Source organism: Paenibacillus sp. MT124 (assembly GCF_058792755.1).
On the sequence record NZ_CM179500.1, the window covers coordinates 5,466,268 to 5,696,953 of the forward strand.

The 230,686-nt window shown below is 46.7% G+C and carries 201 protein-coding genes, 15 tRNA genes, 2 rRNA genes, 3 pseudogenes and 1 riboswitch (2 of these 222 running past the window's edge); of the genes and pseudogenes, 48 read left to right on the top strand and 173 right to left on the bottom strand.

Features of this window, described 5'->3' with window-relative positions; translation table 11 throughout:
* The 4 genes from AC3RCI_RS24670 to AC3RCI_RS24685 form a co-directional block, all read right to left on the bottom strand.
* Window positions 1-381 carry the start of an SAF domain-containing protein gene (locus AC3RCI_RS24670; protein ID WP_492526798.1) on the bottom strand. The gene continues 651 nt to the left of window position 1, outside the view, so 381 of the gene's 1,032 nt are visible here — the first part of the coding sequence; its start codon is at window positions 379-381; its stop codon lies beyond the left edge, outside the window.
* 33 nt (window positions 382-414) lie between these two features.
* On the bottom strand, window positions 415-1,674 hold the full coding sequence (locus AC3RCI_RS24675) for a hypothetical protein (protein ID WP_390587413.1): 1,260 nt from the start codon (window positions 1,672-1,674) through the stop codon (window positions 415-417).
* A gap of 15 nt (window positions 1,675-1,689) precedes the next feature.
* On the bottom strand, window positions 1,690-2,754 hold the full coding sequence (locus AC3RCI_RS24680) for a nucleotidyl cyclase domain-containing protein (RefSeq protein ID WP_492526799.1): 1,065 nt from the start codon (window positions 2,752-2,754) through the stop codon (window positions 1,690-1,692).
* 415 nt (window positions 2,755-3,169) lie between these two features.
* The gene (locus AC3RCI_RS24685; protein WP_492526801.1) at window positions 3,170-4,327 is read right to left on the bottom strand and encodes a Gfo/Idh/MocA family protein; all 1,158 of its coding nucleotides are present in this window, start codon (window positions 4,325-4,327) and stop codon (window positions 3,170-3,172) included.
* Between the two features lie 119 nt (window positions 4,328-4,446).
* Here AC3RCI_RS24685 and AC3RCI_RS24690 point away from each other — a divergent pair, with 119 nt between their 5' ends.
* On the top strand, window positions 4,447-5,316 hold the full coding sequence (locus AC3RCI_RS24690; RefSeq protein WP_492530001.1) for an AraC family transcriptional regulator: 870 nt from the start codon (window positions 4,447-4,449) through the stop codon (window positions 5,314-5,316).
* 133 nt (window positions 5,317-5,449) lie between these two features.
* Here the strand turns inward: AC3RCI_RS24690 and AC3RCI_RS24695 are convergent, their stop codons facing one another.
* From AC3RCI_RS24695 to AC3RCI_RS24710, 4 genes are all read right to left on the bottom strand, one after another.
* Window positions 5,450-6,214: a DUF3600 domain-containing protein gene (locus AC3RCI_RS24695; protein WP_492526803.1), complete on the bottom strand. Its 765-nt coding sequence runs from the start codon at window positions 6,212-6,214 to the stop codon at window positions 5,450-5,452.
* Window positions 6,204-6,788 (bottom strand): sigma-70 family RNA polymerase sigma factor, encoded by a 585-nt coding sequence (locus AC3RCI_RS24700; protein ID WP_492526804.1) that lies wholly within the window; start codon window positions 6,786-6,788, stop codon window positions 6,204-6,206. Before AC3RCI_RS24700 ends, AC3RCI_RS24695 begins: the two co-directional genes overlap by 11 nt.
* A gap of 183 nt (window positions 6,789-6,971) precedes the next feature.
* Window positions 6,972-7,760, bottom strand: a complete 789-nt coding sequence (locus AC3RCI_RS24705) for a TrmH family RNA methyltransferase (RefSeq protein ID WP_492526805.1) — start codon at window positions 7,758-7,760, stop codon at window positions 6,972-6,974.
* 52 nt (window positions 7,761-7,812) lie between these two features.
* Window positions 7,813-8,475, bottom strand: coding sequence for a potassium channel family protein (locus tag AC3RCI_RS24710; protein WP_127538885.1), 663 nt, complete (start codon window positions 8,473-8,475; stop codon window positions 7,813-7,815).
* Window positions 8,476-8,642: 167 nt separating this feature from the next.
* Here AC3RCI_RS24710 and sspI point away from each other — a divergent pair, with 167 nt between their 5' ends.
* Window positions 8,643-8,876, top strand: a complete 234-nt coding sequence (gene sspI, locus AC3RCI_RS24715) for a small acid-soluble spore protein SspI (protein ID WP_095292206.1) — start codon at window positions 8,643-8,645, stop codon at window positions 8,874-8,876.
* Between the two features lie 196 nt (window positions 8,877-9,072).
* On the opposite strand, the gene AC3RCI_RS24720 is transcribed toward sspI, so the two are convergent.
* The 12 genes from AC3RCI_RS24720 to AC3RCI_RS24775 all read right to left on the bottom strand — a co-directional run bounded on the left by AC3RCI_RS24720 (window position 9,073) and on the right by AC3RCI_RS24775 (window position 19,538).
* Window positions 9,073-10,653, bottom strand: coding sequence for a peptide chain release factor 3 (locus tag AC3RCI_RS24720; RefSeq protein ID WP_095292207.1), 1,581 nt, complete (start codon window positions 10,651-10,653; stop codon window positions 9,073-9,075).
* Window positions 10,654-10,997: 344 nt separating this feature from the next.
* A complete protein-coding gene (locus AC3RCI_RS24725; protein ID WP_492472052.1) occupies window positions 10,998-11,396 on the bottom strand; it encodes a DoxX family protein in 399 nt (132 codons plus the stop codon).
* 351 nt (window positions 11,397-11,747) lie between these two features.
* Complete coding sequence (gene zwf, locus AC3RCI_RS24730; protein ID WP_127538883.1) at window positions 11,748-13,298, bottom strand: glucose-6-phosphate dehydrogenase; 1,551 nt, start codon at window positions 13,296-13,298, stop codon at window positions 11,748-11,750.
* Between the two features lie 247 nt (window positions 13,299-13,545).
* The gene (locus AC3RCI_RS24735; RefSeq protein WP_492474358.1) at window positions 13,546-14,283 is read right to left on the bottom strand and encodes a YwmB family TATA-box binding protein; all 738 of its coding nucleotides are present in this window, start codon (window positions 14,281-14,283) and stop codon (window positions 13,546-13,548) included.
* Window positions 14,284-14,502: 219 nt separating this feature from the next.
* The gene (locus tag AC3RCI_RS24740; RefSeq protein ID WP_095292211.1) at window positions 14,503-15,171 is read right to left on the bottom strand and encodes a response regulator transcription factor; all 669 of its coding nucleotides are present in this window, start codon (window positions 15,169-15,171) and stop codon (window positions 14,503-14,505) included.
* Window positions 15,113-16,228, bottom strand: a complete 1,116-nt coding sequence (locus tag AC3RCI_RS24745) for a sensor histidine kinase (RefSeq protein WP_153979925.1) — start codon at window positions 16,226-16,228, stop codon at window positions 15,113-15,115. The genes AC3RCI_RS24740 and AC3RCI_RS24745 overlap by 59 nt, the downstream gene beginning before the upstream one ends.
* Before the next feature lie 33 nt (window positions 16,229-16,261).
* A complete protein-coding gene (liaF, locus tag AC3RCI_RS24750; protein WP_127538880.1) occupies window positions 16,262-16,909 on the bottom strand; it encodes a cell wall-active antibiotics response protein LiaF in 648 nt (215 codons plus the stop codon).
* Window positions 16,910-17,058: 149 nt separating this feature from the next.
* Window positions 17,059-17,766 carry a PspA/IM30 family protein gene (locus AC3RCI_RS24755; protein ID WP_095292215.1) on the bottom strand — a complete coding sequence of 236 codons (708 nt, stop codon included), beginning with the start codon at window positions 17,764-17,766 and terminating at the stop codon, window positions 17,059-17,061.
* 1 nt (window position 17,767) lies between these two features.
* The gene (locus AC3RCI_RS24760) at window positions 17,768-18,271 is read right to left on the bottom strand and encodes a PspC domain-containing protein (protein ID WP_127538878.1); all 504 of its coding nucleotides are present in this window, start codon (window positions 18,269-18,271) and stop codon (window positions 17,768-17,770) included.
* A 17-nt stretch (window positions 18,272-18,288) separates the two neighbouring features.
* Entirely contained in the window at window positions 18,289-18,519 is a 231-nt protein-coding gene (locus tag AC3RCI_RS24765) for a PspC domain-containing protein (RefSeq protein ID WP_095292218.1), read from the bottom strand.
* 4 nt (window positions 18,520-18,523) lie between these two features.
* Window positions 18,524-19,195 (bottom strand): PspA/IM30 family protein, encoded by a 672-nt coding sequence (locus tag AC3RCI_RS24770; RefSeq protein ID WP_110756943.1) that lies wholly within the window; start codon window positions 19,193-19,195, stop codon window positions 18,524-18,526.
* A 34-nt stretch (window positions 19,196-19,229) separates the two neighbouring features.
* Window positions 19,230-19,538, bottom strand: coding sequence for a LiaF transmembrane domain-containing protein (locus tag AC3RCI_RS24775; protein ID WP_336783114.1), 309 nt, complete (start codon window positions 19,536-19,538; stop codon window positions 19,230-19,232).
* Window positions 19,539-20,030: 492 nt separating this feature from the next.
* Here AC3RCI_RS24775 and AC3RCI_RS24780 point away from each other — a divergent pair, with 492 nt between their 5' ends.
* Complete coding sequence (locus tag AC3RCI_RS24780) at window positions 20,031-22,418, top strand: helix-turn-helix domain-containing protein (RefSeq protein WP_492526806.1); 2,388 nt, start codon at window positions 20,031-20,033, stop codon at window positions 22,416-22,418.
* Window positions 22,419-22,494: 76 nt separating this feature from the next.
* Here AC3RCI_RS24780 and AC3RCI_RS24785 read toward each other — a convergent pair whose 3' ends face one another.
* The 19 genes from AC3RCI_RS24785 to AC3RCI_RS24875 all read right to left on the bottom strand — a co-directional run bounded on the left by AC3RCI_RS24785 (window position 22,495) and on the right by AC3RCI_RS24875 (window position 31,418).
* Entirely contained in the window at window positions 22,495-23,442 is a 948-nt protein-coding gene (locus tag AC3RCI_RS24785) for a class I SAM-dependent methyltransferase (RefSeq protein ID WP_492526808.1), read from the bottom strand.
* Between the two features lie 254 nt (window positions 23,443-23,696).
* Window positions 23,697-23,775, bottom strand: a tRNA-Leu gene (locus AC3RCI_RS24790).
* A gap of 34 nt (window positions 23,776-23,809) precedes the next feature.
* A tRNA-Cys gene (locus tag AC3RCI_RS24795) sits at window positions 23,810-23,883 on the bottom strand.
* A 7-nt stretch (window positions 23,884-23,890) separates the two neighbouring features.
* Window positions 23,891-23,965, bottom strand: a tRNA-Gly gene (locus AC3RCI_RS24800).
* A 4-nt stretch (window positions 23,966-23,969) separates the two neighbouring features.
* A tRNA-Gln gene (locus AC3RCI_RS24805) sits at window positions 23,970-24,044 on the bottom strand.
* Between the two features lie 13 nt (window positions 24,045-24,057).
* Window positions 24,058-24,130: transfer RNA gene (locus tag AC3RCI_RS24810), tRNA-His, on the bottom strand.
* A gap of 29 nt (window positions 24,131-24,159) precedes the next feature.
* A tRNA-Trp gene (locus AC3RCI_RS24815) sits at window positions 24,160-24,233 on the bottom strand.
* Between the two features lie 6 nt (window positions 24,234-24,239).
* Window positions 24,240-24,325, bottom strand: a tRNA-Tyr gene (locus AC3RCI_RS24820).
* 4 nt (window positions 24,326-24,329) lie between these two features.
* Window positions 24,330-24,405 (bottom strand) — tRNA-Thr (locus AC3RCI_RS24825).
* A 20-nt stretch (window positions 24,406-24,425) separates the two neighbouring features.
* A tRNA-Phe gene (locus AC3RCI_RS24830) sits at window positions 24,426-24,501 on the bottom strand.
* Window positions 24,502-24,594: 93 nt separating this feature from the next.
* A tRNA-Asp gene (locus AC3RCI_RS24835) sits at window positions 24,595-24,672 on the bottom strand.
* A gap of 27 nt (window positions 24,673-24,699) precedes the next feature.
* A tRNA-Met gene (locus AC3RCI_RS24840) sits at window positions 24,700-24,773 on the bottom strand.
* Between the two features lie 17 nt (window positions 24,774-24,790).
* Window positions 24,791-24,866 (bottom strand) — tRNA-Val (locus AC3RCI_RS24845).
* Between the two features lie 186 nt (window positions 24,867-25,052).
* A tRNA-Glu gene (locus AC3RCI_RS24850) sits at window positions 25,053-25,124 on the bottom strand.
* A 6-nt stretch (window positions 25,125-25,130) separates the two neighbouring features.
* Window positions 25,131-25,222 (bottom strand) — tRNA-Ser (locus tag AC3RCI_RS24855).
* Between the two features lie 3 nt (window positions 25,223-25,225).
* Window positions 25,226-25,301 (bottom strand) — tRNA-Asn (locus tag AC3RCI_RS24860).
* A 67-nt stretch (window positions 25,302-25,368) separates the two neighbouring features.
* A 23S ribosomal RNA gene (locus AC3RCI_RS24865) occupies window positions 25,369-28,295 on the bottom strand.
* 246 nt (window positions 28,296-28,541) lie between these two features.
* A 16S ribosomal RNA gene (locus AC3RCI_RS24870) occupies window positions 28,542-30,093 on the bottom strand.
* The 16S and 23S rRNA genes sit together here with 15 tRNA genes alongside, the layout of an rRNA operon.
* 452 nt (window positions 30,094-30,545) lie before the next feature.
* Complete coding sequence (locus tag AC3RCI_RS24875; RefSeq protein WP_492530003.1) at window positions 30,546-31,418, bottom strand: nucleotidyltransferase-like protein; 873 nt, start codon at window positions 31,416-31,418, stop codon at window positions 30,546-30,548.
* A gap of 131 nt (window positions 31,419-31,549) precedes the next feature.
* Here AC3RCI_RS24875 and AC3RCI_RS24880 point away from each other — a divergent pair, with 131 nt between their 5' ends.
* Window positions 31,550-31,948 (top strand): DUF2614 family zinc ribbon-containing protein, encoded by a 399-nt coding sequence (locus AC3RCI_RS24880; RefSeq protein ID WP_095292538.1) that lies wholly within the window; start codon window positions 31,550-31,552, stop codon window positions 31,946-31,948.
* Window positions 31,949-32,091: 143 nt separating this feature from the next.
* Here AC3RCI_RS24880 and AC3RCI_RS24885 read toward each other — a convergent pair whose 3' ends face one another.
* The 17 genes from AC3RCI_RS24885 to uptA all read right to left on the bottom strand — a co-directional run bounded on the left by AC3RCI_RS24885 (window position 32,092) and on the right by uptA (window position 45,666).
* Window positions 32,092-33,840 (bottom strand): glycosyl hydrolase family 18 protein, encoded by a 1,749-nt coding sequence (locus AC3RCI_RS24885; protein WP_492526810.1) that lies wholly within the window; start codon window positions 33,838-33,840, stop codon window positions 32,092-32,094.
* A gap of 120 nt (window positions 33,841-33,960) precedes the next feature.
* A complete protein-coding gene (perR, locus tag AC3RCI_RS24890; protein ID WP_024631328.1) occupies window positions 33,961-34,383 on the bottom strand; it encodes a peroxide-responsive transcriptional repressor PerR in 423 nt (140 codons plus the stop codon).
* A 171-nt stretch (window positions 34,384-34,554) separates the two neighbouring features.
* On the bottom strand, window positions 34,555-35,958 hold the full coding sequence (locus AC3RCI_RS24895) for a DUF4097 family beta strand repeat-containing protein (RefSeq protein WP_492526812.1): 1,404 nt from the start codon (window positions 35,956-35,958) through the stop codon (window positions 34,555-34,557).
* A 26-nt stretch (window positions 35,959-35,984) separates the two neighbouring features.
* Window positions 35,985-36,578, bottom strand: coding sequence for a hypothetical protein (locus AC3RCI_RS24900; protein ID WP_492526814.1), 594 nt, complete (start codon window positions 36,576-36,578; stop codon window positions 35,985-35,987).
* Between the two features lie 146 nt (window positions 36,579-36,724).
* A complete protein-coding gene (locus AC3RCI_RS24905; protein ID WP_127539905.1) occupies window positions 36,725-37,435 on the bottom strand; it encodes an MgtC/SapB family protein in 711 nt (236 codons plus the stop codon).
* A gap of 33 nt (window positions 37,436-37,468) precedes the next feature.
* On the bottom strand, window positions 37,469-37,933 hold the full coding sequence (locus AC3RCI_RS24910) for a GNAT family N-acetyltransferase (RefSeq protein WP_154896730.1): 465 nt from the start codon (window positions 37,931-37,933) through the stop codon (window positions 37,469-37,471).
* A gap of 143 nt (window positions 37,934-38,076) precedes the next feature.
* Window positions 38,077-39,516, bottom strand: a complete 1,440-nt coding sequence (gene gatB, locus AC3RCI_RS24915; RefSeq protein ID WP_095292521.1) for an Asp-tRNA(Asn)/Glu-tRNA(Gln) amidotransferase subunit GatB — start codon at window positions 39,514-39,516, stop codon at window positions 38,077-38,079.
* A gap of 26 nt (window positions 39,517-39,542) precedes the next feature.
* Window positions 39,543-41,000 (bottom strand): Asp-tRNA(Asn)/Glu-tRNA(Gln) amidotransferase subunit GatA, encoded by a 1,458-nt coding sequence (gatA, locus tag AC3RCI_RS24920; protein ID WP_492526816.1) that lies wholly within the window; start codon window positions 40,998-41,000, stop codon window positions 39,543-39,545.
* Window positions 41,001-41,028: 28 nt separating this feature from the next.
* Window positions 41,029-41,316, bottom strand: a complete 288-nt coding sequence (gatC, locus tag AC3RCI_RS24925) for an Asp-tRNA(Asn)/Glu-tRNA(Gln) amidotransferase subunit GatC (RefSeq protein ID WP_095292515.1) — start codon at window positions 41,314-41,316, stop codon at window positions 41,029-41,031.
* 220 nt (window positions 41,317-41,536) lie between these two features.
* Complete coding sequence (locus tag AC3RCI_RS24930; RefSeq protein ID WP_095292512.1) at window positions 41,537-41,920, bottom strand: ATPase; 384 nt, start codon at window positions 41,918-41,920, stop codon at window positions 41,537-41,539.
* A gap of 146 nt (window positions 41,921-42,066) precedes the next feature.
* On the bottom strand, window positions 42,067-42,282 hold the full coding sequence (locus AC3RCI_RS24935; RefSeq protein ID WP_492526818.1) for a hypothetical protein: 216 nt from the start codon (window positions 42,280-42,282) through the stop codon (window positions 42,067-42,069).
* Window positions 42,275-42,613 carry a DUF5345 family protein gene (locus tag AC3RCI_RS24940; protein WP_492526820.1) on the bottom strand — a complete coding sequence of 113 codons (339 nt, stop codon included), beginning with the start codon at window positions 42,611-42,613 and terminating at the stop codon, window positions 42,275-42,277. Before AC3RCI_RS24940 ends, AC3RCI_RS24935 begins: the two co-directional genes overlap by 8 nt.
* A 2-nt stretch (window positions 42,614-42,615) precedes the next feature.
* Window positions 42,616-43,155 carry an RNA polymerase sigma factor SigY gene (sigY, locus tag AC3RCI_RS24945; protein ID WP_354481562.1) on the bottom strand — a complete coding sequence of 180 codons (540 nt, stop codon included), beginning with the start codon at window positions 43,153-43,155 and terminating at the stop codon, window positions 42,616-42,618.
* A gap of 97 nt (window positions 43,156-43,252) precedes the next feature.
* A complete protein-coding gene (locus tag AC3RCI_RS24950) occupies window positions 43,253-43,507 on the bottom strand; it encodes a hypothetical protein (RefSeq protein ID WP_492526822.1) in 255 nt (84 codons plus the stop codon).
* 333 nt (window positions 43,508-43,840) lie between these two features.
* Entirely contained in the window at window positions 43,841-44,473 is a 633-nt protein-coding gene (locus tag AC3RCI_RS24955; protein WP_336783982.1) for an MBL fold metallo-hydrolase, read from the bottom strand.
* 6 nt (window positions 44,474-44,479) lie between these two features.
* Complete coding sequence (locus AC3RCI_RS24960) at window positions 44,480-45,049, bottom strand: thioredoxin family protein (protein ID WP_095292497.1); 570 nt, start codon at window positions 45,047-45,049, stop codon at window positions 44,480-44,482.
* Window positions 45,050-45,051: 2 nt separating this feature from the next.
* Entirely contained in the window at window positions 45,052-45,666 is a 615-nt protein-coding gene (uptA, locus tag AC3RCI_RS24965) for an undecaprenyl phosphate transporter UptA (RefSeq protein WP_153979936.1), read from the bottom strand.
* A 161-nt stretch (window positions 45,667-45,827) separates the two neighbouring features.
* On the opposite strand from uptA, the gene AC3RCI_RS24970 reads away from it, so the two are divergent.
* Complete coding sequence (locus tag AC3RCI_RS24970) at window positions 45,828-46,175, top strand: dehydrogenase (RefSeq protein ID WP_095292492.1); 348 nt, start codon at window positions 45,828-45,830, stop codon at window positions 46,173-46,175.
* A 112-nt stretch (window positions 46,176-46,287) separates the two neighbouring features.
* Here the strand turns inward: AC3RCI_RS24970 and AC3RCI_RS24975 are convergent, their stop codons facing one another.
* From AC3RCI_RS24975 to yyaC, 5 genes are all read right to left on the bottom strand, one after another.
* Complete coding sequence (locus AC3RCI_RS24975; protein WP_492526824.1) at window positions 46,288-48,690, bottom strand: O-antigen ligase family protein; 2,403 nt, start codon at window positions 48,688-48,690, stop codon at window positions 46,288-46,290.
* Window positions 48,691-48,951: 261 nt separating this feature from the next.
* Complete coding sequence (locus AC3RCI_RS24980) at window positions 48,952-50,226, bottom strand: class I SAM-dependent methyltransferase (protein WP_336783979.1); 1,275 nt, start codon at window positions 50,224-50,226, stop codon at window positions 48,952-48,954.
* A 110-nt stretch (window positions 50,227-50,336) separates the two neighbouring features.
* On the bottom strand, window positions 50,337-51,026 hold the full coding sequence (locus AC3RCI_RS24985; RefSeq protein WP_336783978.1) for a DUF6483 family protein: 690 nt from the start codon (window positions 51,024-51,026) through the stop codon (window positions 50,337-50,339).
* A gap of 209 nt (window positions 51,027-51,235) precedes the next feature.
* Entirely contained in the window at window positions 51,236-52,030 is a 795-nt protein-coding gene (locus AC3RCI_RS24990; protein ID WP_127539886.1) for an alpha/beta fold hydrolase, read from the bottom strand.
* Between the two features lie 109 nt (window positions 52,031-52,139).
* Entirely contained in the window at window positions 52,140-52,682 is a 543-nt protein-coding gene (gene yyaC, locus AC3RCI_RS24995; protein ID WP_227779948.1) for a spore protease YyaC, read from the bottom strand.
* Between the two features lie 158 nt (window positions 52,683-52,840).
* On the opposite strand from yyaC, the gene AC3RCI_RS25000 reads away from it, so the two are divergent.
* Entirely contained in the window at window positions 52,841-53,065 is a 225-nt protein-coding gene (locus AC3RCI_RS25000; protein WP_095292560.1) for a DUF1128 domain-containing protein, read from the top strand.
* A 123-nt stretch (window positions 53,066-53,188) separates the two neighbouring features.
* Here the strand turns inward: AC3RCI_RS25000 and AC3RCI_RS25005 are convergent, their stop codons facing one another.
* Window positions 53,189-53,914: a pirin family protein gene (locus tag AC3RCI_RS25005; protein WP_336783977.1), complete on the bottom strand. Its 726-nt coding sequence runs from the start codon at window positions 53,912-53,914 to the stop codon at window positions 53,189-53,191.
* Window positions 53,915-54,056: 142 nt separating this feature from the next.
* Window positions 54,057-55,076, bottom strand: a complete 1,020-nt coding sequence (locus AC3RCI_RS25010) for an asparaginase (protein WP_336783976.1) — start codon at window positions 55,074-55,076, stop codon at window positions 54,057-54,059.
* Window positions 55,077-55,255: 179 nt separating this feature from the next.
* On the opposite strand from AC3RCI_RS25010, the gene AC3RCI_RS25015 reads away from it, so the two are divergent.
* The 4 genes from AC3RCI_RS25015 to AC3RCI_RS25030 all read left to right on the top strand — a co-directional run bounded on the left by AC3RCI_RS25015 (window position 55,256) and on the right by AC3RCI_RS25030 (window position 57,251).
* Window positions 55,256-55,951, top strand: a complete 696-nt coding sequence (locus AC3RCI_RS25015) for a phosphatase PAP2 family protein (RefSeq protein WP_336783975.1) — start codon at window positions 55,256-55,258, stop codon at window positions 55,949-55,951.
* A gap of 128 nt (window positions 55,952-56,079) precedes the next feature.
* Window positions 56,080-56,337: a GlsB/YeaQ/YmgE family stress response membrane protein gene (locus AC3RCI_RS25020; protein ID WP_127539878.1), complete on the top strand. Its 258-nt coding sequence runs from the start codon at window positions 56,080-56,082 to the stop codon at window positions 56,335-56,337.
* Window positions 56,338-56,400: 63 nt separating this feature from the next.
* Window positions 56,401-56,808 carry a YtxH domain-containing protein gene (locus AC3RCI_RS25025; protein WP_154896718.1) on the top strand — a complete coding sequence of 136 codons (408 nt, stop codon included), beginning with the start codon at window positions 56,401-56,403 and terminating at the stop codon, window positions 56,806-56,808.
* Window positions 56,809-56,885: 77 nt separating this feature from the next.
* Window positions 56,886-57,251, top strand: a complete 366-nt coding sequence (locus AC3RCI_RS25030) for a DUF5665 domain-containing protein (protein WP_095292464.1) — start codon at window positions 56,886-56,888, stop codon at window positions 57,249-57,251.
* A 12-nt stretch (window positions 57,252-57,263) separates the two neighbouring features.
* On the opposite strand, the gene AC3RCI_RS25035 is transcribed toward AC3RCI_RS25030, so the two are convergent.
* From AC3RCI_RS25035 to AC3RCI_RS25085, 11 genes are all read right to left on the bottom strand, one after another.
* Complete coding sequence (locus AC3RCI_RS25035) at window positions 57,264-58,313, bottom strand: magnesium transporter CorA family protein (protein ID WP_336783974.1); 1,050 nt, start codon at window positions 58,311-58,313, stop codon at window positions 57,264-57,266.
* A gap of 106 nt (window positions 58,314-58,419) precedes the next feature.
* The gene (locus tag AC3RCI_RS25040) at window positions 58,420-59,193 is read right to left on the bottom strand and encodes a sigma-70 family RNA polymerase sigma factor (RefSeq protein WP_095292462.1); all 774 of its coding nucleotides are present in this window, start codon (window positions 59,191-59,193) and stop codon (window positions 58,420-58,422) included.
* Complete coding sequence (gene rsbW, locus AC3RCI_RS25045) at window positions 59,190-59,642, bottom strand: anti-sigma B factor RsbW (RefSeq protein ID WP_095361786.1); 453 nt, start codon at window positions 59,640-59,642, stop codon at window positions 59,190-59,192. The genes AC3RCI_RS25040 and rsbW overlap by 4 nt, the downstream gene beginning before the upstream one ends.
* A gap of 18 nt (window positions 59,643-59,660) precedes the next feature.
* The gene (locus AC3RCI_RS25050; RefSeq protein ID WP_095361785.1) at window positions 59,661-59,999 is read right to left on the bottom strand and encodes an STAS domain-containing protein; all 339 of its coding nucleotides are present in this window, start codon (window positions 59,997-59,999) and stop codon (window positions 59,661-59,663) included.
* Between the two features lie 86 nt (window positions 60,000-60,085).
* Window positions 60,086-61,759: a response regulator gene (locus AC3RCI_RS25055; RefSeq protein ID WP_336783972.1), complete on the bottom strand. Its 1,674-nt coding sequence runs from the start codon at window positions 61,757-61,759 to the stop codon at window positions 60,086-60,088.
* 16 nt (window positions 61,760-61,775) lie between these two features.
* On the bottom strand, window positions 61,776-62,648 hold the full coding sequence (locus tag AC3RCI_RS25060; RefSeq protein ID WP_127539871.1) for a CheR family methyltransferase: 873 nt from the start codon (window positions 62,646-62,648) through the stop codon (window positions 61,776-61,778).
* 71 nt (window positions 62,649-62,719) lie between these two features.
* Window positions 62,720-66,439: a response regulator gene (locus AC3RCI_RS25065; RefSeq protein ID WP_492526826.1), complete on the bottom strand. Its 3,720-nt coding sequence runs from the start codon at window positions 66,437-66,439 to the stop codon at window positions 62,720-62,722.
* Window positions 66,436-67,605 (bottom strand): PP2C family protein-serine/threonine phosphatase, encoded by a 1,170-nt coding sequence (locus AC3RCI_RS25070; RefSeq protein WP_336783970.1) that lies wholly within the window; start codon window positions 67,603-67,605, stop codon window positions 66,436-66,438. The genes AC3RCI_RS25065 and AC3RCI_RS25070 overlap by 4 nt, the downstream gene beginning before the upstream one ends.
* A 334-nt stretch (window positions 67,606-67,939) precedes the next feature.
* Window positions 67,940-68,284 carry a YflT domain-containing protein gene (locus tag AC3RCI_RS25075; protein ID WP_095292442.1) on the bottom strand — a complete coding sequence of 115 codons (345 nt, stop codon included), beginning with the start codon at window positions 68,282-68,284 and terminating at the stop codon, window positions 67,940-67,942.
* Window positions 68,285-68,386: 102 nt separating this feature from the next.
* Entirely contained in the window at window positions 68,387-68,920 is a 534-nt protein-coding gene (locus AC3RCI_RS25080; RefSeq protein ID WP_336783969.1) for a hypothetical protein, read from the bottom strand.
* Between the two features lie 71 nt (window positions 68,921-68,991).
* Window positions 68,992-69,504 carry a DUF948 domain-containing protein gene (locus AC3RCI_RS25085; protein ID WP_110821722.1) on the bottom strand — a complete coding sequence of 171 codons (513 nt, stop codon included), beginning with the start codon at window positions 69,502-69,504 and terminating at the stop codon, window positions 68,992-68,994.
* 217 nt (window positions 69,505-69,721) lie between these two features.
* On the opposite strand from AC3RCI_RS25085, the gene AC3RCI_RS25090 reads away from it, so the two are divergent.
* Entirely contained in the window at window positions 69,722-69,886 is a 165-nt protein-coding gene (locus tag AC3RCI_RS25090; protein ID WP_082704249.1) for a DUF1328 domain-containing protein, read from the top strand.
* Between the two features lie 407 nt (window positions 69,887-70,293).
* On the top strand, window positions 70,294-70,800 hold the full coding sequence (locus tag AC3RCI_RS25095; protein ID WP_492526828.1) for a hypothetical protein: 507 nt from the start codon (window positions 70,294-70,296) through the stop codon (window positions 70,798-70,800).
* Window positions 70,801-70,889: 89 nt separating this feature from the next.
* On the opposite strand, the gene AC3RCI_RS25100 is transcribed toward AC3RCI_RS25095, so the two are convergent.
* The gene (locus tag AC3RCI_RS25100) at window positions 70,890-71,777 is read right to left on the bottom strand and encodes a cation diffusion facilitator family transporter (protein WP_127539862.1); all 888 of its coding nucleotides are present in this window, start codon (window positions 71,775-71,777) and stop codon (window positions 70,890-70,892) included.
* Window positions 71,778-72,068: 291 nt separating this feature from the next.
* Between AC3RCI_RS25100 and AC3RCI_RS25105 the strand changes: the two genes are divergently transcribed.
* Window positions 72,069-72,257 carry a hypothetical protein gene (locus AC3RCI_RS25105; RefSeq protein WP_492530005.1) on the top strand — a complete coding sequence of 63 codons (189 nt, stop codon included), beginning with the start codon at window positions 72,069-72,071 and terminating at the stop codon, window positions 72,255-72,257.
* 110 nt (window positions 72,258-72,367) lie between these two features.
* On the opposite strand, the gene AC3RCI_RS25110 is transcribed toward AC3RCI_RS25105, so the two are convergent.
* From AC3RCI_RS25110 to AC3RCI_RS25135, 6 genes are all read right to left on the bottom strand, one after another.
* Complete coding sequence (locus tag AC3RCI_RS25110; RefSeq protein ID WP_336783967.1) at window positions 72,368-73,993, bottom strand: ABC-F family ATP-binding cassette domain-containing protein; 1,626 nt, start codon at window positions 73,991-73,993, stop codon at window positions 72,368-72,370.
* Between the two features lie 205 nt (window positions 73,994-74,198).
* A complete protein-coding gene (locus tag AC3RCI_RS25115; RefSeq protein ID WP_492526830.1) occupies window positions 74,199-75,239 on the bottom strand; it encodes an MBL fold metallo-hydrolase in 1,041 nt (346 codons plus the stop codon).
* A 67-nt stretch (window positions 75,240-75,306) separates the two neighbouring features.
* On the bottom strand, window positions 75,307-75,459 hold the full coding sequence (gene cydS / locus AC3RCI_RS25120) for a cytochrome bd oxidase small subunit CydS family protein (RefSeq protein ID WP_170948273.1): 153 nt from the start codon (window positions 75,457-75,459) through the stop codon (window positions 75,307-75,309).
* A gap of 5 nt (window positions 75,460-75,464) precedes the next feature.
* Window positions 75,465-76,499, bottom strand: coding sequence for a cytochrome d ubiquinol oxidase subunit II (locus AC3RCI_RS25125; protein WP_492526832.1), 1,035 nt, complete (start codon window positions 76,497-76,499; stop codon window positions 75,465-75,467).
* On the bottom strand, window positions 76,496-77,842 hold the full coding sequence (locus tag AC3RCI_RS25130) for a cytochrome ubiquinol oxidase subunit I (RefSeq protein WP_492472815.1): 1,347 nt from the start codon (window positions 77,840-77,842) through the stop codon (window positions 76,496-76,498). Before AC3RCI_RS25130 ends, AC3RCI_RS25125 begins: the two co-directional genes overlap by 4 nt.
* A 361-nt stretch (window positions 77,843-78,203) precedes the next feature.
* Window positions 78,204-81,050 carry an ATP-binding protein gene (locus AC3RCI_RS25135; protein WP_492526834.1) on the bottom strand — a complete coding sequence of 949 codons (2,847 nt, stop codon included), beginning with the start codon at window positions 81,048-81,050 and terminating at the stop codon, window positions 78,204-78,206.
* A gap of 341 nt (window positions 81,051-81,391) precedes the next feature.
* Between AC3RCI_RS25135 and AC3RCI_RS25140 the strand changes: the two genes are divergently transcribed.
* Complete coding sequence (locus tag AC3RCI_RS25140; protein ID WP_127539850.1) at window positions 81,392-82,090, top strand: response regulator transcription factor; 699 nt, start codon at window positions 81,392-81,394, stop codon at window positions 82,088-82,090.
* 15 nt (window positions 82,091-82,105) lie between these two features.
* Here the strand turns inward: AC3RCI_RS25140 and AC3RCI_RS25145 are convergent, their stop codons facing one another.
* On the bottom strand, window positions 82,106-82,570 hold the full coding sequence (locus AC3RCI_RS25145; protein ID WP_492526836.1) for a hypothetical protein: 465 nt from the start codon (window positions 82,568-82,570) through the stop codon (window positions 82,106-82,108).
* 225 nt (window positions 82,571-82,795) lie between these two features.
* Here AC3RCI_RS25145 and AC3RCI_RS25150 point away from each other — a divergent pair, with 225 nt between their 5' ends.
* On the top strand, window positions 82,796-83,938 hold the full coding sequence (locus AC3RCI_RS25150) for a virulence factor (protein WP_492526837.1): 1,143 nt from the start codon (window positions 82,796-82,798) through the stop codon (window positions 83,936-83,938).
* Window positions 83,939-84,083: 145 nt separating this feature from the next.
* A riboswitch (Lysine riboswitch) is annotated at window positions 84,084-84,305 on the top strand.
* 117 nt (window positions 84,306-84,422) lie between these two features.
* Window positions 84,423-85,901, top strand: coding sequence for an amino acid permease (locus AC3RCI_RS25155; RefSeq protein ID WP_095292413.1), 1,479 nt, complete (start codon window positions 84,423-84,425; stop codon window positions 85,899-85,901).
* Between the two features lie 99 nt (window positions 85,902-86,000).
* On the opposite strand, the gene AC3RCI_RS25160 is transcribed toward AC3RCI_RS25155, so the two are convergent.
* From AC3RCI_RS25160 to xylA, 9 genes and pseudogenes are all read right to left on the bottom strand, one after another.
* Entirely contained in the window at window positions 86,001-87,128 is a 1,128-nt protein-coding gene (locus tag AC3RCI_RS25160) for a transglutaminase domain-containing protein (protein WP_492526839.1), read from the bottom strand.
* A gap of 196 nt (window positions 87,129-87,324) precedes the next feature.
* Complete coding sequence (locus tag AC3RCI_RS25165; protein ID WP_492526841.1) at window positions 87,325-89,706, bottom strand: YcdB/YcdC domain-containing protein; 2,382 nt, start codon at window positions 89,704-89,706, stop codon at window positions 87,325-87,327.
* A gap of 222 nt (window positions 89,707-89,928) precedes the next feature.
* The gene (locus AC3RCI_RS25170; protein ID WP_492526842.1) at window positions 89,929-90,861 is read right to left on the bottom strand and encodes an alpha/beta hydrolase; all 933 of its coding nucleotides are present in this window, start codon (window positions 90,859-90,861) and stop codon (window positions 89,929-89,931) included.
* Between the two features lie 120 nt (window positions 90,862-90,981).
* A complete protein-coding gene (locus AC3RCI_RS25175; RefSeq protein WP_336783956.1) occupies window positions 90,982-91,614 on the bottom strand; it encodes a bifunctional 4-hydroxy-2-oxoglutarate aldolase/2-dehydro-3-deoxy-phosphogluconate aldolase in 633 nt (210 codons plus the stop codon).
* A 196-nt stretch (window positions 91,615-91,810) separates the two neighbouring features.
* A complete protein-coding gene (locus AC3RCI_RS25180; protein WP_492530007.1) occupies window positions 91,811-92,881 on the bottom strand; it encodes a glycosyltransferase family 2 protein in 1,071 nt (356 codons plus the stop codon).
* A gap of 441 nt (window positions 92,882-93,322) precedes the next feature.
* A pseudogene (locus AC3RCI_RS25185) lies at window positions 93,323-93,727 on the bottom strand (glycosyltransferase family 2 protein); the annotation flags it as partial.
* A gap of 44 nt (window positions 93,728-93,771) precedes the next feature.
* The gene (locus AC3RCI_RS25190; RefSeq protein WP_492526843.1) at window positions 93,772-94,488 is read right to left on the bottom strand and encodes a glycosyltransferase; all 717 of its coding nucleotides are present in this window, start codon (window positions 94,486-94,488) and stop codon (window positions 93,772-93,774) included.
* Between the two features lie 371 nt (window positions 94,489-94,859).
* Window positions 94,860-96,353: a xylulokinase gene (gene xylB, locus AC3RCI_RS25195; protein ID WP_492526845.1), complete on the bottom strand. Its 1,494-nt coding sequence runs from the start codon at window positions 96,351-96,353 to the stop codon at window positions 94,860-94,862.
* A 502-nt stretch (window positions 96,354-96,855) separates the two neighbouring features.
* Entirely contained in the window at window positions 96,856-98,172 is a 1,317-nt protein-coding gene (gene xylA, locus AC3RCI_RS25200; RefSeq protein WP_095292400.1) for a xylose isomerase, read from the bottom strand.
* 199 nt (window positions 98,173-98,371) lie between these two features.
* Here xylA and AC3RCI_RS25205 point away from each other — a divergent pair, with 199 nt between their 5' ends.
* The gene (locus tag AC3RCI_RS25205) at window positions 98,372-99,538 is read left to right on the top strand and encodes an ROK family transcriptional regulator (protein ID WP_336783952.1); all 1,167 of its coding nucleotides are present in this window, start codon (window positions 98,372-98,374) and stop codon (window positions 99,536-99,538) included.
* A 145-nt stretch (window positions 99,539-99,683) separates the two neighbouring features.
* On the top strand, window positions 99,684-99,881 hold the full coding sequence (locus AC3RCI_RS25210; RefSeq protein ID WP_053779005.1) for a hypothetical protein: 198 nt from the start codon (window positions 99,684-99,686) through the stop codon (window positions 99,879-99,881).
* Between the two features lie 238 nt (window positions 99,882-100,119).
* Here AC3RCI_RS25210 and AC3RCI_RS25215 read toward each other — a convergent pair whose 3' ends face one another.
* Entirely contained in the window at window positions 100,120-100,350 is a 231-nt protein-coding gene (locus AC3RCI_RS25215; protein WP_095292396.1) for a glutaredoxin family protein, read from the bottom strand.
* A gap of 67 nt (window positions 100,351-100,417) precedes the next feature.
* Window positions 100,418-101,359: a thioredoxin-disulfide reductase gene (gene trxB / locus AC3RCI_RS25220; RefSeq protein WP_095361760.1), complete on the bottom strand. Its 942-nt coding sequence runs from the start codon at window positions 101,357-101,359 to the stop codon at window positions 100,418-100,420.
* Window positions 101,360-101,615: 256 nt separating this feature from the next.
* On the opposite strand from trxB, the gene AC3RCI_RS25225 reads away from it, so the two are divergent.
* Entirely contained in the window at window positions 101,616-102,347 is a 732-nt protein-coding gene (locus tag AC3RCI_RS25225) for a ZIP family metal transporter (RefSeq protein WP_127539829.1), read from the top strand.
* A gap of 185 nt (window positions 102,348-102,532) precedes the next feature.
* On the opposite strand, the gene AC3RCI_RS25230 is transcribed toward AC3RCI_RS25225, so the two are convergent.
* The 26 genes from AC3RCI_RS25230 to AC3RCI_RS25355 all read right to left on the bottom strand — a co-directional run bounded on the left by AC3RCI_RS25230 (window position 102,533) and on the right by AC3RCI_RS25355 (window position 137,303).
* Window positions 102,533-104,482 carry a heavy metal translocating P-type ATPase gene (locus AC3RCI_RS25230; RefSeq protein ID WP_492526847.1) on the bottom strand — a complete coding sequence of 650 codons (1,950 nt, stop codon included), beginning with the start codon at window positions 104,480-104,482 and terminating at the stop codon, window positions 102,533-102,535.
* 300 nt (window positions 104,483-104,782) lie between these two features.
* Complete coding sequence (locus AC3RCI_RS25235) at window positions 104,783-106,090, bottom strand: homocysteine synthase (protein ID WP_492526849.1); 1,308 nt, start codon at window positions 106,088-106,090, stop codon at window positions 104,783-104,785.
* A 236-nt stretch (window positions 106,091-106,326) separates the two neighbouring features.
* Window positions 106,327-107,172, bottom strand: coding sequence for a sugar phosphate isomerase/epimerase family protein (locus AC3RCI_RS25240; RefSeq protein ID WP_336783949.1), 846 nt, complete (start codon window positions 107,170-107,172; stop codon window positions 106,327-106,329).
* A 36-nt stretch (window positions 107,173-107,208) separates the two neighbouring features.
* Complete coding sequence (kduD, locus tag AC3RCI_RS25245) at window positions 107,209-107,961, bottom strand: 2-dehydro-3-deoxy-D-gluconate 5-dehydrogenase KduD (RefSeq protein ID WP_492526850.1); 753 nt, start codon at window positions 107,959-107,961, stop codon at window positions 107,209-107,211.
* A 99-nt stretch (window positions 107,962-108,060) separates the two neighbouring features.
* Window positions 108,061-108,819 (bottom strand): DeoR/GlpR family DNA-binding transcription regulator, encoded by a 759-nt coding sequence (locus AC3RCI_RS25250; RefSeq protein WP_492526852.1) that lies wholly within the window; start codon window positions 108,817-108,819, stop codon window positions 108,061-108,063.
* 35 nt (window positions 108,820-108,854) lie between these two features.
* Window positions 108,855-109,694, bottom strand: coding sequence for a 5-dehydro-4-deoxy-D-glucuronate isomerase (kduI, locus tag AC3RCI_RS25255; protein ID WP_095361811.1), 840 nt, complete (start codon window positions 109,692-109,694; stop codon window positions 108,855-108,857).
* 220 nt (window positions 109,695-109,914) lie between these two features.
* Window positions 109,915-110,244: a cytochrome o ubiquinol oxidase subunit IV gene (gene cyoD, locus AC3RCI_RS25260; RefSeq protein ID WP_095292387.1), complete on the bottom strand. Its 330-nt coding sequence runs from the start codon at window positions 110,242-110,244 to the stop codon at window positions 109,915-109,917.
* Window positions 110,245-110,859 carry a cytochrome o ubiquinol oxidase subunit III gene (cyoC, locus tag AC3RCI_RS25265; RefSeq protein WP_095292385.1) on the bottom strand — a complete coding sequence of 205 codons (615 nt, stop codon included), beginning with the start codon at window positions 110,857-110,859 and terminating at the stop codon, window positions 110,245-110,247.
* Window positions 110,859-112,829 (bottom strand): cbb3-type cytochrome c oxidase subunit I, encoded by a 1,971-nt coding sequence (locus AC3RCI_RS25270; RefSeq protein WP_095292384.1) that lies wholly within the window; start codon window positions 112,827-112,829, stop codon window positions 110,859-110,861. Before AC3RCI_RS25270 ends, cyoC begins: the two co-directional genes overlap by 1 nt.
* 21 nt (window positions 112,830-112,850) lie before the next feature.
* Window positions 112,851-113,810: a ubiquinol oxidase subunit II gene (gene cyoA / locus AC3RCI_RS25275; RefSeq protein WP_492526854.1), complete on the bottom strand. Its 960-nt coding sequence runs from the start codon at window positions 113,808-113,810 to the stop codon at window positions 112,851-112,853.
* 318 nt (window positions 113,811-114,128) lie between these two features.
* Window positions 114,129-114,392 (bottom strand): hypothetical protein, encoded by a 264-nt coding sequence (locus AC3RCI_RS25280; protein WP_095292381.1) that lies wholly within the window; start codon window positions 114,390-114,392, stop codon window positions 114,129-114,131.
* 323 nt (window positions 114,393-114,715) lie between these two features.
* Window positions 114,716-116,062, bottom strand: a complete 1,347-nt coding sequence (locus AC3RCI_RS25285) for a GH1 family beta-glucosidase (RefSeq protein WP_127539814.1) — start codon at window positions 116,060-116,062, stop codon at window positions 114,716-114,718.
* Between the two features lie 19 nt (window positions 116,063-116,081).
* Window positions 116,082-118,460: a glycoside hydrolase family 95 protein gene (locus tag AC3RCI_RS25290; protein WP_492526855.1), complete on the bottom strand. Its 2,379-nt coding sequence runs from the start codon at window positions 118,458-118,460 to the stop codon at window positions 116,082-116,084.
* 272 nt (window positions 118,461-118,732) lie between these two features.
* A complete protein-coding gene (locus AC3RCI_RS25295) occupies window positions 118,733-120,433 on the bottom strand; it encodes an ABC transporter substrate-binding protein (protein WP_375335127.1) in 1,701 nt (566 codons plus the stop codon).
* Window positions 120,434-120,769: 336 nt separating this feature from the next.
* Window positions 120,770-122,464: an ABC transporter substrate-binding protein gene (locus AC3RCI_RS25300; protein WP_492526857.1), complete on the bottom strand. Its 1,695-nt coding sequence runs from the start codon at window positions 122,462-122,464 to the stop codon at window positions 120,770-120,772.
* A 381-nt stretch (window positions 122,465-122,845) separates the two neighbouring features.
* The gene (locus tag AC3RCI_RS25305) at window positions 122,846-124,534 is read right to left on the bottom strand and encodes an ABC transporter substrate-binding protein (protein ID WP_154896694.1); all 1,689 of its coding nucleotides are present in this window, start codon (window positions 124,532-124,534) and stop codon (window positions 122,846-122,848) included.
* Window positions 124,535-124,719: 185 nt separating this feature from the next.
* Window positions 124,720-125,622 (bottom strand): carbohydrate ABC transporter permease, encoded by a 903-nt coding sequence (locus AC3RCI_RS25310; protein ID WP_095292355.1) that lies wholly within the window; start codon window positions 125,620-125,622, stop codon window positions 124,720-124,722.
* Between the two features lie 15 nt (window positions 125,623-125,637).
* Window positions 125,638-126,621, bottom strand: a complete 984-nt coding sequence (locus AC3RCI_RS25315; protein ID WP_127539808.1) for an ABC transporter permease — start codon at window positions 126,619-126,621, stop codon at window positions 125,638-125,640.
* Between the two features lie 279 nt (window positions 126,622-126,900).
* Window positions 126,901-129,783 (bottom strand): glycoside hydrolase family 2 protein, encoded by a 2,883-nt coding sequence (locus AC3RCI_RS25320; protein WP_492526859.1) that lies wholly within the window; start codon window positions 129,781-129,783, stop codon window positions 126,901-126,903.
* 188 nt (window positions 129,784-129,971) lie between these two features.
* The gene (locus AC3RCI_RS25325) at window positions 129,972-131,561 is read right to left on the bottom strand and encodes a response regulator (RefSeq protein WP_492472831.1); all 1,590 of its coding nucleotides are present in this window, start codon (window positions 131,559-131,561) and stop codon (window positions 129,972-129,974) included.
* On the bottom strand, window positions 131,554-133,344 hold the full coding sequence (locus tag AC3RCI_RS25330; RefSeq protein ID WP_336783939.1) for a sensor histidine kinase: 1,791 nt from the start codon (window positions 133,342-133,344) through the stop codon (window positions 131,554-131,556). Before AC3RCI_RS25330 ends, AC3RCI_RS25325 begins: the two co-directional genes overlap by 8 nt.
* Window positions 133,345-133,649: 305 nt before the next feature.
* On the bottom strand, window positions 133,650-134,072 hold the full coding sequence (locus tag AC3RCI_RS25335) for an OsmC family protein (RefSeq protein ID WP_076311998.1): 423 nt from the start codon (window positions 134,070-134,072) through the stop codon (window positions 133,650-133,652).
* 200 nt (window positions 134,073-134,272) lie between these two features.
* The gene (locus AC3RCI_RS25340) at window positions 134,273-135,019 is read right to left on the bottom strand and encodes an amino acid ABC transporter ATP-binding protein (protein WP_095292344.1); all 747 of its coding nucleotides are present in this window, start codon (window positions 135,017-135,019) and stop codon (window positions 134,273-134,275) included.
* 16 nt (window positions 135,020-135,035) lie between these two features.
* The gene (locus AC3RCI_RS25345) at window positions 135,036-135,680 is read right to left on the bottom strand and encodes an amino acid ABC transporter permease (RefSeq protein ID WP_095361733.1); all 645 of its coding nucleotides are present in this window, start codon (window positions 135,678-135,680) and stop codon (window positions 135,036-135,038) included.
* 30 nt (window positions 135,681-135,710) lie between these two features.
* Window positions 135,711-136,571 carry a substrate-binding periplasmic protein gene (locus tag AC3RCI_RS25350; protein ID WP_492472879.1) on the bottom strand — a complete coding sequence of 287 codons (861 nt, stop codon included), beginning with the start codon at window positions 136,569-136,571 and terminating at the stop codon, window positions 135,711-135,713.
* Window positions 136,572-136,670: 99 nt separating this feature from the next.
* Window positions 136,671-137,303 carry a TetR/AcrR family transcriptional regulator gene (locus tag AC3RCI_RS25355; RefSeq protein ID WP_492526861.1) on the bottom strand — a complete coding sequence of 211 codons (633 nt, stop codon included), beginning with the start codon at window positions 137,301-137,303 and terminating at the stop codon, window positions 136,671-136,673.
* Window positions 137,304-137,544: 241 nt separating this feature from the next.
* On the opposite strand from AC3RCI_RS25355, the gene AC3RCI_RS25360 reads away from it, so the two are divergent.
* Entirely contained in the window at window positions 137,545-138,333 is a 789-nt protein-coding gene (locus AC3RCI_RS25360) for an undecaprenyl-diphosphate phosphatase (protein ID WP_236146845.1), read from the top strand.
* Between the two features lie 71 nt (window positions 138,334-138,404).
* On the opposite strand, the gene AC3RCI_RS25365 is transcribed toward AC3RCI_RS25360, so the two are convergent.
* The 5 genes from AC3RCI_RS25365 to AC3RCI_RS25385 all read right to left on the bottom strand — a co-directional run bounded on the left by AC3RCI_RS25365 (window position 138,405) and on the right by AC3RCI_RS25385 (window position 141,647).
* A complete protein-coding gene (locus AC3RCI_RS25365; RefSeq protein ID WP_095292336.1) occupies window positions 138,405-138,731 on the bottom strand; it encodes a thioredoxin family protein in 327 nt (108 codons plus the stop codon).
* 84 nt (window positions 138,732-138,815) lie between these two features.
* Window positions 138,816-139,724: an aldo/keto reductase gene (locus AC3RCI_RS25370; protein WP_336783938.1), complete on the bottom strand. Its 909-nt coding sequence runs from the start codon at window positions 139,722-139,724 to the stop codon at window positions 138,816-138,818.
* A 149-nt stretch (window positions 139,725-139,873) separates the two neighbouring features.
* Window positions 139,874-140,041: a hypothetical protein gene (locus AC3RCI_RS25375; RefSeq protein WP_153980001.1), complete on the bottom strand. Its 168-nt coding sequence runs from the start codon at window positions 140,039-140,041 to the stop codon at window positions 139,874-139,876.
* A 208-nt stretch (window positions 140,042-140,249) separates the two neighbouring features.
* Complete coding sequence (gene gpmA, locus AC3RCI_RS25380) at window positions 140,250-140,993, bottom strand: 2,3-diphosphoglycerate-dependent phosphoglycerate mutase (RefSeq protein WP_154896686.1); 744 nt, start codon at window positions 140,991-140,993, stop codon at window positions 140,250-140,252.
* A 69-nt stretch (window positions 140,994-141,062) separates the two neighbouring features.
* Entirely contained in the window at window positions 141,063-141,647 is a 585-nt protein-coding gene (locus tag AC3RCI_RS25385; protein WP_492526863.1) for a DUF420 domain-containing protein, read from the bottom strand.
* Between the two features lie 376 nt (window positions 141,648-142,023).
* On the opposite strand from AC3RCI_RS25385, the gene AC3RCI_RS25390 reads away from it, so the two are divergent.
* Window positions 142,024-143,214, top strand: a complete 1,191-nt coding sequence (locus AC3RCI_RS25390; RefSeq protein ID WP_336783936.1) for a cation:proton antiporter — start codon at window positions 142,024-142,026, stop codon at window positions 143,212-143,214.
* Window positions 143,215-143,517: 303 nt separating this feature from the next.
* Window positions 143,518-144,170, top strand: a pseudogene (locus tag AC3RCI_RS25395) (transcriptional regulator).
* Window positions 144,171-144,471: 301 nt separating this feature from the next.
* On the opposite strand, the gene AC3RCI_RS25400 reads toward AC3RCI_RS25395, so the two are convergent.
* The 10 genes from AC3RCI_RS25400 to AC3RCI_RS25445 all read right to left on the bottom strand — a co-directional run bounded on the left by AC3RCI_RS25400 (window position 144,472) and on the right by AC3RCI_RS25445 (window position 153,524).
* Window positions 144,472-144,957, bottom strand: a complete 486-nt coding sequence (locus tag AC3RCI_RS25400; protein ID WP_239304878.1) for a DedA family protein — start codon at window positions 144,955-144,957, stop codon at window positions 144,472-144,474.
* Window positions 144,958-144,971: 14 nt separating this feature from the next.
* On the bottom strand, window positions 144,972-145,517 hold the full coding sequence (pssA, locus tag AC3RCI_RS25405) for a CDP-diacylglycerol--serine O-phosphatidyltransferase (protein ID WP_183526144.1): 546 nt from the start codon (window positions 145,515-145,517) through the stop codon (window positions 144,972-144,974).
* A 21-nt stretch (window positions 145,518-145,538) separates the two neighbouring features.
* A complete protein-coding gene (locus AC3RCI_RS25410; RefSeq protein ID WP_154896683.1) occupies window positions 145,539-147,296 on the bottom strand; it encodes an ATP-binding protein in 1,758 nt (585 codons plus the stop codon).
* On the bottom strand, window positions 147,293-147,973 hold the full coding sequence (locus AC3RCI_RS25415; RefSeq protein ID WP_095361726.1) for a response regulator transcription factor: 681 nt from the start codon (window positions 147,971-147,973) through the stop codon (window positions 147,293-147,295). Before AC3RCI_RS25415 ends, AC3RCI_RS25410 begins: the two co-directional genes overlap by 4 nt.
* A 238-nt stretch (window positions 147,974-148,211) precedes the next feature.
* Window positions 148,212-149,024 carry a bifunctional hydroxymethylpyrimidine kinase/phosphomethylpyrimidine kinase gene (gene thiD / locus AC3RCI_RS25420; protein ID WP_095292321.1) on the bottom strand — a complete coding sequence of 271 codons (813 nt, stop codon included), beginning with the start codon at window positions 149,022-149,024 and terminating at the stop codon, window positions 148,212-148,214.
* 105 nt (window positions 149,025-149,129) lie between these two features.
* A complete protein-coding gene (locus AC3RCI_RS25425) occupies window positions 149,130-149,828 on the bottom strand; it encodes an ABC transporter permease (RefSeq protein ID WP_492526865.1) in 699 nt (232 codons plus the stop codon).
* On the bottom strand, window positions 149,821-150,744 hold the full coding sequence (locus AC3RCI_RS25430; RefSeq protein WP_492526867.1) for an ABC transporter ATP-binding protein: 924 nt from the start codon (window positions 150,742-150,744) through the stop codon (window positions 149,821-149,823). The genes AC3RCI_RS25425 and AC3RCI_RS25430 overlap by 8 nt, the downstream gene beginning before the upstream one ends.
* Window positions 150,745-150,868: 124 nt before the next feature.
* Entirely contained in the window at window positions 150,869-151,798 is a 930-nt protein-coding gene (locus tag AC3RCI_RS25435) for a sensor histidine kinase (RefSeq protein ID WP_492530009.1), read from the bottom strand.
* On the bottom strand, window positions 151,798-152,511 hold the full coding sequence (locus AC3RCI_RS25440; protein ID WP_154896742.1) for a response regulator transcription factor: 714 nt from the start codon (window positions 152,509-152,511) through the stop codon (window positions 151,798-151,800). Before AC3RCI_RS25440 ends, AC3RCI_RS25435 begins: the two co-directional genes overlap by 1 nt.
* Before the next feature lie 170 nt (window positions 152,512-152,681).
* Window positions 152,682-153,524 (bottom strand): DegV family protein, encoded by an 843-nt coding sequence (locus tag AC3RCI_RS25445; RefSeq protein WP_154896680.1) that lies wholly within the window; start codon window positions 153,522-153,524, stop codon window positions 152,682-152,684.
* 305 nt (window positions 153,525-153,829) lie between these two features.
* On the opposite strand from AC3RCI_RS25445, the gene AC3RCI_RS25450 reads away from it, so the two are divergent.
* From AC3RCI_RS25450 to AC3RCI_RS25465, 4 genes are all read left to right on the top strand, one after another.
* Entirely contained in the window at window positions 153,830-154,606 is a 777-nt protein-coding gene (locus tag AC3RCI_RS25450; protein ID WP_492472838.1) for an ABC transporter permease, read from the top strand.
* Window positions 154,603-155,403, top strand: coding sequence for an ABC transporter permease (locus AC3RCI_RS25455; RefSeq protein WP_095361720.1), 801 nt, complete (start codon window positions 154,603-154,605; stop codon window positions 155,401-155,403). The genes AC3RCI_RS25450 and AC3RCI_RS25455 overlap by 4 nt, the downstream gene beginning before the upstream one ends.
* A 20-nt stretch (window positions 155,404-155,423) precedes the next feature.
* A complete protein-coding gene (locus AC3RCI_RS25460; protein ID WP_492530011.1) occupies window positions 155,424-156,392 on the top strand; it encodes an ABC transporter ATP-binding protein in 969 nt (322 codons plus the stop codon).
* 94 nt (window positions 156,393-156,486) lie between these two features.
* Complete coding sequence (locus AC3RCI_RS25465) at window positions 156,487-157,164, top strand: succinylglutamate desuccinylase/aspartoacylase family protein (RefSeq protein ID WP_492526869.1); 678 nt, start codon at window positions 156,487-156,489, stop codon at window positions 157,162-157,164.
* 49 nt (window positions 157,165-157,213) lie between these two features.
* On the opposite strand, the gene AC3RCI_RS25470 is transcribed toward AC3RCI_RS25465, so the two are convergent.
* From AC3RCI_RS25470 to AC3RCI_RS25490, 5 genes are all read right to left on the bottom strand, one after another.
* Entirely contained in the window at window positions 157,214-157,612 is a 399-nt protein-coding gene (locus tag AC3RCI_RS25470) for a MerR family transcriptional regulator (RefSeq protein ID WP_492526871.1), read from the bottom strand.
* An 18-nt stretch (window positions 157,613-157,630) separates the two neighbouring features.
* On the bottom strand, window positions 157,631-159,076 hold the full coding sequence (locus AC3RCI_RS25475; RefSeq protein ID WP_492526873.1) for an alpha/beta hydrolase family protein: 1,446 nt from the start codon (window positions 159,074-159,076) through the stop codon (window positions 157,631-157,633).
* Window positions 159,077-159,306: 230 nt separating this feature from the next.
* On the bottom strand, window positions 159,307-159,768 hold the full coding sequence (locus AC3RCI_RS25480; protein ID WP_492472841.1) for a FixH family protein: 462 nt from the start codon (window positions 159,766-159,768) through the stop codon (window positions 159,307-159,309).
* A gap of 17 nt (window positions 159,769-159,785) precedes the next feature.
* Window positions 159,786-160,238: a disulfide oxidoreductase gene (locus tag AC3RCI_RS25485; protein ID WP_336783927.1), complete on the bottom strand. Its 453-nt coding sequence runs from the start codon at window positions 160,236-160,238 to the stop codon at window positions 159,786-159,788.
* Window positions 160,239-160,433: 195 nt separating this feature from the next.
* On the bottom strand, window positions 160,434-162,068 hold the full coding sequence (locus AC3RCI_RS25490) for a copper amine oxidase N-terminal domain-containing protein (protein ID WP_492530013.1): 1,635 nt from the start codon (window positions 162,066-162,068) through the stop codon (window positions 160,434-160,436).
* Between the two features lie 339 nt (window positions 162,069-162,407).
* Here AC3RCI_RS25490 and AC3RCI_RS25495 point away from each other — a divergent pair, with 339 nt between their 5' ends.
* The 3 genes from AC3RCI_RS25495 (at window position 162,408) to AC3RCI_RS25505 (ending at window position 164,678) form a co-directional block, all read left to right on the top strand.
* Window positions 162,408-162,614 carry a hypothetical protein gene (locus AC3RCI_RS25495; RefSeq protein WP_492472843.1) on the top strand — a complete coding sequence of 69 codons (207 nt, stop codon included), beginning with the start codon at window positions 162,408-162,410 and terminating at the stop codon, window positions 162,612-162,614.
* 487 nt (window positions 162,615-163,101) lie between these two features.
* The gene (locus tag AC3RCI_RS25500) at window positions 163,102-164,208 is read left to right on the top strand and encodes a stalk domain-containing protein (RefSeq protein ID WP_492472844.1); all 1,107 of its coding nucleotides are present in this window, start codon (window positions 163,102-163,104) and stop codon (window positions 164,206-164,208) included.
* A 194-nt stretch (window positions 164,209-164,402) separates the two neighbouring features.
* Window positions 164,403-164,678, top strand: a complete 276-nt coding sequence (locus AC3RCI_RS25505; RefSeq protein ID WP_095292300.1) for a WXG100 family type VII secretion target — start codon at window positions 164,403-164,405, stop codon at window positions 164,676-164,678.
* Between the two features lie 88 nt (window positions 164,679-164,766).
* On the opposite strand, the gene AC3RCI_RS25510 is transcribed toward AC3RCI_RS25505, so the two are convergent.
* The 9 genes from AC3RCI_RS25510 to AC3RCI_RS25550 all read right to left on the bottom strand — a co-directional run bounded on the left by AC3RCI_RS25510 (window position 164,767) and on the right by AC3RCI_RS25550 (window position 176,311).
* Window positions 164,767-165,033 (bottom strand): DUF4176 domain-containing protein, encoded by a 267-nt coding sequence (locus AC3RCI_RS25510; RefSeq protein WP_127539752.1) that lies wholly within the window; start codon window positions 165,031-165,033, stop codon window positions 164,767-164,769.
* 17 nt (window positions 165,034-165,050) lie between these two features.
* Window positions 165,051-165,788 (bottom strand): hypothetical protein, encoded by a 738-nt coding sequence (locus AC3RCI_RS25515; protein ID WP_492526875.1) that lies wholly within the window; start codon window positions 165,786-165,788, stop codon window positions 165,051-165,053.
* Window positions 165,789-166,751: a hypothetical protein gene (locus AC3RCI_RS25520; protein WP_246058541.1), complete on the bottom strand. Its 963-nt coding sequence runs from the start codon at window positions 166,749-166,751 to the stop codon at window positions 165,789-165,791.
* Between the two features lie 38 nt (window positions 166,752-166,789).
* Complete coding sequence (locus AC3RCI_RS25525; RefSeq protein WP_492526876.1) at window positions 166,790-167,617, bottom strand: hypothetical protein; 828 nt, start codon at window positions 167,615-167,617, stop codon at window positions 166,790-166,792.
* Between the two features lie 251 nt (window positions 167,618-167,868).
* Entirely contained in the window at window positions 167,869-168,912 is a 1,044-nt protein-coding gene (locus tag AC3RCI_RS25530; RefSeq protein ID WP_492526878.1) for a hypothetical protein, read from the bottom strand.
* 48 nt (window positions 168,913-168,960) lie between these two features.
* Window positions 168,961-170,658 (bottom strand): DUF6138 family protein, encoded by a 1,698-nt coding sequence (locus AC3RCI_RS25535; RefSeq protein ID WP_492526880.1) that lies wholly within the window; start codon window positions 170,656-170,658, stop codon window positions 168,961-168,963.
* 528 nt (window positions 170,659-171,186) lie between these two features.
* The gene (locus AC3RCI_RS25540; RefSeq protein WP_492472850.1) at window positions 171,187-172,839 is read right to left on the bottom strand and encodes an extracellular solute-binding protein; all 1,653 of its coding nucleotides are present in this window, start codon (window positions 172,837-172,839) and stop codon (window positions 171,187-171,189) included.
* A gap of 141 nt (window positions 172,840-172,980) precedes the next feature.
* On the bottom strand, window positions 172,981-174,573 hold the full coding sequence (locus AC3RCI_RS25545) for a response regulator transcription factor (RefSeq protein ID WP_492526882.1): 1,593 nt from the start codon (window positions 174,571-174,573) through the stop codon (window positions 172,981-172,983).
* On the bottom strand, window positions 174,548-176,311 hold the full coding sequence (locus AC3RCI_RS25550) for a sensor histidine kinase (RefSeq protein ID WP_492526884.1): 1,764 nt from the start codon (window positions 176,309-176,311) through the stop codon (window positions 174,548-174,550). Before AC3RCI_RS25550 ends, AC3RCI_RS25545 begins: the two co-directional genes overlap by 26 nt.
* 249 nt (window positions 176,312-176,560) lie before the next feature.
* Here AC3RCI_RS25550 and AC3RCI_RS25555 point away from each other — a divergent pair, with 249 nt between their 5' ends.
* Together AC3RCI_RS25555 and AC3RCI_RS25560 are read left to right on the top strand one after the other, a co-directional pair.
* Window positions 176,561-177,526 (top strand): ABC transporter permease, encoded by a 966-nt coding sequence (locus tag AC3RCI_RS25555; protein ID WP_492526886.1) that lies wholly within the window; start codon window positions 176,561-176,563, stop codon window positions 177,524-177,526.
* Window positions 177,527-177,560: 34 nt separating this feature from the next.
* Window positions 177,561-178,439: a carbohydrate ABC transporter permease gene (locus AC3RCI_RS25560; RefSeq protein ID WP_095292286.1), complete on the top strand. Its 879-nt coding sequence runs from the start codon at window positions 177,561-177,563 to the stop codon at window positions 178,437-178,439.
* 26 nt (window positions 178,440-178,465) lie between these two features.
* On the opposite strand, the gene AC3RCI_RS25565 is transcribed toward AC3RCI_RS25560, so the two are convergent.
* Together AC3RCI_RS25565 and AC3RCI_RS25570 are read right to left on the bottom strand one after the other, a co-directional pair.
* The gene (locus tag AC3RCI_RS25565; RefSeq protein ID WP_127539734.1) at window positions 178,466-178,666 is read right to left on the bottom strand and encodes an aspartyl-phosphate phosphatase Spo0E family protein; all 201 of its coding nucleotides are present in this window, start codon (window positions 178,664-178,666) and stop codon (window positions 178,466-178,468) included.
* A 209-nt stretch (window positions 178,667-178,875) separates the two neighbouring features.
* Window positions 178,876-179,199, bottom strand: a complete 324-nt coding sequence (locus tag AC3RCI_RS25570) for an ArsR/SmtB family transcription factor (RefSeq protein WP_127539732.1) — start codon at window positions 179,197-179,199, stop codon at window positions 178,876-178,878.
* Between the two features lie 212 nt (window positions 179,200-179,411).
* On the opposite strand from AC3RCI_RS25570, the gene AC3RCI_RS25575 reads away from it, so the two are divergent.
* Window positions 179,412-180,791, top strand: coding sequence for an MFS transporter (locus AC3RCI_RS25575; RefSeq protein WP_127539730.1), 1,380 nt, complete (start codon window positions 179,412-179,414; stop codon window positions 180,789-180,791).
* Between the two features lie 127 nt (window positions 180,792-180,918).
* On the opposite strand, the gene AC3RCI_RS25580 is transcribed toward AC3RCI_RS25575, so the two are convergent.
* The 3 genes from AC3RCI_RS25580 to AC3RCI_RS25590 all read right to left on the bottom strand — a co-directional run bounded on the left by AC3RCI_RS25580 (window position 180,919) and on the right by AC3RCI_RS25590 (window position 182,977).
* Window positions 180,919-181,368, bottom strand: a complete 450-nt coding sequence (locus AC3RCI_RS25580) for a nuclear transport factor 2 family protein (RefSeq protein ID WP_095292280.1) — start codon at window positions 181,366-181,368, stop codon at window positions 180,919-180,921.
* A gap of 248 nt (window positions 181,369-181,616) precedes the next feature.
* Window positions 181,617-182,021: an Rrf2 family transcriptional regulator gene (locus tag AC3RCI_RS25585; protein WP_127539726.1), complete on the bottom strand. Its 405-nt coding sequence runs from the start codon at window positions 182,019-182,021 to the stop codon at window positions 181,617-181,619.
* A gap of 119 nt (window positions 182,022-182,140) precedes the next feature.
* A complete protein-coding gene (locus AC3RCI_RS25590) occupies window positions 182,141-182,977 on the bottom strand; it encodes an AraC family transcriptional regulator (protein ID WP_127539723.1) in 837 nt (278 codons plus the stop codon).
* Between the two features lie 118 nt (window positions 182,978-183,095).
* Here AC3RCI_RS25590 and AC3RCI_RS25595 point away from each other — a divergent pair, with 118 nt between their 5' ends.
* Window positions 183,096-184,100, top strand: a complete 1,005-nt coding sequence (locus AC3RCI_RS25595; RefSeq protein WP_492526888.1) for a Gfo/Idh/MocA family protein — start codon at window positions 183,096-183,098, stop codon at window positions 184,098-184,100.
* 18 nt (window positions 184,101-184,118) lie between these two features.
* Window positions 184,119-185,066, top strand: a complete 948-nt coding sequence (locus AC3RCI_RS25600) for an aldo/keto reductase (RefSeq protein ID WP_336783914.1) — start codon at window positions 184,119-184,121, stop codon at window positions 185,064-185,066.
* A 188-nt stretch (window positions 185,067-185,254) separates the two neighbouring features.
* Here AC3RCI_RS25600 and AC3RCI_RS25605 read toward each other — a convergent pair whose 3' ends face one another.
* Window positions 185,255-186,274: a Gfo/Idh/MocA family protein gene (locus AC3RCI_RS25605; protein WP_127539721.1), complete on the bottom strand. Its 1,020-nt coding sequence runs from the start codon at window positions 186,272-186,274 to the stop codon at window positions 185,255-185,257.
* Window positions 186,275-186,339: 65 nt separating this feature from the next.
* Entirely contained in the window at window positions 186,340-187,116 is a 777-nt protein-coding gene (locus AC3RCI_RS25610) for a sugar phosphate isomerase/epimerase family protein (RefSeq protein ID WP_095292272.1), read from the bottom strand.
* 207 nt (window positions 187,117-187,323) lie between these two features.
* Here AC3RCI_RS25610 and AC3RCI_RS25615 point away from each other — a divergent pair, with 207 nt between their 5' ends.
* The 5 genes from AC3RCI_RS25615 (at window position 187,324) to AC3RCI_RS25635 (ending at window position 193,771) form a co-directional block, all read left to right on the top strand.
* Window positions 187,324-188,142 carry an AraC family transcriptional regulator gene (locus AC3RCI_RS25615; RefSeq protein ID WP_095361747.1) on the top strand — a complete coding sequence of 273 codons (819 nt, stop codon included), beginning with the start codon at window positions 187,324-187,326 and terminating at the stop codon, window positions 188,140-188,142.
* Window positions 188,143-188,329: 187 nt separating this feature from the next.
* On the top strand, window positions 188,330-189,025 hold the full coding sequence (locus AC3RCI_RS25620; protein WP_492526890.1) for a response regulator transcription factor: 696 nt from the start codon (window positions 188,330-188,332) through the stop codon (window positions 189,023-189,025).
* Between the two features lie 24 nt (window positions 189,026-189,049).
* Window positions 189,050-190,489 (top strand): sensor histidine kinase, encoded by a 1,440-nt coding sequence (locus AC3RCI_RS25625; RefSeq protein ID WP_492526892.1) that lies wholly within the window; start codon window positions 189,050-189,052, stop codon window positions 190,487-190,489.
* Between the two features lie 118 nt (window positions 190,490-190,607).
* Window positions 190,608-191,366 (top strand): ABC transporter ATP-binding protein, encoded by a 759-nt coding sequence (locus AC3RCI_RS25630; protein WP_492526894.1) that lies wholly within the window; start codon window positions 190,608-190,610, stop codon window positions 191,364-191,366.
* A gap of 2 nt (window positions 191,367-191,368) precedes the next feature.
* On the top strand, window positions 191,369-193,771 hold the full coding sequence (locus tag AC3RCI_RS25635; protein WP_492526896.1) for an ABC transporter permease: 2,403 nt from the start codon (window positions 191,369-191,371) through the stop codon (window positions 193,769-193,771).
* A gap of 89 nt (window positions 193,772-193,860) precedes the next feature.
* Here AC3RCI_RS25635 and AC3RCI_RS25640 read toward each other — a convergent pair whose 3' ends face one another.
* The 6 genes from AC3RCI_RS25640 to AC3RCI_RS25665 form a co-directional block, all read right to left on the bottom strand.
* On the bottom strand, window positions 193,861-195,063 hold the full coding sequence (locus tag AC3RCI_RS25640; protein WP_492472862.1) for a Ger(x)C family spore germination protein: 1,203 nt from the start codon (window positions 195,061-195,063) through the stop codon (window positions 193,861-193,863).
* Window positions 195,060-196,160, bottom strand: a complete 1,101-nt coding sequence (locus tag AC3RCI_RS25645; protein WP_492526898.1) for a GerAB/ArcD/ProY family transporter — start codon at window positions 196,158-196,160, stop codon at window positions 195,060-195,062. The genes AC3RCI_RS25640 and AC3RCI_RS25645 overlap by 4 nt, the downstream gene beginning before the upstream one ends.
* A gap of 36 nt (window positions 196,161-196,196) precedes the next feature.
* The gene (locus tag AC3RCI_RS25650) at window positions 196,197-197,912 is read right to left on the bottom strand and encodes a spore germination protein (protein WP_492526900.1); all 1,716 of its coding nucleotides are present in this window, start codon (window positions 197,910-197,912) and stop codon (window positions 196,197-196,199) included.
* A 184-nt stretch (window positions 197,913-198,096) separates the two neighbouring features.
* Window positions 198,097-198,957, bottom strand: a complete 861-nt coding sequence (locus AC3RCI_RS25655; protein ID WP_419720068.1) for a methyl-accepting chemotaxis protein — start codon at window positions 198,955-198,957, stop codon at window positions 198,097-198,099.
* 416 nt (window positions 198,958-199,373) lie between these two features.
* The gene (locus tag AC3RCI_RS25660) at window positions 199,374-199,907 is read right to left on the bottom strand and encodes a VOC family protein (RefSeq protein WP_186812143.1); all 534 of its coding nucleotides are present in this window, start codon (window positions 199,905-199,907) and stop codon (window positions 199,374-199,376) included.
* A gap of 122 nt (window positions 199,908-200,029) precedes the next feature.
* Window positions 200,030-200,863, bottom strand: a complete 834-nt coding sequence (locus tag AC3RCI_RS25665) for a MurR/RpiR family transcriptional regulator (protein ID WP_492526902.1) — start codon at window positions 200,861-200,863, stop codon at window positions 200,030-200,032.
* A gap of 201 nt (window positions 200,864-201,064) precedes the next feature.
* Between AC3RCI_RS25665 and AC3RCI_RS25670 the strand changes: the two genes are divergently transcribed.
* From AC3RCI_RS25670 to AC3RCI_RS25695, 6 genes are all read left to right on the top strand, one after another.
* Window positions 201,065-201,952, top strand: a complete 888-nt coding sequence (locus tag AC3RCI_RS25670; RefSeq protein ID WP_492526904.1) for a DUF8171 family membrane protein — start codon at window positions 201,065-201,067, stop codon at window positions 201,950-201,952.
* Window positions 201,945-203,816 (top strand): ABC transporter ATP-binding protein, encoded by a 1,872-nt coding sequence (locus tag AC3RCI_RS25675; RefSeq protein ID WP_492526906.1) that lies wholly within the window; start codon window positions 201,945-201,947, stop codon window positions 203,814-203,816. The genes AC3RCI_RS25670 and AC3RCI_RS25675 overlap by 8 nt, the downstream gene beginning before the upstream one ends.
* On the top strand, window positions 203,791-204,618 hold the full coding sequence (locus tag AC3RCI_RS25680; RefSeq protein ID WP_154896652.1) for an energy-coupling factor transporter transmembrane component T: 828 nt from the start codon (window positions 203,791-203,793) through the stop codon (window positions 204,616-204,618). Before AC3RCI_RS25675 ends, AC3RCI_RS25680 begins: the two co-directional genes overlap by 26 nt.
* A gap of 43 nt (window positions 204,619-204,661) precedes the next feature.
* On the top strand, window positions 204,662-205,441 hold the full coding sequence (locus AC3RCI_RS25685) for a PHP domain-containing protein (RefSeq protein WP_336783900.1): 780 nt from the start codon (window positions 204,662-204,664) through the stop codon (window positions 205,439-205,441).
* A 4-nt stretch (window positions 205,442-205,445) separates the two neighbouring features.
* Entirely contained in the window at window positions 205,446-205,574 is a 129-nt protein-coding gene (locus AC3RCI_RS25690) for a hypothetical protein (protein WP_492472868.1), read from the top strand.
* Window positions 205,575-205,746: 172 nt separating this feature from the next.
* Window positions 205,747-207,690 carry an NAD(P)/FAD-dependent oxidoreductase gene (locus AC3RCI_RS25695; protein WP_492526908.1) on the top strand — a complete coding sequence of 648 codons (1,944 nt, stop codon included), beginning with the start codon at window positions 205,747-205,749 and terminating at the stop codon, window positions 207,688-207,690.
* Between the two features lie 136 nt (window positions 207,691-207,826).
* Here the strand turns inward: AC3RCI_RS25695 and AC3RCI_RS25700 are convergent, their stop codons facing one another.
* Both AC3RCI_RS25700 and AC3RCI_RS25705 read right to left on the bottom strand, forming a co-directional pair.
* The gene (locus tag AC3RCI_RS25700; protein ID WP_492526910.1) at window positions 207,827-208,420 is read right to left on the bottom strand and encodes a TetR/AcrR family transcriptional regulator; all 594 of its coding nucleotides are present in this window, start codon (window positions 208,418-208,420) and stop codon (window positions 207,827-207,829) included.
* A 532-nt stretch (window positions 208,421-208,952) separates the two neighbouring features.
* Window positions 208,953-209,396 (bottom strand): VOC family protein, encoded by a 444-nt coding sequence (locus AC3RCI_RS25705; protein WP_354481340.1) that lies wholly within the window; start codon window positions 209,394-209,396, stop codon window positions 208,953-208,955.
* Between the two features lie 92 nt (window positions 209,397-209,488).
* On the opposite strand from AC3RCI_RS25705, the gene AC3RCI_RS25710 reads away from it, so the two are divergent.
* Window positions 209,489-210,466, top strand: coding sequence for a helix-turn-helix transcriptional regulator (locus AC3RCI_RS25710; RefSeq protein ID WP_492530015.1), 978 nt, complete (start codon window positions 209,489-209,491; stop codon window positions 210,464-210,466).
* 11 nt (window positions 210,467-210,477) lie between these two features.
* Here the strand turns inward: AC3RCI_RS25710 and AC3RCI_RS25715 are convergent, their stop codons facing one another.
* Window positions 210,478-210,843: a MerR family transcriptional regulator gene (locus tag AC3RCI_RS25715; RefSeq protein ID WP_183526259.1), complete on the bottom strand. Its 366-nt coding sequence runs from the start codon at window positions 210,841-210,843 to the stop codon at window positions 210,478-210,480.
* Between the two features lie 120 nt (window positions 210,844-210,963).
* Here AC3RCI_RS25715 and AC3RCI_RS25720 point away from each other — a divergent pair, with 120 nt between their 5' ends.
* Complete coding sequence (locus AC3RCI_RS25720; RefSeq protein WP_492526912.1) at window positions 210,964-211,614, top strand: nitroreductase family protein; 651 nt, start codon at window positions 210,964-210,966, stop codon at window positions 211,612-211,614.
* A 323-nt stretch (window positions 211,615-211,937) separates the two neighbouring features.
* On the opposite strand, the gene AC3RCI_RS25725 is transcribed toward AC3RCI_RS25720, so the two are convergent.
* The 6 genes and pseudogenes from AC3RCI_RS25725 to AC3RCI_RS25750 all read right to left on the bottom strand — a co-directional run.
* Window positions 211,938-212,453, bottom strand: a complete 516-nt coding sequence (locus tag AC3RCI_RS25725; protein ID WP_492530017.1) for a cysteine hydrolase family protein — start codon at window positions 212,451-212,453, stop codon at window positions 211,938-211,940.
* 415 nt (window positions 212,454-212,868) lie between these two features.
* Window positions 212,869-214,992 (bottom strand): protein kinase domain-containing protein, encoded by a 2,124-nt coding sequence (locus AC3RCI_RS25730; RefSeq protein WP_492526915.1) that lies wholly within the window; start codon window positions 214,990-214,992, stop codon window positions 212,869-212,871.
* Window positions 214,993-215,074: 82 nt separating this feature from the next.
* Window positions 215,075-219,100, bottom strand: a complete 4,026-nt coding sequence (locus AC3RCI_RS25735) for a TIGR02680 family protein (protein ID WP_492526917.1) — start codon at window positions 219,098-219,100, stop codon at window positions 215,075-215,077.
* Window positions 219,066-220,274, bottom strand: a complete 1,209-nt coding sequence (locus AC3RCI_RS25740) for a DUF2398 family protein (RefSeq protein WP_492526919.1) — start codon at window positions 220,272-220,274, stop codon at window positions 219,066-219,068. The genes AC3RCI_RS25735 and AC3RCI_RS25740 overlap by 35 nt, the downstream gene beginning before the upstream one ends.
* Entirely contained in the window at window positions 220,267-221,769 is a 1,503-nt protein-coding gene (locus tag AC3RCI_RS25745) for a TIGR02677 family protein (protein ID WP_492526921.1), read from the bottom strand. The genes AC3RCI_RS25740 and AC3RCI_RS25745 overlap by 8 nt, the downstream gene beginning before the upstream one ends.
* A gap of 1,250 nt (window positions 221,770-223,019) precedes the next feature.
* Window positions 223,020-223,553, bottom strand: a pseudogene (locus tag AC3RCI_RS25750) (transposase); the annotation flags it as partial.
* Between the two features lie 656 nt (window positions 223,554-224,209).
* Between AC3RCI_RS25750 and AC3RCI_RS25755 the strand changes: the two are divergent.
* Window positions 224,210-226,375 (top strand): hypothetical protein, encoded by a 2,166-nt coding sequence (locus tag AC3RCI_RS25755; RefSeq protein ID WP_492526923.1) that lies wholly within the window; start codon window positions 224,210-224,212, stop codon window positions 226,373-226,375.
* Between the two features lie 203 nt (window positions 226,376-226,578).
* Here the strand turns inward: AC3RCI_RS25755 and AC3RCI_RS25760 are convergent, their stop codons facing one another.
* The 3 genes from AC3RCI_RS25760 to glmM form a co-directional block, all read right to left on the bottom strand.
* Window positions 226,579-226,914 carry a helix-turn-helix domain-containing protein gene (locus tag AC3RCI_RS25760; RefSeq protein WP_492526925.1) on the bottom strand — a complete coding sequence of 112 codons (336 nt, stop codon included), beginning with the start codon at window positions 226,912-226,914 and terminating at the stop codon, window positions 226,579-226,581.
* A 172-nt stretch (window positions 226,915-227,086) separates the two neighbouring features.
* Window positions 227,087-228,919 carry a glutamine--fructose-6-phosphate transaminase (isomerizing) gene (gene glmS / locus AC3RCI_RS25765; RefSeq protein ID WP_492526926.1) on the bottom strand — a complete coding sequence of 611 codons (1,833 nt, stop codon included), beginning with the start codon at window positions 228,917-228,919 and terminating at the stop codon, window positions 227,087-227,089.
* 740 nt (window positions 228,920-229,659) lie between these two features.
* Window positions 229,660-230,686 carry the 3' portion of a phosphoglucosamine mutase gene (gene glmM / locus AC3RCI_RS25770; RefSeq protein WP_492472875.1) on the bottom strand. 314 nt of this gene lie beyond the right edge of the window, so only the last 1,027 of its 1,341 coding nucleotides appear in the window; its start codon lies beyond the right edge, outside the window — the gene reads right to left on this strand; it ends in the stop codon at window positions 229,660-229,662.

Consider the following 230,686-nt stretch of genomic DNA (forward strand, 5'->3'; position numbering starts at 1 on the left):
ATCTTCAAACAACATTGGTTGAGTAATAATAGAATTCTTTTGGAGATCAATCTTTATCCTTTTGCCCACAATGTCGGCTTGCTCTGCAGTATTTTGTGGTACCGTACTGACCGGGACAACAAGTGAACTTACATCATCTTCTGTTATTAGATCCCCAGCAATATGGTTATCATTCAGTACCATGACTCTCATTTTATCTTCATTCAACTTCTTCTGCGCATCCTGAAGCTGCTGCTCAATCTGAATTGTTCGTTCGACATATCTACCTTGAATATAGTTAATTATGAAATATCCAGCGATAACACAAATAAATAGAATAATAGCGCCACCAATGGAAGCGGACAGAAGCAATTGCTTCTGCCTAAAACGAATCTTAGACATTAACGAATCCCTCACAATCGAACAAGTTTAAACTTAAATGTTTACAACCAATAACACGGCCAGAACAATAATGATAACAATGCACAGTCCGAGAACACCGTACAATAATGCTTTTGATGATATTTTCTTAGTATCTCCCATGTAGCTCTTCATCAACTTATTTAATACTGAGTCTGTATCCCCTTGATGTTTATATGGATCTGCATGTGGGGGAATCCGATACACAAGATTACCAGGAAGATCTTTCCGTATATCTTGAATGCTGATATTTTCAACAAATGGTACACAGTACACCCAGTTCGACTGATCCATCTTCTTATGTAGGTCTCTAAACCTTCTAATTTTCCCTTGTCGCCACTCACTACCAGCACCTAGGACAATATTAACGCTTGCTCTGTAGAACTCTTTGCTCCAGTCACTTTCTTCAAAGCTACCAATATCTAAAATTAAATAGTCATGACCTGCCGTGATTAGATGATTAATATCTAGCTTGTTGTTATTCTTGTAATACTCTACACCTTCAATAGAGAAGTGAATATTGTTGCTTTTGAAATCCTGAGTTCCTTCATATGCGTTCTCAATACTTGTAAAATCATTGGAACTATTAGCCTCTACAAGTCCTACCGAGTATCCTTTTCGTTTAAGATAGTTGGCAATCAGTATACTTTGATGAGTTGAACCTACCTTGGACTCGACACCCATTACCGCTACTAAAATTGTTCCAATGATTCTATCTTTCAGAACGATCCTCTCTTGAATTGGCACATCAGGAAGCTCCAGATCCATTACATCTGATGAGTCAAAACTACCTCCAGAGGTTAACTTAGCGGTATAGCGATAAATACGGTCCTTTATTTTTTCAAGCTCAGAATCTGTTGATTCCCAATCCGTTGATGGACTTCCTGTCCCCTCGCTTTGATTCGGCAATAGATTACGCAGGGCTGGAATAATAGATTTTGACTTCGTACCTGGGGAGGTGGTCACAACATTAATTCCCATATCTGCTAGTTCATGAACTATTCCATCATCCTCATAACGGTCAAGAGCAATGACTATAATTCTGGTATTTGGACGCACTGTTCGGTATTGACTAATTCCACGTAGAAAAGTCTGCGAGTCTGTACTATCCAAATCAGTAATAAAGGCACTTATATTGATCCTGGCTACAGCTTCACAAAACTCAATAAACTGTCCACTCTCAAAGCGGCCTACTTTCTCAAAACTAACATCTGTATTTCCTATGGCGTCATGTACTAAGGTAGAAGCTTTACTGGAAATGATAACCGCATTCAATGTGATTGCCTCCAATTAATCCGCTAATATTTTACTTTTATCTAGATCAAAGATTCTATTAAGTCCGCTTTGCTTCGTTCGAATAGCGCCTTCTTTCGCTTCAAGGATGTGATCATCCAAAGTAAACTCCGGTTTTATGTCGATGTAACCAATAAGAACAGCACTTGAGGCTTCTACATCGATCTTCATCTTTATTGAATTAGCCAAGTCAGCTAAGGAAACAGAAACATTAGTGATAAGGGCAACAATTGTATCGCCTTGATATCGTCCCGCAAACCCACTGCCCTCCAAAGCACGACCCACTGCTCTTCCCGCTCGCCTAAACGATTCCTCTGAGAAATCATGAGATGAATTTTGTATTTCTATGTAAATAACTCCTGCGTTTTTACCCCTTGATAAGGCTTGATTGGCCTGATGAATAAAATGTTTTTGTGTAAATAAGCCAGTTGCTTCATCCCGTGTTGAGTTGTATGTAGCAGCCTGCATAACTCCAATAATCTTTTCGAAGATCATTATGAATACAACAAAGCTAGCAAAAACACTAAAAACCAGACTCAATTCTGCCAACATCTCATATCCAGTGAAAGCACCCGACAAATGTAATAACAGCTGTATCGCAAAAAGAATTGTAACCATGAAGTATTTGGGGTTTATCCCGACATCCGGAAAAATTTTGATGAGTGTGTATAGTGTCACTCCAACAACGGAGAGAAATAATAAAAAAGAGCTCATTTGTACAGGGAGGAACAAAGACATTGCAGCAGTGATTAAAGTGAGAGCTGTTGCACCCATATGTACGAAAAGCTTGTCTGTGCGTTTAATATAGTACAGCCTAAATATTCCAATTTGAGTAACGACCATTCCGGCTGCATATAGAGATAAAAAAAACATATACGTGAACATGAGCTTTTGAGGTACTAATGCCATTCCCACGTTTGCAGGAACCATTAAAGAAAAAGCTCCTAAAAGTTTTAGATATGTCGGATTTCGCCATTTCCTATACATCAGTAAACCGATGAAAAATAAAACAATATTTATCATCAGCATGAACCCAAAAACTAACTTTTCCAGATCACCCATACAGCTAAACAACCCACTTTCTAGATATCATGTAAAATTCATGAATTTACTTTTCCAAATTTTCTTTTCTTTTTTTCCAACTATATTTAGAGTGGAATACAAACAAAATGATTCTTAATGCCTATATTATGGATAAATAAGTAACAGCAGATTAAATAATAGCCTTATTTCGGCAATTTTACAACATTTTTTTGTTTTTTTCACCCAAAAATACCCACGAATATAGTCCCTATTTTTCGCGGAAGTCCTAGTCATGCATAATACCCTTAAAATTAATTTCCTTTTTTATTTCCATTTGAATTTATTACTAGGTTTATAGGCTACTAGAAATTCAAAGTTTAAAAAGAAAGCTACCTGATCTAATGATCTGGTAGCTTAGGGTGTATATCTGTAATTATTTATAAACAACTTTGAGTTATGACTTCAACTGGGTCCCCAGCGTAATGCTCAGATCCTCGAAGTTCTCCACTGCCGTCTTCTTTTCATAAAAGTGCACCGCATGCTGCATTATACCTTCGCGTGTGTAGAACGCATCGCCTGATTCCAGAGGAAAGGTAACTTTCTCCCCCGTACTCGCGGATTTATAAATGCCTACAATCAGTTCAAGTGTATTCCGCCCACTCCGTCCATCCACCAGAAGCGGTGATCCGATCTCGATGGCGTTTAGCACATTCTCGACCTGACCAGCGTGACCGAAGTGAAGGACATCCGGTAACGCGTCAGCCTTCTGCTGTATCTGCTGTTCCAGCTCCGGATTTGGCTCTGGAAATCCATTACTACGTGCCGTTGAGGCAACCACTTTCCACGGTGCAGATACCCGGGCTTCTTTACCTTGAAAAATTAACTGCTGCTCTTCTCCGTGATGTACGACGGAACTCGTGATCATGCCAAGTGCCCCTTCACGGAACCGAAGCATGGCCATCGACACATCTTCCACTTCAGCATTATCATGCGATGTATTGGCCATCATGGCCTGCAGTTCCACGGGTGGACCCATCATCCAGAGCATGGCATCAATATGATGTACAGCATGATTAAGCGTACAGCCTCCGCCTTCTTTTTCCCACGTCCCACGCCACCATAGATCATAATAGTTATGACCCCGCCACCAGAATGAATCCACCTGAACATGTACTATCGGGCCCATCAGCTTACTGTCCAGCACGCCCTTAAGCTTCATCATCGGTGTAGTGAACCGATTCTGTGCCACGACCGACAGAAGTTTGCCGCTCTGTTCGGCTGCTTTCAGCATCTGGTCTGCTTCTTCCAGTGAGGAAGCCATCGGTTTTTCCACCAGCACGTTAGCACCGGCAAGTAAAAAGTCACATGCAATGGGAGCATGTGTATACGGCGGAGTACAGACAGAGACCACATCAATATTCTGGCTCAGCAATTCTTTATAATCCGCTACTGCCTGTGCATTCTCCAGTCCATGTTCATTAATTCGTTTCTGTGCTTTTTCAGGGTACATGTCAACCACAGCAACAATCTGACATCGATCGGGAAAGGCCAAATAGGCTGAGATATGTGCTCCACTAATTGCACCGGCTCCAATAATCGCTACCTTTAACATCTGAACATACCTCCCTTGTTCCTTTCACAATACACAATTATTAAGCGCTTTTATGCGTGTATCTTGTGTTAAAATAAAAGGATCTTGTGCTCATGTTGAGGGAGGAATAGGCATTGTCCATGTTAGACAAGGAGCAATTCGATCTGGCTTGCCGACGTACATCCACCACGACTTTTCGTGAAATATTTCATGCCCATGCCCAAATGGAAGTGACCTACATTCATGATGGGTATGGCCAGTTAATTACGGAAGGACAAGCTTTTCCGCTTAAACCGGGTACACTGATGATTTTCCGTCCTTTTCAGCTGCATCAGGTACAGATTCAGGTTACGGATGAGCATCCTTTTGTCCGTAGTGTACTTATGTATGATCTGGATGTGCTGAAGGAAACCTGGCGGTATTTTACGGCTACTCATCATTTTGTACAGGAGTTTCTGGGACAACCTTCACCTATTGCCCCTTTCACTCTTCCTTCTTCTTCCATGCTGGTGCAATCTATGGAACAGTTCGCGCAGATTCATCTCAACGGACTCCATGGAGAAGGAGAAGAGGAGGCTGCCCGGCTCTTTTTACTGAACCTGCTCGTACAGATTCAATACATATGGGAAGAAGACAAGCATGCCCTCTCCCAACCCGTGCGTCCAACCTTCAACAGTCTCCTTCATCCTCACGCTGAAGCCATCATGAAGTGGATTGAGGAGCATTACCATGAACCCTTTCAACTCAAAGATCTCGCTGCAGAACTGCACATTTCTCTTTATCATCTGTCTCATGTATTTAAAAAGGCCACGGGAACGACCATTGTCGCCTATACTCAAGCTACCCGTATTCGTCACGCTTGCGTATTACTTGCCCGTAATTCATACAGCGTCCCGGAAATCGGTCATCGTGTAGGCATGTCCACGCCCTCCTACTTCTGCAAAGTATTCCGTTCCGTTACAGGTACAACTCCGCATCAATATCGGCTGAACGTACAAGGGAGAGCATGAATTCATAATCCGTACACCCAAAAAAGCGAAGGAACATGCCCTCCGCCTTCACTCATTCATTTTTGGAACGATTGTATCCAAATCATATTTGAATGTCAGATTAAGGTTACAAGCCGTGTTCAGATTCTTCCCACTATTCCTTATTAGATTCCCTGATTTCAAGTCCTAGCTTCTCCAGATAGTTGTAGAGTTTCTCTCTGATCCGATCCAGCTCATCCTTCTGTTTTGCGGACAGTCGCTGCTCGTGAATCACACCATATTTGTCCGTCACTTGGTCTTCATACTGCTTCATCTGTTCATACAATAATTTAAACTCAACCCATTGCTCTTTATTAAATGTCTTTTCAGCCTGTGCCAGCTGCTCGTTCCAGAATTGATCTGGATCCAACAAGGTCTTCGATGAATCTTCTGATACGGTTTCCAGCTTTTCAAAAAGTGGTTCCAGTTCACTCTCGAGAAAGGCATATTGCTTTTGGTCTGCATCACTCCACTGTTCAGGATGCATTCTCCCTTGCTCGTCCGCGTGTTCTAGGGTCAATTGCCCCAGTTGTTTTAACAAATCCATATACTGAACAAATTCTTCTTGATTAAAATGGGCCTTGGCTGTCTGCAGCTTGGCTTCGAGCCTCGCGTATTCTTCTGGTGTTCCTCCCATGTTCGCGATATTCTCCTGTGAACCATAGATATCATCCGCTAAGTAGGTATATCCTGCATATGCTCCAGTAGGAACAACTAACACAGCGGTAAGCAGTGCGGCAACTATCCATTTATTTCGATTGCTTCGGCGATAGGGATAACTGCGTATCTTATCCAAAATCGCACCTTTGGTCCTTTCTGGAATTCCCCACTCTTCAGTCTCGTTCCTGTAGGCATGTCTTAACTGCTCATCAAGTTTCATGTAGTTCCTCCACCTTTCCTCCAAGTTCGGATCTCATCTTCTGTTTTTGGCGCAGCTTGGTCAGAGCAGCGTGAATCCGGGACTTAACTGTACCTAAAGGTATATCCAGAATTATTGCAATCTCCTCTTGCGTATGCTCGCTCAAATAGTGGAGAGTAATTACCTGCTGCAGCTTATACGGCAAACGGCGAACATGCTCTAGTAGAGGTCGATTGGCAAGCTTGTTAATCAGATCCCCGGCAAAATCAATTTCCATCCCCATGTCCATTCTCTCAACCCGTTGGTTGAACCGAAATTGCATTAATCTCCTGCGCCGATAATTCTGCACCTGTCGCATCGTAACTCCCATTAACCAAGGCCGAAAATCCCGATTTGAATCATACCGTTCCAACGACCGATATGCTTGAATGTATATCTCCTGCACCAGATCTTCAGCATCAGATGCATCTTTAATGAGAAAGCGAACCGTCCGATACACATCCGTTACCGTTTGCTCATACAATTCTCCATACGCCTCATCGTCACCAGCGCGAGTTAGCTCCACAAGTTCTATGTACTTTTCTTGCTCACTCATCCGCATCCCCTCTCCTCTTCACACTATATATTGGTATACGGGAAGGATTTCGTTCGATTTTTTTATTAACTTTCTATTTTATAACAAAAAAGCTCATCCCTATCTCTCACAGTAGGAATAAGCTTAATTTGTTTTTCTTGAATCCTTGTTCTATATCGTACTTACTATTTACCGATATATAAGCTAAACCATCCGCTGTCTCATCGCTTCGAACATCAAAATCGTAGCTGCCATTGCGGCATTCAACGATTCAGCTTGTCCCTGCATCGGTATCGTAATCGCGTCATCCACAAGCCTTGCCGTAGACTCGGATATCCCCTTGCCTTCATTGCCGATCACAAGCCAAACGGATTGAGTAAAATCATAGCTATAACACGAATACTCTGCCTGCAAAGAAGTACTTACGAGCTTCACGCCCGCTGCTTTCGCTTCCGGAAGCAAAGATTCGAGCTGCCCTTCCACAATGGGCAAATGAAACAAGGATCCCATCGTTGAACGAATCGTCTTCGGATTATACACGTCGGCAGAGCCTGCACCAAGCACCACACCGGCGGCTCCAGCTGCGTCAGCACTGCGAATGATTGTCCCCACATTACCTGGGTCCTGCACCCCATCCAGCACCACAACAAGCCCACGCTCTTCAGAGAGCAGGCTTTCCAGCCGCTCACGACCTTTACGAACAACGGCAAAAACAGGCTGCGGTGTCATCGTATCCGTACATTTGGCAATCACAGCCGGCGATACGCTGATCCATTCTATTCGCTGAAGCGGTCCTTCGAGTCCCGCCAGTTCAGTAGGCACACCTTGTTCCCCATCGTAGACAATGCATTCCAGATCAGCTTGCGCACGCAGCGCCTCCTGTACCAGGTGAATGCCTTCAATGATATATTTATGCTGACGGGTACGGTGCTTCTTCTCCAGCAGTTGTGCCCATTCCTTCACACGTGTATTTTGCGGTGATACGATATCCATCTTTCCATCCTTCCCGTCTGCCGTTCAATTTACTCCGGGTGACTCCGAGAGATCACTTCGGATAGGCGAGCTCCATTTTCGTCAAATGGTCTTTGTGGCCCACTATGATCAATACATCCCCAGCTTCAATCCGATCCTCGGCATACGGAGAGATATTCATGGAATTCCCGCTGCGAATTGCCATCACGTTACAACCGAAACGTGCACGAATGTTAAGCTCCAACAGGTTTTTACCAATCATTTGTTCGGAAGCTCTCATCTCCAAAATGCTGTAATCCTCAGACAACTCAATGTAATCCAGTATGTTAGGGGAGGTCAAATGATGGGCTACCCGGAGCCCCATATCCCGCTCAGGGTAAATGACCTTGTCCGCTCCAATCTTTTGCAGCACTTTACCATGCAGCTCATTCTGTGCCTTAACGATCAGAACCGGTACACCCATATCTTTCAAAATCAGGGTCGTCAAAATGCTCGCCTGAATATCTTCACCGATTGCCACAACGACAACGTCAAAATTTCGTATACCCAGCGCACGCAGCGCTTCTTCATCTGTTGAATCTGCCGATACAGCATGAGTCACCACATTGGACATTTCCTGGGTCCGCTGCTCGTCCGCATCAATTGCCAGTACGTCGAATCCCATACCACTCAGCGCATTGGCCACACTTGATCCGAACCGCCCCATGCCAATTACGGCATACTGTTTCTTAGCCATTAGGGTCTTAACCTCCCGCTGCACTTCAGCTCTTGCGCATCCTTTCAGATGTCAATGCTTACTTAAATATCCTTCGTAGTATACCACAAAGCCGGATAAACTTGAATGCGCTCACGCTTCCCAGGGAACAGTATAGGAGCAGCCGAATATACGAGGAGGGAATTGCGATGCCAATTACATTAAGCCTGCGTGAAGCGATTGTTCATAAAGTTCATGACAAAAGTGATGATCAGCTTCGGGAGATGATTGAAGGCTCTGTCGATGGACCGGAAGCCGCATTGCCTGGACTTGGCGCCATTTTCGAAATGATCTGGAAGAACACTGATTCTGCGAAGCAGGATGAGTTGATTCAAGTCGCGCAGGAGCATCTGCACACCATCCCCGTTCAACCGCTTCGCTAATCGAGGTATTGAAAGGGATCGGTAACCGTCATCACGTTTGTTCTGCCTGCAAAAGAAAGCTTTCCCTTATCCGGCTGGATCATACCTGCCATCGAAGTAAGGTGCAAAGCAACAGATCCCCCCGCCAAAAGGCGGAGGGATCTTTATCATTGCTGTATTACTGCCATTATTATAATGGCTTCATTTTAAGCTAAACTTATGGAGCTGTCTCAAGGAATTGAGCAGTCGGGTTTTTGTCCATTGCTGTTCTCATTGCGTACTCATTCTCGAACAGGACAACGTAATTCCCCTTTTTATCCTTCACCAGGGTAGAGTTAATCCGGAATTTGCTTGGATCCAGATTCTCGTCCACGATCCAGCGAGCAAACTGATAAGGCATACGCTGCAGCTGTACATCTACCCCATACTCGCCTTTCATCCGGTATTCAAATACCTCGAACTGGAGCTGACCTACAACACCAAGCAGTGTTTCATCGAAACTCACCGTGTTGAACACCTGGATTGTTCCTTCTTCCGTCAACTGGTCGATACCCTTTTGGTACTGTTTATGTTTCAGTGCATTTTTGACGGTTACTTTGGCAAAAATCTCTGGCGAGAAGGTTGGCATTTCATCAAATACAACCTCACTTCCCTGACTAAGTGAATCGCCAATCCGGAAAATACCCGGGTCAAATAATCCGATGATATCGCCAGCATATGCCTCTTCTACGATATCCCGATCCTGAGCCAGGAATTGCTGTGGTTGGGACAGCTTAATCTCTTTTCCCACACGGTTATGCTTAACACTCATCCCCCGTTGGAACTTACCAGACACGATCCGCAGGAACGCGATACGGTCGCGGTGTGCCGGGTTCATGTTTGCTTGGATTTTGAATACATATCCGCTGAATTTCTCATTCGTCGGCTCGATCTCACCCGCGGTGCTGTGACGCGGCTCAGGCTTGGGAGCCAGCTGCAGGAAGTTCTCCAGGAATGTCTGTACACCGAAGTTGTTGATGGCACTACCGAAGAATACCGGGGTCAGCTCACCACGTTGTACCTTCTCCATGTCGAATTGGTCTCCCGCTACATCCAGAAGCTCCAGATCCTGACACAGCTGATCATGAAGATATTCTCCCGCCATCTCGCGGATAATCGGATCTTCGTAGCCGTCTACTTTTTGCACTTTAATCGTGGAGTGATCGTCCCCTTGGAACAATTCCACCTGATTTTTCATCCGGTCATACACGCCGCACAGATCGCGTCCTGTACCAATTGGCCAGTTCATCGGTACGGAGCGAATACCCAGTACGTTTTCGAGCTCTTCCATCAGATCAAACGGGCTTTGTCCTTCACGGTCCAGCTTGTTGATGAACGTAAAGATTGGAATGCCGCGCTTCGCACAAACCTGGAACAGCTTGATGGTTTGTGCCTCGACACCTTTGGCCACGTCAATCAACATGACTGCACTGTCTGCAGCCGTCAGTGTACGATAGGTATCTTCACTGAAGTCCTGGTGACCCGGTGTATCCAGAATGTTTACACGATGACCCAGATAATCGAACTGCATGACGGAAGAAGTAACCGAGATCCCCCGCTGTTTCTCGATTTCCATCCAGTCACTTGTAGCGTGCTTGCTTGCTTTCCGCGCTTTGACCGTACCGGCGAGACGAATCGCGCCCCCGAACAGCAACAGCTTCTCGGTCAATGTGGTTTTACCCGCATCCGGGTGAGAGATAATGGCAAACGTCCGGCGTTTGTCCACTTCCTGTTGAAGAATGTTATCTGCTTTGCTCATAGGTTCTATCCCTTTCATCCGTTCATTCAACGTTAATTACCGGCCTGGCCGGTCTGATCTCAATCTTTTATGCAATCCGGCGATACCGGTTGATTGTTTCCTTCGATTTTTGCACATTAGGTTTAATTTTACACATTTACAACGGAGTTCATCCTCCCTATTCCTGTGCTGCTATAACAAACCGTTAACCTGCTTCTTACCCAACTCTCCTATTGTACCATAATCTTTACCGAAAATAACCGATTACCTGCAAAGGATTCTTCACTTTTCCAATCGCAAAAAAAGAGCACCTTTCAGCCAATAGATTGGCATCCAGGTACTCCTAATTCACGTTCCTAGCTTACTTAGAAAATCAATACATCAAGTGCGTATTGTCCTCCACCGGTCAGAGCCAACGCCACACCGATCACCAGGATCGCAAGATTATACTCAAATCCGTTTTGTGTAGACCAGTATCCATTCGCACCATGAACTTTCACAATCGCAATCACCATGGTCAGTGCAATCAGAATGCCACCAACTGGAGTCAGCAGACCCAGAGCCAGCAGCAAGCCGCCACCGAATTCCGCCAAACCTGCCAGCAGTGCAACGAGTGCACCAGGCTTCATCCCCATGGACTCAAACCATCCACCTGTACCCTTGATCCCATAACCCCCGAACCAACCAAACAATTTCTGTGCACCATGAGCCATAAACGACAAACCGATTACCAAACGAATCAACAAAAGTCCTACATCCAACATGTTTTTTTCCTCCATTCAAATAGTTACAAATTGGTATTCTTAGATTAAAGATATTATGCGAAAATTTTACTTCATGAATGTGATCGTAACCCCTTCACCTGGTTCAAATTTCATCTCATGAATAATCTATAGGTTCGAAGAGCTCCTTAGAACTCCTTCGTCCGTTTTTTCTTTTTGCGTAATTTCTTTAACTCTTGAGTTGAGTATAAGTTATTCACTTACTTTTTGTCAACAACTTATTTTTATTTATTTATTTCCTTATTATTCTTTTCTCTCTCCTATGCAAAAAAAGCCCGGAAGAACGCGCAATCACGTCCTATCCAAGGCTTCTTTACACCTGATTTAACTGGATTAGTTGTTCACTTGCCAAATAACACTGTCTTCGTCCTGCCCATTCACCGGCCACCAGTGGAAACCATCCTGCTCCAGCAGCTTCCCTGTCGCTTCCGGTCCCCATGTACCTGCAGGATACGTATGCAGTTCTCCATGATTTCCAGCCCATGCGGAAGCAATACGGTCGACAAAAGACCATGCCGTCGCCACTTCATCCCAGCGGGTGAAGTACGTGGAATCCCCTTCTGCTGCATCATGCAGCAGACGCTCGTATGCTTCTGGCGAGTTGATTCCGATCATACAGCTCTGACAGAAGTCCATTGCGAGCGGCTGAATTTCGGAGTCCGAGCCCGGTTTCTTGGCATTGATTTTAATATAGATGCCTTCCATCGGATTCACCCGAATGACGAGCAGATTCGGTTCCAGTTTATATTTTTTGCCCAGATATACATTGTTCGGCATGGACTTGAATTCAACCACAATCTCGGTCGTTTTCACCGGCAGACGTTTGCCTGTCCGAATGTAAAAAGGTACACCCGCCCAGCGGAAGTTATCCACGAATACACGCGCAGCAAAATAAGTCTCGGTATTCGACTCCGGATCAACCTTGTCCTCCTGCCGATATCCCGGAAGCTGTTTTCCACGGTACTCCCCTTCCGTATACTGTCCACGGACAACGTTATTGCTCACTTCTTCATCGGACGTAAATGGTCGCAAGGAACGCAGCACCTTAACCTTCTCATCCCGAATATCCTCAGGAAATAGACGGCTTGGCGGCTCCATGGCAATCATTGTCAGCATCTGAAGCATATGATTCTGCCCCATATCCCGCAGGGCACCGGAATGATCGTAGTAACCCCCACGTTCCTCCACACCAACGGTCTCACCAAGCGTGATTTGAACATTCGCAATATGTTTGTTATTCCAGAGCGGCTCAAAAAATGCATTACCAAAGCGAATCACTTCAATATTCTGCACCATTTCCTTGCCCAGATAATGGTCAATCCGATAGATTTCCTCTTCACGGAACACCTCGCGGATCTGCTCATTCAACTGCTCGGCAGACTGCAGATCATACCCGAACGGCTTCTCAATGACAAGCCGGTTCCAGCCTCGGCTCTCCAGCATTCCGCCATCACGTAAACTATAAGAAACACTGCCGAACAGCTCTGGAGCCAGTGCCAGATAAAACAGCCGGTTGCCTGGCGTGTTAAACTTCGCTTCCAGACCTTCTGTTTGATCCCGTAACTCTCTGAAGCCATCCACGTTATTAATATCAAGAGATTTATACTCAAAATGTTCGACAAACGCATTCCACTCATCAGGGTCACCTGCCGGATAGCGGCAGAACTCTTTAATGGATTCATGAATGTCTTCCCGGAATTGTTCTGGTGTCCTCGGACGTCTGGCTACACCAATAACCGCAAAGTCTTCGGCTAGCTTGCCTTCGCGGTAAAGACTATAGATTGCCGGAAACAGCTTCCGGCGGGCCAAATCACCCGTTGCTCCAAAAATGAAAAATACTGCGCCTGGCGTCTGCACTTCATCTCGCATTTGTTTTTCGACCATGGGCTCCTCTTCCTTCCGGGAAGACTCTTTCTCTGCTCTTCCCGAGCTATGTAATGGTGTTATATATGCACAACATACAACCGACAATTACCAGTAGCTTCCTCTTGGATGTGATGCCATTTTAGCATATTGCCTGAAGGGTTGCACTAATTTTCCTGATAAAGGAACCCTTATTCCTCCAAACATTTCTCTGAAAATTCATCTATAAATATTCATGATCAAGCCTATAAATTCACCTAATATTATTTCAATATTCTATAGTGATTACGGGAAAACCTAACGTAATACGATTACTTCCCTTATCGTGGTCCTGATGTACAGCAATCTGCATGTTCAGAATATCCGAGCCACTCTGGATGGCAGTCGGAAGCTCAGGGACACTGTAGGACACGCTTGCTGTGTTGTCATCCGTATAACGCTCAGCTGCATGCATACCCAGCCGGCCAGACAGCTTAGCCTCTGTCTCTTCTAAATGATTGCTAACCGATACATCGGTTGTTCCTGTGCCCTGAACGGCAAGGTTCCATGTTGCTTCCACCTCAGAATTTGCAAGCAGCTGATCTACCTGTTCATGCAAAGAAACGAGCTCGCTTAATTCAGTGGAACGATTACCCGCCAACTGTACAATAACATAGTATCCGTTCTCTCCTGTCACGACGGCATTTACCAATATGCCTGCACGACTTCCTTCAGCCTGAATCTCACTGCGATATACATCATGACCTGTCTGGCTTCCCAAAACCGGTCGCGGCAGTCCCAATTGCTCCGACAAGCGTGCTGCTTGTTCCTCTGCACTCCCTGTCCCTTGTCCCTGCCATTTGATAATCATGCGTTCCATCTGATCCATTGCTGCGTTCGAAGTATGTATCAACTGTTCCAATTTCTCACCTTCTGACTCGTTTCTCTCTGCATACGCCGTCGTCATACCTATAACAATAATAAGTGCCAAAGCCACTATACCTGCAGACATCCAACGATTTAACATGGTTATCCTCCGCTCTCTCTTTCGTTCTATGAATCTATCAACAGCATGCCCCCTTTCCCCATTTGCTAAACTTCTTGGACATCACAAAAAAGGCCCGTTCCACCATGTGCATGGTAGAGCAGACCTTTCCACTTGCCTATCTATGCTATTCAAATTCGTTAAGTACATTTACTTGTTCAATGAATAATGCTAATTAAAGTCGCTCACATTACAGTCTTCTTACTCTGCTAGACCATTTTTATAGGCATAGATGGCTGCCTGTGTCCGGTCGTCCACACCAAGTTTGGCCAGGATATTCGTTACATGGAACTTGACTGTTTTGATACCGATAATCAGATCATCGGCTATATCCTGATTGGACTTGCCCTTCGCGAGTAAACGAAGCACATCCATCTCCCGGTCAGTAAGCTCCTCATGAGCCGGGGCTGCTGCCTGAGGCTGCCGGAATCGATTCATCATTTTGGAGGCTACCTGCGATTCCAGAACCGATTGTCCACGTGCCGCAGCACGAATGGCATCTGCCACTTCATTGGCTCTTGATGTCTTTAACAGATAGCTGAAGGCGCCTGCCTCAATAACAGGATACATTTTTTCATCATCCAGGTAACTGGTTAGCACAATGACTTTGCATTCCGGATACATTTTGAGCAGCTGCCGGGTAGCCTCGATCCCGTCCATACCTTCCATGACTAGATCCATCAGAACAACGTCCGGCTTATATTCCTGTGCCAGTCGAATGCCTTCCTCACCACTTCCCGCTTCACCCACAACCTCGATTCCGTCCTCCGTATCGAGCACGGCCGCGAGGCCGATCCGTACCATTTCATGGTCATCCACGAGCAACACTTTGATCGACGTTTCCGTCTCCGTTTCTACTTCCGGTTCCATTGACATGTTCTTCCTCACTTTCATCGCTCATCAAAGGTATCGTTATCTCAATTCGTGTTCCCTTGCCTGGTGCCGTTACAAATTGAATGGCTCCCCCGATCTCCGTAACACGTTCCCGCATGTTGGCCAGACCATAGGAAGCCTGCTTCTGGTCATCCAGATCGAAGCCCTGACCATCATCACGAATAAGCACACGAATCGCATCGGTCCGGCGCTGCAGCCGAATCTCCATTTTTTCTGCCTTGGCATGGCGCAGTGTATTGGACATCGCTTCCTGAATTATTCGGAACAGATGATTCTCAATGCCTTTGACCAAATGGATATCTTCATCCATCTCAAGCACAATGTCCATGGGTACTTTGGTTTTTAATTCCATGACAAGATCTTTCAGGCCCTGTTCTAAATGTTTACCTTCCAGATAAACCGGTCGCAAATGCAGAAGCAATGCCCGCATCTCGGATTGGGCTACCGAAGCCATCTCCTCAATCAACGCCACCTGCCGCTGGGCACGTGCAAAGTCCTTTTCCATCTTTCGTCCAACCGCTGTGGCAGTCATCGAAATGGCAAACAACTGCTGGGAAACGGCATCATGCAGCTCTCGTGCCAATCGCTGCCGCTCTTCCACAATTGCCGTTATTCTGGCTTGCTCTGCGAGCTGTGCATTGTTGGTCGATAATCGTTGCAGTGAGGTAACCTGATCTTCCCACTTCTTCCCGATCCGCCCGAGCTGTTCGCTTAAACGGCCTACATCGTCAATTCCCAGATCGGGTACGGTGCGCGATAGAGATCCCTTTTCCCATTGTAGAAGGGTTTCCCGCAGCAATTCAAGCCTGCGTTTGACCCGGTAACTTTGATAAAAGCCAAAAGACGCTCCGATGCCTATTAGCAATAAAACCAGCGCTAAGCCAGACTGAATCAGATGCCTCCATCCAGCAAACGGAGCAAGATAACCATATGTATACAGCACATATAAGATAACAGCGAGCACAATGAAAACAAGGAGGATCCCTTCACCCATACTTCGGGTTACCATGTCGGTATGTCGTTTTGTCTTCAACCGGGTCTCCTCCTTTTTTCACTTATTGATTTATTACGGATTACGAATGCTTAGGTCGCCAACAATATAAGAAATAACAAATTTTGCTTTATGTTCACTGGTTTCATAGCCAGGCGTTCTCCATATCAACTTGTTCATCATGCCACTGTCTTTTTCCCCATTCAGACTAATTCGTCCAAACATGACCGAAGCCTCAATCTCTACTCCGTAATCCTCAGGCAGTGTCAAACGAACATTTCCCATAACCCCTTGTAACAATACAATGGTCTGTTTTTCTTCCGGAATGGAGAGAGACAGATCTGCATTGACTTCACCAATAGCGTGCCATAAGCTCATGCTTCGTAACGTCCAAGGCACCTGGTCCCAGTAATAGCGGGCCAAAAAATTCTGTTTGCGCATGACATCGCCATGCAGATGCATCTTTTTGTTTTTGGAATAAAAATAGGCTAGTGAAGCCAGTACAATTAAAAATACAATCATCAGGTTCCCAAGCAGCAGAAGACATCCACCAATCGCCAAGTAGCGGTGACCTTTGTGCGTATCTCCTTTACGAACCTGGACCATTCCAATCGTTAACAGGATCAGTGCGGCAGCTGTCAGCAGATTAATATGCTGATTCAATAGCATGATTATACCGATAATAATGATCGCAAATGCAAGCCATTGTTCTTTTTTGTTCATCTCTGCCGCACCTCCTCTGCAAGTTGATTTTCCCTATTCGTTGGAAAAGCCATACCAGGCGATAATGACCTGTATGGCTTAACCTTTGTTCTACAAACCGTTCTTTATTCACGATTTATAGAATATCATATTGTCTGCTGAGCGAACAGTTATTCTTTAGAAGTGCCGCCTGTTTCATTTTTTGATCCATTGCCCAGTTTGTTCTTCAGGGCTTGCAGTTGTTGATCTACTTTGAATTGTTTTTCAACATCTACAGGATTGGTATACGTAGATTGTGTGTTCCGGTAAGGAGCACGGGATACGTCTGCTTCAGCTTCCAGCTGCATGATTTTCTCTTCCATACGATGGAATCCAAGCGATGCACTACCACTTTCGATTGAATGCAGGCTGTTGATGGAAGACATTTGCTTTTTGGCTTTGGCCATTTGGGCACGGGATACGAGCTCATTGCGTTTGTTACGCATTTTGTAGAACTCGTCTTTCATGTCATGGAGCTGTTGCAACAAGTCTTTGGCTTGTGCTTCAGATTGTGCGTGCAGTTCACTGTACTCCGTAATTTTTTGATCAAAGTAGATTTTCTCTTCCAGCAATTTGCGAGCTACTTCTTCCTGTCCATTAGCAAGCGCAGCTTCAGCTTGGGACTCGCGTTGTACTGAAGTACGCTCCGCTTCGTCCAGGCGCTGCTTCATGCGACGCTCATTAGCCATTTGTTTGGCTACTGTTACTTCAGCCTCATGGATTTCTGCCTCCATGTCACGCAAATACTGGTTCAACATTACAATCGGGTCTTCCACTTTATCCAACATATCGTTTACCGACGCTTTAGTCATATCCTTAATCCGTTTAAATACTCCCATTTTACTTTTCTCCCTTCTCGTAACGAGATAATTTTTGGCGAAGCTCTTCAACTTCTTTTTTCAATGCTTTTTTCTCAATATCTTTCATCATGGAATCCAGTTCACTCTCTTGAGGTGCACCTGCTCCATAGCTGTTATTATCGTAAGAACGTGGGCCCGAATTAGGTCTGTTATTGTAACCTGGGCCGGGACCGAAGCCACCGTGACCTTGATTGTTGCCCCGGAAAGGTCCTCTGTTCGGGTCGTGATCATAGCTGTTGTATCCTCTGCCAGGACCGGGACCAGGACCTGGACCGTAACCGTACGGGTCATAAGGTGGAAATGGTTCTTTCGGTACCACCAGGGCTGCGATAAAGTAGATTAACAACGCTGTGCCGCCTGTTACAAAGATACTGATGACGAAGATGATCCGCAGCAGCGTGGAGTCCATTCCGATGGATTCGGATATCCCGCCGATCAAACCTGTTAGCATCCGGTCACGCGTTGAGCGGTATAATTTGCTCATGTGCTTACTCCTTTCGTTTACTTATATCCTGTTACGGAATCATATCCGTATGGATCTGCAGGATAGGGTTCCTTCGGCACCACTAATGCAGCGATGAAGTAGATCAGCAATGATGTACCCCCCGTAGCGAAAATACTGATGAAGAAGATGAGACGCAGCAGCATCGAACTAAAACCAAGATTCTCAGAGATGCCGCCGATCAAACCTGTCAGCCTTCGGTTACGCGTCGAGCGGTATAATCTATTCATGTGACTACTCCTTCCTTTCATTGTTCAGCTTCTGCTTCAGGCGCTCAAGCTCTTTATCCAAGGTAGAGGAGGACATGCTGCCTGCTGTTCCTGAACCATCCTGGCTCATGCGGCGAATGTCTCTCAGACTCTGTGCCTCATATTCAAGATCAGAGACTTGGTCGTCCAGGCGATTGAACATTCGAGGTACATTCTGATTATTGTAGTGACCTCTTTGATTCATTCGTTGCTGCAATTGAATGGTTTGCATACGAGCGTAGTAATATTGACGTTTGCTGTACACATTCTGATACTCCACTTTCAGCTGGTCAATCTGTTCATCAAGTTCCTGTAATGCTGCATTGCTCTGGGCATACAGTTCATTGTATTGTTCCATCTTTTCTTCATGGAGAATTTTCTCCTGCAGGGCAAGTTTCGCAAGATGCTCTTCTCCTGCTTTCAGAGCCATTGAAGCCTGCTCTTCACGTTTGTGCACCATACTTGCTGCCTGGTCGGCTTGCTGCTTCATCTGTCTAGTATGGCTTGCATATTGATGACGAAGCTTCTCGGCTTCGCCAATGTCTTGGCGGGTCGAGACCAGAAACTGATCAATCAGTTTGACTGGATCCTGACTTTGCTCCAGATGTTCATTTAATGTAGCTACGGTAATATCCCGCATTCGACGAAATACACTCATTATGTTCTGTCCTCCTTTTCAAGATCGTGATCATTTAGTAGCGGCCATGACGACTGCGATTGTTGCTGAGCATCGAGACACCGAAGATGATTAATCCGATGGCGATGATTGGTCCGATCAACCAAGCCAGTTTACCCATCAGTGACAAGATACCGATGATCAAGACGATCCAGCCCAGCATTACATTTCCTCGTTTAACCCCGTAGTAACCAAGTGCAATCATCAGAATCGGAATCAGATACCCCATCAGGTGTCCAAGAAGCGGAGTTAACTTTCCGAAAAGGATGAGAGCTCCCAGCGCAATCAGAACAATCGCCCAGCCATTTCCCTTATTCCATCTCATAATTTTTTCACCACCCTTTCGGTTTGTATTTTGATTTGTTTATTTGCTCGTTTGTGTTTGTTGTTTCTTGTTCAACCTTATGTCTTTATTCTAGGGGAAACGGGGACTTTTCAAAACAGACCGCGGACGGTTTTTCATCCTAGACTCAGGTCGGGGATCGTGTGGGACCTCCGTCTGTCCTTGCATCAGACCTCTGTCGACTTACAATGAGCTTGAGATTGGGATGCTTCATATCCCCTTATCCGACTTGAGAGTCTTTAACCTCATCTGAGCTTGCAAGCGCCATTGATATGATCTGCCCTTAAGCCTTATGTACGTTTACAAAAGGAATTCGTTTCCCCCGAATGATGTACGGTTGAATGAAAAGCTCTTCTTAACCCGAAACGTAAATACTTTTTTATCCATATAAACAAATTTATGTTGTTATTAATGTAAGCGTTTACTAAAATAGAAGCAGTATTGATCCTAATTCTTAAGTTAGGAGTGGGGGCTGTGCGGTCCATCAGTTATCTTCATAAAATGATCTTGTTTGGCATTCTGCTTAGTACCTTGCCTATTCTGCTGGCCGGAATAGCGGCAATTCTGTATTCCATGAATCAAACGGAGCTGCATCGCATGCAAACGAATAAACAACTTCTTTTATACATGCAGACGAGCGTCGAGCATAAGCTTAACACCGTCAGTTATATGCTGGATCAGGCGACTCGCTCTCCTATTACACTTCAGTCCCTTTCAGCCACACTTCCAGGTACATTAACGACAGCAAACCAGCTTCAATCCGAATTTCAACATATGCGATCCTGGGAGCCCTTAATGGATATTACGCTAGTTAACGAGGGTCAGGATTGGCTGGTCGATCATGCGGGGTTATATCTTAACACGGACTTCCCTTTGGCTCTTCCCATGCGAGATTTGTTGTCCAAAACCCTGACCTCTGGCTGGCAGCTGATTCCATCATCTGTATTTAAGCATAATGAACAGGATTTCCCGTCCGGATGTAACTATCATATCGTACTCGGCAGATCCATCTCGCTTATGAATGCACCCGCTGACTCGGCTATAATTGGTGGAATTCCTGCATGCTCATTGCATCATTCTATTGTATCTGAATCTGTTGACATGGATATGTCTGCTTCAGAATTGATTATTGTGAACCGGGAACAGCGCATTCTTGTTCACCCCGATCCTATGTATATTGGACAACCATTATCGGCAATGAACATAGAAGATAGTGAATCTAAAATGGACATGAGCGAATTGCTCTCTCCGAACACGTCTGCTGCTTCAAAGGAATACCACGAGGTTCGATTTGCTGATACGGAATATTCCTTAACCTTCGCTAAGACACCGTTAAAGGGATGGACTTATATTTTAATTACACCCATGAATGCCCTATCCCAAGAGTATGTTGAGATTGGACTGTATACCTTGTCTGTCGGCGTAATACTCCTTCTACTCTCCATATTAATGGTATGGTTAGGTTCAAGGCGTTTGCATATCCCCATACGGAACCTGCTATCGCAGCTAGGAATTACTGACAGAGTTTTATCAAATCAGAAACTGCAACAATCCTTTTTACCATCTCAAGATGAATTCGAGCAGATCAAAACCCATATTACCCAGCTTTCAGCTTCTCGATCCCAGATGGAGTATAAATTAAATCAATACGTTTTGCAGACACGCACTCAGTATATGATAAATATGCTTCAAGGTAAGTGCACGCCCGGCATGCTGCACCAAAACTTGAGCGAACTAGGCTACAAAGATCACCTTATCGAGTGGCAACAAATAGCCGTATTGACCCTACAGATCGATTTAGCAAGTCAAACGAAATATGATCATCACGATCTCGATCTCCTGTTATTTGCCGTTCAGAATATAGTGGAGGAATCCATCGATAAGGATCGACAACTCCTTCCGCTCATTGTGGAACAGACTGTAGTAACCGTAATAGGTTCTATCAAAATGGACAACTCTGTATTTTCAAATGAATTTTACGAAATAACTGAGCTGCTGCATCATCGAGTGAGTGAAGTTTTGAATCTTCAGCTGAATATCCGTTTCAGTCAACCATACTCTTCCTTTTCAGAAATACACCTGGCTTATATTGAAGCCATGAAGCTTTTGCAGCAGCAGACCATATCAGGAGCTAGCGTCAAACAAAATGAGGAAGCCTCAATTTACTCTTCCTTGTGGACGCTACCTTACCCTGAGTCCCTCGAATATCGTCTTATGCAATCGATTCAATCTGCAGATGAGGCAGAAGCTTCCGTACTATTACAACAGTTGCTCCAGCGTGTGTATCATATGGAATGGACCGAGGAAGAATACCAGGTTGCTTTAACTCGATTATTGATGCACATATTACAAATGATGCAGGAATCGGGTATACGACTTGGACAGATCTCTTCAGGGTACAGCCCAATGATTAACGAACTGCTCGCTCTGCAAACGGCTGCCGATATCGAGCAATGGTTTATTTACCGTATCATTAGACCGGTTATTGGCATTTTCAGAGAAAGGCAATATGCACAGCATCAGCAGATATCGGAAAGAATGATTGCCATCATCCATCAGGAATACGATACCGATCTGACACTCGAAGAGTGTGCTTGTAGGCTCCATTATAACGCGAGCTATTTGAGTACTGTGTTCAGCAAAGAAACAGGCTACGCATTCAGTGAATATTTGTCACAGTATCGGTTCAAGATGGCCCGAAAGTGGTTGGATGAAACCGAGCTAACCATTAAGGATATTGCTGCTCGGCTACGTTACAACAACCCGCAAAACTTTATCCGTTCATTTCGAAAATGGGAGGGAATTACTCCAGGTCAGTACCGGAAACGTAGACAGAAGCCTCTTCGCTCTTCCATGAAATAATGGTTTGTAATAACGAATGAAAAAGGAGCAGAAGGTCTGCTCCTTTTAATGATTCGGGCATGGTTTATTTCTTATTTTATTGCTTAGCTTCTTTCTTACGAACAATCTTCATATTCTGTTGGTCCAGCTGAATTAGTATTTTTCCGAACCTGCCGCCACGTAGGAAGTTAACCACGCCATCTGGATAGGCACTTCGGATATAGTGCTCAGCCTTGTATAGTGAGTCTGTGTCCGTAGGCAATCCATAGGTGTTTAGCCATTCCTGTAGATGATCTACAACTTGCTGAACAGGCATCTCAATGGTGTTGACTTCATTAGTAATTAACGACGTATACGCGTAACCCTTCAAGAATAGCAGCTGTTGTATGTATCCCATATCTCCCGAACGGTAAGGCGGATTAACATGAAGTACCTCTTTAAATTCGTCTATTAACGTATGCACTCTCGGGCCGGCCATAGCACTGATATAAACGTATTTGCGTGCACTTTGAATTGCCTGTTCAACGGTTTCCCAATCAGACATTGCGGGGCACATGGAAGCAAAGGCAAAATCATATTTCTGTTCCCAACCTTTCTCCTGAATCGATATTTCTTCAAACCGTTCAGAGACAATCTCGATTTTAGATTCTAATGTATTCGGGATTGTCTCTTTCATCAAAGAAACAAGCAGTTCAGAAGGTTCGACTGCAGTGACAGTTGCCCCCTTTTCTGCAAAAGGAATAGTAAAGATGCCTGAAGCCGCTCCAATGTCCAAAATGGATAACTCACTAAAGTCCACGCCTTGATTCTCAATCCAGCTCATGATACGCTCGGAACGCTTCTTACCTTCTTCTGTGAAGGATTGATAATGATAGTCTCGTGCCCAGCGTTCGAATGCTTCTTCCGTTTCGAATGGCGCACTCTTTTTCTTATATCTTGGATTCCTCTGCCGCTGCTTCCAAGCCTCTTCCCAGATCGATAGATCAAATAATAGTTCCGAATAATTAACTGAATTGTTCTCCTCAGACACTTTTTGCTCAAGCATTTCGTTTCACTCCGTTCTATGTAATAAAATTGAAAGTTCACCAGAAAGGATCTTCTCTTTTTAAACCAACAAAAGTATCTCAACACTGTTTAGCCAATATCACAATGGATTCATATCGCAGACTTTATTTATCTACAATATATTTAATTTATTTATACGTCAACCTCATATATTGACTATTCATCAATTGCGAGAACTAAAGTAATAAAAATAACCCTGTGAATTGTCTAAGCAATCCACAGGGTTATACGTTATACCGGCGAGAGGACTCGAACCTCCACGGTTTCCCACTCGATTTTGAGTCGAGCGCGTCTGCCATTCCGCCACGCCGGCATATCATGTTGTAGTATATTTTTAGTAAATATACTGGAGGCGCCACCCAGATTCGAACTGGGGATAAAGCTTTTGCAGAGCTGTGCCTTACCACTTGGCTATGGCGCCATATTTTTGGAGCGGACGACGGGAATCGAACCCGCGACCCTCGCCTTGGCAAGGCGATGCTCTACCGCTGAGCCACGTCCGCAAAATGGCTGGGGATATAGGATTTGAACCTATGCATGACGGAGTCAAAGTCCGTTGCCTTACCGCTTGGCTAATCCCCAATAAAAACAAAGGGGCGATCGAGGGGAATTGAACCCCCGAATGCCGGATCCACAAACCGGTGCGTTAACCACTTCGCCACGATCGCCATATGCGTTATTACTTAAAAAAGTTAATTGGCAGGGGCAGCAGGAATTGAACCCACACCAACGGTTTTGGAGACCGTTGTTCTACCTTTAAACTATGCCCCTAAAAACTGGTGGAGGATGATGGATTCGAACCACCGAACCCGTAAGGGAGCAGATTTACAGTCTGATGCGTTTGGCCACTTCGCTAATCCTCCATAGTGGTGCCGGCGAGAGGACTTGAACCCCCAACCTACTGATTACAAGTCAGTTGCTCTACCAGTTGAGCTACACCGGCGTATTAAGTTGTAGTGATAATGGTGGCTCGGGACGGAATCGAACCGCCGACACGAGGATTTTCAGTCCTCTGCTCTACCGACTGAGCTACCGAGCCATAATAAAGTCTAATCATGAACGTTGCACTTTATCCAGGGCGTCGGTGCCATATAACAGATTTAGTGAACAGATTCCTCATGTAGGGTAAAAATGGCGGAACCGACGGGATTCGAACCCGCGATCTCCTGCGTGACAGGCAGGCATGTTAGGCCAACTACACCACGGTTCCAGATCACTTTCTGCAAAGAAAGTATAATTGCGGGGGCAGGATTTGAACCTGCGGCCTTCGGGTTATGAGCCCGACGAGCTACCGGGCTGCTCCACCCCGCGTCGTTATAAAAGTTATATGGTGGAGGCTGAGGGGCTCGAACCCCCGACCCTCTGCTTGTAAGGCAGATGCTCTCCCAGCTGAGCTAAGCCTCCGAACAACACATTTATGATCTTAACATAAAACTGTTGTTAAAATCAACCTCTTTTTTTGAGGTGAAATTAGTGACCCGTAGGGGATACTCTCACCTCGTTCGAGACTGCGTAGCAGTTGCTAACGATGATTATCCTCCGACGAACCTTTGGGATTCTCATCCCCTTGATGCTTTAGAAGTAAAGCTATGACCCGTAGGGGATTCGAACCCCTGTTACCTCCGTGAAAGGGAGGTGTCTTAACCCCTTGACCAACGGGCCCTACTATGGCGGAGAGAGAGGGATTCGAACCCTCGAGACGCTTGTGGCGCCTACACGATTTCCAATCGTGCTCCTTCGGCCAACTCGGACACCTCTCCATATGGCTCCCCGAACAGGACTCGAACCTGTGACAACTCGATTAACAGTCGAGTGCTCTACCAACTGAGCTATCAGGGAATATTACTCAGAGATCATTCTCTGAAAACTAGATCCGAAACGAAATTTGCGACTAAAACCTGCATATTTGGATAAGCCCTCGACCGATTAGTACTGGTCAGCTCCATGCATTACTGCACTTCCACCCCCAGCCTATCTACCTCGTCGTCTTCAAGGGGTCTTACATACTGGGAAATCTCATCTTGAGGGGGGCTTCACGCTTAGATGCTTTCAGCGCTTATCCCGTCCGTACATAGCTACCCAGCGGTGCTCCTGGCGGAACAACTGGTACACCAGCGGTACGTCCATCCCGGTCCTCTCGTACTAAGGACAGCTCCTCTCAAATTTCCTACGCCCACGACAGATAGGGACCGAACTGTCTCACGACGTTCTGAACCCAGCTCGCGTACCGCTTTAATGGGCGAACAGCCCAACCCTTGGGACCTACTTCAGCCCCAGGATGCGATGAGCCGACATCGAGGTGCCAAACCTCCCCGTCGATGTGGACTCTTGGGGGAGATAAGCCTGTTATCCCCAGGGTAGCTTTTATCCGTTGAGCGATGGCCCTTCCATGCGGTACCACCGGATCACTAAGCCCGACTTTCGTCCCTGCTCGACTTGTAGGTCTCGCAGTCAAGCTCCCTTATGCCTTTGCACTCTTCGAATGATTTCCAACCATTCTGAGGGAACCTTTGGGCGCCTCCGTTACTCTTTAGGAGGCGACCGCCCCAGTCAAACTGCCCACCTGACACTGTCCCCGTACCCGCTAAGGGCACCAGGTTAGAACCTAGATACGATCAGGGTGGTATCCCAACGGTGCCTCCACACAAGCTGGCGCTCATGCTTCAAAGGCTCCCACCTATCCTGTACAGATCGTACCCAAATTCAATATCAAGCTGCAGTAAAGCTCCATGGGGTCTTTCCGTCTTGTCGCGGGTAACCTGCATCTTCACAGGTATTAAAATTTCACCGGATCTCTCGTTGAGACAGCGCCCAAGTCGTTACGCCATTCGTGCGGGTCAGAATTTACCTGACAAGGAATTTCGCTACCTTAGGACCGTTATAGTTACGGCCGCCGTTTACTGGGGCTTCGGTTCACAGCTTCGGGATTACTCCCTAACCGCTCCCCTTAACCTTCCAGCACCGGGCAGGCGTCAGCCCGTATACTTCGCCTTACGGCTTCGCACAGACCTGTGTTTTTGCTAAACAGTCGCTTGGGCCTTTTCACTGCGGCCCCCTCGTGCTATTCACACTACCGGGGCACCCCTTCTCCCGAAGTTACGGGGTCATTTTGCCGAGTTCCTTAACGAGAGTTCTTCCGCGCGCCTTAGAATTCTCTTCTCGCCTACCTGTGTCGGTTTGCGGTACGGGCACCTTCATCTGGCTAGAGGCTTTTCTTGGCAGTGTGAGATCATGACCTTCGCTACTGTAATTTTCACTCCCCATCACAGCTCAGCCTTATGATGTGCGGATTTGCCTACACATCAGCCTCACTGCTTGGACAGACATCCATCCGTCTGCGTCACTACCCTACTGCGTCCCCCCATCGCTCGTAACGATTTACGGTGGTACAGGAATTTCGACCTGTTGTCCTTCGACTACGCCTTTCGGCCTCGCCTTAGGTCCCGACTTACCCTGAGCGGACGAGCCTTCCTCAGGAACCCTTAGGCTTTCGGCGGATCAGATTCTCACTGATCTTTTCGTTACTCATACCGGCATTCTCACTTGTATAATGTCCAGCGCTCCTTACGGTACACCTTCAACCCTTATACAACGCTCCCCTACCCCTGATGCAAGCATCAAGCCATAGCTTCGGTGGTGTGTTTAGCCCCGTTACATTTTCGGCGCAGAGTCACTCGACCAGTGAGCTATTACGCACTCTTTCAATGGTGGCTGCTTCTAAGCCAACATCCTGGTTGTCTGTGCAACTCCACATCCTTTCCCACTTAACACACACTTGGGGACCTTAGCTGATGGTCTGGGCTGTTTCCCTTTTGACAATGGATCTTAGCACTCACTGTCTGACTCCCGGAAGTAAGTCTATGGCATTCGGAGTTTGACTGAGCTTGGTAACCCTTGCGGGCCCCGCACCCAATCAGTGCTCTACCTCCACGACTCTGTTTTCCGAGGCTAGCCCTAAAGCTATTTCGGGGAGAACCAGCTATCTCCGAGTTCGATTGGAATTTCTCCGCTACCCCCACCTCATCCCCGCACTTTTCAACGTGCGTGGGTTCGGGCCTCCAGTGCGTGTTACCGCACCTTCACCCTGGACAGGGGTAGATCACCCGGTTTCGGGTCTACGTCCACGTACTAACTCGCCCTATTCAGACTCGCTTTCGCTGCGGCTCCGGCTCTTCACCTTAACCTTGCACGGGAACGTAACTCGCCGGTTCATTCTACAAAAGGCACGCCATCACCCCTAAAATGGGCTCTGACTTCTTGTAAGCACACGGTTTCAGGTTCTATTTCACTCCCCTTCCGGGGTGCTTTTCACCTTTCCCTCACGGTACTGCTTCACTATCGGTCGCTAGGAAGTATTTAGCCTTGGCAGATGGTCCTGCCGGATTCATACGGGGTTTCACGTGCCCCGCACTACTCGGGATCCGTCTCGGAGGGAACAGACTTTCAATTACAGGGCTTTTACCTTCTTTGGCGGGCCTTTCCAGACCTCTTCGTTTAACCGGTTCCTTTGTAACTCCATGTGAGACGTCCCACAACCCCAGAGAGCAAGCTCTCTGGTTTGGGCTGTTCCGCGTTCGCTCGCCGCTACTGACGGAATCACTATTGTTTTCTCTTCCTCAAGGTACTTAGATGTTTCAGTTCCCCTGGTATGCCTCTACACAACCTATGTATTCAGTTATGAGTAACTGGATATTACCCCAGCTGGGTTTCCCCATTCGGACATCCCCGGATCAAAGCTTGCTTACAGCTCCCCGAGGCAGTATCGTTGTTCGCCACGTCCTTCATCGGCTCCTAGCGCCTAGGCATCCTCCGTGTGCTCTTAGTAGCTTAACCAAATGCTCATAATGAGCAATGCAGTTATCACTAATATTTGAAACTTGTTCAACACAAGTTCAGCTAAAAGGAATGTTCTAATTCGCAATTTTCGTTTCGATATCTAGTTTTCAAAGAACAAGCTCCATGCAAAAGCAAGCTGCTTGAGAGTTTGAGCTCTCAAAACTGAGCAACGAGTGAGTAACTAGCCGACCTGGCTAGATTTTAGATTTGAATGTCTTCGTTACAGAAGACGATTCTCCATAGAAAGGAGGTGATCCAGCCGCACCTTCCGATACGGCTACCTTGTTACGACTTCACCCCAATCATCTATCCCACCTTCGGCGGCTGGCTCCTTACGGTTACCCCACCGACTTCGGGTGTTATAAACTCTCGTGGTGTGACGGGCGGTGTGTACAAGACCCGGGAACGTATTCACCGCGGCATGCTGATCCGCGATTACTAGCAATTCCGACTTCATGCAGGCGAGTTGCAGCCTGCAATCCGAACTGAGACCGGCTTTTTAGGATTCGTTCCACCTCGCGGCTTCACTGCCCGTTGTACCGGCCATTGTAGTACGTGTGTAGCCCAGGTCATAAGGGGCATGATGATTTGACGTCATCCCCACCTTCCTCCGGTTTGTCACCGGCAGTCACCTTAGAGTGCCCATCCGAAATGCTGGCAACTAAGATCAAGGGTTGCGCTCGTTGCGGGACTTAACCCAACATCTCACGACACGAGCTGACGACAACCATGCACCACCTGTCTCCTCTGTCCCGAAGGAAAGCCCTATCTCTAGGACGGTCAGAGGGATGTCAAGACCTGGTAAGGTTCTTCGCGTTGCTTCGAATTAAACCACATACTCCACTGCTTGTGCGGGTCCCCGTCAATTCCTTTGAGTTTCAGTCTTGCGACCGTACTCCCCAGGCGGAATGCTTAATGTGTTAACTTCGGCACCAAGGGTATCGAAACCCCTAACACCTAGCATTCATCGTTTACGGCGTGGACTACCAGGGTATCTAATCCTGTTTGCTCCCCACGCTTTCGCGCCTCAGCGTCAGTTACAGCCCAGAGAGTCGCCTTCGCCACTGGTGTTCCTCCACATCTCTACGCATTTCACCGCTACACGTGGAATTCCACTCTCCTCTTCTGCACTCAAGTCACCCAGTTTCCAGTGCGATCCGGGGTTGAGCCCCGGGATTAAACACCAGACTTAAATGACCGCCTGCGCGCGCTTTACGCCCAATAATTCCGGACAACGCTTGCCCCCTACGTATTACCGCGGCTGCTGGCACGTAGTTAGCCGGGGCTTTCTTCTCAGGTACCGTCACTCCTTGAGCAGTTACTCTCAAGGACGTTCTTCCCTGGCAACAGAGCTTTACGATCCGAAAACCTTCATCACTCACGCGGCATTGCTCCGTCAGGCTTTCGCCCATTGCGGAAGATTCCCTACTGCTGCCTCCCGTAGGAGTCTGGGCCGTGTCTCAGTCCCAGTGTGGCCGATCACCCTCTCAGGTCGGCTACGCATCGTCGCCTTGGTGAGCCGTTACCTCACCAACTAGCTAATGCGCCGCAGGCCCATCCTCAAGTGACAGATTGCTCCGTCTTTCCAGCTCCCTTCAGGCGAAAGAAGCAAGTATTCGGTATTAGCTACCGTTTCCGGTAGTTGTCCCAAGCTTGAGGGCAGGTTGCCTACGTGTTACTCACCCGTCCGCCGCTAACCATCAGAGAAGCAAGCTTCTCATCAAGTCCGCTCGACTTGCATGTATTAGGCATGCCGCCAGCGTTCGTCCTGAGCCAGGATCAAACTCTCCAATAAATTATTGAAAAGAGCGATTAGCTCATTTTGAATCTGACGAGATTAAAAATCTCATTTTCGCTTCGAAATCATACAGTCAGATGACTTGTACCGATTTCTCAGCATCGATCTTACAAGTAAGATCGTTACTCACTCGTTGTTCAGTTTTCAAAGATCAAACGTTGTTTATGATTCTTCTTTTTGCCAACCGCGTTTTCGGCGGCGACTTAAATAATGTATCACATTCAGTATCTTTTCGTCAAGAACTTTTTTTGATTCTTTTTTTCAAATCATTAAGTTCTCAACTTGTCCCTCACAAGTCTTTTTTCAAAAAGCCCGTTTGGGGAACGAAATATAATGTATCACATTCCATAAGTACGAGTCAACCTGTTTTTATTAATTTTTATTACAAACAAAAAAGGAAGGTTTCCCCTCCTTTTGCCAAACCAAATCATTGAACTATACGGCCTTGTTCAGGCTTCAATCCAATATCGTATCTCCCGCCCTTCGCCTCCTATTAAGGATGGCCAGCCGGCCGATTCCTTTACAATAGAACGAAGAACTAGTTTGCGTAGAATTAAAGGGAGATCTTCTCCTACAAATCTTAATTGAGGATGATGGACCAGTTCGTCCACGCTCCATGCTTCTTTTCGGCTTCTAATTACCCGCAGAAGCAATTCCGAGCAATCACCCATTTTGGACATGACCGAAAATTCACAGGCAAGAAGAACAAGTTCCACCCGCTGTTCCAACGTCTCCGAGCTTACCGTAAGCTCCTGATAGAGCTTCCAAAGTGCCCGATCCATACTCTGCACATGTGTCCAAACAGCATGGTCAGGGTATACTCCATGTTCTATCAATACAATCCTGGCCCAGTTACCCAAAGCCTCCAGTACACTGTAATAAGCATCAACTACGTGTCCTTCCTGAATGTGCCGCTTGGCCTCCACATACATCTTCAGAAAGCTTGCGAATTCATGCAGCAGCTTTTGTTCCCGCAGCTCCAATCCAAAGGCAGACAGCTCTTCCCTCAGTGCACTCAAGGCGCCTTCTGATTCCCATATGATCTCGCCCTCAATCAAGCATTGCATGAGATTGTTATTATCACCCGTAATTACACTGCTCTGCAGTTGATTACGCCCCGCATAGATGATTTGATAGCGCAAGTCCCCATAACGGTAATGACCAACGTCCGACATACTTTGATCCGTATCACAGACAATGAGAACAAGCAATTCGAAATCCTGAATCAGGGAGCCGTGGAATCGCTCACCCGGATGGGAATAAGCGATAGCCCCAACTGCCCCCGACTCTTCCGACTGTCCGGATAAAAAAGCTAGGTTCATTAATTCCACGATTCCCTCCATACATTTCATGGCAGTTAAACGCCAAGTCAGTTATAATGTAATTCTACATGCAGACTAAAGTTTCCTTCTTTTCCAGGTCCAATACTACTCATACGATAGGAGCATTTTTCATGATTTTTAAATCAGCTAAAATTAATGCTTTTCGCACTTGGGGATTGTTACTCACCATGCTAGGCATGGGGCTAATGGTACTGGGAACTGCCGGAATCGTGTTTTGGGGACATGCAGGCAAAGTGTTTGCAGCCGTGGGACTTGTCATCGGACTCGTTGCCATGATGGCTAGTCTGGCCATCTACTTCTGGGCTGGAATGTTGTCTACAAGCGCTGTTCAAGTGGATTGCCCTGAATGCGGTAAAATGACCAAAATGCTCGGCAAAACGGATCGTTGTATGTTCTGCCATACCATCCTCACTCTGGATCCTAATCAAGCGAACACAAACCGTCCTCATCTGAAAGCGCCTTCTCCATCTATTTCTGATACGGATCACCGTATTAGTCCAAAAGGCTAGTATCACTCATTCACTTCACATCTAAGATCAACGAGTAAACAACAAAAAAGGCCCGGTAACTAGACCGAGCCTTTTTTGCGTTTTTTCAAACAATGAATGGATTCGAATCATATAAAAAAGATAAGTTCAGTAACCTTTTATCTCTAACGACTTACCTGTTGCAACGTCTTCCATGCTGATGCGTTAGCAAAACTGCGATTCCAGGCAGCTACACCACCCAGTTTGAGTGATTCAATGAGTTCTACACGGGCCTGTAAAGAAACGGCATCTTCTATCCAGATTTTCTTGGTCGCCCCATCCTCAGTAAATTCCACATAATTCTGTCCACTTTGAGAGTCCAACGCAGGTTTGAGTTTCTTCTCTTTGATCAAATCAGCAACAGTATCCATTCCGACCGCTTTGGAAGATACTTTAATCTCTCCCTGTTCGTCTGCTTCCTCTGTCCAGATTCGCGTATACAGCGGAACAGACATAATCAATTTGTTAGAAGGCACTTCATCTTCTTCAAGAATTTTTCTCATAGAGGCCTCTGTCCAAGGCAGCGAAGCAACCGAACCGGCCTTTGGACTGGCAGCCCAGTGCTCATCGTACGCCATAACCATCATGTAATCGACAAAGGAACCGAGTGAACGTCGATCCAGAAAAGCAGACCACATTTCACTATTGGATTTTGGAGTTACATCAATGGAGAGCATGAGTCCGTGGATGCGTGCCATCGCTTTAATCTCACGAACAAATTGAGTAATATTGGGTCCATCATCGGTATATACGTTCTCGAAATCAATATTGATGCCATCCAATTGGTAGGTCTGCGCGTATTCCAGCATCTGTTCGATGATATGCGTGCGGGTCTCGTATGAGGCTATGGCCTCTTTTGTAATATCCGGGTCGAAACTGTTATCCATCAGTCCCCATACTTCCATACCGGAACGGTGAGCCCAGTTAACATACGCTTTATCGGCTTTGCTCTTCACATTGCCCTGGCCGTCCGTAATATGGAACCACGTTGGACTGACTACATTTACACCCGGCATCTTACCTATGGAACTGACGTCAGGCTGACGGTTATATACCGCCTCCCACACTAGATTTACCGTTTTACTCTGCCACTTCTTCTCAGCAGCCGTCAGAGTGAATTTAGGCTTGTCCAGCTCCTTTTTCTCTGTAAGGGAAACGTACTTATTATCCACATAACCGGCATAGCCGTTATCCAGCTGAACAAAACTCTGCTCATCACCTGTCTGCCATACCCGTACCCGGGCATTCTGTTCCATATCCGCAATAATCGGGGAAGACTCTCCTCCACGTTTGTACAAAGGAATGGTCTTATCCGCTTTGGATGACAAGGTATCAATCTCCGCATATTGAATGCTGTCTCCTCCACGCATCAATATAACTGCACCCGTAGATGTATCTTCCTGTACGGCAATCCCGTAAACTTCCTTCAAGGGTTTAAGAGGGATGTACGCCTCTCCTCCGATAACCTCAGGCTCAACTGACATTGGATAGTCCTTATGATTGAGCTCTGCCTTGGTGCTGCCTTCCTTCATATGAAGCACACGCTGCGGGGTCGCAATAATGATATCACCTGTGTCCGCTTCGTAACGTATGCCCGGATCAATCGCCTCCTGCAGCACCTTTACAGGAAGCTTAAGCTCCTCCCCAGTTCCCGAAGCTTCACCATCCATCAATTGACCATCCACAAAAACAGGCTGATTCATTCCGATCCAATCGGGGTCCTCGTGAACCTGGTTCAGCCAGACATTCGTTATAAACCAGTAAGCACCGCCTGCAATAAGACAAGCCCCCAAAAAACCAGGCCAGAACGAACGCTTCTTCTTCTGCCTTGTATATCTGCTTTTTCTACTCAAACGCCTACCTCCGTTAATCATGCTGAATCATGAAGATATCATTGCCGCGTGAAAATCATGCATGTAATCTTTGACTAAAAAAACAAAAAACGTGTAGAATCCAAACTGAATTCTGCACGTTAATATTGTAATTCATCTCTCTTAATCCCTGCAACTTTTACAAACACCATAAACTTCCAATCGGTGTCCGTGGACTTCAAATCCGGTACTTGATTCCGCCTGGAGCTCAACGCTTTTGAGCGAAGGATAACTGAAGTCTTCAATTTTACCGCATTTATCACAAATGACATGGTAATGATCCGTCACATTGGCATCGAAGCGGCTGGAGTTATCTCCGTATGTCAATTCCCGAACCATGCCGGCCTCCAGAAACATCTTCAGATTGTTATATACAGTCGCCACGCTCATACTGGGAAATTGGGGTTCAAGCGCACGGTAAATTTCATCGGCAGTCGGATGCCCCATGGATTCCATCAGATAATTCAATATGGCATGGCGCTGGGGTGTAATACGGACACCGGTCGTCTTCAGATGCTCCAACGCATGTTGGACACGTGTTGCCATAAAACCCACCGCCTTACCTTTCATTCTCCTGAAAAAACAAGATCCATTATCATCTTATCAATCAGAGTTGATTCTTGACAAAGAACAGGACGTTTAATCTTTCCTTCCATGTTACCTTGCCTTTTATTATTTTATTGTACGGCGATTGTAAGTTTATTGTCAACGCGGCAGTTACGGAACTTCAGAGGTACTATCCTGGGAATTCTCCCCGTTATCTTCGCTCTGCTCCAAATCGCCATCCATGTCTTCCGGATTTGAACTGTTCGTATCAGCCGAAGGCACATTCGGGTTGCGATTAATGGTAAGGTCGCTGTTCCCCTCAATTTTAACCGTGTATTCCCCTTCACCAAGCTGGCCTTCAATGGTTTTATTTTGCACTTTAAATGGCAGGTCAGTCTTCAGATCACCGTAACTGCTGGAGCCGCTCAAACTGTAATCTCCCTGATGAGGCAATAAAATGCTGATTGCACCAACAGCACTGTATACATCCCAATCCCCGCCTATTTTGGAGGAAATGATGCTAATGCTTCCATTTAGAGACTGAGCCCTGATACCGAGATTTGCGCTATCCAGCGTAATATTTCCGTTTCGTGTTTCAGCGGTAAATTCACCAATTGAATCCGTAATGCTTATGCTCCCCACCTGTGTGGTCAGATCTACATCTCCTGAAACTCCGCGGGCCTTCATATCTCCACGGTTGCTATCCAGATCAACATTCCCCATCGCATTGGCCACAATCACATCGCCATTTAACGTTTTGCCCGTAATGTCACCTACCGCATTCGTAATCCGGATACGTCCGTTCCCCGTTTCAGCCACAATAGTACTAATTGCCTCCGGCCTATTTAACAATATGGCTCCATTGGATGTGCGAATGTCCAGATTGAAACGCCGGTCATTTGGGATCGTAATCGTCATATTCATGCGAGGCTGTGTTTTATCGTTATCTCCATAAGTTTTGCCCGTTGCGGTAATATGAATAACCTTGGTGCCGTCCGTTTCAACAAACGATGCATCTGCAACAGCTTTTGCCTCTACCTCGGATGTCTTATCTACCCATACTACAGTGCGCACCTCTATCTCTTCCGTATCTCCGCGCTGTACCGAGATATCTCCATTAACCCCCTGCACGACAAGATCGGAAGTATCCATACCAACAGGCACACGAATCGTACCCTTGTCCTGCATGTACCCTGCCGCCTGGCTATAGTCCATGGAGGCTGCTCCCAGATTAAGGCTCACCCTGTTCCACAAGTGCATATAGTGGTCCTGTTCTGTCACAATAAATACCGCAGCCGTTAGCACAAGGGAAGCCAAAATGCCTTTGGCATCGGGTCTGAAGCGCATCTTCACTTTCTCATCCTGCAGCTCATCAGTTGATGTCCTTTTCTTGCTGCGCGTCCACAGGAACAACAGTATGTATTCCACACCCAATGCGATAAGCAGCAATGGCCACCAGTCGACCATATTATATACGTAGTCAGTTCCCCACCGTTTATCCAAAATCAACAGCACACCGACCGCTACGATTAAGGCGGCAGCCGTATAGCGACCGACCCGGACTTTACGGTTCATTATGTTCCCTCCTCAATTCTCCTAATCTAACCTTTTTTCTTGCGCAGCATGACCCAAATCTCACGGCCGAACAGGATCAGCCCTATAATAATGAGTACACCGGCAAAAACATATCCACCATACAGAGCGAGCATTTCCTGAAACCAGCGAGGTTTGCGGAAGAATAGCACCATCAGCCCGCCACCAACAATAAGCAGCAGCCCAAACGAAATGCCTCGCTCCCATGCCATAAAGGCCTCACCAACAGCACGCTCGTTCATTAGAGGCTTGTCCGTATTTCCATGAGTTGCAGCTCTGCGCCTCCGCATCATGACCCAATCCGCGGATTGCAGTACATCGAATACATTGTAAAAGTAGATCACCGGAATGAACAAAGCGAGCAAAATTAAAAGGGGCACATTAATCTGTATACCTATAGATGAAAAATACAAAAGCGCTGACAGGTCGAGTAATACAAGCAGCATGAACGTCAGACCTCTCATATACAGCCGCAAATAGATATGACCCAGGCCAGGAATGATCGCACTAAGCAATCCGGCAATAAATTTATGTGTCCGATTTCGGAGCGGCTTGGTTTTGGCCGTTTGTCTCCTTTTTCTAGACGGATGTTTACTTTTCATGACATGCTCCTTTCTTATGAAATAGCATTCCCGCTCTTCATTCATTTGGTTAGATAGTACCCTAAAGAGCCCGGAGAGTAACTGGAAGAAATATGGATATGGTTAAAAACCCTCCGGCACAACAGGCCTAAGGAGGGTTTCACGATTTATTCTATGGATACTTTGGTCACATGCTCCCACTGCCTTAGCTTAGTTACCAGCTGCACTGTATTAAGTTCATGTGGTACATGCACGTGGAGGACAATCTCAATCTTCCGTTCAACCGAAATGACCTCGGCAAAAGCCAGATCCTGCTCATTGACTGTAATTTTGCGTATTTTAATCTTCTCCTGCTCCATGAATGAAGACACCTGCTCCAGGAAGCCGGGTTCAGACAACGTATGCAGGGTGACGACATGCAGCTTGTTTCCTCGTATATACCTTAGCTCCAGCTTGTTGAACACCCACAGATTGAGCAGTACCAGAACCGTAGATACGATGGAGGCAAAAAAGAATCCCGCGCCTGCTGCCAGTCCAATGGCGGCTACAACCCAGATCGAAGCCGCGGTGGTAAGTCCTGTAATGGACTTTCCGGTAAACAGGATCGTACCCGCTCCCAGGAAGCCGACACCCGTAATAACCGCTGTTGCGAGACGGGCCGGATCAATCCGCACATTTAATTCATTGGCAAAATCCTTAAAACCATAAACAGACAACATCATGATCAGTGCAGACCCGAGACAGACCAGAATGTGGGTACGCAGACCAGCAGCATGATTGGAACGTTCACGCTCCAGACCTACAAGTCCTCCAAGCAGCATGGCTAGTAATAATCGCAATAAAATGTGCCACTCATCGATAAACCAAGGATTGCCCAAAACTGGTATTCCTCCTTCAAAAAATTCACATAATTAATGTTTATTCTTATGAAATGTCGTTAATTCCACACCTGGTGCAATCGGCGTAACCTCTACCGGTATGAAACCGAATTTGGTATATAAATTGACAGCCGGTTGGTTCAATGTACCTGTTGATACGATATACCGCGGAAGATCCGGGTACTGCTCGAACACATGTCTCATCAATGCGGCTGCAATTCCTTTGCGAAAATGCTCGGGGTGCACCATCATACGTGTGATCGTCAATGTGTCCTTCTCTTCCTCCGCCACTGCAACGGCACCCAGGATTTCTTCGTCATCATCCAGGCAGCCGTAAAAGGTCTCTCCACAGCTTTGCAGGGATTCTATCGTATCCATCAATGGCGGAATCTCCTGAAAACCGATCATTTCTGCTTCCATTCGGTAGGCTACATGCTGAAGCCGCCATAGCTGCCCCACCGTCTCCTGATCATTCAATGACAACAATTGAATCTTCATATCCGCTCCCTCTCCTTCATACGCAACTGAATTCGATTACACCTGTACATGATTATTTACCACATGTGTTTGCCTTATAAAAATAAGAAAAGAGGCTGTCACAGGGACGAGCCTCTTTCTGTCCGGCCTCACCGGCGGATGGATTAGCGGTTCAGTACATCTGCAAGCAGTTGATTAACCAGACCCGGATTAGCCTTGCCTTTACTTTCTTTCATAACCTGTCCTACCAGGAAGCCGATCGCTTTCTGTTTGCCTGCCTTGTAATCTTCCACGGATTGAGGGTTGTTCGCGACAACCTGCTCTACAATGGCAAGAATGGCACCTTCGTCACTGATTTGCACAAGACCTTTTTCCTCAACGATCTGCTGTGGAAGCTTGCCGCTCTCCAGCATTTCCTTAAAGACAGTTTTGGCGATTTTGCTGCTAATCGTGCCTTTCTCCAGCAATCCGATCATCTCACCCAGTCCCTGACCCGTCAGAGGCACCTGAGACAATTCCAGGTTGCTGTTGTTCAGATAACCAAGCAGGTCGCCCATAATCCAGTTGGATACGGCTTTGGCATCCTGCGTATATTTCAGGCTATCTTCAAAAAGATCAGCAACCGCTTTGGATGAGGTAATCACCTCTGCATCATAATTAGGCAATCCGTAATCAGCAGTATAACGTGCTTTGCGCTCGTCAGGGAGCTCCGGAATCGAAGCTTTGATTCGCTCCTTCCAGGCTGCATCGATATGCAGCTTCACCAGATCCGGATCCGGGAAGTAGCGATAGTCGTGCGCTTGCTCTTTGCCACGCATGGTCAGCGTTTTTCCTTGCGCTTCATCCCAGCGACGCGTCTCCTGAACCACTTCGCCGCCGTCATCCAAAATCTCAGCCTGACGGAATTGCTCATATTCCAAACCGCGCTGAACGCCACGGAAAGAGTTCATGTTTTTCAGTTCTGCTCTTGTTCCCAGCTTCTCCTGCCCATGCGGACGCAAACTGATGTTGGCGTCACAACGCAGGGAACCTTCTTCCATTTTCACATCCGACACATCGCAGTACTGCATGATCGCACGCAATTTTTCCAGATAAGCACGGGCTTCCTCCGGCGAAGAAATTTCCGGTTCGGATACAATCTCCACGAGAGGTGTACCCACACGGTTGAAGTCAACCAATGAAGCATAGCCGCCATCAACGTGAGTAAGCTTACCTGCATCTTCTTCCAGATGAAGACGGGTAATCCCGATTCGTTTCGTTTCTCCGTTTACTTCAATATCAATCCACCCGTTCTCACCAATCGGTTGATCGAATTGTGAGATCTGGTAGGCTTTTGGTGAATCCGGATAAAAATAGTTTTTACGATCGAATTTGCTGACATCAGCAATGGTACAGTTGAGGGCCATCGCTGCTTTCATGGCATAATCCACAGCCTGACGGTTCAGTACAGGCAAAACGCCCGGATGTCCGAGACAGACGGGACAAGTATGGGTGTTTGGTGGTGCTCCAAAGGCCGTAGAACAGCCGCAAAAGATTTTGGAGTTGGTATGCAACTCCACATGGACCTCAAGTCCAATGACCGTTTCATATTTAGATGCAGACATTTCAATATTCCTCCGTTCCGGGCAGTCTACAGCTGCGGACGCTGCTTGTGGAATTCTGTATTTTGTTCAAACGCATGCGCAACGCGCAGTACAGTCGTTTCATCAAAGGCTTTACCAATAATCTGCATGCCAACAGGCAATCCATCCGAGAAGCCGCATGGGATGCTCACTGCAGGTACGCCTGCCAGACTGACCGGAATGGTCAGGATGTCATTGAGATACATGGTGAGTGGATCATCCACCTGGGAACCCAGTTTAAATGCGGTTGTAGGCGCAGTTGGTCCAATAATGACATCATATTTGGCAAATACGTCATCGAAATCCTGTTTGATCAATGTACGTACTTTTTGAGCTTTCAGGTAGTAGGCATCATAGTAACCCGAGCTCAGCGCATACGTCCCAAGCATGATACGACGCTTCACTTCCGGACCAAAGCCTTGGCTGCGGGATTGGTGATACAGATCAAGCAGGTTGTCCGGGTTATCTGCACGTACGCCATAACGCACGCCGTCAAACCGAGCCAGATTGGAAGAAGCCTCAGAAGAAGCGAGCAAATAATACGTAGCCACCGCATATTCGGTATGCGGAAGGGATACCTCTTCCCAAGTGGCACCGAGTCCCTCCAGCACTTTCAAGGCAGAGAGAATGGTCTCTTTAACTTGCGGATCAACACCTTCTCCAATGTACTCCTTCGGTACGGCAATGCGCAGACCTTTGACATCACCTGTCAGTCCACTCAAGTAGTCCGGGATCTCCACTTTTGCAGATGTCGAATCTTTGGCATCATAACCGGCGATTGCTTGCAGCACATAAGCAGAATCTTCAACATTTTTCGTCAGAGGTCCAATCTGATCCAAAGAGGATGCAAATGCAACCAATCCAAAACGCGAAACGAGTCCATAAGTCGGCTTCATGCCGACAACGCCGCAATACGAAGCAGGCTGTCTAATGGAACCACCCGTGTCTGATCCAAGCGTGAAGTACGCTTCGCCTGCAGCTACTGCGGCCGCAGAACCACCACTGGAGCCACCTGGAACACGATCCAGCGCCCATGGGTTGCGCACAGGATAGAAGCTTGAATTTTCATTCGAACCGCCCATGGCGAATTCGTCCATGTTCAGTTTACCGATCGTCACCGTATCTGCAGCTCTCAGCTTTTCGACAACCGTTGCATCATACACCGGGTCGAAGTTGCGCAAAAACTGGCTGCCGCATGTCGTGCGCAGTCCGTTCGTAACGATGTTATCCTTAATACCTACCGGCAATCCAAAGAGCAAACCTTTCTCCTCGCCACTGACGAGCCGGTCATCTAGCTGTCGCGCACGGGAACGAGCCTGTTCCTCATTCAGCGCAAGATATGCCTTAACTTTGTCTTCACGTGCACTAATGTTCTGATATGCTTGGTCCACCAGGTCGCTGACCGACAATTCCTTGGCGTGCAGCTTGTTATGTAACTCAGGCAACGATTGTTCAAATAAACTCACGGTATTTCGTCCTCCTTCCGGTTATCCGTTATTCCATTACAGCAGGCACTTTAAACTGACCGTCTTCTTCTTCCGGTGCATTGCGCATCACCTGCTCGATTGGCAGGCTTTCCTTCGTTTCATCCTCACGCATCACATTGCTGACATGCAGAACGTGAGTCGTTGGCTCAATGTTCTCTGTATCCAGCTCATTCAGCTTCTCTGCATATTTTAAAATTGCGTTCAGCTGTCCTGTAAGCGTCTGTTCTTCTTCAGAAGTCAAATTGAGCCGGGCCAGCTTGGCCACATGCTGAACGTCATTATTCGAAATACTCATTTCCGGATGCCTCCTTCATTTCGTTCAACTTCCCGAAACTGCCTGAAACGAATCGCTCGTTTAACGGGCTAAAGTCCCAAGATAACTTTTTTCATTATAGGGGAGATGGTTCGACAATTCAATGCAAATGACCTGACTTGTCTAATAAGCAAAATAACCTCAATCCACGGAGCTCATGCAAATATCAAAAAAGAGCCGGCATCAGCCGACTCTCTAGATCTTAAATCCATGCACGCAGATTAACCTGCTTTATAAAATCCGCCTGTGACATAACATCGTTCGCGGTTTCCTCTTCCTCTTCCACAGCTTGAATATCTCCGTTCATCAGATGATGAAACAGTTTCTCGTTGTGTGTCGCAAGGGCGTAATCTATCAACGCTTCTCGCTCGACCCGCTCAGCTTCCTGCTTCAGCAGAACCTCTTCCAGATCGACGTCGCCGGATGGAACAAAAAAGTTCCGGTTCACCTGCGGCACTCGAAGCACGTAATCGAACGCATTGTCCGGATTCCGGTCATAAGCGATGATGTAACCATATTCCCCCACAGGAAGATTCTGCTCAAACGCATCCGCGACGATGACAACCTTTTCTCCTAATCGCAGCATCGTCTAACCTCCTGGTAGTCTATCTTTCATATTTATTTGTATAGTCTACTAGAAAAGAATTACGATGTCTACGATTACTAGAATTAAACAACATATTTGTGCAAAATCTTTTTTAATCACCAATTTATCATTCGCCCATTATAAGGTTAGGAACGTCTGCGACCTGATCGAATAACTACGAACCAATATACAATGAGTGGTGTCGGGAATCCGGTGATCCCCCATAATCCCCATAACCAGGGGAAACGCCCACGTTTACGTGCATCCTGAAAAATCCATGTCCCTTGCACGAACAATAGGATTGCGACCAATATCATCCAGATGGGAGAAATCTCATTCAACGAATAATGCATATTATTCATGAGAAGCCTCCTCCTTCCGATGTTTGCCTGCCCATATGATTGCTGCTGTCACTGCTGCTGCTACACCAACAGCCTGGATACCCACATAAAGAGCTGGAGCAGACAAGAACAGCAGCGCCCCAGAAGCAATGACCATCAGCCCGATTACCCAGAACAAAATCATCTCGATCAGATTCTTACGGCGATTGATTCGTCTTCGTTCTCTGACCTGCACTTCCAGCGAGGCCAATGAAGGTACACTCACTGGCTCATACGCGTCATCCAGCACTTTCATCTGCTGCTGCAGTCGTTCAAGGAGCTCTTGCTCATCTTGTTCATCCGTCCTGCTCATGCTTATCCCAACTCCTTTCTCAATTGACGAAGGCCATAGGCCGTTCGTGATTTCGCCGTTCCGGCTGGAATACCGAGCATTTCTCCAATCTCATCATAGCCATAGCCATAATAGTGCTTCAACAGTACAGCAACACGGTGTTCCGGCGTTAATCTGGTCATGGCATCCATAACATCCGTCCATTCTTCATTCCGGCTCTCAAACTGCCATCGGAATCGTCTGATGGCTTCACTTCGGATCATATCCAACCAGCCATTTTCTCTTTTCTTACGCCTTGTCTTGTCAATATAGATGCGTGTAGCAATGGTAATCATCCAGGATGAAAAGGCAGACGAACCGTCATAACGATGAATGTTTTCCATACATCGAATCATCGTATCCTGAACGGTTTCTTCAGCAGCGTTTGGATCCATCGTAACCTTGACCAAGTATTTGTACACGAAAGCATAATGACGTTGAAGCAGCGCCGCCAGCGCAGCATCATCTCCTGCTGCTGCCCTGCGGACCTCTTCCAGTTCGGCTGCTTCCATCTGGTTCTTCACCTCTGCTTCCCATTCATTCTTGTGTTAATACGACAGTCTCTGCATAAACGTTCAAATGAACTACAAAAAAATCTGAAGCCGACAATTTCCCGGGCAATCAGACTTCATTCCGGTATTCCTGCAGCTTGTCGAACCACGGCTGGTTGCGGGCTCCGCTGCTCAAAACTCGACTTCTCCATATATTTTGCTGCTGTTCCAAAGGTTCATTCATTGCCTTGCTTCTGTAGCTATGTAGTTGAGGACGATTCGTTGCTAATTCAAGCTTGCCCGTATCCATCATCACCCGGCGAGTCTCTTCCAGTGCTGAATACTTGGCACGGCGTTCAAAAGGTATAACGCGCTTTTTCTCCACTTCTTCACCCCGCTCTCTTGTTCCTCATGCTTCACCAATTAAATACTACGTTCTAAGGTTCCGTTCCATGTACTTGCTATTCAGATCCAAACCTGTCTGCATTACAATGACTTTTCTTATGTAAGTTGTATCTGGATGACTCTTCCCTTGCCAATATTGCTGAAAATAAAAAAAGAACGCAAACCGGGTATAGACCACAGTCTGCGTGCTTCGCAAGTTAGGGTACTGCTATTTAAAGCTTTAGTTAGATGATGCCTTAACGCTTGTAACAACTAATTGCTATTCTAATGAAAAAATTGTCACTTGTCCAGACTTTCTTCACTTAAATGTCGATCATCTTGCAGAAACGTAAGGATTATTCTGCTTCTCATAACCGATGGTTGTCTTAGGACCGTGACCTGGATATACCTTCACTTCATCCGCAAAGGTATACAGCTTGTTTTGAATCGAATCGATCAAGTCTCGTTCCCGTCCACCCGTCAGATCCGTTCTCCCTACGCCCATACGGAACAGAACGTCTCCTGCAAACAAATCATTACCACACAGCAGGCTTACGCTGCCTGGGGAATGTCCAGGTGTATGATATATCTTAAAAGTATGCCCAACAAACTGGAGGGTCTGCCCTTCATCCATCGCATATTCTGCAGGATCTGTCGAAAGAGGCGGTGAAGCCTGCGGCCAGTTCAACGATCCATTCAGTTTGGGAGAGGTGAGCCAGTCACTCTCCAGATCATGCAAATAGACTGGACAGCCCTTCAATTTGCGAATTTCGTCCACACCGCCCATATGATCAAAATGAGCATGTGTCAGTAAAATCGCTTCAATTTCCAGGTCTTGAATGGCTTTGAGCAGCGGACCCGGGTTCATGCCCGGATCAATGATAACGGCTTTCCCCGGATCTTCCCCTTGCAGCAGATATGCATTCGTCTGGAGCGGACCGAGTGTAAATGTACGAATGTTAAGCATCTTGGATTAGTAACCCGAAATCAGTTCACGCAGCTCACGAATAATGACTGCATGCGACTCCGTTCCTTCCCCATAGCGTTTACCGATTTCCTGACGTACTACAGCCATCTTCTCCTGATAATCAGCTGCATCACGATCTGGGTTCTCGCGTTTAAATTCAACCATGACTTCCTGTACATGCTGAGGGCGTGGTCCCCATTGGCCCAGCACATGTCCGCCTGTATCGGCAAAAATAACGATAGGTACGGAACGGCCGCCCATCGTAAGGAATTCATCCATCACTTCAGGATGATTTTCCATAATCAAAACTTCGGTTGGAATGCCCGAGATTTCCAGCGCCTGGAATACAACAGGTATGTTGCGAACAACATCCCCACACCAGTCAGCAGCCAAAATCAAAACACGCAGATCATCGCGGTGGTTCAAGCTCTCGAAAAACTCGCGATCCTCTTCGCTTGGCCATGTGAAGCTGTCATAGTTCTTTTGAAATTCGCTTTGGTTTTTGGTCATGCTCTCAATGAATTCCTTCGGCGGCAGACCCTTACCGAATTTGTGAGACAAGTTTGGTTTACCCATAACTAGACACTTCCTCTCTTTTTTCGAACATTCATCCATTTAATAAGTACATAAATAATCATAAGTGCGAGTGCAACGAGCAGAATCGGCATAATGTAAGGTGCTGCTTTTTCGTTAATATGTTCCCATTGGTCTCCGAGTACCATCCCTAAATATATAAACAATGCAGTCCAAGGTATAACAGCAAGTGTTGTCAGCAGAATGAATCTTCCTGTATGCATTTTAGATATGCCTGCAGGAATCGAGATGGCATGACGCACAACCGGAACAAAACGCGCCGTGAAAATGACACCTGTTCCATACTTGCGAAACCACTCCTCGGAATGGTCGATGTGTTTTTTCTGGATCAGTATGTATTTTCCGTAACGTTCCAGCACAGGTCTGCCGCCATAACGGCCAATCCAGTAAATAAAGAGCTGGGCTACTACACCGCCCACGGTACCGAATATCATTGCACCTAAGAAATTGATATTGCCCTGTGAAACGAGAAATCCTCCATATGCCAGTACAATTTCACTGGGGATGACTTCGAGCATTAATCCCAGCATAATTCCAAAGTATCCAAGGCTCTGAATCCATTCGAACAATTGACCGACAATGTTATGAATAACGTCCATCTCGACCCTCTTTCTTCATCCTGATTGGCGGTGCTCCGCAGCACCATGGATGTTAGTCCCTATTTTAGCACAGGGCTGCAGTTTGTTGCTACTTGATCGACCCGGGTTAGTGTCCTGCAAGTCATCCTTCGCATATGGTATCGGGAGAGGAGCGTGAGAGGATGTCACCCAAATCAACACCCGGTACTCCCCCGGTCAAACATAGCAACCCTAGCCAGAAGTTACCTTCCGCGAGAGGGATTCGCAGAGCTTGCAGTAAGGAGCTGTACCGGACAGCAAAACGGCTGAAGGTCTACATTTCTCCCGATCAGATGAAACAGGCGGAAGAACTCTATTATGGAAAAGTGATTGCCAATCTGCTCTGGATCGGTGAAAACCGGGACAATCGAAAGAAATTATGCGAGTGGTGGAACAATGACGTCAGTGCAGATATAGCCTCTCTATGGAATGTGGACATTGAACCCCTTCAGGCTGCATTTCAGCAGGCATTTGGCGGATATCGTCTGTAGAATACAGAGGATTCAGAGCATTTCCTACAGGAAGAAGCACGCACAGAAACAAGCAAATGTTCCTTGAGCAGACCCGCCATAATTCATGTTTAAGAGAAGCAAGAAGCAGGTGTTACCCAGGTGGTTTGTCGGTCTGTCTGGTCCATTCCTGAGGAACGGCAGTTGATGCAAGAATACGTAAATAAGTGATGTAAATGGCAGCATCGTCATCCAAGGTAAACTGGCGATCATTACGCGCCTTTCCTGAAGCCACTGTGGCACTCAACTGTTCGTAATGCTCATACATTCGCACCCCTGCAGCGGCAGTCTGCCTGGCTCGGTCCGTGTAACCGGCAGCCCATTCCTGACGTGATGCATGAATCATCCAGTACAAAGCTGCGGACTGAAAATGGGAATCATACCGATTCAATGTAACTGCTTGTTCAAAGTACTTGCCAGCCTGTGCTCCCTGCCCTGCTTGGGCTGCTCGTTTCCCCAGCTCCTGGTAGAGCCGCGGCTCTGCCGGGGAGTGGGACAAGCTGCTCATCAGCAGTTTCTCTGCATCATTGGCTGTAAGAGTACGTGAAAGAGAGATGGCAATCTCCGGCCGGTATGGATTTGCGTGAAATGCAGCTGCCAATTCTGCCCTATGCTGAATTAATTCTTGCGGCGCAGATTCAGCCAAACGATACTCTACTTCCGCCACGGCATTATGCCCCGCCAGCCAGACTGTCCCCCCAAGCCAAATCAGGATGGCCAGGGCAGTCAACCATGGTATTGTCCGCATTGTTGGCATAGCCTGATATGAAAGCCCTTTGGACAGAAGCGATGGTTGTACTGAGCGTTCGTTCGTAAAAACGGCTGGGTCCTCTCTCGCCTGGATTACGGCATGCTCGTCCGCAGTGGCTATACGCTGTTCATTTTTATATGCGTATGACCAAGCTCCCAGCCAGATAAACAGCATCCAGACCAATGTGAAGCTCCAGTCAAAATCCATAATCCCATGCAAAACAAAAACAAGCACGGAGGGCAGTAAGTGTGCTGCGTATTTCACGATATTACGAATGGTAAAAGCAAACCAGGCACCGATCATTATTAGGCCGATCAGGCCTGTATCAAGGGCAATGTCGATCAGGCCATTGTGGACCTCGCCTCCGACATACGGCGAGGATTGGATGGCGCGGAACATGCTGCGCCATGTATCTCCTCCGTGGCCAAGCCATGCGGCCTCGGACCAGAGCTCCAGGGCGTCCCGCCACATGCGGAGGCGGGACATCCCGGTGCCGACACCTGCCGCAAATCGTTCGGCCGTGGAGGCCACGGCCAGCATGGCGGCGGTGGTAACCGCCAGTGCCATGGCCGTTAAGGCAGCGGCGCGTGCCCTGGCGCTGCTGTGCCACAGGCGGCACAGCAGGAGCGTGCCGAGCAGCGCAGCTGCCCATGCCCCGGCCAGGGCCAGCAGGCCGGGCACGGGTGCAGGCGCCAGCTGGGCAGCAGCCAGCTGGCGGTACAGCCAGGCCGCGCTCGCCAGGGGCGCGGCTATGGCCAGCAGCAGCGGCAGGCGGTCTCCGCGCCGCTGCCAAGCGAAAGCGCTGGCGGCGGCGATGCCTGTCGCCAGCCAGGCACCGCGCGACTCGCTCAGCAGGAGCGCGGCTTGCGCGGGCATAAGCGGCAGCGCTGCCGCGATAAGGCGCCAGGCCGTCACGGGACGGGCCATGGCACGCGCGACTGCAGCCAGCCGCTCCAATGCGTACATGCCGACAACGGCGCCGTACGCATTGGGGTACTGCAGCAGTCCGCCGAGCCTCGCACCGGCGGAGCTGATCTCGGGGTCGGCGGTTCGCATGACCGCGAAAGGCAGCGGCAGCACGCCGCACACCGCAAGCAGGCCGCTGAACACAAGCAGGCTCCCTACAGCCTGCCATCCAACGGCGAACCATCGCACACCGTGAGCACACGAGGCCAGCATCCCTGCGAGCAGGGCAAAGATAGCCAGCAAACTCCACCGCAGCATTTCATCCATGCTGCCCTGTGTGCTTACAGAACCCAAACAGGCATGCAGGCCATAACAAACCATCATAATGATGGGCCAGATGATCCAGCCATTAAGATTCATATGCCAATATCTTATTTTCATTTCTTCATTACTGTGTATATCGTAACTTAAGCGATTTTTCAGTGCGTTATTTTTCTTACTCCGCAATATACGTAAAAGAAGGAGCATGATCGCTCCCGTGAGAATGCTCGCCGAAGCAAACAAAATGACCACGTACACATCGAAAGGAAAATATAGCCCCCGACCCAGACATGCAGCCAGCAACATGATCGTACCCATCACGCCCAATAGTATCGTTAATGCCGATGTATCCAACCCAAACGTCTTCGTCTTCGCTTGTTTAAACTCGCAACTCAAGTTCAGATTTCCTGCATCCGTAGCGGATATTGGCACAGCGCTACATACATTCATCTTTATTTCCGCTCGATTCTTACCCTTCTGATGCTCAACCATGTGATCGCTGTATCTCTGCTGCTGCAACTGCCTACCTCCTTCCCAACTTCTTTTATGGAACAAACAATGCAAATCTCCCATGCTGGATTTCATTCGCACTCGGCACGCTTGACATACAAAAAAGACAGAAGATCCTCATAGGGTCTCCTGTCTTATGTCTCACCGTCATCCTTTTCATTCATATAAAGCACAATCGTTTATTCGTTTCCATAACGGGACCCTCATACCAGTATGTCCATTCCTGGACATGGCAGACCACCTGCCGATTAGGATTAGCGCTTGCGAAATTTAGCAGTGGTCACAAGAGTCTGGGCTGGTTGTCGATTTCCCGTTTGAACGACCTGTATTATTTTCCGTTACATCGCCTTCTGCTGTTTCAATCGGATTGCTACCACCTGGCAGCAGGTCTGCACAAGCCCGTTCCAAGTACGGATCCGCATGTATGAAATCACGGAACTCTGTGTATTCCTTCCACATATCAGCCGTTTGACCCGCCTGTCCACGCACAGCACGAATCAGAATATTTTTGGGTGTATGCTCCATATCAATGAATTCCAGCAGTTGCGTTTTGTAACCCATCAGATCCAGAAGCTTCGCACGAATGGCATCTGTTGCCAGTGCGGAGAAGCGTTCCTTCAGAATACCGTGGGACAATAACGGATTCATTACCGTAGATTCGATCTGGTCAAACAGCTCATGCTGACAGCACGGTACGGACAGTATGACTGAAGCGCCCCAGCGAACAGCTTTCTCCAGTGCCGCATCTGTAGCCGTATCACAGGCATGCAGTGTCACGACCATATCCACTTCGTTCAGCTCGTCGTAGTCTGCAATATCACCAACCAGGAACTTCAGATCACCATAGTGAAGCCTCTGTGCAAGAGCGTTACAATGTTCAATGACATCCGCTTTCAGGTCAAGACCGATGATCTTCAGCGATCTGCGCTGTTGTACCGACAAGTAGTGATACAAGGCAAAGGTCAGATAGGACTTGCCGCAGCCAAAATCAACGATGGTAAGCGGACGTCCCTCAGGCAGATACGGAATGACATCCTGTACCATTTCAAGAAAACGATTGATCTGTCTGAACTTATCGTACTTGCGCGCCAATACCCGGCCCTCTTCATTCATAATGCCCAGTTCAACCAGGAACGAGACAGGGACTCCCTCTTCCAGCACGTATTGCTTCTTGCGGTTATGCGAGAGATCCACTGACGTCTTGGATGGAGATTTGGTCAGAATGGATACTTTATATTTTTTGCTGATCAAAATTTGATAATCTGCCTCTGTCGTACAGAGGAGCCCTTGACGAAACGTCTCTTCGCACAGCAAAGTCATGCGTTCTATCGCTTCAGCCGGAGTCAAATTCTCGTGCAGCACTTTGTTGTTATAATGAAATGCGAATTGATAATGCAGCTGATTCTTCAGCGTTACCGGCTTGACTTGCACTTTCGTATACGAGACATTGTCCCGTCTGCGCAGCTGGCTCCAGGTCGCTGTAATCAGCGAATTCTGCTCAAAGATGTCTTGTATAAGCTTTCGCAATGAATCCACGGGGTACATCTCACTTTCGATTTGGTTTGGTCAACCGTAACCATACCACAATTCCGGTGCCGCTCCAAGTGAAGACACCTAACAAGCCTTATTCATTTGTGTCCTGGTTTGTTCTCCGCTTATTGGATGAGTTCGGCTAGACCTTCCTCCACTTCCTGGCGTGGCAGGCCGCCCTGTTCCAGTTGCCCATCTTCAAGCTTGCTCAATCGTTCATAAAAGGCCTTCACATCTTCGCGATAATTCACGAGCTGCCCCTCGCCTACCCGCAGAACGCGGTACCAGCTGTTCTCGGCCAGATCATATCGCCCATGTTGTTCTTGATACAGCGCAAGCTGTTTCTCCGTACGGGCAGGAAGTTCGTATTCTTTCGTTTGTTCCAATATCGATTGCACGCGATCCGGTGCATCCAGCAGCTTCGGGTTGGCACCATGATTCAGGGCATACAGATAAAAGTGCAATGATTTCATTAACCGGATAAGTCCTTCATCCTCTGAATCCTGTTTCTCTTGATCATCGATGCCTTTCACTCTGGCCTTCTCTCCATAAATATAACCTTCCTCTTCGATCAGCCGCGCGGCTTGCTGCAGATTGTCCACTTCAATGACTCCGCGAAAACGAAACATTTCAATGACATCCTCTGCAGGGAGAGAATTCAGCAAAGACAAATTCATGCCAAACTGCCTGCGAAGCAGCTCGTCCAATTCTGAAAGTGCCTCCGTATGTTTCCGCTGTTGTCTGAGTGTAAATGCTTTGCCAATCGCCTCGGTCATTTCCTCCATCATGCGGAGCAGATAGTCTTTTCTGAACATCAAATATGCCCCCTCATTCGCTCATTCGGATCATCATCCATTATTGCTAGTTTAATTCATGCCCTATCAAAAAGCCAAAAAGGACATCCTCTTGGATTCCAGGATGCAAAAAGAAACCCCCGTGTCTTTATAGAGACGTCTCAGGGGTTTCTTAGGATAACGATATATGCTGAATGATCCACTCTGCTGAAAATAAAGACTTCAGAGATTTACGCCTTCGGTAAACCGTTCATAAATTGACTAATGACCTGAATCAACTGTTCCGGTGCTTCATACATGCTCATGTGGCCTGCTCCGGCAATGACCGCTTGTACAATATGCGGTTTATCACTCGTAAACGTGCGTTCCGGCGGGATCACAGGGTCTTTTTCACCTGCGACCAGCAAAACCGGTAACGGTGTAGCCGATAAAACATCACGGCGATCCGGACGTTCCCGCATAGCCAGTGCGGCTCCAACTGCACCCTGAGGTGCGGTCTGGTACCCGATTTCCTTGACACGTGATACTTTTGCCGATAACCGCTCCACATGTTCAGGAGCAAACAATCCCGGAACCAATCCATCCACAAAGCTTACAATACCATCCGTCTGAATAGCCGATACTGCACGAAGACGCTTTTCCTTGCCCTCTTCGCTATCCGGATATGCGGTAGAATGGATCAAACCAAAGGCTTTTAGTCGTTCCGGATGGCGCTGAGCGATGGAAAGGGCGATATATCCTCCCATGGAGTGTCCAAGCAGGACAGCCTTATCCACATTCAGCTCATCCATTAATTGCAGAACATCATTGCCCATTTGATCTATTGTGTATGTTCCCATAGGGGCGTCCGTCTTACCGTGTCCACGCAGATCGGGTACGATGCAGCGATAATGACGTGCAAGCTCCGGCACAACTTCATCCCAATAGGATGAACTGCCGCAGTATCCGTGAAGCAAAATAAGTGCTTCTCCCTTGCCTTGTTCGGCATAACATATCGTCGTTCCATCACATATCACTTTTTCCATATGAATCCCTCTCTCTGCGCGAATTGAATTGATTATATTCATTGTATATAACCAACTTCTTGTCATTCAAGTTGTATATTATTAAGCTTTCATCACATGAATGAAACGTTTATCTCATTTTCCTCGCCGCAAACGCTGCGTCAGCGATCGTTCGGGACATGTTCATGACGAGATGAAGCGAAGTCATCTGCAGGATGGAATAGGGCCTGGGACCATTGACGTTTACTACAGCTGCCACACTATAATGCCCAACAGGCTGCAGCTTCCCCCCTACGGACTGTGCCGGATTCAACGCATGATGGGAAAGATAATATGTACCTGTGGCATGTTTTGGACCCAGACAGGCATCAATAGCAACAATGGCATGATGTGCCGGGATCTGAGACATCCGCTTCTCCAGTGTATCTGCATCGCAAGGTGCTGCTAGCGTTCCTACAACATGACCCACTCCGTGCTCCTCCAGCAGACTTCCTGTCAAAGGCCCGAGTGCATCTCCCGATGAACGATCCGTTCCAATGCAGACAAATGTTATTTCATCAGGTGAATGCTGCTCATAAATGTGTTTAAAAAATAGAACCAGGTCTTCTCCAGGCACACCTTTTGGAGTTTCCCGACTCTGGTGACGCACCATTTCACGCTTGTATGCTGCCAATCTTTTTCCCTCCTTTACACGCACAGAAGCAATGTGAATGAGTATTGTTTTTTTACATTTTATCCGATACAGAGTGATTCCCGCAAAACATTGGCCTGTGCCTGTCCAATCATGATACAATGACAACAGTTTCCGATACGGAAGGGATGGACATAACGATGGATTTGACACAACCGAACGCGGCCAACATGGAATATATGATTGAAGCGATCAAAACCAAGCTGCGTATGGCCAGCGGTGCGGCTATGCAGGCTTCGGCATTCCCCCTCGATAAATACGAGGATTTGCATGATCTGTATGAGATGGTGATGAGCAAGGAGCATCTCAGTATTTCTGAAGTGGAAGCTGTTGCTTCCGAACTGGGGAACCTGCGTAAAGCTTAAAAGCAGCCCATCTTCGTTCACACAAATAAAAAGGGCCTGCCTCCACCAAATGGAGAGCAGGTCCTTTTTATCTTTTAGCTTACTTGATACCCTCAACTTAGCATGACTTGTCATTTAAGCAAGTTAAGGCAAATCTACCAGTACGAATTCCGCTACTTCGCTTCCTGTACTCGTAATCTGCAGATCACAGCTTTTTCGAATACGGGCAGCATCCCCTGGCTTCAGATTGAAATTACCATCCGCACAGGCGATATCCACATGACCACTGATCAGAAAAAGATGAGTGCGTCTGTCTTCATGCTGTGGATACATGATTTTTTTACCAGACTCCAATTGGGTCAGATAACAGGTCACATCCTGTGAAATTGGAAGCGCACCTTCGGCTCCCTCCACACCCTGTCCGGATACGACAGGGCAAAGTCGATTCAGCTGCTCCTGTGGGTCAAATTGTCGATTCGTATACGATGGTTTCAGCATGCGCTGGGATGGCAGGAACCACATCTGCAGGAAACGTACCGGTTCATCCTCGGACGGATTGGTCTCGGAATGTTCCACACCGGTGCCAGCACTCATTACCTGTACCGTTCCCGGCTCAAGTACCTGTTCGGTTCCCATGCTGTCTGTATGCTTAAGATTACCGGATATCACGTAACTCACAATTTCCAGGTCATGATGTGGATGTCGTTTAAAGCCTTCCTGCGGCATCAGCGTGTTATCATTATGAGCCAGCAGGCAACCAAAATGCGCATTGCTTGGATCGTCATAATCTGCAAAAGAAAAGCTGAACTCACTGTGTATCCAACCTCGATCCGACGTGTGCCTTTCTTCCGATGTCACTACTTTAATCATGTTCATCCACCTCCAAGGGTTTAGAGCTGCTGTCTCCATCTCACAGCAGGTCTTGCGTGTATATGAATACTTAGATGAATACCAGTTGGTATCTCATCTTTACCCGGGGTCCGGGGATTCTAATCACGCCCCTAGCTTATGGTTATACGCTTTCTTCAGGTGAGTGAAGCACGAATTCACAATCCGCATGTCCCACGATATTTCCGGCATCATTGCGAATTTCAGGAGGGAAAACATTAGCCAATCGTTCGATGGTTGTCCGATTGGAATATCCAATCTGCTCTAAGATCGATTTAGCAATCCATGCCCATTCTTCCTCAGATCCGTCAAGCACCTTAAATGTTATCCCGAGCCTTTCCTTTTTCAAGGCAAAACCGAATACCCCCTTGAACCCGCCTTTGGCAACAATATTACTGTCTTCCAGAAGCACCGAATCAACCCGTCCGGTTCCACCAACCATAAGAGGCTGATCATTCATGGCAGACGTGATGGTTGTCACTGCCGAGCGTGTCGGTTCATCTTCAATTAAATCCGGGCAAGCCAGCTTCAGATACGCATTCGACAACGCCGATAAAGGCAACGAAAATACCGGAAAGCCGCAGCCATCCGTCCCGAGTTCAATTTCCTTCTGATCAATTCCTGCCATCGAAGCCATCGTTTCCAGAATTTCAAGCTGCACCGGATGCTCCCGCTCCGCGTAACTGTCCAGATCGAAATTTTTCATCTGACTGTAACCCAGGATGCCAAGGTGTTTCCCCGAACAATTATGCAGTATTCTACGCTTCTCTCCTTGATTGCGCAGCCATTGATTTCGGCTATCATCATTCAATGGATAACTTGCCGCGCAAACCAGGCATTCTTCTCCCAATCCAAGTTTAGACGATAATTCCTCCAGCACTTTAATATGCTCTGGCTCCGAACGATGGGAAGATGCCATGATCGCAATTTCTTGGGAGGTTAACCCATAGTGGGCTGCAATTCCTGCACGAATGCCTGGAATGGCCTGAAAAGGCTTGGCAGATGAGCGGGTAAATGCTCTGAAATGTGGATTTCCTGCCGAATAAACGACATCTCCGTTTTCATTCGTGATGCTTATGTGTCCAAAGTGGGCGCATTCCATCACGCCTGCACGGTATTCTTTAACTAACAACGCACTCTCCATGCGAGTTCTCTCCTTTATGCTCCCAGTCTCATCTCTGCTTTGCGTCATTACGCCGCATGGGATATCTTTAAATTATAGTACAAATGCGATGTTTTTTCAGTTTTTTCGACATGATTTTCGGGTAAGCCTATAGCAATCTGGAATGTTTAACCAATCCTATCTTGAAGGAGATATCATTTATGCTGCGTGAAAGCAATTCCTCTATGTTCAGAAATTCTCCGCGTTTACCTTTGCGCTCCCTTTTTGTCTGGAGTGGAATAGGCGTTCTGCTCAGTTCTGCTCTAGTCATTGTTTTGGCCATATTAGGTGCATGGCTGGGTACTCATTTTATCATTCAATTGGACGATCGGATTCAACATTGGTTTTATCTCCATTCTGAATCTCGTCTTGCACTGCTGCCTGTCATTTCCTTCATTACTGCCATTGGTTCTTTCAAGATCTCGGCATTAGCCGCAGTCTGTGCAGCGTTACTCTTCTTTATACACCGTAATTCACGATACTCCATCTATGGCTATGTAGTTCTGGGCAGCTTTGCAGTCATGTGGCTGCTTAACATAGGATTGAAGGAAATTTTCCGTCGAAGCCGGCCTGAACTGGATCACTTAATGGTGGTCCATGGATATAGCTTCCCCAGCGGTCACGCCATGATTTCTATGGGGTTTTACGGCATGTTTTTTGTCATCTGGGCCATTGAACGACAGACGCGGTCTGCCTCCATTATGCTGCCTATTGTGTGCGGTATAGGGTTTGTCGGTCTCATCGGAATCAGCCGGATTATGCTAGGTGTGCACTATCCTACAGATGTATTTGCCGGATTCGTTGCCGGACTTGCCTGGCTTGTGTGTATGATTGGAGCAATCAAACGAATGATCTGAAATTCCTTCAAATTCCAGGATGCCCATATCTGCTTCAGTTGTTTCAGCTTGATGCACGACGTTTATATACGAAGTAAGCAAACGCGAACAGACAACATCCTGCATCAAGTGTAAAGGAGGCGGTTGTTATGTGGGGCATTATTCTCAGCATCATCTTGGCAGTTATCATCGGCCTCATCGGAGATGCACTTGCCGGTCACAATATGCCTGGAGGCATCATTGGAGCCATGGTTGCCGGTTTTGTGGGAGCCTGGCTGGGTGCACTGTTGCTTGGTAATTGGGGACCTGTTATCGGTAATTTCGCCGTGATCCCTGCCATTATTGGTACAGCACTCTTTGTCTTTTTGCTGGGGCTTGTGTCCAGGCTGTTCAGACAGGCTGCCTGATCGGTCAACAAGGTGTTCGTTGTTTCGTAAACGTTTTTTAATTTAAAGAAGGAGTGATTAGACATGAATAAAGCAGAAGATCAATATCCTGTACAAAGCGGTTCAACTTTCGCAAAAGGCATTTTCATCGGTGGCTTGCTGGGAGCAGCAGCAGCATTGCTCTTCGCCCCTAAACCAGGACGCGAACTTCGCGGCGACCTCTCCGAGAAGGTTGGTATGGTTACCGACCGCACCAAGGAAGTTGCTGCCGTTGTCAGTGACAAGGCTACCGAACTGGCTAAAACTGTTTCGACCAAAACTTCGGATATCGCAAAAACAGTGAACCAAGGCCGTAATGACGTAATGGATTCAGTAAGAAAAGCTTCCGCCGATGTGGCTGAAGAAGCATCCAAGGCGACCAGCGAAGTGGCTTCCGCTTCCGAGGAAGCCAAGGAAGATACACGAAAAGAGCTGAATTCGACCAGCCTGTAAGGCTTGAGCGAATGGTCAATAGCCAGCTGAGTTTCAGCTGGCTATTTTTCATCCATTGTAATAGGAGGAGGACTCACATGAGCAAAGTCACATTAAACGGAAATACCCCCGTTACTGGAAGCAAACCATCGCAGCAGTATGATACGGCAGAGCATCCTTTTGAATTGCGCCATGAAGTCAAAAAACTGAACACACGCCTGGATCAGCTTGCGGACAGTTTGGAAAAGGCACAGATCAAGGATATTATCGAGAATTACACCAGTCCCAAAAAACGGATCATCACCAATTTTACTGCGGGTATGGCGAGAGGACTTGGACTTACCCTCGGAACCTTTGTTGTCCTTGGTCTCTTAGGTCTTATACTCAGTCAATTTGTGAACATGCCGATTGTGGGGCAATACATTGCAGACCTACTTGGGTATATCGAAGATTACAAAAGCTAGGGCTAGGCATTATCACCCCTTCCGCACGGATTCGCCTCGTTTCCCGGGGTCATCAGCCGGTCGCTTCGTGGGCTTCAACTTCAACAGATCTCCGGTCCAGCCTTTCATCATCATCCATACATACATGCTAGCCATGCTGGCGAGGATGAGTGCGATGACCAATACAACTCCCCATGTCTTGTCTATCAAAGGCAGGTTCTCGAAGTTCATCCCCCAGATTGCACCGGCAGCCGTTGCGGGCGTACATACCGAAGTAACGATGGTTAGTGTCTTCATAATCTCGTTACCACGAACCCCGGAAGTCGCGTTATCTATAGAAATAAGTGTATCAATTTCTTTTTCATAGTGCTGAAAGAGACGCTCCATCCGCTCAATCCGGTGCTGCAGCTGCTTGAAGAAACGACTGTCCTCAATATCATCCAGATAGGCCTCCCGCGCTGCAGCCATTAATTCAGAATAAGGGATAAACAGATTGCTCCAATACAAAAGCTCAAACCGCGCTTCAAGAATTTGGTCCATTAATGTACGAGCATTACGCGATTCCATCTTCCGTTCCAGTTCACGCAAATGCATTTCAAACTGATCCATGCCCACATGATAGTAGTGCAATATGGCCCGGAACAGAACAAACATCCCATCACGAGCTGTGTTACACTGCTGCAGCATGGCAGAGCGTTCTCCCGTATTCATAATTCCTCTGGTGTTATCATCCAAATTAATCGTTACCAAACTTTTTTGGTCGACATAGAAAAACATCTGATTATCTTTGCGTGAACTATCTTTCTCATTTTTGACTGCATATAAAAGTGAACCAAATATAACCGGATCTGTCCCGTTTAAATATCGTACAGACAGATAATTGGAATGCACCTCTGGGATCTTACGAAGGAAGTATTGCATCTCAGGGAACTCTTCAATAAGCCCCTCTATAACTTCGGCCATCTCCTTATCTTCTGATGCGACCCAGTCCCACCAATCCCACTGCTCCGAAAATGATAATTTGTCACGCTTGGCTGCCAGCTTGACCCGATCCACCGTCACAACATCACTCCTGGATTTCATAATATACAGCACATCCAAAACAAATTTCAAAAAAGGACACGTATGTATTCCAGTGGAATCACGTGTCCTTCTTATTCCGTACTTAACAACATCAGGGATTCACATCTCATAACATTGAAGCATTAGACATGATCTGTTTCAGTTTTTCAGTAGCTCTCTTCTGAATTCGGGAAACACTCATCTGGGATACACCCAATTTCTGAGCTATCGCCCGTTGAGACTGACCATCCTGGAAGGCCAAAATCAGTACCTTCTGCTCCTGTTCCTTCAACTGTCCCAATGCCTGCTGCAAGTCCATCCGCTTCTCCACCGAATCAAAGTCATTTACGTCTGCACTGATGAGTTCACCAAGCGTTGCTGCACTTTCATCCTGAGATAGTGGAGAATCAAGTGAGACGTAGTGGTAACATTCCCGACCAGCTAACACTTCGATGGTTTCCTCTGGGGTCAGGTCAAGGTATTCAGCAATCTCATCCACACTTGGTGAGCGTTCAAACTTCACCGTCAATTCATCAATAGCATGTTGAACAAGTGCACCTTTTTCCTTGATTCGTCGAGGTACCTGAATATACCAGGATTTGTCCCGGAGATAGTTTTTCATATGACCGATCATACTTTTCATGGCGTAAGGTTCGAACGGAATGCCTAGATTAATATCGTACTGCTGCAGAAGGCGAATCAGAGCCATTTGGCCAGTCTGATACAGATCTTCGTACAGATCCGGACGATTCCGGGCAATCTTGCCTGCTGCCATCTTCACCATCGGTTCATACTTGCGGATAAGCACTGTTGCAATTTCATTATCCTTGGTTTGCTGGTATTCCCAAATCAAACCCACGGATTCAGACATGGACTCTGGGGGAGTCACTTTTTCGTTCATACTTTCTCCTCACTTCTTGCAAGACGTTTTACGAGTACAACTTTCGTACCTTTGCCCGTCTCACTTTCCACACTGACATCATCCATCAGGGCTTGCATCAGATAGAATCCAAGTCCACCAATTTGGGCATCTGTCAGCTCCGTGTCATGAAGGCCTGCGCGTGATACTGCCGGGTTGACGTTTTCGAAGCTTGCACCTTCGTCCTTGACTGTAATAGCCAATGTTTCGTTGTCCACTTCAAAAACAACCTCAACCATACCGCCTTCGTGTGAGTAGGCATATAATACAGAGTTGTTACAAGCCTCGGATACAGCAACTTTCATGTCCTCAATGTCCTCATAAGAAAATCCCATTTTGGACGCTACACCATAAAGATTCAGTCTAACAATATCCACATAATCAGCTGTCGCCGGTAAGTTAAGGGTGACTCTTTGAACTTCTGCATTCATTCCTTTTTCGATCCTTTCCTATTGGGAATTCTTCTGTGAGACAAAGAATTTGGCAATACCCGTCATATCAAAAAGCTTCTGAATCTGCGCAGGAACTTCTTGTACTTCAAAGCGTGCTTCCATTCCATGTCGTGCCTTCAGAACAGATAACAGGATTCCAATCCCTGTGCTATCTATATACTTCAGGTCCTTCATGTTAATAATCAAATCCTGCTCCTTGTTGTCCACAAGTGGCTCCATGACCAAACGAAATTCAGGAGCTACCGACAAATCCAGTTCGCCGGTAAGATATACCGTGCACACGCCGTTTTGTGTTTCGGTCTTTGCATTGAATTTTTCATTTTTATTTGTATTCATTAGACATCTCTCTCCTGATCAATGGTTTCCTTACCTAATAACCCAACTTGTGCCCAAGTGAAACAAAATCATAATTAGCAATTATTTCAATTTGCTCGATTCATGGGTGAAGAGGCTGATTTAAAGCCCTTGCGGTCTTCCTGAAATCGTGACAATTTTTGTTTCACACTGCCCATCTTGACGGGTTTACTGATGTAATCATCCATTCCGACAGCAAGGCATCGCTGCTGGATGCCCTCCATTACATTAGCAGTCATGGCCAGTACAACAGGCTGCTTTTCCTTCGGAAGACTTTCCCGAATTTTACGTGTACATTCCAATCCGTCCATAACCGGCATTTGCAAATCCATAAATATATAATCATAGCCTGGGTTCTCTAGAACCATATCCAGCGCCTTCTGACCATCTTCTGCGGTATCTGATGTGAAGCCCAGCTTGCTCAGCATAATCGACATCAACTTTTGGTTAATGGGGTGATCATCGACAATTAATACGGAAGGCTGCATTTCATAACGTTCCATATTCTCCGGCTGCTCTTCCCCATTACCTATGATCAGTTCCGTCTCCACATAGCGTTGAACCTGAATGGTGAAGACGAAGGTAGCACCACGCTTCTCGCTCGTATCCAGATGAATGCTGCCACCCATCATTTCCACTAACGTCCGGCAAATGGCAAGTCCCAAGCCCGTTCCACCGTACTTGCGTGTCATCGATGTATCCAACTGAGAAAATGGCTGGAACAGACGATCCACCTTATCTGAGGATATCCCTATACCTGTATCCTTTACTGCAAATTCCAAGGTCATTCTACCGTCTTTTTCTTCGTTAACAGAAACGATCAGGTAGACTCCACCCTGGTCCGTAAACTTGATGGCATTGGCAATCAGATTCATCAGGACCTGACGCAGTCTAGCCATATCGCCGTACACCAAGGCAGGAACGGAATCCTCGAGGAAATAGTCCAGCTCCAGATTCTTTTTACCTGCTTCCACAGCGAACAGGCCCAATACTTCTTTAATACATGTAACGAGTTCAAACGGATGCTCCTCAAGCTCCATTTTCCCCGATTCCATTTTCGTAAAATCAAGAATATCGTTAATAACCGTGACAAGTGCATCCGCGCTCTTTCGCACGATGTCGATATATTCCTTCTGCTCATCCTTCAATTCCGTCTCCATCAGCAAATCGACCATCCCGATAACACCGTTCATCGGTGTACGGATCTCATGACTCATCATTGCTAGAAATTCGGTTTTGGCTTTGGCTGCGATTTCCGCTTCCTCTTTGGCCTGAATCAGCTGCTGATTCATTTTCTCGAGTTCCTGCGTTTTCTGATGAAGCAGCATGGTTTGGGTTTTCAGTCGTTTGTTCGTGATGAACATCTCGACAAAACCCTCAATTTTGGATTTGAGAATCTGGGGAATAAACGGTTTCACCATGTAATCGATGGCACCTGCCGAATACCCGGCAAATAAATGTTCTGCTTCCCTGCTGTTGGCAGAGATAAAGATAATGGGTACATCCTTTGATTTATCACGCGCTTTAATTAACTTTGCTGTCTCAATTCCGTCCATTCCAGGCATCTGCACATCAAGCACAATGACCGCAAATTCGTCTTTAAGCAAGCATCGAAGTGCCTCTTCTCCAGAAGTTGCCTTGACGAGTTTATACTGTTCCGATTCCAAAACTGCTTCTAGAGCAAGCAGATTCTCGGGGCGGTCATCTACCAATAATATGTGGATTGGTTCATTGAGCCCCATGGCTAACCCTAACCCCCTATTTGATCTTCCGGTATATTTTTTCCGTCCGGTCTAACGGCTCGTAAGCATCGCTAAATTCTGTGAAATGGATCGATTCCTTGGATCCCAGAACAAGAATACCAAAATGGCTCAAGCTCTCATGAAATAGCCCATGCACATGGTTCCTTAGTTCATCATTGAAATAAATCATAACGTTGCGGCAAAAGATAACGTTAAATTCGTTAAATGACCGGTCTGTTGCCAAATTATGCTCTGCAAAAATAATGTTTTTTCGCAGATAAGGGTGAAACATAACGGAGTTATACTTCGCTGTATAGTATTCGGAGAAGGCTCTGGTACCCCCTGCCTCCAAATAGTTTGTGGTGTATAATTTCATCTTTTCAATACCATATACGCCTTCCTTGGCCTGCTGCAGGGAGCGATCATTCATATCGGTGGCATAGATCCGTGCCTTGTCATACAAACCTTCCTCATGCAGCATAATCGCCATGGAATACACCTCTTCACCCGTGGAGCAGCCTGCGTGCCAAATCCGAATATAAGGATATGTCCTTAACACAGGTATGATCTTTTCACGGAATGTCCGGAAGAGCGCAGGATCGCGAAACATTTCGGTCACCGGAATGGACAGATTCTGTACAAATCGTTCGAATGCTGAACGTTCATGCAGAACCTTTTCCTGAAGCCCGGATATCGTTTTAAGACCTTCCGAATGTGCGTAGTGCCAGATTCTTCGTCTCAAAGATGGCAATGCGTAATTTCTAAAGTCATATCCATATAGACGGTGCATACCTTCCAATAACAACTCAATCTCAATCAATTCGCGTTCTTCATCTTGCGGCATGCGGACCGATTGTTCATCAGCCTCGGTAGGTTCCCACGGTGTCATAGATTCTCTCCACTTCTTCATTTGTTTCTTGCGTAATCGATGTATTGTTGTTCATTACCCAAACTATTGGGTTACGAATACAGCCACACGCGCATTAATGATAACAATTGATCTGTTTGAATCGGTTTCTTCACATAATCGGATGCACCAGCTTCAATACACTTGCCCCGATCATCTTTCATGGCTTTGGCCGTCAGTGCAATAATTGGTAATTTCTCAAATCTCGGAATCTGCCGAATACGTGTCATTGCTTCGTATCCATCCATTTCCGGCATCATCATATCCATTAACACCAGGTCAATATCCGGGTTCTTATCCAAAATCTCAAGAGCTTCACGCCCGTTCTCAGCAAATGTAACATCCATTCGGTAGCCTTCAAGCACACTCGAAAGGGCAAATACATTTCGAATATCATCATCCACAAGCAGTATTTTCTTACCTTCAAACAAGGTTTCCTTGTTATGCAGCTTCTGCAGAATTCTGCGCTTGTCTTCCGGCAGATTGGCTTCTACCCGGTGAAGGAACAAGGTTGTCTCATCCAGCAGACGCTCAGGTGATTTCACGTCTTTGATAATGATGGACTCTGCATATTTGCGCAGCTTCATTTCTTCCTTGCTATCCAACTCTTTGCCTGTGTAAATGATAATCGGCAGGTCATTCAGATATTCATCGTCCCTGATCTGGTCAAGCAACTCGAATCCGGTCATGTCCGTCAACATCAGATCCAGCACCATACAATCGTACCGCTGGCTATGGAGTTCGGTTAGAGCCTCGCTGCCTGTAGACACAGCCGTTATGGCAACATCATCATGCCCGATAAGTTCAATGATTGCTTTGCGCTGTACTTCGTCATCTTCCACAATTAGCAAACGTTTCAACTGGTTCTCTGTATAGGATTCGATATGCGAGAAGGCTTTATCCAGCGAATCCTTACTGGATGGTTTTTTCAGGTAGGCAATGGCCCCCATCATCAATCCTTGCTTCATATCATCAATCACGGATATAACATGAACCGGTATATGGCGTGTTGCCGAGCTGCTCTTCAGTTCGCCCAGAATCGCCCAACCATCCATGACCGGAAGCTGAATGTCGAGAATAATCGCATCCGGCAAATATTGACGCGCCATTTCGAGCCCTTTGTCTCCTTGAGTGGCCACAATTGCCTTAAATCCTCTTCCTCTCGCCATATCCATCAAAATGTGAGCAAAATTCACGTCATCCTCAATAATAAGCAGGATTTTGTCACCATCCGTTAGATTGTCCTGATCATCATCCATCTGAACGGATACAGCCGTGTCGTTTGCTGGCATATTCATTAGGGAAATACTGTCGGGTTCTGGTGCAATGACCGTTTGCCTGCTTGAACGTATTGCCCCGGATCGGTTTGCAGACGAATCATACTCGGCAGATGCGGCCGCCAGGGAAGCACCTTCCTCTTCTGGAGCTGCTTCTTCATGATTGTCCGGAAGGTATAACGTAAACGAACTACCCACACCTTCAGAGGACTCGACCTGAATCGCTCCGCCAAGCAGACGAGCAAGTTCACGGCTGATGGATAGGCCTAGTCCGGTTCCGCCATATTTGCGACTGGTAGTTCCATCGACTTGCTGGAAGGCTTCAAAGATCAAATCTGTTTTGTCTGAAGGTATCCCAATTCCTGTATCCTTCACGGTAAAACCGATATATTCCTGATTGGTGTTCAGATACCCCGGAAGTTCTTCCGGTTTCATCTTCCGTCCAATAATGCTCACGGATCCCCGGTTGGTAAATTTGAAAGCATTCGACAACAAGTTGCGTAAAATTTGCTTCACACGATGGCCGTCGGTATACACCCATTCCGGTAGATTACTTTCAAATTCAATATTGAGATCCAATTCTTTTTTATTGGCCATGGGGCCAAAGTTTTGTTTCACAAAAGCGGTCAACTCATCCATTCGAACCGTCTCATAATTGATATCCATTTTTCCTGCGTCTACCTTGGACAGGTCCAAAATTTCATCAATCATTTTAAGCAGATCCGCACCGGACATATAAATCGTTTGTGCATATTCCTGCTGTTTGCTGCTCAGATTGCCTTCCTTGTTTTCAGACAGTAATTGAGACAGGATCAGCAGACTGTTCAGCGGTGTCCGAAGCTCATGCGACATATTTGCCAGGAATTCGGACTTGTATTTGCTGGTCATCGACAGCTGCATGGCTTGCTGTTCCAGCTGCGTTTTTGTTTTCTCAATTTCGTCGTTCTTCTCTTCGACCTCACGAACCTGCTCTTCGAGTGCACGCGTCTTGGCAATCAGTTCCGTATTAAAATGTTCGAGCTCTTCCTGCTGACGCTGCAGCAGTTCTTCGGAACGCTTGAGGGCATCTGTCTGTTCTTCCAGATTTTCATTGGAACGACGCAGTTCTTCCTGCTGTGTCTGCAGTTCCTCGGACTGTACCTGAAGTTCCTCTGTAAGGGCCTGGGATTCACGCAGCAGCTCCTCCACACGCAGACGGCGGCGCACGTTATTAAGAATGACACCCAGATTCATAATGAGCTGAGAGAATAACTGCTTATGCAGATCATTAAAACCTTCAAAAGAGGCCAATTCGACAACACCAATGAGTTCATCTTCAAAAACGACAGGGAAGATCATAATGCTGGTCGCGCGGGTAGAACCCGATGCTGAACCAATCTGAATGTAATCTTCAGGCGTATTTTCAAGAATAATCGGATTCATATCCAGGGCTGCTTGACCAATTAAACCTTCGCCAACCCGATATACTTCCTTGCCGATGTCCTTGTTCTCCTCAAAGGCGTATGCCCCGTATCGTCTCAACTCATCAGGGTGCTTCTCTTCATCAATCAGATAAACCACGCCGAGCTGTGCTCCAAGGACCGGAGTAAACTCACTGATAAACATTTGCGAGATCTGGCGAATGGAACCTACACCACGCAGCAATTCAGGCACTCTGGCTATGTTGGAGCTCATCCAGTTCTGATCCTGCTGTGCCTGCATATAAGCCTTCTCGACTTCCTGTTTTTCCTCCAGGTCTGCTGATACCTCTTTAAATACATTCGCAATCTGCCCAATTTCGTCCGTAGACTTGACCTGAATGCGTCTGATGGTACGATACCGGCCTTTGCCAAAACTTGTGATCATCATCGAGACTGTATTCAGCCCTCGTGTAATACTTGGGAGTACCCATAAAATCACACCAAGTGCGAGCAGCAAACCACCAACCATAATGCCTACTGTAATCTGGACGGCACGGTTATACTCCTCGTTCGCTTGCCTGATTTCCGTATCAATCTCCTGATCCTGAAAACGGGAAAGCGCGTTTAGACTCTCTACAGCTTCCTTCTGCACGGCAAGACCCGTTGAATTGCGGTAGTTGTTCCCATCTTCCGCACGTCCCTGGGCCATCAAGCTGATCTGTCTAGTCGCATATGAATTATATGAATCCCAGGCAGCATTTACACGGTCGACCAGCTGATGCTCGCCTGCACTGTCCGCCCGTTCACGAACTTCCTTGAGGTAACTCTCTCCCCGTTCCTGCATTTCCTTAAGCTCATTTTCTGCAGCATTCGTTGAGTTATTTGGGTTTAGCAGCAAGTTAGCCAGCACTTTCGCTATATCATTAACTTCTCCGCGTACAGACGAAGTATATCTAACCTTTAAGTAGCGCTCCTGATACATCTGATCAACCTGTTGATTGCTGCTATTCAGCCGTTCATAGCTTACAAATGTAAGTACAATCAAGATGGCCATGAGAGCGGTAAAACCAATCAGTAGCTTATTTCTGATCTTCATTCCGTTTCCGCCCCTTTATTTAACGTAATCCACACCAGGCATTTATCATCATCTCGCTCTTGGGGAATCTCGTCGTCAAAGAACACCGCCTGCATGTGACCTTCATTCCATTCATGTGAGCCCTTCAGCTGCTCTTTCAGGAATTCCAGTTGCTCCTCCTGATCCCCTTGAACGGCCTCCAGCAGTCCATCGGTATAAAGCGCAATATGTCCATCACCCTCGTAATGGATGGTCTGTGGTTCTATGTCCATTTTATCGAACAAACCTACCGGACAGCATACGGCATCAAAAGTCGTTACACTTCCATCCTCCTGGAAAAACAATGCCGGCGGATGTCCCGCGTTGACATAGTCAATACGCTTCATTCGGGTATCTACAACCAGATATATAGCTGTAAAATAGTACTGTACCAACTGCTTTTCCAGATGCAGCTGATTAAAGCGACGATTCAACTCCTGTATTACCTTCTCGGGATCTACGTAGGTCGTAACCGTATCCTTTAATACCGAAGCGATAAACATGGTAAACAAAGAAGATGAAATACCATGCCCCATCATATCCAGCAGCAATACGCCATATCGTCCTTCACCAAGCGGATACCAGGAGTACAGATCTCCCGCAAGTTCAAAAGAAGGTTTATAGATGGCATTCACATGGAACAACGGATCCTCAATCGCCGGGCTTAACACCGCATTCTGCACCATGGCAGCCAGCTTAAGCTCATCCTGAATGCGCTGATCGCGTTCCTTATGCCAATCCTTCTCCTGCTTCAAACGGAGAGCAAGCCGAATTCGGGCCATTAACTCCACCTTGTTAATTGGTTTGGTTACATAATCTGACGCTCCTGCATCCAATGCTTCGGCAAGTTTCTTGGAGTCGCCGATTGCTGTAACCATAATAATAGGTATATCCTTAAGATTTTCGAATTTTTGCACGACACCGCAAGCTTCAATTCCATCCATTTCAGGCATCATCATATCTAGCAAAATCAGGTCAATATCCGACGGTCTGGGACGCAGTTCGTTATTTTCCTCCCCGATTCCCAAAACTTCAAACATTTCCATGGCCGAACTCGCGGTTATAATGTCACGATAGTTCTCTTTTTTCAGAATCTCTCGAATAATAATGACATTCGTCGGATTGTCGTCAACAATAAGTATTTTCATTTCTATCTCCCTTATCTGTGGCGTTCCGTTCCGGGTTTGTCGATTTTTATCAAGTCGTGTAACAACCCAAAATATACATTTTTCGCAATCAATACAGCGGTAGACATAACATTTCCTACTATAACTATAATCGTAAAAGCAAAAAACTTCTATCAGTAAATGGCACCACTACAGGAAAAAACACCTGCTCGCTGCCCTGTTTTTGCCGCGTTCTGATCCCGCTTCCAAACTCGCAAAAACATAGATAAGGAATGGGGATATCCCCATTCCTTATCTATGTTTTTGAATCTGAAGCTCGTCTAGTTCAGGATGCTTCAGTTACCATTTGAACCAATTAATCCTTCTTCTTGGCAATCACAAGCACTTTGCCTTTATCAAGTTCACTCTCGTAAAAGTCTGCCTCAGCTTCTGTAAAGCCCATGGATACTATTTTGGCCCGGAGTTCATCACCACGTGATCGGAACAAATTCGCCATGGAGTCGAATACGCCTTCTTCCTTGATACCTATTTCCTTGGCATCCGCTGTATCGGCAATTCGGTCCGTACGATCCTTCTCGTGGGCTAGAACGAAGATATGATCAGCAAGGTAACCAGTATTCTGCAGCTCTTTCACCGCTTCTACCGCTTGAACTCCGTTTTCCACCACTTTTGCATAAGCTTGCGCATTGGTTGAATTCATCGTCTCCACTCTCCTCTGATAATCTTCTTTTCGAGCTACTTTTAATATATAACCTTGCTCTCTTGGTTTGAAACGCTTCTTTAATAAGAAACCATTTCTCCTCTACTGGAGATGATCTTCAAACAGATCGACTCCGTCAATCTGCTCGGTGCCGGGCTTGAAATAAATCTTAATGGCTTGAGTACCCCGCAGATACACTTCTCCATCTTCAGCTACCACATACGGCTCACCCAAAACCTGGCGAATGGATTCGACATTCATGTCTATCCACTGCTGGTTGAGTTTCAACCGCTCCTCAGCTCCATCAATGTGGATATACTGGATCTCTCCGGTATCCTCACAGAGTCCAACCTTGACATCAGCAAACTCATATTCGGGACAACCCAGATACGGATCTGCCTTTTTGTGAAGGGGCTGACCCTTCTCAGATATAATATGACCTTTGCTGTCATCCAGGGAAATGCCATTCAGAGTCTGAAAATGCCGAACCGGTCCGGATCGATCAGCAGCCAGAGTAACCTCTGGCACTTCTTCTTCCACTACCGTCCATTGCATATCTTGAGCAGCAGGTACCGCTGCCGGTTGAACGGAAAAGGGAGAAATTACGCTAAACATAACAAGCAGTAGTTTCATCATGATTCTCACCCTTTCATCAAGTTCAGTTCATCACCGCTCTGAAAGACATTCAGGATTACACAGCGGTCATGTTATTTACGCATACGTTGCCACACATTAGCCGCCAGATCGATGTACTTCACCCAATTTTTCCCGCCCTTTGCCGTATCATTATATGTAGCCTGATAACTTTGAAGGGTACGATCCGTAGGTGTTGCAGGCGTTGTCTGTACTTTAGCTACCTCTGCACGTTTGTTTTGCGGCTCTTGATTGTTGCGTTTGGTTTGAAATTTGGCGATCATCGTCGTGGATACCTGTTTGGCCGCCTCGGTCACCTCATTCAAAACCTCTCCCAGATTTTGTACCGATTCCATTACAGGATCAATTTGTTTCATCTTGTGCTGCACATCAACCGTAATATCATTGGCATGCCTTACCGTCTGCTTCACTTCATAACTCAGTTCATCAATCGTTTTCTGAACCTCCTGAAGTGTCTTGGACACGTTGTCCAGGGAGCCCTGAGCCGATTTCAATGTACGAATCAAAAAGAAAACTAATACTGCAAAAGCCACCGCAATCAAGGCCACACTAATTTGATAGATCATAGAAGAACCTCGCTTTCTCATATACATCGTTTTGTTATTGCTATAGTTACCCGACCATTTCAGGCGCGAAACAAAAATAGAACGGACTTCACCCTTCCCTGTTTTTGGAAAATCCATGAATGTTTCATTACAAAACCCCCAGGTTAAAGAACAACTACACACGGCAGCGGAATGAACATCGCTGACCCCATACTCCCAAACGAAAGGATGAATACTCATGTTGAAATGGTCTGTACTATTTCTAGTTATTGCTCTTGTAGCAGGGATTTTCGGATTTTTCGGTATTGTTGAGGCAGCTGCTTCCATTGCCAAAGTCCTGTTCTTCATCTTTGTTGTATTGTTCGTCATCTCCCTGATTACCGGACGCAGCCGAATGCGATGAATCAGGTTGCTTTGGATAATCTCTTTATCAGATTACATACAAAAGCCTAGCGTGCTTGCAAAAGCCGTTAGGCTTTTGTTATGTGTCTGTCATTTTTGAATCGATTGTCCCAGGGTATAAGGTCCCCCCATCTAATTATTATGTATTACACTCCTTTCTTCCCTATTCCATCCGCACTTCTCTTTAAACCGCATACTTATTCACAAACAGGACTTTTTTACATAGCCAGCCCGGTTTTCTCCCACTGTGGTCTGATATTTACAAGCTTCCCATATACCCACAATTGCTCCAGTTGACTCTGGAGAATAAAAGAAAATATTGTTAAAATGTTGATTCACAAGTGAGGTCGCTTGGTTACTTTTAACACAGAACAACAAATTACATACCTAACCCGAGGAGGAAAAACAATGAAAAAAATCGTAAGTTTTGCCGCTGCTTTGACTTTGATGGGTTCAATGGCTGCTGCTGCCGGTGCTGAGGAAGCGGTTACTGGAACAGTAACTCCGGAGACAGGAACCCAGGCAACAAAACCTGTGGAAACTACACCTGCTGTTGAAGTAAACAAACCGGTTGTTGAAACCGTTGAAGGTACAGCTGAAACTGTTACTGGAACTACTGTAGATTCAACAGGCACTGAAGGTACTTCTACAACAACTGAAACTACATCAACAGATGACAAAATCTTCGATGAGCCTGTTGTAAAACCAGGTGATGAGGTTCTTGTACCTACCATGCTGCTTAACCTTCTGGAGCGCACTTGGTTCTACGATGCACCTAACGGTAAACCAATCGGTGCATTGGGTGCCCAAGTAATCGATACAACTGGTGAAGTTGTAGACGGTTTCGATGGTGGCGAATGGGTTCAAGTGTACACTTGGAAAGGCAAAGCGTGGATCCACGTTGCCATTAAATAGTATCGTATAATCGTTCTGAATATAAGTAAAGAGGACAGCGCTCATAGCGACTGTCCTCTTTTTTTAACAAAATATTTAGCTCAGATCATTCATGTAGGTTCTGCTAAGTCTTCCATTCTCGGCTCAACATGCACGTGAACATGCATAATATTGTGTGAACGCTTCAGCCGTTCCTCCACTTCATCACAGATCCGATGACCTTCAATTAAACTAAGCCCGCCATCCACTTCAATGACTACATCCACAAGCACATGACTCCCATGTACACGTGCCTTGACGTCCTTAATCATCTCTACTCCAGGAACCCGCGCTACAGATGACCTAAGATCCGTTAACTGATCTTGATCGAACCCATCCGTTAAGCGATGTGTGGAATCTCGGAAGATCTCCCAGGCGGTTTTGCAAATCAGAAGTCCTACAGCAATTGCAGCTACCTTGTCCAACCACGGTAAACCAAATTGGGCCCCTACAATGCCGACTGCCGCTCCGATACTCACCCAGGCATCTGACCGATTATCCTTGGCCGCGGCCATAAGCGCCTGATTGTTAATCTGCAGTGCCAAGCGATGATTATATCGGTATACGCCCAGCATAACCACCGCACAGATTCCAGCGACGGCAGCAGACCATAAGTTAGGTGCTGCAAAGTCCCCTTCATACCATGAACGTACGGCTTCAACCAAAACCTGAAGTCCAACCATGGCCATTATAAAGGATGCAATCAAAGCAGCAACGGTCTCTGCTCTGAAATGCCCATAAGCATGATCTGAGTCGGGCGGTTTCTGGGAAATCCGTAGTCCAATCAATACGGCAACCGAAGCAACAATATCCGTAAGATTATTAAAACCATCTGCCAGCAATGCGCTGGATGCGAATAAATATCCACAGATTAGCTTGAAGGCGGACAAGATTAGATAAGCTGCGATGCTGACCCAAGCCCCCCGCTCCCCTTTACGTATTTCTTCATAAGCGTTCAAACCGGGCGACACTCCTTTTACGTTTCGTATTACGGTTTTTACATGGTACCAAATGCCACCCTTGTGGGTCTATAGAAACAGTGTTGCCAAGTTGCATGGCTGTAGGGAAGCCGAAACAAAGTTGCCAAACCGCATGGCTGTAGACTTCGAGAAAAAGTGTTGGCCTAGTCAAAAAGTGAAGGATCCCCGCTTATTATCAGGTTGCCCTTGTGGGGCTTTTGCAAAACGTATAAAATAGGTACATCCCGTCCAATTCGGACGGCTTACTGTAAGACCGGGAGGGAAACAATGATGAGCGAAAGCACTGAACCGAAAAAAATCAGTTTGCAGGATGCGATACGCCAGAAACTGGCGCAGAAGAAACAACAGGCGAACTCTGGTAACCAATCCAGCGCCTACTTTGAAGGCGGACCAAAAGCGATGAAGAGCCAAAACAATAAAAAGCCTAACAATCAGCGCCGCCGTACCGGTGGATCCTAGAGAAATCTCGGATCTGCTTATGCAAGAAAAAAGAACCGCAAGCTCCTTTCAACAGGGCTTACGGTTCTTTTTTTATTACAGTGGAGTTCTGAACCCCAACCTATTTTAAATTAAGCTTCAACCGGGTACATTTTTTTACGCAGATCTTTAATTTCTTCGCTTTCCAGATATTCATCATAGCTCATTTGGCGATCAATAATGCCATTTGGCGTAATTTCGATAATCCGGTTAGCAATGGTTTGGATGAACTGATGGTCATGGGATGTAAACAGCATTGTGCCGTCAAAATCAATCAGACCGTTATTCAGTGCCGTGATGGATTCGAGATCCAAGTGGTTCGTTGGCTCATCCAGGATGAGTACGTTGGCGCCCGTTTGCATCATCTTCGCCAGCATACAGCGAACTTTCTCTCCCCCGGACAGTACACTCGCTTTTTTGAGCGCTTCTTCTCCGGAGAACAGCATACGACCCAGGAACCCACGCAGATACGTTTCATCCTGATCTTTGGAATACTGGCGCAACCAATCTACCAGAGTCATCTCCACGCCGTCAAAGTATTTGGAGTTATCTTTCGGGAAATATGCCTGAGTTGTCGTTACACCCCAAGTATATTCACCGCCTTCAGCCTCTACTTCTCCCATCAGAACGTCAAACAGAAGAGATTTGGCATTTCCGTTAGGGCCAACAAAAGCAATTTTATCCCCTTTGTTTACCACGAAGCTGATATCATTCAGCATGTTCTCGCCTTCAACCGATTTGCTTACACGATCGACAGTCAACAATTGCTTGCCTGCTTCACGCTCAGGTTTGAAGTTGATGAACGGATATTTACGGTTTGATGGACGAAGGTCATCCAGCGTAATTTTGTCGAGTTGTTTCTTACGCGAAGTTGCTTGCTTCGACTTGGATGCATTCGCGGAGAAACGTTGAATAAAGGCTTGCAGCTCTTTAATCTTCTCTTCTTTTTTCTTGTTCGCATCACGCTGCAACGCGAGCGCCAGTTGGCTGGATTCGTACCAGAAGTCATAGTTACCTACGTACAGCTGGATTTTACCGAAATCGATATCCGCAATGTGTGTACATACCTTGTTCAAGAAGTGACGGTCATGGGATACAACAATAACGGTACCTTCATAATCCATCAGGAAGTTCTCGAGCCATTGAATGGATTCAAGATCCAAGTGGTTGGTAGGCTCATCGAGCAGCAGATTGTTTGGAGTACCAAACAATGCCTGTGCCAGCAGGACCCGAACCTTCTCGTTACCACTCAGCTCTGTCATCTTCTTCTCATGCATTTCACGATCGATACCCAGACCGATCAGGAGTGCCGCTGCATCCGGCTCAGCATCCCAGCCATTCAGCTCGGCGAATTCACCTTCAAGCTCACCGGCACGCAGACCATCTTCTTCAGTAAAGTCCGCTTTGGCATACAGTGCATCCTTCTCTTTCATGATCGAGTAAAGACGGCTGTGGCCCATAATTACGGTTTCGAGAACCGGGTACTCATCATATTCGAAGTGGTTTTGCTTCAAAACGGCCATACGTTCGCCCGGGGTGATGTGCACCTCTCCCGAGTTTGCTTCAATTTCACCGGACAAAATTTTCAGGAATGTTGATTTGCCGGCTCCGTTGGCGCCGATCAGGCCATAACAGTTGCCTGGCGTGAATTTGATATTCACATCTTCAAAAAGTGCACGTTTTCCGTAGCGGAGCGTGATGCCGCTTGTACTAATCATTAAGCATACCATCCTTTATTTTAATAATCTGCTACTGCATTCATAGCAATCATGGATTCAATATCCCGTAGCCTATTCTGGCACCATATTATAACACAAAAAAACGGCAAATTCGAAAATTAGCCGCTTTTTACTCGTTAAAGTTTTGGTAATTGTGCAATTGCTGCGGGTATACCCTTACCTTAGCATATTTAGCCCACTTTTGTTAGCTCTTTCTATGATCCTCATGACGAATACGCAGGGTCTCACCGTGTCCGAGCACCCGGATTCGTTCTTTGTGGATTCCGAGTCGTTCACGTTCAACTTCCAGCCGATCCAGCGCTTCCTTAGGCGTATCATCTGCGAGTTTAAACGTACCATAATGCATCGGAACCATAAGCTGTGAACCGGACTCCACGAATCCTTGCAGCGCTTCTTCCGGCGTGACGTGCTGGGACGTCATAAACCATTCGGGTTCATAGGCACCAATCGGCATTAACGTAACACCGATGTCAAAGCGTTCTCCAATCGTTTTGAAACCCTGAAAATATCCTGTATCCCCAACAAAATACAAAACAGGTGGTCCCTCTGATTGCTGAGAACTCTGCGTTCTTGAATCTGAGGACGGTTCGTTCTGTTCACTTGCAGCCGCACTCTCCTCGGATGATGTCGTCAGCCCATGATGCTGCTCCAATACATATCCGCCCCAGTGGGATGTATTCGTATCAAATAACGTCCGGCGGGTCCAGTGCTGTGCAGGGACAAAGGTGATTTTGACGCCGCCGAGCACGATATGCTCCCACCACTTCATCTCATGGCAACGATGGAATCCCTTACGCACCATTTTTCGTTTAAGCCCATCCGGTACAATCAGCAAGGTTTTGGCGGTAACCAATTTCCGCAGTGAAGCGAGATGCAAATGATCATAGTGAGAATGGGATATCAGGATGACATCCAAGGGTGGAATATCTTGAATCGGAATACCGGGGGGACCCAGTCTCCGTTGAAATCCCATTTTTTCGGCCCACACGGGGTCAGTTACGATGTTCAGTCCATAATATTGAATAAAAAAAGTGGAGTGACCGATCCAGGTGATGGTTGTCTCATCCCGGTTGGCATGCAGGTAATCCAGCTCAGGCGGGTGTTTGGGCACGGTATACGAATAATCCTTCACCTTGCTCCGCCGCTGCTCCCTCCACTGCTTGAATTCCTTTAACGTTTTGTCCGTACTTACATTATCAATGTTGTTATAACGGATTTTCGGCATGAAAGGGCCCTCCTCCCTTCCTAATATCTTAACCCAACCTAAGCCTTTTTGAAAAAAGAGAGGCGGATTAATCTTTTGGGTTTTTGCATACTGCCAGATACACGAACAGAAACGCAATCGCAGCAACAATAATGAGCGGCGGTGCATACATGATCGTGAATTCCTCAAAGAAGCTCAAACCCGTTATGCCCGGAATGCCTGTTGCCCCTTCCAGATTCATGAGGTTCATCCTTTCTTTTTACCCGATTGGCCACGGACGTAATTCGCATCAAACAGGAACAGCTTCATGATGAGGATTAGCGACGGAATCAGCACCAGCAGACCGAGACTGAATGCCGTGATGAGTGCAATCCCCATCGTCCGGTTGGTAAAGCTGTCATAGATGTTAATGTACGGATACAGGATATAGGGCAGATGCGACCTACCGTATCCATACCAGGCGAAGGCGAATTGAAGCATTACGGCGATGAAGCAAAAGCCGAGGTACTTTCGCTTCCATACAAGAGAGACCGCAATAATAAAACAAATAAACGAAGCGATAAACATCCACGATATATTGACCATTTGCTCAAAGTGCAAGGGATTCTGTTTGTTAATCTGCAGGAACGCCAGGAAGCTGGCAAAAATCGTGGGCAAGCTCCACAGCAGTGCGTATTCCCTCAGCACTTCAAATGCCGTCTCATCTTCAGCTCTCTTGGCATAATAGGACAGAAACATCGCCGAAATATAAAGCACACTGACGAGCGCAAGCAGTACAACCGACCAGGTATATGGGTTTGTCAGGAATTCACCCCAGCGAAAAAACACCTGCTCACCAACCTGCTCAATAATTCCACCCTCTGAAATAGCCAAAATCGTGGAAAAGACCGCCGGGATCAATAATCCCGTCGCACCATATAAAGCCATGTAGATGCGACTGTTTTTACCATGATTGCCATACGTATTGTATGCGTAGTAGACACCCCGAATAGCTAGCAGCACAATAGCCAGGGAGCCGGGGACCAGAAGAGCTGTACCATAATAAAAGGCACTATCCGGATAGAACCCTACCAATCCAACCACGAAAAAGATCAGAAACACATTCGTCACTTCCCACACCGGTGACAGGTAGCGCTGAATTATGTTATGGATTTTGTTCTCATGCCCTGTGAGCAAGCTATAAAAACTGAAAAATCCCGCTCCAAAATCAATGGAAGCCACGATCAAATAACCGAACAAAAATGTCCATAATATCGCAATGCCAGCAATTTCGAAGCTCAATGGACAATCCCTCCCTCAAGTCCAAGCGAATCCAGCTCTTTCTCAGCCTCTTTATTGCGGAACAGCTTGCTGAGTACCCGAATGCAAGAAAAACACAGGACCAGATATAACAGGATGAACAGAACAAGCATCCATCCTACCGAGGTCGAGGTAGTAGCCGCCTCAGACACTTTCATGTACCCCCGCAGAATCCATGGCTGCCTGCCTACCTCGGCAAACATCCAGCCCAGCTCAATCGCAACCATGGCCAATGGACCGAGAAAAACGATTCCGAGCAGGAGCCATTTCGGATACGGCTTTCGTCCCGGAAGCCAGCGGCGGAATACATACAGAACAGGAATCAGCAGGATGATCACGCCTGTCGTTACTTTCAGGTCAAACATGTAATGAATGGACAACGGCGGCCTCAGATCAGCAGGATATTCTTCCAGTCCCTTCACTTCCGTGTCGAGCCGATTTCCCGCCAGAATACTGAGCGCATACGGAATTTCAATCGCATATTTCACCTCATTATTCTCATCGAGTATTCCGCCATAGACGAGCGGGGCCTCCTTCATGGTCTTGAAGTGCCATTCCGCCGCAGCCAGCTTCTCCGGCTGGTATTTGGCCAGAAACTTGCCTGAGGAGTCGCCGAGCATGACTGTACTAATCGCAAACACTAGGGCACATACCGTGGTAAGCTTTAGTGCCTTTTTGTAATAGACATGGTCCCGGCCACGCAGCAGACTGAACGCGGCGATACCTGCAAGAACACCGGCACTGAGTGTATATGAGGATCCCAGCACGTGAGAAACCTTGGTTGGGGTAGCTGGGTTCAGCATGGCTGCAATCGGATGGATGTCCTTCATGATGCCATTAATCAAGGTAAAGCCTTGAGGCTGGTTCATAAAGGAATTTACGGTTGTAATGAATATGGCCGAAGCAGAAGATCCCAGTGCTACCGGAATAAGCAGAAGCATGTGTGTGTATTTCTTCTTGAACCGATCCCATGTGTACAGGTAGATTCCCAGAAAGATCGCTTCCACGAAAAAAGCGAACGTCTCCATAAATAGTGGCAGCGCAATCGCCTGACCCGCGACCCGCATAAACATCGGCCACAGCAGGCTAAGCTGCAGACCGATGGAGGTTCCGGTGACGACACCTACAGCTACGGTGATAACAAATCCCCGTGCCCATCTGCGTGCCAGCAAGGTGTAATGGATATCGTTTGTTCGCAGCCCCCGCCATTCGGCCAGCGCAATCATGAGCGGAACGCCTACGCCGATGGAGGCAAATATAATATGTACAGCCAGGGTCAGACCGGTTAATATCCGGCTGAGCAGAACAGGATCCAGCGATGACATGGGTGACACTCCTCTTTATCATGATGTACAGCTTCATTTATCTGCTTGTCCATATAGCTCAATAACTCATGATACGCATGATACTTTTCACAACGGCATACAGTACGACCACTGCTGCGACCAGGCAGACAATAATGAGCGTTTTCTCCTGTTTGCGAAACATATACCTGCCATCCTCCTTTTGATCCGATGCAAATTATGGCGCTATAGACAGTTTGCAAAAGTTCATGGTTTTTTATCCTGAAAATTTGAAAAACAAAAAAAGCCTTTATCCTTCAGTTCATGGTTCGACTGAAAAATAAAGACTTAGTGATGGTATACAGGCAGTTAGCAACATGGCATCTCTGAACAACTCCCCTGCCTAGAGGAGATCCTCCTGCTTGGGCAAACGTACTTTGAAGGTACTTCCTTTGCCAATTGCGGATATAAACGTAATCGTTCCATGATGATCTTCGACAATTTTACGAGAGATATACAGTCCGAGTCCGGTTCCACCGATCTGTCGGTGATCTGAGTTATCCACACGATAAAACTTCGTAAACAGCTGGTCCTGCACATTCTCCGGAATGCCGATTCCGTAGTCGCGTACATCAATGCATATCCACTCATTTTCTTCCCACATGGTAATGTCAATCCGTTCGGTTCCTGGTGAGTATTTCACTGCATTGCCAATCAGATTATGAAGCACCTGGGTCATCCGATTCTGGTCTGCATAAGCAAAGAAATCGCCGTTAAAGGCATGCACATAGATACGCTGGATGGATTTGATATTCCATTGCTCGGCAACACCTTCCACTAATTCCAATAGCGGTACATAGGTCATATGATAAGTCATGCCTTCGTTGTCCAGACGCTGGATGTCCAGTACATCCTCAAGCAGGCTGCTAAGCCGGCTGCCCTCCGACGAGATCGTTTCCATAAACTCCTGTCGCTGTGAAGCAGGTAAATCATACATCATCATTAATTCTACATAACCCATAATGGTTGCTACCGGGGTCCTCAGCTCATGGGATACCACGCTGATCAACTCGTTTTTCATTCGATTCAGGCGTTCTTCTTCCGTACGGTCGCGGAACACAAGCAGGAACCCATGGTTTTTGCCTGGCACATCCACTTGTTTAATATAGAGGGAAAATACGCTTTTTTCCTTGTTATTAAAACTGAATTCGGTCTCCACAAAAGCACGTTCCCCGTGCAAAAAGGCCTTCGTTTGATCCATCAGATTGAAGTCATCCGTCAGGACAAGCTTATCCATGGCTTGAGCAAATTCTTCGATGGATCTGCCCAGAAAGTTACCAAGGCCGAACATTTCCTCGATCCTTCGGTTAACGATGGTAATCATGCCAGAGCGATCGGACATGACCAGCCCTTCACGAACGGATTCAATAAAGTGTTCACTGATATCGCGCTGTTCCTGAATCGCAATTTTCTCATTAAACAACTCTGCATTCAGTTTCTCGAGCGCGAGTGCATGACGCACACGTTCTTCCTCTGCTCGTGTTTTATCGGTAATATCTTTGATAAACAAGTTATACAGCTTCTCATTGTTGCCGAGCTGAATTTCCACAATTTTGTATTCTATCGGGAAAACGGACCCATCTCTGCGAATGCCTGAAATCTCCTCGACATTGACATGCCGCTTGCCTCGGATATATTCATATCTCTCCAGCATCTTCTTGATTTCCATACAACTCGCCCCTTGAAAAAGGGATGGAGCATTGGTCTCAAGAACAACCTCTTCCCGTTTAAGCCCAAACATTCTTTCGGCTTCGGGATTGAACTCAATGATCAATCCATTGGAATCCACAGCAATAATGGCATCAATAGATGAATCGATGATGGCGCGTTTGATTTCCTCACTATTTTTCAGTTCCTTGGTCCGTGCACGGACCCTGTCCTCCAGTGTTAATTTGTCCTGACGGATCTGTTCAAATTGTTCAAGCAGCACATCTGCCATTTTGCGCAGATTTCCAATCAAAATTTGAACTTCCATAACATGGCTTGTTGGCCAATCCATTTTGCCTTTACGAAATAATAATCTCGGGAGTAAACCAGTCATCCGAGTAAGCCTGATCAGAGGACTCACCACCTTTCGGCTTAATGGGGCAGCCACAACCATCGAGGTTACAAAAATGAGAAACAGACTCTGCAGGGTAGTCAGATAGATTCTTTCAATCCGTGAATAATAATTGGCTGAACTTGTCTCCACATACACACGGTACGAAGTATCTGACTCCACATCTGCTTTATAGATAAATGCAGCATGCTTCCAGTAGGTGAGCGCATCGCTGTAATAAGCGTCTCCCGAACGAAAGATAATGGAGGACTCCCCCTCTTTCAGATAACGATAATTGCTTGTATTTAAATATTCGCCAATAATTACAGTATCCAGCCCAGAAGCAATCACGCGATCATTCTTATCCAGAATAATGACGTTTACATCCAATAGATGATGATAACGCTCCATGCCCCGCTGCATATTTTGAACCGTCAAGAATCGTTCATCCAGATCCTGAGTCACTGCATTCGCTGCGTGTTTCATATTTAATATAATCGTTTCATGAATTTGACTTAACTGTCTGCGGCTATCCGCTGATAAAAGAAATAGGGAGACCACAACAACAAACACGACCACATATTTAAAAGCAATTCGGCTAAGCGGGATGGTGCCTGTCCTTTTCGATTGATGCTCGCCGTTGGTGATCCAGAAGTCTATGATGATTCCGGCTATTAGCGCGTTAACCATACTGACTACGGCAATATGCATGTATGCATACTTTACTTCATCCAGATTCATGTTCAGAATATAATGCCCATACCCCAAGACAGGTAATAACATCACGACCCAAAACACGGCGTTGGCCTTCATAATGCTTCCGTTCTTCCAACGCATCTGCCAGCCCAGCATCCAGATCAACTCAATAAAATGACCGAAGACCATGTAGAGACAATGTGAAGTTGGCCCATTATAAAGCAGATGTATTCCACTAATAGCAGCGAAGGTGATAAAACCATATATTCCGCCATGCAAGCGTAGGGCAACAAGGACAGCAGCACTGCCGAACATTAACTGGACGCCATAAAACAACGTAAGTGGGTATATGCTGCCCATGGCTCCAAGCACAATGAGAATCACAGTTCCGATCCAAGCGATTCGCAATTTCTCTACAATCCATACCAGCATTTTGGCAGCCATTATTCGAAGCATGGACTACAATCCTCTTGGCCTAGTTCTAAATCCGTATTCAACAACAACGTTGGTACCTCCTATAAACGAGAGCCGTTCTATCTACTTTTCTTTCCTCAAATCCCCTTGATACATTATACTGTATATATTAAAAGGTTTTTCTGTTGGAAAAATTTGATTTATCGGCAAAATAGCCACAGCTATGGTAAAATACTGAAGCTCTTCTCAAGTTTGTACTCCCCTACATATACATCCTATATATTGGAATATAAACATTAAAAAATTTGTGGTATTTCTACACTAAACTCAGCTTTTTTTTAGTAATTTCTTAACAAATTCTTTTCATCAGGAGTGTGACCTCTATGTCTATCAAAGTACTTCTTATAGAAGATGAGAAAAATCTGGCTGACATGATTGCTTTCTTTCTTGAGGAGGAAGGATACATAACAGAACGGGTTCATCATGCCCGTGAGGCACTTCAACTTTTCCCGCAGTTCGGGCCGGATATTGTTGTGACTGATCTGATGCTGCCGGAAATGGATGGAAATGATCTGGTAGATGCGTTTCGCCAGCATTCCACTGTACCGATTCTCATGATTTCAGCAAGTACAATGCTGAATGATCGGCTCCGAGCATTACATAACGGTGCTGATGATTTTCTTTGTAAGCCTTTTAGTCTGAAGGAGCTGGACGCAAGGATCAAGGCACTGCTGCGCAGATCGGCCATTTCGTATCCTGATAAACCAGCAAAAGAGGATAAACCATCAGAACATACGGGACATGTAACTGTGAATGAATATAGACGGACACTGTTCGTCAACGGAGTAGAAATCGAAGTCACTCATATTGAATTTGAGATCATGAAAGAATTGTACAAATATCCGGGTAAAGTATTTACCCGTAATGAGCTTATGGACCGAATTAAAGGATCGGAACGAGCCTACCTGGACCGTACCATTGATGTACATATCTCCAGCTTGCGTAAGAAAATCGAACCCGACCCCAAAAATCCACGCTATATCAAGACCGTTTGGGGAACAGGTTATAAGTATGTGACTTAATACAATATTCCTTAACTAGTGGCTATGCCCTCTCCGTGTGTATTTCAGTATCGACATGGCAGAGGGCATGGCTTTTTCTTGATCCTGCAGTGTGGAGTACAACCATTTCTGAATGTCCAAATAAAGCTGATGTGGCTCGCTCGGATTCCACAGCATCATCTTAATGAGGCCATTACCTGTAATCTGCTGCACATGCTGTCTGCGAATCAACGATTGGAAATCGGTAATGACCAGCAGCGGCAGCTGTGGCAAAAAGGCACGAATGGCATTGGATGCCGATACGGCCTGGCTTGCATCCATGTAATCGACAATGCAATAACGGGATCGGCCCCAAGTAGACCTTGAACCCATCTTCTGGTTTTGTTCCTCGCCTCGGATGCATTCTTCCTGCTCTTCCTCCATCCACTCGTTAAACAATTCGATAATATGCTCATAAGCAATACCGCGGCTTCCGTCCGAAAGTACTGTTATACGTTCCATAGTTGTAACCTCCAGTTGTTTCATTCTACTTATTGTGCCGATCTTCATTTAAAAATGTTTGTGAGTGAACATGAAAGAAGTGTTAACTATCTTAGTACTTCTCACACAACTATGTAAGGTTTGTCATTCATTTCGCAGTTTGCCTCCATTCATGTAAAATAGGGATATACCCGTTGCTATCACGGGAACTTAAATGATGAATCCGGTACAGGAGGTTATGAACCGATGAATATTGTTTCCATTGAACCAACACCCAGTCCCAATACGATGATGCTTCATCTCGATGAGCGTCTCGAAGACGGGATCCGCAGAACCTACACGCTGGATAATGAACGTTCTGCTCCAGCGTTTATCCGCCAGATGCTCCATATTCCTGGCGTTAAAAGTGTATTTCATACCACGGACTTCGTTGCGCTGGATCGCAAGGGGAATGCCGACTGGTCCGTCATTCTGGGGGAAGTCCAGAACCGTCTGGGCCAACAAGGCATTGACCTCGACTGGATTGAATCCGAGGATGCATCAGGTGAGCACTTTGGCGAAGCACAAGTATTTGTACAGTTTTTCCGCGGTGTTCCGATGCAGATTCGGGTTAAGGCCGGTGCAAAAGAAGAACGAATTTCTCTCTCCGATCGATTCGTTAAGGCCGTTACCGAAGTGGCCAGTGCAACGCTGATCAAAGAACGTAAATTAAGTGATTACGGCGTACGGTACGGTGAATTGTCGGATATTGCCCGTGAGGTTGAGCAGGAGCTGGAGGCAGCCTATCCTCCGGAGCGTCTGAAGCAGGTCATTGAACAGGCCATTGCGCACGGAACCAATACAGAAGAGTTTGTGGAACGCCGCCGCAAGCTCGAAGGTGCCGAGCTGGAAGAAGCGCTGAGCAGTGAGGATTGGAATGTACGCTATGCAGCTTTTGACGGTATGGAACCTACAGAAGAGAGATTGCCGCTTATTGCCCGCGCCCTGCATGACAGTAAAATGCAGATTCGCCGGTTGGCAGTAGTCTATCTTGGGGACATCAAAACGCCGGATGCCATGGAATTGCTGTATGAAGCACTCAAGGACAGCTCCCCTGCCGTACGTCGTACCGCTGGAGACACCTTGTCCGATATCGGCGACCCGGCTGCAACCGCTGCGATGACGGCTACGCTCACCGACAGCAGCAAACTGGTGCGCTGGCGGGCAGCCCGTTTCTTATATGAAGTGGGAACCGAAGAAGCAGAACCAGCTCTGCGGAAGGCAGCGGACGATCCCGAGTTTGAGGTTAGCTTGCAGGCCAAGATGGCACTGGAGCGAATCGAATCTGGTGAACAGGCTGCAGGTACCGTATGGCAGCAAATGGCCGGACGCAACAAAAAGACGGAATAGTCCTTGTTAAAAGAACATCCAACTTTTGTTATTGCATGATGAAACAAGGAAAGGTATACTGAATGTCTGTTTGAGCAACAGAACATGGCATGTAACGTTCTGCTATTCAATAATTTCATAGACAATAGATACACCTCATCCACGATGATGAGGTAGAGGTCGCGGGTGCGATCAGTAAGCTGAAGGAGGCGCTAAGGAGCCGCTCATGAGATCAGCCGAAAGGTGCACCCGCCGAAGCCTGCTGGACGGTTCCTTACATTTGTCCAGTATGGTTGGGGCTGCTGCCGAAAGGTACAGAACTGTCACAGAGATACACACCAGCCCGCATGGGTGAGTATGAATTCTTCTGTGTTGAGCTATCTTATAACATCTGGGACAGGTGCGGACAATGGATAATAAGACCGCAGGCTGAAGCCTGCGGTCTTTTGTATGTATAGTGCCATTGATCCATATCATCAGTACGCTGAGTGAAGGAGTGTTTTCATTGCAAGACCGCAACAAGCAAACAACAGCAGGAAACGGTTCGCTGAAAAAAGGATTGCGTGCAAGGCATATGACGATGATTGCCCTCGGTGGCTCCATCGGTACAGGGCTGTTCCTCGCAAGTGGTACCGCCATCTCCACAGCCGGACCGGGTGGTGCATTGATTGCATATGCCGCCGTCGGTATCATGGTTTACTTTCTGATGACAAGCCTTGGAGAACTGGCTACATTTATGCCTGACTCCGGTTCATTTAATACGTATGCTGCTCGTTTCGTCGATCCCGCACTTGGCTTCGCCATGGGCTGGAATTTCTGGTACAACTGGGCTGTCACCATTGCGGCCGAACTGGCTGCAGCTACGGTACTCATCAAGTATTGGTTCCCTGACAGCTCGTCCATGTTATGGAGCCTGCTATTTCTCGTTTTAATCTTTGCTCTGAATGTGCTGTCTGTTAAAGGTTATGGCGAATCGGAATATTGGTTTGCCATCATCAAAGTGGCTACCGTCATTATCTTTTTGACCGTGGGTGTACTGATGATCTTCGGTATTATGGGCGGAGAAGCTGTGGGTTTCAGCAACTTTACAGTGGGTGATGCGCCCATCCATGGCGGATTCTTCGCCGTACTTGGTGTATTCATGGCTGCAGGGTTCTCCTTCCAGGGAACCGAGCTCATTGGTGTTGCTGCAGGTGAAAGTGAAAATCCGCGTGAGAATGTGCCTCGTGCCATTCGGCAGGTATTCTGGCGGATTCTGATCTTCTACATTTTGGCCATCACGGTAATCAGTTTGATCATCCCGTATACGCATCCGAACCTGCTCAAAGGTGATCTGAACAACATCGGTGTCAGTCCATTTACGCTAGTATTTGAAAAAGCAGGGCTTGCCATTGCAGCTTCGGTAATGAATGCGGTCATTCTGACCTCTGTGCTGTCTGCCGGCAACTCTGGCATGTATGCTTCAAGCCGGGTACTCTATGCTCTTGCCCGTGATGGCAAGGCGCCGCGTTTCCTTGCACGACTGAACAAAAAAGGCATTCCAATGAATGCCCTGCTTGTAACTACAGCTGTCGGTATGCTGGCGTTTCTCGCTTCCCTGTTCGGTGATGGTATTGTGTATACCTGGCTGTTGAATGCCTCCGGCATGTGTGGATTTATCACCTGGCTAGGCATCGCAATCAGCCATTATCGCTTCCGCCGGGCTTATGTTGCCCAAGGCAGGGACTTGAAGGACTTGCCTTATCGCGCACGCTGGTTCCCATTCGGACCGATATTCGCTTTTGTACTCTGTATCATCGTTATTATCGGTCAGAACTATCAGGCCTTTACGGGCGACCAGATCGACTGGAGCGGAGCGCTTGTTGCCTACCTGAGTGTACCGCTGTTCCTGATTCTATGGCTTGGTTACAAGTGGATCAAGAAAACCAAAGTGGTTCCGCTGCAGGAATGTGACTTCTCCCCTACGGATTCCTCTGCGCAGTAAACGTATAGAAAATCCCCCTGCTTCTGACCGTTCTCAACGGTTTAGAAGCAGGGGGATTTTGTTTGTATACCATTAAGGCGTTATTACATCCGCCTTAATTCATAACGTCCAATTGATCTTCACACGCAGATCCGTTGTATCTTCCATTTTGGACACATAATACGATATCGATTTCATCCCGAGCTGATACAAATTCTGCAAATCTTCAACCAGACTGGTCTCGGTACCCTTGTATCTGAAAGTCAGTGTGGTTCCACCTTCCTTCAGCACATTCTGCACCTTGTTTTCCAGTGCAGAATGTCCACTAACCGCATCTTTCTCGTCATAGAGTGAATATTCCAGCGTATGGTACAGCTTCTGATACGCAGGTGCCTTGCTGCCGCCGCTTTGTATCAAGGTTTGCAGGGCCTCCCGGTAGGGAGCTGGTGCAGTCGGATATTTGCCTTTGCCCGTCCAGATATGGTCACGTGCCATCTCGTCGTCGCTGAGCAAATAGTAGTTATGGCTAACTTTTCCTTTGCGGTCAGGTGTCGGATCATCCCAGGTCGTGTCCATGTGGTACCATTTGCCGTCCAGCTTCACGATATTCCACGCATGCAGCTGATCACCTGCCGTACCTTCCACAATCCGGTTCTCAATACCTACCTGTTCCAGCATACGGTAAGTAAGCAGGGAATATCCCTGACATACGGTGCTGCCCGTGACAAGTCCATCATAGGCCGTGTATTTCTGTAGAGAAGTATCATAGGCAAGATGGAGAACTATCCAGTCATGAATCGCTTTCACCTTTTCATGATTCGTCATGCCAGGTGTGATAATCTCTTTTAACACATGGGTCACTTTGCGGTTAACGTAATCGGTCTGTTCCTTGGTCTCCCGGTAAGACAAATTCACATGGACCTCGGCCGAAACGTTGGAACCTTTATAATTAAAAGCATAACTTTTGACGGTATATTGGATATAGGGATCACTGGTCATTGCTTCATCAATGGAGCTCTGGAGCTGCTTTTTGAGTCCTTTCACATCACCCTTGTATGTAAATACAAGCTCCTCCGTTCGCTGTGACATGGCTGTAAGCAACGTCTGACGTAAATCCTTGGTTGTTGAAATATCGGATGTGTCCGATGCAGCATACAGTTGATCCAGGTCAACCGCACGAGGTAAAGCCACCGCAATCAGACAGCCTGCCAGCAATATGGTGATCACTCGTTTTCCGTTTTTGCCCATGAAAGGATACCACCTCTCTTTGCAACATTCTCATGCCTCATTGTATCACAAAAGGATCTGACGTCAGGCTTCTAGTTTTGTCGAAAAGCATCAAAAGAGACCTTCCGCAGAAGGTCTCCCTTGTCTTCAGCAAAATAAAACATACCCGCTATATCCAGCCTATGACTTACCAGAGCGGGTTATGCAAGAATACCTCTTAATACAGACGACTGCCTGTCATAAATGAATCTGTCTTGCCCTGCAGCTTGGCCAATCGCTCCAGTACCTGTGACGCTTCCGCTACAGTCACTTTGCGTGCCGGCATGAAACGCCCTTCAATGGAAGGAAGCAATCCCAGCTTCATGCTAAGAGATACAGCACCTTTATTGGTAATCGAATTCGCATCTACAAGGTTCGGCAGATCCGATGGCATGGTGTAGAACCCAGCCAGCTTCTCGTAACGAAGTATACGGACAAGTAATACAGCCAGTTCTTCCCGAGTCATCTCATCCTGTGGATTCAGACTGACCTCTGGATCAGCACCAGCGAGCCAGCGCTGGTCAATTAATGTACGCACTGCTTGATAGTAAGGGCTATCTGGGGTAATGTCCGCATACAGCTTGTCATCCCCGTTCACCGTGTAATAGATGTCCAGATTCGGATTAACTGCTCTCGCGAGATAATTAAACCAATCTCCTCGAGTAATCACCCGATCCGGGAAAACACGTCCCTGCTCGTCAGGAATCAGCACGCTATGCTGGGTCATATTAAGGATGGCCTCTTCAGCCACATGACCAGCAATATCACTAGGTGCAGCTTGAGCTGCCGTGCTGGAAGTGTTGTACATAGACGTCCATTCGCCTGTATTGGCATCAAGTACTTCATAGCTGCCGTAGATCGATTTATCATCCCGTGTAGGCATATACGCAAGATTGATCCCCGACGGAGTGACTTGGCCACTGCTCGTACCATGTCCACCGTAACGGGAATATGCCAGTACCAGCTTGAATTCTTCGAGATAGGCCGCTTTTGCCTCTTCGTAGCTGATCGCCGGCTCCTTGCTTGCAGGCAGCTGCTCAGGCGTTGCAGCAAGATTGGCGTAAAATTCGCTAATCGTCCCATCGTTCAGGACCTGCACCTGTACCTGATCATCCTTAACCGCGATTCCATTCAAGTAACGCTGAAAAATGAACGTACGGGCGTCCTCTACCTCAAGCACGCTGGACAGCTTGAACTGTTCCGTCGCATCCGGCACAAGTGCAATAACCGAATTAATCGCAAGTTTCTCGGCTTGTGTACGGGTTACGGACTTGCCTTCATTTTTCTCATCCGGTTTCTCTTGTTCTGCATCCGGACTCGTTCGCTGATACAGGCTATAGCTGTAAATTTGCCCGGTGGTGGCATCCACTTGTGCTGAAATGTCCCGCATGAACATATAGGACATATTCGCGTTTCGGTTGCTCCAGCTCAGACTCCAAACCTGATTGTTTGGACTCCAGTAGCTGCCTTTATTTAACTGGCTGTAATCCAGCTTGTATCCTTCCGGAATGTCAAAGCTCTTTTTCACCAGGCTCTCCGCCTGCTGGGCATTCATTCTCTGTCCTTTCGCTGGAACAAAAGCAGCCACACTGCCTTTCAGCGGTTTGTCCTGCTGTACGGTATTCTCGGTAATGACTTTTCCAGTCATAGCGTTGAACCGTTCCAACGTATTCGCCTCAAGTGGAACCATGCTGGAATCCTTCGGCGTATATCCAAGATAATACGGCTGACCTTGTTTTGAAGACAGGCGGTTTTTCGAAATGTAGGCAAGTTCTACATCGAACTGGTCTTCGAATTGCTGCCTTGCCTTCTCTGCAGACACAGCTGGTTTCGATGAAGGATATTGTGCCGCGGTCGTCATTCGTGAATATCCTGTTACCAGGCCGCTTTGATCCACACTTATGTAAACCGTCTCCGCATCAGATAACAAACCGTCATGCTTCAGTTGGTATGCAAATTGATATTCGGTTCTGCCAAACAACGATTGCTGTCCCGCCGTTTGGTACAGGTCTCCCAATGATGCGTATGCGCCTTCCTTCAAACCAGGGATGGCCTTGTACAGAAAGGCCACAGCCTGCTCTTCCACTTCATCCTTGGTCAGTTTGGCTTCTGATCCAGATAACTGCTTATCCAATAAATCAGATGGCAAATGTACACTCAGTACTTCCCCTGTCCCTGCATGTACAGATGCACTGAACCCCATGGAATGATTCCCCACGGTAATCTGAAACCCGATATCCCATGTTTTGTACTCCAGCGGAGGAAATTGGTTGTTCGGATCAAATTGCGACGAGGTGATGGTCGCTTTTTTCAACATCGGAAACAGTTTCAATATATTCTCACTGGCTTGCTTGGAGGAGATTTTAGCCCCCTCAGGCACGTCATTGCTAGTCACGTCTAGTTGTTCATTTTCCCCCGGTGCAGCTTCTGTTACCTGCTCTGCTTGCGCTGCTGACACGCTGCCTGCAAACCCTGGAGTCTGCGATGCCAGAAGCAATGCCGCCATGGCTGCTGAAGCAGCTCTGGCTGTCATCATTTTGAATCGAATCTGAAAACTCAAATCTGGACCTCTCCCTTCAATTTCATACATGGATGCATGCGAAATAACCCTGCATGAATATTGCCAGTCTATTCTATGATACCATAAGCTTCCTTTTTAATCGTCGTTTTCCCAACAATTTTACAGATGAGAATTTTTGCATAATGGTTGGAACAGACCAAAAAACGCCAACCTGGTTGGCGTTTTCACTGTTAACCCGATTGTCATGCAGGCTAACGGTTATTAAGATTTATTAGAGGTTATGTCCGAATTGTGCGGTTGAGCCTGAACCTGAACATGTTTTTTCAAGAACGGAATGACGGTCTCCCAGAAGGCAGGGTCTTCCTCTGAGCAGCTGTGTCCGCCGCTATTCACCCACAGGTGCTCTACAGGCGGATCAGCCTTGGACATGAAGTATTCCAGCTCACTTGGCGGGATAAAATTATCTCCCTTGGAATGCACCATAAGCATCGGCAGCTGCATGCCTTTACGCCGTTCATTGAGCAGCAGGACCGGATCGCGCTGGCGGTACGTTTTCAGTGATTCACCGAGCCTCCAGAACCATATTCGCGGAATCAACTGCGCCAGTGGGAACAGCGGCAATCGCCGACGTTTCAGCTCCGAGCTGACGATTACTTCAAACTGGGATGGCATCGAATCCGTGATGACTGCCGACACCGGAATATGTTCCGTTACCGCCATGATCGTTCCCAGACCTCCAAGGGAATGGCCGAGCACACCGATGGCACCCGAATCGATCTCCGGCCGTGAGGTGGTGTAGCGTAGTGCAGAGAGCAGATCGTCACGGAACAGATAGGCAGACGCTGCTTTTACCGGATCACTGGCCCCATGACTCCGAACATCATACATGAAGAGAGCATATCCTGCTTCCCAGATGGGACGTGCGTAACGTAGCACGCGTGATCGGTTAGAACCCCAGCCATGGGCGATAATGATTAACGGCCAAGGTTTGGGAACATGGGCGCCAGCCGGAATAAACCATCCATGAACCCGTCCTCCGCCACTCTCGAAGGTGACATCTTCGAATGGCATGGGCGGAGTAATCGTGATGGGGATCTTTTTGGGTGTCTGACTCTTCACCGCTGCCTTCCATAAGCCACCTGCCGTAACGGCAGCAACAGCAATAACTCCACCAATCATCGTTCTGGCTTTCACTGTGAATTTCTCCTCTCCGGCCTCTGTCATACACCTATTCTACGCCAACACCATTAACGTTCTGTTAAATAGCTGCATCTTTTATATATACCCAGATATACATATTGTTGATTGAGTTTTTTACTTTTTGACTCTTGCTGCTTCCACAAATGCATGTGTACATGCTGCAATCTGTTCATGATTCCCTGTATCCAGTGCCTCTCTCGGCAAAAGTGCACTGCCAAGTCCTACAGCTGCTGCACCAGCAGCAAAGTAGTCTGTAATATTGTTTAGATTAGCTCCGCCCGTTGCAAGCAGCGGGATATGATTAAGTGGTGCCTTGATCTCTCGTAAATACGGCAATCCCAGACTCGCCATCGGAAATAACTTCACTACACGTGCGCCTGCTTCATAGGCAGCTACAATCTCGGTTGGTGTCATGGCTCCCGGCCAAATTTCCACCCCATGTTCTACAGCATATTCAATAACGGACAGATCGACATTGGGCGATACCAGAAATTGAGCACCTGCAGCAACGGCTTCCTTGGCCATCTGCACATTAAGAACCGTTCCTGCTCCCACATAAGCCTGTCCTTCATGCCGGGTCCGCCAGTCTCCGATAATCTCGTGTGCCCCAGGTGTATTAAGCGTTACTTCCATCAGACGGATTCCTCCGTCAGTCATGCCTTTTCCTGCTGTTATTGCTGCTTCCCGGCTAATGCCGCGAACAATGGCAACCAGCCTCGACTCCAGTAGTACTTCGGTCAAATTCATGCGAGCTTCCCCTTGCTTCATAGATTCGGCAGCCGAAGACAGTATTATTATCACCGCTTTTCCGTTAATTCATATTGTAAAACGAATTTATCCCTGATGAAATACACAACCCAAAAAACCTCTCTTATCAACATGGACGAATGTCTGTAAATAACACCCATTCAACCCATGACTATAAGAGAGGTATCAGCCTGAATCAAGCCTCTTCCAATACACTTTCCTTTTCCAGATCCTTGAAATATTGATCATTATACAGCATGCTGGGGTGTGTAGGATGATACGCCAGAGCAATATCATTGTGCTTCTTCGCCTTGGCACGATTGCCCAGCCGGTCATAACATACGCATAGCTGCAAGTGGGGCATCCATGTCCAGGCTGCTTCGTTCAGCACGACCATCGGATCTGCAGGACGAACAGCTTGGGTCGCCTGTTCATACCAGAATACCGCTTTGCGATAATCTCCTCGGTCCGCGAAATACCCCCCCAGGCGGCAGCAGATCTCTGCTCTCGGCAAATCATAGGCAAACGACCTCAGGAGCGCTGAAACTTCCTGTTCTGAGCGCCCCAATGCCGCTTCGCAATCTGCAATTTTTTGGCAGGCGGCAATCTGATCCTCTACCCAACCAAGACCCGTATTCAAAAACTTCCCGTAGTATGTAATCGCATCTTCATGCTGTCCATGGTCTTTCAGTTCATTACCGAAGTAATAGAGATCCCGGGGAGTAAAATGTTCTCCTGCTTCCTCACGCTTGCGGTAAATTCTCAGGTTGCGGTCAGTGTACTCCTTGTCTTTCTTATGGGTCACTGCAATATCGCTATGCAGCAAATTGCCGCCAACTTCCAGATATTCATGCACTGCACCAATCCAGCGGAAATTCCGATCCCGTCGCACCAGTCGATTCCTTCTCAAACTGTACGCAACCTTCCCATCTGGAGTGAATGACAGATTATAGTCCATGGTAACGCTGTCTACCGAAGGATCAAGAGAGTGTTTCAAACCAATAAACTTCTCGCGGTCATTCGGTTCGAACACATCATCAGCATCCAGCCAAAGTATATATTCCGTGGTTGCCTGATCGAAGGCAAAATTGCGTGCAGCTGCAAAATCATCGATCCATTCAAAATCAACGATTCGCTCTGTATATCTGGCCGCAATTTGACGTGTGCGATCCGTTGATCCGGTATCCACGATTACGATCTCGTCGGCAATGCCCTTCACCGAATCCAGGCATCTGGCCAGGGAAGCCTCTTCATTTTTCACAATCATACACAGCGTAATACTGATTGCCTCTTCTCCTCGTCTGACCCTGCGATTATACGCAGCAGCACCGGGAAGTTCTGATAATCGATAGATATGATAGGCCGGAAGATGGGTATCCACGTATAAACGAAAACCAAGTGCTTGGGCTCGAATGCAAAAATGACGATCCTCACCCCAGAACGAGACATTCGGAATCTGGTCGAAGGAAACCCCACCTACCAGAGCATTCTTGCGAATAAGCGTACATGCACCAAGCCCACCAACTTCGTAACAGCCTGGCACTCGCAATTGGTTTAGAAAGGCATCGGTTTGCGTGTTCTCATCCAGATTTTCCTTACCCGCTTCGGATTTCCCGCCTTTTCGGTACAAAGCGTACTCATCCTGCAGCCATACCTGCGGCATTTCCCTTGTACCCGGCTGCCAGCGCGTCCAGAAAATATTCGATACAATATCCTTCTGCGTGGAGACAAGCTGTTCCAGCGTGCGGGGATGCAGCACAAGATCGGAATCAATTAGGAAAACAGCATCGTAACTCTGTTCGCGGGCGTATTGTAGGATACGGTTTTTTAATCCGGCTACCCGCCAAATCTGTTCGTCGCGCCAATAATGACCTCCCTCATCCCTGCTGTATATCCCTTTTCCCTGAGCAGTTCCATCATCGTTATCTAATTCAACTACAGTTCCTTCATGCTGTGATGCAAAATCAGCAAGGATATTGGAAGAAGCCTCCTCTTCATTATCGTCTATAAACAAATAGTCCGTCTCCACCGTCGTTCGCTCCAAGAAGGTCAGAGATTCCAAAAATTCACGGAGCACTGCTGCGGTTTGACGAACCGGACTGGCAATCAGCACCTTCTCCTTCGGTTTTACCTTATTCAAGTACAGCCCCCCCTTTCTTATTCCATCCAGGGCAGCAGCCTTGGATCTGTATCCAGAATGGATTCATACTGTTCTCTCCAGCCGTACCTTGCATCCGGATCCAGTGCCTGATAACGCTCGAATTTGCGGATGCGATCCTCCTCGCGAGCCCAGCCGTAATGCTTCACACGAGGTGTATGACACCCATAGGCAAAATGCTGGATCGTAAGAGGGAAACGTCCGCAGTGCTGCGGGGTTTCCTTCCACTCATAAGTCAATTCGGGACGATAACGGACAAGAAATGGACGGTAATATGCATGTGCCTGCCAATATTGATCCTCCCGGTAGTGCGTATTACTCCACATATCAAACAATCTGAAGTAGATCGCGTCCTCGCTACTTCCCAGGAGCTGATTGCGCTGCATGCCAAAGTCAGCCGTCAGAATCTCATCGGCATCCAGATTCAGAATCCATTCGGGTCCAGTAGCTATCGTTGCCTCCCATTGCTGCTTGCGCAGACTCACTTCATCGGCGAACCGGGACGCCCGATTTTCCACCATGACCAGGGGAATCCCTTCAAGCAGCTCTTTACATAGGGCAACCGTATTATCGGTGCTCCCATCATCTATGATGACCGCACGATCAATCCAAGGCCGGTGCGTTTGCAGCGCCTGTCTAAGATATCGCTGTTCTTCATTGCGTACGATCATGGACAGCGTAATATGTGGTCTTTCGTCTTCCTCACGGTCATTCAAAGCCTCACCCCCGCGTCTGAAGCTGACTTTTATTATCTCTCAAGGTTTTGCTATCCGATTGCAGCTAAGAAAGGTATATGGGACTGGATTGGAGCATATTTACAGGCTTAAGTATTTATCAGATAAACTTTCATCTTGACCCATCATCGGCTTCATCTTAACGTTTTGGCTTGTTGGCTTGTGCCCATCCTCTATATTCAATCTATGCATATCCGGGATGGGGTTATGTCTGAGAACTCCGCTCTCGGAACTCACCACTTACTGTGCTCCTGTGCTTTTAGTACCTGTCTTTATTCAACAAAAAAAGCACCCGCTTTCGCGAGTGCTTCGGTTAATCTTTATTGCATATATTAGATGATTCACGTTATGAATTAACGGTATTCTGCCAGACGATCATTCAGGCTGCGTGTCTGACCATATACTTCCTGATACAGTGCAAAGAGTCCATCATATACGGCTACCGTTTCCGGGTTCGGTACATAGGATTTGGCAGGACGAATGAACGCTGCCGCACAATCCTGCAGGGAAGGGAACCAGCCGCAGCCATATGCTGCAAGCATTGCCGCGCCCATTGCCGGGCCCTGCTCACTCTCAAGCTTCACGATCGTGGCGTCAAAGATATCCGCCTGCATTTGCAGCCAGGCTTCATTTTTGGCACCACCTCCGATGGAGATGACCTCATTGACCGTTTTGCCTGCACCACGCAGAATATCGATCGATTCCCGCAGGGAGAATGTAATTCCTTCCATGACTGCACGCCCAAAGTGCTCCAGCTTATGTCCGGCATCCATGCCGATAAAGCTGCCGCGAATGTTCGCATCTGGATGAGGTGTCCGCTCTCCGACGATATAAGGGGTGAACAGCAATCCGTTGCTGCCAGCCGGAACCTGATCAATGCCCTGCAAGAGCACATCAAACGATTTGTCCGCTGCAAACGTATCCTTAAACCAGGAGAGGCTGTATCCAGCTGCAAGCGTTACCCCCATAATATAGAAGGCATCCTTCTCCCCATGGTTAAAGAAGTGGACTTTGCCTTCGAAATCGAGGTCTTTGCGTTCTTCATAAGAAAGCACAACCCCAGACGTACCGATGCTGCACATCGTCTGTCCTTCACTCAGAATGCCTGCGCCAATTGCCCCGCACGCATTGTCGGCTCCACCTGCAAATACTTTGGTCGCAGCCGCAAGGCCCGTTTGATCTGCGATCTCTGGAAGCAATGTGCCCACTTCTTCAAACGATTCCACGAGACGCGGACAAAGTGAGATCGGCAGTTCAAAAGCCTCCGCAATCTCCTTGCTCCACTCCTTGCCAGCAACGTCCAGCAGCAATGTACCTGCTGCATCCGAATAATCCATGGCATAATCGCCAGTCAGGCGATATCGAACATAGTCCTTCGGCAGCAGGAACAAGGATGCTTGCTGCAGCAGCTCCGGCTCGTTCTCCTGTACCCACAGGATTTTCGGCAGCGTGAAGCCTTCAAGTGCACGGTTCCGGGCGATGCTTAATAGTTTATTGTCCAATACTTTCTCAATGCGGCGGCACTGAGCCGTAGTACGTGTATCGTTCCACAGAATGGCATTGCGCAGTGGTTTCCCCTCCGCATCTACCAGAACAAGTCCATGCATTTGCCCGGAGAAGCTAAGCCCCTCAATTTCAGAAGGCTGTACGCCGGATACTTCCAGCAATTTGCGCAGGGAGACAATGGTCTGTTCTACCCAATCTTCCGGATTCTGCTCACTGTAGCCAGCCTTCGGCTGGTGCAGCGGGTAAGCCTCGGATGCTTCAAATGCCACTTTTCCTTCGCGGTTAACCAGCACCGTTTTGACTGCGCTGGTTCCCAGATCGACACCAATTACGTAACTCATGGGTTAACTCCTTTCGTTTGTAGCAGGATTGTAAAAATGTAACCCTGATGCTCATGTGGTCACTCCGTGATCAGAAAACCCTCGGATCGCCGTTACCCCCAGATTTCCTTTATACCCTTTAGCAAGGGTGAAATCCGGGGATAAATGCGAACACTACCGCTTCCTCAGGTCCTTTCTGCTCACTTCGTTCTACATGCATTATCATTAAAAAACATTTATATCAAAACAGTAAAAAAGCACTCGTTCTTATAGCGGAAAGATTCATCCAGTGACCTTGATTAGTCACTGGTTATAAATGAAACGTCATCAATTGAACATGTAGCAACTTCGTGATCCAAAAACCATTAAAAATCGCTTTGTTTGGTATCAAAAGACCGCCCCCGCCTTCCCAGGGGAAAGTCGGGGACGGTCCGAATGTCATGCCTGTTCAACGTCCATGGTGCAAGCTCGTGCATATATGGACGGTGTCCCTAGCCAAGCTTATACAAGTTGATTCCAGTTATTAGTCAGCCAAGATGTATTGGTTGAGTTTTGCTCTCAGCAATTCTTGACGACCGGATTGGTTTTTGCGTGGGCTCTCGTTGTTCAGTGCGTATTCTGCAAGGGAAGCCAGAGTCGCTTTGCCTGCAACAACCTCAGCACCGATACCTTCTTTGAAGCTGCTGTAACGTTTCTCGATGAAGTCATCGAATACGCGATCTTCGATCAGTTTTGCAGCTACTTTCAGACCTTTAGCATACGTATCCATACCTGCGATGTGAGCCAGGAACAGATCGTCTGCTTCGAAGGATCCACGGCGTACTTTGGCGTCAAAGTTCACGCCGCCACGGCCGATACCGCCGTTTTTCAATACTTCGTACATTGTCAATGTTGCATCGTACATATCCACTGGGAACTCATCCGTATCCCAACCGATCAGCATATCGCCTTGGTTGGCATCGAGGGAACCGAGCATGCCGTTAGTACGGGCAACACGGATTTCGTGATCGAATGTGTGACCAGCCAGAGTTGCATGGTTTGCTTCCAGGTTCAGCTTGAAGTGTTTGTCCAAACCGTATTTTTGCAGGAAGGCAATGGAAGTCGCTGCATCATAGTCATACTGGTGTTTCGTTGGCTCTTTTGGTTTAGGCTCGATCAGGAATTGTGCGTCAAAGCCAATTTCCTTCGCGTAGTCTACAGCCATGTGGAACATGCGGGCAATGTTGTCCTGCTCCAGCTGCATGTCTGTGTTCAGCAATGTGTCGTAACCTTCACGGCCGCCCCAGAATACATAGTTTTCAGCGCCCAGACGTTTACCCACTTCCAGACCTTTCTTGATTTGCGCTGCTGCATGTGCGTACACGTCAGCATTGCATGTGGAAGCTGCACCAAACATGAAGCGCGGGTTGGAGAACATGTTCGCCGTGTTCCAGAGCAGTTTTTTGCCGCTGGATTTCATGTGGTCTTCAATCAGGTCAACGATCGTATCGATGTTGCTGTAGAACTCACGCAGGCTGTTGCCTTCTGGTGCGATGTCCACATCGTGGAAACAGAAGAACGGGAGATTCATTTTTTCCAAAAATTCAAAAGCCGCTTCCACGCGTACTTTCGCGAGGTCCAGACCCGAGTATTTATCCCAAGAACGAACAGCTGTCTCTGCACCGAACGGGTCACTGCCGCCTGCAGTTAATGTATGCCAGTAAGCCATGCCGAAACGGAAGTGCTCTTCCATCGTTTTGCCGGCAACAACTTCTTCCGGATTATAATGTTTGAATGAAAAAGGATTGGTGGAGTCTTTGCCTTCAAATGCGATTTTATTAACGGATTCAAAATAGGCCATGTAAAATGCCTCCTCAATAGTTTTAAAGAAATCGTTTACACCGTTATCCTATCACATCGGTTTTACTTTGTCTATTGGTTAAACAAAGTAAAATAAAATTGTTTTTTCTGGGTTTGTTTACGCTATAATAGTCGAATAGCTTGAGAACGGGATGAATGATTGAACCCTTTTATATACAGAATAGGAGTGCCTGATTGTTATGAAAATTACTGGAGACCAGATGCTGGTCAAAAAAATAAACAAGTCCATCGTCCTCGATACGATTCGTCGTCATGCCCCTCTTTCCCGCGCAAGAGTATCCGAAGTTACGGGACTTAACAAAGCAACCGTGTCCAACCTTGTTGCCGATCTCATCAGCGATGAGCTTGTCCAGGAAATTGGTCCGGGTGAATCCAGCGGTGGCCGCAAGCCGCTCATGCTGCTGTTTCGAGGTACGGCTGGATATGCAGTTGGTCTGGAGCTGAGCGTAACTCACCTGAAGGGTGTGCTTACCGATCTGGAGGGCCATATCATAACGGAGTATGCCATCAAACTGGAACAGCATGATGTGCCTTCCGTATTGGAACAGCTGAAACGTGCAGCGGAACATCTGATGCAGTCGGCTCCCCCCTCCCCACATGGTGTAATTGGTATTGGTATTGGGGTACCTGGGATGGTAGATGAGGCTGGAACAGTGCTGTTTGCACCCAACCTGGGTTGGGAGAAGGTCGAGCTTCGCTCCATGCTGGAGGAGATGTTTGAGCTCCCTGTAACGATTGACAACGAGGCCAATGCAGGGGCTCATGGGGAATTGAATTTTGGCAGCGGCATCGGTGTACGTCATCTCATCTATATCAGTGCAGGGATGGGTATCGGATCGGGAATTATGGTAGACGGTGAATTGTACAAAGGTGCCTGGGGCTACGCCGGGGAGACAGGCCACATGTCAATCGAAGCCGAAGGCAGACCCTGCTCCTGTGGCAACCACGGCTGCTGGGAGCTATATGCTTCCGAAAAAGCCTATGAGCACCCCGACCATCAGCTTCATTTGCCGGCTCACACCACCCGCGAGCTCGTAGAATTTGCACAGCAAGGTCATGAGGCAGTATTGAACTTATACGAGAACATCGGCCGCAAACTGGGCGTGGGCATCACGAATATCGTTAACAGCTTCAATCCCGAGCGCATCATCATTGGCGGACCACTCTCGGAAGCAGGTCCATGGATTGAAACAGCACTCAAACAAGTCGTCGAAGAACGTACACTGCCCTATCACCGTCGCAGTTTGCAAATCGAATGGGCAGCACTGGGCAGCCGTTCTACCCGTATTGGTGCCGCTTACTCAGCTATTTCCCAGTTTCTAGGCAAAATAAGAGTATCGGTCTAATAACCGCTGAAAATTGACATCATTTCGCCCCATTTCCTCCCTTTTTGTTAAAGAAATCCAGAGTTATAATGAGGATATGTGATTTTTGTCATGGCGGGATGATTGCCGCTGTGTTAATTCCTATAACGAAACGGAGTGAAAACCCGTGACCTACGTGGATACTTCAGATATCTCGGCGCAAATGTTTGTCACCGTACTCCTGTTCTTGATCGTGCTTGCGCCGCTGTTCAGCCTCGGCATACTTCGATTGTTTCAGAGCAAAAAGAAGGCTGGGTTCATGTATATGCTGTCAGGCGTATTGGTGTATGTTGTTTTTCAGACGTTTATGAGCATCTTTTTTTAGATGAAATACCTGGTTTAAATGACGAAATCCCCTTTCGCAGTGAATCTAGAGCACATGTTAACATGTGCTCCTGATTACTGACGCAAGGGGATTTTTCTTATCAAAAAATAACGTAATGCCAACAAAAGAAGCCCCAGTCCTATTCAGGACTAAGGCTCCCTTTATATTATATATTCAAACGGCTCGCGCGAACCGGAATAGCTTAATGCAGCTTGATTGAATCCCTGTACCGGGATAATTAAGCATCCAGTGCTTTTGCGAATTGCGTTTTGTTCATACCCAGGATGCGGTGTTCACCAATAACGGTCAGAGGTACTGCACGTACGCCCATATCCCATACTTGTTGTGCAAACTCGTCACTTGTCTCGATATTGCGCTCTTCATAAGAAATTCCTTTATCAGCCAGGAACGTCTTCACCGCTTTGCAGTTCGGGCAGTTGGTCGATGTGTATACAATTACGTTTTCCATTATTCATTCACCTCATATAGTTTATATATAGTTATAACGTTAATTTACCCAATTTAAACGAGATACCTTACAGTGCGACTGCGCTATGCTCCAGGCTTTCGATGAATTTCTCTGCATCCATTGCAGCCATACATCCGCTGCCTGCCGCTGTAATCGCTTGTTTGTAGCGTGTATCTTGAACGTCTCCACAAGCGAATACGCCTGGAATGTTCGTTTCAGAAGTACCTGGTGTGGTCATAATATACCCATGTTCATCTGTTGTAATCTGTCCACCAAGGAACCCCGTGTTAGGTGTGTGACCGATCGCTACAAATACGCCGCTTGCCGGAAGAATTTCTTCTTCGCCCGTTGCGTTGTTCAACACTTTCAGTCCAGTTACCCCATGATCACCAGCAATGACTTCGATCGGCGTACGGTTCAGAGCCATTTCCACTTTTTCGTTGCTGCGTGCACGATCTTGCATGATTTTGGAACCGCGTAGCTCCTCACGACGGTGTACCAAGGTTACTTTTGAACCGAAACGGGACAGGAAGCTTGCTTCTTCCAGTGCAGAGTCGCCTCCGCCGATAACGATGATTTCTTTGTTGCGGAAGAAGAATCCGTCACATGTTGCGCAAGTGCTGACACCGCGGCCCACGTTTGTTTCTTCTCCAGGAATACCAAGGTATTTAGCAGATGCACCAGTAGACAGGATTAAGGTTTCCGATACCAGCTCACCCATGCCCTCAACCTGAATTTTGAACGGACGCTCACTCATATCGACGTTGTTTACCCAGCCTGTGCGGAATTCAGCGCCAAAACGTTCTGCTTGTTTACGCATGTTATCCATCAGTTCAGGACCCATAATGCCATCAGGGAAACCTGGGAAGTTCTCCACTTCCGTTGTTGTTGTCAGTTGGCCACCAGGTTGTGGTCCTTCGATAACCAGTGGGTTAAGGTTGGCACGAGCCAGATAGATTGCTGCTGTCAGCCCTGCTGGGCCTGTTCCGATAATAATGGATTTATACATGTATAGTTCCTCCCCCGAGTTCTGCAAAAAGGTTGGGCTCACTAGCATCAAAAGCAAATGCCCCTGCATACACTAGATCGATATAAGCCTAAATCATGTCCACAAGACCTGCCCGATATGACAATTGCCCTATGCAGAAATGGAATTCTAATTTATAATCATTCTAATCTGTTGTTCATTATGATCTCTTTTAACTACGGTGTCAATGCTCGGCAGCGATTATGAAGAAGTCTTCATCAGGAGGGAAAATGGAAGCATGAACGATGCACTCATTGGCAGCTTTATCTCAGCCATGTCTACCGGCCTTGGGGCCGTACCTATTCTATTTATGCGAAAAGTAACGCACCGTCTGCGTGATATCTTGCTTGCTTACGCAGCAGGTATTATGACCTCAGCCTCGGTGTACAATCTCATTCCCGAAGCGCTGGGGCAGTCGAACCTTTTCGTACTTGCTCTCGGTATTATGCTCGGCAGCATGGTTTTGCTGGTACTCGAAATGAAGATCCCTCATGTGGATCTGGAGAATCCGGAGAAGATGCCATTTAAAATTGAAGCCAAAGCCTTCATGATTATTGCAGCCATCACCATGCATAACCTGCCTGAAGGCTTATCTGTAGGTGTCAGTTATGCCAGTACCGATGCCAGTCTTGGCAATCTCATTGCCTTTTCGATCGGATTACAGAATGCTCCCGAAGGGTTTCTGGTCGCTCTCTTTCTCGTGAACCAGAACATCGGCCGATTCAAGGCACTTGGGATCGCTACCCTGACAGGAGCCGTCGAAATTATCACGGCCATGATTGGCTACACACTCAGCAGTCTCGTGGCAGGACTCGTGCCATATGGTCTTGCATTTGCGGCAGGTGCGATGATGTTCATCGTATACAAAGAGCTGATTCCCGAAAGTCACGGTGATGGCAACGCACGCGTAGCCACCGTTTCATTTTTGCTAGGACTCATTACGATGATTGGTTTGACTGAACTATTCTAAGCTAAACTTTTCTGAAGATCAACGTACATCCCAAAGAACCTGAGGACAGATCATTCTGCCCTGCAGGTTCTTTTTTTGGTCACAAATGAAGATTACATGAATTTACTGGGAGCCTCTGTAAGGTTAACTGAATACGTCCTATCCGGATGCGTAGAACGATTCCTACGGGTTTATTCACCGAATCATCAGCGCAGCAGTCTTAGACCATTGAGTATAACCAGAATCGTGCTGCCCTCATGCCCAACAACCCCCAGCGGCAATGCAACACCTTGCAGAAAATTCCCCGCAATCAGTGCCAGAATAACCGTAATGGCAAAAAACATATTCTGCTTCACGGTCCGTTGTGCTCTTCGTGCCTGCTCAATCACCCAGGCAATTTCCTCAATATTATCATTCATGAGCACCACATCAGCCACCTCCAGCGCTGTCCCGCTCCCCGACATTCCCATGCCCATACCCACAGTAGCCGCTGCAAGTGCAGGAGCGTCATTAACACCATCACCAACCATGAGCACCTGTCCGTACTCTTGACGCAATGTCTGTACCTGTTTCACTTTATCTTCGGGAAGCAGATCGGCATAGACGAGACTTACTCCTGTTTCCCGTGCAATCACAGCTGCAGATTTGGCCCGATCACCTGTCAGCATGGCCACCTTCACGCCCATATCCTCCAGCTTCTTCACTGCTGCTGCGGCTTGTGGACGAACGGTATCCCGCATGGCGATCAGGCCAGCAAAATGGTTATCCGCCATCACGATGGATACCGTTTTGCCTTCACGCTCAAGTCGGGCATGTTCGTCGTGCCAGTGTGGAGGGGTATCCAAGTGCATTTCATTCGTTTTTCCAATCTTCCAGAGAACACCGTGTACGTACCCTTCAATCCCCCAACCTGTCAGCGTTTGTACCCGTTCGGCCTCTTGAGTCACGATACCTTCACGCACTGCCTGATCTACAATGGCACGAGCCAGCGGGTGCATGGACAAGTTCTCAATTGCAGCTGCTGCAGACAGCAGTTCGGCGTGACTTATGCCCTCGGCTGTTAATATATCTGTGACTTCGGGAGTACCCATGGTCAATGTTCCTGTTTTATCAAAAGCCACGACCCGGGTCTGAGCCATATTCTCCACATGGGCCCCTCCCTTGAACAGAATGCCCCGACGTGCACTGCTGGACATCGCAGACAGCATGACTGGCATGATGGAGGAAACCAGTGCACAAGGTGAAGCTACAACGAGAAAAACCATCGCTTTATAAAAAGCCTCATTCCAAGTCCAGCCCAGCAGCAGTGGAGCTCCTGCGATAACCATCAGAGTTACACCCACAACCACTCGTGCGTAAATGCCTTCGAATCGCTCAATGAAATGCTGTGAATCCGGTACTTCGGCTTGTGCCTCTTCGACCAGCTTAATAATTTTGCCAAACAGCGAACCTGCAGCTGACTTCGTTACCTCTACATACAAAGCACCTTCTCCATTGAGCGTTCCTGCATAAACCTCGTCACCCTCAGCTTTATCCACCGGCAGGGATTCCCCCGTAATGGAAGCCTGATTAATGAATGAACTCCCGCGATAAACGGTACCGTCGGCCGGGATTAACTCCCCCGGTTTGACCAGCAGCAGGTCACCAGGCTTCAGCTCATCAATGGCGACAAGGTTCATCTGTCCATTCTCGATGCGCAGTGCTGTCTCCGGCTTAAGTGCCATCAGCGATGAAATATCCTTATGACTCCGTTCCGTCGCATAACTTTCCAGAGCACCACTTAACGCAAAAATGAAGATCAGCATCGCGCCTTCATTCCAGTATCCAATAGCTGCAGCACCCAGTGATGCAGCAATCATGAGCAGATTGACATCCAGATCACGGTCCTTGACCAGTGTCTCCATGCCCTCCTTGGCCTTGGTCCATCCTCCTATTGCATAAGAGACGATGTACAGCATGATGGATATTGCATTGAAATAGGGTGAAGTTCCCCATGCAACAAGCATTAATAACCCGCTGCCGAGAGCCGCCTGCATCTCCTTATTCCGGAGCATGGCGCGATAATTAGGTTTACGTCCACGGTTCGGGTTAGGTGACTGCGCGGAGTTCTGTTCTGCTTGTGTCTGGGTGTGTATAGGTTGATGTATCGCTTGCATGTGAATCACAATCCTTTCTTGTTTCGTTGATTTAAGTTGCGCCGTATTGAGAATGAGAGCCATTGTTAATGCCCTAAAAATGACACATGCTGCTGCGGGAATCCCGCAGCAGCATGGTTTTCGAATGAGAATGATAATCATTTTTGTACTTATGCAATTATGTTTACCCAATACAACTTCGAGTATATTATAGGCCTCGATTTGACGTTTGTAAATGGGCAGTTTCCTGATTGCCTGCTGCTGGAACGCAAAAAAGCCGCCTGTCCTAAAGGACAGCGGCTTTCGTATGATCCCCTTTGGTTACGCTCCAACACTTGCTCCCTGACTCGCCTTAATGGCCTGTTCCAGGTCATACAGGATATCCTGAATATTCTCCGTACCGATCGAGAGACGGATAAGTTCAGGGTTAACGCCTGCTGCGGTCTGCTCATCTTCTGTCAGCTGCTGATGGGTTGTGCTTGCGGGGTGAATGATCAATGACTTGGAATCACCCACGTTCGCAAGGTGTGAGAACAGCTTCACACTTTCGATGAGCTTACGTCCTGCATCTACACCGCCTTTTATACCAAATGTCAGGATGGCACCCTGCCCTCTTGGCAGATACTTCTGTGCCAGTTCATATGAGGCATGACTTGGCAGACCCGCGTAGCTCACCCACAGCACGTCCTCGTGCTTCTCCAGATATTCTGCAACAGCCAGTGCATTGCTGCTATGGCGCTCCACACGCAGATGCAATGTTTCCAGTCCTTGCAGAAGCAGCCATGAATTAAATGGCGAGATGGTTGCGCCCAAGTCGCGCAGCAGCTGCACCCGTGCTTTGATGATATAGGCAATCGGTCCAACCGCTTCGGTATATACCACACCGTGATAACTGGAGTCCGGCTCCGTCAGACCCGGAAATTTGCCGCTCGCTTTCCAGTCGAATTTTCCGCTATCGACAATCACGCCACCAATGGAAGTACCATGACCGCCAATAAACTTCGTCGCCGAGTGAACCACAATATCCGCTCCATGTTCAATCGGACGAAGCAAGTATGGGCTGGGGAACGTGTTATCCACGATCAAAGGAATACCATGCTCATGGGCAATCGCCGCAACCGCTTCAATGTCCAGCACGTTTCCTTGAGGATTACCGATCGTTTCCGCATATAATGCTTTCGTTTTCTCTGTAATGGCCGCCCTGAAATTCTCGGGATCACTGGAATCAACGAACTTCACATCAAGACCCAGCTTCGGCAATGTAGTTGAGAACAAATTATACGTACCACCATACAAGCTCGCCGAGGATACAATTTCATCCCCTGCACCTGCGATATTCAAGAGAGAAAACGTAATGGCAGCCTGCCCGGAAGCTGTAGCCAGTGCCCCGGCTCCTCCCTCCAATGCCGCAATCCGCTGCTCGAACACATCGGTTGTCGGGTTCATTAGACGGGTATAGATGTTGCCAAACTCTTTCAAACCAAACAGATTGGCAGCATGTTCCGTGTCCTTGAAACCATAAGATGTGGTCTGGTACAAAGGCACAGCACGTGCATGAGTCGTTGGATCAATCTCCTGGCCTGCATGAATTGCCAATGTTTCAAATGAAAGCTCACGTTCGTTTGACATAAATCTGAATCCTCCCTTGGGTTATACGTTTCAAAGATCTTGATGTCCTCACATGATGGCGTATGTTTTCCATATTCTCTCACAAGATGTCGTGTTTGAAAAGAGTTATTTCCGATTTATCCGATAAGGAATATTTTATATGTATGGTCGACAAGGTTATACCAAAAAACCTTTGCGAGGGCAAAGGTTTCCTGGTTATTTTAATATCGCAGAATGAGCTTATCTTCAGCTCATCTCTACACTCTCACACCATTCCATACTTCACGCAAATGCTTGGCTGCAGGAACTGCCTCTTCGGCGGTTACACCCTCCAGTGAGATATCGATATGTGGCTTATACGTTTTTAACAGTTCGAAAAACAGCGGATAATCTAATATGCCTGCACCGGGTACTGGATTAATCTTCTCACCCTGTGCATTGAAGGCCACATCCTTCGCATGAATGACAATGATTCGCTGGTATAGCGTCTCCATTACATCACGCAGGAAAGCACCCTGGTCTGTAACATGCGCCTGTTTGATCAGATTGCATGGATCAAACAACATGCCCAGATTGGAGGACGGGATCTCTTCAAACAAACGAGTCATATGTTCACGTGTATGAAGTGTGTGGGTAGACACAGGCTCAATGGCCGCATGTACGCCCCACTTTTCCGCTTCCTCCGTGATTTCCTCCAGCGTTTCCCGCAGCACGCTCCATGCTTTTTCTTCATACCCATCTGGATGGGTGGCTTGGTAGGTGTCCAATCCTCCCGTTTCTGTTGCAACCATGCTGCAGCCAAAATCCCGGGCATACCGCAGATGTTCCTTGAAACGCTCGATGTCTGCCCGTCTGCGTTCAGCATTCGGATCGATCGGATTAATATAGCAGCCCAGAACAGCGATCTTGACTCCGCGGCTTGCAAACTGCTCCCCAATTTCATTCGCCAGTCCCGGACTGAGTTTGCCGTTAGACGAGTCAACATCCGATAGGGCTTTTGCAAGTGCCAGCTGAACCGAGTTGAATCCATGCTCTGCGATCGTCTGTGCCAGCTGGGCTGTAGGCTGCTGGCCAAACGTATGTGCCAGAATACCAAGTTTCATGTCACTGCCTCCTTCAATCATTGATAGCAGAGCAGATTAACGAGCCATCCAGCCGCCATCTACATTTAGTACATGACCATTCAAATAATCTGAAGCAGACGATGCAAGAAACACGACCGGCCCTTTCAGATCTTCTGGAGTTCCCCACCGTCCTGCCGGAATACGTGCTGTGATATCCCGATACCGGTTTTCATCCGCGCGAATTTGAGTGGTATTATCCGTCTCCATGTAACCTGGTGCAATACCGTTAATTTGTATACCTTTGCCTGCCCACTCATTGGCGAGAGCTTTGGTCAAGCCCGCAACCCCATGCTTACTTGCTGTATAACCCGGGACGTTAATACCGCCCTGATAGGATAACATGGATGCGATATTGACGATTTTGCCACTACCCCGTTCAATCATATGTCTGCCCGCCAGTTGGCTCAAGAAAAATACCGTGTTCAGGTTAAGCCCGATGACATCGTGCCAGTCCTGCTGTCCGTGGTCAGCCGCAGGTGTACGTCGAATGATCCCCGCATTGTTAACGAGAATATCTATTTTACCTTGGAAAGCTAATGCCTTCTCAAATACTGCCGGCAATTCATCTTCACGACTTAAATCGGCTTCAATGATATATGCTTTGCGCCCGAGCGCTTCGATTGCACCTGCTGTCTCGGATGGTTTTGAATAGGAAACGAGTACCACATCTGCTCCGGCTTCCGCCAGACCAATCGCCATTCCCTGTCCCAAACCACCGGATGTACCGGTTACAAGTGCAACTTGTCCGCTTAGATCAAATGGATTCATGAAAGATTCCTCCGCATGTTATGAGATGCAAACCTATAAGTGATGCCAACCAACTTTTGCATATGCTTAGCGATTCAGAAAATAAATGCTTCTGTGCGTTTAGCTTTGATAATCGACTTTGACACCGATTTGGTTATACAGTGCAGCGGTCTCTTCACCCAGAAGACTGTCACTGATAATACAGTCCAGCTCCGAACAATGCGCGAAGGTCCGCAGCGCAAATTGCCCGAATTTATAGTGGTCCACCACGCCGAAGACCTGCTGGGAGGCGGAGATCATCGCTTTTTTCAGAGGAACCAGATCACCTGTATAGATGGAGAGTCCGAACTCCGGATGTAGTGCAGTGGTAGAGATAAATGCTTTGTGGATATTAAGACTGGAGATAAAAGCCGCCGTGTCGTCTCCCACCAGCATATTACGGACTCTCGCCCCACCAGGCACGACCAGCCGGACCTGCTCCTTCTTGGTTAGCTCAGCAATAATGAAGAGATCATTGGTTACGACAGTGAGCGGCTGATTGTCCAACCGCTTCGCCATCTCGAGTGTGGTGCTCCCTCCGTCCAGCGCAATAATTTCATTGGGACGTATATAAGCGAGCGCACGCTCGGCGATTTCCGTCTTCTCCGAATGATGCTTCTCTGTGGCTCCTCGGCTCGTGAGGATACCATACTGGTCATTCTGAGCCAGCATGGCCCCTCCGTGGACACGTACAAGCAGTCCCATCGCTTCCAGCTTGTCGAGATCCTCCCGAACCGTCTTGCCTGTCACCTGCAGGAGTTCGCTCAGATCATTAACGGTAACTTCCTGGCGCTCCAGCAGAGCCTCCATAATTTTCTCATGTCTTTTTAATGGATTCATACAATCAACTTCCTGTTTCTTTGGAATTTACGCGTTTATTTCAGGTCTTTCATCGCTACGCCGTCCATATCCTCGAACGTTTGGTTCTCACCAGCCATGGCCCAACAGAAGGTATAACTGCTTGTGCCCACGCCGCTGTGAATGGACCAGCTTGGAGAGATGATCGCCTGACGGTCACGTACAACCAGATGCCGGGTCTCGTTCGGCTCGCCCATCATGTGGAACACTACTCCGTCTTCGGGAAGATTCCAATACAAATATACTTCGGAGCGGCGGTTATGGGTATGTGCAGGCATCGTATTCCACATGTTACCCTTGTCGAGCTCCGTGATGCCCATCACCAGCTGACAGCTCTGAATTCCGCCCTCTCCCTGATGGATGTAGCGATAAATGGTCCGTTCATTCGAACTTTCAATACTGCCCAGATGATTCGGCTGAGCTTGTTCCTGGGTTGCCTTTTGCGTAGGATAAGCGTGATGTGCCGGTGTGGATACAAAGTAGAACTGAGCCGGCTGCTCATTGCCATTACTTTTAAATACGACTTCTTTTACACCTTTTCCGATATAAAGGCATTCTTTGGCACCAATCTCATAACCCTGCCCATCTGCAGTGACCGTTCCATGTCCTCCAACATTAATGATACCGATTTCACGACGCTCCAGGAAAAAGTCCGTTCCAATGTCCTTCAGGTTCACTTCAAGCGCAATGTCCTTGCTCTGAGGTACCGCAGTTCCTACAATATAACGGTCCACATGAGAATATACAGTAACCAGCTCGTCTGTTGCGAACAATTGCTCCATTAGAAATTCCTCACGCAGGCGAGACGTATCATAATTTTTCACTTCATTGGGGTGTGCAGCATAACGATTTTCCATCATTAATCCATTCCCTTCGTCAATTGAGTGATGTTTGAGATGATTTGATTACAAGGTTCATATAAGTTCATTTTAGTTCATTATGTATCATTTGTGTACCTTTTTTTGAAAATAAACAATTTTAATTAAGCTATATTATGACTTTCCACTTTTGTGAAAACAAAAAAAGAGGATCTCCACCGTCTGCAGTACAGACCGGGAGATCCTCTTTATTCAAATCTTAATGTGCAACGGCATTGTTCAGCATGATCCAGATTGAACCAAGAACGATGGTCAACATGATCAGCAGGCCGAAAATCAAAGCCATGACATTCCAGCGTGGTTTTCCTGTTTCACGAATATGCATGAAGAAGAAGAGTTGAACCACAAACTGAAGTGCGGCCGTTACGAGAATAACAACCATTGTTCCTGTTCTGCCCATCATATCGTTCAGTACAACCACCAATGGGATGATTGTGAGGACGATGGACAGAATGAAGCCGATGACATAGGACTTCATGGAGCCATGCTGCTCGTGAGCATGGGAATCATGTGAGTTATGCTCTGCCATCTACATCACCCCCATCAGATAAACGATCGACAGGAGGAAGATCCAGACGACGTCCAAGAAGTGCCAGTACAAGCTGATTACGTTGATTTTACCGCGAGTAACATCGGTAATACCACGTTTTTTCAATTGGAACATCAATCCGATCATCCAGATCAAACCTAACGATACGTGAAGTCCGTGAGTTCCCACGAGGGTGAAGAATGCGCCGGAAGCAGCACTCGTCGTGTAGCTGAATCCTTCGTGAATCATCTCAACAAACTCGGTTACTTCAAGTGCGATAAAGGCTGCACCGAGAACGGCTGTAACTGCCAGCCAGCTAATCAGCTGCTTCACTTTACCTTGGTTCATCGCAAGAACGGCAAGTCCGCTCGTAAATGAACTTGTGAGCAAGATGAATGTCTCGGCGATAACGCCAGGCATTTTGATCAGCTCAGACAATATTGGTCCGCCCGCCGTATTGTCACGCAACACAATAAAGGTTGCGAACAATACGGAGAACAGGATAACGTCGGATATCAGGAAGAACCAGAAACCGAGCAATTTCAATTCTTGTGGATCATGGTGACCATGGTCGTGACCGTGATCGTGACCATGCTTAGCGGCTGCTTGAGCCATTATACCGACCCCCTTAACGACGCTTCGGTACGCTTAATTTCGTCGACCGGAATGTAATAATCCGTATCGTATGAGAATGAACGAGCGATCATGCAGATCCCTACGCCAGCGAGTCCGAGAATCGCCATCCACAGCCATCCGAATACAAAGCCGAAGCCGGCGATGAACCAGAAGACAGACATGATAAACGGAATTGCGGAGTTCTTAGGCATATGAATCGGTTCGAGCGGCTGCTCTGGTGGGTAGATGCCTTTGGCACGACGTTCTTTCTCTTCCCACCACTCATCAATATCATCACCGCGCGGTGTAATGGCAAAGTTGTACTCAGGAGCTGGTGAAGGAATCGACCACTCGAGTGTACGACCATCCCATGGATCGCCGGATGCTTTGAGTGTTTTGTATTTGCGAATACCGTCTGCGATTTGTGCAACCTGGAACAAGAAACCTACACCCATCAGGAATGCCCCGATTGTGGATACGAAGTTCAGTTCCCACCAGCCGGTATCCCAGCCGTAGGTGCTCAGACGACGTGTCATACCCATCAAACCTACAGCGTACTGCGGCATGAAGCAGACATAGAAACCAATATTCCAAGTCCAGAAAGCCCATTTGCCCAGTTTCTCTTCGAGTTGGAAACCGAACATTTTTGGCCACCAGTAGTACAGACCTGCGAAGTATCCGAATACTACACCACCGATCAATACTTGGTGGAAGTGGGCAATCAGGAAGTAACTGTTGTGGAACTGGAAGTCAGCTGGTGCTACGGAAAGCAGAACCCCCGTCATACCACCGACGATAAAGCATGGAATAAATGCGATTGTCCATAACATCGGGGTGGCCATGCGGATCCGTCCGCGATACATCGTGAACAGCCAGTTGAAGATTTTAACCCCTGTCGGAATGGCAATCAACATCGTTGTAACAGCGAAGAATGCATTAACGTCTGCTCCCGAGCCCATCGTGAAGAAGTGATGCGCCCATGTGAAGAAGGACAGGAAGCTAATGATCAACATCGCAAATACCATTGATTTGTAACCAAACAGTTTTTTCTTCGAGAACGTACTTACAATCTCGGAGAACACACCGAATGCCGGCAAGACGACAATGTATACCTCAGGGTGACCCCACATCCAGATCAAGTTGATATACATCATTGGGTTACCGCCCAAATCAAGCGTGAAGAAATGCGCCCCGCCGAATCGGTCCAGGAAGAGCAATGCAAGTGTCACAGTCAGGATTGGGAATGCAAACAAGATGATGATACAAGTAGAGAATACCGACCATGTGAACATCGGCATTTTCATCCATTTCATGCCTGGCGCACGCATTTTAATGATGGTAACCAGGAAGTTGATACCGGTAGCCAGGGAACCGATACCCGAGATCTGTATACCCCATATATAGAAGTTCTGTCCTACCCCCGGACTGTGCGACAGCTCCGATAGAGGCGGATAACTCAGCCATCCTGCATCAGGTGATCCACCGATAACGAAGGATAGGTTGAACAGCATTGCTCCCAGGAAGAATAACCAGAAGCTTAAAGCATTCAGGAACGGAAATGCGACGTCCCTTGCCCCTATTTGTAGAGGCACAATTACGTTAAACAAACCGAACATAAATGGCATCGCCATGAACAAGATCATGATGGTACCATGAGTCGTAAAGACTTGGTTATAATGTTCTGGATGTAAGAAATCCATGTTAGGCATAGCTAGCTGAAGACGCATCATCAGCGCATCGACACCACCACGGAACAACATGATGATGGAAGCAATGATATACATAATACCGATCTTTTTATGATCGACGGTTGTTAACCAGTTACGCCAGAGCCAGCCCCATTTTTTGAAATAAGTCAGCACCGCTACGATGGTAATCATCGTAATACCGATGGCCACGTCCGCACCATAAATCAGCGGGTCACCGGTAACGAAAAACTCCGATGCAAACTCCTTAAGTCTCTCTAACATTGGGGGCCTCCTTTCGAATCTTTAGTTAGAACTCTTGTCCACTTTCGTGGACGTATTTTCTTGGGCGCCTGAAGCTTCTTCCGAAGTTCCATGGTTATGAGCGCCTGTACCTTCAATGACATACTTGGTCACGATGTCTTGGAACAATCCTTCAGGGAAGGAAGAATAATAAGCAACATTGCTAGTTCCCGGTTCCGCCAGTGTGTTATACGTCTCTTGCGTCAGCGGTTGGGATTGTTGTTTTACTTCAGCCACCCATTGCTCGAATTCTTCATCCGATGTTGCGTTGACATCGAAACGCATTTGGGCGAAATGTTCGCCAGTAAAGTTGGCGCCAGAACCGAAGTAGGTTCCTTCGTGATCTGCTTGCAAATACAAGGTCATCGCCATACCCGACATCGTATAAATTTGTCCACCAAGCTGCGGAATCCAGAACGAGTTCATCGGTGAATCCGCGGTAAGCTCAAATTTCACGGGCCGGTCTGCCGGAATATTCAACGTATTGACCGTTGCAATGCCTTGCTCAGGATACATAAACAACCATTTCCAGTCCAGTGAAGATACTTGAATGGTAATGGGTTCTTTCTCGGAAGCCAGTGGCTTCGAAGGCTCCAAATCATAGGTGTAGCGAACAGTTACGATCGCAAGCAATCCAATGATAACAATTGGAACCGTCCACCAGATAGCCTCAGCTTTGGTACTATGAGCCCAGTTCGGCTCATAAGCAGCTTTATTGTCCGGCTTGTCGCGGTAACGCCAAACGATTACAGCAGACAAAATCAACACAGGCACGATAACGATCGCACAAAGAATTGTCGAAATGACAATCAAATCTCTCTGCGAAGCGCCTATAGGTCCCTTCGGATCCAGAACAACGTACTGCCCGCCTGCCAGCATTGGCCAGACAATCAATGCAATTGTAACCAACGTCAGGACAACCGGAATGATAATCCGGGTAAGCGACCTAGGTTTCTTGTTCATCTTGATCCCCTCTCCTTAAATTCGCTCATACTGAAAAATCAGTATACTACTCTCTTCCTTCTAAAGATATCAGAAATGAGCAACTTTTTTGGTCTTGTTAACAAATTTGTCGATTTTACACCTTAAATGTGTGAATTTTTTCTCACAAATCACTTGCACACTTGATATTTTTCCATTGTAATCATTACACTTCGAGTCACAAAATAAAACCCTTTGCAGTCCCGTTGAACAGTCTCAACGAATCCGCAAAGGGCTTTATTGACTGGATTCCGGGTACTTATCCAGTCTTATTATGAACGAAGGATCGCCAGATTATAATTAATCCGCTCCTTCATCTTCCCGGCGTGTATGAACAAGACCAATTGATTTGGCGATTACATAAATAAACACACTACCTACCAGAAAACCGATGCCGACCATCAAGCCAAGATTACGGTCATTAAATTCATTCAGGTTAATCAAACACATGACCACTCCAGTAATAAGGGCGATCCAGGCCAAAACTGTCATCGTCAACACTGCGCGCCGCATATTCTTATCTTTACGCTCCAATTGGCTTACCATTGCTGTCTTCGATGCCATAGTAAACACTTCCTTTTCCCTTTTTGTAAGTGCTTTCCTTTTACCAATATACCACATCAGTATGATTTTTAGTCAACAAATGTTCAAATTTATTTCGAAATTTGGACACTTTATTTTGTTTTAGGCTGTTGACAAACACTTAATTTATCCTCTTGTTATGTATAACCCAAAAACGGGCTCTTCATAACAGCAATAGGATTTAACCTTTTGAACGCTTTATGAACATGTCTCCTTTCGTTGAAAATCCTCACAAAAAAACGGCGGTTCGGATAAACCGAACCCACCGTCTTGTTTCGAAAGAATATTGTGCAGGATATCTCCCACTAATTACGTGTCTCCAGCCAGTTGTTTTTAATGACATTCTGGTACCAGTAAAAGCTTTCCTTCGGCGTTCTTACCAGTGAACGATAGTCCACATGAACAAGACCGAAACGCATCCGGTACCCTTCTGCCCATTCAAAGTTGTCCATCAGTGACCATGCCATGTATCCCTTCAGGTTAATGCCATCGTTAATGATCCGGTGAATTTGGGCTAAATGCTGTTCGTAATAGGAAATTCGGCGATCATCATTAATTTTCCCATTCTCCAGATCATCATTGATACAAGCACCATTCTCGGTGATATAGACATCAACGTTGCCATACTTTTGCAAATAATGCATGAACTCATACAGCCCACGGGATTCAATCGGCCAGCCAATGTCCGTCTTTGTCAAGCCCATATCTACTTCTTCAGACTGCAGTACCCCTGCCTCCGGATTGAAGCGATTAATGCCCATCGTGTAATAGTTGATCCCCAGCAGGTCAATCGGTTGCGAGATGATCTCCATATCACCTTCCTGGATTGGCACTGTGGCACCTGCTTGGGCAAACCAATCCACCATGAATTGCGGATAGGAACCTTTGTAGATCGGGTCCAGGAACCAGTCTGTGTTGAGTGCGATAGAGCGGTCGCATGCCGCCTGATCTTCCGGTGACTTGCTGTATGGCTCAGCCCAGCATACGTTAGGTGCAATACCGATCTGTCCCGTTGTGCCAAGGCGCCGGAAGGACTGTACCGCTTTACCATGAGCTACAAGCAGTCCATGAGCCACATTAAGAGAGGTCTGAAGGTCTTTGTTCCCCGGTGCATGGATTCCCAGCAGGTTGGACAGGAACGCAATACACCATGGTTCGTTAAACGTCAGCCAGAACTTGATTTTACCCGTGAATTCCTTGAAGATGACCTCTGCATATTTAACAAAGGCATCCACGGTTCTCCGGTTTCCCCAACCTCCGTCATCCTCCAACACTTGAGGCAGATCCCAGTGATAGAGCGTGCAGAAAGGTTCAATACCTGCCTCAAGCAGCTTGTCCACGAATCGGTGGTAGAAGTCCAGACCTTCACGATTGATCTCGCCATCCCCGTCCGGGATAATGCGTGGCCAGGCAATGGAGAATCGGTATGTGTTGATACCCAGCTTCTTCATCAGCTCAATATCTTCCTCATAACGGTGGTAGCTATCGCAAGCTACATCTCCATTATCCCCGTTAAAAACTTTGCCTGGTGTCCGGGCAAATGTATCCCAAATGGATACACCGCGTCCACCTTCCTGTGCTGCTCCTTCTATTTGATAGGAAGCTGTTGCTGTACCCCAGCGAAAATCCTGCGGAAATTGAAAAATGGTCATTGGTTTCTCCCCCGTCTCCTCATGATACGCGGACAGTCTGTCCTGCGGTCATGGATAAAGTAATTACATAATCCCCTTGTGGTGTCAGCTCAGCCTGATGCCGCTCCCCATTTTCACCCTGCAGCGCGTGTGCACTTCGAATGGTTACCGGACCATCCCGCTCAGCCTTGATTGCTGCAGATACCAATTGTCTATCCTTCCACTCCATGGATAGGGTGTAGCCTCCCCGTGCACGCAAACCAGTTACGCTTCCATGTGTCCATTCATCTGGCAGAGCCGGCAGCAAATGTAGTTCATTCAGATGGCTCTGCAGCAGCATCTCTGCAATGCCGGCCGTGCCACCGAAGTTGCCATCAATCTGGAATGGAGGATGATCATCGAATAGATTAGGGTGAGTGGACCGGGCAAGCAGTGTACGTACAAACTGATGCGCCTGGCTACCGTCAAGCAGACGCGCATACAGATTGATTAACCATGCACAGCTCCAACCGGTATGCCCGCCCCCTTGCGATATGCGCCGTTCAAGCGTTACACGTGAAGCTTCCACCAGCTCCGGTGTATCCATCCGATTGATCTGTTCCCCCGGATACAAGCCATACAGATGGGAAACATGACGATGTCCTGGCTCCGATTCAGCGAAATCCTTGAACCATTCCTGCAATTGACCTTTACTGCCAATCTGAAACGGATATAATCTGCTCAGGCTGTCTTCCCATTGCGCAACCAGTGCCTGATCGACCTCAAGAGTCCCCGCTGCCTCAATACATCTGGTGAACAATTCACGAATCAGCGTCATATCCATCGTGGACGCCATCGAAATGCTCCGGGCTTCTCCTTCACCCGTCAGGAACTTGTTCTCCGGTGAGGTTGAAGGAGCAGTAACCAGATAGCCATCCGGTCCTTCAATCAGCCAATCCAGACAGAAAAGTGCTGCCTCCTTCATGACCGGATATGCACGCTCTTGGAGGAAACGCTGATCTCCGGTAAAGAGGTAATGTTCCCACAGATGCGAAGTCAGCCAGACACCACCCATCGGCCAAAATGCCCAACTGGCATCACCGCCTGTAGGTGTTGTCGTTCTCCAAATATCCACATTGTGATGGGCTGTCCACCCGCGAGCACCGTACAATATGCGTGCTGTTCTGCGCCCAGTGTGACTGATGTCCTCCAATAAATCGAATAGTGGCTCATGGCATTCGCTCAGATTACACACCTCAGCTGGCCAATAATTCATTTCCGTATTGATATTGATCGTATAATCACTGTGCCATGGCGGCTCAACCTGATGATTCCATATACCCTGCAGATTGGCGGGTTGTGTGCCTGGACGCGAGCTGGCCATTAATAGATATCTGCCATATTGAAAATAAAGAGCTTCGAGCCCGGGATCTTGTGCTCCACTCTGGTAGGATTGAAGCCGCTCATCGGTAGGCAGCTCTGCGTTAGAAGTAGATCCGAGATCAAGACGGACCCGAGAAAATAAAGAAACGTGATCAGCCTTATGTCGGATACGCAGGCTTTCATGCCCTAATGTCATGGCTTTGGCGATGACATCTCTGCACTCTTGCTCAAGCAATGGTCCATCCTTTACGGGAACAATCTCATAGCTCTCAAAAGCAGTAGATGCAGCCAAGTAAAATACAACCTGTTTGGCTCCCTGAACATGAAGCTTGCCATCCACCGTCGATATCTTCGCCTCATTTCCGGTCACCGTCACGGCTAAACGAACTGCATACGGGGTCCCCCGGTCTTCTTCATAGATGACCGATTCGGGATGGTCCCGGAAGTAGTTCGACTCCACATGACTCGGACAACGGCTGAACATGGTCACGCCATCTTCGGAAAGCTGAGTTGTATACGGATGCGGGCTATCCAATTGAGCAGTGATGTTAACTGCCCCGTCCCTGTCAGCTGTGAGCGTACATATCATCAGATCATCCGGTGTACTGGTGTACACTTCACGAACATAACGAACGCCTTCGTAGACATAGCTTGTCTTCGCTATACCGGATTCCAGATCAAGTTCACGCTCAAACTCTTCATAATTCAGCGCAAGGAGTCCTTCCTGCCGCAGGATGAAGTGCCCCATCGGCTGGTAAGCTTCCACATCACGGCCCAACATTTCACGGTTAAGCAGTTCTTCAGCTTCACTATATTGTCCAGCCATGATTAGTTCACGGGTGCGCTTCAAGTACCTCTGGCTGCTGTACTGAATGGTGTCGCGTGGATAACCTGACCACAGGGTGTCCTCGTTTAACTGAATATGCTCTTCCGCTGCACCACCATACACCATACCGCCGAGACGACCGTTCCCAATAGGCAGTGCCTCTTCCCATCGAATAGCGGGCTGGCGGTACCATAGACGATTGATCTTTGCTTCCTCATTAAATGGGGACATGTAATAACTCCTCTTCATTGATCATCTATTATTTTTAGAAAGAACTAAAACGTTTTCGAATACATTAAAACAGGTGCAATTGTTATGTATTCACTGGATCTCCGTGCACCTCAATTGAGTGCTTTAGCAATAACAAGGTGAAAGTGCTTTCAGTAAGAAAAGTATATTGGATTTAACATTCTTCGTCAACGTAAAACATCACAAGACAAACAAGAAGAGACCCTTGTTCAGGGCCTCTTCTATACTATGGATGAACCTCCATCCATGCTTGATTATTTTACATCTTTGCCAGTCCAGAGAGATACACGGTCTTTAACCCAAACCGTATATTGTTTCTCCATTTCCACTGCACCTGCTTTATCCAGCTCAGCGAGCATGTCATCATACACTTTATCGAAATTCGCAGGCGTCGTCAGAACCGCTTCTGGAATCCGTTTACGTACGATATCCTGAGTTTTTCTGAACGTTACGTCATAGTCTGTACCTGAAGGTACAGGCATATTATATGCCGCTCCCCATTCTTTGAGAGGAAGCTCCTCTTCAGACGGATAGAACTCTTTCCAGGTTGTAATGCCATAGGCTTTGAGCGTTTCTTTCTCAGCCGCTGTATAACCAGCTACAATCTGTTCAGGGAAGTTGGTTGTGTAATAGTTATCTGTTGAATCCTTCACACCATCACCATATCTTGCACTGAAGATATTGTACAGACCAATACCAGTTTCTTTACTGAATGCAGAGTTGTCGTTGGTTTTACGATCCTGAACTTCGTCAGGGATAACACGTTTACCATTCTCTACATTATAGTGTTGACCTTCAATTCCCCAGTTTCTCAGCACTTGACCTTCGTCCGAAGCGAGCCAGTCCATGAATTTAATGATACGCACTGGGTCTTCCGCTGCTGTGGTGATTCCAATTCCGTAGCCGTCGAATCCAGTTGGCTGGAATGTGTGGTCCACGATATCCTCGTTCAGGGATACAGAGAAGTGGGCGTACGTGCTGTCATCCTTGCCTGCACCTTTCAGTGCATTTTCAGCTTCTTGATAGTTCCATTCCTGGTCAATCAAGCCGAGTACACGGCCGCTGGCAATTTTGGATTTGTATTGGTCGTCTTTTTGTACAAATGTATCTTTGTCGAGCAGTCCTTCATTATACATTTTGTTCAACCAACGGAAATATTCTTTTTCTTCCGGACGTTTGTAGTGCAGCATCGCTTCATACGTTTCCGGGTTGATGTAATATTCACCGTCATCCGGAGCACCTGTTGCTTGGAATGCCGGGTTGGTTACCGTAATCATGATCTTCCAGTCATCCGCATTCAATGTCAACGGAATCGTTGGTTGTCCATCAATGGTTGGATGTTTCTCATAGTAGGCTTTGAGCACATTCTCGTAATCCTCAAGTGTTTTCACTTCAGGGTAGCCGAGCTCCTTCAACACCTTTTGTTGAATTTCAAAACCGCCTGTTGCGTCAAACGTCATATTATCTACGCCCATATTGGTTGGGATCGTGTAGATAGACGGATCTTCCGTGCTGTATTTCAAACGATTCATCTGATCGCCATAGATTTTCTTCAGGTTCGGTGCATGCTCTTCAATCAAATCCGTCAGGTCAATCATCGCACCAGCATCTACAAGCTTAGACAAATTACCTTTTGGGAAAATGATATCAGGATAATCACCGCTGGCAGCCATGAGACCAATCTTTTGATCGCCACCATTGTTTACATCGTATTCTGCTTCAATTGTAACGCCAGTTTGCTTGGTAATTTCCTTACCAACTGCATCTTGCATCTTGTTCCAAGTTGGACTTGCATCAGCACCAAAAAACGTAAATGTAACCGGATCGGTACCGTTTGAATCTTCAGAAGCGCTTTTGCTTCCCGAATTTCCGCAACCAGCAGTAACCAACAGCGCACTTGCGAGCATCAACATTGCAAAAGTCTTAGGTGTATTGCCTTTCATTTTGCCTCTCATTGTCTAGTTCCCCCTATTATTATGAAGGTTTTATCTGTATAACAGGCTAAGCCTGCGAATACCACTTTTGGAGCGCATTTCTGTATGCGCTTCCCATAAGACCAATCCATACTTTTTGTAAGCCTAAAATATATTGTATGGACAAATCACTTTAATGCTTCTAACACTGGTAAAACGTTTTCGAAACCTTCTTTAAAACGCTTACTGAAAGTGCTTACATCAATGATTATATGCTATCCTACCCGTCCCGTCAACAACAAAAAAAGGCCTTTTTACAAGGCCTCTTTCTGCAGAACAAAAGCTTTAAATTATAGTTTGTTTTCTGAAATTTTTCAGTTATTTCACATCTTTACCCGTCCACAGGGCGACACGTTCCTTCACCCATACGGTGTACTGTTTCTCCATCTCTACTGCCCCTGCTTTGTCGAGTTCAGCCAGGAGGCCGTCGTAAACTTGATCGAAGTTTTCAGGCTTCGCCAGAATAGCTTCAGGAATCCGTTTGCGGATGATATCCTGTGTTTTCTGGAATGTTACGTTGTAGTCTGTATCCGATGGAACCGGCATATTGTATGCAGCGCCCCAGTCTTTCAACTTCAGTTCATCTTCAGAAGGGAAGAAATCCTTCCATGTTGTAATACCATATGCTTTCAGCGTTTCCTTCTCAGCTGGAGTGTAACCCGCTTGAATCTGTTCAGGGAAATTGGTTGTGTAGTAATTGTCCGTAGAATCTTTTACCCCGTCGCCATATCTTGCGCTGAAGATGTTGTACAGACCAATACCTGTTTCTTTGGTAAATGCCGAGTTATCGTTGACTTTACGATCCTGAACTTCGTCAGGAATGACACGTTTTCCGTTTTCAACATTATAGTGTTGACCTTCAATTCCCCAGTTTCTCAGCACTTGACCTTCATCTGAAGCAAGCCAATCCATGAATTTGATGATTCGTACCGGATCTTTGGCCGTTGTTGAAATCCCGATTCCGTACCCGTCGAATCCAGTTGGCTGGAATGTGTGATCCACGATATCCTCGTTCAGGGATACAGAGAAGTGAGCATATGTGCTGTCATCTTTGCCCGCTGCTTTGAGGGCATTTTCGGCTTCACCATAGTTCCAATCCTGGTCAATCAGACCGAGTACACGGCCGCTGGCAATTTTGGATTTGTATTGGTCGTCTTTTTGAACAAATGTATCTTTGTCGAGCAGTCCTTCATTATACATTTTGTTCAACCAACGGAAATATTCTTTTTCTTCCGGACGTTTGTAGTGCAGCATCGCTTCATACGTTTCCGGGTTGATATAATATTCACCGTCATCCGGAGCACCTGTTGCCTGGAATGCCGGGTTCGTTACGGTAATCATGATCTTCCAGTCATCCGCGTTCAATGTGAGTGGAATGGTTGGTTGACCGTCAATCGTTGGATGTTTCTCATAGTAGGTTCTTAATACGTTTTCGTAATCCTCAAGCGTTTTTACTTCTGGATATCCAAGCTCTTTCAAAACCTTTTGCTGAATCTCAAATCCGCCGCCGGCATCAAATGAAACGTTATCTACGCCCATGTTCGTCGGAATCGCATAAATGGCCTGATCTTCGAGACTGTATTTCAAACGATTCATCTGATCCCCATAGATTTTTTTCAGGTTTGGTGCATGTTCTTCGATCAAATCGGTAAGGTCAAGCATAGCACCTGCGTCAACAAGCTTCGATAAGTTCCCTTTAGGAAAGATAATATCAGGGTAATCACCGCTGGCAGCCATCAAAGGTATTTTCTGATCCCCGCCATTATTCACATCGTACTCTGCCTCAATCGTAACACCTGTTCGTTTGGTAATCTCTTGGCCGACTGCATCCTTCATATTGTTCCAGTTTGGACTTGCATCTGCACCAAAGAATGTAAACGTGATTGGACTGGTTGTATCCCCTGTATCCTCTGGTGTTTCTGAAGCAGTAGTACCTCCTCCACAGCCTGCCGTAATGGCAAGTGCACTAGCAAGTAGAAACATAGCGAATGTTTTTGGTGTTTTGCCCTTCATGTGTAATCCCCCTTATGGATAAAATGAAGCTATCTATTGTATAACAGGCTGGCCTGCTCATACCGGAAAGTGAATAATCTTAATGTTAATCTTTAGCTTTTATTACTTTAAAAGCGCTTACTAATTGAGTTGATAATTACCTTTTTAAATTAATAAACCTGATATATTCCTTTATTTCAGACTTGAAGGGAAAGCCGTTAAGGTCTGTCATACCAGTGATGTAAGTGCTTTCATACTTGAATAATAATCGCTCCGAAAGTCCTTGTCAATAGTGAATTTGTAAATTTGAAAACGTTTTTCGGAAAACGTTTTAGTACAAAAAGAGGAACCCAGGTTTCTGGGTTCCTCTCTTCAAAAAATAAATGATACACTATAGAACAATTATTGAGCTTCACCATTCCACAATTTAACGCGATTTTGGACAAGCTCGGTGTATTGTTGTTCCATTTCCTCTGCTCCGGCTTTGTTCACTTCTGCAATCATTCCATCATAGATGGCGTCAAACTGATCCGGGGAACTGAGAATAGCCTCCGGAATTCGTTTACGGATAATATCCTGTGTTTTCTGGAAGATGACATTGTAATTGGAGTCACCTGGCGTTGGCAAATTGTATGCCGCTCCCCATGGCTTAACCGGGAACTCATCTTCACTTGGGTACAAGTCCTTCCAGGTTGTAACACCATATGCTTGCAGTGTTTCTTTCTCTGGCTCTGAATACGCTGCTACGATCTGTTCAGGGAAATTCGTGGTGTAATAGTTATCCGTCGAATCTTTAACCCCATCTCCATAGTGACCTGACATATTCGTGTAGAGACCAATCCCCGTCTCTTTTTGGAATACGGCAGCATTGTTTGTCTTTTGGTCCAGAACATCGGCAGGAATGACACGCTTGCCATCCTTCACTTCGTAGTGCTGGCCTTCAATTCCCCAGTTCATCAGCACTTGACCTTCTTCAGAAGCCAGGTAATCGAAGAATTTAATCGTACGAACCGGATCCGGATTCGTAGTTGTAATACCTACACCCCAGCCGGATACGAATCCCGTGTCCTGATAGGAATGATCCTTGATGTCCTCAGACAGGGTTACCGGGAAGTGTGAATATGTTGCTTCAGGTTTGCCTGCTGCTTTCAATGCGTTTTCAGCATCGGAGTAGCCCCAATCCTGGTCAATTACACCAAGCACACGTCCACTTGCGATTTTGGATTTATACTGATCCGTTTTTTGTACGAAGCTGTCCTGATCAAGCAATCCCTCGTTGTACATTTTGTTCAACCAACGGAAGTACTCTTTTTCTTCCGGACGCTTGTAGTGAAGCATTGCTTCGTACGTTTCCGGATTGATGTAATATTCACCGTCATCCGGTGCACCTGTTGCGAGGAAAGCCGGATTCGTTACCGTGATCATGATTCTCCAGTCATCCGCGTCAAGTGTTAGAGGGATCGTTGGTTGTCCATCAATCGTCGGATGTTTCTCTTTATATGCCTTCAGCACATTTTCGAAATCCTCGAGTGTGCGCACCTCAGGGTAGCCAAGCTCTTTCAATACACGGTGCTGAATACCGAACCCTCCGCCTGCATCAAAGTACTTTTGATCTACCGCGTAATACGTTGGCAGCACATAGATGGCCTGATCCTCATTACTGTATTTCAACCGGTCCATGTAATTACCATACAGCTTCTTCAGATTGGGAGCATACTGGTCAATCAGATCGGTCAGATCCAACATTGCTCCTGCATCCACCAGCTTGCTAAGCTCTCCTTTGGGTGACACGATATCGGGATAATCGCCGCTCGCTGCCATTAAGGATATTTTGTCCTGACCACCGCTGACGGCAAATTCACCGTTAAGTGTTACTCCTGTTTTCTCCGTGATAACCTGGCCAACCTCATCCTTCATGCCATTCCAGTTTGGACTGGGATCGACGCTAAAAAAGCTGAATGTGAGCGGAGTCGTTTCACCACTTGTGTCTTTAAACGACGTATCGCCGCCAGTTCCTCCACCGCCACAACCTGCGAGCAAAGACATCGCAAGTACAGGAGCCAGTGCCCCTTTCATTTTAAAACTTGCCATAATGGTAATCCTCCCTGTTTCATATGTCTGTCTTATCCGGGACTTTTTTGTCCCTGTCTATAGCTTCATGAATGCCGCTCCGCAGCCCTATACGGTGAGGCGCAAACCAATTGGTTACGCCTCGGGCACCTGATGCTTTTTTTAGTTTACGGCTGCTCTTTTTGGCAGCTCTATATTGTTGATTATTATGCTTTTACTGCACCCAGTGTCATACCGCCTACAAAGTACTTTTGCAGGAATGGATATACAACCAAGATTGGAACGGTAACAACGATCGTAATGGCCATCTTGATGGACTCTGGTGAAATCTGCGTCATCTGCTGTGCCATGTCATTGGCATTCCGTCCAGCACCAGAACCTTGTTGTGTACTTTGCAGTACTTTCATCAACTCATACTGGAGTGTTGTGAGATGTGCCTTGGAACCGTTGTACAGATACGTATCAAACCATGCGTTCCATTGGCCTACTGCCAGGAACAATGCAATCGTTGCAAGAACCGGTTTACAGAGTGGCAGGATGATTTTGTAATAAATCTTAAAGTCATTTGCACCGTCCAGTTTCGCCGATTCTTGAAGCGCATACGGCAGTCCGTCAATAAAGGAACGAATAACGAATACGTTGAACGCACTGATCATGCCTGGCAATACATACACCCAGAACGTACCGATCAGGTTCAGGTCACGCATCAGGATGTAGACCGGAATCAGACCCCCGGAGAAATACATCGTAAGTGCAAGTGCAGTGGATACGAATTTTCTCAATTTGAAGTCCGGACGAGCCAGTGTAAAGGCAATCATCGATGAACTGATCAGACCGAGCAGTGTACCTACAATCGTACGCATAATGGAAACCTGTAGACCTTGCAGCAGCCCGTCATACTGGAAGATCGTTTTGTAGTTTTCCAGTGTAAATTCCCGCGGCCACAAGTAAATTCCACCACGTACCGTATCTGTTGAGTTATTCAATGAGATCGCAAGCACGTTCAGGAATGGATACAGCGTCACGATCAGTACCAGCGCCATAGCAATGATATTGAATATATCGAACAGTTTATCGCCCCGTGTAGCATTGAATGATTTGTTCGCCATAGTGTTCCCCCCTCCCTACATGATGCTTTCTTTGGTGAATTTCTTAAACAACCCGTTCGCTGTAAACAGAAGGATGATACTGACAACGGAGTTGAATATACCTATCGCTGTTCCGTATGAGAATCGTCCCATGTTCAAACCATAATTGAGTGCGTAGAGATCGAGAACTTCTGAGTAGTCTAATACCAGACTGTTTTGCAGCAAGAACTGCTTTTCAAAACCGATACTGATCAAGTGTCCGATGGACATGATGAACAGTACGGAGATTGTCGTCCGAATACCTGGCAGTGTAATGTGCCACATCTGTCTCCAACGGTTCGCACCGTCCACTCGGGAGGCTTCGTAAAGTTCCTGATCAATACCGGTAATGGCCGCCAGATAGATGATGGCATTCCAGCCGGTTTCCTTCCACATATCTGAAGCGGTTACAATGTACCAGAACAGGTTCCCCTTCGCCATGAACTGGATTGGCTGATCGATAATGTTCAGACCTACCAAAATGTCATTGACAATCCCTCCATCGGTGGAGAGCATCTTGGTAATAATCCCTGCAACCACGACCCAAGATACAAAGTGAGGCAGATATGATACCGTTTGCACCGCACGTTTGAAGAACATGCCTTTGAGCTCATTCAAGAGAATTGCAAAGAAAATCGGCACGACAAAACCGACAACCAGCCCCATTAAGCTCATTGCAAGTGTATTTCGAAGTACCAGATAGAACCGCTCATCGCTAAACAGCTCTACAAAGTGTTTAAAACCAACCCATTCTTGGTCGCTGAACGATCTGGCTGGTTTGAAATTTTGGAAAGCCATCGTCCATCCCCATAGCGGCAGATAGTTAAATACAAAAACCCAAACTACGAATGGCAGTGACATGAGATAGAGATACTTCTGCTGCTTGATGCTATCCCAAATTCCGTTCCGCCGTTTGTTCGTTGGCGGCTTGGGGTTACTGCTTCTTTTCGCGGAAGCGGATTTTTTTGTTAGCGTTTCCATCTCCGTTCCCCCTCCTCTGTTTTATAGATCCATCATAACTGATAGAGCGTTTTCAAAATACCATCTGGATTTTAGAGAAAATCATATAAAAATTAGATATCCCCCCACAGAATTCGACATTATCTGCTCAAAATCAGGTATTTTAAAGCCTTTCATCTACAATTTACGCCATAAAAAGGTAGAGATAATCTAAAATGCTAATTTTCGAAAACGTTTTATAGAAATCGTTTACCTTCACTTTTAGAGATTAGAAAAAGGACCTGGTTCAGGTCCTCGTAATCATAATGTGAACTGAATGGTCTGCAGCTTGACGATGCCCAGCAACTCGGCCACCGATATCGTGGCTACAGGATCGAATTGATCTCCCAACAAGTACGCGACCATCTCCTGAAACAGGAAGGCAGCTTCAGGACGTTTCATCATGGAAACATTGGTAAAAGGCAAAGACGATACTAGCAGTTTCCCCCGCCCCACTCTGGCCTCAAAAGCATATGCCAATCGTTTCGCTCTATGAAAATGATCAATGACTTCAAGAGATGGACGTACTCCATGTAACGAATCAAGGCATATCGCAGGAGTACCATTTACCAGGTGGTACCAATGCCAATCCGAAGCCTGATCATGCGGGAAACGGCCCAGCAGAGGTATCTTTTCCTGCAAATTCATTCCCATTGTTGCTCCAGACTGTGTTGCAAACATGAGATAATTCCAGAATACAGGCAGATACTTGGTCTCTACAGCATCATATAGTTCATTCGGTTTAACCTGAAGCCAGACACTGCCACCATTCATAAGATAATCAAGTACATTAGGCGTAAGTGAAGAGATGATCACCAGGTCCATTTGATCTTGGCTAATCAAGTCTTTCCCGTCCAGAGGATCCACCTGGCGATGATAGGAATCCGGTAAAAATGGTTGCAGCTCATCCACGCAATTCCAGATCCGATGAGATCGGTTGTGAGGATGATAGTGAGGAAACGACCAACCGTACCAGACATTGGCCGCAACAATTTCCGAATGGCCTGATCTGATCTCAGCTTCAATGACAAAGGCAGCAGCCCCATGCTTAGGTGCCTGTATGGCTAGACCCCCAAGCGAAACAACAGAGCCGCAGCTAATATCTCCATGTGCCCACTCACCCTCATCCTCAATGATATGATTACGGATTAGCTTCCAATGGATGGAGGCACCTACAATCGGCTTCTCTCCATAATGAGATATGCTGGCTTCAATATGGACAGGTTCCCCAGCATAGTAGGTCCGCTGTCTACTACCCAGCAAGAGCACAATGCTTTCGTTAAACTGCTTGAATACTGCTGGTTCCACTATCCCCTTGCTCTCCCAGAACACGTCCAGAACTCCCGTGGTCGCATGTCCCTGTCCAGGAAAGTCACGGATATCAAGCAGTTGTATGCCCGCTGCATCTGGTGTGCGGCGAACTCGCTCCATTGCTTCCTTTAACGACCGCAGCAGATGTATGCCACTTGCGTGCTGAAAATCTTCCACATCATCCGCCAGGCCTCTGCGTGCAATGGACTCTTCAATGGACTCCAACCAGCTTGGGCGCAAGACGCCTGTGTACTTTTCTCGCTCCTGAGAGCGTACATACATGGTGAACTGTGCATGTTCATGCCCAACGACCGGATTATTCGTAAGCCGGGTGACATCATGGTAATCCAGCGTGGTGTCCGGTACGGCAGACAGCTCGGATTCCAGTGGAGGGTGCCAGTTCAATGACTGAATATAAAAGTCTGCATTTCGACCTTGAGCCGGCAGCTGACCAAAGCCCGTATTATCCGTATATAACCGTGTGGGGTCAAGCGAACGAGCGAGTTCTACCAAATCATTCAATTCAGGATGTCCGTTAGGACCAATCAGTTCATTACCCAACGAAAACATGACAAAGGAAGGATGTGTGTGCAAGGAATGTAATAATCCTTTTAATTCCCGGGTTAAAAATAGCATGATCTCTGCCGGTGCCTTCACGTCACGATTCTCAAACCACCGTGACCAATGCGGAAGTTCAGCCTGGACAAGCATGCCTTCTTCATCTGCAGCCTCCCAGAACGGCCGGGGTGCACTCCAGCCATGCAGACGTACATGATTGAATCCGTGAGACTTTGCCGTACGGAACTGCTGTACATAATGCTGCTTGTCCCAGACCGGATAACCCGTTAACGGAAAAATGCAACAATCCACGTATCCGCGCAAAAATACAGGCACACTGTTTAACTCAAGCTTCTTTCTATTCGTTCTGAAGGAACGCATGCCGAATGTCCGTTCCACCCGATCCAGCTCTCCTCCCTCATCCTGCAAGGAGACAACGACCTGATATAACCTCGGAGATCTATCCGACCACAGAGCAATGTCCTTCTCCTGGCCCAGGTCCAGATCCCACTGCTCCGTGCCATAACTTCCTTCGAATTGTTGGTCCTCATTCGGAAGAGACATCGAAGCGATGGTGCGGCTCTGCCTCGAAAGCCAGCTTCCATCAGGGTGCCTAATATCCACATGAAATTGACATGTGCTGGATTTGGTTGACTCGCTAGCGCTTACATCATACCGGATCGTTACGATCCCGTTCTCGGCGTCAGGCTCGATATACAATTGCTTGATCCGGGAAGACGGTAGCCGATCCAGATAGGCTCCACCTGTAATTCCACCCCAAGCTGTAGCTGTGTGGATGGAATGAATATGACTTCCGGCCAAAGGCAGCTTCATCGTATTATCCACGCGCAATTCCAGTTGGTTTTGCCCTCCCGAATGGAGTAAGGATGTAATGTCCCATTCCTGCGCCACAAGCAGACTGTCACGCTGCCCGGCATGATGTCCATTTACCCAGAGATCTGTTGTCCATCTGACTCCCTCAAGTCTCAATACATATTCGCAGTCTGGCTCTGACACTGGAAGATCGACTATCGTCGAGTACCAGGCAGCACCCTCGTATTCACGTATTTTGGTCCATGTATCCATCCTGAGATAATCCGGCTCATTTCCATACCCCTGCTCTTCCCAGGAACCTGGAACCTGAATCGTTCCCCATATGGATTCATCAGAAAGTGGCGGTCTCCCGCCATTGGCAGGGTCTGTTTCGAGACAGAACTTCCAGGTCCCCTTCAGGTCAAACGTATGGCGAACAGCTTGTATATCCGATGGTTTCATCTGATGGTCTCCTTGTCCGGAATTAGATACTTCCAGTTTAAGACGTACATATGGAAGACACCATTGTTTATATAAGGAAGACGATGGACTATATCATGATGCAAATAAGACATGAAGCAGGTCGAAAACGTTTTATATCATAAGAAAAGAAAATTAATATATAAAAAGCAAAGCTATTTTAGCTGCGACTATACGCCGTCAGGCTCTTCAGGCTGATCTTTAGATTGGGATCTGGCATGTTTGTACGCCGAAGGAGACTCTCCCACATACTTCTTGAATTTACCGTGAAAATAATCCACATTGGCATACCCGACTCTTGCGGCAACCTGATGTACCTTTAACCCTTCATCAAGCAGTTCTTTCGCTTTTTCCATACGAACCTTGTCCAGGAATGCGTTGAAATACTCTCCCGTGTGGTTCTTGAACAGCTTGCCCAGATAACTGCTGTTATAGTTGAACACCTCGGCAAGAACCTCCAGCTTGAGATTCTCTCCAGGATTACGCCGAATAAAATCGATCATTTGTTTTAGTGCCGTATCTTTACTGCCACCGCCCATACGTTGAATAAGACGGCTTAGATGGCCTTCTGCCATCGCCTTCAGATCAGATACCGTTAATTGATGATATACTTCGTTGATCAGGACAGAATGTTCCTGCATGATGGACTGCATATGCTGGTTCGAGGCAGCCAGTTTGTTGATAGCCATGGAGAATACCTGAGAGAACGCTGTTTTGATGGCCTGCTCTGTCCGGTGGTAAGGAACAATTCGCTCCTCGATCTCACCCAGCACCCGAGTTACAGATTCCATGCTGCGTATGTCGAGCGCATAATACAGCTTGTCTGCCAGTTCCGATTCTTCAGGCTCAGCGCTTTCATCTTCGCCGATCATGGAAGCAGCCGTTCCTTCAGCAGCAAGCTCTTCATTCCACAACATAATCCGTTGTTCGGTGAATAGAAAACGTTCTGCCAGCAGTCCGTTAGCCTGTTTATAGGATCTGACAATCTCGGAAGTGGTATTGGCCGGTTCGCCTGCTGCTCCGTACATCGTAATGTTCCATTCTCCGAGCAGCCGCTTCAGCTCATCATATAGATGCTCGGCAGATGAAGCCGATGTGATTGGATCCTTGCACAGCAAGGCAAGACCCGAATGATAAGAGAAGACGATTCCCCGATCCTTTTGATCAAAGGCCTCTGCCAGTTTGCGTTTAACTACACCTCCACGCTGCACATCAGGTGCGGTATGCATCTCTAACAGGACAACCTGATATTGCGGCCATTTCAATCCAAGGGCATCCTCTTCGATGGGACCGACGCCTTCCAGATTATCAAATAGAAGCGCCTCGATCTGATGCTCCCGATATGCCGTATCTTCACCTGCATGACGTGCCAGTGTCTCCTGCTCACGTGTAAGCACTGCAGCAATACGCTGAAGCTCACCAATGATCTCCTCTTCATCCACAGGCTTGAGCAAGTACCCATCCACACCGAAGCTGATTGCTTTCTTGGCATAATCAAAATCGGCATACCCACTCAGAATGAGAAAATGTGATCCAGGATGCTGTTTCCGCACCTCTTCGATTACGTCCAGTCCAGTCATGCCCGGCATACGGATATCGATAATGGTCAGATCAGGCTTAAGCTCATCAAATCGAGTAATGGCCTCCCGTCCACTGGCTGCGGTAGCAATCACCTCAAATCCATACTCTGCCCAATTTATGATCGTTGTCAGTCCCTCGCGTATGCTCGGTTCATCATCCACCAAAAATACTTTATACATGCTGTTCCCCTCCTGAAGGTAAGTCAAAAGCAATCTCTGTTCCTTCTCCGTACACACTCGTAATCTGTAATCCGTACGGTTCACCGTATGTCAGCGTTAACCGTTGATGCACGTTGCGCAGCCCAATCCGGCTCTTCTCCTGCTCCTCCGGTCCGCGGATAAATTGCATTACCTCTGTAAGACGCTCCGGTGTAATACCGGCACCATCATCATTGACACGAACCTGTACCACATCATTGACCAGACGAATATCTACATTGACATGGACCGTTCCCTCTTTATTCTCCAATCCATGCACAATGGCGTTTTCCACCAAAGGTTGAACGATCAAAGGCGGAATGTATATTTTCTCTGCTCCGGGATCGATATGAATCTGAAAGGCAAGCCGATCCCCGTAGCGGAATTTCTGTATCTCCAGGTAGGAGCTTACCATCTCGAGCTCAGCCTGGAAGGTCGTTTTGCCACTCCCAATTTCAAGGCTTTTGCGCATCAGTTTGCCGAGCAGTCTGACGATATTCGCAATCTCGGCCTCCCCTTTGATATGAGCTTTCATGCGAATGGACTCCAGGGCGTTAAACAAAAAGTGAGGATTAATCTGACTCGCCATCATTTTCAGTTTAATCTCTTTCTGCGCGATTTCCAATTGGTTGTTCTGCTCGGTCGTTTCAACGACCTGAGTCATTAGTTCGTTTATGCTTTTGACCATGTAATTGAATTGTCTCGATAATTGTCCAATTTCATCGTCTCCGTCGATTCGGGATGTCACATTCAGATCCCCAAGGGCCAGCTTGTTCAGATGCTTGCTAAGACGAAGCAGCCTGTTCGAAGTAAGGAATGAAATAATATATACAAGTAAGAGTGCAATGATTAAGACAAGGGAAATAAAGAGCATACCGATCAGACTGATCGTATTGGCATCCTTGACGATATCTTTGGTCTCGAAGACGGAGATCACCTTCAAGCTGTTCATACTCGACACAGGGCGCAGCTCATCGATAACAATATTGGACGGCTCTCCCTGAAAATCAGCTTCCAGTGTTCCTTTGGCCTGATTCTGTAAATCAACGCCAAAATCCAGCTCGTCCAGCGTTTTGCCCACTAGATCCGTATTTTTGGCAGCCACAACATAACCCTGCTCATCCGCAATCAGCGTTTCAAAGGGTTCTTGTCGAAGCAACTCGTTGAGCTCATCCTGATTGATTTCAATCAGCAGTACTCCCTCGGTGCGATATTCAGGAAAAGGCACTTTGCGCACCAGGCTGAGTTTGTGAACCGGATTATCTTCCTTATCCGGAATGTAGAACCATCCTGTGTTCGTCGATAACAGCGCTTTTTGATACCAGTAGCTTTGCTTTGTCTGCTCGTTCAACGGGATGAACTCCAGATTATTAATCAAGGTGGGGTTATCGGAATAAAAACGAATGCCTGCCACCTCACGGTATTGTCGCTTGTATTCCTGAAAATCCTTATAGGCCAAATAAGCAGAGGTCAATTCCATCACGCTGGAATAGCGCTTGTTCACAATCTCCTTCAGTTCGTTGTTAAACATCAGAATATCGGAGATATCCGTCGGCACACGCAGCAATGTGGCTGTCTGGCTCTTGATCTTGTCCACGTTGTTGATGGTCTGCCCGATCGCATTATCCAGTGCCTGCTGCCGGAAATATCCGGTCACGGCAAGACCAATGATCAGAACCGGAATCATGACGACAAGTACATAGGAAATCAGCAGTTTATGCTTCAATTTGAGATTGTTCGATACACGTATAAACCTTCTTAACATATCTGCACCTTCCATTGTCCATATAAGCGCTTACATTTAAATGGCAAGATCCATTGGTTCCTGCATTTCCACTTATCATACCATACAACCCGTATAAGCTTTTAAATTTGCAGGTTTGTGATCGCGGCAATTATTCCTTAGATTAGCACACATTCCTGCTCAATTGCAGTGACCAAATGATGTATTTGCCATACAAAAACAATAAAAAGGCCGCCATGGGTATGGCGGCCGGGCTTGCAGATATGCTGCATCGCAAACAGATGGCGATATAAACGCAAGACCCTTCTGCTGAAGCTATTGATCAATTAAGGACGGGGTGTCTCTACCCCATTCAGAATCAGTTTAGGATGAATATCCGCGCTCAATGAAGCCGATACAGCGCAGTATTTTTCTTCAGCCATTTGGATGGCTTTCCAGATACGATAATCCGGGATATCTCCGTCGACTTTGAAGATCAGATCAATGGATGTAAAACCTTTGGGCATTCCTTCACTGCGTGTTCCCTGAGCTTCAATCTCAATTCCGGTGATTTTGTCCAGGAAGGCATCCAAAATCATCGTAATATCGATCCCCATGCATCCTCCAAGGCCTGCAAGCAACAGTTCCATCGGTGTAGCACCCTTGCTGTCACCACCATAAGCAGCCGTGGCATCCATGCCTACAGCATAGCCAGAGGGTCCTTCGGAAGTAAACGCGCGTTTGCCTTTCCATACGGTTGTTACATTCATGTTGTTATCCTTCTTTCTTAGAATGGTTTACAATCTGCAGATATTCGTTCCAGGTACGGCTCGTTCTTCCGATCGCTGTTGTCTCCAAATGTTTTTCAATTATATTTTAAAAGGATAACATTCGGAGACAAAGGCGAACGCTACGCTTCTTCAGAATCGATTCCGTCCCCTTCACTCAGTCTGCTTATTTTTGAGGATTCTTAGAATTCAGTAATTTGCTGCAAAAATCTTCGTGTTCGTTCCTGTTCCGGATGTTCAAAAAATGCCTGTGGACTGGCTTCTTCCACAATCGAACCGTCTGCCATAAATACGATCTTATTGGCCACATTCCGGGCAAACTTCAATTCATGCGTGACCACCAGCATCGTCATGCCTTCCTGTGCCAGCTCCTTCATGACCGAAAGAACCTCGCCTACAAGTTCGGGGTCCAGGGCCGAAGTCGGCTCATCGAACAGCATCACTTTCGGTTCCATGGCAAGTGCACGAGCAATCGCAACCCGCTGCTGTTGTCCCCCTGACAAGCGGGATGGATAAGCATCCTGCTTGTCCGACAATCCTACACGATCCAGCAGAATGCGGCCGCGTTCGGCCGCTTCGTCGCGCTTGATTTTCTTCACGGTCACGAGGCCTTCCATCACATTTCCCAGTACTGTTTTGTGAGGGTACAGGTTGAATTGCTGAAACACCATACCAGTCTGACGGCGAATCTCAAGCACTCGTGAGCGCTGAACTCGCAGCGGATCATTGCTGTCAACGATAATGCCGTTCACTTCGATCTTTCCGCCGGACAGTTCTTCTAGTCCATTCAGACAGCGAAGCAGCGTGCTTTTACCGGAACCACTCGGTCCCAGCAGGACTACGATATCTTTTTCATTCACGTGCAGGTCAATATTCGTAAGTACTTCATGATTTCCAAAATGTTTCTTCAGTCCAGTTGTTGTAATCATCGGTTCTCTCCCTCCATCAGTAAGCCCGGGCCAACCGGCGCTCCACTTGTTCCAGAATGGCCGAGAAGCCGATACTCATAATCCAGTACATCACACCGATGGCTAGATAAAACGGCATATTCAACGCATATTGGGATACCAGTAACTGTGCTGAACGCAATAGCTCCGTTACACCGATGGTTGCCACCAGTGATGTTTCCTTAAGCATACCAATAAACGTGTTGCCCATCGGTGGAATGGCAATGCGTACTGCCTGAGGGAATACAATCCGTCTCATGGTCTGAAAAGGAGTCATTCCCGTAGCATAAGCCGCTTCTGTCTGCCCCTTCGGCACAGCCTGAATGGCGCCCCTGAATGTCTCAGACAGGAACGCACCTGCATTCAAACTCAGCCCCAGACAGGCTGCCGTGAGCGATCCCAAGGTTACGCCATAATCGACCAATCCATAATAGATAACGAATAATTGCACCAACAGCGGGGTTCCCCGCATGATGGATACGTAAAACCGTGCGATCATCCGAAGCCATAGCGGGCCTTTCAGTCGGACAACAGCAACAATCACACCGATCAAAAATGCAAAAAACATTGAAATTATGGTCACATAAAGCGTGTAATAAGCCCCCTTCAAAAAGAAGGGGATATTTTCAAATACCAGTTCCATGGATCAAACTTCCCTTCGCCTTGCCGGTCATTATTGCGCAGGCTCTTCACCAAACCATTTTTTGAAAATGGTATTGTACGTGCCGTCATCCTTCATGCCTTGAAGAGCTTCGTTCAGCGCTGCAACAAGTTCCGGATTATTTTTTCGAACAGCAATACCGGCTTGGTCACTCTTGATCGGTTCACCTACAGCCTTAATCTTGAATCCGTTGGAATCAATAATGGGTTTAAGCGCGTATAGGTTGTTGATTGTTGCATCAATGCGTCCTGCATCCAGATCTTTAAGCGATGTGATGACATCGTCATACGTCTTAATGGTGAAGTCTCCCACTTTCGGCAGCACTTCATTACGCAGATAAGTTTCATCATTTGTGCCCAGACCTACACCAATCGTTTTCCCTTTGAAATCTTCGAGTTTGGTAATATCGTTATTATCGTTTTTCACAATGATTTTCACTTGGTTTGTGATATAGCCTTCACTGAAATCGAGCGCCTGTTTCCGTTCGTCGGTGATCGTCATCTGGCTGATAATGGCATCAATCTTTTTCGATTGCAGGCTTGGTGTCAGGCCAGAGAATTCCTGGGAGACAAATTCAACCTCTACCCCGAGGCGCTTGGCAACCTCACGTGCGATATCTGCATCAAAACCATCCATCTCCTTGTTGTCATTCAGGAAGTTGTATGGACGGTATGTACCCATCATCCCTACTTTCATAGTGCCCGCTGACTTGATTTGTTCCAGTTCATTACTTGCTTGTGCTCCATTGCTGCTGCCATTATCGGTTGTTTTGCTTCCGCATGCACTCACAACCAGTACAACCATAAGTAGAATTGCCGTAAGCATCCAACCTTTGCGCATCTTTTTGCCGTTACTTGGTGTTCCATTATTCATCATGTTAACTTCCTCTCATTCATGTGATTAATAGTTGTATCCATTATTCCCTGCTTCTGTCTCAATCATGTAAAAAAAGCCCGCGGTACATGCACATCATCACGTGCCCAGCAAACCGTAAAATTCAAAGCTGGATGCTTCCGCAGCGAGCGATTCAGCTGTCTTAACCGATATGCCCTCATGCAGTTCCGCAGAGCCAAACAGCCAGCGGGAGATCATGCCTTCGATCATGCTCACCAGTAGAGCAGCCCGTACAGGCACATCCATCGAAGGTGGCAGCATGCCAAGTTCAATGGCACGTTCCATGTTATGGCGGAATGCTGACTCCACAGCACCGCGTGTCTCCTCAACCAGACGACGTACCGATTCTTCGGTCACGATACCTTTCAGCAGCAGCTCCATAAAGTAACGGTTATCTGCGGCAAAAGAGAACAAGCTGATAAACAATCGCTCTGACGCTTTAACCATATCCTCAACCGATCCTGCATCCTTGCGATAACCCTGACCGATAGCTTCAAGCAGTTTCTCTCTGCCTGTTAACACAATCTCTTCAGCGATGGCTTCCTTACTCTTGAAATGCCAATAAAACGTCCCTTGAGCTACACCAGCTTCACGAACAATATCCGATATCTTGGTCTGGTGATACCCATGAGTCGCAAATCGCTGCATCGCAATACGTATAATCTGATCCCGGCGTTCTTCTCCGGGTTCCTTATCATTTACTTTGGACATTTCAATACCCTCCCGATTGATCAGTCAGTCAGTTAATTATATCCTATGGGATAACTAGGTTTTTGTCAATATGGTTTTAAACAATCAATTCAATGCATAAGTTGAAGTTGGACACGTTTCTGATCATAATAGATGATAGCCTTGTTCTGCTGAACAAGCATTGTCAGTCAAGCAGAGCAGACCATCTTCTGCATCTGCATTTCAAGGAGGAAGAGCATTGGACATTTTATCATCCATTATTATGGGCATCATCGAAGGTTTGACTGAGTTTTTGCCCGTGTCCTCAACCGGACACATGATTCTGACCGCCCACTTGCTGGGATTATCGGAGGACAACGAGTCAGTCAAAACGTTTGAAGTGGTTGTTCAGCTCGGTGCTGTACTTGCTGTCGTTGTGCTTTACTGGAACAAATTCATTGATATGTTCCGCTTCACCGGAGGCAAAAGGAGCTACTCCCAACGTCTGAACCTTGTACATATCTTTCTCGCGATGGTACCGGCTGTAGTCATTGGACTTGTTTTCCGCGACTGGATCAAAGCACATCTATTTGGGCCAGAGACCGTATTGTACAGTTTGGTCATTGGCGGGATCTTGATGATTGTAGCTGAGCGCTGGAGCCGCCGCAGTCACCGAATCACAACACATGATGTGGACGATATTACGTATACACAGGCATTTGTCGTGGGACTTTTTCAGATTTTGGCATTGTGGCCAGGTTTCTCACGTTCCGGTTCAACGATCTCTGGTGGATTGTTCGCAGGGGTAAGCCGCGTTGCTGCTGCTGAATTTACCTTCCTGGTGTCCGTTCCCATCATGATTGGAGCCACAGGATACGACCTCTACAAAAGCATCGATCACCTGAACGGTAGCGACTTCCCTATCTTTGCGATTGGATTTATCGCTGCATTTATCGTAGCCATGCTTGCCATTAAGACATTCTTGTCCATTTTGAAAAAACTCAGCCTGACTGTCTTTGCGATTTATCGCTTTGTGCTGGCAGCCGTATTCTTTTTCATTCTGATGATGTAGTTACAGTAAAAAATAATTTTAAAAAGGCGACACGCGTTCCTACCGGAACCGGTGTCGCCTTTTTCATATCCTTATACTTTGGATTCCAGCGTCTCCAGGTATTCAGAGATTTGTGTAGGCGTTTTTGCCCATTTACTGTGCAGGTGGGCAATCTTCTTGCCGTTCTGGAACACGAGCAAACTTGGAATGCCGCGTACCGCATTTTCCTCAGCGAGCGGTTGGAATTCCTCCGCATCCATTGCATAGAAGGTTTTGTCCGAGTGCTGATCGATGACTGCACCAATAAAACGGTCGAGGTTTTTGCAGTCCGGGCACCAGTTTGTATCGAATTTGATGACGGTCAGCCCGTCTGAATTAATGGTATCACGGTATTGTTGTTCACTTTGAATTCTTTCCATATGTCTTCTCTCCCTTGTACAATTCTTAATGGTTGACCTCTATTGTACCTCTAATAGTTACAATTGCAATAGGCTGACTGGATATCAACGGTGCTGCTTGTACTGATTGGCCGGATAATGCTCCCTTATTTCTTGAATTTCTGCATCTGTAAGGGGTGCAGATGCCGAAGCTTCGATATTGTGGAGCAGCTGTGTTCGGGAGCTTGCTCCCGGGACGACGGCAGCTACCGCCGGATGGGACAAGGCGTATCGAATGGCAGTTTGCGCCATGCTCCGTTCGTCAGTAACGAGGCGGCTCAAGCCTTCACGAATGGCAAGCAGCTGATCCGGCGTATAATCCAGATAACCCTTCTCTACCTTGGAAGCACCGGAATCCGCGAGTACTCCGCTGGCAACAGGTCCGCGGGCAATGACGCTAATCCCTTTTTGTTCAAGCAAAGGCAGTACTTCCTCTTCTGCACGGCGATCCACGACGCTATATTGATTCATAACACTGGCAATGGATGATCTTCTTACATACTCCCGAATGACATTAGGGCGTATGGACGATATGCCATAATACCGAATCAGCCCTTCCTGCTTCAGCTCCTCGAAGGCTTCAATCGTTTCTTCAATTGGATCATCCAATGTACCGCCATGCAGCTGATACAGGTCGATGTAATCCGTTTGGAGTCGTCTGAGGCTGTCATGGACAGCTTGCTTGATATACGCTTTGGACGGATCCCATGACCAGCCCTCTTTCCCTGGCAATCGGCGGTTGCCCACCTTCGTTGCCAAGATTACCTGCTCACGGCGACCCTGAATTGCTTTTCCCACAATTTCCTCATTACGTCCTGCATCATACAGGTCAGCTGTATCGAGCAGATTGACGCCGCGGTCCAGTGCCTCATGAATCAGATTTACAGCGGGCTCCACTTCGGTTCCGAGTGACATGCAGCCCAGTCCAATTTCACCGACGTACAGTTCAGATAAGCCCAGTCGATTTTTCTTCATGCGTACATCCCCTTTCATACGTTCTGCAAGTATCCATTGTATCATTCTTCCTGGCAAAAATCGCATCCGAAGGTGCGATGGGATTAAACAAAGAAAAGCCCGGAACCTGAAGGGCTCCGGGCCTTGCTAGTGTATTCACATCGGTGAGTTTAATTGATGTCTACTCGCTGTACTTTTTTGCTTCCATTTGAAGAATTGGAGCCTTTCATCATGCCGGAAACGGTTGAAAACAGTTTATCTCTGGCCTGCTTGTTCCTCATCAGATAGGTCACGCCTGCACCAATGGCCGTCATTATAATTCCGCTTTTTTTAGACATGTGTTTCTCCTCCTTAAGGGATTGATGTACATCGTGTCTTGCTTGAAATTTACCCTTTGTGAGGAAAACGAAACGGCTATGTCATACCAGTCATATCACCTGGAGATGATGCAGAAAAACCTCCGTGAATGCCAGCCCCTGATGGATATCATAAAAAAATGACCCCTAAACATTAGGAGTCACCTTGATTAGCTCTTTGACTTTGAGATCAATCCGACGGCGGTGCAACATGGGTCATTTCTTCATGTTTGTACGTCGAACCATCCGCAGTCAGGTAAAAGTGTCCGATGGGATGCAAATTCTCATCCAGCTCGTAAACAAGGGGGATGCCGGTAGGAATGTTGAGAGCCATGACATCGGCTTCCGACATCTCATCCAAATGCATAACAAGGGAACGAAGTGTGTTCCCGTGCGCGGAGATCAGTACCCTTTTCCCGGCTGACACCATGGGTTTGATCTCGCTGTTCCAGTACTCCAGCACCCGCTTGGACGTATCCATCAAGTTCTCGGTACGGGGTATGGTACAACCCAGACGCTTGTACTTGTCCACATCCTGCACATAACGATCATCCGTCTCATCCAGCGGCGGCGGAGATACGTTAACAGAACGTCTCCACTCCATAACCTGGTCTTCTCCGTATTTGACTGCAGTCTGCTGTTTATTCAAACCCTGCAGAGCACCGTAATGACGTTCATTAAGCTTCCATGTCTTCGTGATCGGAATCCACATCCGGTCCATCTCATCAAGCGCAATGTCCAGCGTTCGAATGGAACGTTTAAGTACCGAAGCATAAGCATAGTCAAAATCAAAACCCTGTTCCTTTAGGATTTTGCCAGCTTTGCGGGCTTCACCATACCCGTCCTTGGTCAGGTCTACATCAGTCCAGCCCGTGAATCGGTTCTCCACATTCCACATACTCTGTCCATGACGAATTAATACCACTCTGTACATTGCCGTACCTCCTTCCTCAAAATCATTACCCGCATGTGCCGTGAGATATGCCTAAGAACATTCACTACATTAATAGTATGGAGCCATCATCAGGTATACGACTACCCCTGTGGAACTGACATACAGCCAGATCGGCATCGTCCAGCGAGCAATTTTGCGGTGTTTCTTCAATTGGTTTGTCCAGCCCCAGACGAGAGTGAACAAAGCCAGCGGCACAATAATAGCTGCAAGAATACTGTGAGTAATCAAAATAAAGAAATAGATGGAGCGAACAATGCCTTCCCCGCCGTATTTGGACGTTTCCGGGGAGAGATAGTGGAACGACAAATACGTGACAAGAAACAGCAATGTTGTTGTGAACGCAGCAAGAATAAATCGTTTATGCAGCTTCACGTTCTTTTTGAGAATAGCAATCAGCGCGGCAAGCAGAAAAATGAAGGTGAAACTGTTAAACACGGCATTAAACCGCGGCAGCACCGTAATATCAAAGGCCACATCCCCTTTATATCCGATCGAAGGTGCGAAGAACAGCAATAAAATAATGACATTGGCAAGAATGGAAATGGTAATAATGATACCTGCGAAATTTTTATTACTTGTTGGGGCGGCCGAATTGGATTGATTATTTGAATCCCCTTTGTTATGTTTGCCCAAAGCAAAATCCTCCTCATATGCTAACTTCTATGTTCTATGTCATTATATCTCGCGGCCTGCCCCCTGTTAAGTGACAACACTCTGAACAAAAAGCGTCCCACCCCATATAAAATGCCCTTAACAGCTTGTTTTCATCCGAATGTGGCCTGTCACCGGTTTACCCAATACAGACTTTATGGTATAATTAATTTAAATAATCACATACGCGTTGAAATCGGAGGAGCCTGTCACCAAGGGCCCCTCTTTGTCTTTTTATGGCATATTAGGGCACTGTTATTTGCGCCTTTCTATGCCATTTTTTTGTGTCATGACAATGGAATCATGTGCTCTTGGTGAGGAAATCCTATAGACGCTACTGTTGGAGAGGAGTGCACTTATGGAATTTGTTTTGGTACTTGCATTAATTTTGATTTTCACCAAACTAGCTGGGGACCTGTCCGTTAGACTCGGTCAACCGTCCGTATTGGGTAAGCTGATTGTAGGTGTTGTTCTTGGACCTGCCATTCTGGGTTGGGTCCAACAAACTGATTTCGTTCATTATATGGCGGAGATTGGTGTACTTCTGTTAATGTTCATTGCCGGTCTTGAGACGGACCTCGAGCAACTGAAGAAAAACTGGAAGGCAGCTTTCGCTGTTGCCGTTGGAGGTATTATTCTTCCATTTATCGGAGGATACGGTTCTGCCATAGCCTTTGGCATGTCTCAGACTCACGCTCTTTTCTTCGGACTTCTGTTCTGTGCTACGTCCGTGAGTATTTCCGTCCAGACACTCAAGGATATGGATCAGCTCAGTTCGCGTGAAGGTACTACAATTCTCGGTGCAGCTGTAGTTGATGACGTTCTGGTTGTTGTACTGCTAGCCGTTATGATGAGCTTGCTCGGAACAGGTGCAGGTGACACGTCAATCAGTCTGCTTATTGGTAAAAAATTATTATTCTTTGTTATTATTATTGCTGCCGGCTGGTTCCTTGTTCCTCGAATCATGAAGTGGATGGCACCTCTCAAAGTTACAGAGACTGTCATTACTACAGGATTAATCATCTGTTTCGGATTTTCCTATTTCGCAGAATGGATGGGCGTTGCGGGGATTATTGGTGCATTTGCCGCTGGTATTGCCATATCCCAAACCACTTTCAAGCATGAAGTTGAAAGTAAAGTTGAGCCCATTGCCTACAGTATCTTTGTGCCTGTATTCTTCGTAAGTATCGGACTAAATGTTACGTTTGACGGTGTAGGTTCCCAAATCTGGTTTATCATTGTTATAAGTTTGATTGCGATTGTGACGAAGCTGCTTGGGGGCGGAGCCGGTGCACGTCTTACCGGATTTGATCGAGTTTCGTCTCTGGCTATCGGTGCAGGAATGATATCTAGGGGAGAAGTTGCACTGATTATTGCTTCAACCGGACTCGCTTCCGGCTTGCTCGATCCTGAATATTTTACCAGCGTTGTCATCATGGTTATCGTAACTACACTCGTTACCCCACCGTTGCTCAAAATAACTTTTGCTCGCAAAAAAGGTGAAAATCGTGTTGAACAAGGGATTGAGAAAGCCCATCTAAACGGATGATACATTTAACGAATGAATCGTAGAAATAGATACGGACACAAAATAGGATGATGTATTGCGTTGGATCAATGACTGCAGTATTTTCCACAGTAGTACTTCGGAATGACCATTTTTTACAATAATGAATATTGAAATAGTCCGGTTTCTAACGTTATACTTGTCTTTAAGAAAGAGAGTTAGGCCGTGAAGCACACGCCGTTTTGACACATTTTCACCTTTGATTCAAAAAGGAGGGAAATGTTCAGAGCGGCTTTTTGCATTTTAGAATACTTCTTCAACCTACATAAGGAGGAAATGTTTAAAATGGGTATTGAATTTGATCAGGCTTACGAAGAATGGATGAACTCTCTTTTAGAGAAGGAACGTAATCATAGAGTGCGTTCAAGAATAGAAACCGGACTCGAGCATGGAACGCTTGAATTTCTGCGCACGGTCTGGTTTCCCGTTGTGAAGAATTTTAATCATTTGTATCCAGAGTGGGAAGTTCGTGACTTTCATAATGGATACAGGTATCTTGATCTGGCCTACTTACCAGGTAACGGTATTAAGGGAGGGATTGAGATACAAGGATACGGACCTCATGCTCGGGATCTCGATGTACGCCGTTTTAAAGATCTATGTTGGAGGCATTGTTTGCTGACGCTTGACGAATGGACATTTTTACCGATAGCGACCTTTACATCAAAGATGAACCGAAACGTTGCCAACAGCTTATACTCACCTTTATCGGAAAATTTATGGCTACAGACACACCCTCATCATTAAGTTGGCTCGAAGCAGAAACACTCCGTTATGCCAGACGAACTCTGCGTGCCTTTACACCTTCTGAACTTGCAGCACACCTGCGAGTTACGGATCAGCATGCCCGCCGAGTGCTTCACAGTTTAACAGAACAACAATTATTGCATGTGGCTAGTGGCAAACAACGGTATCGGACCTACATCTTACGAACGTGAGAAACTCTATTTCATCGAAAATTCTCCACATCCGTTATCAAACGAACTTAAGACACGTTATTTCAAGGAAATAGCACCAATTACGGCTATAACTTCATCTATTCATGAAATAAGGATAATGAGGTTCTTTAGAATTTTTACATTGCCAGTATATCAATTATAGGCACACTCCAGTTCGTTACATTTGCAGCTAGGCGACTCTCGTCGAGGGTGATATAAAACATCTAGAAAAACAAAAAAAGACCGCTCCATATACAAGAGGTCTTTATCCTCAACCCGAAACCTGCACAGGTTGTCCCATTTAAGTTAATACACCAACGTAGAAACCGATCGATATAAACACAACGCACCATATGAATGCCCCGATCCCGGAGATCACTACATATTTTCCGATGGCCATGCGGCTGATGCCGGAGAAGCAGCACATCAAATGGCGAATGCCAGGAATAAAGTAGCCGAGGATAATGGACCAGTACCCATACTTCAGGAACCAGCCCTCCACCCTCCCCAGCCGTTTGGGGTTCACCCCTACCCACTTGCCATATTTTACAACGAGGGGTCTGCCCGCCTTCTTGCCAATCGCGTAGCTGAGCAGTCCTCCCGTAAATGCACCACCAAAGCTGACTATGATCGAAACGGAATAGTTCAGGACCGAGATGGAGGCAAGATAACCGACAAAGGTCATCATCACCTCATCTGGAATGGGCATGCCGATGACACCCAGAGCGAGCAATCCGTAGATTGCAAAATATCCATATTGACCAATAAACTCTTTAGCAATTTCCATGACTGACTCGCTCCTTATTTCGGTTCCACGATGTCCTTCTCATGAGGCGCCAACACCTGTTTCAGAGATGGGAATCGAATTTGGCTGACCATTAGACCGGATAATACAACGATAACAAGATAAGCTACACCGTGGGTGAAATAAGGACTCCAGAGCGCGAAAAAGGACATCAGTCCTCCTGCAAACGTAATTGGCATTCCGACAAAACCTACACTTGCTGTCTTCTGACAATTGTAACGAGCGAGGCGCAAGGCGCCGCATACCGGAAACAATGCCGTTAATGCCATGCCAAGCACACTGACCTCGTTCATGGAATTCAGATACAGAATCAGCACCGGGGCTGTTCCGAAGGAAATGACATCAGCCAGGGAATCCAGCGCCTTGCCGAACTCCCCCTCACAATGCAATTTACGCGCGGCAAAGCCGTCAAACAGATCAAAGAACATGGCAACCCAAATCATTGTCACAGCTAGTGCGAACTCGCCATGAATGGCCATGATGACGGCAAGCATGCCAGAAGTTAAATTGCCCAATGTTAAAATGGACGGTAAAGATTTCATAAGACTTGACTCCCTTTCGTACTAAGCATTAGGAAAAATAATATAAAAGCGGACTCCGTCCGGCGTGTTCTCCACTCCATAACTGCATCCGTGCAGATCAAGAATCTGCTTCGCGATAGCCAGGCCCAGGCCCGTTCCTCCCATTTTGCGATTACGTGATCGTTCTACCCGATAAAATCTCTCCCAGATATACTGGCGTTCAGCTTCCGAGATCCCTTCGCCTTTATTCTCGATGGAGATTCTTACCTGCCCTTCCAGCCTGCTGATCTCTATCATTATATCGGTCTGCGGCAGCGCATGACGTATAGCATTCATCATCATGTTATAGATCACTTGCTCCAGCTTGCTTCGATCTCCTTCTACGGTCTGCTCTGTAGTGGAGACAAGCACGATTTCGAGCCCTTTTTCCTTCAGCTGCGGGCCGAGACGCCCGGCAATCTCCTCGATCATGTCTCCAAGGACAACTGCACCAATATTCAGCTTGATCGCCTGAGATTCCAACCGAACGAGATCCAGCATTTCTTCAACCATCGTCTCCATTTTGACCGCTTCATCCGCTATGATCTCAATGTAACGCTCCCGCTTGTTCTCGCTGACTCCATCCTTCAGCCCTTCGGAATACCCCTTGATGATACTGATAGGCGTTTTGAGTTCATGCGATGCATCGGCAAAAAATTCACGCTGCCGCTGTTCAATCCGCTGCTTCATCTCCATATCGGTCCGCATTTGACGATTCGCCTGTCTGAGTTCCTCCAGCGTTTGCCCCAATGTGGTGGACAGAGCATTCAGGCTATCCGACAAACTGCCAATTTCATCATTGCGTTTGATTGGTGATTTCACGGAGAAATCAAGCGTCGACATTTTTTTGGCCACATGGTTCAAGGCCAGTAAGGGCTTTGTGACAATTCTGGACAATAACAAGGAAAGAAACAGAATCAGCACAAATGCACCCATACCAAAATATGCATAGAACAAACGTGTTGCTTCATTCGCTTCCCTCATCTCCTGCAGAGAAGTCAGGGAAAAAATAAGCTGCTGCTGAGGCCCGTTTTTGTGAACCGGAGCAATGGTAATCACATTCCGAACACCACTCCAGCTATCGGTCCATTCTTCATTAAGCATCTTGCCACTCGCCAAACTGAGCTGGTCCTCCGTTGAGAGAGGGAAGCGGCTGTCCAGTGCCTGCACAAGCAATCCCTGTCTCTGACTCCATGTTCCCAGATTGGGAAGCACCACTTCGGTCAATACGCCAGACCATTCCTGAACCGGTTCAGAGAGCTCCTGAAAATCCTCTGTCCCTCGCGCGGCAGAATTGTTATCCTGGATTTTGAGCGGATAGACCATCGGTTCGTTCAACCCGCTGGCAGGACCTGTGACGGTCAATTCCTGGCCATATTTCAGATGAGTGGCAATCCAGCCCGCGTTCTCACTATTGATGAACAAGGATAGGGAAACCTTCACCTGACTGCCATCCTCGCGGAGCAGGGTAATGTGAAACGGATCGTTGACCAGTTTGCCCGTACTTGTCAAAATCACCAGGTGCGACTGATTCTGACGCATGAACTTCCCGGTTTCCTTGGCCAGTTGTATACTATCCCAATGCCCTCTGGAATACTGCTGCTCGAATTTCGCCAGTTTTTTCTTCATGCTGCTGATCTTCTGATGCTGGTAAAAGTCCGGGAACCAGACCAACTGTGCGGTCACTGATGTTCCATATAAGAGGAGCAGAAAACCAGCCATAACCAGAAATAGCTTCATCGTTACGCCATTACGTCTCATGCCTCAGCCTCGAATCGATATCCCGTGCCAATCACTGTCCGGATACACTTGGCTTCATCCCCTAGTTTGCTGCGCAGCTTCTTGATGTGAGTATCCACAACGCGGGAATCACCATCAAAGTCATATCCCCAGACCCGATTAAGGATCGCATCCCGGGATAGAACGATTCCCTGATTGCGTGCCAGGTAGAGCAGCAGCTCATACTCTTTGGGAGCAAGCTCTACCTCCAGTCCATTCATCTCCAGTCGTCTCGCCCAAGGATCAAGCAATGCGTGACCAAACCGGATCACACCCTGTTCCCTGCTGATCGCACCTTCGACTCGCTTCATTAATGTCTCTGCACGCGCAACCAGCACACGAGGGCTGAACGGCTTCGTTACATAGTCATCGACACCAAGGTTAAATCCATGTATCTTATCATCATCTTCAGACCTTGCGGTCAGCATTATAATAGGTACGGTGGATTGAGACCGAATATGCTCACAGAGCGTCCATCCATCCATTTCAGGCATCAGCACATCGAGAATGACCAGATCCACTTCATGCAGATCCAGCAGTTGGAGTGCTTCAATTCCATGCTCTGCCTCGATTACATTCCATTGTTCTTTTATAAAATAATCGGCCACAATTTCACGAATGCGGCTTTCGTCTTCCACGAGAAGCACTGTTCTCACCATGGCCGACTCTCCTTTTATCTTTCTTCTGTTAACATACCGATTCCATGTGTCGTTCGTGTGTCCATCCATGTTCTGGAATGAACTCCATGTTATATACGATTAATACCCCATATAAGTTACCGAATTCGCAGCAATCCACACAAAAAGGCGGTTGTCAACGAGCCACCTTCGCCCATTGACAACCACCCTTCAGCTGAATCCAAGTTCTCTTGCCCGGTATCGCTTACCGCCTCCACTATTAGCGTTGTTGCTCCAAGCGGTGTGCCGCGTGCAGCGTCGGGCCAACAAAACGATTAAGCGGGAATCCGCCAGCAATCGCTTGAGTAATGAAGGCTTTGCCTTCACGTACAGCCTCTTTTACAGACAAACCGCGCGCCAAACCAGCGGTAATCGCTGCAGAGGTTGTACAACCCGCCCCATGCGTATAACCGGAACCAACAACATCGGCTTCATACCATTCGTAGTTTTTGCCATCATAGAGAAGATCCATCGCTTTACCTGGGGTAATGACGCCTCTGTCCTTGATCAGGACATGCTTCGCCCCATGGTTATGAATTACAGCTGCTGCTGCTTCCATCTGTTCCTTGGAACGGATCGGTCCGCTCTTGGCCAGTTGGGAAGCTTCAAACAGGTTTGGAGTAACCAGGTCAGCACCCGGCAGCAAAAATTCAATCATTGCTTCCGTATTTTCAGGCTGCAGCACCTCATCTGTACCTTTGCAAACCATTACCGGATCGATTACGATCTGTGGCAGACCGCTGCGGCGAACATGCTTCGCGACCAGTTCAATAATATCTACGGAACCCAGCATTCCCGTCTTCATCGCATCAAAACCAATTCCGTCCAGAACGGTACGGAGCTGTGCTTCCACTACATCCAGAGCCACAGGGAAAACCTGGTGGTCCCATGTTTCAGGCTCCATCGCCACAACCGTCGTCAGAACGGTCATACCGTACACACCAAGCTCCTGGAATGTTTTCAAATCAGCTTGAATTCCTGCGCCGCCGCTTGTATCTGAGCCGGCTATTGTCAATGTTTTTGGAATCGTCATGGTAGTCGCATTCTCCTTCATGTTTCAGTTGACATTATCCTATCCCTTGTACGAGCGGATGTCAATGGCATCTGAAGCCATACGAAGCATGGTTTTTCGAGCATTTCAGTTCACGTCTTTTGTCTCCAGCCGAACCATGGACAGGGAAGCGATCCAAAGGCCGATAGCGCCCAGAGTTAATGGAATCACAATAATGGAATTGATGGAAACACTCGGTCCATTCACGCCGGAACACACGACGAGGACCAGGAAAATGGATGACACCATGGTTGCCGTGACCGAGTGCTTTCGCATGCCGAAAAACAGCGGGATCAATGCCATCGCAGCAGCAGACAGTGAACTAATCGTATATTTGATCAGCAATTGAAGTGCTTGTTTACCCGTCAGCTCATCAGTAATAAAGGGATAAAAGTGATCTGTTGTCAGCAGGATTGCTCCCATTAGCAAGTTGGTAAACATAATCATGAAAAAGGTAAAGGCAAATACAATAATCAGCTTGGCGCCAATAATTTTGTGACGTTTAATTGGATAGGTGAACATCACGTTCATCGTTTTGTTGCTATATTCGCTAATAATCAGCTTCGATAACAAAGCGCCTCCAAAAATAATAAAGGTCGCACGGGCAATTGTATCAATCAACATAAAGGAGAGAGGATACGTGGTGAAGGCATAATCTTCTGCTCCCCAGTCCACCACACCAATCATGATCAGAAATAACAGAATCCCCACATTGGCGATAGCTGCATATCCGAAATTACGAGCAAACCGGTGTTTTCGCATTTCGAGAAAAATAAGTTTAAGCAACGTCCCCATCCCCCTTCACCAGGTTTAGAAAGTGTTCCTCCAGCGAATGGGATCGCTTGATAATCGACTCAATCTCAACACCATGCTGAACCAGAATGCCTGTTAATTGGGATGGAGATACACCTGGGTCATAAATGCGAACTGTACGATCATCAACCAATTTATAATTTTTCAACTCAAGCTGATGCTCAATAACATAAGTCGCCTTGCGTCCATCCATGACCTGCAGCTCGATATATTCGCTCTGAGTCCCACGAATGCTTTCCATGGACACTTCCTCGACCAGACGACCGCCACGAATCACCCCTACCGTATCGGCAATTTGCTCAATTTCGCCCAGGATATGACTGGAGATCAGGAGAGTAATTCTATATTCCGTACTGAGGCGTTTGAACAGATCACGCATTTCCTTAATTCCAACCGGATCGAGCCCGTTGATGGGTTCATCCAGGATGAGGAGCTCCGGGGTTGTAATCAGTGCACGCGCAATACCCAGCCTTTGCTTCATTCCCAGAGAGAAGTCGCGTACCGGTTTCTTGCTAGTATCCTTCAGACCTACACTCTCCATCATATCGCCGATAACCTTCTTGTTATGAAACCCCATATATTCGCAGTGAAGCTCCAAGTTATCTCTGGCGGACAGTTTATCGTAGAAAAAAGGATATTCAATAATGCTGCCTATTCGCTTAAGCACTTCATACGAGTCAGGGGTAAGTTTCTCCCCGAACATTTCAATCTCCCCTACGGTGGGCTTAACCAGATTGGTCAACATTTTCATGATTGTCGTTTTCCCTGCTCCATTCGGCCCTAAAAATCCGTATATTTCACCTTGCTTAATATTCATATTGACGTTGGATACGACCTCCGTGCCTGCATACGTTTTGGTCACACCAATGGTGCGTGCAATATATGTCATCTCTTCTGTTCTCCTTTACGATCCCTGACGGGTTCTTATATCTGTATTGTAAAGAGAAAAGTCTGCTTTTTTATTAATCAAATCTTACAAAAAACTTAAGTTCCTCCATCCACACAAAAGGCAACTAACGAGATTTAAGAGAGATTTTAAATGAAGTCCGCTCATAGGGTACACTGCGCAGCTCAATGCGTCCTCCCATCCGTTCGATAAGTCGCTTCGTGATGGTGAGGCCAAGCCCGCTTCCATGGTAGAGACGGTTACGGGAATCCTCCAGGGTGTACATGCGTTCAAAAACACGGTCTTGTTCTTTTTCCGGAATGCCTTTACCCTTGTCCCAAATCTGAAGCATGACCTCTCCATGATTCGTTGGTTCAAGCAGCAGGCCCAATATCTTACCGTCCGCCCCATATCGCATTGCATTAGTAATCAGATTATCCAGCACCCGGTCGAGTGCATCCTCATTGCCTGTCACGAAGAGATCACTCTCAGGAATGGACAGCTCCACCTGCAGACCCTGATTCGTTAACATTTCATAAAAGGAGAGCATCTTCACCCTGCATAATTCACTAAGATTTATTCGAGTCAAAGCAAGCTCGGTATCCCCTGACTCCAGTTTCGCCAGATCAAAGAAGGAATGGATCAGACGCAGCACCTCCTGCGCTTTATCCTGAATCTTGCTGATCATACCTTCCCGTTCCTGATCGGTTAATGAAGAGCTATGGAGCAGCGTTTCGCTATAACCCATCACTACCGTGAGAGGAGTTTTCAAGTCGTGGGAGATGTTGGAGAGCATATTGCGGATCTCCTTCTCCTGATTGGCATAACGGGCACCGGTTCGGTGTGCGTAATCCAGCAATTCGTTGATATCCCCCAGCAGAAGTCGAATCTGTGCATCACTGCTAAAGACCAGCAAACGCTCATATGTCCCCTCTTCCAGAATGCCTCCGAGCTTCTGATGAATATACGCCAATTGCCGGCTGCGCTTATTCAGCTTCACAGCGAGTAAAATGACAACCATGAGGAGAGCAACGGTTAAGGTGGCCAATAGGATGATCACTTGGGCTCCACCTCCAGCTTATAACCGATCCCCCACAACGTTTTGATATACTGCGGATTCGATGGATCTGTCTCGATCTTTTCGCGCAGCCTCCGCATATGTACGTTAATGATATTTTCGTCCCCATAGTACGAATCGTTCCAGACAGAGGCGTAAATCTGTGCCTTCGTAAACACTCTGCCAGGATGCGTAACAAACAGCTTAAGAATGCCAAATTCCTTGGATGTCAGTCTTACAGGGACGCCTTCCCGCTCCACTTCATAGGTTTCCACATCCACCACCAGCCCTCCAATTTCAATCCGTTGATCCTTGGCTGGTGTCGAGGTAACCGCCGGTACCGTATAGTTGGCGCGGCGAATTGCCGCCTTGATTCGCGCGGTCAATTCGATGAGGGAGAACGGCTTGCTCAAATAGTCGTCTGCACCGAAACCAAGCCCCAGTGCCTTGTCTACCTCCCCATCCTTCGCAGATAATATTAATACGGGGACAAGACTGGCAGCTCTGATGGTCTGCAGTACGTCCATGCCGCTTCGCTGGGGCAGCATGAGATCCAGAATGACCAGATCAAACGCAGGCTCCGCTTGTTGAAACTTGTGCTCTGCCTCTAATCCGTCATATGCGTACGTGACGCTGTAGCCCTCTTTCTCCAGATATGGTCCAACCATCTCGCTAATTGAACGATCGTCTTCCACAAGCAGCAAACGGTGAATCGACACGTGATTTCCCCCAACTTCTTTGTTTTCTTTTATTACCTCACAGTTCACCTGAATTGGCAATGCGTGGAATAGCACTCTTTCTAATCTCATCTCAAAAAACAAAAAAGGCAGGGAAGCCATCTGTATTCCAGGTGGCTCCCCTGCCATATCGATCATTGTTCCATCTATGTCGTCTCGCTGCGTATCCAGCACAGACCAATCGTACCTGCACCTGCATGAATACCTACCACAGGGATAAAAGGCATGATTTCCGTTTTCAATCGGGGCAGCAGATCGGCAATTTGCTGCTTGATCGTGATGGCTTCTTCCTGATTATCGGCATGCATGATACACACATGTTTTACTTTCTCCATGTCTACCTTAAGCACCTCTAACATGCGCTGTTTGGCTCGTTTGAAGGTACGAATCTTCTCGTTAACGACGACCTTGCCCTCTTCAAATCGCAAGAGCAGGTGAATTTTCAACAATTGGCTGAGTACTAGCTGTGTGCCTGAAACGCGCCCACTGCGGTGAAGATGCTGAAGACTGGCCGGAATGAGGTAAAAGGACATGTTGTCCATCATCTGTTCAATGTGAAGCTTGATTTCAAATACGGAACACCCCTGTTTCTGCATTTCCACGCCTTGCAAAATCATCTCCCGCAGCGGGTAGGCTCCCGCTCTGGAATCAATTGCCGTTATCGATACTCCAGCAATCTCTGCCGCCTGCATTGAAGTATGCAGCGTTCCGCTAAGTGCAGTTGAGCAGTGAATGGTAATAATCTCATCATACTGACCTTTTAGCGATTCATATAGTTCGATAAACTCACCTATAGGCGGCTGAGAGCTGCTTGCCCTTGCAGCCTCTGCAAGCTTCTCATAGAACTGTTCGGACGAAATGTCCTCGGTCTCCCGATAGCATTCCTCTCCAAATACAACGCGCAGCGGTACAATGTATACGTGATTTTGCTCTGCAAACAGCGGATCGAGTGTGCTGGTACTGTCGGTAACCCATGCAATTTTTTTCATTCCAACCTTCTCTCTTGCCGGATTGTTGAAGCTGTATCCTCCATCGTCAGGCACATGCCCGGCGGATTATTTTAAATTTGAATAACACCAATTGTAAACGTTTACGTCATTACTCCTTAATTATAAAGGACCTGGCGAACCGATGTCTTGTGGCGCATTATTGAACAGCCCTGTTTCTTCCGGGATATCCCAAAAAAATGTCTTGCCTGTGAAGGAATAAATTGGTATGCTGTTGTCCTTCTCTCTTTTTCGCCTTGACTGAAGTGAACGGGACCGCCGTTCAATCCACTTATCGGAGGTGTCATATGCTTTATCTCACGCTGGCTTCCAAAGCCTACGCCCGGAATCTGCAATACCGCGGAGCACACATGGTACATAACCTGGCAAGCGCGATGTTCGGTTACATGTATGCCTGCCTCTGGATCGGCATCGGGGCCGATCACGCTCTCGGGGAATACGGGACACAGGGGATGGTCAGTTACATTGCGTTTACACAATCCTCTCTCTGGATCTCGGGTTTTCTCACCAATGGACTCGGAATTCCTCTTACAGTCAGGACAGGGCAGATCGCGCTGGATCTGATGAGACCGGTGCATCTGTTTACTCACCTTATGGCACGCGAATGGGGACAGATTGCCTACCAGTTCGTGTACAAGAGCATTCCAATCTACCTGCTATTCTCTATCGTTTTTTCCCTGCAATGGCCTACGGAGGTCTCAACCCTGTTATTTGCAGCGCTTGGTCTTGCCGGCGCATCCTACTTATCCATCTGCATGAATTACATCATTGGGGTTACTGCCATTTGGACAACCGAATCATCCTGGCTACACTGGGGCAATCATGCCATGATGAATCTACTGGCTGGTTTCTTCATTCCGCTCGAATGGCTGCCTGACTGGCTCGAACGTCTGGCCTGGTTATCACCCTATCCCTTTCTGCTCTATGTTCCTACCCGAACCTATCTCGGTTTTGAAGATGGCTCCTTGCTCTGGGGAACCTTGCTTTGGTGTGTGCTCATGACTCTCATCTGTCTGGTCATCACCCGTGTGATGCGCCGCAAAGTGGAGGTGCAGGGCGGATGAAGCGAACTTCCTGGTACCAACTATATAAAATACTGATTCGAACGAGCATCCGCAGCCGGATGCAGTACAAGTTCAATTTTATATTGGCATCCGTTCTGGCCGCACTGATTCAGATCTCCGAATTTCTCATGGTTGCGCTGGTGCTGCATCAGTTTGGTGCGATTAAGGGCTGGTCTCTGCATGAGATCGGTTATCTGTTCGCAATCATGACGTTATCCAAAACACTTTACCGTACCTTCGGCAATGAGGTTCATCATCTGGAGAAATATTTAGTCGGCGGCGAACTGGATCAACTGTTAACGAGGCCTATGCCCGTATTACTGGCCCTGCTGCCGCAAAATTTCCGCATCATGGTCGGCGAAGTGCTTCAGGGAGGATTTATTCTATGCTGGTCTCTGGCAGGCATGATGCACAGCGGGCAGATCGGCTGGACGGTCATTCCCCTCTCTCTGCTGATTATTCTGACCGGAGCCATCATCCTCTTCTCCATTGGACTGGCTACAGCGACGCTGGGATTCTGGACCACACGCATCGAGGAACTGCAGACAATCACCGAAGATGCAGCCCGTACGGCTGCCCAATATCCGCTAACGTTATATCCCAAGTGGATGTCCGGCATTCTGCTGACGGTCATTCCGGTTGGATTCGTCAACTACATTCCCTCCCTGTATCTACTGCGGGGTCAAGGCGGAGCGTGGGTGCTTGCAGCGATTGCGGCTGTAGCTGCTTTGTGTCTGGCTGCCAGTCTGCGCTTCTGGAAATACGGTATTACCAAATATCAAAGCACGGGAAGCTAAGGAGGAATCTTACCATGAACATGATCACAGCGAGGCAGCTGCAAAAGGAATTCAAAACGCCTGTCGTTCGGGAAGGCCGGTTCTCCGGACTTCGGACGCTATTTTCACGCGAATACGTGTCCAAAGAGGCCGTACGTGACATCAGTTTTGATATTCCACAAGGCGAGTTCGTTGGATACATCGGGCCGAATGGTGCCGGCAAGTCGACCACCATCAAAATGTTGACTGGCATCCTCCACCTGACTTCCGGGGAGGTAAGGTTAGCCGGCATGAACCCGCATCAGGAAAGGCTGCAAACGGTAAGGCGACTGGGGGTAGTGTTTGGTCAACGCAGCCAGCTCTGGTGGGATCTGCCCGTGAAGGATTCGTATGATATTCTGGCTGAAATGTACGGTGTACCTGCTGAACTCAAAAGGAAACGGTTGTCCCAGTTCGCTGAACTGCTGGACCTTGAATCCTTCTGGGCCACGCCAGTCCGTAAACTCTCACTTGGACAACGGATGCGTGCAGATCTGGCAGCTTCCATGCTGCATGATCCGGAACTGCTTTTTCTTGATGAACCTACCATTGGGCTGGATGTGAACGCCAAACGGAACATACGCCAATTTCTGCGGACTTTAAATGAAGAGTTTGGCAAAACCATTTTGCTGACGACGCATGATATGGATGATATCGAGCAGTTATGCAGCCGGGTGATGGTTATCAATCACGGCCGGCTCACATATGACGGTACGATCTCCTCTCTGCGGGACACGATTGGTCTGCCCACAATTATCCGGGTAACATACAGAGGGGAGTTTCATATCCCAGACGCCATACCTCCGGCCATACAAATTACAGGTGTGGACGGACTGGTCGTTACGGTACAAGTGAACCGGAAAGATTGGAGTACTATGGATATTTTGAAGCTTCTGGAGCAATGGGGCGAAATTATCGATGTGGAGATGCAGGAACCGGATTTCGAAGATATTATCCACCAGGTATACTGATTGGCCCAATTTGGACAGATCTGGATGAGGGCCTGTTCGGATGCCGTTACATGCAAGAAGGACATGACGTACTGTAGTAACGGAGGTGAGGTTCATGCTTGTCACTAAACATGTACTAGCAGCGTCCAGCACATATTCTACTCCCTACTACATGGTGCGTGGTGCAGCGTCTGGCCCCGTGATGATTGTCACTTCCGGCATTCATGGAAATGAAACCGCAAGCATGGCTGCTGCGCAAAAACTTGCCGACGATTGCGCAGCAGGACGACTATCCATTCAGCGCGGTCTTCTCATTATTATTCCAAGAGTGAACCAGAAGGCTTATGACAAAAAAATCAGGGGCAATCCCGATCTGAACAGAACATTTCCCCGCCGCTTATCTGCCAAAGCGAAGCATCCACTTGCTTCTGCCGTCTTTCGTCTGGCTCGTGAATATGGGCCAGACTGGTGGATTGACCTGCACGAAGCCAACGGATTGTCCCAGCTTAGCTCCCGTGTATTGGGGCAAACCCTGATCACCAATCCCGGAAGCCGTGCCGTTCCGGCATGCAGAAGAATTATTGAACACATGAATCGTTCCATCGCCATTCATGATCGGCATTTCAACCTGAAGCAGCATGAGCTTCCCGGATCTGCCCGGACAGCTGCCGCCAGATTGCTGCAGGCCCGTTCCGTCACCGTTGAAACCTGCTGGAGCCTGAAGCGATCCGTACGGATCAAGTACCAGACGAGAATTGTACACCACTTTTTGCGGGAAGCAGGCTTCATATGAAAAGAGTAACCTCCCAATTCCATCGTGATGTGGAAGGGAGGTTACTCACTTATTCTTCCTTATTGTTACGGAAGGATTGAATGTAGTTATGGATATCCTTTTCCGGTGTCATGAGCAGGGCTTCAAGGAACGTCTGCATACGCTGCAGATTCTCGATGTGACTCTCGATATCTGTGATTCGTGTACGTACCAGCGTCTTCAGCTGCTCACTTTCCATATCCTCCTGGCTAAGCAGCTGCAAGTTTTCCTTTATCTCTTTCAGCGAATATCCAAGCGCTTGTGTGTCTTGAATGAATTTGATTTTAACCAAATAATCCTCAGTATATATTCGATATCCGTTAGATGCCCGGCGGGGAGCAGGCAGTATGCCCATGTTCTCATAGTAACGGATGGCTGCCATGCTTATTCCTGTCCGTTTTGCCAATTCACCTCTCGTCATGGTATCCATGCCTGTCCCACCTTTTTCTTAACGTTGTTTTCCCTGGTCATTGTCTATGTTTGTATACTTGGTATCGTATGCTGCCTCTGGGAATCGGTCTGATCGTCCTTCCAACAGGGTCTGCTTCTCCCCCTTAAGATAACGGTCAAAGAATGCCAGCGTGTATGATCTCGTGATATCCACATTATGCTCTGGCGTCATCCCTCTGGCAAACATTTCGGGCGAGATCAACGAAATATCTGTGAAGCTCTGGTGGAAAAAGCCATCTACTGTCAGGTAATACGTATCGTTCAAGCTATGTGTCATGACATGATTCAAATCCGGTTCAAATTCAGGATAAAACACGTTGTCTTTTTCGGTGGCGTCCGGTTCTAAACTTTTGGCTGTCTCACCTGACATGATATACATAAACGGCTGTTTCAGAGATACCTTGGACACTTCACCCCAGAAACCGCCTTCCAGACTAAGTCCTGCATTAAACCGATCATCCTGAGCCAGAGTCTCCGCTGTGGTTGCCCCGCCGTAAGAGTGACCAAAAATGCCTACACGATCCAGATTCAGCTTGCCTTCGAGCAGCCCGTTCGGATCATGACTATTCCATAATGTAAGTGTATCCAGCACAAAGCTGGCGTCTGCAGCACGAATGCCTACTCCTTGGACATTATACTGGTACAATTCTTCTGACGTATCGAATTCGGGATTAGCTTCATACGCCACGACATGACTGTCCGGAAACGTAACTTGTGCTGATGTGTACGGATGGTCTATCCCCACAACAATGTACCCATGGCTAACCAGTTCTTCAATAGCGGTCATACTTTGGAAACGGGCAGAACGAACCCCTGGCGAGAACAGCAGCACAGGATAATTGCTCTCTGCAGCCGATACCTTTGCACCAGTGACCACATGTGTGGGAATCGTGTCCAGATAGCTAAACACCTGAGGTGGAATACCGAACACGAGGCCGATGGCTTCACCCAGCTCTGCGGGATAATGCTCCAGCGGAAGTCCCTTGGCAGCTTCGTGATCCACTGGATACCAGACATTAATCATAAGTTCTCGCTTGTCTCCTGGCTCAGGCGATTTCGTCTCTTCGCGGGATTCATCCACGAGATGCTGTTGAAATGTTCCTATGGCATAAAGCCCCGTCGGCTCAGGCATTGTAAAAGCCGGAAGTAACCAGGTTAGTGCCACTGAACCTGCACTAAGTACCCATACCATGATAGAAGCCACCGTGGCTTTGATCCATGATCTGTGATTCTTTTGTCGAACAACGATCCTAACCAAAAGAACCAGGACCAGAAGATATGTAGGCAGCATTTGCACTCGAAATTGGTCTATTATACCGTGCAGCGCAGTAAACAAAACCAAAGCAGATATCATAGCCATCCTCATCCCCCGCCTCGGACGAACCAGCATCAATATGGCGACCACAACGGTTACAAGTACTAAAATCCATTCCAATGTTCTCATCGTTCAACCTCCAACATCTCTGTAATACAACAAGGATAAACCTTGAAGCATACTTCAAGGTCAAGGTTAAACTTTTTGATCATATCATAAAGGGGCTAATATGATCTCTTCCAAATCAGGAACTAATAACAGTCATCCATTAGAAAACCCGTCATACGTGGTACAGCGGCCCTGATTGGCTTGTACCTCCGTCTGACGGGTTTTAAAGTTTCAACTGAGCATTCCTTTTTTTAATTTCCCGAAGTGCTCTCTACAGTTACCTTGGTTCTCGGCATCGCATGCATGGCCCCAGCGGTTACATGGACCTGTACGACATATACGCCCGTTTCCTCGAACGCATAGTTGGCCTCGTAAATTCCATCCCCTGTGGATTGGGCAGTAATCGCTCCCTGAGCTTCAAGATCCTCAGGATTCATCATTCCTTGATCTACAGCAGGTGCTGCTGGTTCATCTTTTTCATTCCATACCTGAAATTGCACATGGTCTGCATCATCCACGGGCTGACCTCCCTGCGTCAGTTTAATCTGCAGGGCAACATCATCCTGGATGGATACCTTATCCGGCACAATGAGCTGCACCTTAATCATCTCCAGCGTATCCGTACTCTGGGATTGCTCATCGTTGGAGCAGCCCACAGTCGTAAGGAGCAGAATGATCATTAACGGCATGAACCAACGGACTTGTCCAATCATCCATCATCTGTCCTTTCTTATGAAGAAGCTTTTGGTGTTTTGCCAATTCCCCACAACATTACAATAATGATGATAAACGCAATCAGGGCAAGCAATGGAATCGTGATGAAACCAAACCAGTTCAAATAGTCGGTATAGCAAGGAATTTGCCCACAAGCGACGGAATTGCCAGTAGCCGAATAGATTCGCTGAATCGTAACGTGGTATAACGAGATTCCACCGCCAATGAAACTAAGCGGAAGCACATATTTGGTGATCCCTACATCATCCTTGAAGTAGGCGATCCCAAGCACTATGGTCAGTGGATACATAAAAATTCGCTGGAACCAGCATAGATCACAAGGGATATATCCCTTAATCTCGCTGAAATATAAACTTCCTCCCGTCGCGATGACGGATACGGCCCAAGCAATAAACAGCCGGGTATCCACGTGTCTCGCCGGTCGCTCAGGTTTTGATGATGCACTCATTCATCTGGCCTCCTCTGCATTTTGAAATATCATAATACCTCATTCATGACGCAAGGGCTATTCAAGCCGTTATGTAGGGTGTTACATGATGATCATTATACCAAATATTTGAATAAATTGGTGAAACGCAAAAGAGCTGCCTTGCGGGCAGCTCTCCTGCTTCTTTCTAGTTATTCGTTGGTCGACTTCCTACGATTACATGGATTTGGTCAATGTGATGGAACCGTCCTTTTGAGCCCATTTTACGTCCCAGTTCAACAGCTCAGCAATGAAACGCAGTGGTACTTGGGTACGTCCGTCTTTGTTAACAAACACTGTGGAGCCTACGTTCTTCTTCATACCATTCACTTCCATGACTTTGTTATTCACCCAAAATACGAGGGTATCATCACCAGCCATAACCGTAACTTCCTGGGCTTTTTTATCCCATTTCACCGTTGCACCAATTCCTTCACTCAGGAAGCGAAGTGGAATGTACGTCGTGTTTTTCCAGAGCACGGGTTTAGTGTCCATGTTGGTCGTTTTATCGTTAATTTTCAGCATTTTGCTGTTCAGCTTCATCCAAACAGTGGTCATGTTCGGAGCAGGCGTTGGTGTTGGGGCAGGTGTCATCGGCTCCTGAAACTTGTCATTGTTCTGAGTCACGATCGCATTACCCAAGGCTTGACCTACACCAAACATCACTTTGAAACCTTCACGATTCGTTGTATACGAAGCATCATAATTGCCGGCTGCATATTGGTCGAGAACTTTCTGTACTTGCTCTTCGTGTGTAGTCAGTGCTTCTTGTCCGGCTGCCTTAGGCAGATTGCCTGCTGTTGCCGAATCCAGGAATGCAGCGAATTCTGTGGTGAAACCATCAATACGCTTCTCTACCGCTGCACGAGCTGCTGCGTCATTGTTTTTAACCGCTTTTACATAGTCACTCTGTGCATTAACATGATTGGTTACCCAAATTTTCTCGAAAGCGTCGGCCCCGTCATTACCGTAGATGGAAGCAATGGCTGCTTTGAAATCAGCTGTGTTCCCGGCTTCAGCTGTAACCAGAGCATTCGAGGCTGCTGTGTGTCCATCGTATTCCTCTTGCATTTGCAGGGCAGACAGAGCAAAGTGCTCGGAGGCCAAGTGATTCAGAGCGGATCTTAGATCTGCTGCTTTGGTATCGGCTTTGGTGTTCTCGAACTTTTCAGGCATTTGTGTCGTGATTGCCGTGGAGAGCGCCTTACTCACGTCGAACATCTCCTTGAAACCTTCACGGTACGCCTTGTATGCATCGCTGTAATCTCCGGCTACATATTCATCGAATACCTTTTGCACGAGATCCTCATGTACCTTCAGTGCTTCTTTGGCTACCGCTTTTGGCAATTTGCCTTCCGTTGCGGTGTTCAGGAATGTGGAGAACTCATCGACAAATCCATTGATGTTATCCTGTGCTTGTTTGATGCCAGCCTGGTTGCCCATTTTGGTTGCTTTCACCAAGTCGTCGGTGTATTTATTATGAGCACGGAAGATGCGTTCGAATTCCTTCGCACCTGCATCACCGTACAGGGAGGCGATGGCCGGCTGCATATCCAGGGCATTTTGGTCGAGTGCTTTGTAAGCTGCGTCTGCATCTTTTGCTCCGTCATATGCTTTAGCCATTGCTGTTACCGCCAGTGCAAAATGTTCCGAAAGTAGGTGATCCAAGTTGGCTCTAAGGTCAGCAGCAGGTGTGTTCACGGATGCCTTCATCGTAGTCATTGGCATCTGTGGTGCGGAAGCAGCCCCTGCGATTCCCGGCATCAAGAGCGTCAAGCTTAGCATGGGTGCGATAAACTTCTTCATTTTCATTTTCATTACGTATTCACTCCTCAATCTAATTTTGTATGCTTTGTTTCCTCGTCGTCGTTTTCAAAGGGTGTAACGCAGGGATCTCCAATCTGGATCACCCCATAGGCAAAAAAAATTCACGGCCTCCGTTTGGGAGAGCCGCGAATCCGCATCACAATTGGTTTTTTTCATAATCATAATCATTTTAATTTTTTGTGATCTATTGTTGAAATTGAGTTATATACACGGTAAGTCATCTGCTTTATTTCCCTTAATCTCACAAATAAAACCTTACATCCCAGGTTATCCTGGGGTACAATAAAGGAGATGAATTATACGCCTTTTGAAGGAGGTTCACTCATGAGTTGGCTGCCTTATCTTTTAATTATTGGTATTGCCTTGTTCGGCGGCATTGCAACCCTGATCATCGGAAATTCCAAAGCCAATCAGACCAGCAACCCCGAATACGACCGCCGAACCAAGCAGAATTTGAGCCGGTTAACCTATGTATACGTTGGTGCCATCGTGCTTGGCATGGGCGGGCTGATCCTTTACCTTGTAAAATAAACGAACTCCCTGGTTCAATTAAGTATGACTTTATATCTGTTCAACATCTCAATCGTTCGTTCTACATATAAGATGGTTGGGGAATCCATTCCCCTCTCCCTGATCACCGCCAAACACCCTCGCAGCATCCATATATGGATCTGTTGATACAGACTCTTCCTGTTCAAAACACCTCATACACATACCCAACTCCAAATCCGAAGCACAATGAATGTCGGTCAAGCTTCCCTCTCTCCTTTCCTATCTCTATTCACATAAATACATTTGCAATGTTTACAAGTTGGAGATAATTCAGAATTATTATGGATAACTTCCGGGTTTAATATAGAGCCATAAGGGACGGCGAGCCCTACAAATGACAATCATAAGTTGATCCTGACATTTTACACGGTAAACGTAGAGTGCAAAAGATGGTACTGCAATCGAAGTGGTAAAGTGTAAATTCGATCAGATCAACTTATACACTGAGCCTAAAGGAGAGATATATATGATGAAAAAAAACCTGAAGAAATCCGCTGCAACGGTGATGGTACTTGGCATGACATTAACAGGAGCAGCTGGTGTATTCGCCGGTACTCAACTGGAGAAAATATCCGCTTATCTTAATCACGGCATCAGCTTCAATGTAGATGGAGCAGCATATACACCAACGGATGGCAATGGGAATAAACTTGCACCGATCACTTACAACAATTCAACTTACCTGCCTGTACGTGCCATTGCGGATGCACTGCATGTTCCTGTATCGTACGACGGCAAAAAAGGTCAGGTTACCATCGGCGAAGCAACGAGCAATCCTTCTGCCCTATCCAATGTAACCTATAGTGCGGCGCAAAAAGAAGCAATTCAAAAAGCATTTGCACAGTTCGATGGTTTTGAAACAGCCTATGCACCTCAGCAAAGTATCCAAGGTGATACATTTAAAAGTGTAGGCGCCGGGGGCGATGGTGTAAGCTTTATCTTCACCCATATGAAAGTAAGTGTATCTCCACGTGATTACTCGGATGGCTATAACAGCAAAGATGTGAAATTGTCCAATGGCGTTACTGCCAAATGGTACACTCCCGATCAAACGGGCATGCTGACATTCCCATTGGATGATCGCTATGTTACGCTCAGCTCACCTGACCATAAGTTGACTCAGGCACAGCTGGCTCAGGTGGCCGTATCTGTCCAAAAGGTAAATAACAACGATCAAGGCATTACCGGGTTTGCCAATGTAAATTACACCAAGGAACAAGCAGCTACCATTCGTAAAGCATTTGCGACATTCGATGGCTTTGAGACGGCTTACGCGCCTCAGCATATGATTGCCGGAGATGCATTCAAAAGTGTGGGTGCCGGCGGTGATGGCGTAAACTTTGTATTCAAAAATATGAATGTGACAGTATCCCCAAAAGACTACTCGTTCAGCTATGATGGCAAGGAAGTCAAACTGTCTAACGGTGTAAATGCCAAGTGGTATACACCGGACAAAACGGATATGCTGACATTCCAACTGGATGATCGCTATGTTACGCTCAGCTCACCAAATAACGCACTGACACACATGCAGCTGGAACAAATGGCCGTGTCCGTGCAAAAACTGAAATAAAACGAATCATACCAAAACACACATCATGCTGTCCCCTTCTAACGGGGCAGATTGGATGTGTGTTTTGTCCTATTCCAGACATATGACTGTTATGAAAATATGGCTTTCGTCCAGCTTCAATTCGCTAAAGATGAGGTTATAATGAATGGTATATGCACAATTAACAGAGGCCTGAACAGACAAGGAGGGAAAACATGAACCAGCGAATAGATCTTTCGCCCGAGGAGCTGCAGCAGCTGGCAGGTGAATTCAGCAAGGCTTCCCAGAATGGCAATGATATTCTGGCACAGCTGAGAACGATGGTAGATCAAGCCGAAGGCCAGTGGGAAGGTGAACGGCAGCGTGAATTCATGCAGCGGATCAACGACAGTATGACATCGATCAGCAATTATCTGCTTGGTTTGCAGGAGACCAGCACCAGCCTGCAGCAGACGGCAACCCGCTTCCGTGAAACGGATCAGTCACGCTAGGACTGATCCGTTATTCGTTAAGGTCGTATTTTAACTTTGCACATTTCTGCAAAGTTCATATTTATTTTTTTCAAATCAAGCCCATCTTTTATTCATTCAAATTCCCTGCAAATGCTTCTTCTTCCTCATCCACATACCCTCTAAAAATGATCTCTTCAATATCTTCATGATTGAATACATACGTATAATCCGGATTAATATATCCTTCCGGGTACAAACATCCAATGTAATCGAACTGACGAGGCGGTTCTGTCATTAACATCTGCTTGCGTCCATAAATGACGAGCTTTTTGGTGCCTTCCTTCAGCCGGATTACGGAGCCGTTGGGCAGTAAAGTCTCTGTTTCCTTTTCCATATGGTATGTAACCTCCTTCAACTATTCTGCGCTTTATGGGCGGTGGTTTCCTTCGGGGCATGCAGTACCCGGCGCAGCCAGTAATACCGATGCACATCCATGATAAAGTGAAATACAACAAAAGCCAGCATAATATAGACACACATCAGGACCACCGCAACCGTCTGCTGCGTGACAAAGGCTAATGATAGATTGGCCACCAGATAACCGGCTCCAGTCAGCATGGTCAGCGTCGCGACAGGCATACGTGAGCCTGCACCCGCTTTTGGGCGATGTGGAGACTGCTGCAGCTTACGCAGATGGAACCTGGCATACTGATATAAGGCGAAGCCGTACACTGCAAACGACCCGATCGCATACCAAGGGGTTGTCAGTCCAAGCATGCCATAAGCAAACTTTTGCACGATGATCATGAATCCCAGGGAACAGACGATTCCAAATATGCCGCGGAACAAAACATAATTCAGCTGCAGTCTTCGCGGGGCCACAATCAGGGCTACTGCCCACACATTCATGACTGCCAGAGGAGGCAGCAGAATATAAGCATATAAGGACTGGAACGGAATACTAAAAACCGGGATCAGCAGGAATACATTCAGAAAAAAGAGCACCAGCGTACCTGCACTGAAACGAATCCCATCCGCTGCATATACCGCAAGATAATTCTCAAACGCGTCCGGGTGGTATGAGGTTCCTTCTACCCTTTTAACAGCAGAATGGTTCGTCGATGATGTTGAACGTTTCTGACGTGCCATCTATTTGAACCATCCTGATACGGTAGACCAGGCCTTCTTCGCTCCGTGTTTCACCACGTCTTTCACGGAATCATCCTGCCCGTCGCCATCCAGATCCATGTTCATGGTTACCCCTTCTGCGAGATACGTCAGACCTACGGATACGCCCAAACCAACCGCACCAACGGCCAGTACGGGTGCCGCCGCAGGCAGAATCGCAGCGGTTAGCAGAGTTGCTCCTACTGTCGTTGCCCCACCAACAACAACGTTTCCGATGATATCCCCGGCAATTTTGTCTGTGGATGCGTTCTGGCTGATGTTCTCCTGTGTATCTGTAAACACATCAATGCCGACACTGGCCCAGCCCAGTTTATCCGTTAATGCTGACCTGACCGCATAACCCGGTTTAATCATTGAGGCGATTTCCTTAATCTGAGGCGTAGCTGTTCCGTTGGCTATTTTGGCTTCAATGTCACGAACATAATGAATTTTATAGTCCCGGGGTCTGCCATTGACTACTGGATTATTTTTGACGGAATCATAGCTTTCACGCACCAAAATTCGCGGGGTATTCCGATCGAGCTGCTGCTTCACCATATAGCCATTTCTAACCCGATACCCCAGTTTGGCAACAGCCGCTGCCGCCGTCAGTGTACCCACCGTGCTGCCAGGACCATCGAATGGTGCGAGTAAATTAATGCCCGTTAGCCCAAATGTACCCCCGGATTGATCTTCCTGTTCCATTCGCTCACGAGTCGTTTTCACATATGCAGCCAGCTGCTGCATGCTCTGTCCGGCAGTCTGAAAACGCTGCTGGTGCGACTGGTACAGACCGATTATGGTCTGCCGATTCCCTGACTGCCAGGCCGCTCCCTGGATGGAGCGCTGGAGAACACCATCTACCTGCTGCAGCTGTGCAGTGACCTGTTCAATCTGCTGTGCCAGCGAGTTCAGGTACTCGGATTTCATAATAATCTTGGTCAACTGGATCTCCCCCTTTAGCTTACCTACGTTCTATGGGATTAAACTGCAGGCAAAATGGATAACGAACGTGTCGTTAGCAAAAAAAGGCTCTGGATCAGCTCTTCTTCTGTTATCTTGAATGCTGTAAACATGTCTTTTCTTTCACTTTCCATGTCTTCGATGAACAGCCAATTGCCTGCACGACTGCCGATAAAATAAATGGTCTGTGGCTTGTTCTGCATCCCGCGGGTGGATACCTCAAACTGCCCTTGTTTCTGGATGTTAACAAACGCTTGGGTCAGTTCGTGAATTGCAGCCGAATGTACATGCAGGTCATGGCGCAAGGCGTTGGCTACCCTTTCGATGCCTGATTCATTATCCAGCGTCAGCAACTGCTGCAGTGTGTGCTTCTGAATAGGGGTATGGATGGATTCCTCGGCAGAGTCAGGCAATTCAATCCGATTGCCCATAATACGAAGCATGTCCTGCAAGCTTTCGAATGAAGTCAGGGTCACCTGATCCCGTTCAGGATTCCAGAGCCATTCAACGATGGTTGTTCCGGAAATGAAGCCATAGGTCAGAGATGATTCACGCTGTTCTGAGCTTGATGTCTTCAGATGAAGTTTCATCACTGCGCTGCTGAGCTTGCAGCTCTGGAGCAGCTGATGGACTTGCGGATGTATGGTAATGTCATTATCTTCAGATTCAATAACGCCATCCTTGATCAGATCCGTTTTTATTTTTTCAAATGTACGTCTGGCCTGCTCACCCTGTAATGCAGCATCGTTCAGATGGGCGAAGAGCACTTCAGCTTCCGGGATATTCATGATCTGAAACAGAAACAGCGCCTCCCGGCCAGAACAGGTAAACGAAGTATATGTAGGCACAGTCATTCCTCTTTTCCATGATTTATGCATCAAACTCCAATGGAAGAGCCTATCTTTTTATTGTAAAAGGATCGTCATTCAGGCTCAATGCGCCCCCACTCCTGTTCTTGGGACGTTCAACCTGATTATATTTACCCACTAAGTTGTGGAAACGCACAGGGTTGAATCACTTCTGAAATTTGAAATTTGGATGAGAAGCAAAAACAAAAAAGCAGCAAGGACCGAATATTCCCTGCTGCTTCTTATCGTCTTCAGGTCAGATCGGTTAAACGGATAACTCTTCTATAATACATGGAATCCAACCAATCTTCCCAGTCCAGTTCACTAGCATTGCTGTTACGATAATATACAGCAGACGCAGGAAGATAACCAATTAAAGGGCCCATCCCGCCACAGATCATCTCGCCGCCATCACCGCCTTTGGGCAGCACTTCTCCAGAAGAATCCATCGTCAATTCAACTTTGTACGGATCTCCGGCAAACTGGAGACCAAAAAAATTCGGCAGCTCCAAATGATACGGCATATCATCCTCTTCAACGAGCGACGGATTCGTCTCGACCGATTCACCCACGATCTCAGTCAGCCCTTCCAAGCGTCCAAAATGCTTCAACTTCATCGTATAATCGAAACTGTCGCCCCAGGGAAATAATGTACGACAGCCACCCCCGTACAAATACTCCCATTCATCTTCGGTGAGCAAACCAAAACCCGCTTCAGCTTGTTCTTCCAGCAAGGCTTCGAGTGTAAGCTCCTCGTTATATCGTTGTATCCGGACTTTCTCACCCTGACGCTCCAGGCGAAACGCCTGATACTGCTCCAATCCCTTCTGATCAGAATGCTTGAATTTCTCCAGCTCTGCCGCAAACTCAGATCCATGTCCTGCGAGTGCTTCTTCTTCGGTAGCTTCAATCCAACCTAGTGATTGTATCTGGCATTCCACCAGCATTGGAGCGATAGCTGCTTCTCTCACAGACGACATCTGGCTCGTCAGAAAAGAATCCACATCCTCTACGCCATACTCACTTACCGTCTCAGTTAGATCTGCCGAAGTCTCCTCATTCATACCATCCTGCCACTGATTCCACCCTAAGGTCACATGGTCTCCAGGCACAAACACAAACTCTCGCCCTGCGTGCAAAAATAACCCCGTTTCAGTTCGCTGACCGAACCGTTCAAACGTTCTTACACCGATGTATTCCATACCCGCCGGACATAAGGCAATCATCCCGTGCAGCAGCTTTTCTTTTTCTTGAACAGATAACCCAGTCCACATACCACGAGTCAATGCTTCCATGGCTCTCCACCTTTCCGGATGCTCTTCCATTCCTTGATGGCTAAGCCCCTATTTACCTGCAGCCTGCAGGAGGTCGAGCAGCAGCTCTTTCCGTTTCCCTTCTGCCTTACGGGCCAGACCTGCAAGCTTCTCCACTTTGCCCCAGATTGGATATATCACACGCTCCACTTCATAGGTTTCCAGACTGCTGATCTGCTGCACCATAAGCGCAAGCTTCTCTTCACTTTCCAGTTCCGGCTGGAGCTTCAGCTTCAAGCCATCCGTCGAACGTCGTAGGCAGGCAACCAATGCAGGTGCAGAGCTAGCGGTTATACCATGCTTTTCGGCAAAGGCAGCAGTGAATTTGTCCTGCACCAATTGGTGTTCGTCGTCCACTTCTCCCATATAAAATTCAACCAAAGGAAAATACGCCTCGTCTGCAAGCCCCAGTCCAAACGTGGCATAGCTGCCTGGCATACAGTTCTTCTCCCCCTCCGTGTCACCGTACCATTCAAATTCTTCAATGGCTTCCCGAGCGTACTCTTCAAGAAGTGGATGCAAGTTCGAATACTCCAGTGCACTCGCAAAGAACCGATGAGTATCCGACTTGGCGAGTCCCTTGATCGGCAGATATTGTTTTGCCTTGGATTTAAGCTTGATCTTATAGCTCTTAGGGAAGCCTTTCTTCAGTAAACGAATAATGAATGCCAGTGCCTGCTCGTAGGCAGATGCTTCCTCCTGACGGATAACGATTGTAATAAGAGAGAACACATCATTGGCTGTGCATTCCACCAGTTCACTTTTCACATGAATGTCTTCCTTGGCATAAACCCCGCTGCCTTCCGCCATCATTCGAACTGCACGGTCGCTCCCCAGCTGTTTCGCCAGTTCCAGGAAGGTAAGGCCTGTCGGTTTACTGTAATTGGGCTCAAAACGCAGAATCATGACCGCTGCGTACAGCAGCAGATCGATAGGCTGGGCCTCTTGCTGCCCATGGTTCTCAACTTCTCCATGAGAATCATTCTGTTCCAGAACGGCACCTGGCTTGAGTGCATATTCGTTCGACCTATACTCCGATAACTGAATATCATAATACTGTGGCAAAAATTGATTCTCTACCCAATCCTTCAATGCACGAATGATATTGCCGCGATGCTCCGCCAGGGCATCCTGACGCCCTTTATTCAATTCCTGAATGCGGTCATATTGAGCCATAATCCAGGCGACATTTGGACTCGGGAACAGCACTGGATCAAGCAAATGACGTGTCAGAAAAAAGGACTCCAGCGGCTTCGTTGGATATGTACCGTTCTCCAGCTTTTGTTCCACATACGTATGAATACGTTCCAGCAGCTGCTCTTTCTTCTCTTCGTTGATATATTCAAATAGCGTCAATTGCAGCTTCCCTTCGGTCGTTGGAAATTTCCCGCGAAAGGTGAAACGATAGTCGATCAGTGGTGTATCTCCCAGCTCATCCAATCTTCTCCGGATCACTTCTGCAAGCTGAGGCTGAATTTCGCTTCGCACCTGCTCTTCCGTAAATGAACCTGCGTTCCTGGATTTCAAGCCATCATCCAACCCGAGATCCAGGCTGTCAACCGTTGTGCGTCCAGGTCTGTAATCCAGTAAAACATCATCCAGGATCCCCATCTGCAGCATGGTTCGCTTCACTACCTTGTCCAAGTCGCTTCGCTTCTCCTGTTCGTCAAACCATTCATGAATGGCGCCAATCATCTCTTCCATAGCCTGATCATATAGTGTACTCATCTAATTTCCTGCCTTTCGTAATTAACTCTATCGAATAACAGCTCATGTTCTATTTCTTCAGGATCGCTCCATAGATCTCGCAAGTGAAAATACGTATTGACGTTCGTATAACACCTATTATTTTACTCTCTCAAGCACACCAGGAACAATAAGGCTTATGCACGGTTGTTGGCTAAGAAAATAGATGATCTCTTCCTCTGCACCCATCTGTGCATGCTGTCCTCATACCAAAAAAACACCGGAGTCAGGCGACTTTCCGCCTAAATCCGGTGTATTCACGAAACCCTCACTCTTCTTTTAATACTTTAGTATGATTCCGACCTTATAGTAGAAATAGATTGTACATACCAGCCACTGCGAGTACAGAAAACCTTCCGATTGCTGTTATCCCCAGATTCCTTTGATCCGATGAATAGAGGAAGAAATCCGGTGATAAAGGCAACCGCTTCGCTTCTCCAGGTCTTTTCTGTCCTCTCCGTTCTCATTTCAATTTTACATTTCAATTCATACCATAAACCGTTTACCGTATTAATTCACGGTCTTAAACCATTCGTTAACTTCGGCGGTAATATCGTCGCCACCCATGGACTTCCACTTCGTTACAAACGCATCAAATTCCTCAATGCCAACTTGCCCATAGATGATTTTGCTGAACGTATCCTTCTCCAGCTTGTCGAGTGCATCCTTCTTCATCTTCATTGTATCGGTTGGCGCACCCGTGAACTTGTTCTTGATGGCATCATCCTTATGCGCAACGACAACTTGAGCTGCGGCAAATACTTCCGGTTTGTTGGCAATGCTCGTATTTTTCTCAAAAGGTGTTTCAGGCTCCTTGCCTGTCGCGAGTTCTGCGAGCGTATCCATCATCAGGTTTGGAATCCGTGCACCGTCATAGGTAATGGTGTATTTCAGCGGCGATACGCCATCTTTCACTTCAGCTTCGCCCACGACTTTGCCGTCCACGATGTCATAATCATATCCTTGGGCAAACCCATGCTCGAACTCACTGCCCACCTCCGGATTGGCAAAGTTATCAAACAGATAATTCTGATAGGTGAAGAACACCTCCGGGTTAGCCATATCCTTGTTGATCAACACAACCCCGTTGCTGGCCCCGGAACCATGATGATGACTCTCACCCGTCGGGCCGGTTGGCAGAGCGATGGCTTTATAGGTGGCACCGTTCACATTTTTCTTCACGTCATCAATGGGCCAGTTAGGCATCCAGTGCGGACCCACGATGATCCCGGCCTTGCCTGCCGTAAACAGTTCAGCTGCCTTGATCTCATCATATACGCCAGCTTCCTTGGGCAGATAGCCTTTGGAGAGCCAGTCTTTCATTGTAGCCAGACCTTCCTTCACTCCCGGCTGCACCGAGCCGTATTGCAGTGTTCCGTCTTCAGCCTCGTTCCATTGTCCTGGCATCGTGTTATACATGCCGAAGATCCAGCCGGATTCCGTCATCCATGTATTCAGCGCATTCTTCATGCCGACGGTCAAACCATACGTATCCTTCTTGCCATTACCATCCGGGTCCTGATTCGTAAATGCATCCATGACCGCAACCAGCTCATCGAGCGTTTTCGGTTCTTCCAGTCCCAGCTTCTTCAGCCAGTCTTCCCGAATAAACATCACCGGATCGCCGTTGTAGGCATAGTCGAAGATCGGAATGCCGTAACGCTGACCCTCATACATGTAAGGATACCATTCCTCCGGTGCCGATTCGGACGCCTGTTTCCACGTGTCAGATGCATATTTATCAAACAGTGCACCTGCATCAGCGAACTTGCCGGACTCAATCAACTCACGCACCAGGTTGTAGTCCCCACGGATGGAGACGATATCCGGCAGCTCCTCGTTGGCAGACAGAGACAGGCGGAGCTTCGTATAAAAGGCGTCATTAGTCACGGACACAGCCCATGGTGTGGTCAGCTCTATGCCGAGACGCTCCTTGGCCCATTTGGTATGCACATTGCTCTGTGCCGTTTCCCCGTTCTTAAACTTCGTGTCATCGTTCCAAGCCCGCAAGTAGCTCATCTGCACCGCTGGTTCGTACTTTCCGTTCTGCATCGCAAGCGGCGCAGCCGCTTCCTTCGCAGGTTCCTCTTTGGCCCCCGAACTGCATGCTGTAACAGCAACCATGGTTAATGCAAGTACTGCCGTCATCATCTTTTTATACATGAACTAACCCCTCCTCAGGTAACTTTGGATACCCTTTGTGCATCTCGCATCATCCATCCATGCTCATGCACCTTACATGAAAAGGATAGTGCAGCCGGGGAGGCAAACATATATCACAATTTCAATGTTCATATTGATTTGTTAACCGTTCCGAAAATCCTGTGGTGTCAGGCCATAATGCTTGCGAAACACTTGAATGAAGTAAGGGGTATTGTTATAGCCCACTTCCTGGCCGACTTCATAGATCTTCATCCCGGTATGCTTCAGCAGGTGCACGGCACGTTCCATTCTGGAGCGAATAATGTAATCACTGATGCCTTCGCCAGTGGACTGTTTGTACATTTTGGACAAATACACCGGATGCAGATGCACCTGCTCCGCAATGACCTGCAGGGACAGATCTTCTCCCAGATGATGGTCAATCCAGTGCTGTACCTGCCGAATCAAGGTGGACCCGCTCTCTTGACCCGAATCTTGAGTACGCTCTGTCCATTGCTGCATGACGTTCCGGGTCCATGCCTCCAGGCTCCGCAGCGATACACCATAACCATCCTTCAGCAGCTGCTGATATTGTTCTCCAAGCACATCGGATAACTGTTTGCCTTCCCGGTGAGCCATATAAGAGAAGGCTGCCGCCAGATAATGAAAGGCAACGTAGACATGCTCCGGAAATACGCTGCCTGATAGCTCGGCAAAGATCTGATCAATCTTGCGATGTGCATCCTCCATTCTCCCGGCTTCCAGCAGTGTTGTCAGACCAGGTGGTTCATAGAGCGCAGTAAGTGATTTCAAGGAGGCTCCATGCGAGCTGGCTGCGGCATTCAGATGCAGTCCTTTCCCTGCTTCACCCTGCTTCCGCAAGGCACTCACAGCCTGATGATACAGCTGCGGTACCTGCTGCGGGAAACGGCCTGTTTTGCTGACCGATAGCGAGATTGTTGCATTCAAATACTGCTTCACACTGTGTATCAATCGATCACCCAGCCGTCCCATCAGCAGTTCCGGTTCTGACTGTGCCTGTTTCGGACTGGCCATGAACACCAGATCATCATACGCATCATCGGTATGACAGAGATGGTAGCTGCTGCTGAAGATTTCTTCCACTACATTGGATATGGCGTATTTCATTAATCGAAATGCCCTGTGCGTTGGCTGTGGGTCATCATAGCGGATCAGCAGCAGCTGCATTTTATCCTGGGGACGGAAGCCGATCTCCAATTGTTCCAGCTTACCCTCAAGTTCATCTTCGGCAAACTTGCGCCCGAGCAGCACATCCTTCATTAACTCGGCCCTTTTCTCCGGCAAATGCTCCCTTACCGAATACATCGCACGCTGATGCAGCTGCTGTTTCTCTCCTTCCAGCCGAATCTGCACGGAGGCCTGCTGCACGGCTTCGATCAGTTCTTCATCGCGCACCGGTTTAAGCAGATAACTTACCGTTCCGTGTTTAAGGGCCTGTTTTGCATAATCAAAAGACGCATGTCCTGATAAAATAATGCATTTGGTCTGCTCCCACTTTTGCCGAATATGACTAACGAGATCCAGTCCCGACAGGCCCGGCATACGGATATCTGTAATGATGATATGAACTTGATAGGCAGCCATCTGCTGCAGCGCTTCCTTGACCGAATACGCCTTATATACCTGACCGATGCCATATTCCCTCCATGCGATAGAGGAAGCGATGGATTCCACCGCTGAATGTTCGTCATCCACGACCATTAGATTCATCATGAGATTGTTCCTCCTCCTCAAACCATCGTATTTCCACACTAAGTCCCCCGTAAGGAATCGCTGCAAAATGAAGCCCGGATGAATGCCCATATCGTGTAACCAGACGCTGGTGAACGTTCCAGGTGCCGGTACCGATCTCCTCACCCATCGGCTCGTTCACTTCCCGTTCCAACTCTTCAATCTCTTCGGATGTCAACGTAACCCCATCGTTATCCACGAACAAACTGTAGCGGTTGAAGGATTTCCCTTGGATTTGCTCTTTGGCCGACATCCCGGTCACCACGATATGGCCACTGCCTTCGCTTGGTTCAATGCCATGAATAACAGCATTCTCCACAATCGGCTGAATGAGCAGCCTTGGAATCTGCTGCTGCATCAGCTCCTGCGGTACAGCAATTTCGTAGGATAAACGATTGGTCCGCATCTGCTGTATGGATAGATAATTATCCAGCAGCCGAATTTCCTCCTCTACCGTTGTCATGTCATTCTCATCCCGGGTGATATACCGGTAGTAATCTCCCAAACTCAGCGACATCGCAATAACGGCTTCCGAATGACCGAGCTGGGTCATATTTTTAATATAGAACAGGCAGTTGTACAGGAAGTGCGGATTGATCTGTGACTGCAAATGCTTGAGCGTAGCTTCCCTTGAACGAATGCGTTCCTCGTACACCTTTTCGATTAATTCCTGAATTTGTTCCGCCATATGATTGAAGCTCTGGGTCAGGTACGCAAATTCATCGCGTGAATGATCCACCGGAATTCGGGTCGAGAGCTGGCCTTTGCGAATCTGCTGCAGCCCCTGCATCAGGCGATAGATGGGAATCTGTACCTTGCGGTAGAGCAATAATGCCGCCCCGATGCTCAAGGCCAGCAGCAGGAGTATGGATATAACAAACATGTTCCGGCTCTTATCCATCGGGGTGAGCAGATCATCCAGTACAACGGGATTCACATAGACGCCATGAAGCTGTTTGGAAGGAACATAACTCACCAGATACTGCTTGCCACCGGCCTCCAGCTGGTGATTCCCCTCGCTGTCCAGCCCGTTCAACGGCATATTTTCCATAATGGCCTGGACCAGATCAGGGTCAGCACTGCGATTTAATAAGGGATCATTGCCTGGCACGTACAGAAAAGGGTCTCCTCCCTGCGCCTCCTTGAAGTCGTCAAGCATGGCAACAATATTCATCGGATCAAAATTAATCTCCATCACGGTCCGAACCCCTGTCGTCGCCGGCTTTGCATTCCACTCGTAATTGTCCGTGAAAAAAAACGTGAATCCTCCCTCATCCAATTGCCACTGGCCAGGCTGGGGATACTTCAGCATGTTCTCATTGAAGACGGTTCGGCTTGCCTTGGTGGATAACACCAGTTCGGCCTGCGGAAGCAGGATTGTTATGTCGTTTTTCCAGCGGCTGGTGGACTGGTACAACGATAATTTGTCGAGAATGTCGAGATAGATGCTGTTTTTCTCATACTGGCTGGTCGTTTCCGTCATGTAACGGTAATGCAGTATGCTGGGGTCCCTCAGAAGGGTAAGCCCATAGAGCGAGAGCTGCTCAATATTTTTATCTACCTGGGAGCTGAAATAATTGAATTGGTTCAAGCTCGATTGCTGTTTCTCCTCCACGACCATGTCCACGTTCGCCTGGTTGGCATAGGTATAGAGCAGCAAGATGGGCACCAGCAGGCAGATCAGCAGAATGACCGTTTTTGCAAATACAGTGAATTTCATGGTTTCACCCTGTCTCGAGATATAATCGAACGTGTTCGAAGTCCTATTCTATATTGAAAACCCTTTCATATCTATATTGATTTTTGCAAGTGTGGATGTCATCAACAGGTTAACAAATCAACATTCGCCTTGAAATGTTGGTCTATAGCGCACCCTATTCCGTTGCTATAATTCAGTTGCTCCACTTTTTGCAAGAGGCCGAAATGCCTCACCATGCAGAGGCTGGACGATACATAAGGAGGGACACTGATGGCTATGGAACAACCATTAACAACCAACACACCGGTACGGCAGGCGATACGCAATCCACGCAAACGTACTCGCTGGAACTTCAAACGCACATGGCCGCTGCACCTGATGCTGCTGCCTGCTGTACTGCTCACATTGCTGTTCGCCTATGTACCCATGGGCGGCATTATTATTGCTTTTCAGGATTTCAAACCGTGGCTGGGATTCACGGGCTCCAAATGGGTGGGATGGGATAACTTCCGGTTCATGTTCGAGTATCCGGACAGTGTACAGGTGATCTGGAACACCGTGCTGATTGCTTCCATGAAAATTGTGGCTGGCCTGGTGGCCCCGGTGGTATTCGCCATTTTGCTGAATGAGGTTCGAAACTCCACCTTCAAACGGTTCTCACAGACACTTGTGTACCTGCCCCACTTCCTGTCCTGGGTTGTACTAGGCGGTATTCTGCTCGACATGCTGTCCCCAGAGGGCGGACTGGTGAATCAGGTGCTGGCAGCTGCAGGGGTTGAACCAATTTTCTTTCTCGGAGATGGTGACTGGTTTCGGGTAACGGTTGTCATCAGTGATGTATGGAAGGAATTCGGATTTGGCACGATCGTATTTCTGGCTGCGCTTGCGGGGATTAATCCGGCTCTCTATGAGGCTTCCGAGGTGGACGGGGCAACACGGCTCAAGCAGACGCTGCACATTACGCTGCCTGCCCTGGTGCCGATGATTATCGTGGTGGGAACGCTGTCCCTTGGCAATATTCTGAATGCAGGTTTTGACCAGATTTTCAATCTGTATAACCCGCTGGTATATGAGAAGGGCGACATTATCGACACGTTTGTGTACCGTATGGGGATCCTGAATGGCAAAATGAGCTTCGCAACAGCGGTCGGACTATTCAAGTCTTTTGTCGCGATGTTCCTGGTCATTACTGCCTACCGGATGGCTTACAAAATCGCCAATTACCGCATTTTCTAAGGGGTTTAGCATACTGCATTAAGGGGGAATCAAGGTGTATCACAAAACGACCGGATACCGGATATTCAATGGCTTCAATCTGTTCTTCATTGCGGCCGTTTCACTGCTGTGTGTGCTGCCGCTCGTTCATATTCTGGCGGTCTCTTTCAGCGGCAAGGCGGCAGCCTCCGCCAATCTGGTCACACTCTGGCCGATTGATTTTACCGTAGACGCCTATACCAAAACGTTTGGTAACAGCAACTTTCTCAGTGCGCTCTGGATCTCGGTTCAGCGTACCGTTCTTGGCACGCTGCTCAGTATGGTGCTGGTCATTCTGACGGCATATCCATTATCAAAAGAAAGTCTTCATTTCAAGGGACGCTCGATGTATGCTTGGTTTTTCATCTTCACGATGCTGTTCAGCGGCGGGCTGATCCCGTCTTACATTTTGATTCAAAAACTGGGGCTAATTAACACGCTGTGGGCACTGATTCTGCCAGGAGCAGTTGCGGTCTGGAACCTGATTCTGATGATGAATTTCTTCCGTAATGTTCCGAAAGAGCTGGAAGAGGCGGCTTTTATTGATGGAGCTAACCATATTACAACCTTGTTCCGGATCTATCTGCCGGTATCCATGCCCGCGATTGCGACGATCTCGCTATTTACCATGGTGGGCCAATGGAACTCCTGGTTTGACGGGCTCATCTATATGAATGATGCTTCCAAATATCCGCTGGCTACGTTGATGCAGACCATTATCGTACAGCAGGATTTCTCCAATATGAATGTGGATGCCACGCAGCTTCAGAATATGTCTCAACGTACGGTTAATGCTGCTCAGATCTTCATTGGCGCGCTGCCGATCCTGCTCGTGTATCCGTTCCTGCAGCGTTTCTTCGTCAAGGGGATTGTGCTTGGGGCGGTAAAAGAATAGAACGAGCGCGAATTATTGTCGCATCATCACATCCCGGGGCTTTTGTCTCGGGGTGTTTTTCCGTTTAGACGAATGGATTTGTTATATTCATTAATTAACTCATCCAGAATCATCGATTGACGAATGACCTCCGGATGCATTAATTCCGCATGTGAATTTGCGATCTGGTAGAGTCTTTGCCGTGCCTTTTCGATACATTCCTGAATGGTTTCCGGATTATGCACCATACTCCCGCCCCCTGTTGTCCTTCAATATCCATCACCCAAAAAAGACCATCTATTATAATATTCGGAACATGGAGGGCTGCGGATTACCCCAAAATTAAAATTTGTATATTTTTTCTTGTACAGGCTGAAATAAGTAGGTGTATTACAGGAGCTTCCCCCAAGTAGGCATAAAAAAATGCCCCCTCTTCAGCTTGAAGAAAGGACAAGTTTTAGGACTGACGGGTGGACGCCTGAGCAGCGGCCTGCAACAAAGGCTGCATAAGGCCCGGGAATCGTGTTTCCAGATCTTCCAACCTCAATGTAAGAAAATGCTGGGTACCCTGCACCCTCACCCGAATGACGCCAGCTTCCCGCAGCGTGCGAATATGATGGGACATCGTAGACTTCACAACAGGTGCATTAAAATGACTGCAGGGCTGCTCTCCACTCTTGGCTGCTTCCGCAACAATACCAAGACGGATCGGATCACTTAAGGCATACAACACGGAAGAAAGTTCAATATCCTCCAATTGAGGATGATGTAAAATTTTCATAATGTAGTCTCCTTTTTTCAGACTATCCATTGTATTTTAGCACAATTCCATGATATATTTCTAATGTTCGATACCAATCGAACTTTAATTTTTAATTTCGTCAATGGTTCCCCTGCTGTCAGGCACGGGATTCGCTGTATATCTCATTTTGCAAATGTTACATACCGTTTCTGAAATGTTGCGAAATTACACATTAGATCAAGGAGGTTTTCATGAATAACACCGCTACCGCATCATCCGGGGAACGAACGACCGGATTACAGGAAGGGTTAATTGTAAGTTTGCTCGGTTTCACGGTCGTTCTCGTCGTCATGAATACGATGATGTTCAACCTGGCCCTGCCCAAAATTGCAGCCGAATTCCAGCTCTCATCTGTTGCTTCTTCGTGGATTGTAACAGGTTATTCCATCGTTTTTGCCATCTCGTCGATTACTTTTTCACGCCTGTCGGACTTTGTACCGATTCGGACCTTATTCACAACTGGACTCACTTTACTTGGTGCCGCATCCGTTCTGGGATTCTTCAGCAATCACTTCATTCTCCTGCTCTGTGCACGTCTGATTCAGGCAGCAGGTGCCGCATCCGTGCCAGGACTTGCCATCGTGCTTATCACGCGTTATGTTCCAAGTGACCGCCGGGGGAAATCCATGGCCGTGATTATGTCTGCGAGTTCCCTCGGTCTTGGACTTGGTCCTGTCATCGGCGGCAGCATTACTCAATTTCTAGGATGGCATGATCTCTTTATCGTTACCGGATTAACGTTATTCCTGATCCCTGTGTTCTTCAAACTGCTTCCAAGTGAAATGCCGCAAAAGGGTTCGTTCGACTTGCTGGGTGCATTGCTTCTCGCGATCGGAACAACGGGCGTTCTTCTGTTCCTCACTTCACGTGAGTGGGTCACTCTTGTCGTGGGCGTCGTAGCACTTCTATTGTTCTGGTTACGGATTCGCCGTGCGGCCGATCCATTTGTTCAGCCAGCCCTGTTCAAAAACAAAAAATATATGATGCTCAGTTCGCTAGGGATCGTATCCTACATTAACAACTTTGCGACCCTGTTTCTTTTGCCGCAAATTCTGGCCCATCTGTACGCCTTGACACCAGCCCAATCCGGACTGGTTATCTTCCCTGGTGCAGTTGTCTCCATGCTGCTGTCCAATCGGATTGGCCGAATGATTGACAGACATGGCAATACACAGCTGCTTAGGTTTGCACCATGGCTGCTGCTCGCTGCCGCGGGATTGTTCGCTCTGTTTGCAGATAACAGCATCTATGCCATTATGGTCATTTATATCCTGCTGAGTGTAGGTTTCTCCGCTCTCACAACGAGCGTTTCCAACGAACTGTCCAATAACCTGACCATGGATCAGGTGGGTGCAGGCATGGGACTGTTCCAACTTAGCCAGTTCTTCAGCGGTGCATTCAGTGTTGCCGTAACCGGCGTAGCTCTCACTGCGATGCAGCAGCTGTCCTTGTCGTCAGCCTACACGAATATTTTCTGGGGCATGACCGTGGTTGCTCTGGCATCCGTGATGTTCTCTTGGGTATACCTGTCCATGCAGTCCCGCAAAAAAGCTTCTTCCGCTTCGTCCTAAGCCAAGCTCTTAAGGAGTGAACAGACTAGGTTAAGATAGGATTCTCAATATAAAATAAGCCCCAAGGACATGGAAGATGTTCTTGGGGCTTATGCTATTCTGATTTAATTTATATCTCTCATGAATACTATTCAAACAGATCCAAACGCAGACGCTTCAGGCTTGTATGCTTGATATACCATTGACCGTCGATCTGAACAAACGTCTCATGGTAATGTCCAAATCCGTGGAAGGATTTGTTCTCGTTGCCTTCGGGGAATGTCACCCAATCCTCCATCGGAGAAATAACCTTGGCTTCGTTCGCGGATACAAATTCAACCTCGGCGCTGTGTACGTGATGCACGGTTACAGCAACATCCACCAGGTCACGGAATACCTGCACGATGGTGTCACGGCCCGTTAATACCGGAATGGGGTTACCTTCCGTACTGAAATCAGCTACTGCATCCGGAGCAAACACATCGCCCAGTGCGTCCCACTGCTTCGTATCAATAAAGCGGCAATAGCGTGCCTTCGTGTTACGGATATTTTCGAGTGCAAGCAATTGTTCCAGTCCTGTGATGGTTGATTGGCTCATCTGTTGTCCCTCCAGAGATGTAATAGGTTTAAAAGATATGTATCTATTAATCTTCCTTATTGTACCATTGCGCTTGTATTAGGCACAACGGCATATTGTATGCTTGGCTTTCACTACGAATAAAGTCCGAAAGATAGGCATGTTGCTTCATGCCTCTCCTCGGACTTTTGGATCTACTCGTACCTATATACAAAAGTAAAGTGGTAAGCCGCACTCAGCTAGAAGCTGCTTCGCTCTTCACCCAAACGTTACCTCTGATGCGCCTTCATTTCGGCAGCCAGCTCGGACATTTTCTTATTGCTTAGATAGTTCTCCATCTGTTCCTCAGCATGAATCATGACCTGCTGAATTAGACAGCCCTCGTTATGGTTCTGAGAGCATTCGAACAGGGAAGCCTGCCCTTCAATGGCGTGAATAATCTCCAGAAACGAAGGGTCCGGATTTTTGCGACTCAGACGATAGCCACCGTTGGCTCCGGAAGTGGATTCAATCATGCCCGCCTTAACCAGTTTGGTCAATATTTTGGACAGATAGGTTGGGGATACTTTCTGCAAATCAGCCAGTTGATGAACACTAACCAACTGCTCCGGTTCTGTAATCACAAGGTGAAGCATGGTATGCAAGGCATAGTTGGTTGCTTTTGAATATTTCATGAGGGCACCTCATTGTATGCGGATTTAATTTATCCATAATAGACTTGATTGAGCTCGCTGTCAAACCCCAGAGGATCTGCGATTCCGCGGTTACTTGGAACCTCTATATATAGTAGTTATTAATTGTGATAAAGTCCTCGGTACTCCGTAGGTGTCATGCCCTCGTGCGCCATGAACTGACGGTTGAAATAACTGGCGTTCGGGTATCCCGCCTCCTCGGCAATCTGTCCAATGTTGGCTGTTGGACGTTCGAGCAGCCACTGCTTCGCCATCTGCAGCCGGGAACGGGTTACGAACTCCATTGGTGTCATCTCGACGGCACTCTTGAACAATTTGCAAAAATAATACGAGCTCACACCCGCCAGATCCGCCCAATCCTGAAGTAAAAACGGCTGACATGCCTCCTGCTGCATCTGCGGGAGCAATCCGAGAATACGGTTCTCCGCTTGGCTGGTACGTGTATTTTTCAGAGGCACCGCATGCTGGACAAACTCGGCCAGTACAGCATACGTCAACGTGGACAGCTGTGCCGGGCGCAGCATCCGGTTCTGCTCGGCTTCGTCGAGCAAGGCCAGATGGGCTTCTTCCCAAGGGGCCTGCTGCCGCAGGGTCCACAGCAGATTGCGGTGCAGCCCCCGTTCGATCATGTAGTCATGGAGACGTTCGCCGTAGAAATGAACCCAGCGTACATCCCACGGATCGTCTTCACTGCTGTAATAATGCTGGCGCTGCTGCGGGAAATAAAGTACCGCCTGACCCGCCCGAAGCTCATGGATAATCCCGTCCACTTCCACATACCCCTTACCTGAAGCTACATAGTGAATATTGAAATTATTAAGTGCACCGGCCTCCCGCAATACGGAATGCTCGGGGTGATCCACATAATGGCCAACGGACTCGGGATAACAAAAATATGGAATATCCTGAAGGGTTAGCAATACAGTCTGTCTCATCATGAATATTTCTCCTTGGCAAGCAATATTGTGTTAATAGATCTCAATATATTATCATTTTCATTCATCGATCTATTCCTTATAATCACAATATACATTCATCCACAGGAGGAAACAACTCATGAATTCAGATCGAAAATTACGCTGGGGCATTCTTGGTAGCGCTAGCATTGCCAAAGGTTCTGTCATTCCTGGTTTGCAGCAATCGGAGTTGAATGAAGTGGCGGCGATCGCCAGCCGGGACGAGGAAAAGGCGAAACAAACCGCTGATCAGCTTGGAATCCCCCAGGCTTACGGCAGCTATGAAGCACTGCTGGAGGAAGACTCTATTGACGCTGTATATATTCCCCTTCCCAACCATCTTCACCGGGAGTGGACGATCCGCGCAGCTGAGGCGGGCAAACATATTCTGTGCGAGAAACCACTCGCATTAACCGAGCAGGAGGCACGCGAAATGGCGCAAGCCTGTGATGATGCCGGAGTACTGCTCGCCGAAGCGTTTATGTACCGGCATCATCCCCGTTACGACCAGATCAGAGATGTCATTGCCAGCGGTGAAATTGGGGAAATTCGCGGTATTCATAGTACATTTTCGTTCAACAATTCCGGTTCCGCAGGCAATGTCCGGTTCAAACGTGAATGGGGCGGCGGTGCTCTTTATGATATTGGCTGTTATTCCATCAGTGCAGCACGGCTGCTGCTCGGCCAGGAACCATCAGCGGTAACGGTCATTGGCATGTTCTCCCCTGAACACGACCATGTCGACATGATGGCCTCGGGATTACTTGAATTCAATGATCACGTCGGCGTCACGTTTGACAGCAGCATGTGGGCAGCATTCCGCAATACGCTGGAGGTGCTTGGATCGGATGGCATAATCGAGGTTCCATCCGCATTTATCAGCAATCCGGACCGCAGCTCGAACTTCTACGTTACAGCGGGCGGTGAACGCAGGGAAGTTGAGGTCCCTCAGGTCAACCACTATTCCCTGCAGGGGGATGATATGGCACGTGCCGTGCTTCAAGGTAAAAATATGCGTTTTGCTTCATCCGATGCGGTGGCCAATATGAAAGTACTTGAAGCTTGCCTTCGTTCTGCAGAGGAACGTACACGAATTACACTATAAGCGAGGATGGTGTGTACAATGGAATTCATTACAATTAATGGTGCAGGAAAACCGATTTCCCGGTTGATCAAAGGTACGGATTATTTTGTGCATGATGCTTACGAAAAAGCTGCCACCAACATGGATGCTTTTCTGGCGATTGGCGGAAATACCGTGGATACGGCTCACATCTATTGCGGCGGACAGAGTGAAGAAGTGCTCGGACGCTACATGCAAGAGCGCGGTAATCGCGATCAGGTCGTCATTTTGACAAAGGGTGCCCACCATGATATGAACGGTCCCCGTGTCAATGCCGACGCCATTCGCAGCGATCTGCTCACCAGCCTGGAACGTCTGCAGACTGATCATGTCGAATTGTATGCATTACACCGGGACGATCCAAACGTTCCTGTTGGTATCATTCTTGAAGCACTGAATGAGCACATTGAGTCTGGTAAAATTGGTGCGATCGGTGCCTCCAACTGGACTTGGCAGCGTTTGGAGGAAGCCAACACGTATGCGGCTGCACATGGTCTGAAGGGCTTCACATTCAGCAGCCCGAATCTCAGCCTGGCCAAGGCGAACGAACCGTTCTGGGCTGGCTGTGTATCAGCAGATGCAGAGACGCTGGAATGGCATGAACGGACACAGCTCCCGCTGCTGTCCTGGTCCTCGCAGGCACGCGGCTTCTTCACCGGTCGTTTCACACCTGAGGTACGTGACAATGCTGATCTGGTTCGTGTCTTCTACAGTGACGGCAATTGGGAAAGACTGCGCCGTGCCGGGGAATTGGCCGAAACGAAGAATACGACAGCCATCCAGATTGCATTAGCTTATGTATTGAATCAATCCTTCCCGACCTGCGCACTGATCGGCGCGCAGAATCGCGATGAGCTGTTATCCTGTGACGAAGGCTCACGCCTGACTCTGACTGGTGACGAGATTGCCTGGCTTGATCTTGCGAGTGACGCCAAACCAGTTGTGTAACCGCAAGAGCTGATCAAAAGCGGAAGCGCTTCAAACGCAGTACAGTTTAAGAGACGGCCCTCCCCACTTTCCATGCGGGAGGCCGTCTCTTTTCCTTACTTAAAGTAAATAAAAAGAGGGCACCAACCAGAGAAACGCTGAAGGGTACCCTCACATGAACATATATAATGACCTTGAACGGATCCGTCTTACAGTTTAACGATCTGACCTGTCTTCTCGGATTCGAAGGCTGCCAGAATGACCTGCAGGGAACGAAGGCCTTCTTCACCGGAGATGCTTGGAGGCGTTTGAGTCACAATGGATTCCACAAATGCGTCAATAACGCCGCTTGGTACCTGCTTCTCATTTGTTGCCATCGCACCAACTTTGTACGTTTCAACCGTACCATTCGTCAGCTCAACGATTACTTCGTCGCCTTCGACCGTACCGATTTTCATAACGCCATTCTCGCACCACAGAACCGTACTGTTGTCTCCTGCTCTGTATTGAGTCCAGCTGGCAACGAGTGTACCAATGGCACCACTCTTCATGCGAAGCAAGCATGTCGCATTGTCATCCACTTCCGTGCCTTCTTTGTGCAGGGTGCTGATGAACCCAGCCACTTCGGACACTTCATCGTTCAGCAAATAGCGGATGAAGTCAGACTTGTGCACGCCGAGATCACCCATGGCGCCCATAATTGCTTCTTCCTTACGGAAGAACCAGCTCTCTGCTCCGTCCACACTCCATGCCTCCGGTCCTGGGTGACCAAAGGAAGTACGGAAGTTCAGCACTTTACCCAGTTTGCCGGAATCCAGGATTTCTTTTGCTTTGACGTGTGGAGGCATCAGGCGTTGGTTGTGTCCAACCATCAGATACACACCGTTTTTCTTGGCAGCTTCAATCATTTGCTCGCCTTCTTCGGTAGTAACAGCCATCGGCTTCTCAACCAGCACGTGCTTGCCTGCATTCGCAGCAGCAATGGCCATGGAGGCATGCAGATAGTTAGGTGTGCATACGCTAACAGCATCCACTGTTTCATTTGCAAGCAGCTCTTCGTAGCTGGAGTATGCTTTGCCGCCGTAAGTTTCGGCCATTTTCTCTGCACGTTCCACAATTGGATCGGCAAAAGCGACAAGCTCTACGTTTTCATTAGCAGCGTATTCTGGAATATGTCTGCGTTCAGCAATGGCTCCACAGCCGAATACAGCAACTTTAATTTTACTCATGGATTAATGTCCCCTTTGACAAGTAGATTCAGCATTTGCTTCATTCAATGATTCGAATTGCTAGATTAAAATTGGTTCAGGTAGTTCTGTTTGAGCCAGTTATAACTGTTGGCTACGCTTTCAAGTGGAGGATTCTGACATACATCCTGTTCCACGATCAGCCATTCCACACCTGCGCTCGTTGATGCTTCAATAACTGCTGGCAGGTCAACCGAACCTTGTCCCAGTTCCAATGTTTTCATCTGACCCTGCTCGTCTTTGCTGAAGTCCTTCAGATGCAGAAGCGGCAGACGGCCTGCATATTGATTAATATACTCGATCGGATTTTGTCCCGCAAATTGGACCCAACATACGTCCATTTCCACTTGTACAGCCTCAGGCGTCGTTTCAGCGAACATGGCATCAAAGGCATTTTTGTCGCCAACTTGGCCATGGAATTCGAAGTCATGGTTGTGATAACCAAAGATCAATCCTTGTTTCGCTGCTTCCGCACCATATTGCTGCAGTTCAGCGAACAGCTTAGTCCAGCCTTCAGCATTGTCAGGACGATCTTCAGGCATGAGGTAAGGACAGATCATATATTGAGCCCCAATCGTTTTGAGGTAATCAATTTGTTTTTGCAAATCTTCGCGCATCGCGTGCAGGGAAACGTGGCTGCTGAATCCTTTGAGGCCCAGCTCATCCAGCAATGCTTTCATCTCTTCGGCAGGAATGTCACCATAACCAGCGAATTCCACACCTTCATAACCAAGCTCTGCTACCTTGCGCAATGTGCCACGGAAATCTGCTGCAGTTTCATCACGGAGGGTGAACAATTGCAAACCAATATTAAGTTTTTTCATGAATGATACACCTCTGCTCTCAAATTTGCTTTCATTGCTCTATCTGGTATCATCCTACCGCAAAACAGGCTAGAATGAACATATACAATATCGTCAGAACATGAACTATTTGACTGATTTTTTATTCCAGTATTTTGCATCACGATGATTTCACCTATAAAAGTGCATGCAGGATACCTATATTGGAGGATTGCATCTTTGGAACCGTTGAAGACTTCAGTACTGATCTGTGACTACTCTTATCACTACAAGGCATTTAACCACAACATGAAGGGCGAGCTTCAGACCTACCTGTTCCGTCTGCAAACCGAAGGCTCTTGCAAGGTATATGTGCAGGATGAAGAATTTACGATGACGAGCGGGGATTTGCTGCTGTTGAAACCAGGAGATGACTATCATCTCGTGGTCGCAGAACCGCATAAGGAAGGACGATTGTCCAGCGGAGATTATTATTTGTTCTGTGAAGGTTCCTGGATTGATCAGTGGTGGAAGCGAATTCAGCGCCCTACCGTAAACCGGATTGGACTGGATGACAAGCTGGTCAGCCTGTGGCGCAATATTTTGCTGGAGCAGCGCCGGGGACCTCTTGAAGAAAATGAGGAGTTAAAAGACGCCCTATTACGCGGCCTCTGTCTGTACATCGACCGTGCGATTAGCGAAAGTCTCCAGACGGATCGAAGCGTGTCCTCCACCCTGAAGCTAAAGCGTTTCATTGAGGAACATGCTACCGTTACGTTCAAACTTGAGGAGGCTGCCCGTTACGCTGGTCTTAGTCTGTCACGCGCTGTACGGCTGTTCAAGGAACACTACGGCAAAACCATGATCCAGTACGCTATTGAAATTCGTCTGAATGTCGCACTGGAACGCATGAAGTACAGTGAGATGACACTGGAGCATATCGCCGAGACGTGTGGATTCGCCAGCTATTCCTATTTCCACCGGGTGTTCCGTGCTCACTTCGGCATGTCCCCTCTGGAATATCTGAAATCCCAGTCCCACCCGTCTTTTGATATGGAGCATGTGTAACATTCCTGGAATCTCGAACCCATGACGACCTATAAACAGGTCACGTTCATGGGTTCTTTGAACTTTTTACTGCTCCAAATTTATTCATGACTCCTCCCACATAACCCTGTATAGTTAAAATCATAGTCATTTACAGATTCAACCATCATTAACGAAATTTCCATTACCCTTTATTGGAGCGATACCTATGCCTCATTCACGTAGAATACTCATTATTGAAGACGAGCAGGACATTTCACGCATAGTAAGAGACTATCTGAACAAAAATCAATACGACACTGCAGTTGCAGCGACTGGACAAGATGGATTGCAACTGATGGACATGCTGCAGCCGGACTATATTATCCTGGATATCATGCTTCCGGATATGGATGGTATTGAGGTATGCCGTGAGATAAGACGAAGAAACAATATACCAATCCTTATTCTAAGTGCAAGAGGAAGTGATACCGACAAGGTCCTTGGTTTGGGCTTTGGGGCAGATGATTATATGACCAAACCCTTCTCCCTGAGTGAGCTGCTTGCGCGAATCAATGCCCATTTCAGGCGGTATGACAGTCTTGCATCCGAGCGTGAGGAGGAACATCTTCTTCGTCTGTCCAACCTGGTGATCGACAAGAAAGCATATAAGGTTACGGTAAGTGGAGATGAAGTTTCACTTTCTGCGAAGGAATTCGAACTGCTGTACTACCTGGCGAGCCACAAGAATCAGGTATTCTCCAAGTCACAACTGCTGGACGCTGTTTGGGGATACGATGCTTACGGGGATGAAAATACGGTCACTGTATATATCCGAAGATTGAGAGAGAAAATTGAAGCTACCCCCTCCGAGCCCGTTGTTCTGAAGACAGTCTGGGGAGTCGGCTACAAATTCAACCACTAAGATAGATGGGAGACCACAATCTCGATGTCGTTACTCCAATGGTCCAAACGCTGGCTGATCACCGTACTCATTCTGCTTATTTCTCTCCTTGGATGCAGCCTGACACTTGCCGTGGATCGGTCAGGTCATCATACAGAGGAGTCCAACTTGTCCATTCATCTGGTCCGGCTCAGCATCAACCCGGTGATGCTTGCTTTGGAGCAGAATCTTCATCAACTCACCAGCCCGGAGGTTCAGGAAAACGTTCGTGCCCTCGCCAAAGAGCAAGGCATCCAGTTATCCTATGTCGGCCTGGACGGTACGATTCTATTTTCTTCAAATCCGTCCTCTCAAGGAGAACATATCCATCTGGCATCCGCCTTGCATTATGATCTGAGTCATGCGGGGCATGCCAGCAATGGAGAGGATGTGGTGGACATGGCTTTTCCGGTCCTCCATGCTGCAGATGGAATTCAGATCGGAAACGCCATTTTTACCATCCCTAAAGCCATGGTTACTGTCCAGCCTTCATTCATCCTGCCTTATCTGGTTGCAGGCATATCCATCATAATCGCACTTATTCTCGGCATTCTTCTGTTAACCATGCATCGCAAATTACATAAACGATTACTGTCACCGGTACATATGCTCCAGCAACATGCTGAATCAATTCTTAAGGGAAAGTACGATAAGCCAATTCATTATAAACATGCAGACGAAGTAGGCGAATTATATGCCATGTTCGATCTGATGCGCACCGAAATCAAGCATTTGAGTGAACAACGTACGAAGCAAGAACAGGCGCAGAAGGAACTCATCACCAATATTTCGCATGATATCAAAACACCCATTACCACGGTTAAAGCGTATATTGAGGCCATTATGGAAGGAATATGCGCAGATGAGGAAACCCTGATGGAGTATATGCGAATCATGCAGACCCACACGGACAAAACCGCCCAATTGGTTGAAGATCTATTACTTCATGCACTGCAGGAACTGGGTCAGATATCCGTAGAGCCGCGTGAAGTTTATAGTGGTCCCACGTTCGAAGCCATGCTTGGATCATTCGGACATGCTGTGCATCTGAAAGGTCTAACGTATGAAACGCCTGAATCCGTTCCGAATGTGTTAATCCGCATGGACACCACAAGGATCGAACAAGTGCTGGCCAATCTCATATCCAATGCACTGAAGCACACCCATCCCGGGGATGCCATTCGTGTTTATACCGAGCTGAGAGCCGATCAGTTCATTGTGACAATCATGGACACTGGTCCCGGAATACGGGCACAGGATATGCCTTTTGTATTTGAACGTTATTTCCGGGGGCAGGCGTCTCCTGTATCCAGACACGTGCAAGAGGGTACAGGCCTTGGCTTATCCATCTGCAAAAATATTGTTGAAGCACATGGGGGACGCATATCCTTTTCAAGCAAAGAGGGGCAAGGAACCTGCTTTCAATTTAGTCTGCCGGTCTGCTGACTCGTCCCAATCCATTAGGCTGGCATCCAGCCTGTAAGACTTTATTCATAATTTGATAAGACTTCCTCAACATCCCCCCTCTAAAATAAAACGTATACCGCCTTGGGGAGTGATTTTCTTGAGCAAAACAACGATTATTCGTGCGCATAACCTATGCAAAACATACAGCGCAGGCCCGGAACAATACCATGCCATACGCAATATTGATCTGGATATATACCAAGGGGATTTTACCGTCATCATGGGCAACTCGGGTTCGGGCAAATCCACCCTGCTCTATCTGCTGAGTGGTCTGGACCATGTGACTGCTGGTGAAGTCTATTTTCAGGGGCAACGCATTGATAATTACAGCGAACGGGAAATGTCTGATTTTCGCACTCGCCGGATTGGTTATATCTATCAAAGTATTAATCTCGTACCGGATCTCTCTATTCGAGAGAATATTGCATTGCCGGGTTACATCGCCGGAACCAAAAAGAATGAAATTCAGCTGCGGGCAGCCCAATTGATGAAATCCTTGGATATTGACAGTCTGAGCAGCCGTCTTCCCTCCCAGACTTCAGGAGGCCAGCAGCAGCGAGCCGCCATTGCACGGGCTTTGATCAATACTCCTGACGTTCTTTTCGCTGATGAACCGACTGGAAGTCTGAATGTGGAGCATGGTAAGGCTGTTCTCGACATCCTGACAGACATTCATCAAAAAGGGCAATCCGTTGTCATGGTCACTCACGATATCAAGGCAGCCTGCCGTGCCGATCGTCTCATATTAATCCGGGACGGTAAGGTTGGTGGCATTCTCGAATTCGAACCCTATAACGAGCATCAGGTTCATGACCGTGAGGACATGATTTTTGCCTTTGTATCGGGGAAGGAATAACGATGGCTGTCATGTTGAAACTTAGCCTCTCCTATCTAGGCAGAAGCAAAATACAAAACTCGTTTATCGCTCTGCTCATTCTTCTATCCACGCTGCTGTTGTCTACAGCTGTCATGATTCTGGCCAACACAGGTAATCAGTTTAGAGAAATGCATACCCGCACCAATGGATCTCATCAGATTTTGACTTTTGATAAAGGCCTGAATGATCCAAAGGCTGTTCACTCCTGGTGGGCTTCGCAGAACGGCGTTGAAGTGTCTGAATTGCTTACGTATCGAACGGTATCGGGCATCTCGTTTCATGGAACGGATATTCCTAACATTTACCTTTACATGATAAATACCCCGTCAACGCCGCGGGTTGTGGATGAGCTTATTTTTTCAAGTGGAACACCGGAAGTGGTTCCCGCGCCAGGTTCGGTCTGGATTCCCACCTCCATGGCCAATGCCTACGGTGTCTCGGCAGGAGATACTATTGGTTTCAAAACGGGGAGCACTACCATCGAATTGAATGTATCCGGTATTGTAGTCGATGTCCCTTATGGGGCACCCTTCACCAATACAGCACGAGTCTGGATGAACCCTTCCGATTATTCGGATCATGTTCACTCTCTTCCGGGAAACGATAATTATATGCTGGGTATCCATTTCGACGATTATAGTGCCAATTCAATCTACTGGGAACGGTACTCTCTTGAGGCAGGCAGTCCGTTTCTGGAAACCAAGATGGAGTTTGAGGGCATCTCTTCTTTCTATCTGATCATTAATCAAATCATCGGATTCATTATGATTTTCCTAGGAGTTGTCATGCTTGCCATCGCTCTGATTACGATCGGATTTACGATTTCGGATGCCATCCTGGCCAACTATAAAACAATCGGTATTCTGAAATCACTCGGACTGACCTCGGAAAAAACGATCGGCACGTATGTCATGCAGTATTCCATGATTTCCGGTATAGCCATCCTTCCGGGACTTGGGCTCAGTATATGGATATCCAAATTCATCATTAATATCTCCGTGTCTTCTCTTCGTGTGGGAAATCGTGACATCTCGGTCGAGGGGATTGGCTCAGCCATGCTTATGGGCGTATTCCTGTTCACCATGATCCTTTTGTTCGTTGTGATGTATGCCAAAAAAGCGCGGAGTATTCAGCCGGTTCAGGCCATCCGTTATGGAATGTCGGAGCTGGACAATACCCGGATGGCGCAGAAAATGAACTCTCCGCTAACCAGTCTCTTCGGGTTCACGCGCCTGCCTGTAGGTGCAGTTATCGGAGTTCGCCATGTCACCAAAAACATCAAAAGTTCTATACTAATGCTCTTGCTGACAACAACAGCCTCTTCCGTACTGGTTTTGGGATTTGTTCTGTTAACCAGTATCACCGGAATTGCCCAGACCGCTGCCCAGTGGGGTTATGACAATGCCAACATCGCCGCTGTCGTTGTTAATAAAAGCACCTTTCCCAAAGAGGATTTCAATCAATGGTTACAAGAGGATGCAAGAATCAAAAATGCAGGCTGGCAAGGAAACATTACTGGTGTAGTTAGCCCAGACTCTTCAGGGGATGATAAGCGGCAATCCACCAGTGTAGCTCTGAGTGTACTGGATGGAAGTTATCAGGATCTTGGATTTGAGACATTAGAGGGAAATAACCCACAGCAGGAGAATGAAATCGCCATAGGCGTGGGTGTAGCTGAATCCTTAAACAAAAAGCCGGGTGACTTCCTGGCCCTTTATATTGAAGGGGAGAAGCGCACATTTCTCATCACAGGAATTTATCAAGCTATTGCCAATATGTCCATCTCAGGACGAATTACGATAGAGGCCATGAATACAATTCGTCCGAATTACAGTGATTTTGATGCTGTATTCATTAATTTGAATGATCCGCTGGAAGCAGAACAGGTAACAGAGGAACTAAACAATGAATTTAAAGATTCCGCTTCTGTTGTCACCCAAAAGACTTTACTTGATTCAGTCTATGCTGAAGCGGCTGACATTTTAATTTATCCCATGAGCCTGATTGGGCTGCTGTTTATCCTGGTCACATTTGTTATTATTTTCAGTACCTGCCGGATTAGTATCCGCAAAGAAAGCAGAACGTACGGGATATACAAATCGCTTGGATTAACCTCGCGTCGCATTCGGCTGTCTATTGCCATGGGAATATCGCTCCTATCCGCGATGGGCGCTCTGCTGGGAATCCTGGTTGGCGTGTATGTGCTGCCTGTTCTTCTTGAAATGATCCTTGCTGACTATGGTATAGTACATCTTCCTCTTATTCTAAATGGGGTTGGAATTGTTCTATTCGCTTGCATCGGCATGATTGCAGCAGCTCTCGGCTCCTGGTTCTCCTCCCGTGTCATTCAGGACACATCGCCACGTATGTTGGTAATTGAATAACTTGGACAAGGGCATGTAAAACAGCCTTCTCAGATCCTTCACGGGTTTGAAAAGGCTTTATGGCATGTTCAGAATTACTCCTTCAGATCTTACTCCGTCGAAGAACCCTGATTTTTGATTTTGATTTTAATATCGTAGGTAATCGGGATTTGGCTGAATGTCTTATCCCAATCCGGTTTAACTTTTTTCCATACTTTTGGATATTTGATGCGCAGTTGCTCGCCAAACCCGCCAACATCCACCTTGTACTTGTGCTGCATTTTATCCAAAGCCTGTTTCACCTGCTGTTCAGCGATTTTTTTGAAATCGTTCTCCAGTTTATGAATGTAATCTTCATCCCCTGGTATTTCGGGAACGGCCCAATCTTCCATAAACCAGCCTTCTGATTCCACCTTGACATGAAACGAGATATCATCTCCACGGACGATAGGAATAATTTTGCCTTTGGTATGCTTAATCTCATATACGATCGTACTCCCGGTTCGAGCCTCATATGTTTTTAATACGCCTCCCTTAGGCCTTTCCTGGATCCAGGATAGCCCTTCGAGATCGACTTGGCTTAATGTACCTATATGGCGCTTGGTCTTTGCATCATATATCCCGGCGCCTGAAAATTTATGTTCTCCTTTGTAGGAGATGACGTTCTGCAGAAGAAAGCTCTGGCCTGACTGCATGGTTGCATCCAGCTTGGCCAGTGAAACGGCGGGCATGATTTTATTCGACAAGTATGAATTGTCAACAAGACCTGTCAGGTAAAATGCCGGAATTTCACTAGGATCATTGGAATGCAATGCATCAATGGCTTTCTCATCACTTACCACAACCAGACAACTTGGACGGATATCATTATCACGCAATACAAAGTCAAGCAATTGTTCCAAGCTATATTTCCGTGAAATTTCTTGCGAAACCACGATCACTTTCAAGTGATGTCCGATAAGGGGACGATCTCTTCTGAGTGCAAACTGACGGAATATTTCTAATAGCGAATCCCCCGTTAATTGTTCGTTAAAATAGGATTTACCTGCTGCTGGAGAAGCTTGCTGGCTATTTGATTTGGAAGCATCCTTAGGTACAATCTGCACTGTGGCGGTTATGTTGTTTTCTTTGGGATAATGACCACCGTGAGCATTTACATCCTTTTCAAATTCCGTTTGCTCGGCTACATCTATTCCCAGAGCCACATAGACGCCCAAGTCCTCGATCTCTTTGCTGCTCCAGCAGCCTGTTTGCGTAAATAACATGCATAGCGATACCGAAAACAATATTAGTTTCTTCCAAGGCATCTTCATTTCTTCTGGCCTCCTTTTTTGCGAACAAAACTTAACAGCAACAACAGTGCTGGAAGGATGGCAAACAGAAAAACGGAAACTTTCCCCACAAAGTCACCCAGTGCGAAAGTCTGGTTGACGTCGTTCGGAAGAAAGGCAATAAAATAGATAAGGGCAACCAATATAAACATGGCTCCCAGTATTTCCTTTCGTTTGAACAACTGGGCACTTCCTACGGAAGCACCATACAGTGTGACGGTGAATGTCGAGAAAATTTGCATAATCCAAATGACCAGCAGTAACGATTCAAACCGTTCAAATATCAATCCCTGAATCTCAAAACTTCGCATCAAATCAAGGGTTGGCCAGGTCCGGGTCTTCATGCCATTAATGGACAAGCTGCCCACCACCATAATGACTGTAACCAGATAGATCATTGTAGGAATAGCTGTCCCCCAAATAACGGACTTAAATCCTTTCTCTGGACTCTTCATATAAGCCATGATGACAAACATGATCTCATAGCCTGTATAGGCCAAGAGCGACGGCTTCAATCCTTTGATAACCGGCATAAATCCCTCACCTAGTACCGGTCTCAGGTTATTAATTTCAAAGACTTTGCTGCTAAGCAGGATGGCTATGACAAAGATAACAATAGTGATCGGCAAAATAATCTCGAATAATCGGACGATTGCATTCAATCCGCCCGATATCAGATAGATTCCGATCCACATAAACCCCATCACAATCGCCCAAGTTGGCGTACGCTCAAGAAGATATAAATTGGTCACTTCCGCCAGCACCCTGACTTCGAATGCAGAGATAATGAGAAAATACAGGATGATTGCCATACTGATTAACATGGCAATCCACTTACCGGTAATCTCTGGGACAAACTGAAACACCGTTTTCCCTGGAAATCTCCGGCACAGCGTAACCATGATGAAACCAATGAGCGTAATGATTACACCCGAGATGATAATGGAAATCCACACATCCGGTGTATCTACGGCCTCCACCGTAGTCCGCGGCAAGGTCAGAATACCTGCTCCCAGCATGTAGTTAATGATCATGATCGCTGCCTGCGTAGTCGTAATGGGTGTGTAGGAAGGCTTCATCGGTTTCACCTCTTCATCAGTTTCATAGCCTTGTCCTCATTTCTTGCGGTCCTGATCTTTCGGTTTCATCATGTAAGGGCGTTTCCTCATCATGCTCATCGGGGCCCTAATCAGAAAGTCCTTCCAGTCTGATAATCTATAAGGAACACTCGGGCTGACATATGGAACGCCAAAGCTTTGTAACCGTGAAAGATGACTGCAGAGTAACAGGATAAACAACACCACTCCGTACAAGCCAAGAATAGCTGCACTAAACATGCCTACAAAACGCAGAATCCGCAGTGTTATCCCTGCGCTGTACGTCGGAATGGAGAATGACGAGATTGCCGTAACGGCAACGACAATAACAAGGAACGGACTGACGATTCCTGCCTGTACGGCAGCATCCCCGATAATGAGACCGCCGACGATCCCCATCGCTGGTCCAATCGGTTTCGGCAGACGTATGCCGGCTTCACGCAATATCTCAATCGCCGTTTCCATGATGAGCGCTTCAATAATGGAGGGAAACGGTACTCCTTTGCGCGTCTCAATAATGGTCAAAGCCAGTTTGGTCGGAATCAGACCGGGATGAAAAGAAATAAACGAAATATATAAGGCAGGCGCAAGAAGGGCAATCATGGCTGCCAGAAAACGAAGCATGCGGAGAAATGTACCCGGAATCCATCGCTCATAGTAGTCTTCAGGAGATTGCAGCAGCATGCTGAATGTTGTCGGCACAATCAATGCGAAGGGTGTACCATCCAGCAATATGGCAACACGTCCTTCAAGCAAGGCACTGATCACCCGGTCCGGTCTCTCGGTATTTTGCACTTGTTGAAAAGGACTCAGTTGATCATCCTCAATAAGCTGCTCTATATAACCGGATTCCAGCATGGCGTCCACGTCCAGCCTCTCGATGCGCTTTTTTACTTCAGCTACAATATCCGCGTTCGCAATGTCCTCAATATAAGCAATTACCAAATCCTTTTTGATCCGTGTACCTACTTCATATTTTTTTATGAACAGGCTCTGGTTACTGCCATATCGGCGGAGTACCCCCGTATTATCACTGAGACTTTCCGTAAAACCAATTCGCGGACCACGGAGCAGGGCTTCAGACAACGGCTCCTCAACGCTGCGTGTTTTTCCTTTCGCTGACCCAATCAGGAGAGCTCCAGGCATCCCTTCAATAATCAGAGCATTTTTCCCGGAGAGCACAGCCAGAGCAAGTTCCTGAAGTGATTCGGTTTCCTCTACCTGACTGACAGGCAGCAAATGATTTTTTAGATATCCCTTAAGCAGGTGAGCATGTTCCGGATGTAAGAAAGCATCCTGTTTCAGCTCAGGTACACCTCTCAACATAAGGGGAGTAATCAAGTGTTCGTCGACCAAATTCTGGTCAACCAACCCATCAACATACATGACAGCTGCAGGCGTATCTGTACCATAGATGAAAAATTCCCGAATATGTACGTCGGCATTCTGGCCAAACGTTTCTCTTGAACTGATCAAATCTGTGGCGTAGTGTCCCGTAAGCTTGATGTTCGCATACGCGCCGGTTTCACTACCCTGTGCCTGGTCAGCACCATTCGATGAGGAATCACCTGAGTCTTGCTTTTGCTGTGAATCGGCTTTGGTGAATGCTCCCTTTTTGATGGAAGAACTCAGCCATCGGGCTGTTTTTAATATGACAAGCGGAATAGCCACGACCAAAAAAGCCTGCAGCCAGATTCCCCAACCGGGGACAAACGATAAAATTGTAGACCACATCGCCTCTCACCCCAACATTTCTCTATGCTGCAAACCTGAACCTACATGTATTTCTGAGTATTCTTTCCCTGAAGGCTCACAATAATTCCCGTTTTTTTAGCATCATAAAAAGCAGGCCCCTTGTTTCGGGAGCCTGCTTCGTTATTGTCATTGTTTAAATTGATTTATAAAAGAGAGTTACATCTTAGACGATCTTGGTAACTTGCTGCGCCTTGGCATCGAGCAGCTGTGCAGATTCCGCAATCGTTGTAAAATCTTTCAAAGCCACTTCAATCTGCTGCTGACTTTGCTGCGCATACCCTTCGACTTTTTGTCCACCGCTGGATATGTTCTTAATCTCCTTTGTTATGCCTTTCACACTATCGCGGATTTCATTAATGGAATCCGTCACCATGGCAGACAACTTTCTGACTTCCTTCGCAACAACATCGAAGCCGCGCCCGTACTCACCTGCATGTGCAGCTTCGATGGCCGCATTCAGTGCGAGCAGCTGTGTCTGCGATGCAATCTGCTGAATGGTTTTGACAACACCTTGGATCGAGCCTGCTTGCTCCTGCAAATCAGCTAAAGTAGCCCGGTTATGAGCCGAAACCTCTGAAATTTCTGTGATGCTGGACAGCAGCTCACGACTGCGTTCAATCCCAATATCCGCATGCTCGTTCATCTCATGTGACATCGTTTTCAATTCATGGACTACGGCCGAGATGTTTTTCTGACGGTTTGTAATGTTGGTGGCAATTTTAGAGACACCGAGAATTCTCTCGTTATTCTCATCGTAGACAGGCATATATGTTGCTTCAAGCCATACGGAGTTGCCACTGGCATCCTTACGCTCGATCTTGTCCTGGAAGCTTACGCCGTTAAAGATACTGTTCCAGAACAACTCATAATCCATGCTGTTAGCGAAATCAGCAAAACATAATTGCCGATGATGCATCCCGTACATTTCATCTACCTGATATCCCATCGTACGAGCAAATGTCTCATTGACATAAGTCACCCGCCGATCCAGGTCAAAACGAATGATCGCCAGACTTTTTTCCATGGCCTTAATGACCAGCGCATCCGTGACAACGTCTTTTTTCTTGTCCAACTCTCCTATAGGCACTTCATTTCCCCCATAATCTCATGCTTATCGCTTATTTTTTCGTAGATTATCCCTCTGCAAAATCCAAAAATGGAAATCAGTCTTCTCCAATTTTTATGTATTCACGTGAACGTTCTGAACGCTTCTACTATTGATACCCCAATTGAGGACATTTGGATCACTTATTTTTGATTTTCCCAAAAAAAAATTTTGCATAATCTTATTTTGGTAAACTTAATAGACTAAGCCTCATTTTATTATCAACGTGTCAACACGTAAATGGACAAATACGCACAAAAAAAGGACCGTTTCATCCGAAACAGTCCTCACAAGGAGCGCACTCAGCACATCAATATGAAGGGCCTTCCCAGTCTCTAATCAGTCCTTCCAGCCTTAGGTGTCCAACGTTGATCCTCACTATCCTGGGGATAATCGATGCCGGCCGGGTAGGAGATCAGCTCAATCAACATGCCCCACGGTGCACGCCCATATACAAATTGATTGCCTTCCCCGCCTTCGATTGGGCCGGACAATGCACTGGGCTCGGAGAGAAGCTCTCCTCCTGCCTCTGTAAATCGTTTCATCGCGTACTCCATCTGATCCACATATAAGGCTACATGCTGTACACCGAAGTCTGATGCCCTGGCAGGATCATTCTGCTCGGTATTTGCAAACTGAAATAGTTCAATACTAGCGCTCTCCCCGACAGATAACATTCGTATATGAGTGGCCTTGGCTCCAGGTCGAAGCCCCAGCTTCCGTTCTGCTTCAGGACCTTCCTGCGGGGGATCCTGAGGCGTAATGTTGTCATATACAAGTCTGGCGCCAAATGCCTGCTGAAGAAAAACAGTCGCTTGTTCCACATCCGGCACAGTAATCCCTATATGGTCGATTCCTCTTGTTATCATACGACCTCCTCATTCCATATGTAATTCAACATGCTCGTGAGCAGCAGCAATTGCTCTTATCTATGTTTTTACACCAAATGAGGAGAAGCATAACCATGCCAGATGATTCGCAATATCCGTAATTATCCGCGAGGCAGCTTATCCGCATACTTGCTGCGCAATTCAGCAAGCCTCTCCAGCTTGGATAACGCCAGCTCCTTCTGCAACAAACCAACAGCGAGCACCAACTGCTCCATAAGCAGAAGCGGAGTAACCATGGAATGGAACTCCCCGAGCTCACCGCGGCTCACATAGAAAGACAATTCCGTTGCCAGTCCGTATAACAAATCCTCCCGGTCTGTCACGAGCACGGCCTTGCTGTTTACTTCCTTGGCATAATCCAGAATGACCTCTGCTTCAGGCAGCAGACGGGTAAAGCTCATCAGTAAGACCATATCCTCCTGCTGCATGTGCATCAGGGATTCCAGCAATTCATGTCCGCTTCCGGCCAGTTGAATGACGGTTAATCCAAATCTCGATAAGCGGAATGACAGCAGCTCTGCCAACCCCGCTGAAGGTCCGGGAGCATAGATATATACTCTTCGTGCTCCAGCAAGAATGGAAGCGGCTTGCTCCAGATCTCCCTGTTTCATATGGGATAACGTCTCCTGCAGATGGGACACGGAGGCTTCCAACAATTGCACTGGCAAGCTGCTTGTATCCATGCGGGAAATTGTTTTATTTAATTTGAGTGCAGGTGTCGTGTCCTCGGAGGTGCGCAGCCGGATTTTGAACGCTTTGGCATTGTCATACCCAACGGCACGCCAGAAGCGGGAAACGGTGGCTATACTGACTCCGAGCTTGTCGGCAATTTCCTGCTCCGTCATGAATAATATCTCCTCCGGGTTACGCTCAACAAAATCAGCAATTTTCAGATGACCAGGTGATAGCTGTTCTTTTTGGGCAAATAAATTCATTCCGGATTCACTCCTTTTCTCGCTCTGCCATCAGTATACCAGCTGGCCTGTGATCAAGTGGTTTATCTATGTAATAAATTTTTCATTTATTTTTATATCTGTAATAAATATTACAATCGATTTACAAATCTCCCCTTTAGCGTTAATACTCTGCCCCTAGACTGTGGCTATGATCAACCACATTCAGGGAGGTATGTATCGATGAAGAAGATGACTGAGCGTTATACGCTGACGTCTTCACAGAAAATGATGGTGTTTGTGCTTTCCATGTCACTGTACGGCTTGTCCAACATGTTTACAGAGCTCATTCCGAAGCTTCAGCTGGGACCGATTGAATTGTCCGTTGAGTATTTTGCTTTTATTCCGCTGACGCTCTGCATCCTGTTCCATCCCATGATTGCCGCTCTCGGTGCTGCTCTTGGCGAAGTCGTCTTCGGTGAGTTAATGCTGGGCCAATTCGGCGGACTCGGCGAACTGGAGAAATTCATTACCTTTTCCTTCGCCATGTATGTCGCCGGCCGTATGGTCAGTGACCCCCGCAATCGCAGGCAAGTCGGCGTCGCAGCTATGACTGGGGTCATCATTCATCAATTTCTCAGTTCCATGGTCGATATCGGCAAAGTATGGATTGGCGTGGAAGAACTCGAAGCCGTTCCCGGACTTGCCGAGAGTGTTGTACTGATTGAAGGCGTTGGATTCCTGAACGACGTATTATTCTCGGGTATCCTGTTCGCTCTGCTGCCTACGCTGTACCTTGTTCCTCTTCTCTATGGCAAAATCGAGCCACTGCTCGGTATTAAACCTCGTAATCCTGGCATGAAATATGAAGGTATCGGCTTCTTCCGTCCGAAGCTGTTCCTGGTCGGTCTGCTGCTGCTTGCACTGGCTTTTGGCGCGGAATCCCTGTCCGAGATGGACATCAATTTCGCCGTGTGGGAAACGGACTATGCCGATCAATATGGCTCAGCGTCGATCTGGATCAGTATCGGTGCTGCTGCATTCATCGCGGTCGTTACACTTTGGATCATGCGAGTGAAACGAAGCAAAAACAAAGGCATTTCAGGTACGGAGAATCGCCCTTATGCCTAATATACATTCTTCCCACCCTGCTTCTTCACCCGATACCGCTATTGCCATTCATGATGTTACGTTTACCTATCCCGGTTCGGAAGAACCTGTTCTGAACGGAGCCTCCCTGGAGCTCTCCCGCGGAAGCTTCACTGCGATTATCGGAGGCAACGGATGTGGCAAGTCAACGATGTGCAAATTGTTTAACGGCCTGATTCCCCAGTTCTATACGGGTGACTTTGCGGGTGAAGTCCATGTACTGGGAGTCTCAGCGGCTGGGCAAAGTGTTGCAGATCTTTCCAGAAAAATTGGGTATGTCTATCAGGATTTTGATAATCAGCTGGTACGCCCAACCGTGCTCGATGAAGCTTGCTTTGCTCCACTGAATTACGGACTGGCCAACTATAAGGAGCTGGGTGAACGTGCGCTGACGATGTGCGGTCTGGACTCCATCCACAATCGATACATCTGGGAATTGAGCGGCGGACAGAAACATCTGCTTGCGCTGGCTGGGGCACTATCCATGGACCCGGACATTCTCATCGTGGATGAACCCGTTTCCCAGCTGGATCCACAGCATGCCAGACTCATCTATGAATGCCTCTTTCGGTTGAATACAGAGCACGGCAAGACCATTATTGTCATCGAGCATCATACCGAATTTATCGCTGACTTCTGTGCGGATGTGGTCCTGATGGACAAAGGACGTGTGCTGTGGAATCTCCCCGTCCAGGAAGGTTTGAATCGTATCGCAGACCTGGAGCGTCTAGGCATTCAGCCTCCTGAAGTGACCCGTGCAGCCATTCAGGCTGCTCCATTATTGAAACGAGATCAGGCAACCCTCCCCGAGCAGCTGCATCATCAGCTCTTTCCAATCACAGTGGAGGAAGCCGCGGTTTATTTTCATCAACAGCACACTGCTGCGATATCCGCACTACTGGCCAATCAGGGCAGACAGCCCCATCCTGCGGAGAGCAAGGTACAGTTCCGTTCTGAAGAACATGCACATGCTGCTTCTCTGCCGATTGTTCAATTCAAGGATACACGTCTGCGATATAGAGGGCTTGGGAAAAAAGAACACGAAATTATTCGTGGTGTTAACTTTTCACTCCATGAAGGAGAACGGATTGCCCTGGTGGGCAACAACGGTGCAGGCAAGTCTTCACTACTCCGGCTCATGGCCGGCATTAGTCTGCCTCAGGAAGGCAGTGTCCGCGTGCTTGGGGATATCACACATCGATCATCTTTGGAACAACTGGCTGGCCGAGTCGCTTATATTTTCCAACAATCTGCCGAGATGTTTATTGAAGACAGTGTGCGCAAAGAGGTTTCATATTTCTTGAGAACCCGCCGCATCCAGGGAGCCGATGAACAAATCGCACATGTACTCAATCGCTTTCGGCTTACCACGTTACAGGAGCGGGATGCGCGTCTCCTTAGCGGCGGACAACAGCGACGCGTTACCCTTGCGATCGGGGCAGCCATGAAACCTTCTCTTATGCTGCTTGATGAGCCTACCGCGAACCTGGACCTGGCTACGCGAGAAGAACTGATCGGCGTATTGGATGAACTGGATCAGCATGTGCGGACAACGGTGATTGCGACGCATGATATGCAGCTGGTTACCCAATGGGCCAGTCGTGTCATCGTGCTGCATGATGGACGTGTTGAGGCAGATGGGACACCTGCTGAGGTGTTTGCTGACGAGCCGCTTCTGCGCCGCTCTGGACTTGCCCTAACTCAGATGATGGAACTATCTCATCGGTTGGGTCTATCCGCACTCTGTCCGACTCCCGAGACATTTGTGGAGAATCTTTTGAATCATTCGAATCATTCGTTTACCAAGGAGGAAGACATTGATGCAGCTTGTCCGCAACTGGTTTGACAAAATATCCATTGAACGCATTCAGCTGGAGTTGATGAATACCGTATATGGCAGCGGTCATGCAAGTCTGTCCCGAATTGATCCGCGTGTCATGCTCATCTGGTATCTCTTCTTTGCTATCGTTCCCTGGTTCGTTCATAACGGCACGGTGCTGCTAGGCATGTTTATGCTCATGGTCACCACGACCATCCTGTCCCGCGCTGCTCCCTTCATCATCATCATTCTATGTCTGGGGCTGATCGGTCAGGTCGGCTGGATGTTTATTATCTCTCTGTTCTTCGGGGGGAACCTGGAATCCGCATTTCCGTTATTACTCCTAACCCTCAAGCTGTCGATCGTATCCCTGGCAAGCATCACTGTCTTTTCGGGTATGGACCCGGAGCGAATCGGGGATGGCTTGCTGGCACTCGGAATGCCCGCGGCATTCTCGTTCAGTCTATCGTATGCGTACCGCATTTTGCCCGTGTTGTTTGGTGAATTCCGCAACATTATGCTGTCGTACAGATTGCGGGGTCAGGTCCCTTCCAGCCATGGCTGGTTCTACTGGCGGCTTGTTGTTTACTACATGAAACTGTTTGTTGTATCCTTTTTCCCGTTAATGCTGGCCACCGCCAAACGTTCTCGTACCACTGTGGAAGCACTCGAAACCCGTGGTTTCTCCTACGGAATGAAGAATCCGGATTCGAAACGGCTGAAGCTGGCCCATCTGAAGATTACCCCACGTGATATCGGTTTTCTTGTCGGCTCAGCAATCTATGTTGCTCTCCTGTTCTGGCTCGGCGCACATTACGAAATTTTGTAATTCATATACTTAACCATTCATCGAATAAAAGGAGTGTCATTACATGCGTATTGATCTTCATACTCACGGCAAATTATCCAAAAACTCTGATTTCTCTGTCGACTACTTCACTGAAATGGTCGCCGAGGCCAAGGCCAGCGGACTGGATGCCCTCGCGCTTACCGAACATTTCAACACCCGCCACTTCTACGATGTTTATGAGACGCTGGATCGTCTCTACCCCTACAACGGAGAATATTATGACGCGGACGGACTGCGCATTTTTCCCGGGATGGAAGTGGACATTCAGGAAACTGGACATATTTTGCTCATCGGTCAAAAAGAGCATATCCTTGCCGTTCGTGCCGGCCTGGAAAATTATACAGCCAAGGGGTCATTTATTCCCTTTGCCGACCTGCTTGATCTGGCCGAGGCCTGGCCCCTGTTCAAAATTGGTGCACATCCTTTCAGGGAATCCACTCCCCTGTATAAACTGGATCGAGCTCTGCTCGGGCGACTGGACGCGTTCGACCTGAACGCCAAAGATATGTACAAAACCGGTATCCAGACCTGCCGCAGTCAGGTTGAGACGTTCGCCCAGTCCCTTGGCAAACCCGTAACGGCCGGAAGTGATACGCACCAATGTCTGCAATACGGTAGTGTATTTAATGTATTGGACCGTCCTTGTGCCTCTGTTGCCGAACTGAAAGAGCTTATCGCTACCGGGCAGTACACCCTTGAAATTTCCCCTGATCTTCCTCTTCGCGTCAAAGCCTCGGTGATGCTGAAGAAAGTCATGAAACGTCTTGCCAAGCTCGAAGCCGCCAGCTTGCAGGAGGTTTAATTGCTTGGATTATACATTGGGCCTGCTGGAAACATTCCTGCGGGCTTTTTTTATCTACCGTCCCTTGAGACCATCTGCCCTCGTCCCTCTAATTCATCTAGGATTAGTGCGGCAAGCAGCACTGACTGGTTGACACCATCTTAGATAATGGTTGGATTTGTGATTTTTTTCACTTTTAATATCATGCAAAAGGATTACCATGAGCTTATCCATTATATTACTCACCAGTAACCTATTTCAGTGAAATTTCTAGAATTCATTTATTGATCAAGTCCACCAACCAGAACAACAGGAGGTATATGAACATGAGTCATCCTTATGAAAAGCTGTTCACCCCCTTCCACATCGGAAGCATGGAAGTGAAAAATCGAATAGTCATGTCTCCCATGGGGACCAACTCTGCCGGTCCCGATGGCCGAATCTCACTCGAAGAGATTGATTACTATGAAGAACGTGCCAAAGGTGGCGCAGGCATGATCATCCTAGGTGCACAATTTCTGACCGAAGATTTGGCGCAGGGTGTATTGGAAGGCATCGTTGAAAAAGATTATGTCGTGCCAATGCTTACCGATCTTGTGGATGCGGTGCAGCGTTACGGTACCCGGATTATCGCTCAGTTAAGCTGCGGAACCGGGCGTAATGCACTGCCAGATCGTTCAGGCAAGCCCCCGGTATCCGCCTCGGCCATCCCTGCCATCTATAATCCGGAGGTTCTATGTCATCCACTCACCGTGGAGGAAATTCAAACGATCATGGATCAATTTGCAGATTCAGCTGCCAGGCTGAAACGGGCAGGATTCGATGGGATCGAGATTCATGCCCATGCCGGTTATCTGATAGACCAGTTCATGTCCCCCATCTGGAACAAACGCGAAGATGAATATGGAGGCAGTACCGAGAAGCGCATGCGATTTGCGGTTGAGATTGTTCAGGCGATTCGCAAGGCAGTAGGTCCTAACATGCCTATCTTGTTCCGAATCGCGCTGGATCATCGCTTTGAAGGCGGCCGTACGGTTGAGGATAGTCTGGAGATGCTTCAGATTCTGGAACGTGCTGGCGTGGACGCCATTGATATCGATGCAGGCTCCTACGAGAGAATCGATTACATTTTCCCGCCAGCCTATCTGGGTGATGCATGTATGGACTACATGTGTGCACCTGCCCGGCAAGCAGTGAACATTCCCATCCTGAACTCGGGCAGCCATACTCCCGAGAGTGCAGTACGGTTAATAGCGTCCGGCGATGCCGATTTTGTCATGTTCGGCCGTGCGCTCATCGCCGATGCCGAGCTTCCGAACAAGCTGCGCAATAATATGCGTGAAGATATCCGTCCGTGTATTCGTTGTAACGAGGAGTGTATCGGTCGCATAATTGAGCGCAATACCAAAATCAGCTGTGCGGTTAATATTCAGGCCGCGAATGAAAAGCGATTTACCATAGAACCTGCGGAGACACCGAAGAAAATTGTCGTTGTAGGCGGCGGTCCATCCGGACTTGAAGCAGCCCGTGTAGCTGCACTCAAAGGTCATGAGGTTACTTTGTATGAGAAAGAGGCAGGAATTGGCGGACAGGTAACCAGTGCGGCTACGCCGGAATTCAAAGGTCAGCTGCGTGCCTTGATTGGCTGGTATGAACGGCAGTTAAAGCAGCTTCATGTGCATATTTATCTGAACCATGAGATCACACCTGATGATCCAGCGCTCCAATTTGCCGATCACATTTTCATTGGGGCAGGGGCTGTACCTCTTATCCCCCCAATCCCCGGTATTCATAGTGATCATGTCATCGGGGCAATTGAGGCGCATTTGAAGAAGGAACTTGTTCGCGGCGAACAGATTGTCATCACGGGCGGCGGTTTAACAGGATGTGACCTGGGACTTGAGCTGGCCATGGAAGGCAAAAAAGTGACGATTGTGGAGATGCGTCCGGAAGCGGGACAAGAAGTGATGTACATTAATCGGGCAGCTCTGATGCCCATGCTGGAAAGTCACGGGGTGACCATACTCGGAGGGCACAAAGTCCTTTCCTTTGAAGCCAATGGTTTATATGCGGAGAATGCGGAGGGTTCCAAGGTGTTTATTGAGGCAGATACGATGATTAATGCTTTTGGTATGAGAAAAAATACAACCATAGCCGAGCAGATTCGAGCCAAGTTCGAATCCAAAACCAGCCTTATCGGCGATTGCGTCCAAATTGGTAAAGTAGGTACTGCCGTGCGCTCTGGTTTTTATGCTGCGAGCGCAGTCTAACCGTAGCTCGAATAGAGCCAGACTTCGATAAATACGGAGTCTGGCTCTTGGTGTTATCGTATTAGATTATCATTCAAATGCCAAACAATAATCCATTCAAACGCCTGGATGTCTGCATATCTCATTCAATAGAATTTTATTCCCGATGCTTCGTGTCCAAAATTCCGTAGAAAAACAGATCCTGCGTGATCTGAGCAAGCTTGGATGGCGTTTCGTGCCCCGGCAGCAGCTTGATCAGTGTTAACCGCTCCACGATGGCCAGCAAAGCTTCGGCGAAGAATACCGTATCCAGATCATGCCTGTAATATCCGGCTTGTTGTTCTGCAATCAAATTTTGTTCCATCAATCCCGCTATTTCGGCTTTGATTCTCACCGACTCCGCGGACTGATACAGCCCGATCCGGGTCAGCGCCGGATTCTCCCCGAGATAACGGTAGATCTGACTCAATGATTCCACGACGGCTTCCTTGAGATCGTCCCTGTTCTTCCCTGCCTCGATATGACTATCCCGGACGACCTGGATTAGTCCATTTCGAAAACCATCGATCAGCTCTGCAAAAGCTGCTTCCTTGCTCTCAAAATAAAGATAAAACGCAGGCTGCGTTACCCCTGCACGGGCAACGATGGAGCTTATTTTCGCTTGATAGAATCCATTTAACGCGAATTCCTGTGTCGCAGCTTCCAATAGTCGCCGTCTGCTCTCTTTCCCGATAAGTCCTTGTTTTCGCAATCCAGTCCCCTGCCCCCTCACTATTTACACTTGCCTGCTTCTGACGTTAGGCCTTCCTCTAATTATACATAACATCACCATGATGAGTTAATGAAGTAGAGCAAGGTATTTACTCTCCATATGCCTACAGCGTTAAGTTTACGTTTCTGTTAGATCGACACGTTCTGAATGCTCATTTTTCTTGTATTGAGTAGGCGATTTGTGCGACGGGGCTGTTCGGCAGTGAGCTCATTGAGTTCTCCTGTCAGCGGGCTGTCTCTCTCATTTTGATGCTCGCTGCACGGGCTTTGATTTTCAGTGAAAAAAATGATGAAGCTCAGGGCGTCACAGTTACATAGTAAATGAGTAAAAAGAAGATAGGCTCCTGTATTCCGCGATGATCAGGCCATCTTCAGATTACAGGAACAATCCTATTTGGGAAAACAAAGAAAGAAGAAAACATTGGTATGGTTGCCAATGGTTCTTCTTTTTTTATTGCTTTTGATGATATTCTATTGAACCGGGCGAGCAGCCCTCATCCTTGATTTTATGTTTAGAAATCGTGCACGGTCACACAGAGCTGAATCGCAATGCCGAACGGATCACGCACAATCCCATAACCTGGGCTAAATTCATTTTGTTCGTAAGGCACGAGCACTTTCACGTCCTCATGTTGTACAAGAGAGGTATACAGCTGATCCATCGTACTTTTGTCCTTGGATTGAATACATAGCGATGTACTGTTTCCGAGCTGCCAAGGTCTCTCCGGATCCATTGCCTCCTCTGCAATCATGATCTTGTTTACCCCAATCTCCAGTACCGAATGTGTAATATATTCATCTTGGCCAGCAGGGTATTCGAAGCCTGGATTCATTTCCTTCATCTCTTTATAACTTTTCTTAAAAAGCACTTTGGCCCCCAAAACCTTCTCATAAAATGCTATCGCTGCTGCCGCATCCCCGTTCATCGACAAAAATGGGATCACTTCAAAATTCATTATCGTTTGCCTCCTTGGTTCAATTGGATTACACTTATCATCATAACAACAAAAGGTGCCAATACATGGCACCATTGAAAGGTTTCTTTATGATGAAAAAATCAGAACGCATGAACCAGATGCTGCGCTTTATCAATCAAAAGCAGCAGTTTACCCTGCAGGATCTCATGCAGGAGTTTCAGATCTCCAAACGAACCGCGATAAGAGATATCGCCTCATTGGAAGAACTTGGTGCACCCATCTATGCCGAATACGGGAGGTACGGCGGGTATCGTCTGCTTCAACAGATGCAGCTGCCCCCCATATCGTTTAACACGGGAGAGCTTCATGCCCTTTATTTTGCCATACAGGCCCTTCGGAGTTTCTCTAACCTGCCCTTTCAGGCTACCTTCCGTTCGATTCATGAGAAATTCATAAGCGCGTTATCCGATAAGCAGCGTCTGGTAATCCAGAACATACAGCATCGGGTTTCGTTCAAACATACGGAGCAAATTAAGGATAGTGAGAACCTGGAGTTTCTATTGATGTCCGCCGTACAGAATACAGTGATACAGATTGTTTATCAAAATGTTCGCACGAGCAGACATACCAAAAGCTCATCTTCAAACGTAACCAGCTCCAATGTCCGCACCATCCAGCCCATTGCCCTCTATGCGATGAGAGGCTATTGGTATTGCCAGGCATATGACCTGCACAAGCAAGCGTACCGCGTATTCCGATGTGACCGAATATCATCACCCCAACTAACGGATATCGAGCCTTTGGATCATATCAAGGAGTTGAATCTCCAGGATGCCCACTCGCTCTGGAAGCCATCCGAACAAGCCATCCCCTTTCAATGCCGCATCAATGAAGTGGGAATGGAGCTATTTCACCAGGAACACTTTCCATCCATGAAACTCGAAGTGTATGCGGAACAGACCTATCTTGTTGGTTCGTATGAACCTCATGAGCTTGAATTTATCATTCGTTACCTTGCGGGCTATGGCAAAACCATTCAGATCATAAAGCCAGCCAGCTTGAAGGAAGCACTGAGACAATATTATCTGGATTTACTGGAGCATGTTTGATTTGAAGTGATCTAATACTTTCCGAATCCATCCTCACAAGTAATATCCGTCTCAAGGATGTCGTACAGATTTTGTTTAGCGTGTTCCAGCTTCTTCTGTATTTCTTCAATTTCGGATATCTTATCCTGAAGAATGCTTCTCTGTTCATTTCGTGAAAATCCGGCTTTGGAGATCATGGATTGAATATCCTGAATCGTAAAGCCAACAGCCAAGCTTTGCTTCACCACATCCAGATGCTGCACGATGCCTGAATCATATACCCGGTAGTTATTCTGGTCTCTAAGAACATACTCATCCGTGATAATCCCCATCTTTTCATAGTAACGGATCGTTGATATAGGAAGGTTTACTTGTTTTGCTACTTCACTAATTTTCATATGGATCGCCCCTCTTCGTGCTCTTGCTATAAAGTATACTTCATAGTTTACACTCCTCATAGTGAGTCGGATGAAAGACTAAATCCAATCACGCAAATATGATCGAGGAGAGATAACGATATGGATACAACTACTGGCCAATCTAACAGAACAAATGATTTTGATAACATCGTCCTGGAACGTCGTTCCGTTAAAGTTTACAACCCCGAGGTGAAAATCAGCCGTGAGGAATTGAGTGAGATATTGGCGAAGGCTTCCCGGGCCCCCTCTGCCATTAACATGCAGCCCTGGCGTTTCCTTGTTATTGACAGTGCTGAAGGAAAAGAGAAGCTTGCCCCACTGGCCTCTTTCAACCAAACACAGGCTCTTACCTCATCAGCAGTTATTGCTGTATTTTACGATGCCGAGAACGTAGCATATATGGACGAGATTTTTAGTAAATCAGTCGAATTGGGATACATGCCGCAGGACATCAAGGAAATGCAGATGCAGCAGGCCAAACCTTATTATGCAGGCATGAGCCCATCCGAGCTGCGTGACATGAATCTCATTGACTCTGGCCTTATTAGTATGCAGCTCATGCTCATTGCCCGTGCCCACGGGTATGATACCAATCCCATGGCCGGTTATGATAAAGACCGAATTGCTGAAGTCTTTGGCCTGGACAAAGAACGTTTCCAACCCGTGATGCTGATTTCCATAGGCAAAGCTGTCAAAGATGGACATCCTTCCTATCGCCTTCCGGTTGATACGATCACCACTTGGGCATAATCAAAAGCTGTTCACAAGAGTGACAGGAGGATGGCCTCCGTAAGATAGTACGTTTGTCTCAAAGCTATATTAGGAGCTTTAACTGACCTGCCAAACCTTAAAAACTTAAACAGCATGCACTGATATTCAAACAGAGAAAAACGGCTTATTGCTGGATAACAAAAAGGGTCCTATGACAGTATTTAATGCCATCAGGACCCTTTACTACATTACAATTACTTAGATTAATGTCATTAACGAATACAGATCTTTTAAACTTGGCTGATCAATGCTCACGTAGTGATTATATATGGGGCGTTTTTCTATGATTCTCAAATTGACATCTACAATTCATCATCTATCCAATTCAAAAATCTATCTCCCCATATGTGTTCATAAAAGGAAATGGTCTCTTTTGCAGACATCCATCGATTATCTAAAGTAGAGGTTGCATTACGTATCATGTAGTTTTCGTACCCCAGCCCATGAGCGAATTTAATCGTTGCATCCATACAATATTCGGTTTGCGCTCCGCAAAACTCGATACGGTTTACAGTGAATTGGTCAAGAAGGCTTTTCAGGTTTGTGTTATAAAATGAATTTGCATGTATTTTCCGCACAAAAAAGTCTTGCTCTTGGACATCCAGATCGGAATGAATAGCCCATGGCTCCTCTCCAGGCACTAATTCTTCATCACCATGCTGAACAAAAATGATGGGTTTATCTAATTCTCTATAAATAGCAATTCTCCGATTGACTCTATCGAGTAAATTCGGCAACTCATATAAATAATTCTCACCACTGGTACATACGCCATTTTGTAGATCGATCACGATTAATACATCTGCACAAGTCGCCATCATTTTACCTCTTTCATCTTGGAATATGTTTATTTACATTGATCGGATGATGAAAAAACTTATGCTTAGTATACTGGATAACAAAAAAAGATGATATGACCAAGTCATATCATCTTTTTTACTAACTATTACATTATTTTAGAATTTCATAAATACCATTCACTACTCTTAACTATATCTGTCGGGTGATAAAAAAGTCATGAACTAATTTTATTGATTTTGTTGGAATTGCCACAGTACTTGATAAAAATGAAAAATAGAAAGTCTGGAACCACCAGGAATTACCATGAAAAGAAAGTTGAAAACTTTTCTTCCAAATGAGTTTCACATTTTCTAACGCACGCTGTATGAGATATCAGCAAAAAATACTATGTGCTTTGTGTATGTCGTCCCTGGTCGTTGAGTTCGCTCGTTTTTAGTAATCATTTAAAACGAAACGTATATCAGATGGATACAGAATATCCTTCAAAAGGCTGATTAATAAATCATGAGAATTTAGAAAATCCTTTTCAATTATATGTGCTATCTCTTGAGATAGTTTATCCTGACCAGCCAAATTACTCATAACATCAACCAGTATGGCTTGGGCTGAAGGCACCTTCTTTTCTAATGCAGCTACCAATATCAAGTTTAATGTAGCTATCTGCGCTACAAGACTTCGTGATGATATATAAATTACATTCAAATGCTCTGAAAGTTGACTCCATACCCCTTCATCACAGTCTATCAATCCGATAATATTCATTTTTGCTATTTGTATAAATGGCACCATTATCGTTTCATGTTTTGCACATTCCATGAGAACGTCAATAGGTATCGATAAGAAAGATCTAACGAATTTCCCAACAGCTTCTTGCGACTCTTCAATCTTTACGGCAGACATATATTTTAATACTTGCTTTACATCAAAAGAAAAATCGTGGAATTCATAAGTCCGTAAACTATCAAATAAATATTCACTTTGATCCAAAATTTTGTTAAAATCATCCATTAACTCTTGAACTGTTTGATACCTTTTAGAACGCTCCTCTTCCATTGCCTTTCCAACAATAGGTTGATATTTAGTAAGCGATCTAAATCCTCGCTCGCGTGATTCTCCACTAAACATGAAATACAGTATGGCACCTAGCGAATAAATATCAGAAAGAAAATCCGCATTTTTCAAACTTTCCTTTTGCTCTGGAGCAGTAAACGCATCTCTTCCATATGATACGTTAGAATGTCTAGTAATTGAAGAAAGCGATTGGTCATCTTTCGCCAGACCAAAATCAGCAATCTTCGCCACTATAGTCCCGTCACTGCTGGAAAATATCAAAATATTATGCGGGGCTAGATCCCTATGATTTATTTTAAAATTATTATGTAGATAAGAAACGCCGCAAAGTACATCTTTAAATATGCGTATTTTTATTTCCTCCGGCACAACAGGGTTTAATTCTAACCACTTCTCTAAGGAAGTTTCCGCTAATGGCATTGTAAATAGAAAGGGCTCTTTATCGAGTTTTATTTTATCAACTTCTATAATATTATCATGAGATATCTTTTCTCGTAAAAGTCTGACCTCTCTTTTAAAGCGCAGTAAGTAGTCCTCCCCATCCTTTCCATATTCTTGAATGAACACTGACTTCTCTAAGAGTACTTTACATGCCATTTCTTTCTTTTTAATCAAATCAAAAACTCTGTATACTTCAGCAAACCCTCCGAACCCAATTTTCTTCAATGGAATTAGATGATTTTTTTGTACTTCTCCATTTTTGTCTTCTAACGTCCACAAACGACGAGCTAATCTATTGGACTGCGGACAGAATAAAATACGATACCCCTGTAAGATATGTGTAATCTGCTCTTTATCAGGTTTTAAAATAATGTCTTTACCCTTATCCAAGTGATTTAAAACTTGTAATGCAAACAACATCATCTTACCACCATCGGAATTAGGAGATAGAGCATAAAAATCACCTGTAAGATTATGAGAAAATAAAGGTAAAAAGATATCGTTACCTAAAGGTAAATTGTCATAAATTTCTTTTGCTAGGTTAAGTAATTGTCTAAGTGAATTGGGCTTGTTCTTATACATCAAATGAATAAATGGTGCGTTTTGATAGCTTGATATGAATGAAACAAACCTATAGAAGGGGTCTTCTTTTTTAGTGAGATTCAAAAAACTTTGAAAAAACAGCTCTTTCTTTTTTTCAAAGTTTTGTTTATCTTCACTTTTGGACGTTAAGTTGCCTAAAAAGTATAATTGTAGAAGATCGTTCAAATCCAGACCTTCAAATGAATCCTTATATTTTGTTTTCATAATAGCTTTCTCAAACTTTGCTGCAGTAATCGGGATTGGCTTGCCGTCTCTGTATATCTCACCAAAAAATTCTTCTAACGTTTGCAGATGGTATAGTGATAGATCGCTAAGGACAACTTTGGTTCCCTTGACAATTTTCCCACGACTCCGGTATTTTTCCTTGAAAAGTGTAAGTATATCCCTAAATTCTTTCTCATTTCGAAAAATCTGAACCAGTTCCTCTAATGAAGATTCCATAAATACACTTCCTTGATAGCTCTATTGCTATAGATTCAACAGCGTTTTTAACTCTAGCCTTCGAAACAAAATTCCATTTTGTTCACTCTACTTCCACTTGTCTCTTCCCGTTCCAATGATAACGACGGAAACCCATATGTGGAGAAGATGGTTGCCGCAAAATTGTGACGATCGAAAGTGATTTTACACTCCCATAGCAGCCCCACAAATCATACGAATTCATAATGTATTCAAAATCAAAGTCTTGAATCATGTTGAACATTTTCTCTTTATTTTTGGAATCGACTCCCGCAAATGCCTCATCGAGCGTGATTAACCTTGGTGCTGTATTTGATGCACTCATAAGGATTGCGTCGATTGCCGCAAGCAGTGGCATATATAAAATAATCGCTTTTTGACCATTGCTGTATCTCCCAAAATTGCGGTTTCCGACTACTTCTAATCCCGCACCTTTATCAACTTTCGTTTCAAATACAAACCATTTCCGGTAATCTAGAACCTCTTTGTAGGCTTCCAGTCTGGTCATTCTAAAATCTTTTTTTGTTCGTTGTTGTACGGCTTCGATGCGCGCACGGAAATGAGTTGCAACTTTTTCAAGATCGGAAGGATCGATAAATCTACTGTTACGACTTAACAGTTCCACAAGTTGTTTTGTCTTTAATGTATCATCTTCTACAGCATCTTTCGCATTCCAGTCCAAATGAATCCGAAGTCCCTCGAACTCGTGGAACCTTTTGTTTATATCATTAACCCATTGTCCAGCTTCGTAAATTCGAACCTGGATTGTACGTCCGATCTCATTAATGATAATATCTGTAAACAATTCTTTTTCTTTATCCCCAATATTTTGTTTTAACTTAAGTTCAATATCAGATAATTCCTGAAGCAACTCCAGCGGTGAACATGGAACCGCGCTATTACTCTGCAAACTCAGTGTAAAATATGAAGTTAGTCGATTTAGCGCGTCTACATTGGTTCTTCCGATTTTCTCTTTCACTTCACTTTCCGCGTTCCAGGGTTGTTCTTGTTGGCGACGTAGACGGTAGTCTTCAAGATCTTCTCGCACCTCTTTTTCCACATCTAAAAGGCAAACAAGAGCATCTTCACGTCTGAGCGCCTCTGTACGGTCCTGACCTAATATTTGATTAGCCGAGTAAGCAGAAAAGGGACTATTTATGGTTTGGAGCTTACGAAATTCTTTATACCACACGCTCTCCCTTTCCGAGGCTTGTAAAACAGCTAGTTTAAGTTTTTCAATTTCTTCTTTTCTCTGATCTATTTGGGGCAGGAGCAGGCTCAATACCTTTTCTGCTTGCCGCTTACTATCTTCAGCATCGATAAGCTGCTGGTTCGCTTTCTCGATTTGTTTAAACACATCAGAGTTTGAATCCATAGCTTCTTGCATGTGCTGAATGGTCTTCTCAAACTTCGAATATTCGTACATTATTTCATCATATTCCTCTTGATAATTCTCTACAATGGAATTCAAAGAATACAGATGTCTTCTGGATTGGCCAACCCTCTTCTCCACTTCCATTCGTTTTTGAACAAACGTGCCTAATACCATAATTTCCTCTTTATATTTCTCGCATTGTTCGAGGGTATGGCTGCAAATGTCCAGTCGAAGTGGGATATCCATATCTCCAATTAAACGCATAACCTGATTTCGAACATTAAGGGTTTCTTGTCGAATTGACTCATAATGCGTATATGCTTCGTCTTTTTCCGACTCCCGACGTTTAGCATCTCGTTTTTCTGCATCATGCTCCCGATAAACGTCCTTAATTTCTTGAGTGGAAGGGAGCTGCATCCATGTTCGGTGTAGTTCATCGATCTCGGTCTGTGCCGCTCGTAGTTCGTGGTTTTGATTCGACAAATGCTGCTTTAATTCATCTAGTTGCCTTCGAAGAGCAAGCAGCATCCGTTGACGAGCCTCTTCTCGAGCCCGAAGACCGACATACGTCTCACTGCATACAGGCGCAGTTCCTTCTAGGAATCCGCTACGGAAAACGCCATCCTCGCCGATGTACCCTTCTTGATTTTCTTCAATCGAAATTCCCTGCAGAACACGCTCAATAGTTTTTGCATCGATTCTATCATTAGGAACAGGCTCCATCAGATCGCCCAGATGCTTGTTTTTTGGCGTTAGTGTGCGAAGTACAACCGCTTGACCACTCGCCTTTGCCTCATATTCCTCAGGTACAATGACTGCTTGGAGCAGTCCGGAACGTTGAATGATGGACTCGACACTTTTTCGGATATGATTTGATACGGTTTCCTTGAACTCAACGGCTTCGAAAAAACGGATATACGGGATTTGAAGCTCATCAAGGCAACTCCATTGTAGTCTCTCCTCGTTCTGCTCAGGAGGTTCCAAAAACGGTGCTGACACAACCTTCTCATATTCGTCTTGAACTTTTTTGATTTCACTGGTTAACCGCTGAATATGGTACTCGGCTTCCTTTTTTTGAAATTTAAATGGTTTTTCCCGGCACTCTAAAATATCTTGCTGCCAAGAATAAAACTTTTCCTCGTCTTCACTATGTTCATATAAATCCTCTAACCCCCCCTGCAATGCTTCCCATTCTCGTGTTTCAATCGATATGTGGTAATCAGTTGACCAACTTTCGATGCGTTCAAACAACTCGACTCTGCACTTCTGAAGCCGCTTGTACAATGAGTCAATTTTTACAATCGAAGCCTTGTATGCCTCAAGTTTGTTTTCAAACTCGTTTTGTTTTTGTATAGTTTTAGATTCCCTTTCTTTATATATATGTAAATTTTTTTCAATTTCTTTCAGTCTTGTAATATGACGATCAATTTCTTCTTTCCATGACGCAATTAAACTAATCTGATCTACCGTCATTGAGAATTGACTAACAAACCGATCGTGATAGTCAAACTTGATCGACGTTTCATACTCTTTCAAGTAATCGAGAATTCCTTGGACCTCATCCCTGACTTGCAGTTCATCCTGAACTCCCTCATCGACGGCTTGTTCATTCTTGTGAACATCCGCCCTAGAATTGCGAAGTTGGGTTCCCTTTTGGCCTAACTTTTCTTTGACTTGACCAAACTGACTTTCCATTTCCCGCTTCTTTTTTTCAGCTTCGAAGACATCCTGATGAGCTTCTTTAAGCGCATTAACAGTTAATCCAAGTGCTGTAATTTGTTGCTCTGATTCTTCGATTCTCTTTTTCGTATCTGATTGTGTTTGAGTCATCTCTTGCAAGTCATTTTCTCTTATAGTAAGGCGACTTTGCTCATCTTTGAGCAGTTGAGAGGCACGAGAAACATGCTCGGCAAACTCGAAGAACAGAGCAAATTGGTAAGTCTCATAGGCTGCGCTCAGCTTTTTCAATGCTTCTACTTCAGATGTTGTTTTAGTTAAGAGTTCATCTTGCTCAGTAATTTTTGTTACAATATTCGTTAGCGACTCCAAATCGTTATCAGATAACTCTGGGAGCGCGTCGGTCAAACTTGTATTAATAATGCTAGGCCCAACATCTTTGCTAATTTTCGGCGGCCGCAGTTCAATTAATAGCTTGATATACATGTGGAAGGTATGCATATTTTGAAAACCGAACAACAGCCGATTGACCTCTTTCGCGTATTTGTCTTTATTTTCTGTAATGAATGCTCCTTTGAAACGATCACAAAAATCACGATAATCAAGCGGAACCTTCCCCTCCCTTGTTTGGTCGTATAGTAACAAGTCTTTCCCGATCTGCTTTCCATTTGTCAAAATAAAATACCAGGTCTTTAAATCTCTTGACTTGCGCACACCAGAAAGGCCCATACCAATGGTTATGAGCTGCTCTTCCTTACGAAATTCCATGTAAAGATATCCATTTCCATCATTCTTTTGATTGACCGCTTCTTCACCAAGATGAAGATCAATCAACAAACGATCAGTGCGCTTTTGAGGATCAAGGCGGGAAGGGTTGTAATTCCCATCAAGGAGCAAGGGCAGCATCAAAGTCGAGGCTATTGTCTTCCCGCTAGCATTATCACCGCGAATAAACAGTTTTCCGTCCGATAATTCAATTTCAGTATCGGCATGATACCAAACATTAAAATAACCAATTCTGGTCGGTTTCCAGCGCATGCTTAACTTCCTCCTTTGGCGATACTTCTTCTTCGACAATTTCACCTGCCACACGGCCTAATGCATCACTAAAAATCCATTCATTGTTTACTACCTTCAACAGACCCAGTTGCTTCATATAGTCGGCAACCTCTTCCCATAGCGCTCGATCAGACAAACTGGACTTCGCTAAATGGTCCTGATTCGCTCTACGGACCGAAACAAAAAGATTGAAAGCATCTTTGGAATGAAGCACAACATAGCCTCGGTGATTCAACCAATTTTCGCCTTGATCAAGCAGATCACGTAAATGAGTCCCTATCGCAGTGACGAGATGTGAATGTGTGTTATATGCGGGATAAACACTCTTCCCTTCTCTGGGTTTGTCATGGACTAGAATCCAGGTGGAGGCATACCGCTCTAGAAATACCCCTTGAAATACTTCCTCCAGCTTTTGCTGCATACGGAGGCCATGTCTTTCCACATAAATCACTTCATCTTGTGATAATTCGGATAAAAACAGGCAACCCTTTGCAAATAAACGTCTCCAAATTTGCTGTTCACACATCATGCCTTCTTCAATTTCTTCATGATGAAGCGCCTCTCTAAGAAGGATCATGCTGCCGAATTCGGAAAACGGCACACGAGTCTGACGAATCGCGTGTCTAAGCCCATTGGAGACTTGCATAAGTAAATCATAATCTTCACTGTCTCGAAAGTGGTCAATGGTTCGGTCGAACATGAGAAGAAGCCGCTCTTGTTCCAACGTTTTAATTACGCGAATTAGACTTGTACGTATCCCATGATCGGACCACGAAATGGCATCTGGCCCACCAGGATAGTACGCTTTTATGTTTTCAAGCAACTCACGCAGTACAAATTGTTGATCCTCGCTCTTCTCTTCCATGAACGCTAATACACATGCATATAAAACAAAATCCACTTTGTATTTCAATGAGTGCGTAGGGTTAGGGTCGAGCACTCCCCGTTCGGGGCGTTTAATCAAACGAACATAGCCTTCTCCCATATAGATAGGGTAATGGAACCAGTCCCGAAAAACAGCTTTTAGTTTGTGCTCGTAACTTCGAATGCGATAGTATAATTCAGGCTTATGTTCGCTATAGACCCACTCTTCGGACCAGAGCAAAAAGACCAGGGTTTGAATCTCTTCAGTTAGGGCCTCAGTGTTACTCACCTGCAACACCATCCTCAAACACTATTTCAATGTCATCCATGGTAAGTTCTCCATCTGTACACTTCATCTTAATGCGGTTTTCAGTAGCGACAAATGCACGAAATTCACGACCATCAGGCAAATAAGCAATATCATGATTGCGTAAGCCTTCGGTTTCCATGTACAACAAAGTTTCCCTTAACGCAGGGCTGATTTCATCCAAGTCTCGAATTCGAATTCGCCCATTCACAGAGATCGCTTCCATTTCTCTTCGCAATCGTTCTTCTTGCTCTTTATGTTCCATTTCAATTCGTTGGCGCTCGAGTGGGTCTTCAAGCAGAATCGATTTAACTCGCTTAACAAAATCTCTCTTTTTACGGGGAATTAGTTCGATCTGCTCCGCAGGCAATTCCCATACAGTCTTGGTTTCACTATCTGACGTCTGTATGTCGGTGATAATCATTTGTGAAGCGGGACCAATTCCCTTTACATAGCCAAACAATTCTTTACATTCTTCATCATCATTGGCCTTAAAAAATAGCGTCGCAAGATGTAAGTAATCATGCTTTCGGTTGGTGTAATGGAAAAGCCGATCACTCACTTGTCTAGATAGACGAAGGATTTTGCTTATTGCGCTTTTAGTTTGCTCCATCAAATAGTAGTACCCGCCCTCTTGGGAACTTTCATTGGCAAACCAATTAAACATCGATTTCCACTGCTTTTTGTGCAACTCCATGCGCTCTTCTTGATTTGTGTCTACTAAGGTAGGAAGTTGAATCCGATTGATCTCGTAATCTACAATTAAGTAAATTACAGCTTCAATGTAATCATTAGAAATGGACATCAGCTTTTCTAGGATGCGGACTTGCTGTTTTTGAATATCACGAACGAATTCGTCCAGGTAGCTAACAAATTTATTCTTATGCTCGAGGAACTGATCTGAAAGATAAGCCGCTTCCATGTCATTGCTGTTCACATGTGAGAGGTAATCCGACGTATCAATGCGCAATCGATCGTGTCGTCCCATGATTTCGTTCCAAAGGTTGTATAATTCGGATGGTTCTTTTGTCGTTGCACTTTTGAATCGATCGAGTTCTTCGATAATACGGGCTGCTAAATTCTTCTCTAGCGACCCCCTTACTCGATTTGCCCGTCGCTCCATCGTTGCGATCATTTCTTCAACATCTATAAGTGCGTCGGTGGCTCGAATCAAGTGTTTTTTTCGCTTGAAATCTTCATACGCCGCATATTTTACATTTTCTTGTTGAGATATCTCGATATTCCCCCACTCTTTCATCGCACCAAGGTCCATCTCCAAATCCTCGATTGAATAATAGGGGAACCGTTCAACAAATTCATCCATTTGCCTTAAAGCGGTGTAAATATCTTCTGTTGTGAGCATGCTCCTAAACGTACGATGATGTTCATACAAAACGCGGGCAATAGGCCGATAGCGATCAGTCCGTTGGTTTGCAACCAAATAAGTGAATTGTTCCAATCTATTAAAAAGACTCATATGATTCTCCTTTAAAGATTTACCTATTCTATTGTTACACACTATTTCCACTTTAAGAATGAAAGATGTCTCGTAGGCATTCCAATCACTGATTGATTAAGAAGTAACTGCCACCGAATTGTTCTCTCTCATCGGCTTAACTCCGGCTCCAGTTCATACCATATCATTCTCGGTTGTCTATCAAATAATAGTTATTCTTTATTGCATTGACCATCATCTGATTTAAATTAAATTCACTGTTTTATCATAAAGCTCCAAATTTATTAAAGCTAGCTTCAACTCCGCTGCTATCAGAACGCAAGGCTTGACCAGGTCATGAACCCATTTCTCATGTTCATCTCCAATTCAGCTGTAGCTTTTAAAAGCGGTTGATCTTCGATTATCCACTGACACAAATCTTCTTTCAAAGTATCCTCGCTTAATTACAGAACAAACATTCGTTTCTCGTTACCCAAAATTCAGCATAATCCTTCTTTCAATCCACTGAAATTCTTTCTCATCATATATGGCTTATTGTCTGTTTCGTAAATTTTTAAAATACCTAACACCAGACCCTTATATTCGTATTTGAAATAATCAAACTGTATTTCGGGCTCGATATTATTTAAGGCCAATTAGATGAGTCTATAAATTCTTTTGGATCAATTCCTTTTATCTCCTTGCCTTCTGGTCGATCCTTGATTCCAATAATAATGAATTTATCTCCATTATGCCGAAAATTGGCCATTGCCATTATATCCATGAGGAAATCCATACTTTTGTCTTTATGGTATTACCTTTCTTTAAACTCCAAAAATTCGCACTCATACCCTAACTCAATTAGCTCAACAATCTTATCCATAGACACCTCACTGTACCTCTATGTACAACGAACTATATGTTTGCATCCTTACTGTAAAAATTCGACATCATGCAAAAAAATCCTACTTTATTCACAAAAATTCTCATATTATACACACTATAAAGTTATTGAGAAATTGAAAATTGATTTGCTAATGTACTTATTCCTCTTCTCATTCACTAAGTAGTTAATAAATAATTCTCACTATTGTTCTCCCTGAAGAAAGAAATGTTCTACAGCTTTCTGGAATGTTCATTTCGATACTTACTTTACAACTCAATAAGACATACAATGTATTTTCAAAATTCAAAAAAGGAGCCCAACTTAATATGTCGGACTCCTTGTTTAAATATCTGTACTTGCCAATAATCGCTTCAAATATTTGTAAGTTAAAAACCTGACAGTTTCCCTATGCGACTCTGAGTCGCGTTTTAATTTGCTCTAGTGTCGCCCCGTGCTGAGCTTGGTTGAAGATATATTCAATCATGTCATGCTTTTTCTGCTGGCGGTAGCCATGTATCCCCTCGATCAAGCTTCCATGGCTACGATACGCACAACACAGCGCAGCAAATAGAAGCAGGGTCAAGTAACGGTCAATCGCCTGAACCGAGCGAACCTGGTAACGATCCATGGACAGCTGAACTTTCGCCGTACGAAAATAAATTTCAATCGCCCAGCGCTTGCTGTAATAGCCCAATATTTCTTCATTATCTAGGGAAACATCCGTACTTAGAAAAGCCTTCATGTGCTTAGGATCAAAGCCTTCTCCATCTTTCCAACATAGAAGCAAAGCGGCGTTTTCCACGACATTGAGCTTGCCTTCATAGCGATATACCCGATAATCGGAAGAGCCGATGGTCACCAGATCGGTATCCGTTTTCGAGATGTAGGAAGCGAAGTCTTTGAGCGACTGCCGGATGCCTTGCAAATATCTAATTTTGGATATCAAAATAAACCTTCACTCTAATCTTAAATATGTACCTGTTTGAGATAAAGGATGTAGGAAACTCCTAAAACTCATAATGTTCCTTCATACATCCATCTATCTTTCTTCCCATTAAACAAATCGCTAACATTAACGCACCATTACCAATCGCCTCAATTGCTGCTATCCAATTACAAATATTAATCATCCTCACACCAAAACTAAATAACATCACAATAATGATTTTATTTTGATACACTCTAAGTATTGCTTTAGCCTATTCTTCGTTTTGTTTGAGTATATTTGCCCAACCTCTGTTTAATATTAGTGTTGCAACAACATTAACGGCTAACTATACCGTTAATTAATCTGGGAATGTCTTAAGAAAAATAAGCTTTTCAACTGGTTTTGAGTACTCACATTTCCAGAAATACATTTAATTCCATGTTTATAATTGACAACTAAGCTGCGATCAACTATATTGAAGCAGTGGAAGGTGTGTTGTCTATATGACGATAGCATCTTGCGGTTTAAGGTTTGCCACCCTATATGGTTGTAAATCTAAGCGGCATCGATAACTTGTATTTCGAGATGCCCACCTTTTAGATGAGGCATCTTTTTTGGTGCCATTTTCCACAATCATTGTTATTTATAATGAGATTGGAGGAATGTGTATGAAAGCAACCACTTACCCTAGCACGAGAGGCGTTCCACATCTAGCAATGATTGGACCGTCAACAGCAACAAAAAGCACTGCCGTTTACCAAACGATGGCAAAATTACTTCAAGAGGTACTTAGTAGTATTATCGGTTCTTCTAAAGGGCAACACACGATCATACCCACGCATTTTTTTGGTAGCGAAGAGCATAGTTGTAATTTTATAAAGTTGCAAGTTACCTTGAAAAGCAAATTCGACTCTGACGCCCTCTTTAAGGCTGTAGAGTATGTTCTCCGAAATTTTGTTTCCAACTCCAACAGTGTGGGTGTCCCCTTATCAGCAATAATTAATTATGTATCCACCGGAAAATTCGTGGAAATTCTTCTTACAGAAGTTAGTGGAGCTGTTCGTTTAGAGAAACTTCGGTCAGATACATTCATTCATCTAGTCCAGGCCTGTGTACTTTCTTTGTTTGAGAATTTCAATACGTCAGATATTGACTCTGCCATAGCAAAGATGAAATCTGATAAAGAGAGAAAAGAAGCTAGACTTCTTCACTTCAGTAACGAATTAGCAACAAGATGGGACCAAGAATTTAAAAAGTTAAATAGCCCTACAGCTCAGTTTGTAGAACATGTTGAAACAACGGTTATGAACAAGCTAAAGAATGCAATTCCTGTGAAAGAGTGTTGGTCAGACCGGCTGGCAACTTGTGAAATTGATTTAAGTAACGGATCATTGGATAAAGAACATTTGAAACGATTGTTGGATCCTGCAGAACCCTTCTCTCTCATTGTAGAGCATTATGAAATAGCTCACGGCCTGAGTCAGCAATTGCTTGATGTTTTAAAAAAAATTAAGCAGTTTGCAAACTGGCCAAAAGAACTTCCATTTCGATTGGTTATTATAGATACAGCTGGCCTAACTCAAGATTCAAATCCAAATGAATTTAGCATGAAGTTGAGGCTCAAAACCGCGCTTAACCGTGATATTGACGGGATTTGGGTGATGCTTCCAGTGACTGCAGCAGATCACACAACTCGTTCAATGCAAAGGCTTTTTTCTAATCAAAATGAAGAAGGGCGGCAAATTCGGAATAATAGAATTCAGATTCATGTCGGTATTACAAGATCTGACGAAATGGTTACCCCTACATCCGATGCCGATTACGACAAACCTGGCTTTGTAAAAAAGATGGAGGCAATCTATAACTCACTTAAGGCTCTGGAATTACAAGCCCAACAAGACTTCTCGGCTGATAGCGCGAAATGTGTCACACATCACTACAAAAAAGTGAAGTCATACATTGAAGATCTTGAAAACATCGGAAAATTCTCTGATGAAAACGATTCTGAAGAAATTTCACCTGATCTTAAGGAGCTCGCTAAAGAACTGACAATTAAGTTTAAAGAACTTTTGGACAGCAACACTTCTTTGAAATTTCTAGTAGAAATAATAACCAGTTTACAGAAGCAAATTTTTTCTTCCTTTGAAGTGCCTATATTCTTCAAGTCAGTTTCACTTCAAGATAACTTTCAACATTTTAATGTTAATCTTTTTTCTGCTGATTATGCCAAAGAAGCGGCCCATGATATCGCAAGGATGAGTGAATCATACCAATTCCAACATTGGCTTCACTGGAATACGGCATATGCTTTTCAGCAATCCGTTCAAACAGGGGTCAAATTTGTGTCACGAGCTATTCAAAACGGTCGAATCAGTATTTATATCGATGGTGATGTCCAAAAAGCTATAAATCGTGATTGGTCAAAGGAAACTTGCCAAATCAATTACCATAATATTAGCTTTACTGATAAAAGTACAACCTCCCTACTTAACGCGCTTGGGCTCGCTCAAAGTCCGTTGAACGACAGTAACCTAAGGGATTCTTTACGAATGTTTTTCTATAGGAACTTTTCAGGTGATGCTAAATGGAGATTTAATAGAGCTATGTCAAGATCCATTCGTCGTTTAAGCTATTTAGAGCCCAATATAAAAGATTCTGTAGAAAATGCGTTTAGAGAAGGCAGGGCGTACGAAGATGCATCACAAGGAGTTTACAATATGTTGAGCGAGTATAAGAAGTTATATCAAGCACATGATTTCTATCAAACTATTTTGACTGTGCTTAATGATGAGTTATCCAAGGAATTCAACAAACTTTTCTATGTACTAAATTAGTCTACAATAATAGAGGGTGCATCCAATAGGATTGCACCCTCTGTGCGATTTGATTTTGATAATCTATATATTATAAATAGCAACGAGAACTGAAAGATCAGTTGTGCCATTTGCCACCCGTCTAGAAGTAGTAAGTATAACATCACCCGGTTCTGTTAGTCTAACAACTTCAGTCTTTATACATTATTCTTTCTAAACAGTAGCTAGATTGACCTTAAATTCATTTTTAATTGTATAAACTCGATTATTTCCTTCTTATCATAATCATCAAGATTTCTAAAAACCTCAATCAACCTTTTCTCGAATTCATCTTCATAAATTGTCCCATCTTCTGCAATGACATCAGTTAATAGCCAATTTAAATTCACATTATATTGTGTTCGAATAGATATCAATGTTTCCGCGGATGGGTTACTATTTCCCAGTTCGATCTCGCTCAAGTTCCCTTGAGAAATTCCTATGCTTTTTGCAAACTGAACTTGGTTTAAGTTGTTTTCTTTACGGATACATCTTATTTTATGGCCAATGTCATTCAACATTTTCACCACCAATTTTGAAGTATGTAGATTGTTTCCTTGCATTTTAAAAGGGAGCCACGAATCAATCGCTCGGGCTCCCTTCTAGATGCTTCTTGCATTTCGGTTCACGACATCTTTTACTGGTTCACGACTTTTTTATCACTGGACAATATCGAAACGAACGATTTACCTCTTACTCAACCGTTACGCTTTTCGCCAGGTTACGTGGTTTATCCACATCGTGACCCAGTGCCAGGGAAGCGTAGTATGCCAGCAATTGCAATGCAACTACGGACAACGCCGGGCTGAGCAGTGGCAGTGTCTTAGGAATCGCAAACGCTTGGTCTACGGATTTCAGCAAGCTCGCTACGTGCTCTTCGTACGTAATTGCCAGTACATCCGCGCCACGCGCTTTTACTTCCTTGATGTTGCTCACTGTTTTCTCGAGTACGTTCTCTTGTGTTGCCAAGGCAATAACAGGAATACCGTCTTCGATCAATGCCAGTGTACCGTGTTTCAACTCACCTGCAGCGTATGCCTCAGAGTGGATGTAAGAGATCTCTTTCAGTTTCAACGACCCTTCTTGAGCTACCGCATAATCGAGACCGCGGCCGATGAAGAAGAGATGTTGATGTTTGGAGATTTGCTCTGCGTATCCTTTGATCGCATCCGCTTGCTCCAGCATGGACTCCACTTGCTCTGGCAATGCCTGCATTGCTGCCAGGGTATGTGCAATCTCTTCTGCTGTTTGTGTACCACGAACTTGTGCAAGGTACAGACCAAGCAGATTGAATGCAATCAACTGTGAAGTGTATGCTTTGGTGGAAGCAACCGCGATTTCCGGTCCTGCCAGTGTTGCAATCACATCGTCTGCATCACGTGCAATGGAGCTGCCCACTACGTTAGTAATGGCCAGTACGTGTGCACCATTGGATTGTGCTTCGCGCAGTGCAGCAAGAGTATCCGCAGTTTCACCAGATTGGCTTACAACGATAACGAGTGTATCTTTGCCCACGATTGGGGAACGATAGCGGTACTCGGAAGCAACATCCGTTTCAACCGGAATACGTACCAATTGCTCAATTACTGTACGTCCAACGAGACCTGCATGGTACGCAGTACCACATGCAATGATTTGAACGTTACGAATATTTTTGATTTGTTCTTCCGTCATTTTCAACTCAGGAAGCTGAACCTTTTTGCTTTCATTATCGATGCGACCCAGCATGGTATCACGGTATGCTTTTGGTTGCTCATGAATTTCTTTCAACATGAAGTGCTCGAATCCGCCTTTTTCTGCAGTTACAGCATCCCAATCGACACGAATCATTTCCCGAGAAATAAAGTTGCCTTCAATCGTCATCAATTCGACAGCATCATGTGTCAATACAGCCATTTCACCATCATTCAGAATGTACACGTTACGTGTATGTTCCAGAATTGCCGGGATGTCGGAACCAATGAAGTTCTCGCCTTCACCAATACCAATAATCAATGGACTTGCTTGACGCACAGCTACGAGTTTCTCCGGCTCATGCTCTGTCAATACACCCAGTGCGAATGCACCACGCAACAACGTGATCACTTTTTGCACTGTTTTAACGATATCACCATTGTATTCACGTGCAATCAGGTGAGAGATAACTTCAGTATCTGTCTCAGAGGTGAACGTATGACCTTGAGAGATCAGTTCATCCTTCAGTTCGAGATAGTTCTCGATGATACCGTTGTGAACCACAGAGAACTTCTGGCTTCCATCCGTATGTGGATGGGAGTTCTCATCCGATGGTTTACCATGAGTTGCCCAACGTGTGTGTCCGATTCCGGCATTACCTACCAGTGGTGCACCATCCAGCTTGGCTTCAAGGTTCGCAAGACGACCGAGAGCTTTCGTGATTTGCAGACCTTCCGGTGTGAATACCGCGATACCTGCAGAATCATAACCACGATACTCGAGCTTTTTCAATCCTTCGACCAATACCGATTGAGTGTTCTTATTACCAATATATCCAACAATACCGCACATAGTTTAGTTCCTCCGTTTGTATATGAATACTGTGTCACGAAGAGAAACAGGCTGTCGCGGCATATCGAAAAAATGAATGATTGCCTAAATGTATCATGAATACCTGTTACCTATTCAATTATCAATGATCAGACCGGCCTCTTGCCGCTCTTCCGTCATCATAAGATGTTATGAATGCAATCATGAATGTACATCATTTTTCCGTCCGCGCACCTATTTTGCTCTTCGCGCACATTCATTTGAATTTTAGTTTACTATTGCACCTACCGGCGCGTTGTGTGGACAGTCACCCATCCATTTTCCGCAATCCGGTTTACGGCTATGGTGCATCACCGGGAGGTCCCCGCCGAACAATCCGAACACCTCCACCTCGTCAGCTTGATTGCCGTCGATCCTGATCAGTGAATCTCGAGTTCCAAGATCCATACCATTCAGAATCCTTCCCGCGCAACTTCAAGCTCTGGCGCTTGTGTAACTAATACCTTACGATCCTCACTTTCTGTGTCTGAATGACGACTCCACTCATTATATGCACGTCAGGTTCATTTTGCAATGGAGCAAAGTACCTGTGACCAAATCAGCATATTTACCCACAATCCCGACCGGATTATCAGACCTTAGGCCTTGCCAGTCGGGACGCGGGATTTTTGTTCTTGCTTCAAGCATATACCCTTTATTATACCATTCTATGATGGCCATCCCACAGTGGGAATGTGTACACAAAATGTATATCTAAGGTGCTAAACCAGTTCCTTTTGCACCACGTCTGCGATCTGGGATACAAACTGCTCCAGTTCATCTTTATCTGGTCCTTCCGCCATAACACGAATCAGAGATTCTGTACCGGACGCACGAACAAGAACACGTCCATTATCACCAAGCTGTTGTTCTACAGTAGCAATAGCCTGCTCGATTGCAGCATTACCTTCGTATTTGCTCTTGTCTTCCACACGGACGTTGACCAGAACCTGTGGGTACTGAGTCATTAGTGATTTCAGATCACTCAGCTTCTTGCCCGATGCCTTGAGGGTATCCACGAGCTGAATAGCTGTCAGCATGCCATCTCCGGTCGTATTGTAATCCAGGAAAATAACATGGCCGGACTGCTCACCACCCAGATTATACCCACCGCGGCGCATCTCCTCCATCACATAGCGGTCGCCCACAGCCGTTTTAGCTGTTTTCAGTGCAAGCTTCTCCGTAGCTTTATAAAATCCGATATTACTCATGACGGTGGATACCACTGTACTGTCTTTTAGCTTGCCCGCACGATTCATCGCATCACCACAGATGCACAGAATGAAGTCTCCATCGACCTCTGCGCCCGTTTCATCAATGGCAATCAGACGATCCGCATCTCCATCAAAAGCAAGACCCAGATCCGCTTTATGTTTAAGCACTTCTTGTTTCAGATGCTCCGGGTGTGTGGAACCACATTGCTCATTGATATTCAGGCCGTTGGGCTCAGCACCAATCGCAATGACTTCCGCCCCAAGCTCTGTAAACAGTTTAGGTGCCAACTCATATGCTGCTCCGTTGGCACAATCGAGTACAATTTTAAGTCCAGAGAACGACTCAGTTACGGTTGTTTTCAGGTATTCGAGATAACTGTAGCGTGATTGCTCATCTACCGTTACGGTCCCCAATCCGCCGCCAACAGGACGTGGCAATTGATCCGTTTCAGCATCCATCAGTTCTTCAATCCGATTCTCCGTCTCGTCAGATAATTTGAAACCGTCCCCGCCAAAAAACTTGATTCCGTTATCT

Coding starts and splice junctions, on each gene's coding strand:
- AC3RCI_RS25495 (WP_492472843.1), top strand. CDS start 162,408: ATGAGTTGGCTGCCTTATCTTTTAATTATTGGTATTGCCTTGTTCGGC.
- AC3RCI_RS25005 (WP_336783977.1), bottom strand. CDS start 53,914: ATGATTAAAGTAGTGACATCGGAAGAAAGGCACACGTCGGATCGAGGT.
- AC3RCI_RS25685 (WP_336783900.1), top strand. CDS start 204,662: ATGCGTATTGATCTTCATACTCACGGCAAATTATCCAAAAACTCTGAT.
- gatB (WP_095292521.1), bottom strand. CDS start 39,516: ATGTCTGCATCTAAATATGAAACGGTCATTGGACTTGAGGTCCATGTG.
- AC3RCI_RS25550 (WP_492526884.1), bottom strand. CDS start 176,311: ATGAAATTCACTGTATTTGCAAAAACGGTCATTCTGCTGATCTGCCTG.
- AC3RCI_RS25580 (WP_095292280.1), bottom strand. CDS start 181,368: ATGAGCCAATCAACCATCACAGGACTGGAACAATTGCTTGCACTCGAA.
- gpmA (WP_154896686.1), bottom strand. CDS start 140,993: ATGTACAGAGTGGTATTAATTCGTCATGGACAGAGTATGTGGAATGTG.
- AC3RCI_RS25375 (WP_153980001.1), bottom strand. CDS start 140,041: ATGTCTAAAAAAAGCGGAATTATAATGACGGCCATTGGTGCAGGCGTG.
- AC3RCI_RS25530 (WP_492526878.1), bottom strand. CDS start 168,912: ATGGAAGCATTGACTCGTGGTATGTGGACTGGGTTATCTGTTCAAGAA.
- AC3RCI_RS25610 (WP_095292272.1), bottom strand. CDS start 187,116: ATGAAAAAACTTAATATTGGTTTGCAATTGTTCACCCTCCGTGATGAA.
- AC3RCI_RS25670 (WP_492526904.1), top strand. CDS start 201,065: ATGAAGAAGATGACTGAGCGTTATACGCTGACGTCTTCACAGAAAATG.
- AC3RCI_RS25000 (WP_095292560.1), top strand. CDS start 52,841: ATGGATTTGACACAACCGAACGCGGCCAACATGGAATATATGATTGAA.
- cyoA (WP_492526854.1), bottom strand. CDS start 113,810: ATGAACAAGAAACCTAGGTCGCTTACCCGGATTATCATTCCGGTTGTC.
- AC3RCI_RS25410 (WP_154896683.1), bottom strand. CDS start 147,296: ATGAGACGTAATGGCGTAACGATGAAGCTATTTCTGGTTATGGCTGGT.
- AC3RCI_RS24930 (WP_095292512.1), bottom strand. CDS start 41,920: ATGCTGCGATTAGGAGAAAAGGTTGTCATCGTCGCGGATGCGTTTGAG.
- AC3RCI_RS25250 (WP_492526852.1), bottom strand. CDS start 108,819: ATGAATCCATTAAAAAGACATGAGAAAATTATGGAGGCTCTGCTGGAG.
- AC3RCI_RS25445 (WP_154896680.1), bottom strand. CDS start 153,524: ATGAAAAAAATTGCATGGGTTACCGACAGTACCAGCACACTCGATCCG.
- AC3RCI_RS25635 (WP_492526896.1), top strand. CDS start 191,369: ATGGCTGTCATGTTGAAACTTAGCCTCTCCTATCTAGGCAGAAGCAAA.
- AC3RCI_RS24980 (WP_336783979.1), bottom strand. CDS start 50,226: ATGTACCCCGTGGATTCATTGCGAAAGCTTATACAAGACATCTTTGAG.
- cydS (WP_170948273.1), bottom strand. CDS start 75,459: ATGAATCTGGAAGGGGCAACAGGCATTCCGGGCATAACGGGTTTGAGC.
- AC3RCI_RS24990 (WP_127539886.1), bottom strand. CDS start 52,030: ATGGAAAAAGTGATATGTGATGGAACGACGATATGTTATGCCGAACAA.
- AC3RCI_RS25140 (WP_127539850.1), top strand. CDS start 81,392: ATGTCTATCAAAGTACTTCTTATAGAAGATGAGAAAAATCTGGCTGAC.
- AC3RCI_RS25595 (WP_492526888.1), top strand. CDS start 183,096: ATGAATTCAGATCGAAAATTACGCTGGGGCATTCTTGGTAGCGCTAGC.
- AC3RCI_RS24895 (WP_492526812.1), bottom strand. CDS start 35,958: ATGAACCGTAAAGTCCGGGTCGGTCGCTATACGGCTGCCGCCTTAATC.
- AC3RCI_RS25335 (WP_076311998.1), bottom strand. CDS start 134,072: ATGAATGTAACAACCGTATGGAAAGGCAAACGCGCGTTTACTTCCGAA.
- AC3RCI_RS25235 (WP_492526849.1), bottom strand. CDS start 106,090: ATGTCAAACGAACGTGAGCTTTCATTTGAAACATTGGCAATTCATGCA.
- AC3RCI_RS25175 (WP_336783956.1), bottom strand. CDS start 91,614: ATGAATTTGACCGAAGTACTACTGGAGTCGAGGCTGGTTGCCATTGTT.
- AC3RCI_RS25480 (WP_492472841.1), bottom strand. CDS start 159,768: ATGATTGGACAAGTCCGTTGGTTCATGCCGTTAATGATCATTCTGCTC.
- AC3RCI_RS25760 (WP_492526925.1), bottom strand. CDS start 226,914: ATGTTGAATGACATTGGCCATAAAATAAGATGTATCCGTAAAGAAAAC.
- AC3RCI_RS25650 (WP_492526900.1), bottom strand. CDS start 197,912: ATGTGGTCTACAATTTTATCGTTTGTCCCCGGTTGGGGAATCTGGCTG.
- AC3RCI_RS25030 (WP_095292464.1), top strand. CDS start 56,886: ATGAGCAAAGTCACATTAAACGGAAATACCCCCGTTACTGGAAGCAAA.
- AC3RCI_RS25370 (WP_336783938.1), bottom strand. CDS start 139,724: ATGAAGAAAAATCGACTGGGCTTATCTGAACTGTACGTCGGTGAAATT.
- AC3RCI_RS24985 (WP_336783978.1), bottom strand. CDS start 51,026: ATGTTCAGAAAAGACTATCTGCTCCGCATGATGGAGGAAATGACCGAG.
- AC3RCI_RS25310 (WP_095292355.1), bottom strand. CDS start 125,622: ATGGCGAACAAATCATTCAATGCTACACGGGGCGATAAACTGTTCGAT.
- AC3RCI_RS24760 (WP_127538878.1), bottom strand. CDS start 18,271: ATGAGCAAATTATACCGCTCAACGCGTGACCGGATGCTAACAGGTTTG.
- AC3RCI_RS25645 (WP_492526898.1), bottom strand. CDS start 196,160: ATGAAGCCTTCCTACACACCCATTACGACTACGCAGGCAGCGATCATG.
- AC3RCI_RS25505 (WP_095292300.1), top strand. CDS start 164,403: ATGAACCAGCGAATAGATCTTTCGCCCGAGGAGCTGCAGCAGCTGGCA.
- AC3RCI_RS25340 (WP_095292344.1), bottom strand. CDS start 135,019: ATGATTACAACAACTGGACTGAAGAAACATTTTGGAAATCATGAAGTA.
- AC3RCI_RS25680 (WP_154896652.1), top strand. CDS start 203,791: ATGCAGCTTGTCCGCAACTGGTTTGACAAAATATCCATTGAACGCATT.
- AC3RCI_RS25085 (WP_110821722.1), bottom strand. CDS start 69,504: ATGATCTATCAAATTAGTGTGGCCTTGATTGCGGTGGCTTTTGCAGTA.
- AC3RCI_RS25400 (WP_239304878.1), bottom strand. CDS start 144,957: ATGGAAATTGCTAAAGAGTTTATTGGTCAATATGGATATTTTGCAATC.
- AC3RCI_RS25390 (WP_336783936.1), top strand. CDS start 142,024: ATGGAATTTGTTTTGGTACTTGCATTAATTTTGATTTTCACCAAACTA.
- AC3RCI_RS25015 (WP_336783975.1), top strand. CDS start 55,256: ATGCTGCGTGAAAGCAATTCCTCTATGTTCAGAAATTCTCCGCGTTTA.
- AC3RCI_RS24875 (WP_492530003.1), bottom strand. CDS start 31,418: ATGAACCTAGCTTTTTTATCCGGACAGTCGGAAGAGTCGGGGGCAGTT.
- AC3RCI_RS25620 (WP_492526890.1), top strand. CDS start 188,330: ATGCCTCATTCACGTAGAATACTCATTATTGAAGACGAGCAGGACATT.
- AC3RCI_RS25240 (WP_336783949.1), bottom strand. CDS start 107,172: ATGAAACTTGGTATTCTGGCACATACGTTTGGCCAGCAGCCTACAGCC.
- AC3RCI_RS24940 (WP_492526820.1), bottom strand. CDS start 42,613: ATGAGCAGGACGGATGAACAAGATGAGCAAGAGCTCCTTGAACGACTG.
- AC3RCI_RS25300 (WP_492526857.1), bottom strand. CDS start 122,464: ATGAAGGGCAAAACACCAAAAACATTCGCTATGTTTCTACTTGCTAGT.
- AC3RCI_RS25745 (WP_492526921.1), bottom strand. CDS start 221,769: ATGAGTCTTTTTAATAGATTGGAACAATTCACTTATTTGGTTGCAAAC.
- AC3RCI_RS25180 (WP_492530007.1), bottom strand. CDS start 92,881: ATGATTGTGAAAAATGAAGAGGCTTCCCTGGCCAGATGCCTGGATTCG.
- AC3RCI_RS24970 (WP_095292492.1), top strand. CDS start 45,828: ATGTCACCCAAATCAACACCCGGTACTCCCCCGGTCAAACATAGCAAC.
- AC3RCI_RS25570 (WP_127539732.1), bottom strand. CDS start 179,199: ATGAAAATTTTACATCATCCTCAATTGGAGGATATTGAACTTTCTTCC.
- AC3RCI_RS25710 (WP_492530015.1), top strand. CDS start 209,489: ATGAAAAAATCAGAACGCATGAACCAGATGCTGCGCTTTATCAATCAA.
- AC3RCI_RS25490 (WP_492530013.1), bottom strand. CDS start 162,068: ATGAAAATGAAGAAGTTTATCGCACCCATGCTAAGCTTGACGCTCTTG.
- AC3RCI_RS25705 (WP_354481340.1), bottom strand. CDS start 209,396: ATGAATTTTGAAGTGATCCCATTTTTGTCGATGAACGGGGATGCGGCA.
- AC3RCI_RS25230 (WP_492526847.1), bottom strand. CDS start 104,482: ATGCAAGCGATACATCAACCTATACACACCCAGACACAAGCAGAACAG.
- cyoD (WP_095292387.1), bottom strand. CDS start 110,244: ATGGCAGAGCATAACTCACATGATTCCCATGCTCACGAGCAGCATGGC.
- AC3RCI_RS24680 (WP_492526799.1), bottom strand. CDS start 2,754: ATGGGTGATCTGGAAAAGTTAGTTTTTGGGTTCATGCTGATGATAAAT.
- trxB (WP_095361760.1), bottom strand. CDS start 101,359: ATGTATAAATCCATTATTATCGGAACAGGCCCAGCAGGGCTGACAGCA.
- AC3RCI_RS24960 (WP_095292497.1), bottom strand. CDS start 45,049: ATGGGTAAACCAAACTTGTCTCACAAATTCGGTAAGGGTCTGCCGCCG.
- AC3RCI_RS25205 (WP_336783952.1), top strand. CDS start 98,372: ATGAAAATTACTGGAGACCAGATGCTGGTCAAAAAAATAAACAAGTCC.
- AC3RCI_RS25025 (WP_154896718.1), top strand. CDS start 56,401: ATGAATAAAGCAGAAGATCAATATCCTGTACAAAGCGGTTCAACTTTC.
- glmS (WP_492526926.1), bottom strand. CDS start 228,919: ATGTGCGGTATTGTTGGATATATTGGTAATAAGAACACTCAATCGGTA.
- AC3RCI_RS24695 (WP_492526803.1), bottom strand. CDS start 6,214: ATGAAACTTGATGAGCAGTTAAGACATGCCTACAGGAACGAGACTGAA.
- liaF (WP_127538880.1), bottom strand. CDS start 16,909: ATGAACAAAAAAGAACAATGGCTTGCATTTGCGATCATTATTATCGGT.
- AC3RCI_RS25095 (WP_492526828.1), top strand. CDS start 70,294: ATGAAAAAAATCGTAAGTTTTGCCGCTGCTTTGACTTTGATGGGTTCA.
- AC3RCI_RS25600 (WP_336783914.1), top strand. CDS start 184,119: ATGGAATTCATTACAATTAATGGTGCAGGAAAACCGATTTCCCGGTTG.
- AC3RCI_RS25360 (WP_236146845.1), top strand. CDS start 137,545: ATGGGCATCATCGAAGGTTTGACTGAGTTTTTGCCCGTGTCCTCAACC.
- AC3RCI_RS25460 (WP_492530011.1), top strand. CDS start 155,424: ATGATCACAGCGAGGCAGCTGCAAAAGGAATTCAAAACGCCTGTCGTT.
- AC3RCI_RS24900 (WP_492526814.1), bottom strand. CDS start 36,578: ATGAAAAGTAAACATCCGTCTAGAAAAAGGAGACAAACGGCCAAAACC.
- AC3RCI_RS25110 (WP_336783967.1), bottom strand. CDS start 73,993: ATGATTAGTACAAGCGGCATCACGCTCCGCTACGGAAAACGTGCACTT.
- AC3RCI_RS24910 (WP_154896730.1), bottom strand. CDS start 37,933: ATGAAGATTCAATTGTTGTCATTGAATGATCAGGAGACGGTGGGGCAG.
- sspI (WP_095292206.1), top strand. CDS start 8,643: ATGCCAATTACATTAAGCCTGCGTGAAGCGATTGTTCATAAAGTTCAT.
- AC3RCI_RS25355 (WP_492526861.1), bottom strand. CDS start 137,303: ATGTCCAAAGTAAATGATAAGGAACCCGGAGAAGAACGCCGGGATCAG.
- AC3RCI_RS25285 (WP_127539814.1), bottom strand. CDS start 116,062: ATGACCATTTTTCAATTTCCGCAGGATTTTCGCTGGGGTACAGCAACA.
- AC3RCI_RS25305 (WP_154896694.1), bottom strand. CDS start 124,534: ATGGCAAGTTTTAAAATGAAAGGGGCACTGGCTCCTGTACTTGCGATG.
- AC3RCI_RS25225 (WP_127539829.1), top strand. CDS start 101,616: ATGAACGATGCACTCATTGGCAGCTTTATCTCAGCCATGTCTACCGGC.
- AC3RCI_RS25535 (WP_492526880.1), bottom strand. CDS start 170,658: ATGAGTACACTATATGATCAGGCTATGGAAGAGATGATTGGCGCCATT.
- AC3RCI_RS24770 (WP_110756943.1), bottom strand. CDS start 19,195: ATGAGTGTATTTCGTCGAATGCGGGATATTACCGTAGCTACATTAAAT.
- AC3RCI_RS25730 (WP_492526915.1), bottom strand. CDS start 214,992: ATGGAATCTTCATTAGAGGAACTGGTTCAGATTTTTCGAAATGAGAAA.
- AC3RCI_RS24880 (WP_095292538.1), top strand. CDS start 31,550: ATGATTTTTAAATCAGCTAAAATTAATGCTTTTCGCACTTGGGGATTG.
- AC3RCI_RS24735 (WP_492474358.1), bottom strand. CDS start 14,283: ATGTTAAATCGTTGGATGTCTGCAGGTATAGTGGCTTTGGCACTTATT.
- AC3RCI_RS25135 (WP_492526834.1), bottom strand. CDS start 81,050: ATGCTTCGAATAATGGCTGCCAAAATGCTGGTATGGATTGTAGAGAAA.
- AC3RCI_RS25575 (WP_127539730.1), top strand. CDS start 179,412: ATGAATAACACCGCTACCGCATCATCCGGGGAACGAACGACCGGATTA.
- rsbW (WP_095361786.1), bottom strand. CDS start 59,642: ATGAATGCAGAAGTTCAAAGAGTCACCCTTAACTTACCGGCGACAGCT.
- xylA (WP_095292400.1), bottom strand. CDS start 98,172: ATGGCCTATTTTGAATCCGTTAATAAAATCGCATTTGAAGGCAAAGAC.
- AC3RCI_RS24720 (WP_095292207.1), bottom strand. CDS start 10,653: ATGAGCAAAGCAGATAACATTCTTCAACAGGAAGTGGACAAACGCCGG.
- uptA (WP_153979936.1), bottom strand. CDS start 45,666: ATGGACGTTATTCATAACATTGTCGGTCAATTGTTCGAATGGATTCAG.
- AC3RCI_RS25755 (WP_492526923.1), top strand. CDS start 224,210: ATGAAAGCAACCACTTACCCTAGCACGAGAGGCGTTCCACATCTAGCA.
- AC3RCI_RS25010 (WP_336783976.1), bottom strand. CDS start 55,076: ATGGAGAGTGCGTTGTTAGTTAAAGAATACCGTGCAGGCGTGATGGAA.
- AC3RCI_RS24740 (WP_095292211.1), bottom strand. CDS start 15,171: ATGGAACCGGAAGTAGAAACGGAGACGGAAACGTCGATCAAAGTGTTG.
- thiD (WP_095292321.1), bottom strand. CDS start 149,024: ATGACGATTCCAAAAACATTGACAATAGCCGGCTCAGATACAAGCGGC.
- pssA (WP_183526144.1), bottom strand. CDS start 145,517: ATGAAATCTTTACCGTCCATTTTAACATTGGGCAATTTAACTTCTGGC.
- AC3RCI_RS25295 (WP_375335127.1), bottom strand. CDS start 120,433: ATGAGAGGCAAAATGAAAGGCAATACACCTAAGACTTTTGCAATGTTG.
- AC3RCI_RS25060 (WP_127539871.1), bottom strand. CDS start 62,648: ATGACACCGTGGGAACCTACCGAGGCTGATGAACAATCGGTCCGCATG.
- cyoC (WP_095292385.1), bottom strand. CDS start 110,859: ATGGCTCAAGCAGCCGCTAAGCATGGTCACGATCACGGTCACGACCAT.
- AC3RCI_RS25605 (WP_127539721.1), bottom strand. CDS start 186,274: ATGAGTAAAATTAAAGTTGCTGTATTCGGCTGTGGAGCCATTGCTGAA.
- AC3RCI_RS25415 (WP_095361726.1), bottom strand. CDS start 147,973: ATGGTGAGAACAGTGCTTCTCGTGGAAGACGAAAGCCGCATTCGTGAA.
- AC3RCI_RS25160 (WP_492526839.1), bottom strand. CDS start 87,128: ATGGGCAAAAACGGAAAACGAGTGATCACCATATTGCTGGCAGGCTGT.
- AC3RCI_RS25270 (WP_095292384.1), bottom strand. CDS start 112,829: ATGTTAGAGAGACTTAAGGAGTTTGCATCGGAGTTTTTCGTTACCGGT.
- AC3RCI_RS25625 (WP_492526892.1), top strand. CDS start 189,050: ATGTCGTTACTCCAATGGTCCAAACGCTGGCTGATCACCGTACTCATT.
- AC3RCI_RS25585 (WP_127539726.1), bottom strand. CDS start 182,021: ATGAAATATTCAAAAGCAACCAACTATGCCTTGCATACCATGCTTCAC.
- gatC (WP_095292515.1), bottom strand. CDS start 41,316: ATGAGTATTTCGAATAATGACGTTCAGCATGTGGCCAAGCTGGCCCGG.
- kduD (WP_492526850.1), bottom strand. CDS start 107,961: ATGAATCCATTTGATCTAAGCGGACAAGTTGCACTTGTAACCGGTACA.
- AC3RCI_RS25500 (WP_492472844.1), top strand. CDS start 163,102: ATGATGAAAAAAAACCTGAAGAAATCCGCTGCAACGGTGATGGTACTT.
- AC3RCI_RS25325 (WP_492472831.1), bottom strand. CDS start 131,561: ATGTATAAAGTATTTTTGGTGGATGATGAACCGAGCATACGCGAGGGA.
- AC3RCI_RS25130 (WP_492472815.1), bottom strand. CDS start 77,842: ATGTCATCGCTGGATCCTGTTCTGCTCAGCCGGATATTAACCGGTCTG.
- AC3RCI_RS25040 (WP_095292462.1), bottom strand. CDS start 59,193: ATGAACGAAAAAGTGACTCCCCCAGAGTCCATGTCTGAATCCGTGGGT.
- AC3RCI_RS24685 (WP_492526801.1), bottom strand. CDS start 4,327: ATGTTAAAGGTAGCGATTATTGGAGCCGGTGCAATTAGTGGAGCACAT.
- AC3RCI_RS24710 (WP_127538885.1), bottom strand. CDS start 8,475: ATGGCTAAGAAACAGTATGCCGTAATTGGCATGGGGCGGTTCGGATCA.
- AC3RCI_RS25450 (WP_492472838.1), top strand. CDS start 153,830: ATGCTTTATCTCACGCTGGCTTCCAAAGCCTACGCCCGGAATCTGCAA.
- AC3RCI_RS25485 (WP_336783927.1), bottom strand. CDS start 160,238: ATGAGTGCATCATCAAAACCTGAGCGACCGGCGAGACACGTGGATACC.
- AC3RCI_RS25050 (WP_095361785.1), bottom strand. CDS start 59,999: ATGAATACAAATAAAAATGAAAAATTCAATGCAAAGACCGAAACACAA.
- AC3RCI_RS25475 (WP_492526873.1), bottom strand. CDS start 159,076: ATGAGAACATTGGAATGGATTTTAGTACTTGTAACCGTTGTGGTCGCC.
- AC3RCI_RS25090 (WP_082704249.1), top strand. CDS start 69,722: ATGTTGAAATGGTCTGTACTATTTCTAGTTATTGCTCTTGTAGCAGGG.
- AC3RCI_RS25315 (WP_127539808.1), bottom strand. CDS start 126,621: ATGGAAACGCTAACAAAAAAATCCGCTTCCGCGAAAAGAAGCAGTAAC.
- AC3RCI_RS25150 (WP_492526837.1), top strand. CDS start 82,796: ATGAATATTGTTTCCATTGAACCAACACCCAGTCCCAATACGATGATG.
- AC3RCI_RS25715 (WP_183526259.1), bottom strand. CDS start 210,843: ATGAAAATTAGTGAAGTAGCAAAACAAGTAAACCTTCCTATATCAACG.
- AC3RCI_RS25565 (WP_127539734.1), bottom strand. CDS start 178,666: ATGGTGCATAATCCGGAAACCATTCAGGAATGTATCGAAAAGGCACGG.
- AC3RCI_RS24700 (WP_492526804.1), bottom strand. CDS start 6,788: ATGAGTGAGCAAGAAAAGTACATAGAACTTGTGGAGCTAACTCGCGCT.
- AC3RCI_RS25215 (WP_095292396.1), bottom strand. CDS start 100,350: ATGGAAAACGTAATTGTATACACATCGACCAACTGCCCGAACTGCAAA.
- AC3RCI_RS25465 (WP_492526869.1), top strand. CDS start 156,487: ATGCTTGTCACTAAACATGTACTAGCAGCGTCCAGCACATATTCTACT.
- AC3RCI_RS25510 (WP_127539752.1), bottom strand. CDS start 165,033: ATGGAAAAGGAAACAGAGACTTTACTGCCCAACGGCTCCGTAATCCGG.
- zwf (WP_127538883.1), bottom strand. CDS start 13,298: ATGGTCGAAAAACAAATGCGAGATGAAGTGCAGACGCCAGGCGCAGTA.
- AC3RCI_RS25330 (WP_336783939.1), bottom strand. CDS start 133,344: ATGTTAAGAAGGTTTATACGTGTATCGAACAATCTCAAATTGAAGCAT.
- AC3RCI_RS24705 (WP_492526805.1), bottom strand. CDS start 7,760: ATGGATATCGTATCACCGCAAAATACACGTGTGAAGGAATGGGCACAA.
- AC3RCI_RS24690 (WP_492530001.1), top strand. CDS start 4,447: ATGTTAGACAAGGAGCAATTCGATCTGGCTTGCCGACGTACATCCACC.
- AC3RCI_RS25675 (WP_492526906.1), top strand. CDS start 201,945: ATGCCTAATATACATTCTTCCCACCCTGCTTCTTCACCCGATACCGCT.
- AC3RCI_RS24955 (WP_336783982.1), bottom strand. CDS start 44,473: ATGCTTAACATTCGTACATTTACACTCGGTCCGCTCCAGACGAATGCA.
- AC3RCI_RS24765 (WP_095292218.1), bottom strand. CDS start 18,519: ATGAATAGATTATACCGCTCGACGCGTAACCGAAGGCTGACAGGTTTG.
- kduI (WP_095361811.1), bottom strand. CDS start 109,694: ATGGAAAATCGTTATGCTGCACACCCCAATGAAGTGAAAAATTATGAT.
- AC3RCI_RS25020 (WP_127539878.1), top strand. CDS start 56,080: ATGTGGGGCATTATTCTCAGCATCATCTTGGCAGTTATCATCGGCCTC.
- AC3RCI_RS25640 (WP_492472862.1), bottom strand. CDS start 195,063: ATGAAGATGCCTTGGAAGAAACTAATATTGTTTTCGGTATCGCTATGC.
- AC3RCI_RS25105 (WP_492530005.1), top strand. CDS start 72,069: ATGAGCGAAAGCACTGAACCGAAAAAAATCAGTTTGCAGGATGCGATA.
- AC3RCI_RS25365 (WP_095292336.1), bottom strand. CDS start 138,731: ATGGAAAGAATTCAAAGTGAACAACAATACCGTGATACCATTAATTCA.
- AC3RCI_RS25350 (WP_492472879.1), bottom strand. CDS start 136,571: ATGAATAATGGAACACCAAGTAACGGCAAAAAGATGCGCAAAGGTTGG.
- AC3RCI_RS25115 (WP_492526830.1), bottom strand. CDS start 75,239: ATGCCGAAAATCCGTTATAACAACATTGATAATGTAAGTACGGACAAA.
- AC3RCI_RS25590 (WP_127539723.1), bottom strand. CDS start 182,977: ATGATGAGACAGACTGTATTGCTAACCCTTCAGGATATTCCATATTTT.
- AC3RCI_RS25555 (WP_492526886.1), top strand. CDS start 176,561: ATGGCTATGGAACAACCATTAACAACCAACACACCGGTACGGCAGGCG.
- AC3RCI_RS25540 (WP_492472850.1), bottom strand. CDS start 172,839: ATGTATAAAAAGATGATGACGGCAGTACTTGCATTAACCATGGTTGCT.
- AC3RCI_RS25065 (WP_492526826.1), bottom strand. CDS start 66,439: ATGAAGATCAGAAATAAGCTACTGATTGGTTTTACCGCTCTCATGGCC.
- AC3RCI_RS25720 (WP_492526912.1), top strand. CDS start 210,964: ATGGATACAACTACTGGCCAATCTAACAGAACAAATGATTTTGATAAC.
- AC3RCI_RS25695 (WP_492526908.1), top strand. CDS start 205,747: ATGAGTCATCCTTATGAAAAGCTGTTCACCCCCTTCCACATCGGAAGC.
- AC3RCI_RS25070 (WP_336783970.1), bottom strand. CDS start 67,605: ATGAAAATACTTATTGTTGACGACAATCCGACGAATGTCATTATTATT.
- AC3RCI_RS25345 (WP_095361733.1), bottom strand. CDS start 135,680: ATGGAACTGGTATTTGAAAATATCCCCTTCTTTTTGAAGGGGGCTTAT.
- AC3RCI_RS24755 (WP_095292215.1), bottom strand. CDS start 17,766: ATGGGAGTATTTAAACGGATTAAGGATATGACTAAAGCGTCGGTAAAC.
- AC3RCI_RS25290 (WP_492526855.1), bottom strand. CDS start 118,460: ATGTCCCCATTTAATGAGGAAGCAAAGATCAATCGTCTATGGTACCGC.
- xylB (WP_492526845.1), bottom strand. CDS start 96,353: ATGAGTTACGTAATTGGTGTCGATCTGGGAACCAGCGCAGTCAAAACG.
- AC3RCI_RS25055 (WP_336783972.1), bottom strand. CDS start 61,759: ATGGGGCTCAATGAACCAATCCACATATTATTGGTAGATGACCGCCCC.
- AC3RCI_RS24785 (WP_492526808.1), bottom strand. CDS start 23,442: ATGCTTGAGCAAAAAGTGTCTGAGGAGAACAATTCAGTTAATTATTCG.
- AC3RCI_RS25660 (WP_186812143.1), bottom strand. CDS start 199,907: ATGATAACAAGAGGAATCGACCATATAGGGATTACTGTGCCGGATGTG.
- AC3RCI_RS25470 (WP_492526871.1), bottom strand. CDS start 157,612: ATGGATACCATGACGAGAGGTGAATTGGCAAAACGGACAGGAATAAGC.
- AC3RCI_RS25725 (WP_492530017.1), bottom strand. CDS start 212,453: ATGGCGACTTGTGCAGATGTATTAATCGTGATCGATCTACAAAATGGC.
- AC3RCI_RS25545 (WP_492526882.1), bottom strand. CDS start 174,573: ATGATGAATCTAATGGTCGTGGATGACGAACATTCAGCGGTGGAATCC.
- AC3RCI_RS25080 (WP_336783969.1), bottom strand. CDS start 68,920: ATGATGAAACTACTGCTTGTTATGTTTAGCGTAATTTCTCCCTTTTCC.
- AC3RCI_RS25455 (WP_095361720.1), top strand. CDS start 154,603: ATGAAGCGAACTTCCTGGTACCAACTATATAAAATACTGATTCGAACG.
- AC3RCI_RS25665 (WP_492526902.1), bottom strand. CDS start 200,863: ATGAATTTATTTGCCCAAAAAGAACAGCTATCACCTGGTCATCTGAAA.
- perR (WP_024631328.1), bottom strand. CDS start 34,383: ATGGCAACACGTGTCCAACATGCGTTGGAGCATCTGAAGACGACCGGT.
- AC3RCI_RS24725 (WP_492472052.1), bottom strand. CDS start 11,396: ATGTTGGATGTAGGACTTTTGTTGATTCGTTTGGTAATCGGTTTGTCG.
- AC3RCI_RS25035 (WP_336783974.1), bottom strand. CDS start 58,313: ATGAAATCCAGGAGTGATGTTGTGACGGTGGATCGGGTCAAGCTGGCA.
- AC3RCI_RS25430 (WP_492526867.1), bottom strand. CDS start 150,744: ATGACATATATTGCACGCACCATTGGTGTGACCAAAACGTATGCAGGC.
- AC3RCI_RS25735 (WP_492526917.1), bottom strand. CDS start 219,100: ATGCGCTGGAAACCGACCAGAATTGGTTATTTTAATGTTTGGTATCAT.
- AC3RCI_RS25655 (WP_419720068.1), bottom strand. CDS start 198,957: ATGGAAAAAAGTCTGGCGATCATTCGTTTTGACCTGGATCGGCGGGTG.
- AC3RCI_RS25280 (WP_095292381.1), bottom strand. CDS start 114,392: ATGGCATCGAAGACAGCAATGGTAAGCCAATTGGAGCGTAAAGATAAG.
- AC3RCI_RS25320 (WP_492526859.1), bottom strand. CDS start 129,783: ATGAAACCATCGGATATACAAGCTGTTCGCCATACGTTTGACCTGAAG.
- AC3RCI_RS25145 (WP_492526836.1), bottom strand. CDS start 82,570: ATGGAACGTATAACAGTACTTTCGGACGGAAGCCGCGGTATTGCTTAT.
- AC3RCI_RS24775 (WP_336783114.1), bottom strand. CDS start 19,538: ATGAGATGGAATAAGGGAAATGGCTGGGCGATTGTTCTGATTGCGCTG.
- AC3RCI_RS24935 (WP_492526818.1), bottom strand. CDS start 42,282: ATGAATAATATGCATTATTCGTTGAATGAGATTTCTCCCATCTGGATG.
- AC3RCI_RS25075 (WP_095292442.1), bottom strand. CDS start 68,284: ATGAATTCAACCAATGCGCAAGCTTATGCAAAAGTGGTGGAAAACGGA.
- AC3RCI_RS24885 (WP_492526810.1), bottom strand. CDS start 33,840: ATGATTAACGGAGGTAGGCGTTTGAGTAGAAAAAGCAGATATACAAGG.
- AC3RCI_RS25515 (WP_492526875.1), bottom strand. CDS start 165,788: ATGGCACGTCAGAAACGTTCAACATCATCGACGAACCATTCTGCTGTT.